Annotated in this window: 159 protein-coding genes, 3 tRNA genes and 1 other RNA gene (1 of these 163 cut by a window edge); 83 read left to right on the top strand and 80 right to left on the bottom strand. The window is 50.0% G+C overall.

Features of this window, described 5'->3' with window-relative positions:
* Positions 1-192 precede the first annotated feature (192 nt).
* On the top strand, positions 193-1,080 hold the full coding sequence (glyQ, locus tag H6F86_RS08300; RefSeq protein ID WP_190447930.1) for a glycine--tRNA ligase subunit alpha: 888 nt from the start codon (positions 193-195) through the stop codon (positions 1,078-1,080).
* 137 nt (positions 1,081-1,217) lie between these two features.
* Here the strand turns inward: glyQ and H6F86_RS08295 are convergent, their stop codons facing one another.
* The gene (locus H6F86_RS08295; protein ID WP_206756019.1) at positions 1,218-2,159 is read right to left on the bottom strand and encodes a ChaN family lipoprotein; all 942 of its coding nucleotides are present in this window, start codon (positions 2,157-2,159) and stop codon (positions 1,218-1,220) included.
* Between the two features lie 295 nt (positions 2,160-2,454).
* On the opposite strand from H6F86_RS08295, the gene gvpA reads away from it, so the two are divergent.
* The 8 genes from gvpA (at position 2,455) to H6F86_RS08255 (ending at position 8,146) form a co-directional block, all read left to right on the top strand.
* Positions 2,455-2,673, top strand: coding sequence for a gas vesicle structural protein GvpA (gene gvpA, locus H6F86_RS08290; protein WP_106257461.1), 219 nt, complete (start codon positions 2,455-2,457; stop codon positions 2,671-2,673).
* A 165-nt stretch (positions 2,674-2,838) separates the two neighbouring features.
* Positions 2,839-3,840, top strand: coding sequence for a hypothetical protein (locus H6F86_RS08285; RefSeq protein WP_190447928.1), 1,002 nt, complete (start codon positions 2,839-2,841; stop codon positions 3,838-3,840).
* 128 nt (positions 3,841-3,968) lie between these two features.
* Positions 3,969-5,318, top strand: coding sequence for a gas vesicle protein GvpN (gvpN, locus tag H6F86_RS08280; RefSeq protein WP_190447927.1), 1,350 nt, complete (start codon positions 3,969-3,971; stop codon positions 5,316-5,318).
* A 3-nt stretch (positions 5,319-5,321) separates the two neighbouring features.
* Positions 5,322-5,711: a gas vesicle protein gene (locus H6F86_RS08275; protein WP_190447925.1), complete on the top strand. Its 390-nt coding sequence runs from the start codon at positions 5,322-5,324 to the stop codon at positions 5,709-5,711.
* Between the two features lie 153 nt (positions 5,712-5,864).
* On the top strand, positions 5,865-6,326 hold the full coding sequence (locus H6F86_RS08270) for a gas vesicle protein K (RefSeq protein WP_347240101.1): 462 nt from the start codon (positions 5,865-5,867) through the stop codon (positions 6,324-6,326).
* Between the two features lie 122 nt (positions 6,327-6,448).
* Positions 6,449-7,189 carry a GvpL/GvpF family gas vesicle protein gene (locus tag H6F86_RS08265; RefSeq protein ID WP_190447923.1) on the top strand — a complete coding sequence of 247 codons (741 nt, stop codon included), beginning with the start codon at positions 6,449-6,451 and terminating at the stop codon, positions 7,187-7,189.
* Positions 7,190-7,306: 117 nt separating this feature from the next.
* Entirely contained in the window at positions 7,307-7,621 is a 315-nt protein-coding gene (locus tag H6F86_RS08260; RefSeq protein ID WP_190447921.1) for a gas vesicle protein GvpG, read from the top strand.
* Positions 7,622-7,807: 186 nt separating this feature from the next.
* Positions 7,808-8,146: a hypothetical protein gene (locus tag H6F86_RS08255; RefSeq protein ID WP_190447919.1), complete on the top strand. Its 339-nt coding sequence runs from the start codon at positions 7,808-7,810 to the stop codon at positions 8,144-8,146.
* Between the two features lie 50 nt (positions 8,147-8,196).
* On the opposite strand, the gene H6F86_RS08250 is transcribed toward H6F86_RS08255, so the two are convergent.
* The 3 genes from H6F86_RS08250 to H6F86_RS08240 all read right to left on the bottom strand — a co-directional run bounded on the left by H6F86_RS08250 (position 8,197) and on the right by H6F86_RS08240 (position 10,037).
* Entirely contained in the window at positions 8,197-8,508 is a 312-nt protein-coding gene (locus H6F86_RS08250) for a hypothetical protein (protein WP_190447917.1), read from the bottom strand.
* A gap of 142 nt (positions 8,509-8,650) precedes the next feature.
* Entirely contained in the window at positions 8,651-8,950 is a 300-nt protein-coding gene (locus tag H6F86_RS08245) for a ferredoxin (RefSeq protein ID WP_190447915.1), read from the bottom strand.
* Between the two features lie 307 nt (positions 8,951-9,257).
* On the bottom strand, positions 9,258-10,037 hold the full coding sequence (locus H6F86_RS08240; RefSeq protein WP_190447913.1) for a photosystem II S4 domain protein: 780 nt from the start codon (positions 10,035-10,037) through the stop codon (positions 9,258-9,260).
* A 158-nt stretch (positions 10,038-10,195) separates the two neighbouring features.
* Between H6F86_RS08240 and H6F86_RS08235 the strand changes: the two genes are divergently transcribed.
* Positions 10,196-11,320, top strand: a complete 1,125-nt coding sequence (locus H6F86_RS08235) for a DNA topoisomerase IB (RefSeq protein WP_190447912.1) — start codon at positions 10,196-10,198, stop codon at positions 11,318-11,320.
* A gap of 11 nt (positions 11,321-11,331) precedes the next feature.
* Here H6F86_RS08235 and H6F86_RS33100 read toward each other — a convergent pair whose 3' ends face one another.
* The 4 genes from H6F86_RS33100 to H6F86_RS08215 form a co-directional block, all read right to left on the bottom strand.
* Positions 11,332-11,481: a DUF167 domain-containing protein gene (locus H6F86_RS33100; protein ID WP_199305151.1), complete on the bottom strand. Its 150-nt coding sequence runs from the start codon at positions 11,479-11,481 to the stop codon at positions 11,332-11,334.
* Positions 11,482-11,613: 132 nt separating this feature from the next.
* Entirely contained in the window at positions 11,614-12,435 is an 822-nt protein-coding gene (locus tag H6F86_RS08225; protein ID WP_242033424.1) for an alpha/beta fold hydrolase, read from the bottom strand.
* Positions 12,436-13,569 carry a class I SAM-dependent methyltransferase gene (locus H6F86_RS08220; RefSeq protein ID WP_190447909.1) on the bottom strand — a complete coding sequence of 378 codons (1,134 nt, stop codon included), beginning with the start codon at positions 13,567-13,569 and terminating at the stop codon, positions 12,436-12,438.
* A gap of 439 nt (positions 13,570-14,008) precedes the next feature.
* Entirely contained in the window at positions 14,009-14,914 is a 906-nt protein-coding gene (locus H6F86_RS08215) for an acyl-CoA desaturase (protein WP_190447908.1), read from the bottom strand.
* Between the two features lie 202 nt (positions 14,915-15,116).
* On the opposite strand from H6F86_RS08215, the gene H6F86_RS08210 reads away from it, so the two are divergent.
* On the top strand, positions 15,117-15,713 hold the full coding sequence (locus H6F86_RS08210; protein WP_190447906.1) for a DUF4126 domain-containing protein: 597 nt from the start codon (positions 15,117-15,119) through the stop codon (positions 15,711-15,713).
* A 111-nt stretch (positions 15,714-15,824) separates the two neighbouring features.
* Here H6F86_RS08210 and H6F86_RS08205 read toward each other — a convergent pair whose 3' ends face one another.
* From H6F86_RS08205 to H6F86_RS08190, 4 genes are all read right to left on the bottom strand, one after another.
* Positions 15,825-16,658: a histidine kinase gene (locus H6F86_RS08205; RefSeq protein WP_190447904.1), complete on the bottom strand. Its 834-nt coding sequence runs from the start codon at positions 16,656-16,658 to the stop codon at positions 15,825-15,827.
* Positions 16,659-16,768: 110 nt separating this feature from the next.
* A complete protein-coding gene (locus H6F86_RS08200) occupies positions 16,769-16,954 on the bottom strand; it encodes a hypothetical protein (RefSeq protein ID WP_190447902.1) in 186 nt (61 codons plus the stop codon).
* 154 nt (positions 16,955-17,108) lie between these two features.
* Positions 17,109-17,663 (bottom strand): outer membrane beta-barrel protein, encoded by a 555-nt coding sequence (locus H6F86_RS08195; protein ID WP_190447900.1) that lies wholly within the window; start codon positions 17,661-17,663, stop codon positions 17,109-17,111.
* A 722-nt stretch (positions 17,664-18,385) separates the two neighbouring features.
* Positions 18,386-19,630, bottom strand: coding sequence for a HAMP domain-containing sensor histidine kinase (locus tag H6F86_RS08190; RefSeq protein ID WP_242033423.1), 1,245 nt, complete (start codon positions 19,628-19,630; stop codon positions 18,386-18,388).
* Positions 19,631-20,065: 435 nt separating this feature from the next.
* On the opposite strand from H6F86_RS08190, the gene H6F86_RS08185 reads away from it, so the two are divergent.
* Entirely contained in the window at positions 20,066-23,725 is a 3,660-nt protein-coding gene (locus tag H6F86_RS08185) for a response regulator (RefSeq protein WP_190447899.1), read from the top strand.
* Positions 23,726-23,772: 47 nt separating this feature from the next.
* On the opposite strand, the gene H6F86_RS08180 is transcribed toward H6F86_RS08185, so the two are convergent.
* Positions 23,773-24,126 (bottom strand): hypothetical protein, encoded by a 354-nt coding sequence (locus H6F86_RS08180; RefSeq protein ID WP_190447897.1) that lies wholly within the window; start codon positions 24,124-24,126, stop codon positions 23,773-23,775.
* 229 nt (positions 24,127-24,355) lie between these two features.
* On the opposite strand from H6F86_RS08180, the gene H6F86_RS08175 reads away from it, so the two are divergent.
* The 3 genes from H6F86_RS08175 to H6F86_RS08165 are packed head-to-tail and all read left to right on the top strand — an operon-like array spanning position 24,356 to position 27,487.
* A complete protein-coding gene (locus H6F86_RS08175; RefSeq protein WP_190447895.1) occupies positions 24,356-25,186 on the top strand; it encodes a protein-glutamate O-methyltransferase CheR in 831 nt (276 codons plus the stop codon).
* Positions 25,186-25,758, top strand: coding sequence for a chemotaxis protein CheB (locus H6F86_RS08170; protein ID WP_190447893.1), 573 nt, complete (start codon positions 25,186-25,188; stop codon positions 25,756-25,758). The genes H6F86_RS08175 and H6F86_RS08170 overlap by 1 nt, the downstream gene beginning before the upstream one ends.
* A 4-nt stretch (positions 25,759-25,762) precedes the next feature.
* Positions 25,763-27,487, top strand: coding sequence for an ATP-binding protein (locus H6F86_RS08165; protein WP_190447891.1), 1,725 nt, complete (start codon positions 25,763-25,765; stop codon positions 27,485-27,487).
* 162 nt (positions 27,488-27,649) lie between these two features.
* On the opposite strand, the gene H6F86_RS08160 is transcribed toward H6F86_RS08165, so the two are convergent.
* From H6F86_RS08160 to H6F86_RS08135, 6 genes are all read right to left on the bottom strand, one after another.
* The gene (locus tag H6F86_RS08160; RefSeq protein ID WP_190447889.1) at positions 27,650-29,731 is read right to left on the bottom strand and encodes a VCBS repeat-containing protein; all 2,082 of its coding nucleotides are present in this window, start codon (positions 29,729-29,731) and stop codon (positions 27,650-27,652) included.
* Between the two features lie 228 nt (positions 29,732-29,959).
* Complete coding sequence (locus H6F86_RS08155) at positions 29,960-30,253, bottom strand: hypothetical protein (RefSeq protein ID WP_190447887.1); 294 nt, start codon at positions 30,251-30,253, stop codon at positions 29,960-29,962.
* A 398-nt stretch (positions 30,254-30,651) separates the two neighbouring features.
* Positions 30,652-32,628 (bottom strand): S9 family peptidase, encoded by a 1,977-nt coding sequence (locus tag H6F86_RS08150; RefSeq protein WP_199305150.1) that lies wholly within the window; start codon positions 32,626-32,628, stop codon positions 30,652-30,654.
* Between the two features lie 207 nt (positions 32,629-32,835).
* Positions 32,836-33,069, bottom strand: coding sequence for a Nif11-like leader peptide family natural product precursor (locus H6F86_RS08145; protein WP_190447886.1), 234 nt, complete (start codon positions 33,067-33,069; stop codon positions 32,836-32,838).
* A gap of 187 nt (positions 33,070-33,256) precedes the next feature.
* Positions 33,257-34,573, bottom strand: coding sequence for a hybrid sensor histidine kinase/response regulator (locus tag H6F86_RS08140; protein ID WP_190447884.1), 1,317 nt, complete (start codon positions 34,571-34,573; stop codon positions 33,257-33,259).
* 219 nt (positions 34,574-34,792) lie between these two features.
* On the bottom strand, positions 34,793-37,981 hold the full coding sequence (locus H6F86_RS08135) for a GAF domain-containing protein (RefSeq protein WP_190447882.1): 3,189 nt from the start codon (positions 37,979-37,981) through the stop codon (positions 34,793-34,795).
* 592 nt (positions 37,982-38,573) lie between these two features.
* On the opposite strand from H6F86_RS08135, the gene H6F86_RS08130 reads away from it, so the two are divergent.
* Positions 38,574-39,371: a hypothetical protein gene (locus H6F86_RS08130; protein ID WP_190447880.1), complete on the top strand. Its 798-nt coding sequence runs from the start codon at positions 38,574-38,576 to the stop codon at positions 39,369-39,371.
* A gap of 40 nt (positions 39,372-39,411) precedes the next feature.
* On the opposite strand, the gene H6F86_RS08125 is transcribed toward H6F86_RS08130, so the two are convergent.
* Both H6F86_RS08125 and H6F86_RS08120 read right to left on the bottom strand, forming a co-directional pair.
* The gene (locus tag H6F86_RS08125) at positions 39,412-40,617 is read right to left on the bottom strand and encodes a family 10 glycosylhydrolase (protein WP_190447878.1); all 1,206 of its coding nucleotides are present in this window, start codon (positions 40,615-40,617) and stop codon (positions 39,412-39,414) included.
* 432 nt (positions 40,618-41,049) lie between these two features.
* Entirely contained in the window at positions 41,050-41,886 is an 837-nt protein-coding gene (locus H6F86_RS08120) for an Npun_R2479 family HD domain-containing metalloprotein (protein WP_190447876.1), read from the bottom strand.
* Between the two features lie 459 nt (positions 41,887-42,345).
* Here H6F86_RS08120 and H6F86_RS08115 point away from each other — a divergent pair, with 459 nt between their 5' ends.
* Complete coding sequence (locus H6F86_RS08115) at positions 42,346-43,002, top strand: sigma-70 family RNA polymerase sigma factor (RefSeq protein ID WP_190447874.1); 657 nt, start codon at positions 42,346-42,348, stop codon at positions 43,000-43,002.
* A 49-nt stretch (positions 43,003-43,051) separates the two neighbouring features.
* Here the strand turns inward: H6F86_RS08115 and H6F86_RS08110 are convergent, their stop codons facing one another.
* Entirely contained in the window at positions 43,052-43,591 is a 540-nt protein-coding gene (locus H6F86_RS08110) for an NUDIX domain-containing protein (RefSeq protein WP_190447872.1), read from the bottom strand.
* A gap of 54 nt (positions 43,592-43,645) precedes the next feature.
* Entirely contained in the window at positions 43,646-45,349 is a 1,704-nt protein-coding gene (locus tag H6F86_RS08105; protein ID WP_190447870.1) for a serine/threonine-protein kinase, read from the bottom strand.
* A 301-nt stretch (positions 45,350-45,650) separates the two neighbouring features.
* On the opposite strand from H6F86_RS08105, the gene H6F86_RS08100 reads away from it, so the two are divergent.
* A complete protein-coding gene (locus tag H6F86_RS08100; protein WP_190447868.1) occupies positions 45,651-45,803 on the top strand; it encodes a hypothetical protein in 153 nt (50 codons plus the stop codon).
* A gap of 162 nt (positions 45,804-45,965) precedes the next feature.
* On the opposite strand, the gene H6F86_RS08095 is transcribed toward H6F86_RS08100, so the two are convergent.
* On the bottom strand, positions 45,966-46,232 hold the full coding sequence (locus tag H6F86_RS08095; protein ID WP_190447866.1) for a YciI family protein: 267 nt from the start codon (positions 46,230-46,232) through the stop codon (positions 45,966-45,968).
* 14 nt (positions 46,233-46,246) lie between these two features.
* Between H6F86_RS08095 and H6F86_RS08090 the strand changes: the two genes are divergently transcribed.
* Positions 46,247-46,804, top strand: a complete 558-nt coding sequence (locus H6F86_RS08090) for a 2'-5' RNA ligase family protein (RefSeq protein ID WP_190447864.1) — start codon at positions 46,247-46,249, stop codon at positions 46,802-46,804.
* Between the two features lie 47 nt (positions 46,805-46,851).
* Here the strand turns inward: H6F86_RS08090 and ribD are convergent, their stop codons facing one another.
* Together ribD and H6F86_RS08080 are read right to left on the bottom strand one after the other, a co-directional pair.
* Positions 46,852-47,985, bottom strand: a complete 1,134-nt coding sequence (gene ribD / locus H6F86_RS08085) for a bifunctional diaminohydroxyphosphoribosylaminopyrimidine deaminase/5-amino-6-(5-phosphoribosylamino)uracil reductase RibD (RefSeq protein ID WP_242033429.1) — start codon at positions 47,983-47,985, stop codon at positions 46,852-46,854.
* Positions 47,986-48,029: 44 nt separating this feature from the next.
* The gene (locus tag H6F86_RS08080; RefSeq protein ID WP_190447861.1) at positions 48,030-48,431 is read right to left on the bottom strand and encodes a gamma-glutamylcyclotransferase; all 402 of its coding nucleotides are present in this window, start codon (positions 48,429-48,431) and stop codon (positions 48,030-48,032) included.
* A 164-nt stretch (positions 48,432-48,595) separates the two neighbouring features.
* Here H6F86_RS08080 and H6F86_RS08075 point away from each other — a divergent pair, with 164 nt between their 5' ends.
* The 3 genes from H6F86_RS08075 (at position 48,596) to H6F86_RS08065 (ending at position 51,650) form a co-directional block, all read left to right on the top strand.
* On the top strand, positions 48,596-49,861 hold the full coding sequence (locus tag H6F86_RS08075; RefSeq protein ID WP_199305149.1) for a Zn-dependent hydrolase: 1,266 nt from the start codon (positions 48,596-48,598) through the stop codon (positions 49,859-49,861).
* Between the two features lie 119 nt (positions 49,862-49,980).
* The gene (gene psbQ / locus H6F86_RS08070; protein ID WP_190447856.1) at positions 49,981-50,424 is read left to right on the top strand and encodes a photosystem II protein PsbQ; all 444 of its coding nucleotides are present in this window, start codon (positions 49,981-49,983) and stop codon (positions 50,422-50,424) included.
* A gap of 110 nt (positions 50,425-50,534) precedes the next feature.
* Positions 50,535-51,650: an FAD-dependent oxidoreductase gene (locus H6F86_RS08065; RefSeq protein ID WP_190447854.1), complete on the top strand. Its 1,116-nt coding sequence runs from the start codon at positions 50,535-50,537 to the stop codon at positions 51,648-51,650.
* 29 nt (positions 51,651-51,679) lie between these two features.
* On the opposite strand, the gene pbpC is transcribed toward H6F86_RS08065, so the two are convergent.
* Entirely contained in the window at positions 51,680-54,160 is a 2,481-nt protein-coding gene (gene pbpC, locus H6F86_RS08060) for a penicillin-binding protein 1C (protein WP_242033422.1), read from the bottom strand.
* Between the two features lie 158 nt (positions 54,161-54,318).
* On the opposite strand from pbpC, the gene H6F86_RS08055 reads away from it, so the two are divergent.
* Positions 54,319-54,876, top strand: a complete 558-nt coding sequence (locus H6F86_RS08055) for a prepilin-type N-terminal cleavage/methylation domain-containing protein (RefSeq protein WP_190447851.1) — start codon at positions 54,319-54,321, stop codon at positions 54,874-54,876.
* Here H6F86_RS08055 and glgB read toward each other — a convergent pair.
* A complete protein-coding gene (glgB, locus tag H6F86_RS08050) occupies positions 54,870-57,173 on the bottom strand; it encodes a 1,4-alpha-glucan branching enzyme (protein WP_190447849.1) in 2,304 nt (767 codons plus the stop codon). The two genes, H6F86_RS08055 and glgB, sit on opposite strands and share 7 nt — an antisense overlap.
* A gap of 337 nt (positions 57,174-57,510) precedes the next feature.
* Positions 57,511-57,810 carry a 30S ribosomal protein PSRP-3 gene (locus H6F86_RS08045; protein ID WP_190447847.1) on the bottom strand — a complete coding sequence of 100 codons (300 nt, stop codon included), beginning with the start codon at positions 57,808-57,810 and terminating at the stop codon, positions 57,511-57,513.
* A gap of 196 nt (positions 57,811-58,006) precedes the next feature.
* Here H6F86_RS08045 and H6F86_RS08040 point away from each other — a divergent pair, with 196 nt between their 5' ends.
* On the top strand, positions 58,007-58,795 hold the full coding sequence (locus H6F86_RS08040; RefSeq protein WP_190447961.1) for a TIGR01548 family HAD-type hydrolase: 789 nt from the start codon (positions 58,007-58,009) through the stop codon (positions 58,793-58,795).
* Positions 58,796-58,912: 117 nt separating this feature from the next.
* Here the strand turns inward: H6F86_RS08040 and H6F86_RS08035 are convergent, their stop codons facing one another.
* The 3 genes from H6F86_RS08035 to ruvB form a co-directional block, all read right to left on the bottom strand.
* Positions 58,913-59,809 carry a tetratricopeptide repeat protein gene (locus H6F86_RS08035; protein WP_190447845.1) on the bottom strand — a complete coding sequence of 299 codons (897 nt, stop codon included), beginning with the start codon at positions 59,807-59,809 and terminating at the stop codon, positions 58,913-58,915.
* Between the two features lie 51 nt (positions 59,810-59,860).
* A complete protein-coding gene (locus H6F86_RS08030; RefSeq protein ID WP_190447843.1) occupies positions 59,861-60,673 on the bottom strand; it encodes a methyltransferase domain-containing protein in 813 nt (270 codons plus the stop codon).
* A gap of 71 nt (positions 60,674-60,744) precedes the next feature.
* Positions 60,745-62,052, bottom strand: coding sequence for a Holliday junction branch migration DNA helicase RuvB (gene ruvB, locus H6F86_RS08025; RefSeq protein WP_206756018.1), 1,308 nt, complete (start codon positions 62,050-62,052; stop codon positions 60,745-60,747).
* A gap of 177 nt (positions 62,053-62,229) precedes the next feature.
* Here ruvB and H6F86_RS08020 point away from each other — a divergent pair, with 177 nt between their 5' ends.
* From H6F86_RS08020 to H6F86_RS07995, 6 genes are all read left to right on the top strand, one after another.
* Positions 62,230-62,766 (top strand): hypothetical protein, encoded by a 537-nt coding sequence (locus H6F86_RS08020; protein ID WP_190447841.1) that lies wholly within the window; start codon positions 62,230-62,232, stop codon positions 62,764-62,766.
* A gap of 217 nt (positions 62,767-62,983) precedes the next feature.
* Positions 62,984-63,859, top strand: a complete 876-nt coding sequence (locus H6F86_RS08015) for an ABC transporter permease (protein WP_190447840.1) — start codon at positions 62,984-62,986, stop codon at positions 63,857-63,859.
* A complete protein-coding gene (locus H6F86_RS08010) occupies positions 63,860-64,624 on the top strand; it encodes an ABC transporter ATP-binding protein (protein WP_190447838.1) in 765 nt (254 codons plus the stop codon).
* Positions 64,625-64,758: 134 nt separating this feature from the next.
* Positions 64,759-65,229, top strand: coding sequence for a Mov34/MPN/PAD-1 family protein (locus tag H6F86_RS08005; RefSeq protein WP_190447836.1), 471 nt, complete (start codon positions 64,759-64,761; stop codon positions 65,227-65,229).
* Positions 65,230-65,366: 137 nt separating this feature from the next.
* Entirely contained in the window at positions 65,367-66,542 is a 1,176-nt protein-coding gene (gene moeB, locus H6F86_RS08000; protein WP_190447834.1) for a molybdopterin-synthase adenylyltransferase MoeB, read from the top strand.
* 75 nt (positions 66,543-66,617) lie between these two features.
* The gene (locus H6F86_RS07995) at positions 66,618-67,544 is read left to right on the top strand and encodes a type II secretion system F family protein (RefSeq protein ID WP_190447832.1); all 927 of its coding nucleotides are present in this window, start codon (positions 66,618-66,620) and stop codon (positions 67,542-67,544) included.
* Positions 67,545-67,759: 215 nt separating this feature from the next.
* On the opposite strand, the gene H6F86_RS07990 is transcribed toward H6F86_RS07995, so the two are convergent.
* Both H6F86_RS07990 and H6F86_RS07985 read right to left on the bottom strand, forming a co-directional pair.
* Positions 67,760-68,899: a sulfate ABC transporter substrate-binding protein gene (locus tag H6F86_RS07990; protein ID WP_190447830.1), complete on the bottom strand. Its 1,140-nt coding sequence runs from the start codon at positions 68,897-68,899 to the stop codon at positions 67,760-67,762.
* A 143-nt stretch (positions 68,900-69,042) separates the two neighbouring features.
* Complete coding sequence (locus H6F86_RS07985; protein ID WP_190447828.1) at positions 69,043-69,642, bottom strand: hypothetical protein; 600 nt, start codon at positions 69,640-69,642, stop codon at positions 69,043-69,045.
* A gap of 412 nt (positions 69,643-70,054) precedes the next feature.
* Here H6F86_RS07985 and H6F86_RS07980 point away from each other — a divergent pair, with 412 nt between their 5' ends.
* Positions 70,055-72,022 (top strand): iron uptake porin, encoded by a 1,968-nt coding sequence (locus H6F86_RS07980; RefSeq protein WP_199305148.1) that lies wholly within the window; start codon positions 70,055-70,057, stop codon positions 72,020-72,022.
* 58 nt (positions 72,023-72,080) lie between these two features.
* On the opposite strand, the gene H6F86_RS07975 is transcribed toward H6F86_RS07980, so the two are convergent.
* Complete coding sequence (locus H6F86_RS07975) at positions 72,081-73,253, bottom strand: FAD-binding oxidoreductase (RefSeq protein WP_190447826.1); 1,173 nt, start codon at positions 73,251-73,253, stop codon at positions 72,081-72,083.
* A 323-nt stretch (positions 73,254-73,576) separates the two neighbouring features.
* Here H6F86_RS07975 and H6F86_RS07970 point away from each other — a divergent pair, with 323 nt between their 5' ends.
* Positions 73,577-74,776: a BMP family ABC transporter substrate-binding protein gene (locus tag H6F86_RS07970; protein WP_190447824.1), complete on the top strand. Its 1,200-nt coding sequence runs from the start codon at positions 73,577-73,579 to the stop codon at positions 74,774-74,776.
* A gap of 78 nt (positions 74,777-74,854) precedes the next feature.
* Here H6F86_RS07970 and H6F86_RS07965 read toward each other — a convergent pair whose 3' ends face one another.
* Complete coding sequence (locus H6F86_RS07965; protein ID WP_190447822.1) at positions 74,855-75,997, bottom strand: AI-2E family transporter; 1,143 nt, start codon at positions 75,995-75,997, stop codon at positions 74,855-74,857.
* A 79-nt stretch (positions 75,998-76,076) separates the two neighbouring features.
* Positions 76,077-77,570: a cysteine--tRNA ligase gene (gene cysS, locus H6F86_RS07960; protein ID WP_190447820.1), complete on the bottom strand. Its 1,494-nt coding sequence runs from the start codon at positions 77,568-77,570 to the stop codon at positions 76,077-76,079.
* 166 nt (positions 77,571-77,736) lie between these two features.
* Here cysS and H6F86_RS07955 point away from each other — a divergent pair, with 166 nt between their 5' ends.
* Positions 77,737-78,918 (top strand): GTP-binding protein, encoded by a 1,182-nt coding sequence (locus H6F86_RS07955; protein ID WP_190447819.1) that lies wholly within the window; start codon positions 77,737-77,739, stop codon positions 78,916-78,918.
* 75 nt (positions 78,919-78,993) lie between these two features.
* Positions 78,994-79,281 (top strand): (2Fe-2S) ferredoxin domain-containing protein, encoded by a 288-nt coding sequence (locus H6F86_RS07950; protein ID WP_190447816.1) that lies wholly within the window; start codon positions 78,994-78,996, stop codon positions 79,279-79,281.
* Positions 79,282-79,397: 116 nt separating this feature from the next.
* On the opposite strand, the gene H6F86_RS07945 is transcribed toward H6F86_RS07950, so the two are convergent.
* The 8 genes from H6F86_RS07945 to H6F86_RS07910 all read right to left on the bottom strand — a co-directional run bounded on the left by H6F86_RS07945 (position 79,398) and on the right by H6F86_RS07910 (position 89,831).
* Positions 79,398-81,089 carry a hypothetical protein gene (locus H6F86_RS07945; RefSeq protein ID WP_190447814.1) on the bottom strand — a complete coding sequence of 564 codons (1,692 nt, stop codon included), beginning with the start codon at positions 81,087-81,089 and terminating at the stop codon, positions 79,398-79,400.
* Between the two features lie 95 nt (positions 81,090-81,184).
* The gene (locus H6F86_RS07940; protein WP_190447812.1) at positions 81,185-82,090 is read right to left on the bottom strand and encodes a glycosyltransferase; all 906 of its coding nucleotides are present in this window, start codon (positions 82,088-82,090) and stop codon (positions 81,185-81,187) included.
* Between the two features lie 33 nt (positions 82,091-82,123).
* Positions 82,124-83,593 carry a lipopolysaccharide biosynthesis protein gene (locus H6F86_RS07935; protein ID WP_190447810.1) on the bottom strand — a complete coding sequence of 490 codons (1,470 nt, stop codon included), beginning with the start codon at positions 83,591-83,593 and terminating at the stop codon, positions 82,124-82,126.
* Positions 83,594-83,597: 4 nt separating this feature from the next.
* Positions 83,598-84,812: a glycosyltransferase family 4 protein gene (locus H6F86_RS07930; RefSeq protein ID WP_190447808.1), complete on the bottom strand. Its 1,215-nt coding sequence runs from the start codon at positions 84,810-84,812 to the stop codon at positions 83,598-83,600.
* Positions 84,790-85,842, bottom strand: a complete 1,053-nt coding sequence (locus tag H6F86_RS07925) for a glycosyltransferase (protein WP_190447806.1) — start codon at positions 85,840-85,842, stop codon at positions 84,790-84,792. The genes H6F86_RS07930 and H6F86_RS07925 overlap by 23 nt, the downstream gene beginning before the upstream one ends.
* A 39-nt stretch (positions 85,843-85,881) precedes the next feature.
* The gene (locus tag H6F86_RS07920) at positions 85,882-87,438 is read right to left on the bottom strand and encodes an NAD(P)/FAD-dependent oxidoreductase (RefSeq protein WP_190447804.1); all 1,557 of its coding nucleotides are present in this window, start codon (positions 87,436-87,438) and stop codon (positions 85,882-85,884) included.
* Positions 87,439-87,552: 114 nt separating this feature from the next.
* Positions 87,553-88,611, bottom strand: coding sequence for a glycosyltransferase (locus H6F86_RS07915; RefSeq protein WP_242033420.1), 1,059 nt, complete (start codon positions 88,609-88,611; stop codon positions 87,553-87,555).
* A 962-nt stretch (positions 88,612-89,573) separates the two neighbouring features.
* Entirely contained in the window at positions 89,574-89,831 is a 258-nt protein-coding gene (locus H6F86_RS07910) for a chlororespiratory reduction protein 7 (protein ID WP_190447802.1), read from the bottom strand.
* Between the two features lie 218 nt (positions 89,832-90,049).
* On the opposite strand from H6F86_RS07910, the gene H6F86_RS07905 reads away from it, so the two are divergent.
* Positions 90,050-91,045 carry a YegS/Rv2252/BmrU family lipid kinase gene (locus tag H6F86_RS07905; RefSeq protein WP_190447800.1) on the top strand — a complete coding sequence of 332 codons (996 nt, stop codon included), beginning with the start codon at positions 90,050-90,052 and terminating at the stop codon, positions 91,043-91,045.
* A 55-nt stretch (positions 91,046-91,100) separates the two neighbouring features.
* Here the strand turns inward: H6F86_RS07905 and H6F86_RS07900 are convergent, their stop codons facing one another.
* Positions 91,101-92,576, bottom strand: coding sequence for an MFS transporter (locus tag H6F86_RS07900; protein WP_190447798.1), 1,476 nt, complete (start codon positions 92,574-92,576; stop codon positions 91,101-91,103).
* Between the two features lie 206 nt (positions 92,577-92,782).
* Between H6F86_RS07900 and H6F86_RS07895 the strand changes: the two genes are divergently transcribed.
* Positions 92,783-93,310, top strand: coding sequence for a phosphoribosyltransferase family protein (locus tag H6F86_RS07895; RefSeq protein ID WP_190447797.1), 528 nt, complete (start codon positions 92,783-92,785; stop codon positions 93,308-93,310).
* Between the two features lie 238 nt (positions 93,311-93,548).
* On the top strand, positions 93,549-93,980 hold the full coding sequence (locus H6F86_RS31495; RefSeq protein WP_199305147.1) for a hypothetical protein: 432 nt from the start codon (positions 93,549-93,551) through the stop codon (positions 93,978-93,980).
* A gap of 32 nt (positions 93,981-94,012) precedes the next feature.
* On the opposite strand, the gene H6F86_RS07885 is transcribed toward H6F86_RS31495, so the two are convergent.
* Entirely contained in the window at positions 94,013-94,990 is a 978-nt protein-coding gene (locus tag H6F86_RS07885; RefSeq protein WP_190447795.1) for an AEC family transporter, read from the bottom strand.
* 281 nt (positions 94,991-95,271) lie between these two features.
* Here H6F86_RS07885 and H6F86_RS07880 point away from each other — a divergent pair, with 281 nt between their 5' ends.
* The 5 genes from H6F86_RS07880 to H6F86_RS07860 all read left to right on the top strand — a co-directional run bounded on the left by H6F86_RS07880 (position 95,272) and on the right by H6F86_RS07860 (position 99,605).
* Positions 95,272-96,078, top strand: a complete 807-nt coding sequence (locus H6F86_RS07880) for a M15 family metallopeptidase (protein ID WP_242033419.1) — start codon at positions 95,272-95,274, stop codon at positions 96,076-96,078.
* A 250-nt stretch (positions 96,079-96,328) separates the two neighbouring features.
* Positions 96,329-96,814, top strand: coding sequence for an orange carotenoid protein N-terminal domain-containing protein (locus tag H6F86_RS07875; RefSeq protein WP_190447793.1), 486 nt, complete (start codon positions 96,329-96,331; stop codon positions 96,812-96,814).
* A 477-nt stretch (positions 96,815-97,291) separates the two neighbouring features.
* The gene (locus H6F86_RS07870) at positions 97,292-97,513 is read left to right on the top strand and encodes a hypothetical protein (protein ID WP_190447791.1); all 222 of its coding nucleotides are present in this window, start codon (positions 97,292-97,294) and stop codon (positions 97,511-97,513) included.
* Positions 97,514-97,629: 116 nt separating this feature from the next.
* Positions 97,630-98,694 carry an NADH:flavin oxidoreductase/NADH oxidase gene (locus H6F86_RS07865; protein WP_190447789.1) on the top strand — a complete coding sequence of 355 codons (1,065 nt, stop codon included), beginning with the start codon at positions 97,630-97,632 and terminating at the stop codon, positions 98,692-98,694.
* A 212-nt stretch (positions 98,695-98,906) separates the two neighbouring features.
* The gene (locus H6F86_RS07860; RefSeq protein WP_190447950.1) at positions 98,907-99,605 is read left to right on the top strand and encodes a DJ-1/PfpI family protein; all 699 of its coding nucleotides are present in this window, start codon (positions 98,907-98,909) and stop codon (positions 99,603-99,605) included.
* Between the two features lie 37 nt (positions 99,606-99,642).
* On the opposite strand, the gene H6F86_RS07855 is transcribed toward H6F86_RS07860, so the two are convergent.
* From H6F86_RS07855 to H6F86_RS07845, 3 genes are all read right to left on the bottom strand, one after another.
* Complete coding sequence (locus tag H6F86_RS07855; protein WP_190447787.1) at positions 99,643-101,295, bottom strand: AarF/ABC1/UbiB kinase family protein; 1,653 nt, start codon at positions 101,293-101,295, stop codon at positions 99,643-99,645.
* 79 nt (positions 101,296-101,374) lie between these two features.
* Positions 101,375-102,457, bottom strand: a complete 1,083-nt coding sequence (locus H6F86_RS07850; RefSeq protein WP_190447785.1) for a mannose-1-phosphate guanylyltransferase — start codon at positions 102,455-102,457, stop codon at positions 101,375-101,377.
* Positions 102,450-102,620, bottom strand: coding sequence for a hypothetical protein (locus tag H6F86_RS07845; protein WP_190447783.1), 171 nt, complete (start codon positions 102,618-102,620; stop codon positions 102,450-102,452). Before H6F86_RS07845 ends, H6F86_RS07850 begins: the two co-directional genes overlap by 8 nt.
* Positions 102,621-103,612: 992 nt before the next feature.
* Here H6F86_RS07845 and H6F86_RS07840 point away from each other — a divergent pair.
* Positions 103,613-104,905, top strand: coding sequence for a glycosyltransferase family 1 protein (locus H6F86_RS07840; protein ID WP_190447781.1), 1,293 nt, complete (start codon positions 103,613-103,615; stop codon positions 104,903-104,905).
* Positions 104,906-105,014: 109 nt separating this feature from the next.
* Here H6F86_RS07840 and H6F86_RS07835 read toward each other — a convergent pair whose 3' ends face one another.
* The gene (locus H6F86_RS07835) at positions 105,015-105,710 is read right to left on the bottom strand and encodes a 4'-phosphopantetheinyl transferase superfamily protein (protein WP_190447779.1); all 696 of its coding nucleotides are present in this window, start codon (positions 105,708-105,710) and stop codon (positions 105,015-105,017) included.
* Positions 105,711-105,728: 18 nt separating this feature from the next.
* Positions 105,729-106,616: an alpha/beta fold hydrolase gene (locus tag H6F86_RS07830; protein WP_190447777.1), complete on the bottom strand. Its 888-nt coding sequence runs from the start codon at positions 106,614-106,616 to the stop codon at positions 105,729-105,731.
* Between the two features lie 105 nt (positions 106,617-106,721).
* Between H6F86_RS07830 and H6F86_RS07825 the strand changes: the two genes are divergently transcribed.
* The 4 genes from H6F86_RS07825 to H6F86_RS07810 all read left to right on the top strand — a co-directional run bounded on the left by H6F86_RS07825 (position 106,722) and on the right by H6F86_RS07810 (position 110,581).
* Complete coding sequence (locus tag H6F86_RS07825) at positions 106,722-107,213, top strand: MEKHLA domain-containing protein (protein ID WP_190447774.1); 492 nt, start codon at positions 106,722-106,724, stop codon at positions 107,211-107,213.
* A gap of 221 nt (positions 107,214-107,434) precedes the next feature.
* Entirely contained in the window at positions 107,435-107,584 is a 150-nt protein-coding gene (locus tag H6F86_RS07820) for a PsaJ protein (protein WP_190447773.1), read from the top strand.
* Between the two features lie 206 nt (positions 107,585-107,790).
* Positions 107,791-108,708, top strand: coding sequence for a histone deacetylase (locus tag H6F86_RS07815; RefSeq protein WP_190447771.1), 918 nt, complete (start codon positions 107,791-107,793; stop codon positions 108,706-108,708).
* A 160-nt stretch (positions 108,709-108,868) separates the two neighbouring features.
* Complete coding sequence (locus H6F86_RS07810) at positions 108,869-110,581, top strand: alpha/beta hydrolase (protein ID WP_190447769.1); 1,713 nt, start codon at positions 108,869-108,871, stop codon at positions 110,579-110,581.
* Between the two features lie 56 nt (positions 110,582-110,637).
* On the opposite strand, the gene tatC is transcribed toward H6F86_RS07810, so the two are convergent.
* A complete protein-coding gene (gene tatC / locus H6F86_RS07805) occupies positions 110,638-111,465 on the bottom strand; it encodes a twin-arginine translocase subunit TatC (protein ID WP_190447767.1) in 828 nt (275 codons plus the stop codon).
* A 207-nt stretch (positions 111,466-111,672) separates the two neighbouring features.
* On the opposite strand from tatC, the gene H6F86_RS07800 reads away from it, so the two are divergent.
* The 5 genes from H6F86_RS07800 (at position 111,673) to H6F86_RS07780 (ending at position 117,011) form a co-directional block, all read left to right on the top strand.
* The gene (locus tag H6F86_RS07800; RefSeq protein ID WP_190447765.1) at positions 111,673-112,632 is read left to right on the top strand and encodes a protochlorophyllide reductase; all 960 of its coding nucleotides are present in this window, start codon (positions 111,673-111,675) and stop codon (positions 112,630-112,632) included.
* A 120-nt stretch (positions 112,633-112,752) separates the two neighbouring features.
* Positions 112,753-113,694: a GNAT family N-acetyltransferase gene (locus tag H6F86_RS07795; RefSeq protein ID WP_190447763.1), complete on the top strand. Its 942-nt coding sequence runs from the start codon at positions 112,753-112,755 to the stop codon at positions 113,692-113,694.
* Between the two features lie 59 nt (positions 113,695-113,753).
* A complete protein-coding gene (locus H6F86_RS07790; protein WP_347240100.1) occupies positions 113,754-114,623 on the top strand; it encodes a M28 family peptidase in 870 nt (289 codons plus the stop codon).
* Between the two features lie 706 nt (positions 114,624-115,329).
* Complete coding sequence (locus tag H6F86_RS07785) at positions 115,330-116,124, top strand: hypothetical protein (protein ID WP_190447761.1); 795 nt, start codon at positions 115,330-115,332, stop codon at positions 116,122-116,124.
* Between the two features lie 218 nt (positions 116,125-116,342).
* Positions 116,343-117,011 (top strand): DUF6391 domain-containing protein, encoded by a 669-nt coding sequence (locus H6F86_RS07780; RefSeq protein ID WP_242033418.1) that lies wholly within the window; start codon positions 116,343-116,345, stop codon positions 117,009-117,011.
* A 29-nt stretch (positions 117,012-117,040) separates the two neighbouring features.
* On the opposite strand, the gene H6F86_RS07775 is transcribed toward H6F86_RS07780, so the two are convergent.
* Positions 117,041-119,095 carry a serine/threonine-protein kinase gene (locus tag H6F86_RS07775; protein WP_190447759.1) on the bottom strand — a complete coding sequence of 685 codons (2,055 nt, stop codon included), beginning with the start codon at positions 119,093-119,095 and terminating at the stop codon, positions 117,041-117,043.
* A 302-nt stretch (positions 119,096-119,397) separates the two neighbouring features.
* On the opposite strand from H6F86_RS07775, the gene H6F86_RS07770 reads away from it, so the two are divergent.
* Positions 119,398-120,249 (top strand): DUF72 domain-containing protein, encoded by an 852-nt coding sequence (locus H6F86_RS07770; protein WP_190447758.1) that lies wholly within the window; start codon positions 119,398-119,400, stop codon positions 120,247-120,249.
* A 725-nt stretch (positions 120,250-120,974) separates the two neighbouring features.
* Positions 120,975-125,222 (top strand): non-ribosomal peptide synthetase, encoded by a 4,248-nt coding sequence (locus H6F86_RS07765; protein ID WP_199305145.1) that lies wholly within the window; start codon positions 120,975-120,977, stop codon positions 125,220-125,222.
* A 13-nt stretch (positions 125,223-125,235) separates the two neighbouring features.
* Here H6F86_RS07765 and H6F86_RS07760 read toward each other — a convergent pair whose 3' ends face one another.
* From H6F86_RS07760 to H6F86_RS07750, 3 genes are all read right to left on the bottom strand, one after another.
* The gene (locus tag H6F86_RS07760; RefSeq protein WP_190447754.1) at positions 125,236-126,831 is read right to left on the bottom strand and encodes an Hsp70 family protein; all 1,596 of its coding nucleotides are present in this window, start codon (positions 126,829-126,831) and stop codon (positions 125,236-125,238) included.
* Between the two features lie 548 nt (positions 126,832-127,379).
* Positions 127,380-128,084 carry a hypothetical protein gene (locus H6F86_RS07755; RefSeq protein WP_190447752.1) on the bottom strand — a complete coding sequence of 235 codons (705 nt, stop codon included), beginning with the start codon at positions 128,082-128,084 and terminating at the stop codon, positions 127,380-127,382.
* 447 nt (positions 128,085-128,531) lie between these two features.
* The gene (locus tag H6F86_RS07750; RefSeq protein WP_190447750.1) at positions 128,532-129,248 is read right to left on the bottom strand and encodes a Crp/Fnr family transcriptional regulator; all 717 of its coding nucleotides are present in this window, start codon (positions 129,246-129,248) and stop codon (positions 128,532-128,534) included.
* Between the two features lie 299 nt (positions 129,249-129,547).
* Between H6F86_RS07750 and H6F86_RS07745 the strand changes: the two genes are divergently transcribed.
* Positions 129,548-129,847: a hypothetical protein gene (locus H6F86_RS07745; RefSeq protein ID WP_190447749.1), complete on the top strand. Its 300-nt coding sequence runs from the start codon at positions 129,548-129,550 to the stop codon at positions 129,845-129,847.
* A 28-nt stretch (positions 129,848-129,875) separates the two neighbouring features.
* A complete protein-coding gene (locus tag H6F86_RS32125) occupies positions 129,876-131,027 on the top strand; it encodes a hypothetical protein (RefSeq protein ID WP_242033417.1) in 1,152 nt (383 codons plus the stop codon).
* 128 nt (positions 131,028-131,155) lie between these two features.
* Here the strand turns inward: H6F86_RS32125 and H6F86_RS07735 are convergent.
* Positions 131,156-131,227 (bottom strand) — tRNA-Met (locus H6F86_RS07735).
* A gap of 267 nt (positions 131,228-131,494) precedes the next feature.
* Between H6F86_RS07735 and H6F86_RS07730 the strand changes: the two genes are divergently transcribed.
* On the top strand, positions 131,495-132,010 hold the full coding sequence (locus H6F86_RS07730; protein WP_190447747.1) for a DUF4330 domain-containing protein: 516 nt from the start codon (positions 131,495-131,497) through the stop codon (positions 132,008-132,010).
* Positions 132,011-132,044: 34 nt separating this feature from the next.
* On the opposite strand, the gene H6F86_RS07725 is transcribed toward H6F86_RS07730, so the two are convergent.
* On the bottom strand, positions 132,045-132,941 hold the full coding sequence (locus tag H6F86_RS07725; RefSeq protein WP_190447745.1) for an alpha/beta hydrolase: 897 nt from the start codon (positions 132,939-132,941) through the stop codon (positions 132,045-132,047).
* Positions 132,942-133,066: 125 nt separating this feature from the next.
* Complete coding sequence (locus H6F86_RS07720) at positions 133,067-134,383, bottom strand: amino acid permease (RefSeq protein ID WP_190447742.1); 1,317 nt, start codon at positions 134,381-134,383, stop codon at positions 133,067-133,069.
* 393 nt (positions 134,384-134,776) lie between these two features.
* Between H6F86_RS07720 and H6F86_RS07715 the strand changes: the two genes are divergently transcribed.
* Positions 134,777-135,607 carry a dienelactone hydrolase family protein gene (locus tag H6F86_RS07715; RefSeq protein WP_190447740.1) on the top strand — a complete coding sequence of 277 codons (831 nt, stop codon included), beginning with the start codon at positions 134,777-134,779 and terminating at the stop codon, positions 135,605-135,607.
* 12 nt (positions 135,608-135,619) lie between these two features.
* Here H6F86_RS07715 and H6F86_RS07710 read toward each other — a convergent pair whose 3' ends face one another.
* Positions 135,620-136,960 (bottom strand): glycoside hydrolase family 10 protein, encoded by a 1,341-nt coding sequence (locus tag H6F86_RS07710; protein WP_242033416.1) that lies wholly within the window; start codon positions 136,958-136,960, stop codon positions 135,620-135,622.
* A gap of 192 nt (positions 136,961-137,152) precedes the next feature.
* Here H6F86_RS07710 and H6F86_RS07705 point away from each other — a divergent pair, with 192 nt between their 5' ends.
* The gene (locus tag H6F86_RS07705) at positions 137,153-137,620 is read left to right on the top strand and encodes a tellurite resistance TerB family protein (protein WP_190447737.1); all 468 of its coding nucleotides are present in this window, start codon (positions 137,153-137,155) and stop codon (positions 137,618-137,620) included.
* A 273-nt stretch (positions 137,621-137,893) separates the two neighbouring features.
* Here the strand turns inward: H6F86_RS07705 and H6F86_RS07700 are convergent.
* Positions 137,894-137,966 (bottom strand) — tRNA-Phe (locus H6F86_RS07700).
* A 248-nt stretch (positions 137,967-138,214) separates the two neighbouring features.
* On the opposite strand from H6F86_RS07700, the gene H6F86_RS07695 reads away from it, so the two are divergent.
* The 4 genes from H6F86_RS07695 to H6F86_RS07680 all read left to right on the top strand — a co-directional run bounded on the left by H6F86_RS07695 (position 138,215) and on the right by H6F86_RS07680 (position 141,030).
* Positions 138,215-138,982 (top strand): DUF1350 family protein, encoded by a 768-nt coding sequence (locus H6F86_RS07695; protein ID WP_190447735.1) that lies wholly within the window; start codon positions 138,215-138,217, stop codon positions 138,980-138,982.
* 364 nt (positions 138,983-139,346) lie between these two features.
* Positions 139,347-139,694, top strand: coding sequence for a resolvase (locus H6F86_RS07690; protein WP_190447733.1), 348 nt, complete (start codon positions 139,347-139,349; stop codon positions 139,692-139,694).
* A 223-nt stretch (positions 139,695-139,917) separates the two neighbouring features.
* Positions 139,918-140,100 carry a hypothetical protein gene (locus H6F86_RS07685; RefSeq protein ID WP_190447732.1) on the top strand — a complete coding sequence of 61 codons (183 nt, stop codon included), beginning with the start codon at positions 139,918-139,920 and terminating at the stop codon, positions 140,098-140,100.
* Positions 140,101-140,382: 282 nt separating this feature from the next.
* Positions 140,383-141,030 (top strand): DUF3318 domain-containing protein, encoded by a 648-nt coding sequence (locus H6F86_RS07680; protein ID WP_190447730.1) that lies wholly within the window; start codon positions 140,383-140,385, stop codon positions 141,028-141,030.
* Positions 141,031-141,421: 391 nt separating this feature from the next.
* On the opposite strand, the gene guaA is transcribed toward H6F86_RS07680, so the two are convergent.
* The 3 genes from guaA to H6F86_RS07665 form a co-directional block, all read right to left on the bottom strand.
* Entirely contained in the window at positions 141,422-143,035 is a 1,614-nt protein-coding gene (gene guaA, locus H6F86_RS07675; protein WP_190447727.1) for a glutamine-hydrolyzing GMP synthase, read from the bottom strand.
* A gap of 139 nt (positions 143,036-143,174) precedes the next feature.
* On the bottom strand, positions 143,175-144,311 hold the full coding sequence (cbiD, locus tag H6F86_RS07670; protein WP_190447725.1) for a cobalt-precorrin-5B (C(1))-methyltransferase CbiD: 1,137 nt from the start codon (positions 144,309-144,311) through the stop codon (positions 143,175-143,177).
* A gap of 115 nt (positions 144,312-144,426) precedes the next feature.
* The gene (locus tag H6F86_RS07665; protein WP_190447723.1) at positions 144,427-145,026 is read right to left on the bottom strand and encodes a superoxide dismutase; all 600 of its coding nucleotides are present in this window, start codon (positions 145,024-145,026) and stop codon (positions 144,427-144,429) included.
* Positions 145,027-145,498: 472 nt separating this feature from the next.
* Here H6F86_RS07665 and H6F86_RS07660 point away from each other — a divergent pair, with 472 nt between their 5' ends.
* The 4 genes from H6F86_RS07660 (at position 145,499) to ilvB (ending at position 151,879) form a co-directional block, all read left to right on the top strand.
* Entirely contained in the window at positions 145,499-146,791 is a 1,293-nt protein-coding gene (locus H6F86_RS07660; protein ID WP_190447721.1) for a pitrilysin family protein, read from the top strand.
* A 228-nt stretch (positions 146,792-147,019) separates the two neighbouring features.
* Positions 147,020-148,357 (top strand): insulinase family protein, encoded by a 1,338-nt coding sequence (locus H6F86_RS07655; RefSeq protein WP_190447719.1) that lies wholly within the window; start codon positions 147,020-147,022, stop codon positions 148,355-148,357.
* A gap of 401 nt (positions 148,358-148,758) precedes the next feature.
* On the top strand, positions 148,759-149,853 hold the full coding sequence (locus H6F86_RS07650; RefSeq protein WP_190447717.1) for a tetratricopeptide repeat protein: 1,095 nt from the start codon (positions 148,759-148,761) through the stop codon (positions 149,851-149,853).
* A 187-nt stretch (positions 149,854-150,040) separates the two neighbouring features.
* Complete coding sequence (ilvB, locus tag H6F86_RS07645; RefSeq protein ID WP_190447715.1) at positions 150,041-151,879, top strand: biosynthetic-type acetolactate synthase large subunit; 1,839 nt, start codon at positions 150,041-150,043, stop codon at positions 151,877-151,879.
* Positions 151,880-151,973: 94 nt separating this feature from the next.
* Here the strand turns inward: ilvB and H6F86_RS07640 are convergent, their stop codons facing one another.
* The 4 genes from H6F86_RS07640 to H6F86_RS07625 form a co-directional block, all read right to left on the bottom strand.
* Positions 151,974-152,861, bottom strand: a complete 888-nt coding sequence (locus H6F86_RS07640; RefSeq protein WP_190447713.1) for a hypothetical protein — start codon at positions 152,859-152,861, stop codon at positions 151,974-151,976.
* Between the two features lie 54 nt (positions 152,862-152,915).
* Complete coding sequence (locus H6F86_RS07635; RefSeq protein ID WP_190447711.1) at positions 152,916-153,443, bottom strand: hypothetical protein; 528 nt, start codon at positions 153,441-153,443, stop codon at positions 152,916-152,918.
* Between the two features lie 262 nt (positions 153,444-153,705).
* Positions 153,706-154,566 carry a carbonic anhydrase gene (locus H6F86_RS07630; RefSeq protein WP_190447709.1) on the bottom strand — a complete coding sequence of 287 codons (861 nt, stop codon included), beginning with the start codon at positions 154,564-154,566 and terminating at the stop codon, positions 153,706-153,708.
* 62 nt (positions 154,567-154,628) lie between these two features.
* The gene (locus tag H6F86_RS07625; RefSeq protein ID WP_190447707.1) at positions 154,629-154,850 is read right to left on the bottom strand and encodes a hypothetical protein; all 222 of its coding nucleotides are present in this window, start codon (positions 154,848-154,850) and stop codon (positions 154,629-154,631) included.
* 7 nt (positions 154,851-154,857) lie between these two features.
* On the opposite strand from H6F86_RS07625, the gene H6F86_RS07620 reads away from it, so the two are divergent.
* The gene (locus H6F86_RS07620) at positions 154,858-155,388 is read left to right on the top strand and encodes a peptidoglycan-binding protein (protein WP_206756017.1); all 531 of its coding nucleotides are present in this window, start codon (positions 154,858-154,860) and stop codon (positions 155,386-155,388) included.
* A gap of 120 nt (positions 155,389-155,508) precedes the next feature.
* A complete protein-coding gene (locus tag H6F86_RS07615; RefSeq protein WP_242033415.1) occupies positions 155,509-156,252 on the top strand; it encodes a transglutaminase family protein in 744 nt (247 codons plus the stop codon).
* 158 nt (positions 156,253-156,410) lie between these two features.
* Here the strand turns inward: H6F86_RS07615 and msrA are convergent, their stop codons facing one another.
* The 4 genes from msrA to H6F86_RS07595 form a co-directional block, all read right to left on the bottom strand.
* Positions 156,411-157,067 (bottom strand): peptide-methionine (S)-S-oxide reductase MsrA, encoded by a 657-nt coding sequence (msrA, locus tag H6F86_RS07610; RefSeq protein WP_190447703.1) that lies wholly within the window; start codon positions 157,065-157,067, stop codon positions 156,411-156,413.
* Positions 157,068-157,202: 135 nt separating this feature from the next.
* Positions 157,203-158,099, bottom strand: a complete 897-nt coding sequence (gene glsA, locus H6F86_RS07605) for a glutaminase A (RefSeq protein WP_199305143.1) — start codon at positions 158,097-158,099, stop codon at positions 157,203-157,205.
* Between the two features lie 186 nt (positions 158,100-158,285).
* On the bottom strand, positions 158,286-158,672 hold the full coding sequence (hpxZ, locus tag H6F86_RS07600; RefSeq protein ID WP_190447698.1) for an oxalurate catabolism protein HpxZ: 387 nt from the start codon (positions 158,670-158,672) through the stop codon (positions 158,286-158,288).
* Positions 158,673-158,750: 78 nt separating this feature from the next.
* Positions 158,751-159,644, bottom strand: a complete 894-nt coding sequence (locus tag H6F86_RS07595; RefSeq protein ID WP_190447696.1) for an alpha/beta hydrolase — start codon at positions 159,642-159,644, stop codon at positions 158,751-158,753.
* Positions 159,645-159,758: 114 nt separating this feature from the next.
* Here H6F86_RS07595 and H6F86_RS07590 point away from each other — a divergent pair, with 114 nt between their 5' ends.
* From H6F86_RS07590 to H6F86_RS32120, 3 genes are all read left to right on the top strand, one after another.
* Positions 159,759-160,043 (top strand): DUF427 domain-containing protein, encoded by a 285-nt coding sequence (locus H6F86_RS07590; RefSeq protein WP_190447694.1) that lies wholly within the window; start codon positions 159,759-159,761, stop codon positions 160,041-160,043.
* A gap of 222 nt (positions 160,044-160,265) precedes the next feature.
* Positions 160,266-161,867, top strand: coding sequence for an FkbM family methyltransferase (locus H6F86_RS07585; protein WP_190447692.1), 1,602 nt, complete (start codon positions 160,266-160,268; stop codon positions 161,865-161,867).
* Positions 161,868-161,903: 36 nt separating this feature from the next.
* Entirely contained in the window at positions 161,904-163,607 is a 1,704-nt protein-coding gene (locus H6F86_RS32120; protein WP_242033414.1) for an FkbM family methyltransferase, read from the top strand.
* Positions 163,608-164,124: 517 nt separating this feature from the next.
* Here the strand turns inward: H6F86_RS32120 and H6F86_RS07570 are convergent.
* From H6F86_RS07570 to H6F86_RS07560, 3 genes are all read right to left on the bottom strand, one after another.
* The gene (locus H6F86_RS07570) at positions 164,125-166,356 is read right to left on the bottom strand and encodes an O-linked N-acetylglucosamine transferase, SPINDLY family protein (protein ID WP_190447690.1); all 2,232 of its coding nucleotides are present in this window, start codon (positions 166,354-166,356) and stop codon (positions 164,125-164,127) included.
* 165 nt (positions 166,357-166,521) lie between these two features.
* Positions 166,522-167,082, bottom strand: a complete 561-nt coding sequence (locus tag H6F86_RS07565; protein WP_190447689.1) for a type IV pilin-like G/H family protein — start codon at positions 167,080-167,082, stop codon at positions 166,522-166,524.
* Positions 167,083-167,213: 131 nt separating this feature from the next.
* Positions 167,214-168,536 (bottom strand): methyltransferase domain-containing protein, encoded by a 1,323-nt coding sequence (locus H6F86_RS07560; protein WP_190447687.1) that lies wholly within the window; start codon positions 168,534-168,536, stop codon positions 167,214-167,216.
* A gap of 628 nt (positions 168,537-169,164) precedes the next feature.
* Here H6F86_RS07560 and H6F86_RS07555 point away from each other — a divergent pair.
* The 3 genes from H6F86_RS07555 (at position 169,165) to H6F86_RS07545 (ending at position 175,297) form a co-directional block, all read left to right on the top strand.
* The gene (locus tag H6F86_RS07555; protein WP_190447685.1) at positions 169,165-170,607 is read left to right on the top strand and encodes a HAMP domain-containing sensor histidine kinase; all 1,443 of its coding nucleotides are present in this window, start codon (positions 169,165-169,167) and stop codon (positions 170,605-170,607) included.
* A gap of 143 nt (positions 170,608-170,750) precedes the next feature.
* Positions 170,751-172,091 carry an efflux RND transporter periplasmic adaptor subunit gene (locus H6F86_RS07550; protein ID WP_190447684.1) on the top strand — a complete coding sequence of 447 codons (1,341 nt, stop codon included), beginning with the start codon at positions 170,751-170,753 and terminating at the stop codon, positions 172,089-172,091.
* Between the two features lie 11 nt (positions 172,092-172,102).
* Complete coding sequence (locus tag H6F86_RS07545; RefSeq protein WP_190447682.1) at positions 172,103-175,297, top strand: efflux RND transporter permease subunit; 3,195 nt, start codon at positions 172,103-172,105, stop codon at positions 175,295-175,297.
* 113 nt (positions 175,298-175,410) lie between these two features.
* Here the strand turns inward: H6F86_RS07545 and H6F86_RS07540 are convergent, their stop codons facing one another.
* The 3 genes from H6F86_RS07540 to H6F86_RS07530 are packed head-to-tail and all read right to left on the bottom strand — an operon-like array spanning position 175,411 to position 178,564.
* The gene (locus H6F86_RS07540) at positions 175,411-176,001 is read right to left on the bottom strand and encodes a cupredoxin domain-containing protein (protein WP_190447680.1); all 591 of its coding nucleotides are present in this window, start codon (positions 175,999-176,001) and stop codon (positions 175,411-175,413) included.
* Positions 176,002-176,032: 31 nt separating this feature from the next.
* Positions 176,033-178,354, bottom strand: a complete 2,322-nt coding sequence (locus H6F86_RS07535) for a heavy metal translocating P-type ATPase (protein WP_190447678.1) — start codon at positions 178,352-178,354, stop codon at positions 176,033-176,035.
* 15 nt (positions 178,355-178,369) lie between these two features.
* Positions 178,370-178,564, bottom strand: coding sequence for a heavy-metal-associated domain-containing protein (locus tag H6F86_RS07530; RefSeq protein WP_190447676.1), 195 nt, complete (start codon positions 178,562-178,564; stop codon positions 178,370-178,372).
* Between the two features lie 449 nt (positions 178,565-179,013).
* Between H6F86_RS07530 and H6F86_RS07525 the strand changes: the two genes are divergently transcribed.
* The 4 genes from H6F86_RS07525 to H6F86_RS07510 all read left to right on the top strand — a co-directional run bounded on the left by H6F86_RS07525 (position 179,014) and on the right by H6F86_RS07510 (position 180,604).
* Positions 179,014-179,238: a hypothetical protein gene (locus H6F86_RS07525; RefSeq protein ID WP_190447675.1), complete on the top strand. Its 225-nt coding sequence runs from the start codon at positions 179,014-179,016 to the stop codon at positions 179,236-179,238.
* 146 nt (positions 179,239-179,384) lie between these two features.
* An RNA gene (gene ffs / locus H6F86_RS07520) (signal recognition particle sRNA small type) lies at positions 179,385-179,481 on the top strand.
* Positions 179,482-179,666: 185 nt separating this feature from the next.
* Entirely contained in the window at positions 179,667-180,035 is a 369-nt protein-coding gene (locus H6F86_RS07515; protein WP_199305142.1) for a hypothetical protein, read from the top strand.
* 152 nt (positions 180,036-180,187) lie between these two features.
* Entirely contained in the window at positions 180,188-180,604 is a 417-nt protein-coding gene (locus H6F86_RS07510) for a hypothetical protein (RefSeq protein WP_190447673.1), read from the top strand.
* A gap of 26 nt (positions 180,605-180,630) precedes the next feature.
* Here the strand turns inward: H6F86_RS07510 and thiD are convergent, their stop codons facing one another.
* A complete protein-coding gene (thiD, locus tag H6F86_RS07505) occupies positions 180,631-181,479 on the bottom strand; it encodes a bifunctional hydroxymethylpyrimidine kinase/phosphomethylpyrimidine kinase (protein ID WP_190447671.1) in 849 nt (282 codons plus the stop codon).
* Positions 181,480-181,593: 114 nt separating this feature from the next.
* Here thiD and H6F86_RS07500 point away from each other — a divergent pair, with 114 nt between their 5' ends.
* The 4 genes from H6F86_RS07500 to H6F86_RS07485 form a co-directional block, all read left to right on the top strand.
* A complete protein-coding gene (locus H6F86_RS07500; protein WP_190447669.1) occupies positions 181,594-182,373 on the top strand; it encodes an MBL fold metallo-hydrolase in 780 nt (259 codons plus the stop codon).
* 100 nt (positions 182,374-182,473) lie between these two features.
* Positions 182,474-182,545 (top strand) — tRNA-Lys (locus H6F86_RS07495).
* A 655-nt stretch (positions 182,546-183,200) separates the two neighbouring features.
* Positions 183,201-184,187, top strand: a complete 987-nt coding sequence (gene ppk2, locus H6F86_RS07490) for a polyphosphate kinase 2 (RefSeq protein WP_190447668.1) — start codon at positions 183,201-183,203, stop codon at positions 184,185-184,187.
* Positions 184,188-184,289: 102 nt separating this feature from the next.
* A protein-coding gene (locus tag H6F86_RS07485; protein WP_190447666.1) for a glutamine synthetase III crosses the window boundary here: on the top strand, positions 184,290-184,944 show its start. Its footprint extends 1,517 nt past the window's final position; the window shows 655 of its 2,172 coding nt (coding positions 1-655); its start codon is at positions 184,290-184,292; the stop codon falls past the right edge of the window.

The following is a 184,944-nucleotide window of genomic DNA, read 5'->3' as shown; positions in this document are numbered from 1 at the left end:
CTATTTAATTCTCTAGGTTCAGGCGACCTCGGCTCGCTTCACTTTCGCTGCGCTTGCCTCACCGCTTATCTAACATAACAACAGAAGAAGGAAACGTCAAGCAGGAAAAAAAAGAAATTGGGAGGTTACATCCAAGAACCCCATCTGAGCGAGAATTGTAGGTATCTCGTTGTATCGTTCAGGGAAGAGGTTATGTACTTTCAAGCTGTGATTGCTGCGCTGAATAAGTTTTGGAGCGATCGCGGTTGCTTAATTGTTCAGCCTTACGATACGGAGAAAGGGGCAGGAACGATGAGCCCACATACGTTCTTAAGAGCAATTGGTCCCGAGCCCTGGTCTGTAGCATATGTAGAGCCATGCAGGCGACCAACTGACGGACGCTATGGGGAAAATCCCAATCGTTATCAGCATTATTACCAGTATCAAGTTTTGGTGAAGCCTTCACCGAACAACATTCAGGATTTGTATCTTGACTCTCTGAGGGTGCTAGGGATTCAACCAGAGAACCATGATGTGCGATTTGTGGAGGATAACTGGGAGTCACCGACTTTAGGAGCATGGGGGGTTGGTTGGGAAGTTTGGTTGGACGGAATGGAGGTGACGCAATTCACTTACTTCCAGCAATGTGGCGGGATTGACTGTCGCCCAGTCTCAATCGAGATTACCTATGGACTGGAGCGATTAACAATGTACCTCCAAAATGTGAACGCGTTTACAAAAATTCAGTGGAATGATGCTGTGACCTATGGTGATGTGCATCTTCAGGGGGAGATTGAGCAGTCAGCTTACAACTTTGATGCATCTAACCCAGAAATGCTGTTCACGCTCTTTAATCTGTATGAGCAAGAAGCAAGGCAATTGGTAGAAAGGGCGTTAGTCTCACCTAGCCTTGACTATGTGCTGAAGTGCTCACACACGTTTAATTTGCTAGATGCGCGAGGTGTGATTTCGGTAACGGAGCGTACGCGCTACATTGGACGGATTCGGAACTTAGCGCGGCAGGTGGCGCAGCTTTATTTGAAGCAACGAGAGACATTAGGCTTTCCGTTGTTCAAGGGTGAAAAGGTTGAAGCAATTTAGGACACAGCTTAAGATTTGTGGGCAATGCTAACCAATTTAAGCAGTTGTATTGACATAAAAGCTTCTGCTTATCTCAAATGCAGCTTAAGTACGCAATCGGCTTTTTTATAAGAAGAATTTGGTTAAAATGATCGTCTTTACTGAGAATGCCAGAGATAGTCAGCAATCGGGCGATCGCTCTGCATTTCAGACACATCAGTATTGAGTAAGAGTGTAATTTGCTTGAGCGGCTGTAAGCGTGTTGCCTGCATTCGTCGGCTGACTCGTGCCGGAATGCCATCGCCATAGATAATATGTCCCTGCCCCACCAGTACAACGACAAGCGTTTCTGGCTGTTTTTGTAGCGTATGGGCAATACGGTCAGCCATCGTTTCATCCCATAGGACTTGCGCTTGAAAGAAGCGCTCAAAGCTGCCGCTTTTACTCCTGCCATGATGGATTTCAGCATAAATTTGCTGAAGGCGATCGCGATAGGAATCAGGTCCGAGGACGATCGTTGAGCGGGGTGGAATAAATCGCCGTTCTACCAGTGTCAGGCTTTCTAATCCGCTGCGGGAGGTTTTGCGGGTGACTTCTGTCGGCGTATTGAGGGCAACCACAGGGAGTCCATTAGCTTTTGCGAAACGGAGTACTGGTGCGTAAAAGTCCCAACTGTAGCCCCAGCGTTTCTGATATTGGCTCTGGTCTTGCAATGCTGCTTCGGTTAAGCCACCCATAAGATACCGATCCAAAACTGCTTGATACGGACGCTGGAACATCTCCATGCCGATCGCCAGTTTTGGGTGTAACTGATGCAGGGCTTGGACAATCGCAAGCTGAGCCTGATGATCTGCCAAACGATCGTGGATTTCGCCCAAATAAACAACATCTGCTTGCGCCAGCTTTTGCAGCACGGCTGTAGGATCTTCAGGCTGTTGTCGTAAAAGGTTAAACGCTGATACTGCTGATACTACAGTTGGTTTAGCAGTATCAGGTGCAGCAGTAGACAGTACGGCAGCAGTAGGGGCGGCACAAAACAACGAAAGGCTTAGCAAGCACATTCCAAGTTGAGCCACTTGGCGAGTTATTACTGATGGCATAACGCTATAAACCTGCACCTGTTAGTTAACACAAGGTTTTTGACACAAGGGACAAAAGCAAGTAATTCTTCGTAACCTTCGTTAACATGGCACCCTCTTCCCATAAATGAATTGCAATCGCTCAGTAATTTCGCGAAGAAACGAAAAGAGCTTAAGTAGAGGTTCAGTGATTGCGACAGTTGTTTCTATGATTCCACTGCCTATTCTGGGACTGGAAGCCAAAACCCATGTCGAACCATATTACGGGGAGAGGTGAGGCGTACCAAGTTCCATCTATCCGTCAAAGGTAAAAATCATGGCTGTTGAAAAAGTAAATTCCTCCTCTAGCTTGGCTGAAGTCGTTGATCGCATTTTGGACAAAGGCATCGTCATTGATGCTTGGGTTCGGGTGTCTTTAGTAGGTATTGAACTGCTATCGATCGAAGCTCGCATCGTGATTGCCTCTGTCGAAACCTACCTAAAGTATGCCGAAGCAGTTGGTTTGACCGCTCAAGCCGCAGTTCCCGCTGCTTAGTGACTTCAACTGTTTGTCAACGTCGATGGGTACATACAGCCGATCGACGTTCAAGCTCACTCCCAACAAACCGCAAGCAGTTTGTTGGCTGCTGGGAAACCCCCTGGTTTCCCAGCTTACTTGTTAGTCGATCAGTCCCCATCATAACGGGGAGGAGTTTTAACAATGTCTTTAAAGAATTCCTGGCAGCAGCAGCAACAGCAACGTCAGCAGGAAGTCACACAGCGCCAGCAGGAAGTCTCTGCTTCTTTAGCAGCAACTCGACAAGACCGCCAAGCCAAGGCAGTCCAACTGCGTCATGAACTGAGCCTCTTCCGTGAGGTGTTAGGAAGTCAAAACACAGCACGCTGCACTGAACTACAGCAGTTTTGCCAGCGCTTGCATTTAGAAACGCAATCGTTTTTAGCGGCAGCGGGCGATCGACGTTACGTACAAGCCACTCAACTAGCCGCAGAACTTAATCTCTTTGTGCAAATGCTCCAACAACAAACGGCAGCGTTTCTTACAGAGGCGCAAGCAGAACGAGCCGTTGCCGCACCACAGTTAAAACAAGAATTGGTTGCATTTGTTAGTGATTTGCGTTCAGACGTGCAGAGCTACCTGATTGAACTCGAAGCCGTTCGTGAAAATCAAGCTGTGCAGTTAAGCCGGGCACTTATTGACGGACGGGCAAAGCGCGAAGCTGAAACACAAGCATTATTTCAGCGCCTTGCAGTCTTTCGAGCAGAACTGCGACGGTTTTCTCAAGATTTACACCATACTGTTTGGGGCAGCGAGAGTGCTGCTAACATCGAAGCCTCTGCTGCAAAGCTACCAGCAGTAGCACAAGCTTCTACTAAAAATGGAAACCAGCCTACTAGTTGCATAGCAGTGTTACCAAATGAGTCTGTAGCTGTCCCGGCAACAGTAGAAGCACAACATAGCAGTGCCGTTGCTGTTACGTCCCCGGCAAAAGTGATGAAGGCGTCACAGGAGGGAATCGGCTGCGAAAAGGAAGTTTATGCTTACATCCAAAATGCACAAGGCGCAAGACTTACAGAAATTGAAAGGGCGCTTAATCTAAGCCGTTTTCAAGCCGTAGATGCTCTACGATCACTGATCAAAAAAGGCTTAATTACCCAGCGCGATCGCATCTATCTTGCTCAAGGACATCTTGCCCATACGTGAAGAAAGGAAGCAGGGAAGAAGAATCCATGCAGCGCTAAGCACATCTAGCCCTGTAGCGCACCACCTTACACTCTCAGACCCTACATCCCCTCACACCGACTCCCCGACCCCCACTCAGAGGTTAAACCGTGACGACTATACTTCGAGCTAGCCCCCGTCGATTTGTTAGTACTCCTGCTGTTGAACGAGTTGCTAGCCGTGCTCTGCGCTATTTGCAATCTGGCTACTCTGTCCATTTACGTGGTCCTGCTGGAACCGGTAAAACAACGCTAGCATTGCATTTGGCTGATCTGCTTGCCCGCCCACTCATGTTGATTTTTGGTGACGACGAGTTCAAAACATCTGACCTAATTGGCAATCAGTCGGGCTATACGCGCAAGCGGGTAGTTGATAACTACATTCACAGCGTTGTCAAAGTCGAAGATGAAGTGCGGCAAAACTGGGCTGATTCTCGCCTCACACTTGCCTGCCGTGAGGGTTTCACACTAGTGTATGACGAGTTCAACCGCTCGCGTCCAGAGGTCAACAACGTTCTACTGTCAGCGTTGGAGGAGAAGCTACTGGTATTACCACCTAGCAATAGCCGTAGCGAGTATGTTCGGGTCAGTCCCCATTTTCGTGCCATTTTCACATCTAACCCAGAAGAATACTGTGGTGTTCATGCGACGCAAGATGCTTTGATGGATCGGCTGGTAACCATTAGTATGCCTGAGCCAGATGAGCTGACGCAGCAAGAAATTTTGGTGCAAAAAACAGAAGTTGATCGTGCCAGTGCGCTGCTTATCGTGCGCCTAGTCAAAGAATTTCGTATCCGCACCAATAATGAGACGTCTTCTGGTTTGCGGTCTTGCCTGATGTTGGGCAAAGTCTGCCATGACCATGAGATTTTGGCAACGCCCGGAAATGCTGATTTCCGTGATCTTTGCTCCGATGTCCTCCTCTCTCGCTCCAGCTTGCCTTTAAAGGAAGCAACCCAAATTCTATGGGAGCTGCTGAATGAAACAATCAGCATGAACCTGGTCGAGACAGAACTAAGTGAAACAGAGCAGAATGCTTCACCTTACGGTCTGGCTGTTGGTGCATCGGATGTGGCGATCGCTCAAGCCGCCGCAATTGCAGAAGACCTGGAAGCACTAGCAGCAGAAGCGCTGATAGCTGAAACAGCTCCGCCGATCGTGATTGCAACGGAAGAGCCGACGGACAGCCCGAATGAAATGCCGATTATAGTGACACCATCTGAGTCGGTAGCACCCATTCAAGAAGCAGTAATCGAAGCGATCGTTCCCGCAATAGAAGAAGTCATTCCCTATGAGCAGGAAATTCTTGCTTATCTTAAGCAAGTCAATGGAGCACGACTGTCTCAGATTGAGCAAGCCCTGGCACTGGATCGCTTCCGCACAGTAGATGTTTTACGCTTGCTTGCAGAAAAGGGTAGCGTCTTGCTACGCGATCGACTCTATCTTCCTTCAGAGGCTTAAGCTATGACTGCTGCTATACCGACAAGAAGCTACCCCAACACACCGTCATCTACCAAAGACTCAGCGCGATCGATTTCGACCTCGACCTCAGGCTCGACATTGGCAGATGTACTGGAACGAGTGTTAGATAAAGGTATTGTCATTGCTGGCGATATCTCCGTTTCCGTTGCCACAACAGAGCTGCTTACCATTCGCATTCGGCTGCTCATTGCCTCGGTCGACAAAGCGCGAGAAATGGGCATCAACTGGTGGGAGAATAATCCTCACTTTAGCGCTCAGTCTCAAAATTTGATTGAGGCGAACCAGCAATTGATGCAACGAGTAGAGAGCCTGGAAACCGAATTGCGATCGCTTCGCCCAGCGCCAGCCAGCCAGGCAGTACCAACAGCCTAAGCCTAGCGCCATCCGCTCTATACGTTAGAAACCGGGATTCTTTAATAGCAAGTGGTTGTTTAAACGCGGTCGGCTAGCTTAGAACCCCGGTTTTTTGGCTGTCGATCGCAAAATCAAGCAAGATAGAAGCAGGCAACTATATTTGGAAACTGCGTGACCGCTTCTGATCTTCCTATTCAGGCTATTGCCACTTCGCCTAAAGCTAGTAAGGATGCTGGCTTGGCTCCTCTGCTGCTCACCATTGTGGAACTAGTGCGCCAACTAATGGAGGCACAGGTCATCCGGCGCATGGAAACAGGCGGCCTAAGTGATGAAGACCTCGAACGTGCTGCCGAAAGCCTCCGCAAATTGGAAGAGCAAGTCATCGAAATTTGCGGCATTTTTGAGATTGATCCCGCTGACTTAAACATTGATCTAGGTGAAGTTGGCACCCTTTTACCAAAAGCAGGTGGCTACTACCCCGGTGAAAGCACCGCCCACCCAACTATTTTAGAACTCCTTGATCGTCTCCTGAACACAGGCGTTGTTCTGCAAGGGAATGTCGATTTGGGATTGGCAAACATTGACCTGATTCATGCAAAATTGCAATTAGTCTTGACGGCAAAACCAATTTAGAACCCAGACGTTAGGAGGCATGCTTGGAAGGGGAACTATAGAAATGAACAGAGATGAACGTTGATCGCAGGTATGGCGATCGCGCCATCTGACACCTCCCTGCTTCGTATACCTCCCCCGTTATGACCAGACTCTATCTTTACGGCATTTTTCCTACCCCCGGTCCGCAGAATTTGCAGCTCGAAGGTCTCGATAAGCAACCTGTGCAGACACAGATTGTCGATGATTTCACCTTTTTATATTCAGAAGCGCAACAAGACCGCTACCTAGCAAGCCGACGCAATTTGTTAGGGCATGAAAAGGTGCTGGAACAAGCAATGGAAGTTGGTTATCGGACGCTCTTGCCGCTTCAGTTTGGGTTAGTGATTGACGATTGGGCAACCGTGACACAGCAGTTAACCGCGCCCTACAGTCAGGGCTTGGAGAAGCTGTTTGCTAAACTCGACGGACAGCGCGAAGTTGGAGTGAAAGTGTTTTGGGAAGCCGATCGTGAACTGCAAATGCTGCTGGCAGAGAATGAGTCGCTGAGAGAAAAGCGAGACAGCATGGAAGGGCGAACGTTGGGCATGGATGAGGTTGTGGCGATCGGACAAGCGATCGAACGTGCCATGACTGACCGCAAACAGGCTATCATTCATACCTTTCAGGAAACGCTCAATCCACTAGCGGGCGAGCGAGTTGAGAACGACACACTGACTGAAGCCATGATTTACAACGCCGCTTACCTGATTCCGTGGGAGGCAGAACCTAATTTCAGCACTCAGGTTGAGACGTTAGACAGCCACTTCGATGGTCGCCTCAAAATTCGCTACAACAACTTCACTGCACCATTTAACTTTGCTCAGCTCGATCGGCTGGAGTAGATGTAGTTGTTAGGAAAAGCAGAAGCCAGAAGCTAAGTCTTGCAAGGCTAAAAGCTAAAGGCTAAACCAACTCAATCAGAATTTCATTTTTTATCCTTCATCCTTTCCCCTGCCCCTATGCTCCTCAAACTCCTCTTCGCCCCCGTTACAGGTATGGGCTGGATAGCTGAACAAATTCAACAGCGTGCTGATGCTGAATTTGATGCTACAGAAAATCTTGGTAAACGACTTTTGGCATTGCAACTTGCCTTTGATATGGGTGACATCCCTGAAGACGAGTTTGAAGTTCAAGAAGAAGAATTACTGTTAGCAATTCAGGTGCTCGAAGATAACCTGCGTACCGAGGCTGAAATGGAAGCGGCAGAAGCAGCAGAAATAGAAACAGCAGAAGCAATAGAAGTGACAGCACAACAACTGACTGAAGGTGTTTAGACGAAAGCCTTAAATGACTGATGAGCAAGACTCAACCATTTAGCTGTCAGTAGTTAACAGGAGTCAGCCATTAGCCTTACAAAAATTTTGGGTGAAGAAGGAGCAAGCGATCGCAAGCCTGCGTCTACTTAGTCTGAAGCAACTGCTTAACACTGCTGTCTCTGCTTAGACTAAATCATTGAAGTCATGGGGAAAATTGCGTTAGTCCTGGTGTTCCTCGTATTGCCTGTAGGAATTTTTCTTCAGTGCTTTACGGAGAGCGTGTTTGTTCTCAATCCGTTAATTGACACTCGTCTGCCTCAAGGTTTTACCCAAGCCAGGTTCGATCGCATTCAGCCTGGGATGACTAAAGCGGATGTTTTACGGTTGATACCACCACCCAATCACAAATTAGAAGAACCTTCCTGGAATTATGGGCAAGATGGGGCTGCTTTATGGGGTGATTTTGCCTGGTTTCAGTTGACAATTCAGTTTGATCAAAACGGCAGAGTGATCAAAAAAACTCAAACCGCTTTTTATGATTAGGCTGTTATAACGCAACTTGATCGAATAAGTTTGTGGTTGCTTTCCGCTCTTCAATACTCAAGCACCAGAGTGTTTAAATCATTTGAAGCAGGTGCTTTGGTGCTGGTGATCGCCGCTGGTTCTACAGGAGTCGCATCGCGCAACTGGTGAGCGCTCTTCTCAAGCGCGTCAATTTCGACAGCAAGTACCTCGAGGCGGCTTTGGATGCGATCGCGCCGTTCTTCTAACGCTTGAAACTCCTTTTGGAGGCGAGTCTTCTCATTTACCAACTTATAAAGATCTAAATAAGCGGCTGCCTCCGTCTTCTGACGCGGCATTGTACTAATGGGACAGGTTTGTGTGCGTGTCTGGTGAGGGCGCATCGGTATTTCTAGTACTGTGCTTTTAGGATACCCATCGTTGTTATTTGCTAACGTAATGACGTGCAGCACTAAAGGCAAAGAAAAAGCAGAGAGCCATCAGCCCCCTGCTACATTCAGTTTATTTAGACTCTGCTAAAAAGCCTTACATTAGCGCGTCTTCGGCGTGGGTTTGGATGGTGCAGTCTGAGGTTGGATAAGCGTAGCAGGTCAGGACATTACCAGCCGCAATCTGGTCATCATCCAAGAAGGATTGGTCAGATTGGTCAACTGTTCCTTGCAGCAGTTTGCCATTGCAAGAAGAACAAGCGCCCGCCCGGCAAGAATAGGGTAAATCCAGCCCGTTATCTTCAGCGGCATCAAGAATATATTGATCATCAGGCACATCAATGGTAGTGTCTAAGCCTTCTGCTTCATTGACGAGTCTGACTTGATAAGTTGCCATGTCGTAATCCTTTGATTGGTCTTTAAATTGAAATAACGATCGCTGTTGCCCAACAACCGCTTTTGTAGTCTGCCTTGAATGGTGTACCAGTAGCAATCAATCTGTAGATGGAGCGTGCTTGGCTGGGTTTCGTTGCAGCGGGCTGTATCCTTCAAGCAAAGATGCCAGAGTCGCTTTCCGACCTAAGACTGGGCTGGAGTGATGGCTGTAAAGTGCCTTCAGGATTGAAGAGAGGCACAGCTGCCTCAAAAATTATGAGCGTTCATGCTGTTGATGTCGTCTGCTTGCGGACATCCAGTTAAACAAATTAAACAAAACGGGTCAGTTGCACGCGGTAGCGATCCTTCTTAGTTACAGCGATCTCGCCGACTTCGACGCGACCTTTGCCCCGAATGGCAATCAAGTCATTGGCTTTAACAGCATGGCTCGCGCTGGTAATTTCCTTCCAGTTAACGCGCACATCACCACCATTAATCAGGTCTGCCATTTTGTTGCGCGACATACCAAAGCCAGCCGAGGCGATCGCGTCCAGTCGCAGTGAGGCTTCTACTGTCGTTAACTCTTTCTTTTTGGGTTCGCGTACTTTGAGTTCTGCCAAATCAAGGCGACGGGTTTTTACAGGTACCGATCGCACTTGGTTGAGATGCAGTTCCAGAAATTCAACCAGTTCTGGCACCGCGATCGTCTGCGCGCCACGTTCGCCTAGCACAATAATATCGCCGACCTTCTCTCGGACTAAGCCAGTACCCAGAAGTGCACCTAAAAAATCACGATGACTTGCCTGGTCAAACAGAAAGTTTCCGGCAATTTCCAGCGCAGCAATTTCAACATGGGTAGTGTCTAGGGGCATTTCCGTGCGTGCGATTGCTAACCGCTGCCGTTCTGCCTGCGGGTAGCCACCCCACGCCACAAACTGCACCTCTGACAAACGGCTAAAAATCTGCTGGATATCAGCAATCTCAGGCGGCGACAGAAAGTCAGTCTGCACCACATCCCAAGTTTTAATTGCCTGGTCTGCCTGATCGATCGCCCGCGCTACGACCTCTCGGTTCTCAACACCTTTTAATAATTCTTCCCTGGGCAACATAGTAGCTTCGATCGCGAAAAGTCTATTCTAGCGAGCGACAGCAGGCATAACTGCTTACTGTGTTGTCAGCGCTGCAAAACTATACTGTTGTGCAGATTTTATGGCTAGCTAAATTCGTTAGAACGGAGAGTAAGATATCCCTTATTTGTAATTATTAAATGCGGCTTAAGGCTCAAAAGCGATCCATTCAAAAACATGTTAAAGCGGTCGTCACCTCCGACCCGATCGCTTCTGCCGAGGCGATTGGGTTGCGTTACGTCACTGATGACATACCGGGAATACAGCGAAAACGCTCTGGCAAAAAGGGATTTGCTTACATTGACACCAACGGCGAGCGTATTCGCGACCCAGATGAGATTCGTCGTATTGATGCACTAGCAATTCCACCCGCCTACAAAAATGTGTGGATTTGTCCCTTTGCCAATGGACATTTGCAGGCTACCGGACGAGATGCAAAAGGGCGTAAGCAATACCGTTATCATCCGTTATGGCGATCGATCCGCGACCAAAGTAAATTCACCCGTATGTTGGTGTTTAGCCAATCGCTACCGCAAATCCGGCAACGTCTGGAGCATGATTTATCCTTACCTGGATTACCAAAAGAGAAGGTGCTGGCGGCGATTCTTCGCTTAATGGAACTGACCCGTGTTCGCGTCGGCAACGAAGAATATGCTCGTTCTAATCAATCCTATGGTTTGACTACATTGCGCGATGAACACGTTGATATTAAAGGCTCCAAAATTCAATTTCACTTTCGGGGCAAGAGCGGTGTTGAACATGAGATTGAGCTTGCTGACAAACGCCTCGCTAAAATCGTCAAGCGCTGTCAGGATATTCCTGGTCAGGAACTCTTTCAGTACCGTGATGCGACTGGAGAGTACCAGGCGATCGACTCTGGCGATGTTAACGCTTATTTAAGAGCCATTACGGAACAAGACTTTACGGCAAAAGATTTCCGCACCTGGGCTGGCACCGTACTAGCCGCAGCCGAACTGGCAGATATTGGCACGTTCACATCCGAAACGGGTGCTAAAAAGAACATTGTGCAGGCGATTAAAACGGTTGCCTCCTACTTGAGAAATCGCCCTGCAACCTGTCGAAAATACTACATTCATCCAGCGATATTAGACGCATATATGGATGAGTCTTTGCATCAGATTATGAAGGAACACGCTGCAACGATCGTTGAACAGAGTCATGCGCTTAAACCTGAAGAACTAGCCGTTGTAGCGATGCTAGAACAACAGTTAATGCAAGAGTTGCAGCAAAAAGTAGTGGCTTAAGCGCTATCAATTTAAGCCATATCAACCGCAACACACTTTGTTCTTGACGTTGCGTCTAGCTTGATACGGATATACGCTTTCGTTGCACCCAATGCTTCCGCTAGTAATTGGATGAGTTCCTGATTCGCTTTGCCGTGTCTACCGGAAAGAACTTCAGTCACAGTGTAAGGCTTTCATCGTCCCGTTTTGAATCAAGCGTCGTTTGGAGTTGGGTTAAACCTTGATGCTGCATTCATTGGGCGCGGTGAAAAGCATGAGTGAGATCGATTAAGCGATGTTAGTAAGGATCATGCCTAGCTCAAGAACGGCAGGATAAGAGACGCTAATTCAGCCGCATACTTTTGCGGCAAAGCGTGATCAGCACCAGGAATAATTGCCAGTTTGGCATCTGGTATCTGGTCAGCATACGTCTGTGAGTGCCAGAGAGGAATCGTTTCGTCACGATCGCCTGTGATCACCAGCGTTGGCACCTGCAGACGATGAATGTCTTTCTCTACCGTGTCAATCGCGTCTTCGGGTCGCAGGCGATCGAGCAAAAAGGAGCAAGCAGCCGGTTGTGCCATCAGTTCCCGCCGAAACCAGGCAATCTGCTCTACGGCTGGACGTTGCCTAATGAGAGCAGCGATCGGGGATGCCAAAGCTAACGCCCAATCAACAACTGGAGTGCGCCAGAGCAGCGGACGCAGATGGTCATATCGTCCACAAAAGCTATCGTCGCGAATGCCAGCAGGAGCCGCCAGCAAAAGCCCTTTGACTGCGGCTGGATATGCTAGCGCATAAGCAGCACCCACCCAGCCGCCAAAGGAATGCCCCAGGATGTAGCAAGACTCAATGTTTAAGTCTGCTAAGACCTGATGCACAAACGCAACTTCCTGGGCAATGTCGTAACGAATAGGTGGTTTGGCAGAGTCACCAAAACCTAACAAATCAAGACCAATGCAGCGAACGTGTGGGTCTAACCGTTCCATCAGCGGCAGCCAGTTTGTTGCATCGCCCAAAAAGCCGTGGAGCATCAGAAGCGGCATACCGTTGCCTTGCTCCAAGTAGGCGGCTGTGTGAGAAGCCTGACCGGCTATCAGATTTGATCGCAGGGTAAGAATTTGCTTTTTGTGCAATTACGTATGAACCAGGAGATATTGACCATTCCCATTGTATTCACCTTCGCACGACTCAAAGATCGTCCCTAGCAGCAGCAGATAGAAGCGCCAAATTCGTCGGAATTTAGCATAATCCATACCATAGTCCAGATGCTTCACAGTCTCTTGACTAGCGTCAAAGCGGTGCAACCAGTCTGTCAGCGTCTTGTGGTAATTAGAGCCGTTGAGATACCACCGATTGATTGTTTTCAGATCCCGGTTGTGGTTCGGCACTGCATCATAATTCCAATAGCGACCATGTGGAAAGATATATTTGTGCGTAAAACCAGACGACATATTGTTAGGAATGCGCGCCGTGATGATGTGAATAAAAACCCTGCCACCGCCCTTAAGCAAGGATGCTAACTTCTGAAATGCATTCGTCATATTACCAACATGACAAAAGACTCCGATCGACAGAATCTTGTCGAACTTCTCTTCAAACTGAACCTCATTCAAATCACCTTCACACAGTGTAAAGCGACCAGAACTTAAATAGCTCTTAGGATCTTGCATCTTTTGACGCATATACTCACATTGCTCATGGCTCAAGTTCAACCCTGTAAAGCGTACGTTGGGAAACTTGGAAAGAATATAGTTGGGCACACAGCCCCAGCCACAACCAAAATCCAAAATATTATCGCCATCTTTAATCTCTAAGCGCTCAATCACCTGATCGATCATGTGCTTTTGTGATTCTTCTAAATCCACCGCGCCACGTTCCCACAAACCCATGCTGTACTTGGGATAAATCACTTCCCAGTCGCCCAACATTTGATTTAACATTGCCTGAGGACGATCGTATTGAACCTTCATCAGCTCTCGTGATCCTTCAGCAATATGGTCAGTTTCATTGAGCACCCATTGGTAAGGAGCAAGTAGACCAGGGCAGTGTTGAAACAACAAAGGCATGGAAGTATGAATCATCGATCGCACAACCGAATCTGGCACTTCCAAGCCATTAATATAAGCTTCTGCTAGTGCCATTTGAGCGGTGTTGACGGCTCTCGCTGCCCCTCGTGTGGCTTGATAGGCAAGTGGCGTTTTAAAGTTAATATCGCCTGTAATAGGAAGATGTTTCCGAATGGTTGGAAAGGCGCTTACAGAGGTCATTTTGTCTGCTCTCCACTTAAAGTACTGTTCAGTGAATCTTGAAACTTAGTAAATCAATGGTGCAGCCCACGTAGGAGTTCACCGTGGAACACATACTGAAAGCGTATGAGAAAGATTCCAATTATTCCATCGTATTCAACTGAAGAATTGTTAAGACCAGACTATCCTCTTTGCTTTCAACGATTTACTTTCTAAGAAGTTGTCTTGTATTGTTTTTAGCTCTTAGCTTTACATCTCATGCTAAGCGTTCAGCAAAAATAATTTCATCCGCTATAATGTTTAATCACTCCTGTTGAATGATCGTTTTACTTAATGATTTTTAGTAGCTTTTATTTACAATTAACGAAGCGATTCTTAGCGAAGAATCTCCCGAAGAAAATATTTCATCTCTCCGAGAAATTATAATCATTCTGAAGAATTTTGCAACTGTAAGCGGAATTTAAATTAATGTCTCTGCTTCAGTAGCAAGCGCTACTTTTCGGTAGCTGCAATCTTTTGCCCGTTCAAGCAATTCTTTTTCGGATGGCACTCGAATCTTTGATGCTAGATTGAAAAACTCAAGCAATTTGATCAACTCAAAGGTGGGATCTGGCAAATAGGCGACTTGCCCTGTTTGCAAAGTGATGCCGTGGCGAGCGGATGACTGAAACGCATGATGCAGATTGTGCCAGCCTTCACCCAAAGCAACAATCGCAACGAACCAATTATTGCGGCTGTGATCGTTTGTGATGAACGGTTGATCTCCTACTGTATGAGTCAGTGAGTTAACCGAGGCGACACCGTGAAAGAGAATGGTTGTGCTGAGGAAAAAAGCAGCGAGATATTCCACACCGCCTAGGTAGTAGGAAAGCACACCAAGCGCAAGGGTAGGAACAAAGTGCAGTCGATCGATCAGCCTCATCACAACATCGCTCTCAACGTCAGGGGGCAACTTTGCAGGCAAAAATTCTGAAGAGAAGAGCCACCCCGCTTGAGACCACCAAAAGCCTTGTGCACCTTTAAAGGGTTGGTACGGCGAGTGCGGATCGTGATTCTGGTCAGAGAATTGATGATGCCTTGTATGGTGAGCCTTCCACCAACTAGGTCCCATTTGACCAGCAGCGGCAGCTACAATGCTACCTAGCCACAAGACTGGCGCTGGCGCTTGATAGCTCTTGTGCGTTAACAACCTGTGATAAATGCCAGTCGTGGCAAACATTCGAGTGACGTAGAGTAGCACTGCCCAGGCGATCGCGCCCCAGGATAAGCCAGTAAACAGCACGAGTAGTGCCCCTAAATGACTCACCACGATCAACGTAGGACCGATGATGTAAGAAACAACGGTGAGTTGCGAGTACGGCTTCATTAAGCGTTTAGATTCCTTAGAGCGGTGAACGAGAAAGGCAAGATAGCAGTCGAGCTTGACTCAAACATTATGTCTGCTCACACTTTGCTCCATAGTGGTGTAAAAAAAGTCAAACTAGAAGTAGCAGAATGCCACTGCTACCGTGAACTCGATTCACTGACTTCTGGCAGCAAAAGGAGCTAAATCTAGTTCAACCATTCCTATGATTGAAATACTGGCTGTGCTTTCTGCATCTGCCGCAGGAGGTATGAGAATTGCGCTCCCACTGCTCTTAATTGGCTTGCTATACGGGGGAAACCTGTGGTCGCAAGTGCCATTGTTATCTCGACTTTCACCGCCCGTTGTGTTGGGGGTGCTAGTCAGTTGGTCTTTGGTAGAAATTTTTGCGTCAAAAGATCGGCTGGGGCAGCGATCGCTCCACCTAGTTCAGCTCCTGTTTAGTCCCTTAGTGGGTGCCATTATGGGCATGGCAGTCGCCCAGGCAGCGGGCATTCCTACCTGGCTGGTATGGTTGCTTGGTGGCATTGGCGGACTGGTCGCGTTGGTACTGCAACTGGTGCAAGTCGGTTGGTTTTACCGCTTGCAGAAGATTCCCCTTTGGGTCGTCTTCGCGCAAGATGCCCTCTGTTTTGTGCTGGTGCTGTTTGCCCTGGATGCACCACGGCAGGGCGGTTTAATTGCTCTACTACTGCTGTGGCTAGCGATTCGTAGCTCTAAAGAGTGGCGACGCTGGTATCTCGACCAAGCTAAGGCAAGCGATCGCACACGCCCAAGACGCTACAAGCAAGACCCAGATTAGAGAGTGGCTGCAATCTCAATCACATAGCAAGACAGCAGCCAGTTGTTTGCTGACTGCTGTTCGAAGCTAAGGGCACTTTATGCCGTTTGTAGAAGAGCCGCTTAAACGAGCTTATGGTTCGATCGAGCGATCGCTAGGGGTGGGCGGTAGCTGATGCGTTGGGCGCGTCGTGATTGTCGCGTCATCCTCTTTCACAGCTTCCGAAGCGCGGTGTAGTAGGGCGCTCAGCAGCTTACGGACTTCACGCTCCCGACGAGCAAGAGCTCCTCCGGCTTCACTAATTTGCTGTTCAAGCTGTGCAAATTTATGATCTGCCTGACCTTTAGCAGCTTCGGCTTTAGGACGCGCCTTACTATACCAATGCTTGGCATCATCCAAATGACCTTGCGCTTGATCGTAGTAGGACTCAGACCGAGCCGCTAACGTCGCACGTAAGAGGGCAGCCTGAGCCTGCAATTGGGCATAACGCTTTTTCAGTAACGCTGCTTCTTCGCTGTTTTGGAAGGTTCCAATGGCATCTTCAACCATTGCCTTGACTTTCGTAGGCGCTGTACTGGCGGCATCTTGAATACCTTCTAAGCCAGTCGCAATCTCTTGCTCTAACTCATCTTGTTGTGCCGAAAGTTTTGTTTGCAGCCGCTTCACTTCAGCTTCCGTTTCGGCAATTTTTTGCTGACGAGCACTGCTGATACCATCCACAATGCCTTCGATCGATGCTTCAATTTCTTCTTTGGTTTCCTTGCCGTTTTCTTGCAAACTTGTGATCGCAGAGGAAAAAACGTCTTTTATAACCGAGCGAAAATCACGGGAGCCTTCTTGGACTTCATGAGTGACTTGCGACACAGCCGCACGAATGATTTCACGTACGCGATCGCTGCGTAGTTTACCAACTTCTTTGACTTGCTTTAGGTCAGTTGAAAGCTTTTCTTTAACTGGAGTAGACATCGTTACAAACTCCTGAGTTGAGATAGATTGATCAGTCAGAATTAAATGTGATTCAGCTTCAAACGTTTTATCAACCTTGCCAAAAAGCTGCGGCTAGAAACAATTTATGATTAACCATCATCTGACTGCTCATCTCCATCTTGCCAAAGGCGATCGTAAATTACGTCCCTCCAGAGGTAGGAAAGCCACCCATAATTAGTCGTAGAAACCGAAAGCGGTTGCGCTCTAGAGAACCAGCCTTCATCATTTTCCTCACTATTTGCAGAAAAGGTAATTGTCCAAAAGGGCAAAATCATCCCAATTAGCTTTAGTTTAGCTATGCCCGACGACGATTAAGCAAGGCAATCAACAAAAACGCGGAGCAGGGTCAGCATTGCCTCCCTTTCTCCGCGTTCTTAACTCTGCGTACCAATTAGATGCGACTAGATGGAACTACTAGCCATATCTAATCTAAAAGCGATAACCGACACCAGCTTGGAAGCTTAGAGCATCAGCAGGGCTGTTCTTGTAGGCATCAATGCCCCACTTGGCATCGCCATAAACAACAACGTTTCTGCCAATACCTGCTTCAGCACCAGCGGTAAGAACGGGAGCGTTCTTGTTACCTAATGGAGAGGGCTTGCCTTCTTTATCAGCAAAGGAATAACCAGCTCCAGCATAGATATTAGCGTTATCAGAGACGGGCACATCGTAGGTGAGAAGGGGCATAATAGCTGCACTTTCATCACTAAACAAAACGGCGCCTCGGACAGAAACAGGTGCATTGGGAACGGCGAAGCGACCTTGGATATTACCGCCCAAGGTAGCAGCATCACCGTTTTGCCCACCGTTTGTTACGCCAGCAGAAACACCTGCACCAATGTAGCTGTCGTTGAATGTAATGGGTCGAGCAGAGGCAGCGCCAGCCGAAAGAATAGCGGGTGCGATCGCCAAAGCAGCGAGTGCAATGATGCGAGCAGGCAGAGCGTTACGAAGAATGGTGGAAAAGGTTTGAGCGCGTTGCATAGTAGAGTTCCTCACAGGGTTAAAGTTCGTTTGACTCAGTTATATCTAAAGTCGAAAAACGAGTTAGAAAAGTTCCAGAGATAGCAAGGAATTAACTGTTTTAAAAAGTTGCGGAATAGACAATCGTTGTGCAGCTTTCTTACCAAATTAATGCCAATGGAAGATACACAGTCAAAAGAGTAATTTCCGCAATTTAAAACATCAAATTAGTCTTACCCTTCTCTTTTAGGTATAACGTTTCACTCAAATTAAGCAATGCTCAAAAGGGTCTGTTGTGCAACTGTCACAGATAGTTTTGAGAAGAGAAACTAATCATTCTGCTAACAAGAATCTAATCAATCGCATGGGTCACCCAAGTGGATGTAGCGATCGTATCGAGAGTATGCTAGCAAGTTTATTTTGCTTCACTGCTGCTACGTGTATAAATGCCATGTGAGCAGAGCAGTGCCGAAGAAAAGAGTTACGCCAAGCAGCAGATATAAAGTTAGACAGCAAAAGGATGGTTTTGGGTCAAAGCGTTTGCTGATACGTCAGAAATGGCATTGTGAAGCGAGGCGGCATTAATTGTATGACGCATGGCATTCCAAAGGTTCCTGCTTACTGTGAGAGGACAAAGACTAAGAGCGAAGACTGCCCACTATAAGTCCCTCCCGCATCTATGAGGGCTTTGGTCTGGCAACTACATAGCGCTTTGAACGCGCATCAATAGCAAGGCTTAAGCGCTACATCACGACGGTAGAGTTGGGCTGCTCGTCACTACTTTGCGTCTCAAGCGGCAGCACAACTGTAAAGGTAGAGCCAACACCCACTTCCGAGGTCAGGCTAATCTCACCTTGCAGCAGTTTTACCATGCGAGCAACAATCGCTAGACCCAGCCCCGTACTGTTAGTGAGCCGATCGGGTTCAGGCGATAGCACCTGAAAGAACGGTTCAAAAACGTGTGCTTGGCTAGCCTCATCAATGCCGATCCCTGTATCGCTTACCGCGATCGACCACCAACCGTCCGAGAGTACCCGACACTGTAAAGTCACGTCACCCACCTCGGTATAGCGAATGGCATTACTCATCAGGTTGACCAGAATTTGTTGCAGCCGTAGCGGGTCAGTAACAACACGATCGGGTGCCCGCTCAGCGTCCAACAAAAGCTGCAAGCCACTGGATGCTGCCAAAGGCTGTATTACTTCAAACACGGTTTGAATAACGCCACGCACATTGGTTGGCTCTAGCCGGAGCAGCATTTGACCCGCTTCGTAACGCGACAACTCCAGAGTGTCATTGATCAAGCGCAAAAGCTGACGACTATTACGCACAACGCGCTCAATATGCTCCAGACTATGCGGCGTGTCTCGCACGACTGGCTGCTGCTGCCGTAAAAAGAGCTCAGAGTAGCCAATGATAGAGGTTAGCGGGGTCTTCAGTTCGTGGGCGAGAACAGACAGATTCTCCTGACTAGAATGCACCAGACGATCGAGTTCTTGATTCGTAAGCAGCAACTGTCCCCGCAGTTTATCCAGCTCTTGCAAGCGCTCAGCAACATAGCTCTTAAAGCACTGAGCGATCGCGCCATCCACGACGGCATCAATAAGCGCGACTGCTCGCAATACTTCCTCGGCTGTACATTGAAGCAGATCGGCGCGGAGAACATGGATAATTTGCGATCGCAACAGATGATATTCGCGTGCAATCTCAGTCGGGTCAAAGCCTTGTCCGGCTCGCAGGGCACCGTGTTGAAGACTTGCTCTGATAATCGTTTCAATATCGCTCTCTTGCGTCTCTGCCAGCACTGTTGCCAGGGCTGCAAGAATATGGGGAATGTGGTCACGAATGGCAGTCGGTGAAAGCTGATCAGCACTTTTGATCTGCTGATCCCGAATGACCGCTTCTACCCATTGAGCGGTAATGGTCTGCGATCGCTCAGTCAGCAAGACGCTTAAATCAGGCATTGGTGATAACTGAGAAAGAGTCATATGGCCTCCCACTAAACGCGAATGTCATCCTTAGCGGAAAACACGCCTAAAACGATTTATCCTTACTCTTCCCCAAGATAGACATTCATTCTACCTTAGGGAAGATGTTTAGAGTGGTAGCCGTTTTGTACTGCCCTTGCGCGATCACCTATTTCGTCCAACACGATGCTGCCATCCCGTTATTCAGCAGCCAGAGTTTAAGCCCATGAACTTACAATGAGAATCCGGTCTGGATAGATGTTTGGCGCTGAGACCAACGTTTTTTTGCAGCGGTAGCGATCGAGCTTAGACCATTGAGGCTGCGACGTAACTACAAAGTAAGGTGCCGAAACATGCGTCTAGCCCTACTTAGAAGGCTGAAGCAGCAATTAATACTGGTTTGAAGCGTTTGATGTCCTAATATTCGCTATCGTTAATTGTCACTTGTCAGTCAGTATGCTCAACCGTTTAAAGATTGGTACCAAGATTGGAGCCGGTTTTGCACTTGGGGTGGTCTTTTTTGCAATGTTCTCGGCGATCGCTTACCGCAGTACGAAGCAACTAGTTGAGACAACCACAAATGAAGCCCACACATATGCGGTGCTCGGCGAGCTTGAAGCCTTACTGTCTCAGCTTAGAAGTGCCGAAACAGGACAGCGTGGCTATTTGCTAACAGGCAAAGACGAATACTTACAGCCCTATAGAAGTGCAGTTCCCGTCTTGGACAGCAAGCTCCGCAGCTTGCGTTCGCTAACGACAGACAACCCGACCCAGCAGAACAAGCTTGATACGCTGGAGCCATTGGTGGCAGCCAAGATGGCTGAACTAAATCAAACGATCGAGCTACGCCAGCAAAAGGGCTTTGAAGCCGCTCAACAGCTTGTTTTAACAGAACGGGGCAAGCTACTGATGGATGACATTCACAGTACCTTGCTCTCAATGAAAGCAGAGGAGCAGCGCTTGCTGGAGCGTCGATCGCACGCTAATACCGTCGCAGCCCAGCAAACAACCGATACTGTGATCTATGGCATTCCCCTTTACTCGCTGCTGTTAATCATCATTGGCTTGACACTCTCACGACACATTTCGCGACCGCTCCGCCAAATCTCAACCATTGCCACTGAAGTTGGAGCAGGCAATTTAGAGGTAGATGCGCCGACAAGCCAGCGTAAAGACGAAATCGGTATTCTGACCCGCGCCTTTGGGGAAATGCTCACCAATTTGCGCGATACCAGTCGGCGTACCGATGAGCAAACCTGGCTCAAATCGAATCTGGCTAGCTTCAGTCGGTTGCTTCAAGGTCAGCGCAACAATGAAGTAGTGGCACGTCAGCTTCTCTCCCAACTGGCACCCCTCGTAGGTGCACAGCAAGGAGTTTTCTATCTGATGGACACTGATACTAATCCTCCTACGCTGAAGTTACTCAGCAGCTACGCCTATCAAGAACGCAAGCATCTGGCAAATCAGTTTCGTTTAGGTGAAGGGCTAGTGGGGCAGTGCGCCCTAGAAAAACAGCGCATTTTGCTAACCGACGTGCCTGGCGACTACATCCAGATTGCCTCTGGCTTGGGTGCAGCGCCGCCCCTCAATATCGTGGTCTTGCCCCTCCTGTTTGAGCAAGCGGTTACTGGAGTCCTTGAACTAGCGTCTTTACAGCGGTTTAGCCCGATTCAACTGAGACTACTAGATGAGATCAGCGAAAGTGTGGGCGTGGTGCTTAATACGATCGCTGCCGATCTGCGTACAAGTGAACTGTTGCACGAATCGCAGATGTTGACTGAGGAACTCCAGCAGCAGCAAGACGAAATTCAGGAAACCAACCGCCTGCTAGAAGAACAAGCCGAAACGCTGCAAGTATCAGAAGCCCAACTGAAAGAGCAGCAAGAAGAAATGCGGCAGAGCAATGATGAATTACAGCAACTGAATGAAGAGTTAGAAGAAAAGGCACAACTGCTGGTAGAACAAAAGCAAGAAGGCGATCGCAAGAATGAAGCCATTGAACTAGCAAGACAGGCGCTCGAAGAAAAAGCGTCAGAGCTTGCCCTTAGCTCTCGCTACAAGTCTGAGTTTCTTGCCAATATGTCTCACGAGCTGCGAACGCCACTGAACAGCTTGCTCATTTTGGCACGCCTGTTGGGCGAAAACGGTGAGGGCAACTTGACCGAGAAGCAGGTGGAATACAGCCGTACGATTCATGCTGCTGGCAGCGATTTGCTCGACCTCATCAACGAGATCCTTGATCTGGCAAAAATTGAATCTGGCACCATCTCAATTGATATAGAAACGCTACCGTTTGCCGACTTACAGCACTTTCTAGAGCGCACGTTTCAGCAGGTGGCTCAAGGCGCAGGGCTAGATTTTCGCGTCGAGCTAGCGCCCACACTGCCGCCCTCAATGCAGACTGACCCCAAACGTCTCCAGCAAATTCTGAAAAACCTTTTGGCAAACGCCTTTAAATTTACAGAGCAAGGCAGCGTCACCGTGCAGATCGCGCCGAGCGATCGTCCCAGTGCTCTTGCTAGCCCGATACCGATGGTTGCTTTCACCGTTACCGATACAGGCGTTGGCATTAACCCTGAAAAACAGGCAATTATCTTTGAAGCCTTTCAGCAAGCCGATGGCACCACTAGTCGTCGTTATGGCGGTACCGGGCTTGGGTTATCCATCAGCCGCGAGCTTGCTCAACGGCTAGGTGGACGCATTGAACTTACTAGCCAGCCTGGACAAGGCAGTACATTTACGCTGGTGCTGCCGCTCGAGCTTAGGGGAGAAGAGAGAGGAGAGAGGAGAGAGGAGCCACGAATCAGCAGTCAGCGATCAGCAGTTAGCAAAACTCAATCAAACCTCAAACCTTATAACGACCCGACCGACCCTTTACTTCTTGACCCTCGCCCCCTACCGCCTAACGAAGTTGATGACGATCGTGCCTTGATTCAGTCTGGCGATCGTGTGCTGCTGATTATTGAAGATGACATTCACTTTGTCCGCATTTTGACAGACATGGCGCGTCAGCAGGGCTTTAAGGTGCTATCTTCGCTGCGTAGTCAGCCAGGATTAGCGCTGGCACAACTGTTTAAGCCCGATGCCATCATGCTAGATCTGCGCCTGCCCGATATGGATGGCTGGACGGTGCTCGATCGACTGAAGCATGACCCAGCAACCCGCCATATTCCCGTACATATTCTTTCGGTGGATGATGAGCAGCAGCGTAGCTTGCAGTTGGGTGCGATCGCCTACCTGCAAAAGCCCATTTCATCGGAAGCATTGACACAGGCATTGGTGGATATCAAAGGCTTTGTAGAACGCCCAGTCAAGAACCTGCTGGTAGTAGAAGATGATTTGGTGCAAGCACAAAGCATTCGCGAACTGATTGGCAATGGCGATGTTTTGACCACGATCGTGGGTACAGGAGCGGACGCACTAACAATGCTGCAATCGAGCCGCTTTGACTGCATGGTGCTGGATTTGGGCTTGCCCGATATGCCTGGTTTTGACTTGATTGAGCAAATTAAACAACAGCCGCAGTTTTCTCGCCTGCCCATTATTGTTTACACAGGTAAAGAACTCACCCAACAGCAAGAAACGCAACTGAGGCGACTGGCAGAAACCATCATTGTCAAAGATGTGCGATCGCCTGAGCGCCTGCTTGATGAAACTGCCCTCTTTTTACATCGAGTGCAGGCAGCGCTACCAGAGTCAAAACGACAAATGCTGGAGCAACTACACCAGAGCGATCCGGTGCTGGCAAACAAAAAAGTGTTGATTGTCGATGATGATGTTCGCAATATTTTTGCGCTGACTAGCCTGTTAGAGCGTTACCAGATGCAGGTATCGTATGCCGAGAATGGGCTTGACGGTATTACCGTACTCCAAAGCCACCCTGATATTGATGTCATTTTGATGGATGTCATGATGCCAGAGCTGGATGGCTATGAAACGACGCGGGCGATTCGTCAGCTTGACTCCTTTCGATCACTACCCATCATTGCGCTAACGGCAAAGGCTATGCAGGGCGATCGTGAAAAATGTCTCGAAGCGGGCGCCTCTGACTACATTACTAAACCCGTTGATACAGAACAGCTTCTATCGCTGCTAAGGGTCTGGCTCTACCGTTAAACAAACGTATAGCAAGCGGCTTGGTTTAAGAAACGATCACTCCGACGTTAGCGCCGCTGACAGTTTTGATTTCGCACAATCTCGCCATACACTTTGACGGCTTTTACCTCTTCATTGCTTTCTTTGGCGTGTTCAACTGCAGCTTGATTAAGTTCTTGCTGTGACCCAGTAGACTCGGCGACCTGTGCGTGTTCATACGAGGCGATCGCATAGCGTTGCGTTTCTTTACCAGCAAGCTCAATAGATTTGCCTTGTGCTTCTGTCACTCGATCAACACTAGCTTCAATGATCTTGCCAAAGGCTTCTACCTTTTTGCCCTTTTCTTCAGACTTTTTAGCACAACTTTGTGCTGCTCTCGCTTGCTCTTTTGACACCTTATGCATCACGGTTTGATCCATCATGTTTGACTATCTCTACTCCAGCAAACCTTGGTAGCCTTAGTCACTACACTATGGTTAAGTCTGGGTTGAACCGTTTGCAGATCCAGACTCTATCCTTAGATAGTGCTGAGAGTAAACGTGCAACTGCTAGAGTCGATGGGATGATCTGTTGCTCTATCTCCCGCTATAGATTTAGGTTTAAACTCGCACCAGACTATAGCTTTAGAGCCAGTGTTTTTGATACCAGCTGATGGCTCTGTCCAACTCCAACCTAGAAGATATTGAGGTTCAGTTGCTTTTAGAAGGCGTGTACCGTTATTACGGTTTCGACTTTCGAAACTATGCACCATCATCAATGAAGCGTCGCATCCGTAAAGTTTTGGCGACGGAAGCACTATCCACTGTTTCGGCACTGCAAGAGCGACTATTGCATGATGCTAGTTGTCTGGAGCGGTTTCTGTTGGGATTAACGGTTAACGTGACATCAATGTTTCGTGACCCTAGTTTTTTTGTTGCTTTTAGGGAAACAGTTGTCCCACTTTTACGTACTTACCCCTTTATTCGCATTTGGCATGCGGGCTGCTCGACTGGGCAAGAAGTCTATTCGCTGGCAATTTTGCTGCAAGAAGAAGGGCTTTACCACCGCTGCCGCATTTACGCAACTGATACAAACGAGATGGTTTTACAGAAGGCGAAGCAGGGTATCTACCCGATCGATCTTATGCAGGAATACACGCAACTTTACCTAAAAGCAGGCGGCAAGCGATCGTTTTCGGAATACTACACGGCTGGCTATGGTAATGCAATCTTTCGCAACTCGTTAAAAGAAAACATCGTTTTTTCACCCCATAATCTGGCAACCGACAGTTCCTTTAATGAATTCAACGTCATCTTGTGCCGCAATGTTTTAATTTATTTCAACCGCACACTGCAACAACGGGTACATCAACTGTTTTACGATAGTCTTTGTTCGTTTGGGGTGCTGGGGCTAGGGCAGCGAGAATCACTGAAACTGACTGCGTATGAACAATGCTATGAAGAAATTGCGAAGGGAGAGCGGCTCTATCGGAGGCTCGACTGATGCACTTTAAACTGCTTGTTATAGGCACATCGTTAGGTGGCTTTTCAGCGCTCAAAGTGGTGCTTGGAGGGTTAATACCACCGTTCCCGCTGGCGATCGCCGTTGTACAGCATCGCCATAAAGAGTCTGGCAGTTTAATGAGTGGTTCGATGCAGCAATACACGAAGCTCTCAGTGCATGACGCAGAAGATAAAGACGAGTTGATGCCAGGACACGTCTATTTAGCTCCCGCAGATTATCACTTGCTGATTGAGCAGGACTACCTGGCGCTTTCTGTCGATGAACCTGTCTGCTTTGCGCGTCCGTCGATTGATGTCTTGTTTGAATCGGCAGCCGATGTCTATAGCGATCGTACCATCGGTGTTATCCTGACCGGGGCAAATCATGATGGTACTAAGGGACTGGCGCGCATTAAAGCTCGTGGTGGGCTGGCGATCGTTCAAGATCCGGCAACGGCTGAAACGAGAACGATGCCACAAGCGGCGATCGACATGACCAGGGTTGATGCCATTTTACCCCTCCCAGACATCGCGCCCTATTTAGTGAATTTGTTATGCCGTGCGAGGAGTTAATGCCATGTCGCCTCAAGTCAACATTCTTCTCGTTGATGATCATCCCGAAAATCTGCTGGCGCTAGAAGCGATTTTGGGCGACCTAGACGCAACCTTAGTGCGGGCAAACTCTGGTCAAGAAGCACTGCGGTGCCTACTCAACCAGGATTTTGCTGTCATTTTGCTGGATGTGCAAATGCCTGGTATGGATGGCTTTGAAACGGCAACGCTGATTCGTAGCCGGGAACGATCGCGCCAGACTCCCATCATTTTTCAGACTGCCTTTAGCACCAATGAACAGCTTATGTTCAAAGGCTATGCCTTAGGCGCAGTGGATTATCTGCTGAAGCCGATCGATGCCAGTATTTTGACCTCTAAAATCACCGTTTTCGTTGATTTGTTCCGAAAAACTGAAGCTGTGAAGCAGCAAGCCGCCCAACTCGCTGCTATCAATAATGAACTCAGCGAAAGTGAAGAGCGCTTTCGTTGTCTCAGCGCTTGTTCGCCTGCGGGCATTTTTCTCACTGATACGACTGGTGCCTGCACGTATACCAACCCACGCTTTCATGCGCTCGCCGACTGCAAGCTAGAGGAAACGTTGGGCAATCGCTGGTTTCAGCAGCTCCATCCAGACGATCGCGATCGTGTTTCTCACGAGTGGCAGTCTTACACCAGCGGGCAAGTGACGGAGTATGCCACTGAATATCGCTTCCAGCACCGTGATGGAACAGTTCGCTGGGTGTCTGCTCGTTCCTCACCATTGTTTTCTGACCTGTGCGAACTTACAGGCTATGTCGGGACGATCGAAGACCTGACTGAGCGAAAGCAGGCAGAAGAAGCTCGTGCCCAGGTGATTCAGGAGCAGATCGCACGGCGAGAAGCTGAGGCGGCAAACCGGATGAAAGACGATTTTTTAGCAGTACTGTCGCATGAATTACGCACGCCGCTGAACTCGATACTGGGCTGGTCGCGTTTACTGCGGGGTCGTCAGCTAGACGATGAGACGATCGTCCGTGCGTTAGAAACCATCGAACGTAACGCTCTGGCGCAAGCACAGCTTATCAATGACATTTTGGATGTCTCCCAGATTGTGCGTGGCAAACTGCGGCTGAAATGCCACGCGCTAAACCCACTTTTTATTGTAGAAGCGGCGATCGATTCGGTACGTCCACTGGCTGAGGTCAAAGCCGTTCAGCTTGAGTCAAAACTTGATGCAGACGTTGGGCAAGTTTGGGGCGACTCTGTACGCTTGCAGCAGGTCGTGTGGAATTTGCTGACCAATGCCATTAAATTCACGTCCGCCAACGATACGATTACGGTGCGATTGTCTACTGTGCCGCCATCGCTTACAGAAGGACAACAGCGCTCCGTCCAGATTCAAGTAAGCGACACAGGCATGGGCATCGAACCCACTTTTTTGCCGCACGTGTTCGATCGCTTCCGGCAAGCAGATAGCACCACCAGTCGTCCCCATAATGGTCTAGGTCTGGGGCTGGCGATCGTCCATTACCTGATCGAACAACACAAAGGTAGCGTACGGGCAGAAAGTCCGGGTGTTAATCAAGGAGCCACGTTCACTGTCACACTGCCGCTCTTAGACCCCACAACTGATGGCTCAATTATTGAACACAACGGCTATGTGAGCCAAGACACTAAGGTAGAGGCAAAGGAGTTAGAAGGAAATGGTGATAACGCCCCCAGCAATGCGATGCAGGCAATGCTAACAACGTTCCTTTATGCCGCCTCATAGCCAGAGCAAAAGCAAGTTGGCTTTAGGTTTGAACAGCAGGCAGACTGGAAGAAAGGCACATAATCACGACTAGCAATTTCGGCTAAGGATTGACCTCGACGCTTTCTAACGTTATTAGCTCCTGTGCCTATAGAAGCAACATTGCTTCCGACTCCTGATTACTTATGCATTAACCCCGTCAACACGATAACCGCTGTCTGCAAGTAGGGCATAGTCTACCTGACTAGGGGCATAGAGGCGATAGAGCCAGCCATACGACATGATCGATTCTACGCTGTCGGCAGGGTGAGAATAATCGTAGGTGCCTGTCACCGGGTTAGCGCCATCCTGGGATTGTAGTGCGACGTAGTTTCCACCATTGGCGGCTCTGGCATAGTTGCCCTTAAAAACAGCCGTCTGCGGTGTGGTGCGATCTTGCAAATTATAGCCAGTCCAGTTCAGCCCTACCAAACCCAGTACGTGCCCAAGCTCGTGCGTCACGACCTGATACAGTAGCCAGCCAGAGGGGTCATTGGCAGCCGAAAAGCTATTGGGATTGATCGCAATTTGTCCCACTCGTGGCATCACATCAGGGGAAGAAATCCAACCGCCAAACTCATAATCGGGTCCGCCAATCGCAGGTTCGTCACTACCACTGCTTTGATAAGGATTGACAAAAACCAGTAGATCATCAACGTAGCGTTTGCTGTTGAAGCTATAAGTGCGATCGCCAAAGCTTTCAAGTTTGCCGATCGTGCTGTCGAGTTGAAAATCAGTCCACTCATTTTCGATTCGCGTTGCCCAATCAGCAGCTGCTTTTTGAGCGATCGCCTGCTTTGCAGGAGTCCAAAAGCCAGAGGAGTCGTTGCGAAAATCCAAATCAATGTTGAAGTTATTGGGGTCAGGAGCATACGTGTTCGTCACGCGTCCCAATTCGTAGGCAGCGCTACCCGTAAAGCCACCGCTGAGAGCATAGCTCACTGTATTGCCTAACACTCGATCAACGCTAGAGTTATCGGCTTCAGCAAGGAACGAAACAGTTTGTGCGGTTCGCCAGTTTTGCGGCGTAAAGGTAAGGGTGTTTTGCGATCCGTTAGCGACCCTACCATCGGCATCCACCACTATGAAAGTACCCGTCGAAAACGTAAGAGTCACGTTTGCAGTGGGTGCTTGAGTTAGCTGAACTTTGAACGTCCCGACATCGCCTTCTTGTCCGCTAAAGGTGCGATCGCTAATTTTGACACGGCTTGGAGCGGCAAAGGTGTCCTGCAAGCCAATCTGCCAGTTTGTATCGCGAACAGACAGTATGGGTTGTGGTTCCTGGTTAGCAGCATACGTCAGGTTATTCAGCAGCCAAGCTTCATTCTCTCCGGAGGCAGCATTGTGCCACAGAAGATCGGTCTTACCATCACCATTGATATCCTCAGCACCCTGAACTTGCCAGCTCAAATCACTCTGTGATCGTAAAAAGGTTGTACTGGTGATCGTCGTACGATTCATTGTCCAGACAAAATTCTCGCCTGATAAGTAGTTGCGCCACAGAATATCTGACCGACCGTCTTGATTAAAGTCTGCGGCTGCCTGGATTCTAAGGTTATCCCCAATAACCGTGGGGAGAAATGTGGAGGTACGGAACGTAGCGCCATCTAGCGCCCAGACTGAATTTTCGCCTGTCGCGTAGTTGCGCCACAGAAGATCGGTCTTACCATCACCTGTGAAATCAGCCGTACCTTGAATTTGCCAGTTTAGATCTGCGACTGTGGGCAATAGAGGCAAACCTGAGCGCAGTGTTACACCATCCATCTCCCAAATCACATTCTGCCCAGTGGCGTAGTTGCGCCACACAATGTCCGTTTTGCCATCGCCTGTAAAATCACTTGCTCCTTGTATGCGCCAGTTAGGATCTTCAACAGGAGCCAAATAAGTGCTAGATAAGAGCGTCGTACCGTTCATGTACCAGACAGCATTTTGGCCCGTGACATAATTGCGCCAGAGCAGATCGGTCTTGCCGTCCCCGTCAAAATCAACATCAACCTTCGAGGGCACTGGTGATGCAGCAGCAGGAGCCGGAATCGCGGTTTGCGGCAACTCCAACTCAACAGTACTAGAGCCTGCAAGGCTAGAGCTATTGAAGTTTGATGTTTCCAGCCCACTAGCAACGCTCTCCAAACTTAGCGGTTGGTTAGTGGTTAGCGGTGCGGCTCCGTAATTCTGACTAAACGAAGGCTTTAAGCCGGACGTACTGCTGTCGCATTCGGCAAACATTTGGATAAAGCAGAAAATTATTGTTTCACTTTATACCGTTTTTACTTGTTAGTGTGCAATTTCGCCTAGATTGCAGCGCCATTTCTGCTCTAGCTTAAACATTCGGTAAAGTCGATCGAAAACGCTGTAAAGCATGCTACGCCTAACGATGGTCTATAGGCGGATCGGCAACGATGCCTGCAATCACAAGGCGGCTCCACTGAGTACAGCTTATTATGCCTGTATCATTTAGGTCATTATGCTATACCGAGTAAGAATACTCATGACTTCTCCAGGATTGGCACTTGGTAGCAGCGGACTCCACTCATGAACCTCGGCAAACCGCAGCCGATGGAGCGTCTGAATTGTACCAAGCACGCCTTGACGCGAACCGATGACCAAGATTCGTAGTGACTCACGATCGGATGTACGTTCAGGCGTTGCTTCCGTAGATGTTGTGTTGACTGGAGACTCAGAAGCTTTACTGGTAGGAACCTTACTGGTAGAAGCATTACTGGCAGAGACTAAAAAACTTTCAGGCATAGAGCGACCTCCAACGGTAGGTAAAGAACGTTGTATTAACCAACAGACATAAACTTTGAAGCTTCCTTTGAGCAAAGGCTTCGATTCATCTCTCATCCTTTATCCTTTTGCTCTAACTTTGCACCATAGATGAGGCAGCAAAGTTTGTAGGAGTAAACGGTAATTTACATTTACAACCGCTTTATTCGTAGCAGAGCACAAGCTGGCATTAAGACTAATTACAATCTACACGGTGGCGTATTAAAAGTCAAAAAGCTGACAGCAATCTGTGCGTAGTGCTTTGCAACTATAGTTTCAGCCGTAGAAATAGGTAGCAACTCCGAACGATCGCAGTGCCTGAATGGCTTAATTCCAATTTTTTCATCACTAACGGCTAACAGCCGATCGCCCACTCTTGTTTACTGACGGGCACCATCAGCGGTATCAGCCTGCAGCAAATAATTTTGTAAAAACAGCACCGTGGCGTAGAACTGGAAGTCGACATTCTTTTTCTTAGCAAAGCCGTGCCCTTCATCCTTTGCGACCAGCGACCAGACAGGTATATTGTTTTGACGTACGGTTGCGACAATCTGTGTCGCTTCGTTCAACGGTACGCGAGGATCGTTCTGACCATGAATGACAAAGAGCGGCTTTTTGATCTTTTCGGCGTTGTTAAGGGGCGAGATTTTGATCAGAAACTCACGCATTTTGGGGTCACGTTCATCGCCATATTCCACTCGTCGCAGATCTCGGCGATAACTTTCGGTGCGCTCTAAAAACGAAACGAAGTTGGAGATGCCAACGATGTCGATCGCCGCTCGAATGCGATCGCTGTAATGGGTGGCTACTGCCAGAGACATATAGCCACCGTAGCTGCCACCTGTTACTAAAATGCGATCGGCATCTAGAGTAGGCTGTGTGGCGATCCAGTCCAGCAGTGCCCCAATATCCTTGACCGAATCTTCACGCAAGTAGCCATTGTCTAGCTTCAAAAAGGTTTTGCCATAGCCAGACGAACCGCGCACATTGGGAAAAAGCAGCGCAACGCCCAGTTCATTGAGATAAAAGTTGTTACGCCCCAAGAAGCCCGGACGGTATTGTCCTTCGGGTCCGCCGTGAATGTTAATGACGACAGGGCGCTTGCCAGTAAAGCGAGCCGACGGGCGGTACAGAAAGCCAGAAATAGTCTTGTTATCAAAGCTTTGCCAGCGCACTAACTCTGGTTCCGAGAATGTGGCAGTGTTTAGCCCACCCGTTTCGCTTTCAGTCCAGCGTTCTACTGTGTTAGTTGCCACGTTTAACGAGTAAACATCAGCCGTCGATCGTGCCGAAATCAGCGTTAAGCCTAAATCCTGATTGTTGGGATGCCAGGAAAGGCTGGTGATCGCGCCCAGCGGCAAGGTTGGCAAAGGCAGTGTTTTTTGGGTTGCCGTCTCCAGCAGGTGCAGCACGCTGGCTCCATCTTCGTTAGTAACAAACGCAAGCCGTTTACCATCATGGGACAAGTCAAAGTCTTCTACATCCCACGGAATCTGGCTGGTCAGGTCGGTATAGCGGTTGCTGGCAAGATCAAGGTAGGCAAGACGCTGAAATTCTGAGCCGCGATCGCTAATCACATATAGCCCTTTGCCATCTTTGCTAAAAACGCCGCCACCATAAGCGACAGGTTCCTGCCCTTGCACAGTGAGCGGTTTCTTTGCGCCAGTGGTTGTATCGAACAGCCAAAGGTTGCTTTTGTTGATTGACAGAAACTCCAGCACTAAAAGCTGGCGATCGTCCGGCGACCAATCCAGCGGATACCAGCCGCCACCTGTCACTTCCGCTAGCAGACGATTAGACGGTGGCGTTTGCGGATCAATAATGTACAGGTCAGTGTCGGCACCATTACGGCGGGTAGACGTATATGCCATGCGATCGCCCGCTTGTGACCACACGCCACGACTATTTTTAGACCTGCCATCTGTGAGCAGCGTTACGTCTCCTGTGGCAATGTCATAGCGGTAATTTTGGTTAAACTCATTGCCGCCAACATCACGGCTAAACACGAAGTAGTTACCCTCTGTGGGCTGGTAGGTGGCGCCAAACGGTGCCTCAGCAAAGAACGTCAACTGCTTGCGTGCGCCTAGGGGAAACTGCACAGAATGGATCTGGGGAACATCACCAAAACGCGTGCTGATCAGCATGGCTCGCTTGGTAGGATGCCAGCTTGAAAGCCCAGCCGACCGAAACTCAGTGTAGCGGTTGACTGTTTCCACTAGCGCTGATGGAATCGCAGGAATACCCTCTGTAACCAAGTTTTCGTTTGGGGCAACGGTCGCTGCTTGAGCAAGGGGCATCGGCATCAGGCTGAAAACAGCTACCAGAATTACGGCAAAAAGCGATCGAACCAGTTGCATCAGACGGTCTCACCAAACGTTAAGCAGTTAGATAACAGTGACCGCACCTCAAGGCAAGCAGCGCTGAAGTCACGTTCTGAACAAAAACTCTGAACGAGCGATCGCACGACGGTTCTCAACCACTCTACACCCTGCAACATTTCGTTGGGCGCTCACGTTAAAGCCCCATGTCCACCGCCGAACCGAATGCCTGTACTGACGGACAGCTTAAACCCAGTTGACACCGCGTAGCCATTTCCATACGCCTGTACCACGCCTCACTAATACGCCCTGACTCTGTTCTTTAGCGATCGCCATCAGTTCGGCAGTTGTAAAGCTGTAGCCCAGTTGCTCTGTGATCTTCAAAAAATCATCTGGGTTTGTCACCCCTTCAAACCGATCACGTAACGTTTCATCAGACGCAACTGCCTCAAGAAACCGATTTGCACTTTCCGTAGACATGACCCAAGTCTCCTTCCGCTATGGCACCGCGAACCAATTTCGCGATGATGCTTACCGTTAATATTGCCCTCATTTTCGCTCACATTAGCGCGTACGACTAGGAAAGAAGTCAACACACAGTGAGTTGGGGCAGTAGGATGAAAAGCCGTGCGTAACTGTATGCTGATGGTCAGGCAAGTCTACACCGCTATAGCTTCTCTGCAAAGGTTATGGGAATAGTCATGCTAAATTCTGTACCTTCATTAGGCGTTGAGTCATAGCTAAGATGACCATTGTGCTTCTGCACAACAATTTGATAGCTGGTAGCAAGCCCTAAGCCAGTGCCTTGACCAACAGGTTTGGTTGTAAAAAAAGGTTCAAATAAGCGCGCCTTAGCTGACTCTGGAATACCAATGCCATTGTCTTGAATGCGGAGTGTAACAGTCTGTGCGTGACTTAACTCTGTACGAATCCAAATAGTGGGCGTTTGGTCAAGCCTTTGATTCGACGCTGTAGGGGAGCCAAATTTTTGCTCTAGTGCATCGATCGCATTGTTCAGTAGGTTCAAAAAGACCTGATTCAGTTCACCCACATAGCAAGTTACGAGGGGAATCTCGTTATAAACCCGCTTGACTTCGATCGCAGGCATACCTGCTTTGCCAGCCAGCCGATGCCCTAATAACAGTACGGTACTATCTAACCCTTCATGAAGATCAATTGCCTTAATATCCGATTCGCCTAAACGAGAAAAAATTCGCAGTGCTAAGACAATCGAGCTAACCCGTTTTGCCCCTGCCCGCATCGATCGAATAATGTTTTGCAGATCGGCAGCAACAAAATCTAGATCAGTTTCTTCCAAAAGAGTTTGTACTGCTGGCGATGGCTCTGGATACTCCTGCTGGTAAAGGTTAATGAGCTGAAGCAGCCTCTCTATGTGTTCATGAGCCGGATTGAGATTGCCGACAATAAAGCCAATGGGATTATTCAACTCATGGCAAACACCAGCTACTAACTGCTCCAGACCAAGCATCTTCTCTTTACGAATAAGTTGAGCCTGCATCTGCTTCAAATCAAGCAGTGCTTGTTGAACCTGGCTGTTCTTTATCTGTAGCTGTGATTGCAGTTCTTGAATCTTGAGATGGGTCTGAATGCGTACCAAAACATCTTCAAACTGAAATGGTTTAGTAATGAAGTCGATCGCCCCAACCTGGAACGCTTTGACTTTATCAGTCACCTCATCCAAAGCACTTAAGAAGATGACAGGCACCATTGCTGTTTTTTCATCAGCTTTAAGCTGCTTACAAACTTCAAACCCGTCCAGATCGGGCATATTAACATCTAGCAAAATTAAATTTGGAGGAGCAGCTTGGGCAGCCGTAAGCGCCATTTTACCGTTAAGAGCTTTACGAACCTGATAGCCCTGCTGTATCAACATCGCGGCAAGAAAACGAATATTTTCTGCGGTGTCATCAACAACGAGAATATCAGCAGTTTTTGAGGTAGCTTGACTAAGATTAAATTGCATGACGCTGCTCTTTCGTTGCAAGGATGCTCGTTAACATTCGTTTTAAAAGATGCTTTTGCCTAATCAGCGTTGGCATCTAAAAGGATAACGTTTTCGTTTACGAGCGTTGTCTAAAGAAATGATTTGATCACGCCTTTTAACCCAGTGTCTAGATAGCTTAATAGCGAAGCCTTACTAAAGGCTTGTCACAAAACCTTGTTTAAGCAACCTCTGCAAAGGTTAGGCTAAATCGCCAGTGCCGATTGCATCAGCCAGAGCAATAAGTGTCAAAATTTGATCAAACTGAAAATTTTCAGCTAGCTGAATGAGCGATTCTTTTAAGGCTACTTGTGACGCTGGCATTTGCTCTAGAAGCTCAAACATACGCGAGTCACTGCCTTCTAATGCTGCACGCTTTAACTGTACTCTCCATGTTTCTGGCAACGTTGCCAGAACCGTCTTCAAACTATTAGCTTTAGACGCATTAGTTTGTGCTAGATGTTCAGGTTTCAGGGGTGTACATGGCTCACGCTGGAGTGTTGCTTGATCGCGATCGGCTGCTTCATGCTGATACTGTATGCCCAAATGTTGACTAATTTTGCTAAAGAGAAGATGCCGTTGAAAGGGTTTGCTAATAAAGTCATCACAACCAGCTCCTAAAAACGCCTGCCGCTGTTCTTCAAAGGCGCTAGCAGTCAGCGCAATAATCACCGTTTGGTCGATCTGAGCATCGGCTTTAATGCGTCGTGTTGCTTCAACCCCATCCATCACCGGCATGCGCCAATCCATAAAAATTAGATGCGGTTGCCACTGCTTGCAAAGCTCGATCGCCTCCTGCCCATTATCAGCCCACTTCAATTCAAAGCCTGGTATGTGCAGCATTTCTGAGAGCAAATAGCGGTTTGTGACATTATCTTCAGCAATCAGAAGACGATAGGTTGGTTGACCAGCAGCGACCCCAACGATCGTTTCAAGCGGCGGCGAGACTGGAGTAGCAATTGCATCGACATAATTGATTGGAATTGCAAACGCAAACGTACTGCCCTGGTTCAGTTCGCTAGTGACAGTGATTTCGCCACCCATTAAGTGCGCAAATTTTTGGCTGATTGCCAATCCTAAACCAGTGCCCTCCGAGGCAGATAAACCGGCTCTCGTTTGTTCAAAGGGTTTGAAGAGCTTTTGCTGCTCGTTGGGTGCAATGCCTGGGCCTGTATCCTGAACTTCAAAGTGCAGCAGCATTGCTTGTGCTTCAGGCGAGGCGATCGCACCAGGGAGGCTGTTGGTCGTCTGCTGTTCATCGCTACCGTAAATCCTGAGCGTGACACTACCCTGCTGGGCAAATTTAATGCTGTTGCCTAACAGATTAAGCAATACCTGTTGCAGTTTACCTTCATCAGCAATTACATCTTGGGGCACAGTATCTGAGCAAGCAAAGATAAGCTGTAAACCTTTGGATTCGGCTCGTAGTCGCAGCATATCCTCTAGATTGTGCAAGAGGTGGTGCAGGTTGAAGCGATTGACATCCAGAGCAGTCCGTCCCGCTTCAATTTTGGACATTTCTAACACATCATTAATCAGCTTCAACAGGTGAGCACCGCTGCGGTTGATAATGCGGACGTGTTCCTGCTGCGTCTGGGTTAGCGACGAGTCGCATGCCATCAGTTGAGTAAAGCCCAATACAGCGTTAAGGGGTGTGCGTAGCTCATGGCTCATATTTGCCAGGAATTCGCTCTTAGCGCGGCTAGCAGCATCGGCAGTTTCTTTCGCCTGTCTCAGTGCAGCTGACTGTTGCTGCGTTTGAGCAAACAGTTCGGCTTGTTGCACTGCTACCCCAAGCTGGCTGCTGATTTGAGAAACAACCCGAATTTCTGCATCTTGCCACTGGCGGGGAGCAGTGTTTTGATAGGTTGCTAGAAGTCCCCAAAGCTGGCTGCCGCAAAAAATCGGCACGATGACATAGGCACGCGCTTGCAGCGTTTCGAGCAGTTCCAGGTAGCATGGGTCAAAGCCAGCTGCGTAAACGTCAGGCACAGAGCAATAACCAGTCTTCTGACGGAAGCGCCCGCCTTCGTTTCCTTGCAGGTACGTGTCTTGAATCAAGCTTTCGGTGCCATTGAGCCGTTTGACAACGCAGTTTGGCTGATCAATAGCAATCTTTGCTAACTCTGGATCGTCTATGCGAAACGGCACGATCGCTTTCCAATCTGCTGCCACCGATTCCGCAACAACATTGCCGCTCCAGTCTGAGTTAAAGCGATAAATGAGGGCACGATCGCACCGCACTGCTTGCCGCAATTCCACTGTCGTAGTGCTAAAAACATCGTCCAGATCTAAACTCTGGCGCATCCGCAGGATGATGCGAGTGGTGACACGTTCCCGTTCTGCCATCCGCTGCAACTCTGCTTCTGCTGCAATGCGTTCCTGAATTTCAGCTTCCAGTGCTGTGTTGATGTCAAGGAGTTCAGTCGTGCGTTCTTCTACGCGAAATTCTAGCGCTTCATAGGCTTCTTTACGGGCTTGCTCTAGCCACTGGCGCTCAAGTTCAGCCGCCGCACGGGCAGCAAACACTTTAAAGAGGGCATTTTTACTTTCGTCTTCTGCTAGAGGCTTGGTGTGCAGCAAACACAAATTACCAATAACACGACCCGATGTACCCAGTAAGGGCATCCCCAAATAGCTCTCTGCCTGCATCGCTTTGACGATAGCTGAGTTGGGAAAACGCTGCTGCAAATTATCTGGGTAATGACAGAGTTGAGCACCTTGCACAACAACACTGCAGGGGTTACCTGCCATAGTCAAGGTGCAATGCTCTCCAATTGGTTGATCAGTCCATGCAGCCAGAACTCTAAGCTGTTCAGGCGGCTCGCCTAGTGCTTCGGAGATGATCACGTGAGGTACATCCAGCGCGATCGCCAAATGCTTGACCAGTGCGGGAAAAAAGTCTTTACCCGTAGCAGAAGCAGTGCCAGTCACAATATTCCGCAGCACTTCTTCTGCCCGGTGCCGTTCCAGGATTTCAACCTGTAGTTCTTGGTTCAATGCTTCAAGGGCGTCGGGTGTTTTAAGCGCGAGAAATTGGGGTAGCAGGTTCACAAGCTGCAATGCGGTGTAGCAAGAGACTAAAGCTGTCAGCGCCCGCACGCCGCCCGTTAACCAATAAGCAGGATGCCACAGTGTCCAAATATCAAGCAAGTGTCCGGTGCCGCAAAGCACAATGAAGACACCAAACATGGCAAAGACAAAGGAGAAGGGGATGTCTTTCCGCTTGTTGATAAAGTAAACAAGCATTATTGGGATGGAGAAGTAGGCGATCGCAATGAGCGCATCACTCACCACATGCAACCCAACCAGCGATGTTTGCCAGAGGTAGCATTGCCCATGAGGCATATAACCATCAGGCGAAAGCAAATTTTTGAGAAATTCCAGCATTGTTTCTACAGCGTTCTTACAGCCACAACCTGTCCCCGATCGCAAATGGTAGCCAAACCTGAGCACCCATCAAGAAAATAATTCGGTTGAGTTCACATCGCGATCCATTCGCTAAAGCGTTGGAATCTGCTTTAGAAGTGTTATAGGCTACACAGCACGGAGTATCAGGCAGCACATAGGATGAACTACCTATGGTATGTAGTTAAAGAGCGCCAGCATAATGAAGCCCCTGTGTAGAACTGCCAGAGCGTCTATCTTGCAGAAATTTTCAAAGGCGTAGTCCTTATAAGACCAACCCTGTTGCTGCCGAAGACTGTACCTAGCAAGCTCAGAGATACTTGTATCGCTACAAGCGCCTCAAAGAAACGCTAAATATGCAGATTGCTAATCTCTATTGTGCCCATCTCTTCGTAAGAATGCTTGGTTTTACAGGCTTGATCCGATTCTTTAAAGAATTGAATCGTAATAGTTTCGGGCAAAATACTGAGTCGTATCAATGATCCCGAGCTAGCTGGGCACACTAGAAAGTGAAGTAGGTTTTCGCTCGCGTTTGCCTGCTTGTTCATTTAGCGTTGGGACGCCTGGCTGCGCTATGTCTGCACAAAAAATTCAGCTCGAAGCGCTTCAAAAAATTCGGCAGCATATGCAGCACGGATTCGCACTGCCCACCTCAGAAAATCAACCACGATCGTGGTCTTCATCTAGCAACGAGGCAGAACTCCCAGAACCAGATTCCCTTAGCGATCTAGGCGATCTGTTTACGTTTGGGGGCTCGATGGCAGAGCCGACGCATGCGCCAAATAGCCGTGGCGAATGGTTTATCAGCACTGCAAACCCTGGTGCAGTACTCATGAAGCTGCCAGGACTGACGTTAAAGCCAGCGGTGCGACTCGTCGGCTATTTACATCGGCAGCCAGAAGCAGGCATTGGAGTCATTTGGGCGGTGCCAGAGCCGTTAAGCACCACTGCCCACCTGGAAAAAGCGCTAGCAGCCAGCAGCGATCGTGCCCATCCTCCCCGACCCGAAGGCGCGTTCGCTAACCTGATGGAAGCTGTACAGGGCGATCGGACTCCAGCATCCTTTATCATTGCCTCGCTTCTACAGCGCGAATTGAGAGAATTTGGGCGATTGGGCAAAGCCTGCAATTGGTCACACCATCGCCTCATCAGCGCCCCACCTGCTCAGATGCAGTGGCAGTGGCAGGTAGAGCCGCCCAAAGACCTATCGCCTAAAGTACGGGTCTTTCCTGATGGCAGAGCCGTGATCGAGTTTTTTAGCTGCCGTGTTGTACCGCCCATTACGCTCTTTCAGCACCTTGATCAGTATCCCAGTACCCATTATGGGGCGGCGGTTTCAGACCGAGCGATCGCTGTAGCGAAGCGAGCCTAACAAGGTGGTATAAGTGCCGTACAGCAGTTTTGCACTCGCCTTAGTTACTGATTGGGGTGAATTTCTTGACAAGCGCAGCCGTTTCTTCGGGTTTTCCAGAAGAGGGAAACAAGAGCACACTCTTAATTTTGGTGTTATTAACCAGTTCCTTCAAACGATATAACTGCTGATCTGAAATAGCGACTCCCGCATATTGCTTGGCATAATCCAGTTCCTGGTTGAAATTGGCATCATTGTACGTTTGAATAAAAACGCGATCGACATTCCAATTTTGCCAATCAGCCGCAAAATAACGCTTGCCCCAATAGGGGTTGTGATGGCAAAGATCAAAGCTAACAGAGGGGTTAGCTTTCTTCATCTCAGCTCTCATCTGTCGCACAAACTTAGTCAAGCGGTCAGTGCGATCGACCTTGCCGGGTAAGCCAGCATGGTAGCCCAGGTAGTCATCCCACTGCACAGCATCAATAGTTGGGTACTTTTGGACAAACTCTACTGCTATCTTTCTGAAGAAATTAGCAACTTCTGGAATTTCCATGTCCAGCACATAATGATCAATGCCAGCGTAGGTTTTATCAACGCCAGGCACAAGCCATCGTTTAGAGATTGCCAGGTCAAAGATCGGACTATTTTTATCGATCTTAATGCCCTTCTCAAAATAGGCATGTACTTGCATACCCTGCTTGTGAGCCTCATCAATCAGCCAGTTTAACCACTGATCTTGAAATTGATTAGGGCAACTTTTGTAGCCCAATATCTGCTGCATAACATCGCTGTTATACATTGTGCAGCCGTTACCCCATACTCCATGAATAATTGTATTAATGCCTTGATCGCGATAATAACGCACTCGCTCACGGATCATTTTTTCACTAGCATTATTAGTAGCTTGATAGCGGCTTAAGTAGATACCTCTAATTGCTTTTCTCTCCCAAAGAGTTTGAGGTGATGATCTTTTTTTGAGAGTTGCTGATACTGGTGAAGCTTGTGGCTTAGTCAGTCTAACAGCAGGGATTTTAGAGGGGGGAGCGTTGGTAACTGCTACAGGCTGACGGGGCGCTGGAGCTAATACAGGAGCAATAGGTGGTTGGGTAGTAGTAGCTGGCTCTTGAGCAGCAGTCAAAAATTGATTGAGCTTTGAGCGATCGATCTGTGTGAAGCCCCAATAGCCAATGCCTAACACAACTAGGATGAATGAGATTGGAATACTTGAACATCCACATCCACTATTTTCTTTTTTAGATGGCATAGCAATGCTAATAAAGGTTCAACAAGTAAAAGAACTAACTTTTACGCGATCGAGACAAACTATAGTCACTGTTGCGAGGTAGCAGAAGGAATCACTTAGGGCTTAGGTGCTACATTAAGCTACTTCATTCCATCACGCAGTTCCGCATTGCGTTCACTTGGTTTACCTTTATTTTTCCCAAGTTGCTCTGCTTGCTATGCAGTTGTTGCCTTAAATTTGGGAGAGCCTCACAAGGCTGCTAAGAAGCAACAGCGTTAGCGACCAATTGCCCCACCCAGTACAGATTAGGTGGGGATTATGCAAACAAATTGAGTGGTCAAGCTATCTAGCCATTAAAGACTTCATGATGAATGCTATAAGTACGATCGCTCTAGCTTTACGGTTAAGCAAGGGCATCCTTCAATCCAGAAGTGTCAATCAGTTACCGTTTCTTTAATCTTCTGGCTGCTCATGCTCGATCACAAACACATTGGAGTAGAGATTCGCTACAATCTGCTTTCCTTGCTGCGTTAGAGACAGGTAGTAGAGTGCATCTTTGATGTACGGAAACACACCATGCCAATAAAACTTGGGATAGTTTTTGCGGAGATCGCCGGGATGCCGATAGCCGAGAGCTTTATTAACACCCGTTTCTTCAAATTCGTAGAACAGTGCGCCGATTTTCTTTAAGTAGCGAGGATCGCTAAGTTGCCCAATCAGGTCAGAGGCGCGAATTAAGCCAGGATAGTTAATGGTGTCTTGATGATCTTCGGCAGCAGGAACAGGAAAGCGAGTTAGTTCGATATTGCGCTTGACCAGTTCGGCATCAATAAGTTTATGTCCGCCAAAGCGCTCTTCGATAAACAGCTTGGCACGATCGACGTGATACGGTGTCAAGCCTGCATCCGAGGAGCCAGGTGGCAGATTCACCATACTGTCGTCTTTGCCCGTTGCATACCTCCCTTCGCAATCTTGGCGGCAAACGCCCTTCACGTAGCCGATATCATGGCAAACGAGCGAAATGATGAAGTGCAGCCAGTCTTCGCAGGAAACACCACCCATGCGAATGTGCCTGCCGCGCAAAATCTCCTGCCCGACCAGCGTTACTAAAATGGAATGCTCAACGTTGTGGTACAGAGCATCACTGTTGGCAATATTTTCCATCGCCATCGAGCCAACCCAACCAATGATGTCTTCATAGTCAGACTTCCAGCCTCCGTAAGTGCGGCGATAACCTTCCTTGAGTTTCTTAACGAAGTCTTCGATGAGAAGTTCAGTAGCGTTGAACATACTAGCAACTTGCTTGAGTTAAAGGCGTTGGGGAAAAGATACAGCAAGCAATAGCCAGCATAGTTAGGACGAGTAGGGCGTTGCCTCCACACGCTGCTCCTAATGCCCTAACCTTTTTGGCGATAGCTATCGATAGACGCGAGGAACTCTAGAAACTTTTATACAGGATGACGTGGCAGATGCTGAACATTCAACTAAACTCAGTGAGCTTCTTCATGTATAACAACTCAGACTGATTAATGGACTAAGCTCCTACAATCGCCAACAAAAGACATGAGCTTGAATACAGCGATCGCGCAGCTTCTAGCAACAAAAATTGACAGTTAGACAAGTGGCACCTAAATCAGCGGCGATCAACCCTGTAACTTCTAACCTGAGAGTAATGCGAGACCCGGACAAACTGAACGAGTGTTGGTGGCTGGCAGCAATTTGGTTGAGTTATTTGGGTGAGGTTTGTCAATGGACTCATATCTGCCTGTATCCTGGTCATCAGTTACGGCAATGATCCCTCAAGCATTGGTGTCAGTAAAAGACCTATCCAACCACGATCTAGTTCTGCGCTGTCAGGCTGATCATCGTCCCGATAAAGCGGCGTTCGCTGAATTGTTGCGACGCTACCAGTCTCACGTTGAAAAAGTGCTTTACCACCTCGCACCCGATTGGCAAGATCGGGCAGATTTGGTGCAGGAAGTTTGGATTCGAGTGTACCGTAACATTCGGCGGCTCAATGAACCGGGCAAGTTTCAAGGCTGGTTGAGCCGCATTGCTACCAATTTGTTTTATGACGAACTGCGGAAGCGCAAACGTCATGCCACCCCCTTATCCCTAGATGCGCCCATCACCTTTAGCGATGGCGAAATGGATTGGGAAATTGCGGCTGATACGCCAGAGCCAGACGAAGAATTGAGTCGGCAAGAATTTTATGGGCAATTGCAAGCGGCGATCGCTGATTTGCCAGAGGTCTTCCGCACGACGATCGTTCTCCGCGAAATCCAGGGCATGAGCTACGAAGAAATTGCCGAAATCACTAAAGCGTCTCTGGGCACCGTCAAGTCTAGGATCGCTCGTGCCCGTCAGCGCTTACAGCTTCAGTTACAACCCTATTTAGACGAGTAAGTATTCAGTTACAACCCTAGTTCGCTGGGTCTTGTTTAGCATTGCTTCCCTACCATTGCAGGTCATGCACGACTGTTAGTAAGGCTCGATCAAGTTCGTCATCAAGGCTGAGAACACCCTCTAGTTCGTTGGGTTCGACCCATTGCCATGTGTCGTATTCATCCGATCGCAACTTAACCTGCTCTTTCTCCTCTAACGTCAGTTCGATTTGATATGTGATATTCACGCTATGAGAGCCGTGATATTGAGGGGGCTGATGGCGAACCGCGAAACAAGTAGAATAAACGCCAACACACTGAAAGCGGGTAGCCTCTAAATTTTCCAGGTTAGCTTCTTGCCATGCTTTTCTGACAGCTGTAGCTTTTGGTTCTTCGCCTGCTGCCATTCTGCCACCCACAATCCACCAGGACGATCGCGGCTTGGCATTTCGCTTTGCCAGCAGCAGTTGGTTCTGGTAAGTGAAAACTAGATCCACACAGGTAAACACCAAAAAGTCGAGTGCCGTACTGTAAGCGGCTTCTGGCATCCGATCGTCAGGAGCCACAGGATTAAGCCGTCCCGCTTCCTGGAAGTGTAGAATATCGCGCATGACTGTGTTTAGAGGCGTGTAAAGAACTCCTCTACTGTGTCATAAGGAACTGCGTTATAAAGAGCGGTTCCCGTTCGTGTCATTGCCAGAAGTGGGGCGGGGTAGCTTGGTAAGTGGTTGGGCTTTGGCAGCACTTAGTTGCTCATCTGCGATCGCATACCAGACTTGCCCAAACGTGCGCGGATTCAGCGCCTTACCCTTTTGATCAGGAAACAGTTGCCAAAAGCGACCATCTGCCAGTGCATCCAACCGTGGGCTCTTTTTAGCACCCGTTTCGCCTAACGTTGCCAGCCATTGATCATAGTCTCTACGGCGATAGCTACCGAGTTTCTGACGCGATTCCGGCTTGAGGGTTGACAGTTTGTCCATGATGCTGCTGGCGATCGCGTTCCATTCTGTGCGTAGCTTGGCTTGTTCTGAATTGCCGAGGCTCTGTGATCGCAGTTGGGGATACTTAGCGTAAAACGCCTCATCCACCAGGTTTGTGAAGAACTGAAAGTCAATGTTGAGCTGACGACGGCGATCGCGCAAGGCGTCCTCTGAAACAGCTTTAGCGCTAGGAGATGGGCTTGGCGAGGCAGCAGGCTCATTCGGCGAAGCAGCAGGACTCACTGCCACTGGTGACGGTGAAGCCGCAGATTTGGCAGTGGGCTGTTTATGCGGCAAGAACCGCCAGGCGATCGCAGCGAGCAGCAGCACCAAACCCACCACCATCGCGGTAGAAGCACGTGGATCACCGTTGCCCTTCCGCTTGGGACGTAAACGCTTTTTGGGTAAGCGAGCGGGGAAGGGTTGTAAGGCATCGCTCGCTTCAGTTGCTTCGGGCGTGCTCTTTGTAGGTAAATGAGTGGGGAAGGGTTGTAAGGCATCGCTTGCCTCAGTTGCTTCGGGCGTGTTTATTGGTGCGGCATCAACAACAGCGGTTGCCAGCAATGGCTCTAAGATATGTGACACCTGTGCGGCTGAAGCAAGCCGTTTTTTGGGCTGGGGATGCAGCATCTGGCGCAGCAACCGCGTTAAGGTTGGGTTTACTGCCACCAGTGGTTCCCAGTCAAGCTGCTGAGTCTGGCTGTTATAGAGTGCTTGTGGCATTTTGCCTGTCAAGAGGGCGATCGCGGTGACTGCTAAAGCATACAAATCACTAGTAGGGTCAGCCTTGCCGTGAAGTTGCTCTGGTGGCACAAAGCCCCATTTTCCTAAGGTCTCGTTGTGATCAAGGGGATGAAGCTGCAACTGCGTGACTAGTTCTCGCACCAGCCCAAAGTTAATCACGATTGGCAACTGGTCTTGCTGCCGCAAAATTAGCGTATCGAGCGACAGGTTGCGATGCACCACTCCGCGATTATGCAGATAGGTCAGCACTGGCAACACTTTGAGTAAAAACTGAATGACTTCTGCTTCGGAAAAACATTGCCCCTGTGCTTGGCGCTCGCTCAACAGCACGCCGTAGCTTTTGCCTTCCACATAATCCCGTATCCAGTAGAGCCGCCCATCTTGGGCAAACATCATGCGGAGGCGGGGCAACTGCGGGTGCTGAAGCTCATACAACCCTGACACTTCTTGATGAAAACGCTGCCGCAAGCTTTCTACCACCGCAGGATCTTGCTGCACTGGCGTAAATTCTTTAACGACACAAAGTTCGTTCAGCCGCTTTTGGTCGCGTGCCAGGTAGGTTTGACCAAATTTACCTTGGCCCGCTGCACCAATGAGACAGTAACGGTTTTGAAGCAGAGTTCCAGGAGCGATCGGAGGGCGCATGGCAGTGTTGGCTTAACGTGGGCGATCGACAAAACGGGCAACAGCTAAAAAGGTGCTAAAGCTAGCTTTCGGACGGAGGTAATGCACTTTTTTTTGCTGCAAACAACCACAGGCAAGGCGCTTAAACAGCAAAACCTGGAGCCGTTGCGGTCTAGATGTTAGCCCATCTCATGCCCAACGCTCACAACTCAACTGTCAAATTTAATCACTTGAGGGTTGACAGAATTATAGGACATCTGTACTAAAATCGTGCCATATTTGTAAGCAATTGTCGCGTAACGCTTGAAGAAAAGTTGCAGGAATGGTGGAAACCATAATGCCCTTACGGCATGGCTTCAGCGATCGCGCCTTACCATTGGCACACCCGTCACCATCTAGTGCTAGAGGAGGGGCGATCGTTTGCGAAAGCAACCTTAATATGGCTGTAGCGAATGTTAAGCAGTTTAACAAGTAAGCAGTTTAACAAGGCTACTTGGCAGTAAGCCTGAAGCATTGAACACATCAACATTAGTTGATCGGCGACGGTCTTTGCGTCCTTCAAAAGCATTACAGAGTCAAGCGGTGAACCCTTCTCTTCCATTACGCTGGATTCGCCCTGAGCAGAACTCTCCATGCTCTACTCCACTGCCACTCGCCATTCGTACAGTTTGTAATGCACGCAGCCATTCTGCACAAGCGGATCTTGCGCTACGATCGCGGCGGCTTCATCCATCGAAGCGGCTTGAAAGAGAAGCATACCGCCGCCATAGCAACCCCAATAGCCCGATTTTGCCTGGTGTCCTTTGGCAATTAAACCGCGCACGAAGGCTTTGTGAGCCGGAACATATTGGTCGAATAGGGGCTTATCGACGATTCCTTCTTCAATCTTGACGAACCACGGCATGACAAGGTGTTCCTTTGAGTCAAACAAACGATCGTTTTTTTGTTGCGTTGTTACCATCACAGGCGATTCAGGACTACGCCAATGAGGTGAAGCAGGTTTTTGTCGATCGCTACAACAGTCGCGCAGCGCTAAAATCACCACCCCACATCACGTTACAGCCGCCTTTTGAATGGAGGACGGCAACGCATTCTGACCTGAGCGCAACCTTAAACGAGTTTGCTGCTCAATTTGCGCCAATACCCATTATGCTGTCGGGTTTTGGGGCATTTGCACCGCGCGTGATTTATATCAATGTTATCAAGTCAGCGGCGCTGCTGACCCTACAGACTGCGTTAATGCATCGTTTGGAAGAGTCTCTAGGGATTGTCAATTTGAGTGCAAAAACGCGATCGTATGCGCCGCACATGACCGTTGGTTTCCGCGATTTGACACCAGAAAATTTTCGGGCGGCTTGGGCAGAGTTTCAGTCGCGCCCCCTGGAGCTTGAGTTTACGGCCACTCATCTAACCTTGTTAAGGCATGATGGGCATCAGTGGAGCGTTGACACAAAATTTGCGTTTTTAGCAAGTTAACGGCTCTAGCGTTTAACTATTAGCGTTCAGCTATCAGCGGTCAGCTATTAATTCGTGCGTATGTCCTTAAGTGTCAATCGCTCGATTGGCAAATAGCCCTCGATTAACAAATCTGACCCGATCGATCGCCATTGCAGTTGTTCCAGTAACAGTGCCTCTGTCATTGTTGTGAAACCCAAATCGCTGACTGGAGAGGGTGCCGTGCTGCCGCCGATGATTTTGGGGGCGACGAAGGCAAGGACTTTTTGGATCGCACCATCCGCGATCGCTCGTGCTGCCAGCGTACCGCCACATTCCCACAAGACGCTGAGGCAACCGCGATCGTACAAATGTGCCATTACTGCGGCAGGCGTTAAGGAGGTGCTTTCAATCACTTCCACGCCCTGTTGTCTGAGGACTTTTTGCACATCTGGTTTTGCTGTTGCTTCAGTGAAAACTAACGTGGGGGCGATTGCTGTTTGCCAAAGTTGGGCATCGAGGGGCAGATCGAGCGATCGACTCATCACGACTCGTAAGGGCGTGGTTGCTTGACGGCTCGTAAGGAGAGGATTGTCGCGCCGAACGGTGTTGCCACCCACAATAACAGCGTCGCAAGTGGCTCGTAGCTGATGGACTTCAGCACGAGCGGCGGCACCTGTCACCCAGGCACTATGCCCGGTAGTGGTGGCGATCTTGCCATCTAACGTCATAGCGTACTTCAAAATGCCAAACGGACGCTGGTGCACGATACGATGCACAAACGCTTCGTTCAGCTTGCGACAGTCTGCTTCTTCGATGCCAACCGTAACTTCGATGCCTGCCTGCCGAAGCCTGGCAATCCCACCTCCCGACACTCTGGGATCGGGATCGACCATGCCAACCACAACGCGCTGCACGCCTGCCGCAACGATCGCCTCGGAACAAGGTGGCGTGCGTCCATAGTGGTTACACGGCTCCAAATTTACATAGAGCGTTGCGCCGTGGGCGCGATCGCCTGCCTCTCGCAGCGCAAAGACCTCCGCATGAGGCTGTCCAGCAGCAGGATGAAAGCCTTCACCGACGATCGTGCCTGCTTGCACAATCACAGAACCCACTAAGGGATTGGGTGCCGTGCGTCCTAATGCCCGTCGTGCCAAAGTCAGACAGCGCTGCATCAGGGCACGATCGTCCATTCCTGAATTGTCCATCGCTGAATCGTTCATATTTGGATCGTCCTGATCTGGATCGTCCATTGCTGCGGCATGGCTCACTTGAGAACGCTGGCTTTATACGCTGCCCAACCACCGAGGTCAGAAATGTCTAACCAGCCGTACTTTTCAACCAGTTCACGCGGGTAGAGAATTGCCGTCAGCACCTCGCCATCTTCTAAAACAACATCAGCAGGATACATATGAGGCGGTTCGGTGGCTAGCAGGTGCTCGTACTCGGCGATCGTTAGTTCATACACTTCACCCGGAATCGAAATGCCACCCTCAGCAACTTCGTAAATAGCAGGATGCCAGCCATCGGCAGCGGCGTGTAAGCGATACTGCGATCGCGTCTTGGCTTCTCGAATGAACGTTGCCGCTTGCAGGTTGCCGTGGTCGGGTTGTCCCCGTAGCGCCGATCCACAAATAAATACTCGCTTCGCACCCGTCGTTTCCGTCATGACGCCTCTTAAATTCGTGACAATAGGGATTTTAGCGGGAGGAACTTTGAGCAAGTATTTGTACACCTTGAACTACTGGCTCCCGCTGGGTTGTTCTAAGTTTAGGGTTAGCCCGTTCTTTGTTACAAGTTAGACCACCAAGAATCAAAGCTGAGGGAATGCTGATGCCTGTTCTTTCCAAGCTCACAGTCAATGGCGATCGCCTCAACAATACGCTCTGGCAACTGGCAGAAATCGGCAAACTGCCGGACGGTGGCGTGAGTCGGCTTGCCTTTAGCGCTGACGATTTATTAGCGCGTCAGCAGGTGCAAGCCTGGATGATCGAGGCAGGGATGACTGTTCGGATTGATGCGGCAGGTAACATCATTGGCAGCTATGCAGGACGCTACCAAGAGGCAGCAGCATTGGCAACCGGCTCACACATTGACACTGTGCCGATCGCAGGACGCTACGATGGCTGCCTGGGTGTTTTAGCAGGCATTGAAGTGGTGCGAGTGTTACATGAACAGAACACGCGGCTGAACCATCCCCTTGAAGTCATTGTCTTTACGGATGAAGAGCGTTCAGTACTGGGCTGCAAGGCGATGGCGGGCGAGGTCAAAGAACCACCAGAGTATTACGCGCGGTTAGATGGCTCACCGATTCAGGAATGTCTACAAAGGATTGGGGGAGATTGGTCAAAGATTTCTACGGCTCAACGCACCCGTTCAGAGCTGGCTGCCTTCGTAGAACTCCATGTCGAACAAGGCGGTGTGCTGGAGCATCAAGCGGTGCCAATCGGGGTGGTCGATGGCATTGTGGGGCAGTATCGGTTTGCGGTCAACGTGATGGGACGCATGAATCATGCAGGCACGACACCTATGCATCTGCGGAAAGATGCACTGGTGGCTGCGGCTCAGATGGTGCTGGCAGTGAACAAAGTCGGAGTTGAAATTCCTGGTGATCAGGTAGCGACGGTTGGGTATCTCAATGTTTCGCCCAATGCGACAAACACGGTACCTGGTACCGTCGATTTTCGGATTGACCTGCGCGATCTGTCCCAAGAACACCTGGAGTTGTTGGTGAACCGCTTGAAGGATGAATTTGCCGCGATCGCCGCTGCTACTCAGACCGAATTTACCCTCCGCGAGACGCTTCACATCCTGCCTACTCTTGCGGCTCCCCATATCAAAGAAGTGATCAAGCAGGTTTCCGAGCAGCTTGCCTTGCCTTACATTTGTCTTCCCAGCCGCGCCGGACACGATGCTCAAGAGATTGGACGTTTCACCGATATGGGCATGATTTTTGTCCCTAGCCAGAATGGCATCAGTCATTCGATCGACGAATACACAACACCGGAACAATGTGCTCAAGGTGCAAACGTCCTACTGCATACCTTTTTGCAGTTGGATCAAGCGTACCCAATCAACGAGACAGCTATTAACGGCTAAGAAGACGCTCACGACCGAAGCCTGAGGCATTAAACTCAAGTGAGATATACATTCGTTCACAAACCAGATAAACTTTTCGCTTGTAAGTAGTTTTACGCTCGTTAAAACGGAACTAAGTCATGGTCACGTATCGATCTGTTATCGCTTTTGTTTTAATGCTGCTCACTACGATGCTGGTTAGTTGTAGCAGCGTTACAGAAACAAAGCCGCTGTCTTACACCACGGCACAGGTAGAGGAAATTCAAACGTATGCAGGGGATCTTTTAGAACTGCGCGATCGCCTGCCCGAGCTTGCCGATCTGGTGCAAAAAGAAAACTGGACTTTTGTGCGTAACTTCATTCACGGTCCATTGGGAGAACTGCGTACCAAGATGATCTATCTTTCGCGCAATCTACTTCCTAATGATCAGGAAAAAGCTGCTGCACTAGCAAAAGAAACCTTCCAAAGCCTGGTAGCGCTTGATGCCGCCGCCGAGAAAGCGGATTACAAAGTAGCAGTTCGCAATCTAAGCAAGACAGTGGCGGGTCTCAATGATTTTCTGGAGCTAGTGCCTAAGAGTTAGGGAGCAAGGAGCCGAAAAGAGGAAGTAGGCTCTCAGCGCTTCCCCTATTGCTTGCAGCGACGGCTCACTGCTTCACTGACAGCGACTCAAAACTGTTCCCCTTGCAGTGCATGACTAATGTTGTAATCGTCGGCTGTGGTGTAGTTGGGGCAGCGATCGCCTATGAACTCAGTGATGTTGAAGGTCTGGCAGTAACAGTGATCGATCGTCAGCAGCCTGCTCAAGCGGCAACGGGGGCAGCGCTCGGTGTGCTGATGGCGGTCATCAGCCAGAAAACAAAGGGCAACAACTTGCGGATGCGGCTAACAGGCATTGAGCGCTACAACGCCTGGATTCCTGCGCTAGAAGCAATCACTGGTCAGACCATTTTGTTTAACAAACATGGTCTATTGCGCCTTTGTTTTGAAGGGGAGCCGTTGGAACGCTGGCACAAACTAGTAGAAATCCGGCGATCGAAGGGTTTTCAGCTAGAGATGCTCGATCGCGCCCAACTAGCAGCTAACTATCCCCAACTTGGTTTGGAACGAGTGACGGCAGCAGTTTATTCGCCGGACGATCGACAGGTTGATCCAACTGCACTCACACAAGCGTTGGTAGCTGCCGCCGCACAAAAGGGCGTGACATTTCAGTTTGATACCAATGTTGAGGGCGTTGAATGCTGCGATCGCTCTCATTCACTTTCTGAAACCGCTTTACAACTGTGTCAGCAGATTCAAACGACTAAGGGTACGCTGCCAACAGACTGGCTGGTGATGGCTGCTGGCTTAGGTTCTACGCCACTAACTGCCACACTTCAGCAGCCTGTTGATCTTCGTCCTGTCTTGGGGCAAGCAATCCATGTGCGGCTACCGTACCCGCTAAAAACATTGCAACCGCAGCCTGTGATTACAGGTGAAGATGTTCATGTCGTCCCGCTAAGCGGCGAGGACTACTGGATTGGCGCAACGGTAGAGTTTCCGACTGGCACACTAGCATCAACACCAGATGCAATAGCGCTGGAGGCAGTCATGCAGCAGGCGATCGCCCTTTGCCCAGCTTTTTCAGAAGCAGCGATTATCCGTGCCTGGTCAGGGTTGCGTCCCCGACCCGAAGGTCGCCCTGCCCCGATCGTCGAACACCTTTCAGGTTATGGCAACGTGCTGCTAGCAACGGGGCACTACCGCAATGGCGTCCTGCTGGCACCTGCAACAGCAGAAAAGATTCGACAACTTATTGGTGTTGGCTAACAAACAAGTTTGAGAGAACCGTTCTCTCTTTACTGGGCAACAGAAAAACCCTTGCGGGTCGATCGAGTTTCTGCCATCTGTACTTCAAAGCTGACACGATCGCTCCTGTCGCCAGTTTTCACCTGCAACGTCCAACGTCCCGGCTTCGGCACCCAAAAAATGGAGCCAGGGGTTTGAGTTGCGAGCGGTTGCCCATTCAGCAGCCATTCCACAGTTTGGTTTGATGGACTTGCCAGCTTAAATTGAAGTCGCTGAGCAGAGTCAGTGGCTCCAGGTTCTAGTAAAAAGACATCGCCATTACGAGGTGAAAGAATTCTCAAACCATCGGTTGCGGTTGGTATGAGCGGTTGCATTGCCAGCCATTCGTTGTATTCTGGCGGCAGTTTCAAGCGATACTCGCGCTGCCCCTTGCTAGTTGCCACTGCCTGATAAAACGGATCGGGTTGGCGATCGTACTCACCCAAAGCCTGTGGCTCGAAATACTCCTGCACCACCGAGGGACAAGCAGGCGTAGGACGCGCACCCGACAGCGCACAGATTGGACGCTTGACTAACCCACTGGGTGCTGGAAAAGCGCTTGGTTCTCGCTGTTCATGCAAATGCAGCATGATACGATTCCACAACGGAGCCGCACCCGTAATACCTGACACTTGACGCATCGGTGCGCCATCAAAATTACCAACCCAGACCGCCACGGTGTAGTCTCTGGTAAAACCGATCGTCCACGTATCGCGAAAATCAGACGAGGTTCCGGTTTTAACCGCTGCCGGAAACGGCAGACTCAACAGCGAATCAACCCCAAACGCTTTAGCACGAGCGTGCGGATCATTCAGCATATCGGTGATGAGAGACCAAGTGGAGGATGAAGCATGAGGGATGGAAGATGGAGCATAAGGGATGAGAAGTTTTGCGTTTTGCGTTTTGCGTTCAGCCTGCCTTCTGCCTTTTGCCTTTTGCTTTCTGCCTTCTGCCTCCTGCCTCCTGCCTTCTGCCTCTCTCATCCCCCTCAACGCCACTGGCTGTCCTTGATTTGCCAAGACCAAATAGGCTCGTGCTAGCTCCCACAGGCTAACTTCGCCGCCGCCAAGAGCAAGCCCCAAGCCATAGTGGTCGGCAGTTTGAGTCAGGTGGGTAAAGCCAAGCTGATGGAGGCGATCGAGAAACGCTTGCACGCTCACCTTCTCCAACACCCGTACGGCTGGCACATTCAAAGAGTTTGCTAAAGCGACACGCACACGCACAGGTCCTTGAAAGGTTTCGCTGTAGTCTGAGGGCGTGTAAAGCTGGGCACCGGGAATGGCATAGCGGGTGGGAATATCGGCAAGGATCGTATTCGGACGAATCACTCGTCGCTCCAGCGCTAGTTCGTAAAGGAAGGGTTTGAGCGTAGAACCAGGTTGACGGAGCGCTTGCACACCGTCGTTTCGACCTTTTTGAGCATCTGCAAAATAGTCCGGTGACCCGACATACGCCAGCACATCGCCAGAACGGTTATCTAACACCAAAGCTGCGGCATGATGGACATTATGTGGCGCTAAAGCTTGGATCATCTGCTGCACTTGCGCTTCAGCAAACTGCTGCAAGGGGAGATCGATCGTCGTCTGTACCTGAGCAGGATGGGTCGACCGCTGATCAGCTAACCAAAACAGAAAGTGTGGTGCTGCGACAATGCCCTGCTGCCGACGTTGTAGCGATAGTTCTTCTTGCCACGCTCGATCCGCTTCTGCACGGCTGAGATACCGATCCTGGGTCATACGGTCAAGGACATACGTCTGCCGTCGTTTTAGCGCCTCCCAGTGATCGTAGGGGTTGAGGTGATTTGGATCATTCGGAATTGCCGCTAAGACGCTGGCTTGAGCAACGTTTAGATCGCTAGCAGGAATGCCGAAATAAATGCGTGCTGCCGCTTCTACGCCGTAAATGTTGCCGCCCATGGGCAGCCGATTGATATATGCCTGAAGGATTTCGTCTTTGCTCATGCCAGCGGTTAAGCGCCAGGAGAGCCAGATTTCCTTTAGCTTCTCTGGCAAGGTGCGGGGCGACGGTTCTAGCATCCGCGCAAGCTGCATCGTAATGGTCGAGGCACCGCTGACAATTTGACGGGCTTGAAGCGCTTCCAACATGGCACGACCGATCGCCCAACCATCCAACGCCCCATGCTGATAGAACCGCCGATCCTCTGCTGCCACGATCGCCTGGATAAAGTGAGGCGACACCTGCTTCAACGGCACAGTAACGGTATGCTCCTGGTCGCGCGTTAGCACGGTGCCCAGCGGCAACCCATTGCGATCAGTAAACTCAATCGCCTGCTGATCTTGCACCAAATACACAGCCCTAATGGGAGCCAGGTAGGGCAGTGATCGCACCACGATCACCGAGACAACCAGCGTCAGGATGAGCTTGGCAAGTGAATGTTTGGCATACCATCCTCTAAGGACAAGCAGCCATCGTCGCTGCACCTGAATCATGTTTTTCAGTTGCTTGGTGTGTAACCACCTGCGTTGCTGCATTGCCATCTCCTCTGCATCGCCAACGTCGCTGTCAGTTGACTACATGCCACGCTACAGGCTATCCGGCAAGTCACACAATCTGTTAAACCCAAGAATCCTCTGGGAACTATGAAACAGATCAAACAGGGTCTGTCTTGCGATCGCCAGGGTGCTTCTTGATGAAAATTAAGCCTCACTATAGGACTGCTCTCGCCAAGCAGTTCTCTCAGCCGCCTGCTGCCGGGTTCTCCTTGCTAGAAATGATTGTGGCTATTGTCGTTAGCAGCACTCTGTTTGCCATTATGGCTCCTAGTTGGGCAGAGTTGGTCAAGCTACAGCGCCTCAACGCTGCTCAAGAAAGAGTGCTGCAAGTCATGTACGACGCTCAGAATCGCGCCAAACACAAACGCATCGCTATGCAAGCTAGTTTTCGGAACCCGGATGGGGTAATCCAATGGGCAATCCATCCAGCCAGTGTCGCGCCAACGGCAGCCCTCTGGAGCCGCCTCGACGCCAATGTGAAAATGGATGACGAAACAACGTTACAGCAGTCAGGTGGCGTTCGCAGAGTACAATTTGACCACGACGGCACTGTTAATGGGTCTCTTGGAAGGCTCACCCTGTCTGCCATAAGTGGCGGCAAAGCCAAACGCTGTGTCATTGTCTCGACGCTATTAGGAAAGCTTCGCACCGGGACAGAGCATCCAACCCAGAAAGACGACAAGTTTTGCTACTGATGGTTAAACGCGTTCAACACCTTTTCCGTTTTTTCACGATCGATCTTCAAGACCAACGTCCCCAGCGGTGGCAAACAGAGGTCAATCGAATAAGGCTGATTGTGGTACGCCCATTCTTCTGTCCACTTCCCGCCAAGATTTCCCATATTACTGCCGCCATATTCACGCGAATCGCTGTTAAATAGCTCGGTGTAAAAGCCTTGCTGAGGCACGCCCACACGATAATGTGAGTGAGGTTGAGGCGTAAAATTGCATACGGTCACGACAAATTCGTCCGAATCTTTAGCCCTACGAATGAACGAAACAACACTATGGCGGTTATCGCTACAGTCAACCCACTCAAAGCCATCCTGACCAAAGTCTTGAGTATAAAGCGCTGGTTCACTGCGATAAAGCTGGTTCAATGCCCCTAAGAAGTGCTTGAGCTTTTGGTGAGGTTCGAACTGAAGCACCTGCCAGTCTAAATCACTCCAAACATTCCACTCGTTCCACTGCCCAAACTCCATGCTCATAAACAGCGTTTTCTTACCAGGGTGCGTGTACATATAGGCATACAGGCAGCGCAGGTTCGCAAATTTTTGCCATTCATCGCCCGGAATTTTACCCAGCATATTGCTCTTGCCGTGGACAATCTCATCATGAGAGAGCGCCAGCATGAAGTTTTCGCTGTGGTTATACCAGATGCTGAAGGTGAGGTTGTTTTGGTGAAACTGACGGAACCACGGATCCATGTGGAAGTAGTCCAGCATGTCGTGCATCCAGCCCATGTTCCACTTTAGGTTGAAGCCCAGACCACCAACGTAAGTGGGCCAGGAGACCATAGGCCATGAGGTCGATTCTTCTGCGATCGACAGAACGCCAGGGAAATAGCTAAAGACAGTGTGGTTCATCTGGCGAAGAAAATCTGCCGCTTCAATATTTTCTCTGCCACCATACTGATTCACGAGCCATTCACCTGGTTCGCGACAGTAGTCGAGGTAGAGCATTGATGCAACAGCATCCACGCGAATTCCATCAATGTGGTATTTGTCAAACCAGAAGAGGGCATTGGCGACGAGATAATTCCGCACCTCGTTACGGGCGTAGTTAAAAACGAGGGTGCCCCATTCCTTGTGTTCCCCCTTGCGAGGATCAGCGTGTTCGTAAAGGTGGGTGCCGTCAAAAAACGCTAGCCCGTGCCCGTCTTTAGGGAAATGACCAGGAACCCAGTCCACGATGACACCAATACCTTGAGCATGGCACTGATCCACAAAGTACATAAAGTCTTGCGGGGTGCCGTAGCGAGAGGTGCAGGCGTAGTGACCTACAACCTGGTAACCCCAGGAACCGTCAAACGGGTGTTCGGCAATCGGCAGCAGTTCGATATGCGTGAAGCCCAGATCCTTCACGTAGGGAATGAGTTTGGCAGCGAGTTCCCGATAGGTCAAAAACCGTGCTCCAGGTTTAAGTTCAGAAACGACCACAACGGGTTCTGGCTCACCGTTCGGTAACAGAGCAGGTTCACTAGAGGCGGCGTGCAGCCAGGAACCGAGATGACACTCGTAAACGGCGATCGGCTGGGTTAGTGGTTCCGTATGACGGCGCTGTGCCATCCAGTCATCGTCATTCCAGGTGTAGGTTTCAAGATTAGTGACGATTGACGCAGTTTTGGGCCGCGCCTCTTGCTGAAAGCCATAGGGGTCAGATTTTTCGTAAATGTGACCATCCTGGTTTTTGATCTCGTACTTGTAGCGAGCATCCACGCCAATTTCAGGAATAAAGAGATCCCAAATGCCGCCACCCAGTTTCCGCATCTGGTGCTTGCGACCATCCCAGGAGTTGAAGTCACCCAGCACAGACGCACTACGGGCATTGGGTGCCCAGACAGCAAAATAGACACCGCTAACACCGTTCATTTCGGTCAGGTGGGCACCCATCTTTTCGTAGATGCGATGGTGGTTCCCTTCTGCAAAGAGATGAACGTCGAAATCAGTCAGGTAGGGCGATCGAAACGCATACGGGTCGTAGATAAAGCGCTCGTGCTCACCTTCTTGCAAGCGAAATTGATAGTTAGAAAGTTCGACGCCCTTGATCGTGCACTCAAAGAAGTGAGGATGGTGAGTCGCCTGCATAGGGTATTCTGCCCGTTGCTCTGGCAGCACTACCCAAACAGCGTCAGCATTCGGCTGATAGGCTCTCACAATCCAGGCTTGCTGACCATCGTTCTCTACCATATGGGGACCCAGCACCTCAAACGGATCATGATGCTGATTCCAAACGATCCGCTCTACTTGGTCTGAAGTGATGGTCATTGTCATGAAGCTACCTGCCTAAGAAAAAATATTAAGTCGCAAAATAGGTTAAATGATGCGTAATCAACTGTAATAAACCGTAGCAAATCATTGCTAAAGTCTCAAATTTTATTTGCCTCAGTACATAATTTTAGGCGGCATCGGTCTACCATTGCTCGACTTAATCATAGCAAGAGCCGAACTACCACCGATCTAAAGACATAAACACAAAACCCGCCCCAACTTTATCATCTACCAGTCAGGGCGGTTATGCGTTTGACAAGCTCCTAGAGCTTGCTCGTTTTTTGTGTAAAAAGGCTTTCCGCGCCTTGCCCTAGCAATAGAACACGCGATCGCCCGTTCCTCAAGCGCTACCTGTAAACGTAACCTCTGGAAACTTTGCCTGCGCTTCCGCCATGGGTCGCCGCTTGCCTTCCTCTTGCCAGTAGTTGATAACCTCAGTCGCCTGGTTAAGCAACTCAACGCGATCGACCTCAGAAATCCAATGCTTCGCTTCCATCTCTGTCTTTAGCTGTTCCCACGCGTCGTTACGGGGCCAAAAAAAGTAAGATGTCAGCGGGCTAGTGCCCTTGCCTACAACCTGATCGACAGCTAATGCAACGTTCTCATCTAACCAGAGAACTTTTAAAATAAACTTCGACAACCCAACCTCCAGCTTGTCCCAAACATTTCGCTTGCTCTGCAACTTAGCATTCTATCTTACTGCCGGAAGAATCACCAGCATAATCCTTGGAATCAGCCGTAAGTGCGCAGTTGGGCAAACGTGTAGGGTATAGATGCAGGCAGCATGATTCGGTATGGTGCTAAGAGTAGAAACAGAGCAGGCAGGCGTAATGGATATGGAGGCGATCGTCGTTTTTGACATTGATGGCGTGATTCGTGATGTGGGAGGATCGTATCGCCGTGCGTTGGCGGATACCGTCGAACATTTCACGCAGGGAGCCTATCGTCCGTCACCAGAGGATATTGATGCACTCAAAGCAGAAGGACTCTGGAACAACGATTGGGAAGCGTCGCAGGAGCTGCTCTATCGCTATTTTGAAGCACAGGGACGATCGCGAGAAGCTACAGCCACGAACCCAATTAGGCTGGATTATGACGAACTGGTTGCTTTCTTTCAGTCTCGTTATCGCGGCACAGACCCAACACACTGGACAGGCTATATCTGTCAGGAGCCGCTGCTACTGCGACCAGCCTATCTAGAGCAGTTGACTCAGGCAGGCATTTTGTGGGGCTTTTTTAGCGGTGCCACGACCGGATCAGCACGCTATATTCTGGAGCAACGCTTGGGACTGCAATCGCCCGTTCTCGTAGCCATGGAAGATGCACCCGGCAAACCTGATCCGACTGGGTTGCTGCAAACAGTGCGCCTGCTGCATGGTTCTGATGCCGCGCCTGTACTCTATGTGGGCGATACAGTGGCAGATATGCACACGATCGCCAAGGTGCGCCAAGTCCAGCCCGATCGCCCGTGGTTTGCCGTTGGCGTTTTGCCACCCCATGTTCAAAAAACTGAGGTCAACAAGCAAGCCTACATTGCTACACTCCAGCAAGCAGGCGCACAGGTCGTTTATGACAATGTGCAGGAGTTGACCGTAGAGGCGATCGAGAAATTAGTGAGGGGGTAAGCAAGTGTAGAGGAAAGAGCAGAGGGAAAGGGGTGCAAGAGAAGATGGTTTAGCTTTCACCTTTAATCTTCCTCCCCCTTTGCCCTTCACTCTCCTTAACTCCCCTGCCTTCTTTATCTACGCTTTTAGCTTCAAAAACTTCTCCATTGCAGACACCATTTCTGGGGGCCAGCGGCGATCGTTTCTGAGCCAATTTAGATCTTTATAGCGCGAGTCGAGACCAACGGCTGAAACCCATTGACTTTCGGCTTCTCCTTGTTTTCCCTGCGCCCAAAGTGCGGCAGTGAGGGCGGCACGCATATCGGCAAATTGAGGATATTTGCGCACCAGATTCCGCATTTTGCGAACAGCTTCATCCTGCTTACCAAGCTGATAAAGCGCTAGAGCATAGTTGGCGTTGGCAAACGCATAATCACGGACAAGCTCGGTCGCTTGTTTGTAATCGACTATGGCGGCTTCCCATTGCCCCAGCCCAGCTTTAGCATTGCCGCGATTGTTAAAAGCAGCGGGATCTTTAGGATCGAGTTCTAAAACACGATTGTAGTCGGCGATCGCCTCTTCCCACTTGCCCAAACCTTCTAGTGCGGTGCCACGGTTCAGGTACGGATCAGGCGCATCTGGTGCCAGATCGATCGCCTTGTTATAGTCAACGAGAGCACTCTGCAATTTGTTTTGGCTCACTTTGGCATTGCCTCGGTTACTCCAGGCAGCCGCTGTTTGAGGTAGTGTCTCAATGATTTGCGTCCAATAGTCCTCAGCCGTACGGAAGTCGCCTTCGTTGGTTGCTTTAAAGGCTTTGTCGGCGATCGCATCAAGCTGCTTGTAAAGGTCTAGCGCTGTTACCTGGGGTGCTGCTGGTGAAGGCGAAGCTGCTTCTGGTGGCGGTACGGTTTCTGCTGGCGCTGCTGCTGAAGCTGCCACGGGAACCTGTTCTACTGCCAGGGCTGGATAGGGAAACCAGACCAGAAGGCTAGAGAGAAGAACGCTCAAGAGAACCAGAAAGAGGCGAATCATAAAAGACTACCGAATAGAGAGCCAGGAGAATTGAGTGAGCGTGAGCAGCGGTCAAGCATTTTTTCGCAAAACGAGAATCATTTCATCTTTGTTCTTGAGAAACAGCTCGACTTCAAACCCAAACTGCAAGGTTTTCTGTAAGGTCGCTAGCAATTCTAGAATTTCGGTCTGTGTCCAAACGTGGTAGTGAATGCTGTAGTCCATCGCTATAAAGCGATCGGCTTCTGCTTCGATTCTGGGGTCATCTTGACCGTCATGTTCGCTGGTATAGCCCAACGAAGGAAATTTTGCCCAGTCTAGAAAATGCTGTTTCTTTGACCATTCGGGACCCTCGTTATAGTCTTTGAGGAGATGGTCGATCGTCGTCAGTGGGCGATGAACATCGAAGGTATACCGTTTGTCTGGTATGCCCATGTAGAGAATGCCCCCGGGCTTAAGCACCCTCAGCATACTCTGCATTGTTTTGATCGGATTCTGGCAGTGCTCGATAAAGTGGTTGGCAATCACAAAATCTTGCGATGCAGGGGGAATATGGATTAGCTCTTCACCGTCATCCAGAATATCCACCTCAACCAGTGGCAGCTCGCTTAGCTCGGGATAGTGCTTTTTGAGGTCTGCAACAGACATCCGGTCTACGTATTGCACCTGGATTGTATCGGAGACGTGCAGCGGATTATGTAAAGCGCCGATTTCAATGCCCTTGCCTTTGAGGTAATGGTCGGCAACACCCCGGCGATCGAACGTGGAGGGCGCAATGGTTTGCGACAGCGTTTGCGATAGATCGGAGGACGCGCGGAAGACTTTTTTGAGCAAGCCTTCAACTTTTAGCCTCAGGCGGTGCGGCGCATTGACAGTGTTGGTCATGAGTTCAGATCCTTTTCTCCTCAAACATTATCACTGGCTTTAGTAGAGCAATGGGTAAGCCAAGTGGCTGGCTAAAGCATCGAAAGCTGATTGCTAGGTGGCGTATAGCCCAGATGTTTCCAGGCAGCAGGAGTCGCAATGCGACCACGCGACGTGCGGTTGAGATACCCAATCTGCAAAAGATAGGGTTCGTACACTTCTTCGATCGTCTGAGCATCTTCGCCTGTAACAGCTGCCATTGTCTCTAACCCGACGGGACCACCGCCAAAATGTTCGATCATAACCGTTAGCAAGCGGCGATCAGTCCAATCTAAGCCACAGGGGTCAACGTTAAAGCGTTCCAACGCCTCGGCAGCGATCGGTTGGTCGATCGTGCCCATCTCTTTCACCTGCACATAGTCACGCACTCGTTTGAGCAGACGATTGGCAACGCGGGGAGTGCCACGAGCACGGCGGGCAATTTCCGTAGCGCCCTCAGATGTCACAGCGGTAGCAAGCAGTTTTGCTGTTCGCAGCACGATCTGCGTCAGTTCATCCAGTTCGTAAAAGCGTAACCGCTGAATCAGCCCAAAGCGATCACGTAGAGGCGATGTGAGCGCACCGACCCGTGTTGTCGCGCCAACTAGCGTAAACGGCTGTAATTTGAGCGATCGTGTGCGGGCGCTGGAGCCTTGCCCGATCGTCAAATCAACCCGAAAATCCTCCATTGCCGGATACAGAAGCTCTTCGCTCACCTTGTTCAAACGATGAATTTCGTCAATAAAAAGCACATCACCCGGCTGCAAGTTTACCAGCAGTCCCACAATATCTTTGGGGCGTTCTAGCGCGGGCGCACTGGTAATTTTGCAATTGACTCCCATTTCGGTCGCCAAAATCAATGACATCGTTGTTTTGCCTAGTCCAGGCGGACCGTAGAGCAGCAAATGATCTAAGGTTTCATGCCGAGCTTTGGCAGCGCGAATGGCAATATCGAGAATTTCTTTCAGGTCTTTCTGCCCAACGTATTCTGCAAGGCGTTGCGGGCGGAGGCGCTCTTCCTGTTTGCCGCGCTCCTCTGGTTGTGAATTGGGCTGCAATAAAGAAGCTGACCGCGCTAGTTTAATGTTGCTGTCGTCCGTACCAGTAGCGTCATTACCAGTAGCGTCTTCGATAATCTTCAGAGGCAACTGCTGCTCCTGTTTTCGCGCGTCCGTACCAGTAGCGTCATTACCAGTAGCGTCTTCGATAATCTTCAGAGGCAACTGCTGCTCCTGTTTTCGCGTCCTGGTTTTTGCTGATAGCTCCTTTCTGCCATCGTTAGCAGTCTCCAGAGGTAACACATCGTCACGCGCTGGATCATCTGCATCTGGAGTCGGTTGTTTGGAAGAGATAATTGCCATACTTTGGAGAAGCAATCAGCGGTCAGCCGTTTACAATTCAGTCATCAGCTGCCGCAAAGCGGAAACAAGCTACAGCAGGCAACAGCTTTGAGACCCTTCTAGCTTATCGTCCCAGTGCCAGGTTGCTAGCTGAGTGCTGAACGCTCAATGTTCATCATACCGAGAGAACTTTAGAACATGGCAGTTGAGCCTCGTTTTACATCTGCTGACATCAGTTTTGCAGACGCGATCGCCGTCACGCAGGCACTCCTAAACGACCTTGAGCAAGGTAACGTTGATGCTTTTGGGGCAACGGTGCGTGAGTTAGTTCGCAGTGAGAATGGGGCACGAGGCTTTTTTGTGACGTACTTGAGCGACGATCGCCCGCTAGCCGATCACCCAACACCTACACTTATTGCAGCGTTACAAACATCACCCGCGATCGTTGCGCCACTGTTGATCAAAAACCTGGTGATGTCTACAGCAATGGCAATGACGCATCGCCGTAACCAGAATGAGGGCTTGTTGCAAGGGTCAGAACGAGTACGATCGCGCACAACACAACTCATACAAGCACTCCAGTTGCCTCAGGTGCAGGCAGAAGCACAAAGCTTACTAGGGACGATCGCCACAAAAACAGGAGACTATCAAGCGTTCTTAGAACGCTGGGGGTATGATTTGGAGCAGCAGCAGGCAATGCAACAAACTTTAATCGCGCTGGGTTTTGCTCAATAAGCCTGGCTTCGGAGCCTGAGGCGTTCGGGTAATGGAACCAGAAGCTTGTTTCAGCGTCTCCATAGAGTGATAATGAGCGCTCGTCAAAATCTACTTTTCTCTCAATACTGACAAAGCTTCTAGCCCTTCTGGTTTGTCACATGGTTGACATTGGCACCAAATACAGGGAATTTAGATCAGCAATTGCAACCAGAATTCACTTCGGTTTGATCCAAGCATGGCAATCTCACTTCGGAAAAACCTTTCTCGTTCCGAGTCACAGCGCTACTGGGAATTGCTGCGTGTTTTGGTTGAACGCAACCTGAGTGCTCGCTATCGCGGTTCCATCTTGGGCATCTTCTGGTCGCTGCTGAATCCTCTGACCATGACTGGGCTGTACACGGCGATTTTTGGCGGTATTTTTGCAGAAGTGTATCACGGCTCGCTGATCAGGTATGCTCTGGCAGCCTTTACAGGGCTAGTGATCATTAACTTCTTTTCAGCAGCCACGTCGCAAGCGCTCACGAGTGTGGTGGGCAACGGACCCTTACTGAATAAAATCCGTCTGCCCGTCAGCGTTTTCCCAGTGTCAGTGAATGTAGCGAATATCTTCCAGTTTGCCGTGGGTCCTTTGCCTTTTCTGGCAATCTTTACGGTGATTAATGTCCGGCATCATGTGTTAGAAACCATGACCACGCCGTTGCCACTGCCAGATTTAATCGGGACGATCGTTACTAAAAGTTTGATTAATCTAGCAATTTTTCCGCTACCGTTTCTGGCGCTCGTACTGGTCTGTTTAGGCGCTGGTTTTCTTGTCGCGGGCTTGTTTGTCTTCTTTCGAGACTTACCTTACTTTTACGAATTGATTGTCTTTGTGCTGTGGATTAGTAGCCCTGTATTTTACCCAGCCTCCATTGTGCCACCACAAGTAAGACCCTTCTTAGACCTGAATCCGCTCTTTCCCATCATCGAAAGTACCCGTCAAATTGTGTTGTCAGGCGAACCGCCAGAGGTAGGTATGCTGGTGCGTGCGCTGTTGGGCGGCTTAATTATCTTTGGGCTGGGATGGAGTTGTTTCCGATCCTGGCGATCGCAGTTTATGGACTTACTCTAAATGGAAGTAATTCGCCTCGACCAGGTATCGCTGTCACGACGCACGCAAGAAGAGTTTTCGTATGACTTGAAGAAGACGTTGCTCTCGTTTGTGGAAGGCAAGTACCGCAAGCCTGCCCGCAAGCTCGTGTTAGATCATATTGATCTCTCTGTAACGGCTGGTGAAAAAATTGGCATTATTGGTGCTAACGGCTCGGGTAAATCAACGCTGCTCAAGCTGATATCAGGCATCTTGCAGCCAACGCGCGGTGCCTTGCGCGTGAGAGGACACATTGCACCGTTAATTGAACTAGGTGCAGGCTTTGATTCTGAGCTAACCGTGATGGCAAACATTGTCCTCTATGGTGTGCTGCTAGGCTTTAAGCGCAGCGAGATGCTGGATAGAGCCGCTGCCATTCTGGAGTTTGCGGAGTTAGAGGATTATGCCTCTGTCCCTGTTAAAGCGCTCTCTTCAGGGATGACAGCACGGTTAGGTTTCGCGATCGCCACGGACGTCCAGCCTGATATTTTGATTCTGGATGAAGTGCTGTCAGTCGGTGACGAAAGCTTTAAGCAAAAGTGTAAGCAGCGAATGGAGCAGCTCTGGGATGGTAGTGCCACTGTGCTGCTGGTTTCGCACAGCATGGAGGATATTCATCGCTCGTGCGATCGCGCAATTTGGCTCGATCGAGGTCGCATTCGCTTTAGCGGTAGTGCTGCTGACACAGCAGAAGCCTACTTGAGCGCAGTCGAACAAAAGTTAGACATGGGGCTGCGACACGTTTGATTCCGGCAGAGACAGCACCTGTCTGTAAACAAACCTGACTTCTGTCTAAAGTTTAAGCATTTTGGACAACGCACCATATCCAGCATAATCCTGTCCTAGAATAAGAAGTCTGTCGCACACCATCTCATCCTTCCGTGTCTTTAACGCTTCACGCCGAACACTTACAGGCAATTTATGCCCACGCCGAACGCACCTACCCTGAAGAGTGCTGTGGGCTGTTGCTGGGCACGATCGCCGCAAACGAAAAGGTCGTGCATGACGTTTATGCTGTGCCGAATGCGTGGGATACAGATGCTGCAAATGAACTGAACGACAGTGCTGCTTTGACCAAGACTCGCCGCTACTGGATTGCACCAGAAGCCATGTTGGCAGGAATGCGCGAAGCACGTCAGCACAATCTAGACATTATCGGTATTTACCATTCTCATCCTGACCATCCGGCAGTGCCGTCCGAGTGCGATCGTGCCCTTGCCTGGTCACAGTACTCTTACCTGATTGTCTCCGTTGAGCATGGCAATGCCAACGATCGCCGCAGTTGGACACTCAACGAGCAACATCAATTTGAATCCGAAGCCCTCCAACTTGCTGAAGTGGCTCGAATGTGAAGCCGTCCAGCAAACCGATTCAATCCTTTTTTATCCTCTAGCCTATTGCTTCGCAGAAGCAAGCTACATCCTTTAGTCGTTCCTTCAAAGTTCAACTTTTTTTAGCCTTCATCCTTCATCCTTTAGCCTTTCTTCCCATGCTCAATCCCAATCTCAACGATATTCAGCTTGAAAAAGCAGAGTACGAGCGCTATTCGCGTCACCTGATCTTGCCCGAAGTAGGGTTAGACGGGCAGAAGCGTCTCAAAGCTGCCAGCGTGCTTTGTATTGGAACAGGTGGTCTCGGCTCCCCACTACTGCTTTACCTTGCCGCTGCTGGCATTGGACGGATTGGCATCGTCGATTTCGATGTGGTCGATTTTTCCAACTTGCAACGCCAAGTCATTCACGGTACATCGTGGGTCGGCAAACCCAAGATTGAGTCTGCTAAAGCCAGCATTCTCGAAATCAACCCCTATTGCCAGGTAGATCTCTACGAAACGCGCCTCACGTCTGAAAATGCCCTGGAGCTTTTTGAGCCTTACGACATCATTGTTGATGGCACCGACAACTTCCCCACCCGCTATCTAGTCAACGATGCCTGCGTGTTGCTCGGCAAGCCAAACGTCTACGGCTCGATCTTCCGGTTTGAGGGACAGGCAACGGTCTTTAACTACGAGGGCGGTCCCAACTACCGTGACCTCTACCCTGAACCACCCCCACCTGGACTCGTTCCCTCCTGCGCGGAAGGCGGTGTATTGGGTATTTTGCCAGGGATCATTGGTGTGATTCAGGCAACGGAAACAGTCAAAATTATTCTGGGTCAAGGTACGACATTGAGCGGACGACTGCTGCTCTACGATGCCTTGAACATGAGCTTCCGGGAACTCAAGCTGCGTCCGAATCCCGTGCGTCCCGTGATTGAAAAACTGGTCGATTACGAAGAGTTCTGTGGGATCCCCCAGGCAAAAGCTGCTGAAGCAAAGGAGCAAGCTGGTATGCAAGAAATGTCCGTGCAGGAACTCAAGCAGTTGCTTGACAGCAATGCTGACGATTATGTGCTGCTGGATGTTCGCAATCCCCACGAGTACGAGATTGCAAAGATTCCTGGTGCCGTGCTGATCCCGCTACCTGATATTGAGAATGGTGATGGCGTTGCGAAGGTCAAAGAGTTATTGAACGGACACAAGCTCGTTGCTCATTGCAAGATGGGTGGACGATCGGCGAAAGCGCTAGGCATCCTGAAAGAAAAAGCAGGCATTGAAGGCATTAACGTTACAGGTGGAATCACGGCATGGAGCCGGGAAGTTGATCCATCTGTACCAGAGTATTAAGTTGAGAGTTGTAAGTTTTGGGTTTTGAGTTGCGCTAACTTAAAACTCAAAACTTTTCTCTCCAAACTTCTTACCATGCTGGAAGCGGCTCGCTTTTTCCATCAGTTCGCAGCGTTGCTCAAGGCTGGTATTCCAGTGCAGCAGTGTTTGGGCATGGCTGGCAAAGACTGTAGCGCTAACTTTCAGCGATCGCTCAAAGAAGCCAGCCTCAAAGTGGAAGCGGGTCAAGATCTGGCGACCGCGCTTAATGGTCGATCGCCTTATTTTGACCAATGGACGCTCGCGCTCATTCGTGTAGCCGAATATAGCGGCGCATTGGCAGAAACATTTGAACGACTGGCGATCGCCGCCGAAGCGCAGCACCGACGACAAAAGCTCTACAGCTCTGTAATCACATCAGTCATCATCATTGGCTTTGCCCTGTTAACGCTGCTGATCGCCTTGCTTTCGCGCAGTACAGCCTTCGTGTTGCAACCAGGATTCTTCGTTCTAGCAACATTACTGGCGGCGATCGGTTTTAGTAGTAGGCGATTACTGGAGGCAACTGGCAACGGCCAGCAACTTATGGCAAGCGTACCGTTTCTGAAAGGGATTGCCCAGTCGCGATCGCTCCTTTACTTTGCAGAACTGGAACTGCCGCTACGGTGTGGAATGCCACTGTTGCAAGCACTGGAGTTAGTGCGATCGCATATTCCTGATGTGGCGTTGCAAAAAACGTTGGCGCTCGCCTCTCGCCACATGCAAGCTGGACAAACCTTAAGCCAAAGCTTGACTGGAAAGTTGCCAGCGCTGGCACTGCAAATGCTCCGCACAGGCGAAGAGACGGGCAATTTAGACGAAATGCTGGTCAAACTGGCGGACTATTACGAAAGCGATCTAGAGCGTCAGTTCAAGCAACTTCAGGCAGCGCTACGTCCCCTGGCGATCGTGGCGATGGGTGGTCTAGTATTGCTTATTGGCATCCAAACGATCGGCTCACTGTTAAACGTACTACCCAGTTAACTATTGAAACGCACTGAAACGCACAGTTTTTAGAGAAGCGAGGCAACCAGAGTTTTACCCCTTCATTTCGCCTCAACCACATCGCTGTAGAGAGCCATCGCGGTGTTGAGAGAAGGAGCGAGGTTGACGCTGAAGCAAAGGGTCTGAGTGATCGTCAAAAAAGGAGCAAGATTACCTTGCTCCTCTAAGCGCAAAACCGCATTTACAGCAGTATGTTACTTGGCAGCGCGGATCTCATCAAAAACGCCTTTATCGCCAAAGTACTTATCTTGAGCCTGTTCCCAGCCGCCGAACTCTTTGATTGTACCGAGTGTCTTCACGGGAGGATATTTTGCAGCTAGCTCTTTGTTCTTGTCTGCGCTAGCGGCAAGCGGTCTGAAGCCGAGCTTGATAAACTCTTCTTGTGCTTCGGGCGTAAACAAGTACTGGACGAAGGCTTCAGCCACTTCGCGAGTGCCATGCTTATCGACGTTTTTATCGACTACAGCCACCGGAATGTCGATCGAGAAGTTAACTTCAGGCACGACATAGTCCAGCTTCTCACCCTTGTTTTTTGCCAGAATCACTTCGTTTTCGTAGTTTAGTAGCGCATCCCCCTGACCTTGCTTAGCAAAAGCATCAGTTGATTCACGCGCATCTTTTGCCAGGACGACTACATTCTTATAGGCTTTGGCAACGAACTCCTTTGCTTTAGCTTCATTGCCACCCGTTTTGAGGTTGTAATCCCAGAGTGCAAGGAAGTTCCAACGAGCGCCCCCGGAGGTTTTTGGGTCAGCCGTCACCCATTTCACATCGTCGCGGGTCAAATCTGCAAAGGTTTTAATATTTTTTGGGTTGCCTTCGCGGGTAGTGACAGCCACTACTGTTTCGCCCACGATGCCGTTATTGGGCACTTTCGTACTCCAGTCAGGACTGACCAGCTCCGCCTTTACCAGCTTAAGTACGTCGGCTCCTAATGCCAAGTTGACGACATCGGCTTCCAATCCGTCAATGATGGCGCGGGTTTGAGAGCCAGAGCCACCGTAGCTTTGATTAAAGGTAACGTTCTGTCCCTTCTCAGTTTTCCATTTTTCAACAAATTTTGGAATAATTGCATCATGCGCTTCCTTAGGCACAGCGTAGGCAACCAGAGTGAGTTCAACATCCTTTTTCTGGTCAGCAACAGGGCTGGCACTGCCACCGGCAGCGGGAGTGGTGGCATTGTTGCCCGAAGAGCAGGCAGCGATCGATAGACTCAGCACTGCTCCCACAACAAAAAGGGATACGAACTGTCTGAAGGAGGTAAATCTGAGTCGATCAGTAAAATAGTGAATAAGGTTTCCCAGAGGCTTGGGAGCGCGCTGCCGGACAGTCATTCTATGTCTCCTTGAATATACGGCTAACCAATCGGAATAGCGTAAGTTATGCGATAAGAGATCATAATACAGACAAACGATCACCAAAACAATTAGGAAAGCCACATTTCTGCATCGGTTTACGGGTAATTGAACAGCGCAGCTTAGATCACTCCAGCACCAGTTCTCGATCGCACTGGTTGCCGCAGACGTTCTAGCAAAAGCTCCATTTCCTCTGCCCATGCGGAAGGCACATTGACTTGCTCGACAAAATGTTCATAAAAAGGTTGATCGTTGGGCTTCCATAAGCTCCGCCCCTGGTCGGTATAAAAGCGAAGATTATCGAGATGGTCAGCCGCTGCCACTAATTGAGCGATCGCTGCCGCCTCACCTGTACCGTTAATCAAACGTTGAACGTACGCCTGTTTTGGTTCTGTTTTAGCGGAGGGGCAGTCCTGGCAGAGCAGTTGCATTGCAGCTTGAACATTGTGACTGATCGACTCAAACAGTTCTAGCGGTAGCCCAATATCGCCGACAGAATGATGCATAAGTGCCACAATTGCCGCATCTTCAAGCAACTCTGCTGGCAGTAGAATTGCGCCTTTTTCTACGGTAAGAGCAGCTACTGCCAGCAGGTGACTGACAAAGGGAATGTCATGTGTTTCCCTAACTTGTCGAGCGTGTAGTTCCGCTGCCCAATGCAAAACGTTGACAAAGCGCGTCGTTAACAAAGGAGAAGTGACAACTGGCAAAAAAGTACCCATAATTCTTCAAGCAAAAGAAACGGCATGAGTGAAGGATGCCCAAACCGTTACAAAAGTAAGCTCGAAGCAGAGACTATAGGTGAATGGCAATGTCGAGCGCTAGTTGATCCTTATATAAGGTACGCAGGGATACGGGGCGTACAAGCATCTGTATTCATACACTAGCTAGATTCACAAGCGGCTCGATCTCATTGTAAGACGTCTCTGGAAGCGCCTTAATCTAGCAACGCTTAATCAAAGGCGATTGATCCCTAACGACCGAAAAGTTGCTAACTCCAGGGCTGGGCAACTGACGTACTATAAAACATCTATGCCTTTAGAGAGATCTAATGTGTCGAAAATTACATCGCTTCGACATGGGCTTTAGTATGCTTGCAAGTTGATTCGTTCAGTTATGTGGTGTGAGGTTCTGATGTCTATTTCCAAACGATGGAAATTTCTTTTGGCGACGCCAGCCAATCTATGTACAGCTTTGGTCATTGCAGGAGCAGTCACAGGGCTAACGGCAACGGGTGTGAGAGCCTCGCAGAGTTCTATCAACACCTTGCCAGCGGTTTCTGATACTCATCCTAAGCCAGCCAGTTTGTCCGCTGCGGCACAACCGGCTGCGGTACAACCCGTCACGGCACAACCGACTGCTGCCCAGCAAGCGCCCCAACCAACTTTGCACGCTAATGCGATCGAGGCTATTGCTAATGTTGCCGAGATGGAGCCAGCCGAAGCAGACGAGGCACAGGCAGATGATCCCAGCGCGATCGATCAAGTCACATCTGTCTCTCAGCTTACTGATGTTCAGCCGACGGATTGGGCATTTCAAGCGCTGCAATCATTGGTTGAACGCTACGGCTGTATTGTTGGCTATCCCGATAAAACCTTCAGAGGCAACCGGGCGCTGACTCGCTACGAGTTTTCGGCTGGGCTAAATGCCTGTATGGATCGAATCAATGAACTGATTGCAGCGGGCACGGCTGATCTAGTCAAAAAAGAAGATTTGCTAGCCGTACAGAAGCTTCAGGAAGAGTTTGCAGCAGAACTCGCTACTGTCCGTGGGCGGGTTGATGCAGTGGAAGCACGTACCGCCACTTTGGAGAAACAGCAGTTCTCTACAACGACCAAGCTGAATGGTTTAGTTTGGTTTAATCTCTCTGCTGCCAATGCTAGTCGGGATGTGACGTTTGAAGGACCACCTGGAAGCGTTGAGAACCCTGCTAACGGGCGCTTTTTTGCCACCCGCGACCCCGCTACTGGGTTACCAACTCGACAAGTAACAGGTTCACCAGAGCCAACGTTTAGTTTTCTGACCTGGCTGACTTTTAATACATCGTTTTCGGGTAAAGATAGCCTCGTCACTCAGCTAGCGGCTGGTAACGGCATTTCGCCGATCAACCAATATGCGTCAGCAGGGTTCTTTAACGCCTTTGGTTCACCCTTTACCGATCAGTCCGCCGGTACAGTGAACGGTCGTAATGATGTCGTGATTCACGATTTGTTCTATAGTTTTCCGTTGAACGACGCGATTAAGATCACTGTTGGTCCCCGCGTGAATTGGTATCGCCACTTTGATTTCAACCGCTTTACCTTCTTTCTCACTGGAGCAGGTAGCTTTGACTCGATCGGCAGCACCCAGACAAACGCGATCGATCGTGGATCGGGGGCTGTTATAGAGTGGAACATCAATAAACAGTTCCGATTAGCCGTTGCGTATTTGGGCGAAAACACAGAGTTTCTGCCCGGTCAGTTTGGCTTTAACACCTCCAGCAATCCTAATTTTGGTCTGTTTGGTGGCACCAATACAGCGACGGCTGAGTTGACCTTCTCACCGACGAGTTCCCTTAACTTCCGGTTCATGTACAACTACAGCCGCATTCAGGCGTACGGCGGTCAGGTTGGTGGTGCCATTGGTGAACCTATTCCTTACGGCTACCTCGATGCGGGTCCAGGCTTTTCTAACGGCATTATTGATGGCGGTTTGAACCATGCCTATGCCAACACGCTTGCTTTCAACTTTGATTGGCTGATCACCCCTGGCTTTGGTATTTTTGGACGCTATAGCTTTGGTAACACTAATCTAGAGCCAATCAACAAAGCGGTGGATGTGCAATCATTCCAGGTTGGGGTTGGCTTCCCCGATTTGTTCAAAAAAGGTGCTCTAGGCGTTGTAACCTTCCTGGTGCCAATGGACATTATTCGAGGTGAAGAATACTTTGCTGCGGGTGCGGGCGATGGCGGCACGATGTATGAGTTAGAAGCGTCTTACTTCTTCCCATTGAGTGACAATTTGGCGTTGGTGCCATCTTTCTACGCCATCTTTAACGCTAATAACTTTGATAGCAATCCGACCATTTTTGTCGGCAACTTGCGAGCACAGTTTAGTTTTTAGTGGTGGGTTGATCGTTATTAGTTTTAGTAGTTAACAACGATCAACACATCATTAATGTCTATGCAAAGCGATCGGGCGAGAGGTCGGGTAATAGCTCATCTTTTTGTCCGAGCGCGCTGCTAGCAAAGCGTCTTGCCAAAGGTGGCACGATCGCCAGCGGATTGCTGAAGCCTGAAAACAGGTGTATGCCTGCTGTATGAGGGAGTGCGCCAATGAGGGGCAGGCGATCGCTGCTAAAGGCAATCAGACAGTGATGCCATGTACCGGACAATGATTCTAAAGCAGGTAAGACAGCTCCAATGTTTTGTCGCATTTTGCCTTCGCTTTCAACTGCATCAATGGGTGCATTGAGGTCGGTCAGCACTCGGCTGATCTGCCCCATTCTTATACTGCCATTGAGCAATTGAGCGGCTCCAGGGTCTAGGATCAGAGGCATTGGCTCATGTCCGGGTTGATCCCAAAGGGGGTCGAGTGCAGCAGTGCTAGAGTCGGCTTCAAGCTGAAAACGTCTGGTATCGGCTGGCATAACGAGCGATCGCAATTGCAAAGCGACAGGCGGGGTTTCTAGCAGTTCTGCATGAGTGAAGTAAAGGCGAACGGGTATCCCTGCTGCCTTCAGTAGTGAGCGACTGAAGGCACCTGCACAGACAACCGTATTGGCACTGTGATAGGTGTTTGCTTCACCTACCACGCCTGTCACGCGCGAATCACTACGTAAGAGGGCTTTTGCTGAATCGAACTGCACCGTGCCGCCTAGTCTCGTAAACGCCTGTGTATAAGCGGCAGCCATTGCAGTAGTTGAAATGTGACCATGCTTGACGGTGAGAGCACCCGCGATCGCGTCTGGATTCAGCAGTGGCTCTAACTCACAGGCTTCTGCCACACTCACCAGCCGTGGCGGAATCGCAAAGTGGCTGTAGGACTGGGCGATCGCAGCTGGATCCTCGCCAGCGGCGATCGTCAAGATCAGATCCAGTTCACGAAACTCTGTACTAGCGCCCAATTCACTTGATAATGTGCGGTGTAACGCAATGCCCTCAGCACAAAGCCGCCTCGTGAGTGCGGTCGTTCCAGACCAAAAGGCAATACCGCCATAGCCAAAGCGGGTTGCTCCTTGCAGGGAGGGGTGTTGCTCTAGCAGCAAGACAGAAAACTTCTGCTTGGCTAACTCGTAGCTAAGGGCCGCACCTGTAATGCCTCCACCAATCACAATCCAGTCATAGCTCTGCATAGTCGAAATGTCTAAGGTACTCAATTACGGCTTGCCGCTTTATTCTACTTTTGCAGCGTTTGAAGAATTGTGCAGGGCGATTGTTCTGAGGCGATTAGTTTAATGCGGTTAGTCTGGCGCGGTACAGGTCGCGGGACAAGTGCCCCCTTTTAGCAGCCAAAAACTTTAGCGTATAAAGCGATTCAGCTAAGGCAGATTAAGTGGTCTAGCAAAACAGAATCGCAGTAAGCGCCAATGGTTCCGGCGATCGTCCTCTTCTCGCTAGCAACATACGACCAACTCGTTTCCCAAATTTACATCCAATCTTTTTTGAGGAGTCAACCGTGAGCAGTCAGCGTCCTTTGTCTATTCCACGTCGTCAACTTATTCGCGGGCTGCTTGCCGCAGGTGCCTTTGGTGCCACTTCCCGCCTTTGGGTTGGTTGCGCCCCTTCACCTACACCCCAGGCCGGTTCTGGTAGCCCCGCTCCTAGCGTTGCCGCTGCTAAGGAAGTGGTGATGGGCTTTATTTATGTGGGTCCTAAAGACGACTACGGCTGGAACCAGGCACATTTTGAAGGTAGAGAAGGCGTTGCCCAACTGCCCGGTGTCAAAACGGTTGAGCAGGCAAGTGTGCCAGAAACCAACGAAGTTCAGGAAGTCATGCTTAACATGATTAACCAGGATGGCGCAACGGTTGTGTTTCCGACCTCCTTTGGCTACTACGACCCACACATTTTGAAAGTCGCTCCTGGCAGCTCCAACGTGCAGTTTTTCCATGCGGGTGGTCTGTATGTCGAAGGTAAGCATCCTAAAAATGTCGGTAGCTATTTTGCCTATATTGACGAAGCGCAGTACGTAGCGGGCATTGTTGCCGCACACATGGCAAAGAACGGCAAACTTGGGTTTATTGCCGCCAAACCAATTCCTCAGGTCGTCCGCAATATCAACAGCTATACGCTGGGCGCACGCACGGTTAACCCAAAAGCGACAACACAGGTCATCTTTACGGGTGATTGGTCCTTACCGGTCAAAGAAGCTGAAGCCGCTAACAGCATGGCAGACCAGGGCATTGAAGTCATTACCTGCCACGTTGATAGCCCCAAAGTCATCATGGAAACCGCCGAAAAACGCGGTATCTACTGCACGGGCTACCACACTAACCAGTCTAAACTCGCTCCTAAAGGCTACTTAACTGGAGCAGAATGGGACTGGTCAAAGATTTATGGGGAGTACGCCAGGCTGATTCAGGAAGGCAAAATGACGATGGATGGTGGTATTCCCCATCTAGTACGCGGCGGCTATAAAGAGGGCTTTGTCAAGGTTTCAGATTACAGTCCTGCTGTCACTGATGCCGCTAAGAAAGATGCGGATGCCGCTAAGGCAGCGCTAGAGGCAGAAACGCTCGTCATCTATAAAGGTCCACTCAAAGACAACACAGGTAAGGTTGTGATCCCTGAAGGGAAGGAGTTTAAGCAGAAGGATACTGAATTAGAAAAGATGGATTGGCTGGTAGAAGGAGTGCTGGGGAATACGAAGAGCTAGGGCTAGGAGGAATGAGGGATGGGGGTGCGGGATGAAGGTAAAACCTATGTCGCCCTTTCCCCTTCTGAACCACTGAATTCAAGTGCGGATGGGTTCGTTCGCTGCTGGTGTTGCCTCGTTGTCGATCGCACCACCTTGTACCCTCCCATTCGTACGCGATCGCTCGGCTCTGACTTCACCGATGCGTTTGGGTCGGATATAAAGGTTTTCCAGCAGCACAGCGGCTCCAGCAACCCAGGGTGGCACAATAATTGCGCCCAGAATACCTAACACTTGAGTGCCACCAAACACGGCTAAAAGCTGATATAGGGGATGGACATTGACGGAGGAGCCAACGAGTAAAGGATCGAGGACATAGCTTTCTAGATTCTGCACGATCGTAAAGAGCAGTAGTACCCAAAGCCAGGTGATGCCACCCATCGACAGCGATACGATCAGAGCGGGAATCGCGCCTAGAAACGGTCCCACGAAGGGAATCAAGTTGGTAAAGCCTGCGATCGCGCCCAATGCTAGCGAAACTTCCGACAACCCCAAAACGTTCAAGCCAACGGTTGTTACAACGCCCAGAATGGCAGACACGACCACTCGTCCCTGAATAAAGCTACCCATGCGCCGAGCGACAGGCTTGACCTGCGCGGTTAGACGGCGATCCCACGGTGCGGGAAAAAGCTGCACCACTCCTTGAATAAGCGTCTTGCTGCCCGCCACCATATAGCCAGAAATGAGCAAGACAAGAATGACGCTAAACAGGGCACCAACAATATTTTTCGTCAAGCCGAACGATCGCAACAACACCTGCTGACCAGAGCGAATCACCCAGTTTGTTAGAGCTTGGGGATTGATCAACTGCGGCACCAGCTCTGGCTGAGAGGTATTCAGGCGTAAGGCGAGTCCTTGCACCCAGTTGAAGAGCGCCTCTGAGTAAACCGGAATTTGAGTAATCAGGCGATCGGTCTGCTCCACCACAGTGGGACCAATTAACACCCCAACGCCGACAAAACCACCAATGAGCGCTAAGTAAACGGCAATCACTGCTAACCAGCGGGGCACTCGTCGGCTTTCAGCCCAGTTGACGATCGGGCTAAGGGTTGCTGCCAACACCACCGAAATCATTAGCACAATGAGCAAGCTCTGTAACTGCCAGAGCAACGCCAGCAGCAGTACGACAAGCAGAATGCTGAAAATGCTGGAAAGCGAGATCGTAATGCGCTGGTCAGACATGGGGAAAGTTTTTGGTTGTTAGTGGTTGGTTGTTAGTTTTTAGACAAGACTCAACTTTAGAGGACTAACAACTAATCGTTCAATTGCGGTGCCATCGCGTTACGCCATCTTTCTGGTCAATCAGCGTGATGCCTTGAGACTGAAGTTCGTTGCGGATGCGATCGCTCTCTGCCCAGTTTTTCGACTGCCGTGCCTCTTGCCGTTGCTGGATAAGCGCCTCGATCGCAGCATCAGACAATCCCTCTGGTTCAGCAATCGTCACTACGCCCGTCAAGCCCGCGAGAACCCCCATAATCACAACATCAGACGATACCTGTGGTTCAGCAGCAGTTAAGCCCAAAACATTAATCAAGCTGGCAAAGGTTTGCCATTGGCGTTGTAATTGCTCAACGGGTAAATCCGGCTTGCCTTGATGTACGAGTTGGTTACCTTCACGACTGAGCGCTTTCGCTAACTCAAACACAACCGAAAGGGCGATCGGCGTGTTGATGTCATCATCCATCGCCTCATTAAAGCGATCAACTACCGTTTGATCCAGGTTATCGGTAGCGGCAGACTGCCATCCGGGTAAGGCTGCAAACTGCGTCCCAAACTGGAGCGCTTCTTTCAGCGTTTTCCAGCTACTGACGGCAGCATCCAGGGCATCAGCGGTAAAGTCGATCGGCTTGCGATACTGCGCCTGCAAAACAAAGAGCCGAAACGCCATCGGGTCATAATTCGCAAACAAATCGCGGGTAAGGCGAAAATTGCCCAACGATTTGGACATCTTCTCCCCGTCCATATTGATGAAGCCGTTGTGCAGCCAATATTTTGCTAATGGTTTGCCCGTTACTGCTTCGCTTTGAGCAATTTCATTTTCGTGATGAGGGAATGTGAGATCCATGCCGCCACCATGAATGTCGATCGACTCCCCCAATTCATCACGTACCATCGCCGAGCATTCGATGTGCCAGCCCGGTCTACCCTTACCCCACCGCGATTCCCAGAACGGTTCGCCTGGTTTGGCTGCTTTCCACAAGGCAAAGTCAGCAGGGTCTTTTTTCTTATCAGCCTCTTCGTCTACGCGACCGCTGGCTCCAGCCTGCATCTCCTCTAGCTTGCGTCCTGACAACTTGCCATAGTCTGCAAACTGGCGCACAGCATAATAAACATCGCCATCGGCAGCATAGGCGTACTGCTGTTGCTCCAATTCGTGAATGAGGCGCTGAATGCCGTCGATCGCATGAGTGGCACGTGGATAAGCATCGGCACGGAGAATATTGAGACGATCGGCATCTTCAAAATAGGCAGCAATATATTTCTCAGCAATTTGCTCCATTGTGCTGTTTTCTGCCAGCGCCCGTTTCAGAATCTTGTCATCAATATCGGTAAAATTCTGGACATAGCGCACGTCATAACCACACCACTTCAAATAACGTCGCACCACGTCAAAAACCACAAAAACTCTCGCGTTGCCGACGTGAAAGTAGTTGTACGCCGTGATGCCACACACATACATCCGCACCTTGCCTGGTTTGATCGGCTCAAATGGCTCCTTGCGTCGGGTGAGTGTGTTGTAAAGCGTGAGTGGCATAGCAATATCGTTCAAACAGCGAGGACAATTATAGGGAGGCGGCGATCAGCGTTTTCACTAAACAACCCAGCCTAGATCGGTGATAATGAAAAAGTGTGCAGCGGTGCGATCGTACCGTTCATCGTAACGACTACCTTTATCTTCTAATGTCTCGGACATTTGCGCTATGCAATCAGCCACCACTCCTGCCTCTTCCTCTGCGATCGATGCGCCCAAGCGTGGCTTACCCGTCACCATCATTACAGGGTTTTTGGGCAGCGGCAAAACAACTCTACTTAACCATATTCTGACCAATCAGCACGGTGTTAAAACAGCCGTTTTGGTCAACGAGTTTGGCGAAATCGGCATTGACAACGAACTTGTCATCACTACAGGCGAAGATATGGTGGAGTTGAGCAATGGCTGCATCTGCTGCACCATCAACAATGACCTGGTAGAAGCCGTTTACAAGGTTCTAGAGCGACAAGACTCGCTCGATTACCTCGTCGTCGAAACCACGGGGCTTGCCGATCCCCTGCCCGTCGCGCTCACCTTTTTGGGCACCGAACTGCGGGATTTGACGCGCTTAGACTCCATCATCACCCTGGTTGATGCCGAAAACTTCAGCCTAGATCTGTTCAATAGCGAAGCCGCCTACAGTCAGATCAGCTATGGCGACATCATTCTCCTCAATAAAGCTGACTTGGTAGACGAAGCCAATTTGGACGCGCTGGAAGTAAGGATCCGTGACATCAAAGAGGGCGCACGCATCCTACGCACTGTCAAAGGGCAAGTGCCGCTAGCCATGCTGTTGAGTGTGGGACTCTTTGAATCTGACAAATACTTCGCTCCCGATGAAAAAGCGCATGATCACGAGCATCATGACCATGATCATTCTGGGCATGAGCATCATGCTGATGAGTCTCATGAGCATGAGTCTCATCAGCATGACCAGCACGAGCATGAGTCCCACGACCATTCTGCTTGCGATCATGATCATGGGCATTGCGACCACGACCATGACCACGCGCATCATTCTCATCACCTAGAAAACGACGGCTTCACCTCTGTCTCTTTTGCCAGCGACAAACCGTTCGACATCCGCAAATTTCAATATTTCCTTGACAATCAGCTACCAGCCACTGTGTTTCGTGCCAAAGGCATTCTCTGGTTTAGCGAAAGCCCCAAGCGTCATATTTTCCACCTAAGCGGTAAAAGGTTTTCACTCGATGACGACGACTGGAAAGGTGAACCCAAAAACCAGCTTGTGCTGATTGGTCAAAACCTGGATCACGATGCGTTGCGATCGCAAGTCGAAAACTGCCTCACCGTTGCCTCTGCTGGTCGCGGTAAAGGCTTTGGCAAGTAGTTAAGTTGGTTTGAGTGATGAGTTCTTAGTCGCTTCTCAACTCAAAACGCATCACTTAAAACTCATCACTCTTGTATGGATTCTGGTCGTCAAATTCTCGTCTGCCAGTATACTAATTGCCTTGCAAATGGCTCTGCTGCTGTACTGGCAGCTTTTCAGGCAGCCTCTGTGCCGGGAGCAATGGTCATTGGCTGTGGCTGTCAGGGACAGTGCAACATGGGTGCAACCGTCCGCGTGCTGCCCGACGATACCTGGTATTGTCGCGTGAAACCCGAAGATGTAAGGGCGATCGTTGAGCAACACCTGAAGCAAGGCAAACCCGTTGCAGCTCTCCTCCATCCACGCTTTCATCCGCAGTTTTAAGAGCGGGGAGAAACAAAAAGGTAGAAGAACAGAAGTGGTAGCCGAAAAAGGCAAGGAGTGGAATCCTGCTGCTAATTCATGCGGCTAGAGGACACGCGAACTATACGATCGCTTTTCTACTTTTGCGTCGATTGATGTACAAAACCAGCCTGGATGCCACGGTTAGGATTACGCAATCTCACCTCCTTCTCGACTTGAAAGGCACAGGGAATTACTGTGTTCCAACATACTTCCTTACCAGTGGGTGATCGATAGGCGATATCATTCGTTTGCTTCTGAGTTGTGGAGACATCCATCAGCCGTGGCGGCAACAGCAACTGTAGTGGTTGCCTCACAGCAACAGTGGTAAGTGCAGCAACAGCAACCAGAACCACCGCGATCAGTCTGCGACTGCTCAGAGCGCCACCGAAGGGGAAGGAAGATTTGAAACGTCTGTGACAATAAAGTGCGATTGCCACTGTCGGCAGCAGAATGGTATAAGGCAACAAAAAGCGAGAAACTGGTGCCGTTTTCATAACGAAGAGGGTGCCTGCAAGCCCAGAGGTAAGCAACCAGAGCTGACCAGAAAACTGCTTGAAAACTGCTTTACGCGCTAGAAAGGGTATGGCAGCCACCGACAACACCATGAACCCTACCAGAACTTTGTGCGTTTCAGAGTTGCCAAACCATTGTTGAAAGCTCCATAGCCACGGATTAACGCCTGGTGGTGGCTGATACCAGGTGACCCAATTGGATGTGTTGTCACTAACAGCTTGAACACTCTTTGCCAGAGGCGACCAGGGAAGAGTCAAACAAATGGCTGTCGAGGGAAACAACGGACAACCAGACGTAATAATGCCGTGAGCTATGAGAGGCAGCAACATAAGTCCGGCAAGCAGACCTCCTGCTACAGTTTTGCGCCACTGCTTTTGCATCGCAGCAAACAGCAAGAAGGAAATCGCGAGGATAGGTAAGGCAACCAGTTTGATCGTTACTGTGCCAGCCGCTAGCAACAGGGGTACAAATGCTTCCGAAAAGAAGGTTTTCTTGGGGCTAGGGATGACTGGAGCGTTTGCTATAACGACAACTGCCCAGGCAACTGTACCAATAAGGAAGGCGATCGGCAGGTCTGGAGAAGTGGAAACAAGTATGTTGCGATGAACTTCGACGATCGCAATCAAAAGCCCCAACACACCAAAATAAGCGATCGCAAACCAGTCACTGCTCTGGGCTTGGTTTTGCACACTGCGAGCAAGCCCTAAAAAGAACTGGCATACTGCTAAAAGGAATGCGAAACCCGTAGCAACAGTCAGCATCTGTCCTGTAAAGATGCCTGTATTGAAGGGCGCAGCCAGCGCGAACCAGGACGATGTAAAGCCTAAATTACTGAAGAGTAGCGCCAAACCGGGAACAGCACTGAACCGTGCCAGCCACTGAATAACGCTGTAGTGATACAACCCCGTGTCTATCCAAACAACGGGCTGCACCATAATGGCAGCGACCCCTACCGACAATAGTGCCACTGCCAAAAGTTTGCGCCGCGATAGCGTAACCAACCAGTGCCGCACCTCTTGTCGTGTACCAATCGATCGCAGCGCCACTCCACAGAGCACCAAAGCAACAGCCAACCCCACCAGCGGCGAAAGCGGCAGCAATAGTGATGTAGTCAGTAGCCCCGTCGCTAAAAGCACCAGTCCCAGCCAGGCAGCAAGAAGTTGGCGATCGCCCTGCCGTTCAAAGCTAGACGCATTCAAATCATTCAAGACTCCAGCGCCAATGATGCTGCAAAAAATGAAAAGAATTGTCCAGGCAAACAGCAGGGAAAGCATACAATCAGTTATTGAATTAGCGTCAGCAAGAGCTAGAACCAGTCGCCTTCACTAAAAGCAAGTTAACTAAAACGACTGTAAAAAAGTAGCAACTGTTAAACAACGCCTAGTTCAGTTGACTTCTTAGAATTGTTAACTCGTTCCCAAAAGAAGCCTGCAACGTTGGCAATTTGTGAGAGTAGCAAGAGCAGCAAGAGCTGAATAGCTTGAAGCGGAGCGGCTGTGATGAAAGCATACCGCAGCAGATTGAAATAAAACGAGAACGGCTCTATCTGGATGCCTGTTTGCGATCGTTGAGCACGCACTTGATGAAAGCAAAAGGCACCGCGTCCGTAGTTGAAGTGCTGTCGCCAAAAGGTTCGCAGAGTCAAATGATGAGCATGGCGGATCTGAACCGTTGGCGCAAATAGCATTTTGTAGCCTTGATGCAGCCAACGATCGCAAAATTCCCGGTCTTCTCCGGCAGCAAGAGGGAACGAGGTATCGAAGCCGCCAAGCGCTCGAAATTGCGCCACTGGCATCGCAAAATTGTTGGAAGCAAAGAAGCAAGCGTCTGACGTTTCGTTGTAATAGCTGTAGAGATAATCGATCAGCGCTTGACTAGCAGCAGAACAGATATTTTCCGGCAGTGCGTTAAGCGTCCGTCCACCAATCAGACGATCGGGCGATCGCAGGGCGTGTTGTTCCAAAGTTTGCAAATAGGTTGGTAACAACACACAATCGTCATCTGTAAACGCTAGAAATTGCCCTTTGGCATGGGCGGCTCCTGTGTTGCGGGCAGAGGCTGGACCAGAGTTTGGCTGACGAATGAGAGTGATGTCAATTTGCTGCTGGAAGGGCGCAACCGTTGCCTCCAGGGGGGTTGAGCTACCATCATCCACCACAATCACCTCAAACCGATTGCGGGGATAATCGAGCTGAGCGATCGACTCAAGGCACATCTGCAACCGTTCTGGACGGTTATAAGTAGGAATGACGATCGAGAACTGGAGGGACGACATATGCTAGCAGTCCTTACAAGAATTAGTGGCAGTTTAGTTGGAGGGTTTAGCTTTCGAGCGCATCAGAAGCAACTGAATAAAGTCCAGCAAACAAGTAAAGAGGCTGGGCGACAAAAAGCGAATTAATCCGGCATAAACAGCAGTGCCAAGCAAGGAACTCACCAGCACTATGAGAATCGGTATGTTTGTTATCGAAAGAAGAAGATGGCGCGCCAATAAAATGACGATCGACATCAAAATAGCGCTTGCTAAAGGTACAGCAAACTGCTTTAGGTAAGTTAGAACAGGAGCATTAATTAAGCGGCTGACTGCCCATTGTCCGATTGGAAAAACTAGATAGCCACGAACCACAAATGCTACCGCAACGGCAACAATACCCCAGCGCACTGCGATCGAAAAACCAATCAAATTCAGTACCATAGACAGCAGCGATAGCCATAGGCTCCAGCTTGGTTTACCCATTGCGACAAACACAGAACTTTTGAAAAAACTAATTGACTGAAATAGACCTGCTAGTGCCAGCACTTGCAACACCGGAATGGATGGTAACCATTGTTTGCCAAAAATTAGCACAATTAGTTCAGGAGCAAGCACTGCTACACCTAAAAAGGTTGGAAAGGCAACTAGACTTGTCAGCTTAGTAGCGGTATAAAAGGTCTGACGAAACTGCTCCAGGTTGTTTTGCAAGCGAGAAAAAGTTGGCAGGGCAATTTGCTGGGTTGTTTGCACAAGCAGTTGCTGCATTACGGTCAAGATCCGGTAAGCAATCGAATAGTAGCCTAATGCGATCGCGCCCAAAAAATAACCGATCAGCAAATCATCAGCACGGCTGTTTATGAAGTTCAAAAAGTTAAAGCCGATGATGGGAAAACCGAACTGAAACAGTTCACGAAAGCGGACAAACGAAAATCTAAGCTGTGGTCGCCATGCACTCGCTCTCCATAAGACAAGAACGCCGACCAACTCTTGCACAATCTGCTGCACTACAAGGCTCCAAACGCCAAAACCAGAGAGCGCCATTGCTATGCCAACGGCACTGCCAGCGATTGTGCCGACGAGAACGCGAGTTGCAGTCGCTTTAAAGTTAAAGGCGCGTTCCAGCAAGGCTTGCTGCACATTGCCACAAGCAGTTACTAAGAATAGCCAGGAGAGCGCTTGTAAAATTGGTGTCAGCCGCGACTCGTGGAATCCGGCTGCCACAAAATCTGCCCCCGTAAAGCCAATCAAAAATAAGCCAAAACCGATCGCCAGACTTGACCAGAAGGCAGTATGAATATGGTCAGACTCTAAATCTTGCCGCTGAATTAGACTTTGAGCAAAGCCTTGCTGTAAAAAGATTTGCAGCAAGGCAAGAAAGATATTTGCCATTGCCACCAGCCCAAAAGCCTCAGGTGCTAGCAGCCGCGCTAGCAGAAAAAAGACAACTAGCGATCCAGCCTGGCTGCCCCAATTTTGTAAAGCAGACCAAAAAACTCCTTTTAGTGCTTTCTCCTGGATGCTCATCTACTTACGCTAAAGCATCAAGAGAACGGGAACAGGTGGGGTAGTCGGCTCGAATCTGCTGATAGATGTCGATGAAGCGATGAGTGCGCTGCGTTTCGCTAAAGTGCTTGAGGGCGCGTTGTCGCCCAGACTGCCCCATTTGTTCTGCTAAAGGACGATCCCATAACAGCCGCAGTAGGGGATTTGCGAGCGCGTCCACATCTCCAGGCGGAACTAAAAACCCGGTGACGCCATCTTGAACAATTTCTGGCTGACCGCCAACTGCACTAGCAATCACCGCCGTTCCGCGCATCATCGCCTCAGTCGAGACATTGCCAAACGGCTCTTCCCACTGGGACGGCACGACTTGCACCCAAGCCGCTTCAAAGTGCCGCTCCATTTCGGCGAAGGGTAGATGTCCGAGCCAATTTACAGAATTGCTCACGCCCAATTCCGCTGCCAAGGTTTGCAGAAAATTTGCCTCGCTGCCCTGTCCGGCAATGAGTAGTCGCGCTTGGGGAACCTGCGGTAGCACTTGGGCAAAAGCCCGCAACAACACTTCAACGCCTTTTTCGGGAACAAGCCGTCCGGCAAAAACGGCGGTGGGCGGACCTTGCAGGGCAGGGCGCATCGGACGTTCGGGAACGCCATTATGAACAACTTCAACCGGGGAAATACCTTCGGCTTCAAGCTTGGCTTTCATGCCGTGGCTGAGGGCAACGACGCGATCGAACACATGCCGCCAGCGTTGCCATAGTTGTCGTTGCAGCATCAGCGGTAGCCAAGATTGCGCCGTCAAACAGCCCGATCGCCAGCAAACTACACCCGCAACAAATTTGCAGGAACGTCCGTTGGGCAGGACCTTTGTACCAAGCGGACAAATCGCTTTGTACACCGCAGTTTGGTAAAGGCAAGGCACATCCCGTAAAAGTGGCAAAATCAAAGGCGATAATTGCCACATGAACATACGTACATGCACAACATCCGGCTGAAAGTTGTACAGGGCTCGCTGTAGCGTCAAGTAGGCTGAGGGATTTACCACCTGTGACAGCACTTGCAGTTTGCTAGTCGTCCCGAAGCAGGTGTAATCGGACAGTAATGGACTTTTAACCATTTGCGCTCGACTTGCCAGCAGGCGCACTTGATGACCACGATCGCGCAAGCCCTGCCTAAGCGAGAGCATTTGCAGTTCAGCTCCGCCTGTTGCTGTGCTGTAATCATGCAGCAGCAGAATTTTCATGCGTCTCCTGGGCAATTGGGAGGGGCGTACACTGGGGGGCAGGCGCTAAGTATCGTCTAGCGTAGCGATCCGTAAGGTAACGATTGAGGCGCTTTTCAAGTGGGGCAAGCAGACCGTACATAACAACTTTTTCAAGCCAACGAGTACGGATGCCCAAGGTGAGGCGGCGGACGATCGGCATTAAGATTGTTTTGCGTCTTCGCCAGCCTAACGCCTTATATTTCTGTTTGAAGTAGCTGTCTTCTGCTAAGTCCCACTTTTGCCGCAAACGGTTTAGGCTTGCCAGTTCCCAAGCATCACTCCAACGCAACATATAAAAGTGCCAGTCGCTTAAGGGGAGTGGTGAGGCAGGAACATAAGTAACAAGACAGTCTGGCTCAAAGTAGACGGTGCCGCCAGCTTGAGCCACAGCCATACAAAAATCGACATGCTCTTTTGTGTTAAGCATCGCTTCATCAAAGCTGCCAATGCGATCGAATATTTCGGTACGCACAAGAGCACAGTGAAACTCGCAAAGTTCGGTTTGGCTACGTTGAAGCTGCGATCGCACCTTTGCTACAGGCTGCCCCTGTCGATACATTTTTTCGCGCAATCGATTTCTACCCTTCACATCGCGAATAACGCGAGACTCACCGCCAGCAAAGTGAATGTCCTCATGCAGCGGCAAATATTGGCACATCAACGGACCAACTACCGCTGCACCCGTTTCGTTCGCACAGTTCACTAGTGCTTCTAGCCAACCCGGAGTAACAACAACATCATTATCAACAAAGACAACATATTTTGTGTCAACTTTGGCTAAACTCAGATTGCGAGCGCGGTTTGGAGAAAGATAGTGGTCAATGCAAATTAGCTCAAAGGCTTTCTCCTGAGCTTGCGCTTTGAGATATTGCTGTAGAGTGGGCGGCGAATTGCCATCCACATAAATTAATTTATGTGGCATCTGCGTATAGGCAAAAAGGCTCTCTAACGATTCGCGAGTATAGCTGAATCGCTCACGGGGTGTCACTATAATCGTTACTTCGGTCATTAAGATGAAACCTCCAAGCAAGACAAGAAGTGGTTTAAGCTATGCAGCAGTCGATTCCTTGAGCTTCAACTTTTCTTCAGCAGGCTTTTGATTTGCTGCCGTCCAGCGATCTTTGGTGAACTCTTCGTGGTAGGAACGTTCCACATTTACCGTCCACAAGTCATGCTTCTCGCCCAAGATATTTTTCACCGCCAGCATGGCTGTCAGCATGGAATGATCTTGATTGTTATAACGATGCATGCCATTTCGACCTACCGTTTGCAGATTCTCAAACGTTTCCAGATACTCCTGAATCACCTCTAGATGCTGGCGATACTCACCGTCATAAACTGGATATGCCTTGCGCTGGCGAATGACAACACCATCTTCCACATCATTAGGTTGCACACCCAGGTTCAGTTCTACGGCTTCACGACCTGCTAGCTTGATCAATTCAGCATCAGGCATATCCCAGAGGTCGTCGCCTTCGCTGCAAAAATATTCCATACCAAGGCAGGTTTTGCTTTGATCGGGAACCATTGCTGGACTCCAGTTTTTGAAGTTTTGAATCCGTCCCACTTTAAATTCAGGGCTATGGATATAGATCCAGTTATCCGGGAAAAGATCGGGCTGATTCACAATTAGAGAAACAATCAGAAAATCTCGGTACTTCAAACCGCGCGCTGCTTCCAAAACGTGCGCTGGTGGTGGCGGACTAAGGCGATTTAAGAGTGCCGTCACAGGCATCGTTGAGACAAAGTGATCACCTGTGATGTCGTAGGTGTCATCGCCTTGTTGCACCGTAATACTCTCAATTTGAGTGCCATTTCGCTGCACTTTGGTCACGCTGGTATGAAGATGAACCGGGCTGCCTTGAGTGTTGAGAATATCCTGGCAAGCTTCCCACATCATGCCAGGACCCAAAATAGGGTAATCGAACTCTTTGATAAGGCTTTTCGCGTTCTGGCTACCAAACAGCGCATTAATGACAGCCCGTTTCAGCGACATCCCCTGAATGCGTTGTGCAGCCCAATCGGCTCGAATCTTGTTGCAGGGAATACCCCACACTTTCTCGGTATAGGTCTTGAAAAAAGTACGGTAGAGCCGCCGCCCAAAGCGATCGCTCACCCAGTCTTCAAAGGTTTCAGGCTCCTGATAGTTGATTCTGGCTTTGAGTTTTGCCTTGAGATAGCTCACCAGAATAAAGAAACTGGGTAGGATGCCTAAGTTAGTTAACGTGTTGAACAACGAGAGAGGATAGTTGTAAAACTTACCCTGGTAATAAATGCGCGAGAGACGCGGCACTTTAATGAACTTGTCGCCCAGAACCTCTTTCCAGAAATCCTGCACCTGCTCAATTTTGGTAAAAAAGCGGTGCCCACCAATGTCAAAGCGGTAGTCTTTGTAGGTTTCTGTGCGAGAGATGCCACCAACTCGATCGGCTTGCTCGAACACGATCGACTGTACGCCCTTCTTGAGCAACTCATAGCCAGCGGTCAGCCCTGCGGGTCCTCCACCCATAATCACAACCGGAAAATGCTTCCCTTCGTTCGCTTCAAACTGCGTTTGTCTGCTTCCAGCAAGTTGCTTAATTTCTCTTTCTTCAGATAACTGCATAGTGACGCTTTGTTGGAGTGGAACAATAACCTTCCAAATCAATTCAAAATGAGAATTGACGAGTCAAAAACTGCCATGAGGGCTGTACGATCTGCACTCACTCAAGCTTGAAATTCAGGCTTGGGACAATTGAGTTTTGGGAACATTTCTTTTACTAAAGAGGTGGTAGCGGAGTGTGCCAATCGCAAAAGCGAAGCCGCCATAACAGTAGTAAAACCAATGCCAGGGAACAACTTTCAATGTAAAAACCAGTCCCCGTTGCTTGAGGAAAAACTGATAGACAGGCAAATTCAGCATTAAGAGAGTGAGGCTGATAATACCCGCAATGCCTAAGGCACCGAGCCACCAGAATGAGCCAACCAGCGCTAAAAGCAGGCTATAAACCAGAAGAATGCTTAAGCGACTAGAGGTTCCCAGATTTAAATCATTAACAAACTGGCGATCGCGCCACAGCAATTCTGTCCAGGGTAGTGCTCGATAGAAAATTTCAGCCCGTAGCAGATTAAAGGCTTCCCAGCGCTTGAGATGCTTTACCTGCACTTGCTTGCAAAGATGGATAGAATGCCCTGCTCGCTTGAGCCGATAGCCTAACTCAATGTCTTCGATCGACGGATAGCGATACGCTTCATCAAAGCCACCAACTGCTAAGAAGACCTCTCGCCTCACTGCACCACAGGCACCCCAGAAGGTCGAAGCTTCCTCAGAACCCTGTTGATGAGTGTAGTGATGGAAGAGATTTTTGTACTGAGACAAAAAGTTGGATGCACCTGGTGCATCATCATAAGAGCCAATTAAGGCAGCAATTTGAGGCTGCCTGTCAAAGGCTGCTAACACTTGCTCTAGAGTATCAGGGGCAAGTGTAACATCTGCATCCATGAAGAAAAGAATGTCTCCGTGAGATGCCTGAGCACCCAGATTTCGCGCTTTAGCAGGACCGCCTGCCTGAGGCACTTTAAGTACTTGTGCCCTAGCGGTCTGACTAAACGCCTGCGCCAACTCCTCGGAAGTATCAGTACCACCATCGACCACAATAGTGATTTCAGCAGCAGCGGCAAAGCACTCCAAGCTGTCTAAACAGTGGCGAAAGCTTTCTCCGCCATTATGAACGGGGATGACAATGGATAACGTGAGGTTTCCTGAAGAAGTCATATTGGTCATAAGCGGTTGCATCATCGCAATGATGAAAAGACGACTACCAAGCGTTTTGACCAGAGAAATTTAAAGACAGAAAATTTGAAGTCGTTTTAAGTTCAGGAGTTTCAACACGGACAAAGTAGAACAGGGTAAATTCTATTTGCATCTCCCTTTCCGAAGAGAGGTCTTAATGCCTTCAATCTTCTATTTGAAAGTAAGAGAAATCGACTCTAGAGAACTCCATCGTTAGTGCCAAAGCACGGTAATCAATTGAAGAACTGTAGTTGCACTTTAACCACAGTGACCTCAAAGACCAAATTTTTGGGGTCGATTTACCTTGTCTTCATAAAACGCTTACGATAAACTCCGTATAATTACTGGATTTATGAAGTTACTGTAAAGCAAGTCATTAAATCTTGCTTATGGAAAACTAGTTTTACTTTGAGGGAAACTTTTACTTTGAGGAAAACAAATATTTTGGGAACAAATACTAAGTAATTTTGTCCAGGCTTAAGGCAAAGTTTTTAATCTAAAAATAGAATATTGCATTTATCAAAGAGATAAAGAGAACTGAAAGAAACTGAATTAAGCAGCTAGTTTAGTCTCGAGAAGACACGAGGCTATTGTCGTCTTAGAGAAGCATTAAAGGATGATTGCTAGTTTGCCAAGTCGTCGCTTGTCCACCGTTGTACAGGCGATCGCGTAACAGTTAGCAGTAATGTTTGCTTTCGATCTACTTAAGCGATCGTTTGCGGTTAGAGGGTCTGAGGCACAGTTTCTTGAAGCGCAGTAAGGTAGCCCTGCGTAGTAGTAACCCAACCCAAAAACTTCCCGATATTGAAAAGGGTGGCAAGTCAATACACAGCTAGCCTTGCGAAATAGTCGAGGGCAACGTCTATCTCATACGTTTTCGATCGCAGTTTCAATACCTTTGTGCAGTCGCGAAAGTTTGGGGCAGCAGGGTTAAGAATGGCGTGTCGCTACAAAGGGAGTCTGTGAGGCTATTTCTCCAAACGGACGGCATACCATTGCAGAAATTCGTCGGGACCCACATCCAGTTCGCAGGACGTTTCGAGCAAATACTGCGCTTGATCTTGCACAGAAGTAAACTTTTGCAGATCTCTAGGAAGGTCATCTTGTCGTTTTGCTAACACGCCTTTGAGCTTGTCGAGCAGTTCAGCAGTGGTAAGGAACTCTTCCGATCGCCCAGATTCCAGCAAAACAAACGTATCGCTTTCGTACATACGTGGATCGGGCATGGCTCACTCTTCTCCTGTGCGGCTTCGGGCTTGATCACTGAGGACTACTCCTATTGTGCAGTCTTCTGGAAGTACCGAGCCTCTGTTCCTGATTTGCGCGATATAATCGTTGGTACGGGAAGTAGCATGGTACGGACTGTTGAGCGATCCGCTAGTCTTTGTAGAAGCTAGCCTGAAAAAAGTCCATCCAAACACCCATCCTAAAAACTTTAGCGTCTATGAAGCGTTCTGCCTGTCTGATCTTCAATCCAGTGGCGGGTAAGGGTGACCCAGATCAAGATCTGGCAACGATTAAAGCTTTGCTAGAGCCTGAAATTGATCTGGATATTCAGCTCACAACAGAAGAAGTCGGTGCTGATGCACTCGCGATCGCAGCAGTCAAGCGCGGTGTCGATGCCATTATTGCCTCCGGTGGCGATGGCACACTCTCGGCAGCAGCAGCAGCTTTAGTTGGCACTACTATTCCCTTTGGCATTATTTCACGCGGAACTGCTAATGCCTTTGCTAATGCGCTGGATATTCCTGACACGATCGAAGCAGCTTGCCAAACGATCTTAGGTGGCGCAACCAAAACTGTTGATGCGGCGTACTGCAATGGACACCCGATGGTGTTGCTAGCAGGCATTGGGTTTGAAGCAGAGGCAGTGGAGTTAGCCGGTCGCGAGGCGAAAAACCGCTTTGGTATCTTTGCTTACGTGTTGGCAGGGTTTCAGGCGTTGCGACAGATGAAAACGTTTGAAGCCGAAATTGAAACTGAAGACAAAGTGATTAAGTTGACAGCCGCTGCGATTACGGTTGCAAATACGGCTCCGGCGACTTCTGTCCTGGCACAGGGTCCGTCAGGCGTAGTAGTTGATGATGGGTTGCTGGATGTGACGTTGGTGTCTCCAGCGAACAAGGCAGGGGCGATCGCGGCAACTTACCATCTCTTGCAAACGGCGCTGAGTGGCGATGCTGTCGATCGCGATGATATTGGCTATCTCCGTGCCAAACGAGTCAAAATTACAACCGAGCCAGAGCAAAAAGTGGTTTTGGATGGCGAACTAATTGGCAATACGCCGATCGACGTTGAATGCGTTCCTCATGGACTCACGCTCTTTTACCCTCTAGTCGAAGAGACGTTACCGACCGAAAAACTCGAAGGGTTGCCAAATCTGGTAATTGAAATGAAGAAGGCACCGGACGGTGAAGGTAGCTTTGGTGAGCATGAATGAAGTCGGTTTGTACAACCGCCTGTCGGAACGCGATCTGTAACGTTCCGACAGACGGTTAAGGCTCCTCGCCCTGCGCTTGCAGCCGCTTCCGTTCTTGCAGCTTTAGCAAAATCTCAGCATGGACTTCCTTTGTAATAGGGTAAAAGTAAGCCAGCACCAGCCCAATCAGTAGCACCAGCGTTGGCAGTGGACCGATCGCCAGCTGGATAGCTGCGATCGCAGAGGGTGGCTGCACAGGCGCGGGTTGGCACGGCACCGTTTCCTTAAAGCCAGCGATTGCTAATCCCTGACCCAGCAAAAACAACCCAAGAGCCAGCCCCACCTTCTGTAGCAGCACCATAAACGAGTAAAAAATGCCCTCGCGCCGCTGCCCCGTTTGCAACTCATCCAGTTCAACGACATCAGGCACCATTGACCAGGGAATCAGGTATGCAGTTGCCACACCAAACCCCGCCATGACTGCCAGCACGTACATCAAGCCAATTTGTCCTGGCTTGAGAAAGTACAGCCCCGCTTGAGCAATAATCCAGACACCCATACCCATAAAATAAACCGCTTTTTTGCCCACGCGCTTGCTGATCTCCGTCCAGACAAACAGCATGACCAATGCCGTCCCCTGTACAGCTAACAGTACCGGAATGAACTGATCTTCCCGCTGCATCACGTTGACAACAAAGTAGGGAATGATCGAGGCAGTAATTTGCACTGCTAGCCAGGAGCAAAAGTAGATGCCAATAACGTAGAGAAACGGTCGGTTGCTAAAGGCGATTCGCAGTTGCTCTAGCAGCGGGATAGTGGCGGTTGATTCTGTTTCGAGTCGGCGGTTTTCGGCAACCATCACCTGTCTGCGAACACCCCAGACGCACCAGTACAGCGACACGATCGAAATAACTGCACAAACAATGCCCAGCACCGTATACTGCATTACACCAGCGTTGCAACTTCCACCTGGCGCTGTACTGGGCTTAAAAACGGCAAAGATCACCTGTGCCAATAGCAGTGAAGCAATGCTGCCCCCGATCGAAAATAAGAACCGAAAGCTATTGAGACTGGTGCGCTCGTTGTAGTCCTGAGTCAGTTCGGGGGTCAACGCCGTGTAGGGAAGGTTGACCGCTGTATAAGCTGTATTAAACAACACCGAAACGAGAATGTAATAGCCAAAGAGCCACCACTGATTTGTGGCTGGATCAGCACTAAACTGAGGCACAAGCCATTGCAAAACATAAAAGATGCCAAAGGGGATGGCTCCCCATAGCATCCACGGCAAGCGGCGACCCATCCGGTTTTGGGTGCGATCGCTCAAAACACCCACAAAAGGGTCGTTGACGGCATCCCAAATCTTGCCAATCAGCAAAATACTGCCTGCCAAGCCAGGGTTAATACCTGCCACATTAGTAAAAAAGAATAGTAAGAAAAACGCCAGAATATTGGCAGTAATGGCCGGTCCGAGATCGCCTGCGCCGTACGCCAACTTGGTAGGAAGGCTGAGTTTTGGCAAGGTCGGCGGAACAGAAGAAGCGGAATCATGCATAGTGGGATACAAGAAAAGCAAATAACAGTTGTATTATCTTTTTCAGCTTGAGGCGCTTAGCTTGGGGCTTTTTGGCTTCAGGCAGACGCTTGCATGCTTAGAGTGGTGAGTTTTAAGGTAGTGCCTTCCGCCCAAAACTCAGAACTCAACACTCAAAACTTAAAACTTACTGCTTACCGCTTGCTATCCCTTTCCTACGTGCTGTCATGTCAGATTTATACATCTCCTGGTCAGAATATCACCAAAAAATTGAGCAACTTGCCGCCCAGGTGCATCAGTCCGAATGGAAATTTAATCAGATTATTTGTTTAGCCAAAGGTGGGCTGCGGGTTGGCGATATCCTGGCACGCATCTTTGATCTGCCACTGGCAATTCTGGCGACCTCTTCCTATGGCGGCATTGGTGGACAGGTGCGCGGCTCGATCACCATTTCGCGGGATCTGTCGATGACGACGGCTAATTTGGGCAGTCATGTGCTGCTAGTAGATGATCTGGTGGATTCGGGTGTCACTCTTAAAAAAACGCTAGTGTGGCTCGATCGACGCTATGGGTACTACGTAGAGGAAGTGCGTACAGGCGTGCTCTGGTATAAGAATTGTTCTGTGATTACCCCAGATTATTACGTGGATTACTTACCCGATAACCCGTGGATTCACCAGCCCTTTGAGCATTATGAGCAAATGAGTCCAGACGCTTTAGTAGCATCCCTACCATCTGCACCCGTGACACCGTAGACGCAGTATTAAGTTGCGATCACTGCACGTAGATTCAACAAGCTCAAGTTGGGTATTGGTACGCAGGACGTTCAGGATGACGCGATCGGGTGATGAAGTTTCGGTATTTCTGTCGATATAATTAAAAGAATCAGGTGTGAAGTTCCCCGCAAATGTACTGTTCAGTTTTTAGGTGGGTTTAAGTCACTGCCTCAGCTTGGCTGAGTTTAGAGTGACTTCAAGTTTTTCCGAGGTAGTAATGCGAGACTCTAGCGATCGCCGCTCAGTAACACCGACCGCCCATACGTCCTACTCGAAGAAGCGTTTAGGTGGGTACTTAGTCGAGGCAGGCTTGTTGACCCCTGCTCAAATTGATGTAGCGCTTAATGACCAGAAGCTAACAGGTATGCGCTTCGGTGAAATTTTAGCAGCGCGAGGCTGGGTTAAGCAGCAGACGATCGAATATCTGATGCACAAGGTAGTGCTACCAGAGCAAAAAGACGTTAAGCAACCTGCAAGCCGCACAATGACGGCATCACAGCAGAGTGGTAATGTGAGCGCTCGTGCAGCAGACATACCCTCCCCTCATGGCTCCGAAGCAGGTAAGCAAGCAATTCGACGGGATGCGCTGATCGCCAAACCGCTCTCATCATCCAACCAGCCTGATGGTGATGTGAGCTGGGTGGGTTAGGGGTTGCCAGAGGATTAGAGGTTGTCAAAAGGTTAGGGATTACCGGAACATAGCCAGAGCCAAAAAGGCAGCAACAGCACCAATCCTAAACAGCCTACTACCAGCGCTGTCACCGTCAATTCTTGATCAAGCTCATATGCTTCAGCAAGCACTAACGTTGCAAAGGCAGGCGGCATTGCCATCTGTAGCACGATCGTTCGATAGACTAAACCGCTAAGACCCAGCGCCCACAGCACCATCCCTAGCAGCAGCGGCACAAGCAGCATCTTGATACCAACACTGAGTAGGGCTGGTTTGACGTGTTTGAAAGACGATAGCTGGCTTAAGCGCATCCCCATCAACACAAGCGACAGGGCAACTACAAACCAGGCAACACCTCGCAGGCTATTTTCTAACAGCGGTGGCATAGGAGCATCACGGTAAGCTAACCCAAGTCCAAAGCTCCACAGCGCGGGATTCTTGATTATTGTTGCTACCGCTTGCCAGGGGCGCCAATGCTTTTTGCTGCTTGGCTGCGTTGCATCCGTTGTCTTGCTACCAAAGTGAGCCGCGATCGCCACGCCCAAACCATACGACCCTAGCGTTGATCCCAGTAGATCATAAAACAGCGTCCAGGCAAAGTATTGCGGTCCTACCAGCGCCAGCGCTACGGGATAACCAATGTAGCCCGTGTTGCCCAGCATGGATGCCAGCAGAAAGCTACCCTGAGTTTGGTGGCTAAACGGTCGATCACAGAAACGGGCATAGTGCTGCGATCGCTGACCGAGCCACCACGCCAAGCCTGCACCCAGTAGTATTGCTGCCCACGCTACGACTGGAGCGAGCCACAATGCTGCCGTTAGCTGTGCATGACGCAGAAAGGCAAAAATGCTGATCGGCACCCCCACCCAGAACAAAAACTTTCCCAGTAAGGCAGGCACCGTTGGAGGCAGAAGGCGACCGCAGACCCAGCCAACGAGTGTCCAGCCCAATAACGGCACGTAAATCGTCAGCAGGTTGTCAACGGTCATGGTAATACCAATTTAGATTGAAGGCGACGCGCCTGTAAAAGCACAGTAAGTTGATCGCCAACCCAACGAGTCCTTTGAGGCGATCGCACGATCAATGCTTTCGCTGTACTGTAAGAAGACTGTAAAAACTGGCTCAGATTTTAGCCTCGTGATTTAAGGTTGTATAACAGGAGACTGTTTCCCGTTTATCGCTTGAACCAACCGATAAACACACAACCAGGAGATCTGACTCAGTTTACAATTCCTGTAATCGCTATTGCTTGAGTGTAGGAGTTGAACGATTGGATAACGCTGGTACCCCCGAAAAGCCCTCAGAAACTACGCCAAAGTCGCCTCTGCCGATGGATGATATTCCCGTGGCGCAGCGCGAAGGGCAGGAGGTAGCCCCCAAGCCTCAAACAAACATCGTTTTGCTGATTGGTAGCCTAGCGGCTTTGGGCATTGCCGCACTAGCAGCAGGCAGTTTTATGGCGCTGCGTATACAGCAACCACAAACCGATACCCTGGCAATGGAAAGCCCCGCAGCAACGGCTCAACCTACACAGGCAGGCTCACCGACTGCCACACCCAATGCGGAGACGTTATTGGGACACTTTGCCTACCCCGCAGCACCGCAGGCAGAACTAGCACCGATCGTCGCCGATGGCAGCATCAAAATGCGAAAAGCCGCTGCTCAAGCCTATCGAGAGATGACTGCCGCTGCTCAGCAAGAAGGGATTAGCCTTGTACCGATTTCAGGCTTTCGCTCCCTTGAGGACCAAAAATATCTGTACTTTGATGTAAAAGCCGATCGCAACCAGAATGCGACTGAACGCGCTAAGGTCAGCGCGCCGCCTGGGTACAGCGAACACCACACGGGCTATGCCGTCGATATTGGTGATGGCAACACGCCTGCACTCAACCTGAGTCCTGACTTTGACAAGACAGCTGCTTACCGTTGGCTCAAGGACAACGCCAACCGCTACAGCTTTGAACTCTCTTTCACCAAAAATAACCGTCAGGGCGTCAGCTACGAACCCTGGCATTGGCGCTACGTCGGCGACATCCAAAGCTTAAAGACGTTCTACAAAGCGCGAGGACAGAAGTAGTCTTGGTTATTAGTTTTTAGAAGTATTTGCTTCGTTGGTTATAAATGACGATCGACATACACGCTGGTAAATCTAAGCAAGCGGCATAGGGAAAGCGTTGGACATTTTTCAGTGAGTCTGTTCATTATTGAATTAGTGTGCTTATCTACACAACCTCTTTCTAAAGAAGAATTGTGAGCTTCTGTCTTCAGTAGGGTTAAGGCGTGTTTGAACATTTGTTAACGTTCAGAGGTCGTTTTTTGAAGAAGCTATGATAGACACCAACACAACTAAGAAGCCTGATCAAACTGTTGAAGCATTTATGCAGTTTGGTGCCGATGAGCAACTGGCGCTTTTGTGGTTTATTTATGAAGAAGTCAAAGGCTCAATTACGCCCAGTGCCTCTGATAACGAAACTGGCTTTGCGATCGCCCAAGCATCCGTTGATCAATTAGCACAGATGTCTCAAGAGGAGCAATTGCAAGCCCAGCGTGACATTATCAATGGTTCTACTGATGGGGTTGCTCACGACTATGCCAACTTCAATTCGAGCAATCGCATTGCCTTCTGGTATCTGTTAGGGCAAGAAATGGAAAAAGGACGAGTAGTCAACGTGCCATCAGATTACAAACTACCACCAGAAGCACAGGGTTTCATGGATTCTTTCAAGGGCTATGACTTTGAAGATCAACTTACTGCTATCCGCAACGTAGTTTCTATGATGGGCAGTTCTCCCAAACCAGGCGCAATGGCTTAAGCTAAAGCCGAAAATTCAACTTCTGTCTGAGCACTTTAATAAAAATCTCAACTCTGTCTGCTGAGATTCTGAAATCTTCTTCAAAATAAGGGTTCAGAATCTCAGTTTTTTGTTTAAAGCAGACATATTTAGCGATCCTAAACCATCTTCTAAATTGTTATCCTCTTGGCAAGAGGCAATAATTCCTTGGACTGTAGCAATGGAAATACGCCATTCTAGCCAACACTAATAACAATATTTTTTGGACTGAAGGAACAGTTTACGTGCTCAGTTAAGTAAAACTATTGGAACTAGTTTCATCTGTACATAATAACCTGCGACCTCATTTTGTCTCATTTCAAGACTAAGTGCTGAGTAATAGACAAATCTATTTAATTGGTGATCGAAACTGTGGTGATACCATCCTGAAAAACTGTTGGGTTATTTTCTAACAGTGGAAATAGTCTGATTGGACATTTTGACAAAGCAAGTGCAATTTTGTACTTGCTTGAAAGGCTAACGCTCAACATCGGTCATTTCCAATCAGGTGGCAATCGCTTGGTGACTGTACCGGATGTAATTGCCATTCCCAAAGCCAGCAATCCAAAGCATCTTCGAGAGAATCGCACGACTTTAGTTTTGACGCTTACAACCGTGGATTTAGCGAAACCCGATGCACACCTTCTTCCCACTATTAGCGGTCATCTGCATCTCTCCTAAAGTTTGGATTTAGCGAAACCCGATGCACACCTTCTTCCCACCCCGCAGAAAAAGGGCACTAGTAATGAGATAGCGCTAATTTAATTACTGATGGATTTCAGCAGGACTGTTCAACCATGCCGCATTTATTTGAGCCATACAAGCAACGCAGCGTTACCTTTCGGAATCGTATTGCCGTGTCTCCCATGTGTCAATATTCCAGCCAGGATGGGTTTGCCAACGACTGGCATCTCATTCATCTGGTCAGTCGAGCCGTGGGTGGGGCTGCGTTGGTGATGACTGAAGCAGCGGCAGTTGAGCCACAGGGACGCATCACCCCTCAAGATTTGGGAATCTGGCAGGATGCCCATATCGAAATGCTGGCACGCATCGTGGAGTTGATTCATTGCCAAGGTGCGATCGCGGGGATCCAGCTTGCCCATGCCGGCCGCAAAGCCAGCACAGCACGTCCCTGGGATGGTAGAGCAGTGCTTGAGGAATCTCAAGGAGGCTGGACGACCGTTGCTCCCAGTGCCGTTCCCTTTAAGCCAGAGAGCCCTGTGCCCAAAGTATTGAGCATCGAAGACATTCAACGGCTAACTGAATCATTCGTCAACGCCGCCCGCCGTGCCCTAGAAGCCGGATTTAAGCTGGTTGAAATTCATGCAGCGCATGGCTACCTCTTGCATGAATTTCTGTCTCCCTTGAGCAATCAACGGACAGATGAATACGGCGGTAGCTTTGAGAATCGCATCCGGTTTTTATGCGAAGTTGTGCAAGCGGTACGAATGGTTCTGCCAGATCAAACGCCGCTTTGGGTTCGCATTTCGGCGACCGATTGGGTTAGCAATGGCTGGGATATTGAACAAAGTGTTGCCCTTGGCAATAAGTTAAATTCGCTAGGCGTTGACCTAATTGATTGCTCATCTGGTGCAATCGTGCCCGGTGAAACAGTTCCTGTGGGGGCTGGTTACCAAACGCCCTTTGCCGCTCGCATTCGCCGCGAAGCCAAAATTGCCACCGCAGCCGTTGGTATGATTGCAACACCAGAGCAAGCGGATCACATCATTCGGACCGAGCAGGCAGACATGGTGTTAGTGGGACGAGCCATGTTGCGTGATCCTTACTGGGCATTACAGGCTGCGAAACAACTGCATCAGCCGATCCCGACTCCCGTGCAATACGATCGCGCCTGGAGTTAAGCGGGCTGCGATCGGTTCTGTAGTGCAGAGGTTCAAAACGATGGATGAACCTGGTTATGTTAGAACATACGTGTCGTTCTGAGCGCAGCGGAGCGAAACAAAGAAACTCAACGCTCTGCTAGAAGCCAAGCTGCTTCAAATCGCTACGCTTCATTCAACGCGGCAAAAGGCACGATTCAAGATTGCTATGTTAATAAAAAAGAGGAATGATGATGAAAATCTTGATGGTATTGACTTCTCACGACCAGCTTGGTAACACAGGTCAGAAAACCGGATTTTGGTTAGAGGAGTTTGCCACTCCTTACTACGTCTTTAAAGATGCAGGAGCCGACATTACCCTGGCTTCTCCTAAAGGTGGGCAACCACCGCTCGACCCCAAAAGTGATGCGACCGATGCCCAAACGGAGGCAACCCTTCGCTTCAAGCAGGATACTGATGCCCAAGCCGTTTTAGCCAACACCTTAACGCTAGCGAGTGTTGCTGCTAACGATTATGATGCGGTGTTCTATCCCGGTGGTCACGGACCATTGTGGGATCTAGCAGAAGATGCAGATTCCATTGCGTTAATTGAAGCTTTTTATAGTGCTGGCAAGCCTACAGCCGCCGTGTGTCATGCTCCCGGTGTGTTGCGCCATACCAAAGCTGCCGATGGTTCTCCGTTAGTGCAAGGCAAGTCTGTAACGGGCTTTGCCAACACTGAAGAAGAAGCAGTTGGACTAACCAGCATCGTGCCGTTTTTGGTAGAAGACGAGTTAAAAAAGAACGGCGGCAAGTATGCCAAAGCCGCTAATTGGCAGTCCTATGTGACGAGCGATCGCAATTTGATTACTGGGCAGAATCCTGCATCATCCGAAGCCGCAGCCAAAGCGGTTTTACAACAGCTAGCCACGTCACAAGGAGTCACTCTATGACATAACAAGGTTATCCAGGGTGCCCGTACAAATAGTTTTAGCGAAGCCGCCCTGATCGCAGAATGCTAACGATCAGCCAGAGTCCGAGAAAGCTGGCGGAGAAGAAGAGGACGCTGCTAACCCAAAACAGCCGTCCTGTGCGATCGTTTGCCAAGATGGTCGCGGCACCCATAATCAATGCTCCAACGACGATACTGAACGAGAGGCGGTTTGCAGAATCATCCACACTCCGGCGGAGCGGATCAAGATCTCGCAGGTTCAGGTTCCACTGAAGGGTTTCGGAAGTGACGCGATCGAGCAGTATTTCTAGTTGGCGAGGCGATTGGAGAGAAAGGGTTTTGAGATCGAGCGCAGTACGTAAGAGTGCCTGGAGCGGTGCTTCCCCCACCAGTTGTCGTCGAAACAGATCGGTCATTAGCGGTTTGATCTGATCTGCCAGATTAAAGTCGGGGTCAAGCTTACGAGCAACACTTTCCAAATTTGCCAACGTTTTGGCATAGAGACCCATGTTGCCGGGAACCCGCAGGTGGTTTGCCCGAGCACGCTGAAGGATATCGTAAAATAATTGGCTGAAGTTGACCTGTGCCAGATTGAGGTTGAAGTAACGCCGCAGCAGGCGATCGTAGTCACTTTCAAGCTGTGCCAGATTAACTGTTTGCACCGATTCTGCCAGTTGCAGTGTGAGTTGGGTACAACGTTGCGCGTCAAGGTTGACGATCGCCAGCAGCATTTCGGTCAGAACTTGCTGCGTGCGTGGATCGAGCCGCCCGACCATACCGCAGTCTAGCAGCGCCACACGACCATCTCTGAGATAGAACAGGTTGCCGGGATGCGGATCGGCATGAAAGAAGCCGTCGATGTAGATTTGCTGAAAGAAGGCATTCACTAGCAGACTCACGATCGCACGACGTTCAGCCGTGGCATCACCACCATGACCAATGCCAGTGAAGTTCCCTTGCAGCAGCGGTACACCGTCTAGCCACTCCATCACCATCAGCCTTTCGGTGGTCAGCTCCCAGTAAATCTCAGGCACAACTAACTGCTTAGGGTCAAACCAACGACTGCTAGAGAGGTTGCTGCGAAGCTGGTCAGTATGGGTGGCTTCCAACATGAAGTCTAGTTCGGCAAGGAGCGCAGTTGCAAATTCTTCTGCCAGCGCCTTGAGGTCATAGTACTTGCCAAAGTTCGTGCGCGAAACGAGGTCTGCGAGACTGCGGATGAGCGCGATATCTTGATCAACGATCGCCTCAATGCCAGGACGCTGAATTTTTAGCGCGACTTCTCGCCCGTCTGCCAGGGTCGCGCGATGGGTTTGGGCGATCGATCCAGCCGCAACAGGTTGGTGATTAATGGTGGTAAACGACTCTTCGAGCGGGCGACGCAATTGCTGCCGAATCACCACTTCCACTTCTTGCCATGAAACAGGAGGCACTTCTGCCTGAAGAGCGGTGAGTGCCGTGATGTACTCTGGCGGCAGCAAGTCAGGTCGCGTACTCAGCAACTGCCCCAGCTTGACGTAGACGGGTCCCAGTTCAACCAGAATGTTGCGAAGGACAGCAGGCGGTGGCAGTTGCGGTTCTTCAGCTTTGGTGCCTGTCAGCAGTCGTCGCATATAGCCCCAACCATTACGGAGGACAACTTCTGCGATTTCGCGCTGGCGAGCGCTCGATTGGGCGAGGCGAGAAAACATTCTTAGTTGTTAGTGGTGGTAGTGGTTAATTGGCGGGCGATCGTGATCACTGTAACAACTAACCACTAAAAGCTAACAACTAAAGCAGATCTTTGAACTGTGGATTGGCTTGAATTTCTTTGAGCACTTGCTTAATTTCCTGAGTGCGGTCTTTTTTGACAATCAGGGTCACGTTGCCATCACGTACGACAACCGTATCGTCTAACCCGATCGTCACGATTAGCTCCTCTGGCTTAGAGGCATAAAAAATCGCTCCATGAGTATCAAGCCCAACGTGCGTGGCAAGTTCAACGTTGTCGTTTTCGCCTTTGAGCAAGCGCTCGATCGCATTCCAATCGCCCAAATCGTCCCAGCCAAACGCAACTGGTAGCACGTACGCCTGTTGCGTTTTTTCCATCAGGGCATAGTCAATGCTTTTCTTCGGCAACGTGGGGTAAGCGGCAACGCCCTGCGTTTCTAAAGGGTTAACAATCTCAGGTGCGTAAACTTGCAGTTCATCCAGCGCTACACCCGCACGAAACACGAACATACCGCTGTTCCAGCTAAAGGTGCCCGTGGCAAGAAACTGTTCAGCCGTGTGGCGATCGGGCTTTTCTGTAAAACGGTTAACGCGATAGGCAGGAAAGCCCGCTTGCTCACCCTGAGCACCATAGACACCAACCTTATCGCCCGCCTGAATGTAACCATAACCCGTTGAAGCAACCGTCGGCGTGATCCCCAGCGTGACGATCGCGGCTTCTTGAGCTGCAAGTGTAGCGGCGGCGCTCAGCGTTGCTTGAAAGGCAGCCTCATCAGCAATCCAGTGATCCGCTGGAAAAAAGCCGACAACCGCTTCTCTGCCATAGCGTTCAGCAATCTTCAAGGTACTCCAGGCAACGGCTGGTGCAGTGTCTCGACCTTCTGGCTCAACCAAAAGATTGTCTTCTGGCAGTTCTGGCAGTTGCTCTCGTACTCCATCTGCCAGATGAGCTGCTGTGACAACCCAAACAGACTGCCAGCCACCCGCGATCGCCAGCAAGCGGTCTGCGGTAGCCTGAAGCAGGCTGCGTCCGCTCCCGTCCAGGCTTAAAAACTGTTTGGGGCGCTTTCTACGGCTGAGGGGCCAAAAACGTTCGCCCTTGCCACCTGCAAGAATGACAGGCACCAGAGATTGATTAGTCATCGTTGGCGTTGGCTCCGTTAAGATTGGCTGCTGAAATAAGTGAAAAACATGGGTTTAAAAAGACGTATAGCTTTTGCACAGTATGGTGTGGCAACGCCTCTACAGTCTGATACGGCAACGCCTCTACTTCAAGGTGCTGCTGCTCATCTCGGTAAAACGTCAACCCGATTGCTTCGGGTCAATCTTAGGTGAGTGTCATCATTCTGCTGATCGTTTTCTTTTCGCTTTACCTAATCTTGTCACCACACGATCAACATTAGAGACTGTGTAAAACCTAATGCATTTCTCCGGGTCGGGCGTATGTCTTACTTGCTACCATTACCAGCACCGAACTGCATTAGCATAGGCTATACAATTATTTTCAAAAGATAGATTCTATTTATATATCCCTAATGGGGTCAGGTTTGATTTGTTACAAGGCAGCAACCAAATCTCAGTATGCACCAATGATAATTTTCTTTTGTTGAAGCGCTGCAACTCCTAAACAGCCGCTTTTGCACGATGAAAAAGCTGATTGTTGTCAGCAGCAAGCGATCGGTTATAGAAAAGACTAACGTTATAATCTGCGTTCTTTCGTAAGCAAATTACACCCATTTTTAAGGTGCCGCAATCGCTGACTTATGGTAAAGTTCATGTGAAGTAGAAACACATTGCTTGCATCGGATTAAATGTATCTGTCGCAATGTTCTGACTCGTTTTGAGTGATGACTACTAACGAAGCGAAAGCTTTTTCAGAGTGTCAGAAGAGCTGCATTAGTTCTTCTGTTGAGGTTTGAATTTAAAGTTAATTAGTTTAGTTTCGAGCGCAATAGTAACTCGCTAAAGTCTTAATTGCCTTGATAGCAGTGCGTTTCATTATTTCTCAACCACCTTATAATCCTGCCAAAGAGCTTGTTTGCTAATGATATCTCCACAGAAATGTTGTGAGGTCGGCTTCAGTATCTTATCAATATGGAGGTCATACTAATGTGCGTCAGAGATTCAATTTACTCCTGTTTCCATCTTCGGAGCGATGCAGGAACAGCATCTCTCTTCATAGAATTAGTTTCCGTTTAGCAATGAATGAAGAAGGTAAGGTCTGCCTCTAAAAAGGCAAACTCGGGACTCGTCACGCCTAATGCTTGTCAACGCTAGTAAAAGTGAAGCTCACACATCATGGTTTCTTTTAGTCGAAAACGCATTGCTCTGATCTCTGTCCACGGTGATCCTGCGATTGAAATTGGGAAAGAAGAAGCAGGCGGTCAAAATGTTTATGTGCATCATGTTGGCGAAGCGCTGTCACAACAGGGATGGCAGGTTGATATGTTCACTCGCCGCGCTAATCCTGAGCAACCCGCGATCGTGCAACATACTCCCCACTGCCGCACCATTCGTTTGACAGCAGGGCCGCAAGAGTTCATACCGCGAGACGAGCTTTTTGAGTTTTTGCCAGAATTTATAGAGGGATTTTTGGCATTTCAGGAGCAGTTAGAAACTCCTTATCTTTTAATTCATAGCAATTATTGGTTGTCGTCTTGGGTTGGTATGCAACTTTGCAAAAAGCTGTCACTTCCACAGGTGCATACCTACCATTCTCTGGGAGCAGTCAAGTACAAAGCCACTCCTACAGTGCCGCTTATTGCCAAGACTCGGCTAGATATTGAGAAAACGTGCTTAGAAACAGTCACTCGCGTTGTGGCTACCAGTCCTCAAGAGCGGGATCATATGCGATCGCTCGTTTCGACTCGTGGCAACATTGACATCATTCCCTGTGGCACACGCATTAATCATTTTGGTACGGTGACTCAGGAGGAGGCGCGCCATACGCTGGGGATCACACCCGAGGAGAAAGTCATTCTTTACGTGGGTCGCTTCGATCCTCGCAAAGGCATTGAAACCTTAGTGCGAGCAGTGCATCAGTGCCGTACTCGGGAAACCGAAAAAGTGCGGCTTATTATTGGTGGTGGCAGTCGTCCTGGTCATAGTGATGGCAAGGAACGCGAGCGCATCGAAAGCATCGTAGCCGAACTGGGCATTGGAAACATTACTCAGTTTCCTGGACGGCTCAGCCAGGATGATTTACCCGTTTATTATGCGGCTGCGGATGTTTGCGTTGTGCCCAGTCACTATGAACCGTTTGGGTTAGTGACGATCGAAGCAATGGCGTGTGGTACGCCTGTTGTGGGGAGCGACGTCGGCGGGTTGCAGTTTACAGTAGTGCCAGAAAAAACCGGACTGCTAGCACCACCCAAAGACGAAGCTGCCTTTGCAGCCGCGATTGATCGTATTCTCCTGAACCCAGAATGGCGTAGCCAACTGGGGCAGGCAGCGAGAAAGCGAGTTGAAACGAAGTTTAGCTGGGATGGAGTGGCAACCCAACTGGGTGAACTTTACGAAACACTGATCGAAGAATCGTCCCAAGCGGCGGCTCAAGAAGTGTCCGAAGCTCTTACTCAGGTGAGCGCGTAAGTCAGACAGAGTCTACAACAGTCGTTTGTCACTGCTCTTAATTGCAATCCATCACTTGGGACTAACTCAACTTGAGGGGTGAGAGTATTTTTTGCCCCTCAAGCTGGACTCAACATTCTCGGTAGACGAGCGATCGCTCTGGCGCATTCATAGCAACCGCTCCTATATAGTTCGGTGCAGGCGTAAAGAGCTGTAGTGACCATGCACGCGCTGATGCGTTATCATGCCGCACCAGTTTTGCAGTGTCATGCTGGAGGCAAACTTCGATCGCGCTCAGGCTCATCAAGCCGTTGCCAGTAGCCTTTAACACCGCTTCTTTGCACGTCCAGTGCTGAAAAAAGGAGCGTAAGCAGCTATCGCCCTCTAAGGCATGAATCGCGGCGTGTTCTTGTGGTGTAAAAAAGCGCTGTGTCAGATTTTCTAAGTCAGCAACCGGACGGAAATATTCTAAATCGATGCCGATCGCTTGCTGATAGGCGACCGCGCAAACCATCAAGTCTTCTGAATGTGAAAGATTGAATTCTAGCCCAACGCTTGCCAATGGCTCAGCTAGCGCGGGTTTGCCTTTGTCACCATAGCGAAACTGCACACGATCGGGCGATGTATTCAAGTAGCGTCCCAAAAGTGTACGCAAAGTCCCCCGACTGACAATGAAGCGATCGCGATCACGCGGAAAGCGAAATCGTTCTGCTCGTGTTTTCTCATCAGGCGAGAGCGTTTGCGCTAGTTGCTGGCAGTCGTTTGATGAACGCACTAGATTGGCTTGCCAGACATGGATTTCAGTTTCTGTCAGCGTCAGGCTCACAAAACGCTCCTCACACCGTTACACTCCAATCTCCTGAAGCCATCCCAAAATGAGTGGATTGACGACTTCTGGGCGATCGTCATGGGGACAGTGACCCGTATCAGGGATAGACACAAACTTGAGTGGATGCGACGCAGCATGCTTCTGATAGATAGCAGCACCTGCGATCGGTGTCCAAGGATCATCGGCACCCCAGAGCACCAGCAATGGTTGACTAACCCTGGGCAATAGTTCGGCGGGACTGGGACCAGGCGGCGCAGTCAAGACAGAGGCAAACACTTTTTGGGCACCTTCATCGCAGGAAGGAGCGTAGAGCATATCTACCAGTTCGTCGGTTATGGCGTCTCGGTTGCGGTACACCTGCGACAAGGTACGACGGATACGATGCTTTTGGCGAATCTGGTTGAAGACGAAACCACCAAAGCGGGGCGATCGCACCAAATTATTGAAGGTCGCCATGATAAACCGTAGCGGTGGAGCCAACTCACCAGGGCGATGGTTCATACCGCCAGCGCAGTTAAGCAAGACGCTGCCAGCGGCAGTTTCAGGATGATCTGCCAACATCATCAGGCACAGCAGCCCCCCGATCGAGTTCCCGACAAAGACGGTGGGCACTTGAATATGGGCGCTCCAGAAATCCTTCAACAACGCCTGCCAAAGTTCTAGACTGTAGTCGAGCGCTGGTTTTGCCGAGCCACCAAACCCTAACAGGTCGATCGCAAACACCCGATAACCACCGGCTGCCAGCACTGGAATATTCTGCCGCCAATGACCGAGCGATGCGCCAAAGCCATGTACCAGCAGAAGCGGTGTGCCTGCACCGACAACAGTGTATTGAATCGAGTAGCCGCGCCAGTCCCAGGTAAGCTTCTCAAGGGGCGCGAGGGTCAATTGTTGAGTCACCACGGCTTTTTATGAAGAATTCTAAACATCTTCATCATAGTATTCTGTAAGCGAATCTAGCTATGGCGCTGTAAGCGCGTTGACTTAAACTAAGCACCAAAATCGCTCGTGACAAATCTTCTTCCACCCTGGCAGCAACCGCATGTGATTCGCCATAGCGAGCGGTTATTACACAGCTTTCAGCACTGGCTCGATCGCCCACTTCTAAACCTGCAAGGCTCTCCGACAGCGATCGCCGAAGCACTGTTCAATGCTCCCTTCGTTGTGGTTTCGCATGGCACAGAGGCAGATCCCCTGCTGAACTATGGCAACCAAGCAGCACTGGCACTCTGGGAAATGGACTGGGCACAGTTCACCCAAACGCCATCACGTCTGACCGCAGAACCCGTGGAGCAAGGAGAGCGCGATCGCCTCCTTGCCCAGGCAAAAGCCAACGGTTACATCAGCGACTACCAGGGCATCCGCATCTCTAGCACCGGACAACGCTTTTGGATTCAGGCGGCTGTGATTTGGGATGTGCTGGATGAACAAAATCAACGGTGTGGACAGGCAGCAAAGTTTGATCGGTGGGAGTTTGTTGAGAGGAAGGACGAAGGATAAAGTCTAAAGGATAAGGGATGAAGGTAAAAGTAATTCAAAACTCAAAACTTAAGACTTAAAGAGGACAGTCTTAATGCCATCATCTCGTCAGCCCATCTAAATGTTGTAATTGATGTGTTGAGCATCACAAATGGTTTGAGCTTGCATCCTTCTTACGGTCGAGGGCAGAAACAGCCATTCGCGGTAAGCTTGAGGCGTTCAATCTATCTGCTTGCTTGATTATGGCAACCCCAAATAGTCAACCTAACTTTTTCGTCCGATATCTTTCTCTTGCCCCTGTTCTTGCGGTCGTCTCAACATCTGTTGCAGTTTCTACTTGGGCAGTTTTTAACTACTTTTTCCCAGATCTGCTCTTTCATCCCATGCCATAAGGTACGGTTTCATCTCATGTCTTACAGCGTAAATGGTTCGAGACTGTAAGCAGTTACCGCAGCCTTTCATACGAAGCTTGACAATCCTCTCTTCTAAAATAGGAGGGGGATTGCCAAGCTTTGTTCTTTTAAAGCAGTTTTTGTAGAACACGATCGCGTTCCAGTCTGCCGAAACCGCTTCACCTATTCAGTGATGCTTCCTTTTCATGGCTCTACCGATCGTCTATCACCCCAATTACGTCGCGCCATTGCCAGAAGGACATCGGTTTCCCATGCCGAAGTTTCGGATGCTGTATGAAACGCTGCTGAGGGATGGTGTAGCGGATATAGCGCAGTTTCATACTCCAGAGCGATCGCCGCAAGAGTGGCTAGAGCTGGTGCATACGCCAGAGTATGTGCAGGCATACTGCGAGGGCACGCTGGATGCTAAAGCACAACGACGGATTGGGTTGCCGTGGAGTCTAGAGTTGGTACAGCGGACATGTGTAGCGGTTGGCGGCAGCGTTCTCACTGCTAAGTTGGCATTGCAGTATGGCTTGGCATGCAACACGGCAGGCGGCACCCATCATGCGTTTCCTGCTTACGGTTCGGGATTTTGCATTTTTAATGATCTGGCGATCACCGCCCGTGTCCTACAAAAATTAGGGCTGGTGCAGACGGTTTTAATTGTCGATTTAGACGTGCATCAAGGGGACGGCACCGCGTTCATTTTTCAGGATGATCCTGGTGTATTTACGTTCTCCATGCACTGCGAAGTCAACTTTCCAGGCACGAAGCAACATAGTGATCTAGATGTGCCGCTGCCGGAAGGGATGGAAGATGATGCTTACCTGCAAACATTGGCAGACTACTTGCCAGCCTTGCTAACTGACGTAAAGCCAGATCTGGTGCTGTATGACGCTGGCGTTGACCCCCATTTTGGCGATCGCCTGGGCAAATTGTGCCTTACCGATACTGGGCTTTTTCGGCGTGAAATGCAGGTGCTCAGTACGTGCGTAGCTCATGGAACAGCGATCGCTTGTGTCATTGGTGGCGGTTATGCCGATGATTTGCAAGCCCTTGTCTATCGTCATTCGCTCCTGCATCGTGCTGCCAGCGACGTGTACCGACAGTTTCGGCTGTAGGACGATCGCTTTTATTGAAACCATCAGCGTCAACCTTAAAGCTAAAAGTGAAAGCAAGATTAACATTCATAAATCAAATCCGTGTGCTGCCGTTGGTATAAAACAATGTCTGCTAACCTAAACATGCTCTTCGCACGATTTAATCAAGGGGCATTTGAGTATGGCTGTTTTGACCAATGCGGTGCCTGACATAACACAGTTCAACATGACGCCGATTGATGGGTTAGCGCCTGATCAAACGGTGCTTGGCTACTACGTCAACAGTACTGCTGCCATCAATATTGAAGATAATCCGCTCGAAACGAACAACGAAGCGGTGCTGGCTAAAATTCGCTCGATCGCCGACTATTTAATTGCTAGCCCAGAACCGCAAATTGTCATCTCGATTCATGGCTATGGTACTCAGCGATCAGATGCTGAAAAGCGCTATCAGAAAATTTATCGCCATGCTACCCAAATCTGCCAGCCGCAAACATCAGTTTTTTTAGGCTATCTTTGGCCATCTGAAAAACCGACGGGTGATCGTTCTGCACCCACTGGCGATCGGGTTACCGACGACAACTCCTTTGGCACGAAGATAAAGGATGCTTTTAGCGCGTTACCCATTCTTCTATCAGGGCTGTTTTGGGGTGGGCTAGTTGCAAGCCTTGCGATCGCTTTCTTGTTAATAACAACTGATGATTTCAACGGGTTGCTAACGCCACTATTAATTGGCTCGGTGCTTATGAGTGCAGGGCTGTTAACGCTGATTCTTTTACGCCTTTCAACTTATTTTAGAGATAACTACCGGGCAACCAATTACGGCGTTTTGGATCTCGTTGAGCTGATTCGTCAAATCGATCAAGCAGTCTCCGAAAAACTAGCGCTGCAAGAACCGTTAAGCGAAGCAAAGAGAATTAAACTCTCCTTTTTGGGTCACAGTATGGGCTGTTTCATCGTAACTAATACAATCAGAATTCTCTCTGATGTGTTTGATACAGGCTCAATCAACCAAAACCCTCCTGCGGAGATTGGTCGCGTGTTTCGGTTAGAGCGCTTGATACTGGTTGCGCCTGATATTCCAGCCGAATCCATCATGCCCAGGCGCTCCAATTTTTTGCGATCGTCACTACGTCGCTGTAAGGAAGCATATGTCTTTAGTAATGAAGGTGATTTAGCTTTACGGCTTGCTTCAACGACTGCTAATTACTTTAGTTTTCCGGCTAGAAAACGCTCTAGTGGCTATCGGTTAGGCAATGTTACAGTCAGACACTTTAAAGGTCAGGCTGACCATCAAAACTACTCATTGCAAGATCAGAACTATGGCATTGTCAACCAAAAGAACGGGACGGTAGAATCACCATTCCAGTATTTAGAAGTGCGAGCATCCGATCGTGAACATCACACACTAGAAGAACTAAGAGGCAACAAAGTGCTGAAAGAGCATTTAACAGAGGCTCCCAATGTCAATGTTGTTGCTGATTTGTTTACTTACTTTGACTGCACCGATTATGTTGATTTTCAGGATGAATTAAAAGGCTCTGAGCAACCAGAACAGCCGCGTGGTGTCGTCAGTTTTGCCCTGAGAAAAGCAGCACTTAACCTGATTGATTATGCCCGCTTAAACATTTCGTACTTTAAGCAAAGTCTTGGCTTTGGTGGCATTAACGTGCATGGCGGCTACTTTAATGGTGTTTGGAGCCAACAGGTTATTTACGGACTCGCTTTTATAGGGTTTCAACGCTTCTTAGCAACACTACCAGACGCAACATCGAGCGATCGTTCCACGAAAGCGCTGGAACACAAACTGGACAATTTCTCGACAATCTGCCAACAAAAAGGCATACAGGTCGTGCTTGCACCCATCCGGTACGAAAAAGATGTGAACGTTTGATTATGAATGCAAGATCCCGACTTCCTCAAGAAGTCAGGGATCTAAATTGCTCAATGCTACTTTCCTAACAGTTTCACCAAGCCAATGCCACCGAAATACAGTCCCACTACGGCTCCACCTAAGAGACTTTGAGTGAGAGGATCAGTTGAGGGGGTAAGGACGGCACCGAGAACGGCAGCTCCTAGGAGGACGTAGCGCCAGCCAAAAAGCATTTGCCGGGACGAAACGATGCCCAGCAAACCGAGGAGCATTTGGATAATAGGAATTTGAAACGCCAACCCGGTGCTGAACATTAGCAGCAGGACAAACTCAAAGTAACGATCGATCGACCAGAGTTGCTCCACTACGTCTGCGCCGTAGGAGATAAAGAAGTTGAGGGCAGCCGGAATCAGCGCGATGTAAGCAAAACCCAAACCACCGACAAAAAGAAAACTAGAACCAAAGACGATCGGTGCTAATAGCCTGCGTTCGCGGCGAGTCAGACCCGGCAGTACAAAAGCAATAATCTGGTACAAAATCACGGGGCTTGCTAGCAGAATACCGCTGTAAGCTGCAACCTTCATCGAAACAAAAAAATATTCTCCCGGTGCAAGTTGAAGAAACTTGACTGCACCGGCAGGCAGCTCAAGTACCTGCACAATCTGCTTCACAAAGAAGAAGCACCCGACAATACCAACGGCAACGGCAATCAGCGCGTAGAAAATGCGCTGCCGCAGTTCTTCCAAATGGTCAAACAGGGACATTTCCACATCGTCAAGCAGGTCTTCCTCTTCGACGACATCGGTGTCTGCGGCTGTTGCGCTCAAATTAAGGGAATCCGCATGACTGGCATCAAGGGCGAAATCCGGTTGGGGTACTGTCTCTAGTTCCGAGGGAGCCGTCATGGGTTAGCGTCTGTCCGTAGGTCTCCTCATTATTGTATCTGGGTGAGCAGTGGGAGCAAGCGATCGGGCGAAGAGTGAGGGGAAGCAGAGGAGGCAGGGGAAGCAATTCATCCTTCATCCCTATCCCCCATTCCCTCCAAAGTGGTTCCAGTCGTCAACAATGTGAGATCCTGAAAACAGTCAGTGGGACAACGGAGGCTAAAGACAATGACACAAGATCAGAAACGCACAGTCGTGATCACAGGCGCATCGTCAGGTGTAGGGCTATACGCTGCAAAAGCCCTTGCACAACGAGAGCAGTGGCACGTTGTTATGGCGTGTCGCGATTTAGCAAAAGCAGAGCAGGTCGCCCAAGCAGTGGCAATACCCAAAGACCGCTATACGCTCATGCATATTGATGTCGCCTCGTTAGGCAGCGTGCGGCAGTTTGTCACCAACTTTAGAGAAACGGGACGATCGCTCGATGCTCTGGTATGCAACGCTGCCATCTATATGCCGCTGATTAAGGAGCCACTGCGAAGCCCTGAAGGGTTTGAGTTAACGGTTGCAACCAATCACCTTGGGCATTTTCTGTTAGCGAACCTGTTACTGGATGATCTCAAGCATGCGACGGCGGCACGGCTCATCATCTTGGGGACTGTGACGCATAATCCTGATGAGTTGGGCGGTAAGATTCCACCCCGTCCTGATTTGGGCGATCTAAAAGGCTTTGCCGATGGATTTAAGGAGCCGATCGCCATGATTGATGGCAAAAAATTTGAACCCGTCAAAGCCTATAAAGACAGCAAAGTTTGTAACGTCCTGACCATGCGCGAACTCCATCGGCGCTACCACGAGTCAACAGGTATTACCTTTAGTTCTCTTTATCCCGGCTGCGTTGCCGATACTCCCCTCTTCCGCAACCACTACCCGCTGTTCCAAAAGCTCTTCCCGTGGTTCCAAAAGAATATTACGGGTGGGTATGTGTCTCAGGAGTTGTCAGGCGAACGGGTAGCAATGGTCGTTGCCGATCCGGAGTACAGCCAATCAGGAGCCTACTGGAGTTGGGGCAACCGTCAGAAGAAAGATGGCAAGTCGTTTGTGCAAAAGGTATCGCCCCAGGCACGCGATGACGAAAAAGCAGAACGCCTGTGGGAACTTAGCGCCAAACTAGTTGGACTGTCGTAACGCGATCGCAGTTTTATGCGGTTAGCAACGGCAGGTAATCAGTGCGACTGAGAATGAGTCGTAAGCACCGAAACAAAACTAGAGGCACTACCAGGTTGATCACACAAATTTCCTCTCCTAATGAACTGCTCTATTCGTCCGCTACAAGCCCCAGACTTGGCCACTGCTGACCATATTTTTCGGCTTGCCTTTGGCACTTTCATTGGGCTACCGGAACCAGTAACCTTTGGCGGCGATGCCAGTTATATCAAACATCGCTGGCAGACAAATGCGATCGGAGCCTTTGCGGCTGAAGTTGATGGCACGCTGGTCGGGTCAAATTTAGCTACTAACTGGGGTAGCTTTGGCTTTTTTGGTCCGTTGAGCGTACAGCCCGATTGGTGGGGCAAGGGCATTGCTCAAGAGTTGGTTGCTGTGGTTGTAGAGCAGTTTAGACAAGAGCAGATTGAGCAAACAGCGCTCTTTACCTTTCCCAATAGCCCCAAGCATCACGCGCTGTACCAAAAGTTTGGGTTTTATCCGCAATATTTGACGGCTGTTATGGCTAAAGCGGTTCAGCAGCCAGCCCCCCTGCCACCAGCCTCTCGCTATACAGAGATGTCTGTAGCCCAGCAAGCACAGGCACTCAGCGATAGCCGCGCACTGACAGATACCGTTTTTGCAGGGCTAGACTTATCGACTGAAATAGCAGCTGTACAGGCACAACGTCTGGGCGATACAGTTTTTCTGTGGGATGAGGCAGGGCTGACTGGGTTCGCTGTGTGTCACTATGGCGCAGAGACAGAAGCAGGTAGTGACACTTGTTATGTCAAATTTGGAGCCGTGCGATCGCAATCCCAGGCTGGCTTACACTTCGAGCAACTACTTGGTCTTGCTGAGTCTCTAGCTGCTGCTGAAGGGATGTCGCGTCTGGTCGCTGGAGTTAATACCAGTCGTCACGAAGCCTACTGCCGGATGATGGCTCTCGGTTTTCGCACCGAAATAACAGGCGTAGCAATGCAACCAGCGAACAAACCTGGCTACAATCGACCGGATGTGTTTGCTGTAGATGACTGGCGTTAGGGGAGTAGAGAGTGGGGAATAGGCTTCGACGTATGCGCTCAGCCGAACGGGAGTAGAGAGTGGGGAATGCTGAAGTACGGTTGAGGCTCAGAGAACGACTAGAGGCGCATCTGATCCAGATTGCCCGTGAGCGTGACCCTTACCTGGCAACAGCAGGACATTTTTTTGTACGTGAATATATCCGGGCACAGTTCGCCCAATGGGGCGCAGTTGAAGCGCATGAGTTTCAAGAGCAGGGCACAGTCTTTCAGAATTTGATTCTGAACTTGCCAGCACAGGATGAAACGAGACGTCGATCGCTGCCGCCGATTCTGATTGGTGCCCATTACGATGCAGTACCTGGCTCACCGGGAGCCGATGACAATGCAACTGGGGTTGCCGTGCTGCTTGAGCTAGCGCGTCTGTTTGCTGCGGCACCAATACGGTATCCCGTTCGATTCGTCGCCTTTGATTTAGAAGAGACGAGCTACGATCGCGCTGGCAGCACTCACTACGCCAACTCACTTCAGCAAGAACCGCTGCGCCTTATGCTGTCTTTGGAGATGTTGGGCTACTGCGATCGCACGTCTGGTTCCCAGCGTTATCCAGCAGGCTTGCAGCACTTCTATCCAAACCGGGGCGATTTCATTGGCTTGATTGGCAACCTCAAAACTATTCCTGATTTAATTCGCCTGAGTCATGCGGTACGGCAGTGTGACGTGCCTTGTGAATGGCTACCTGCCGGAAACCGAGGGTTGATTGTGCCAGATACCCGTCGCAGCGATCATGCTGCCTTTTGGGACAGAGGCTATCGAGCCATCATGGTTACAGATACATCCTTTCTTCGTAATCCGCACTATCACAAACCTGGCGATCGCCTGGACACCTTAGACCTCGATTTTCTCACCAATGTTTGTCACAGCCTTGCACGCAGCATCCAACAGTTATAGCGGTTTCCACGGAGATGAAAAAATCGAACATTATTAGCCGTACTGCGCGTGCTCAGGAAAGCCTACAAACGCATCTAGCTAGCTTTTTGGTGTTGCCATAGCAAAAGGATGAACGATGAGGGATGAAGAGAAGCCCTTGCTCAAAAGAAGTTTCAAAGTTGATGTCTGTTCTAACGTTCTCTTCAACTGCTATACCAATTGCTACCGATCAAGGCAGATGCGTTAGAAGGTCTGGTCATTATTGTCAGAAACCAATCACTCAAAACCTTGCTTGGAACACAGCAACGCCTTAGTTTCTTAGTTGACAACAGACGCTTTTAAAGAGTCTGGTAACACGATGAAGTTCGTGAGCACAAACGACCGCCTGTCCCTATAGGCGATCAATAGTAAGTAAAAATCAAATGGTCTGAGGAGCAAAGGCACGCTAGAAAGTCTCACCTGAGGACTGCTTTTTCGTCCAGCTTTCTGTAACAGGACAACGGCTAGAGACTAGGCTTTAAGTGACAAAGGTAGACCGTTCTGTTGATCTACTTGCTTCACAAAAGCCGTTGTAACTAACACCAGCCTAACCATACGAAGCGAGTGCTTAAAGTAAATCTTTGACGAAAGGATTGTGGCGGAAATACTGAGAAATTACTGGCACCGTTTCTGCTATTTAGAGCTATCGTGTTAGTAACAAGCATTTGGGGAGAAGGGGAGAATGGTCATGCGTCAACTCATGTTTATTGGACTTGTTGGGGCGATCGCGTTGACCACTGCCAGTTGTACGTCTGAGAGCGATGTTGCTACAGCCCCCTCGCCTGTCGTCTCTGCCCCAGCAGTGCAGAAACCCGCCACTAGCCAACCTTTTGGCACCAAAGCTACCCCCTTAGTGGCTCAAAAGCCGCCTGCTGGTGACACAATCCCAGGTTTAATCCAATCCACTAACGGCAACGAGCGGGCAAAACAAGTACAGGCAAGCATTGATGGTCGGAAAGGGAAAGATCCCTTTGCTGGGCTACCGCCAAAGCTGCAACAGCCAACAGTTGTTAATCGTCAAAACGTGCCGACTGTCAATCGACTGCCGACACCGCCTCAATCAGCAACTCGTAGACCAACGACAACCGCCTTTAATCCTAGAACACCCTTGCCCCCACGGGGAACAACTGGGTCACCCCAGGGAACTGCCGGATCACCTCGAGGAACTGCCGCGTCACCCCAAGGAACAGCAAATACCCCAACCATTAGCACTCTACCGCCTCTCCCATCAGCTACCCTAGCAAATGGAGTGCAAGTCAGCGGTGTGGTTGTGGTGAACGGCGCTCCGCAAGCGATCGTTAAAGCACCGAATGAAGAAACCAGCCGTCATGTCAGAGTTGGGCAACGCATTTCTAACGGGCAGGTACTCGTCAAGCGTATTGAAATGAACGCTGGCAGTGATCCGATTGTGATTTTTGAAGAAAATGGGGTCGAGGTCGCTAGAGCCGTAGGCGCAACAGTACAAGCGGCGAACCCTGTCTAGAGCGTTCCGCCAGCGTTGACCTGTCGATTTAAGAGTGGCAGGTTAACGCGTTCGCTTTGGGGCAGCTTCCTAAAGGTTTTCAACTCATTAAAAGAAGCTTGACAGCATGTAAGTTCCTGCTGGCAACAATTTACAACAACTGAAGACCTTGGCAGGCAGTAAGCGCTAGAGTGAGAAAATACTTTTGTCGCTAGCTTTTGTTTGAAGCTGTGCAATTTATGACACAGGCTGCTGTCGATCAACCGTTGTGGGGCTTCCTGGGCTCCAATTTGCTCGATTTAGTCTTCGCGCCAAGTCACCAGCCAGATCCGCGCTTAACGCAGGACGCTGACTTGCTGCGCCAGTTTAACTTTGTGCCAGGGTTGAAAGAACTTTTGATGCTACGACAGGTTCATGCCTTAGAACATGCCACTGTTTGGGTTTTGAGCGGTCAGGCAGAAAGCCAGCTAACACCAAGGGCAATAGCACCAGACAACGAGCTATTGGGCGGCATGTCTACAGATCGCGGCTTTTACCTTTACGGACAAGTCGATAGTGTTGCCTTGCGCCGTGCCGTTCAAGTAGCCTTACGGCGGCTTACGACTGGAGAATGGCATCTAGCGGTGCATCCTCGCTGTGGCACCAATCTATCAGTGGGAATGTTGTTAACGGCTGGTTTGGCAGTCGGGGCAGCCATCGTTCTACCACGGGGACCAATTGAGCAATTTATGGGCTTGGGTGCTGCCGCCGCGATCGCTGCTCATCTTACCCCCGACTTTGGCAGCCTTGCCCAGCAGTATGTCACAACTGCTATTCCGTTTAATCTGGCGATTGATGGCATTTCCATCAGCCAGGATGCCTCTGGGCGATCGGTACACTTTGTTCAGGTGAGTTGGAAAGAAGGATAAGAAAGCCATGTCTCACCAGCTTCTTTTTATCACTGTGCGGCATCAGGAACCGAGATATTGTCGGCAGCAGCAAGGCTTAAGTCGTAGCTGGTTGTCCCAGGTGCATTAGAGACAACCACAATCTCGTAAAAACCAGATTCGGTCAACTTGCCAGACCAGCTTGTCTTGGCTGAGTCTTCTAACAGAGCAGCAGCTTTACTTGTGGGCGGATAGATCGAAAGACGAGTCTCTTGGTTCGCCTGCAATTGAATCTGAATGACTTGATCTTTAGTAAGCTCGGCAATGTATGCCTTGCCCTCTCCTGCCTTGAGCGTGCCGCTAACCTGCTGGCTGAAGCGACCTTCAGGAAATTTAATCGTTTCTAGCGCGGTGCCAGCTTTCACAGCATTGAGTTGTTCAGCGGCGATCGCCTGCCACACCTGACCGATCGGCTTGTTCAAAATACTTTGGTTGCGCGGCTGATCGGGAAACAGCTCAAAAAAGCGTACATCGGTCAAGTCATTAAGTGCCCGACTGCTAAGATTGAGCCGATTAACGTCTGCCTGCCGTGCTTTTAAATCTGCGTCGGTGTATTGCCCCAGGCGCGATCGAGCCTCACTGCTAAGGGGTTTAAGTTGATCTAGCCATTGGTTCGCGATTTGATCCCATGCAGCGCGAAGGGGTGCATCGGCTGCGTCTGCCGTGAGTTGCCGTCCGCTACGGTCTGGATACTTGTCATAAAAGGTTTCATTGACCAGACTGGAGAGAAAAACAGCGTCAATGCCTAGAGCCTCACGACGCTGGTCAAGCGCCTGTTTACGCTTTTGCTCTGCCTGCGAAAATCGAGGTGCAGGCGGTTTTGTGCTGGCATTTGTTGTTTGAGACGGCTGGGGTTTGGGCTGCTTCAAGGGTTGCCAATCATGAGCAATCCACCAGGTAAACCAGACCGTACCTGCCGCTAACAGCAGGAGAGCGATCGTTCCAAAACCAGACCCGCGTTGGGGTCGGGTAGCAGGCGGATAGACAGTTGCGGCTTGAGTGATGTGACCAACCTGGGCAGGCGCAACTGCCACGGTTGCTGGATACAGTTCAGAGGCAGCGGACGATTGGTGACCTCTCGGTGGTTGCGTGGCGCGATCGTCTGAGGCTGGTAGGCTGCCACCCAATGCTGCCATCACTGCTTGCGCCGTTTGATAGCGTTTGGCAGGATCGGGGTCGAGCATGCGGCTTAAGATTGCAATCAGCTTTGGACTAAGGTTAACCAGCTTCAGCCATTGACGGCGATTGCCTGCCAGGAGATCCTGCGGTTCCTTACCGGTTAACAACACTAGCACCGTTGCTGCCAGGGCATAAAAGTCACTATGCGGAAAGACTTCGCCCCGATCCATCTGCTCACTGGGAGCATAGCCAACTTTGCCTAGACAAGTAACCTTGGCAGGGAGAGCAGCCACCGATCGCCGCAATTGTGAGTTCACTTCAGCGGCTGCCTGCTTGACACCACCAAAATCAATCAAGATAGGCAAGCCATCGACCGTCCGCAGCATCAAATTGTCAGGCGAAATATCCCGATGAATCACGCCACAGGCATGGATGTAGTCTAGTACAGGCAGGAGTTGCAGCAATAGTTGCGTCACATCTGCTTCTGTAAAGCCATAGCCCTGGTTTTGGCGCGATCGCTGCAATGCCTGATACGTCTCACCCTCTACATAGTCCTGTACCAAAAACAGCCGCCGCTTGCCTTGCCAATCTGCCTGAAACAGTTCCCGAAAGCGCGGAATCTGAGGATGTTGTAGCTTGTAGAGAATGCCTGCCTCCCGCTCAAACAATTCCTCTGCTTTGTGTAGCGCCTCTGTCCCCTGAACCTGCGGCGCAAACTCTTTCAGCACACACCGCTCATGAAACCGATTGGTATCTTCTGCCAGGTAAGTACGCCCAAAGCCGCCATGACCCAACTCATGCAAGACGCGATAGCGTAAGCCCAACATTTGCCCTGCCGTGACCCCGACTGGCGATCGCGGTACGATAGGCAACATCTCACCGCATAGGCGACAAAAGCGATTGTCGTCAGGATTATCGTGCCCCTGGCTGCAAAAGAGAGGTTTCATCAGGTTCATTGGAAAGGTATCAGGAACAGAAGATTGAAGAGGGGCTGAAGGGGCGCTATGCAGTCTCCATCATACCCACCGTGAAAGTAGTCATTAGCAATTTAGTTTAGGGGAAGGCAGAGGGCAGAAGGCAGAGGGCAAAAGGCTAAAGGCAGAAGTATTAAAGCTGAAGGCTAAAGGATGTAATTGTAGTCAGTGATGAACGGTCAAAATAACTCAAAACTCACAGCTTAAAAGTCATAATTTCTCCTATCGCCTCATCTCCTATCTTCTTAGCCTTTAGCCCTTAGCCTTTATCCCTCATGACTTTCTACCTCGGCTGTGCCATTTGGGCGTATAAAGGCTGGTTGGGAGAGCTATTCCCCTCAGATAGCCGCGCTGCCGATTTTTTGCATCTCTATAGTCGCCGCTTTACGGCAGTAGAGGGGAATACGACGTTTTACTCCATCCCGGATGTAGAGACTGTGAAGCGTTGGGCAAGTGAAACGCCTGACGGATTCAAGTTTTGCCTCAAATTGCCAAAGAGCCTAACTCATAATGGTTTGTTGCAACCTGCGCTTCCTGGCACGCTAGCGTTTCTGACCAAAATGCAGGGTTTAGGCGATCGCCTTGGTCCCTTTTTAGCCCAACTGCCGCCCAGCTACAGCCCATCAAGGTTTGACGATTTAGCAGCCTTTCTTACCGCTTTGCCCCGCAACGAAGCCGAATTTGCGCTTGAAGTACGCCATCTCGACTGGTTTAGAGCACCTCATGCCGAAAACCTGACCGCTCTGCTAGAAGGGTTAGGCGTTGGGCGTGTGCTGCTGGATACCCGTCCTCTTTATGACGCGCCAGACGACCCACAGTTGCATTCCGAGCGTAAGAAACCCAAACTGCCTCTACAGCCTAGTGTGACGGCTCCTTTCAGCCTGATTCGCTTCATTAGTCATCCTGATTTAGCACTCAATCAACGGTTTTTAGAGGAATGGGTATCGTTGGTAGATCAATGGCTCCAGCAAGGAACCCGCATTTATTTCTTCGTGCATTGTCCTGTAGAGGAGCGATCGCCCGCCACCGCCCGGCACTTTCAACACCTTTTAGAACAACACAATAATCTCGTGCCGCCGCTGCCCTGGAACACGATCAACACGCCAACGCAGTTGAACTTGTTCTAACGAAGGAGCGGTAGCCCTTATCGTTCCCAGGCATTATCCCAACCAAAGGCAATTGCTTATAGCAGTCGAAGCGAGCGTTAGGGCGGACATAAACCTTGAAACCTCCTTTGAGCAAGGGCTTCTATTCAGCCCTCAGCCCTCGTCCTATTGCTTACCTAGCAGCAAGATAGCCTGCTCTGATAGCACTATTTCACCTACCGTAACTATCAGCAAGGCACTCTCAGCTTTTTGCTAAAAGTGTAAATCGTCGTGCCCATATGCATAAAGAGTGAGTGAAGGACCGCTGTTGTATTGACGATCGACGGAAGAATAACGACTAATGGATCATGTCTATGAGTAAACTTTCTCAGTGGATTCACCGATTTTAAAGTCTTTATTTTTTCGTTTGTATTTTTATCCCCCTACATAAATGCATATTGCTTCACGCTCTACCTCTTTGTCTAAGCTGCAATTGCAGCAATTTAAGCCCTTAATAACGCTTGCCTGATTCCACTGCTGTATCCCAGATTCTACAGACACTTAAAGGCATACATATTTTTTTCTGCGTAATTTTGGCGGTATCAAAAAGTTACGGACGTTAGCACAATGGGACTCAACTCTTCTGGATCGTTACGACTAAACGTACCGTCTGGTGTGCCTTCAGATGTGCTTTCAAAAACGGGTGCGATCGCAAATCATCTGGCAACGCTTCGAACAACTCATTTCTGCCAGTGGTAGAGAAAAGCATGCAAGATTCGTACCCACTTTCGCCGATGCAGCAGGGGATGCTGTTTCACAGTCTTCATGGGCAGCAGACTGGAGTAGATCTTGAGCAGATGGTCTGTACATTGCATGAATGTATAGCAGTCGAACCGTTGATTCAGGCATGGCAGCAGGTTGTAGCGCGTCATCCAGTCTTAAGAACCAGTTTTCAATGGGATGGGTTGGAAGAACCCAGGCAACTGGTGCAGTCAAGTATCTCCTTGCCTTTTACGCAGCATGATTGGCAAGGTCTATCGGTTGCAGAACAAGACGATCGCTATGCCCTGTACTTGCAGACCGATCGCCTGCGTGGGTTTGACCTGGCTCACGCCCCCCTTATGCGTCTTGCCTTGTTTCGATTGGCTGACACTGAGTTTCGGTTAATCTGGACGTTTCATCATATTCTGCTAGACGGGCGATCGGTGGCAGTGCTGCTACAGGAAGTGTTTGCCCTTTATGAAGTGCTTTGTCAGAATCAAACGCTAGCGCTGGCAACCCCTCGACCCTATCAAGACTATATTGAGTGGCTACAGCAGCAGGATCGATCGACCGCAAAAGGGTTCTGGCAGCACCAACTCAACGGCTTCTCAACACCAACGCCGCTGCTGCCACCCCAAGCATCAAGCCAGTTGCTCGACCAACCCGGACATGGAGAAGAGCAGCTTTGCCTCTCGGCAGCATTAACGACAGCGTTGCAATCCCTTGCCAAACAGCAGGACATTACGCCCAATACGATCGTCCAGGGTGCCTGGGCATTGCTTTTAAGCCGTTATAGTGGCGAAGCCGATGTTGTGTTTGGAGCGACTAGAGCCTGCCGCCAATCATCTATTGATGGAGCCAACTCAATCATTGGGCTACTAATCAATACGCTGCCCGTCAGAGTTCAGGTGCCAGCAGAGGCAGCGTTACTGCCCTGGCTGAAGGCGTTGCGATCGCAGCACATTGCTGTCCGTGACTACGAGCATACGCCGCTAGTAGATGTGCAGGCATGGAGTGAGGTGCCGGGCGGCATGCCGCTATTCGAGAGCCTGGTCGTGTTCGAAAACTATTCACTCAATACGAAGCTACAGCAACAGGGCAGCAACTGGCAGCATCGCGAGTTTCAACTGCATGAGCAACCGCCACTGCCGCTAGTGCTGATTGGGTGCCTGGATGCCGAACTGGTGTTGAAAATTTCGTACGATCGCCGTCGGTTTGATCAAGCCGGCATCCTGCGCTTACTGGGGCACCTCCAAACCTTGCTAACCAGCATGATTACGAACCCAGAGCAATCTTTGGCAGAGTTGCCGTTGGTAACAGAAGCCGAACGGCACCAACTGCTGGTGGAATGGAACGATACAACGGTTGACTATGCTCAAACGACCTGTTTGCATGAACTCTTTGAAGCACAGGTAACGCGGAACCCCGATGCGATCGCGGTGGTTTACGAAGCGCAACAGCTTACCTATGGTGAGGTCAACCGTCAGGCAAACCAACTCGCCCATCATCTGAAAGCGCTGGGTGTGCGTCCGGGCACCTTTGTCGGCGTTTACCTGAATCGTGGCTTAGAGATGATTCCCACGCTGCTGGGCATTCTCAAAGCTGGCGGAGCTTACGTTCCGCTGGAACCAACCTTTCCCCAAGCACGGGTGCAGTGGATTCTCGACTCCCTAGACGTAGGCTGGGTTGTAACGCAGCCGCTGCATCGATCGACTTTTGAAACACTCCAAACGCAACTGCCAAGACTGGAGCATTTGATCTGCTGCGACACAATGGTGATCGAAACGGGAGATCGAGGCTGTGATCAAACACCAACTGGGCTAAAGGTATGGCAACAGTCGCACCTGTGCCAGCAGCCAACTGCAAACCTACCCAAGCAGGGCAGCGCTGATGATACTGCCTACGTGATCTTTACCTCTGGCTCTACGGGCACACCGAAGGGAGTTGTCGTCCGGCATCAGCCCGTCATCAATTTAATCGAGTGGGTCAACCGCAGTTTTAACATCACTGCAACCGATCGCGTGTTGTTCATCACTTCACTCTGCTTTGACCTGTCTGTGTATGACATCTTTGGGCTACTGGCAGCGGGTGGCTCAATTCGAGTTGTGTCCAGTGAGGCTGTACGCGATCCGGCGGCGCTGCTGCATATTCTGTGCCATGAACCCATTACCTTCTGGGATTCGGCACCACCTGCCTTGCAACAGCTTGTGCCTTTTTTCTCCAACCTAAAGGACGAGCGATCGCAGCTACGGCTGGTCTTTATGAGTGGCGATTGGATTCCAGTTACGCTGCCTGATGCGCTAAAAGCAACGTTTCCTGGTGTGGACGTAATTTCGCTAGGTGGAGCGACTGAGGCAACGGTCTGGTCGAACTTCTACCGCATTAACGACATCGATCCAAATTGGACTAGCATTCCCTACGGCAAGCCTATCCAGAACGCCCAATATTATGTGCTGGATGCTCGCCTGCGACCCTGCCCGATCGGGGTGACAGGTGAACTCTACATTGGTGGCGACTGTCTGGCATCGGGCTACACTGATCCAGTTAAAACGGCAGAACGGTTTCTGCCGCACCCGTTTCAGCCATCATCGCAGGCGCGGCTGTACCGAACAGGCGATTTAGCGCGCTTTTTTCCCGATGGCAACATTGAGTTTTTGGGTCGCATCGATCATCAGGTGAAGATTCGTGGCTTTCGGATTGAACTGGGCGAAATTGAGGCTGTGCTTGCTCAAAATGCAGCCATCCGAGTGTCTGTCGTGATGGCACGGGACGATCAACCTGGTGAAAAACGTCTGGTTGCTTACGTTGTACCACGCCAGCAGCCAGCACCCACGATCGCTGAACTGCGCCAGTCCCTCAAGGAAAAACTGCCGGATTACATGCTGCCATCCGCGTTTGTCTTGCTGAAGGAGCTACCCGTCACGGCAAACGGCAAGCTCGATCGCACAGCGTTACCGGCTCCCGAAAGTGTCTTTGCAGACGATCGACGGGCTTCGCTGTCTATGGCAACGGGTAAGGGTGAGTCAGAGGTAGCAATTTCGTTTGTAGCGCCGAGAGATGAGCTAGAGCGTCAGTTAGTCGCGATCTGGGAAGGTGTTTTGCAAATCAAGCCGATCGGTATTCACGATCACTTCTTTGAACTGGGCGGTCATTCGCTGTCAGCCGTGCGCGTGTGGTCGCAGATCGAAAAAACGCTTGGCAAACGTCTGCCGCTGTCAACGCTCTTTCAGGCACCCACGATCGAAGCGCTGGCAACCTGTCTTCGCCGGGACGTAGCACCATCCGCATCTAGTACAGCCCAAGCTGGTGCAGCCCAAGTTCGTATGGCTCAAGCCGATGTAGCTCAAGGTGGTGCAGCACTGTCAAACTTATTACCCAGCGCGACATCTATCACTCCGTCCCTGGTCGTCATTCAGCCTGGTCAACCAGCAAGCGGTAAACCACCGTTGTTCTGTATTCATGTTTTAGGTAGAGGGCTGAAGTATTACCTCCCGCTCGTACGCCATCTTGACCCAGACCAACCTGTGTATGGTCTGGCAGCTCACATGGCTGGAGAAGCGATCGCCATCGATCGTGTTGAAGCTCTGGCAGCGCACTACAATCGGCAAATGCAGGCGCTACAGCGCCAGGGTCCCTACTTACTGGTGGGAGTTTCCTTTGGTGGCTTGGTAGCGTACGAGATGGCACAGCAACTGACGGCACAAGGGCAACAAATTGCCTTCCTGGGTTTGATCGATACATACCCGTCGATCGACAACCAGCCTCTTTTAAGGCATCTGGTGAACGATCGGGCGACCAAGCATTGGCACAAGATCAAGCAGTCTGGTCTTCCTTACCTGCTGAGAATGATCAAAGCACAAGTTCGCTGGCGTACTCAAGATCTATTGGAGGCACTATGGCACGGGTACTGTCATGCCAGCACTACCTTCTGCCGCCTTACCGGCTTGCCGCTACCTGACAAAATCACGGATTTCAACTATGAGCAAGAAAACCAGCAGGTTGCTCATCGCTACTGTATCCGTCGCTATGACGGTCGTGTCGCGTTGTTTAAGGCAACTGAGCGCCAGAATGTGCCTCACACCCTGATTGACAATGAACTGAGCTGGCAGCAGTTAGTCAAAGAGGGGTTAGACGTGCATCATATCCCTGGCGATCATCTAGGGATGCTGAAGGAACCCTATGTGCAAAAGCTGGGTAACGCTTTGCGAGGCTGTCTTACTGAAGCAACCGCCCCTTCTAACAGCAAACATTAAGGGCTGCTGGCGATCAACTCAATTGGACAACGGGTTGATCGTCAATCAGCGTTTGCAATGCTAGGAGGTCTTCTACCGTAATGCGGAGAAAGCGCTGCTCATCAACGCGAAACAGCACCTTAACTCGATCGCTCCCTGGATGCCCCGGTGGCTCCAGTTTGGCGATCTTGCGGGCACCGTCACGATCGTTGAGCGGCTGTACCTGATGGCTGCTGCCAAGGTGCCGAGTTACCAGACGATCGCCATCAAAGTAAACTTCTGTTTGATTGGCTTCTACACCCAGTTCGCCGATGACTAGCTCGATGCTCGGTTGATTATCCAAAGAGGCACCCAGCCGCAACTCTACTGGATCGCTCATGGGATAGGCTTGCCCCGCTTTAATCAGTGGATGCCAGTTGTGGCAGTTTTGGCGACGATCCCAATAGCGAATGCCGTAGCCGTGATAGAGAAAGTCCTTGAGTTCAATGCCCTGGCTTAGTTGCAGCGCCCCATGCGCGATCGCCTCAAAGGGTTTTTCGCAGCGCACCTTACTAGCTTCAAAATGTTGCTGCACCCAGCTCTGCACCGCTGGTATCTGAGCCGTGCCACCCACCAGCAACACGGCATCAATGTCAGTTGTTTCTAAGCCCTGCCGTCGCGCTTGCTGCAACACTTGCAACAGGCAATCATCCAGACGCTCAAAAAACTGGTTCTGTTTCAGGATGTCTTCAAATTGTGTACGGCTGAGTTGCAGTTCGTAGCTCTCAAAGGTTTCGTCGTCAAAGTACACTTCTTGCGCCTGGGTTTGCAGCGAAAGCTGAATTTTGAGCCGTTCTGCCAATCGTGTGGTCAGTGGCGTTACCGCTAGTCCTTGCGCCTCAGCAAAATAATCTACTAACCAGTTATCGATGTCCGATCCGCCCAGATTTTGTCCTGCTTTCGCTAATACTCTGGCTGTCTTGGGTGTTTGCCCTGACTGTTCCGCAAACGACTTTTGCCCCCATTTAAGGATAAAGCCGAGCGGTTTTGGCTGTACCTGAGCACGATCGAGCCGTACCAACGAGAGATCCAGCGTGCCACCCCCAAAGTCGATGACTAGCAGCGTTTCTTGGTCGGCTAACCCATAACCCAGTGCTGCTGCCGTTGGTTCATCCAGCATACGCACCTGTTCTACTTGCAGCGACTCGCATACGTGCCCTAGCCAGAGACGATAGGCCTCAAAGCTATCTACTGGCACGGTAAAGACGATCGACTGTCCCGCTTCCGGTTCAATGGTCTTAAGCTGCTGTACGAGCTGAGTGAGAAACCATTGCCCTACTTGCTCAAACCGAATGGTACAGCCGTCTAGCTCAGGCAAAAAGCCCTGCACACTGGAACCAATGCCGCGCTTGAAATTACGAAAGAAACGCGGGTCTGTAGATAAATCAAGGGCACGATCGCGCACAGTTTGACCAACCACTACTGTGCCCTGACGCGCCTCTTGCACGTAAAGCAAACTGGGAATGAGCGGTGGGTTCTGACCAGAGCGATCGCTGATGCCTGGTAAAGAGAGTGTTTCTGGTTGCTGCGTTGCACGATTCCACCGGGCAACAACGGTGTTGCTAGTCCCAAAGTCAATTGCGATTCCCATGCCGTCTCAGATCACCTTGCATACGTGGCTCTTTTAAGACAATAAATGATATGCAAGCATTACCCTCACTCTTAGGGCATCCTAATCGCGCTGCTTTAACTTGTCTTTTCTGAAAATATGGCTCAGGCGGGGTTTGAACCTGCGACCTTGGGCTTATGAGTGCGGCACTAAAAGCGCTGAAAGCCTTACTAGTAAAGCTTTTCCAGCCTTACTGCGTCAACGCCTGAGTTCTTAAGCTGACCTAGTAAAATTCTATCAGGAACCAGACTTGCACTGCTGACGAGGATTTTCGGATTGGCTTCCTAGAGGCAATCCCTACAGACAACTGCTAACTACTAAGGGATTCGAATTCCCCTAGAGCTTAACCTTAGGGGAATTCGAATCGGTAACAATAAAGTATTTATGCTTGCTTAATTAGGCAGGGAGTTACCTGTCCTAGACACAAGGATTTTCAGACACAACGTTTAAGCTAACCGGACGGTGACGACCCTTGCAACTAAACAACTTATGCTTTGTTCCGGTTCAGCGCAGTGTTATGGGGCGATCTCCTAGGCTCCCCTAACTGTAGCAGTTCCATGCAAAACTCCAACGGGTGTCTGAAACCCAGGAACCAGGATAATCTGGTATCGCTCAAGCTCCCAGTTTGCTTTTAACTGATCGTCAGTAAGTCGATCAAGTTGTTTACCAGAACGACTCTCAGGGCGAGGAATTCCCCGATCAAACAATCGGTCAGTACCAAGATTGAAAGCTAGAAAGTACACTGTCCATACTCCAGGGCTAATATCAACCTGCTTCATTGGTTCAGTCAAATACAGCAAGTTTGTGATTGCAACCCGCCCAGAATCTATTCTTAGGGGTAGAGCTATAACTCTCTCTGCTTTACCAAAAGCGGGTACTTGGGTCGAAGCATATACCTCAATCCAATGGTCGTTCAAATGGGCATCAGTTCCAAAGCAAATCGTTCTTCCATTGGTAATATAGCCTTGCCGATAACTACCTAGATCTGAACGTTTTTCATCAGGATCGGAGTAGAAACTGTCAGGGCTTGGATCGACTCCTGTGTCATAAATAAAGAATAGATAATGGTCAGCAAAAATCCTAAATTCTGTTAGCAATTGCATTGGTTTGCCTTCAGCTAAGGCTAACTGGGACGTAGACAGTACGGTTGACAAAACAGTTGATTGAGACATTGGAACACCGCAAGATACTGCAATCCCCAACCCTGCCAATGTCAGTAGCTTTCGCCGTTTCATCCCTTCAATTTGCTTTACTCAAGTCCCACCCATAGTCTAAATCAATAACCTTGCAGCACTAAAAGCTGACTTTAGCGAGAAATCTTCGCTTATATCTGAACACCAGATTGAGCCGCATAACTATTATTAGGCAGAAACTTTCCGCCTATCCATCCAATTTGGGATCTTAGGCAGAAACTTTCTGCCTAACTCTTTTATCTTCCTGGACTAGAACTGGTATACATCACCGTTCGGTTATAGTCTGAAACCCTGATTCTCTCGTTCCTATTAGCTCCTACGCATAGGCTAGGATGCCGATTCTTTCGTTAAGTAGTTGCGTGATGCAGCAACTCACCAGACGTTTTCAGGGTGTTTCAGCAACCAACCTTGATAACAGCAGCACTGTTTTCGCCATTGCGTCAGCGCTCACCACCTCCGTGGCGGCACTACCAAGCACTGACAGCGCCATCAGCTCCCACTCACTACTGCTGCAAAAGCACTGTGAACGACCCCATAACACTCACAGACAAAGTCTTCTAAGCCCGTCCGATCCACCAGCGTCATGCACCCACGCTGGTAACGCACCCAACCCGCTTGACTGAGGACACCCGCCGCCACGGTCACACCGGCACGACGCACCCCCAGCATTTTACTGATGCTCACATGCGTCATAGGGAACGTGTCTGCTCCCAAACTATCACTGACTAGCAAGAGCCAACGTGCCAGACGCTCTTCGGTCGTATGAAAGCGGTTGCACGCGCCGCCTTGTGCCGCTTGCGTCAGCATGGCTTGCATATAGCGGAGCAGCAAGCTGTGCAGGAATTCCAGACGGTTGAACTCGGTCAGCAGTTTCCCCGCAGGCAGTCGCCACGCTTTGCCTGTGACCTGCACCACCGCCTGCTGGCTGCGACTTATACCACCAAGCACCACTGGCAACCCAGCCATACCTTCTTGCCCCACCAAGCCCACTTCCATCGTGGCACCATCCTTCAGTGAAGACACCAAGGAAATGAGCGCTTGCTCCGGAAAGTAAACATAGTCGATCGGGCAACCCATCTCGTAGATGGGTTGCCCGATCGACAACGTGACCTGTTCTAAAGCGGGTTGTAAGCGCTGATAGACGTCGGCTGGCAAGGCTACGAGCAGATGATTGCTTGATCGGGGAGTGGTTTGAGGTGCTGACATCTGATGTCTTGAGGGTGTGTCAAGTTGAGCAAACGCAGCTGACGACGCCCCGGGGAGAGTGCTAACGCTCGACCTCAGTCTCCAAAGGTGGGTTTCTCACTCAGTGGCGGTCTGCACTGACCAACCGCCGGCATTGATCAGCAGTGTTGAGTACCACTAATAGCCTTTCCCGCTGTCACTGTCAGTACGGCACTGGACAAAGGGTCCGGCAACGCTTCAAGCCTGTTGTGCCCTCTGGTTGCCTCATGACGCAGCCCACCACGCATAGGGCAAGCTAGAGAGAGCTTTGAGGATTCTCTATGACTATTTTAAATCTTGCGGCAATTCTCAATGGTATGGGCTCAGTAGAAGAATTAGCAACTTGGTGCGGCATGGTGCTGAGGGAGACTGCCCCAACGCAGGCGATATCGGAGGCTGTGAATGTAGTCAACTTCCAATCCGACTTGCAGGAGGCGGTTAATCCGGATGGGAAGCCAATTATCGTGCTTAGGTTTGTGTTTAAGCAGTTGCCACCTTCAAGCGTGACGGGTAAGCCCTGGAACGCTACAGTTCCCATTCCTCGCAGCGCTGAGATCCCATGTTATTATCTGTCGAACTGAAGCCCCGTAACACTTTTGAGGATTGATTATGGTCTTTGCTGGTGAGGGCTTACGTGCGCCATCGTTGCCGCCTAGAGTCAACAACAGTTTGCCGTCGGTAACGGGTCGTGCTGTTGCCGGTGCGTTACTCGGTGCTGCTGCTGGAGTTGCAGGGACGGTTGGGCTACCGTCTGCTCCACTCAATGCGCCATATGCAGGAGCGCCACCGCCGATTACTCGTGATGCGCCAACTCCTTCATCTAGCGCGGTCAATCCTCTACTGAGTGGGGCAACCGGCGGTCGTGCACCTAGCTTGGGTGGATCGATGCCAGGGGTAAGATCGCCTGCTGCTGCAATGCCCCGAAGCTTGCCAGCGATGCCGTCATCAGTTGCGCCACGCGGTCTTGGATTAGCTGGCATGGGTTCAGCCCTGGCGGATGCAGGATTAAGGCGATTAGGGGAAGAATTGCAAGGCACATCGGGAAGCCCCTTCTATGTGTCACCAGAGCAGCAGTTGAAGAACGATCGCTTCGCTGAAGCGCAGAGACAGAGTAACGATTACTTCAGAGAGTCTGCCAAGCAGGCTGCGCGAGATTTTGGAGACTTTCTCAAGAATCCTCTAGGTGATAGGGGGAGAGAACCCAGTAACAGGAAAGGGGATACATCCCAGACCCCTATTAGAAAGGGTAATGGTAGTGCTCCATCTGGCAGCCAGGTAGGGAAGATGTACCGTGTAGACGGCACTGTGAGCAATGGGATAAGCGGTTCTAACCCTTTTAGCCACACACTACCAGGTCCGATCGGACCGATTGTCACCAGTAAATACAGCGTTAACGGTTTTGAGTATCTAGATGCCCTTTTTTCTTCAGGATCCGGTGTGCAGTCACTGCTAAGTGGTGGTAACAGCAAGGGCGGTGCAAGTGCTGCAATTACTGGCATTACGCCCATAGACGGCATCCCCGACCCTGCAACGCCCGCAGATCCTGATTCTTTCAGGGGTGGGGATGGGCTGGCACTGGTCGATCGTCACCAGGTCAGAGAGTTCTTGCCTATCAAAAACACGCGCCATACCTTCATCACCTTGGTGCTAGAAGCTGGAATGGACCCTAAAGACGTGGCTTACCTAGTGGGCAATTCGGCGGAGGTCATCTACAAACACTATGCTGCCGTCAAGCACAATCTAGTTGTGCCTGATTTTTAAGTTCTCACAAGTAGAAAAGACTCTAGGAAGGCATTACAAGCCTAGACCTTAGGGCTACCCCCATTTTTTGAGGGAAACAGCAAACTCCAGAATCGATCGTCATTTTGGAGTTGGTTTTTCTGAAAGCATGGCTCAGGCGGGGTTTGAACCTGCGACCTTGGGCTTATGAGTCCCCTGCTCTACCACTGAGCTACTGAGCCGTAACAAATAACTTGATTAATTTAGCATAAGACAACAAGCGATCGCTATAGCCCGATGCTCACTCTTAACTTCTTTTCTCTCAGTTTTTCGCTGTTGCCTGTCAATTCAGAGAGAATGTGTTTGTCAGTGGTGCAGTCATGATAGTCTTGCACAGAATCGCTTGACTGTTATGGGTTAAACGCATAATCTCCCGCAAAATGGGGAAGATGCTTCAAGTAAACCCGATCGCAAATGGTCGTGGCATTAGATCATCGAGGCAATATTTCATGGCTATTGTAGATTCTAAAGGTCGCTTATTTGGCAAGGTCAGCCTTTTAGATATTGGTGCAGCGCTGCTAGTGCTGCTGGTAATTGTTGGTGTGCTGTTACCCAGTTTCACAGGTGCTCAACTTAGCTCCAACCTCAAAGCGGTTGAGGTGGATGTCATTGTTAGAAGTGTTGGTTCCAAAGACCCTAAAACCTTGCTCAAAGAAGGGGACAAAACAAATCTGATTATTCGGAATCAGCCCTTCGGCGCGGTTACCCTTAAAGCAGTGCGAGAATTGCCTCGGAATATAGCAGTGCCTCAGCCTGATGGCTCTACTAAAGCGCTGCCAGATCCCCGACCCGAAGCGGGTCTGACAAAAGATTTTTTGGTAACGGTTGCGGGCGATGCAAATATGACTGACAACGGTCCGTTGTTGGGCAATAGCAAGATTAAAGCCGGCACTAAAATTGAGCTTGAAGGCTTTACCTATGACTTTGCAGACCTGTATGTCATTGATGTGCGGGTTGGCGCTTAGTCGCTTTTAGGAGCTAGCTTTTAGAAGACTGGCTCTACTTCAGCAAAGCGAGAAATCTGCGGATAAGGGCGATCGATACTGCTGGTAGCTCTAATTGTGGTGTCAGCCCTACGTCCTCAATCACTTGTAGCCCGCGAATGGCTTGTGGGTTCAGTGCTGCCAACCGCTGACCAATTTCAGGACCCGTAAACTGCGATCGCCGACCCCAGATCATTGCAGTTGGCACAGTCAACTGAGCAATATAAAGCGAAAGGTCAAAGGATAAATCGCCTCGCACAAATGCCAGTGCAGCATATTCAGCATTGGGCTGTTGGGCAGACTCCAAGTATGCCTCGACAATTTCGGGAAAAATGCGATCGGGTTGGGCAAACTGCCGCTGTTCGAGGAAGTTGCGGATACCCCAACTTACGGCAATGCCAGTGCTGTACAGTAAGCGATCAAGCACGGGCGTGCTGACCAGTTGAGCAAAAAATGTGCGCGTATAATCTTGACCAAAATCAGACAGACCCGCAGGCGTAGTCAAAATCAGCGATTGAAACAAGTCTGGACGGAGGATCGCTGCCCGAATGACGATCGCCGCCGTCAGCGATGATGCCATAACGGGCACAGCCCCCTCACACGTTTGCTCTAGAAACTCAATAATTGTGGTGATGTAGTCATCTACCTGATAGTTCCGTTCTGGATGATCCGATCGCCCCCAGCCAATCAAGTCGGGTGCCAGAATGCGATAGTCCGACGCGAAAGCGGGATAGACCTTCGACCATTCGTAAGCGGAAGAACCACCGCCAAACCCGTGGAGAAACACAAGCGTGGGTTTACTTTGGTGATCGCCATCCCCGCTTGACCAGAGGGATGCGTCAGCGGTGTCATAAACCATCGTGCCAAGCGTAGTGACGATGGAACGTTGACAAAACCCAGGTGGGAGAAACATGGTAAACCTTACGGAGGGATAAGGAGATAGGGATCGATTACCGCTCTTGATACCTCTATTTCAGCACGGGTGGCGATCGCTGCACTCTACTTACAGGTTCATTCTGGCAAGTAATAGCCCAACCTCTAGGTAGCGCTCCGTTTCATAAACGCATTTCGCACAAAGACAAGGATAAAACCCACACCAGCCAGGGCTGTTGCCAAAATGTGGCTTTCCCTAGACGCGAAGGCAATGAGGACAAGGTTAGAAAGAAGAGCGAGAACTGGAATAATGGCTGGGACTTGAAACCCGTCTGCATTACCTTCTCGACGTTTAATGATCAGCAGTGACAAGTTAACTAAACAGAACATAGTGAGAATGAGGGTTGCGGTTGTGCCTGCCAAAAATTGCAGCGGCACTGACAATGCCAGAAAGATTGCGATCGGCAAAATCACGACGATCGTTCGGTAAGGCGTGGCGCGGATTGCGTGCAGTTTACTCAACCAGGCAGGCAGCAACCCATCACGCGACATACCAAAGAGCAACCGTGACGCTGTAATAAAATTCAGCAATGCCGTATTTAGCACCGCAAACAGCGCGATGAACGTAAAGATGACACCTGGAAAATTTGGCTGTGCCCGTAGCACTACATCCAGCAATGGCGCACCAGAAGCAGACAGTGCTGCAGGATCTAAGACTTGAGCCGCCAGCCAGGAAACCAGAACATAAATGACTCCAGCAATACCCAGTGATAACAGAACGGCTCTTGGGACATTGCGCTCAGGATTTTTCACCTCTTCCGCTACATTCACAATGTCCTCAAAGCCAATGAAGGCGTAGAAGGCAAGCGCAGCGCCTTGAAAGATGGCAATCCAGCCGATGTCTCCACTGGTTGCAGTTGCAGTCGCAGCAGCATTACCAGCACTACCACCCCCGCTAAGAAAGAGGACTGAAACTAAGATAACGATGAGTAGCCCCGAAACCTCAAGCGTTGTACAAAAAATGTTAAGGCTGGACGATTCCTGCATCCCCCGAAAATTGATAAACGCAAGACCGCTAAAGAGCGCCAGGATAACTAACCATTCTGGAAAAATGGGAGCAAACTTGAACAAATAACCTGCGAACGCTTTCGAGATAACTGCCATCGAAACAACACAGGTGCAAAACATGAGCCAACCGACAATGACAGAGAGCCATTCGGTGCGAAACGCCCGCTGCACAAAGATTGCCACGCCGCCGCTAAATGGCAAACGACTACCGAGTTCGGCATAACTCAACGCTGTCAGCGCTGCGACTGACATCGCCACTAAAAACGAAGCCCAAACAAGTGCCCCAGAAAGCCCAGCAATTTTGCCTACAACGGCATAAATGCCAGCACCTAAAATATCGCCAACGCCATAAATAACTAGTGTGGGTAAGCTAAACACTCGTTTTAATGAATCTGCCGCTTCGATCTTTTCCATACTTTTCTGTTTAGTGGGTTAATCCAATATCTTGTCTAGTCAACGAAGGTCTTGAAGAAACGAAGGCTTTCTGAAAGTCGATCGCGGTTGACGGGCAGAGAGAAACGCCAGTTTATTAGTTAGGGAGTTTGAGGGCTGTAGTGTTTGATGCTAGGGCAACACTGGTTACGATCACCCACACCCTTCTATTCCTATGACTGATTTCAACAGCATGGAGAATGTCTGCGATCGCGTCAAGCTTCTGCAATTATCCTGCTCCAGAGCGTTGCAGAACGTTACGATTGCATCCGATTGAGTGCGACAACGCCAGTAATTATTGCGTTTTAGAAACAATTTTCTGCACAGCTTAAGATCAAGGCTGGTCTTTCAACGTCAATCATCAACGCTAATAACATGCCAGAATTTACACGTCGCCAGTTTATGGCTACGGCTGCTTTTGCCAGCGGCTTTGCACTTGCAGTACAGCCGATCGCAGCAAGCGTCATCACAACTAATGCTGAGGGTATCGTTGCTGGTGCAGTTAAGATCCCTGTCAGCGATGGCGAGATGCCTGCTTACAGAGCCATGCCAGCGAAGGGCACAAATTTCCCGATTGTGCTGGTCATTCACGAGATTTTTGGCGTACACGCACATATTGAGGATGTCTGCCGTCGCTTTGCCAAGTTGGGCTACGTGGCGATCGCGCCCCAGCTCTTTACGCGGCAGGGCGATGTGCTGAAGCTAAGCAGCGTTGACAAAATTCGCCCTATTGTTGCCAAAGTACCGGATGCTCAGGTAATGTCTGACCTCGACGCAACCGCAGCCTGGGCAGCGAAAGCATCCAAGGGGGACGCTGCAAAGCTAGCCATAACGGGCTTCTGTTGGGGTGGTCGCATTGTCTGGCTGTATGCGACTCGCACTCCCACTATCAAAGCAGGTGTGGCATGGTACGGACGGCTTGTAGGTGAGCCAAATCTACTCATGCCAACGCATCCAGTTGATGTTGCCTGTGCGCTGAAAGTGCCTGTGTTGGGGCTTTACGGTGGCAAAGATACAGGCATTCCGCTCACTACCGTGGAGCAAATGCGCGATCGCCTTAAGTCCAGCAGTAGTAAGTCTGAAATCATCGTTTACCCCGAAGCCCCGCACGCCTTCTTTGCCGACTACCGCCCCTCATACCGCGAAGCGGATGCAAAAGACGGTTGGAAGCGGCTCCAGGCATGGTTTAAGCAGAATGGGGCCTAGCCTTGGAGCGGTTTAACGGGGTGGCACCCAACCTTTCATCACGTCTGGTCGAGGGACTGGCGGCGAAAAGAGCGATCGTAAGACGGCTTTGCGATCGTTCGCTGGCTCTGTCACTAGCTGCCACAGTGTTTCATAGAAGAAAAACGAGACCCCTGCAAAACCCTGCTGCCGTACGATCTGAATTTGGTCGCGCACCTGCTGCATGGGTATAGGACGCTTTCTCAACCCAGTCAGAATACCAACCCCAGTTGGGATATGCCGCCGAGCCGCCTGCATCTCAGGGGTTTGCAGTTGTGCTGTAAAGGCTTGCGGACTGCTGGTATAAACCTGGAGCACAAGTTCTTCAATCAGCCCTTGCTGCTCCCAGGCTTTCCAGTCCTGCAAAGAATTATTGTAGGCAAACTCGTAGTTATTGGGCGACAACGCAAAAATAACATTCTTCTTACGCGCTTTGACCGCACGGAAAAGCTGTGTCGTAAAGCTGGTGAGCTTATTTGCCCGCCACCGCACCCAAGCAGGGTCACGGGGGTTGGTGGGCGGTGCTTTACCTTGTTCACGCTTGTAAAGCTGCGCAGTATAGTCATCGTAGCCAAACTGGTAAGGCAGCCCAAAATGGTCATCAAACTGAATGCCGTCAATATCGTACTTATTGACAAGTTCCAGAACGAGAGACTGCATGAACTGCTGCACTTCAGGTTTGAACGGGTTAAGCCAGACACGCGGGTAAATGCCTTCTTGCCAGACACGTGTGCCGTCTTGCTGCTGAGTCAGCCAATCAGGATGCCGTATTGCCAAAGCAGAATCTTCGGGTGCCATGAAGCCAAACTCAAACCAGGGCAGCACTGCCATACCGCGCTGGTGTGCCTGCTGCACCAGTTCTGCCAGTGAATCACGTCCCTCGAGCCCGAGCGGTCGTGGGTCAACAGCAGCACCGCTCGCTTGCTTTGCCACTGCACTGGGATAGGTTGTGTAGCCCCAGTTCCAAGCGACGGGATAGAGCGTGTTGAAATGCAGTTGCGCCAGTTGCTGCACAGCATCTTTAAGCACAGACCCGTTAAACAGCACAGCGCTGTCAACATTGGTGATCCACACACCACGAATCTCGCTACGAGGCGCGATCGATGCTTGGGAAACTCTTGGTGCAGCCGTTTGGGCTGCAAGCGGCATTGCGGCTAGCAGTAGCGTGACGCATCCTGTCAGCAGCAGCGCGAGCACGTTAGCCCGCCTTGGCACAGATTGTCTAACAACGCGTAGCCATCGATCGCACTGCTGCACTAGCGGCACATTCATCACAAGACGGCATAAACTCAACCATTTAACCCAAATGCCCCTACCAAAAACTACATGATTCATCGCGCAAAGCATGGTTACGTGTGCAATTTAGCTGACGCCAGGGAAAGCTAAAAGTAGCCTGATTTGATTGACCAAACCCAGCCGAGTCATGTTAATCGTTTGCAACGCTCCATGTCACCCATATTTAAAGGCAACTGGTAGCGGTTATTGCTTGATCCACTTAAACACTTACTGAAAAAATTAGGAGAACCGATGCCCAAACGTAAATTGCCCCGTGGTGGTAGCACTCAGGTAGCTGTAAGTCCTGATCTGGCGATCGCAGCGATCGGACTTTTTTCAACCTTTGCCGATGGCGAAGCTTCTGATGATGCAGAAACTTACGCGCTTGGGGAAATGCTCTCCAGCATTGATCTGTATGAAGATTACGCTGAGGAAGACTTTGAAGCGCTAGGAGCAGAGATTGCTGAACTAATCAGCAGCGAAGGGATTGAGGCTGTCGTTAGCCAGGCGCTCGCTACTGCTAGAGAAGAAGGGCTTGAAGAAGCCGCTTTCATTGTTGCCCTCGTCATTATTGCTTCAGATGGCGAAGTGCCAGAAGAAGAGCAAGAATACATTGATAATCTGAGTGCAGCACTGGGTCTTTCACCAGAACGCTCCAACGAGATTATTGACGAACTCTTTGCTGAAGAAGAAGAGGAAGAGGAGGAAGAGGAAGAGTAACTCAAAGCAGTCTTAACCTCACAACAAAGGCTCCTTGCAACGGTATGTCATTGCAGGGAGTTTTTGCATTTTCACAGATAGAGGCGAATACTTGATGCTCTCAACTTGGGAGGAAGCAGGTCTAGAGCAAATGTTGTTTAACCCTGTTATGCAGTAATTGATTAAGCACCCTCAAGACGAATGAGGGGCATCATACTATGCATACTAGGCATCACTTTAGTTGAAAGCCACGGAGCCTCTTGAATCAGAGCTTTCAACTTGTTTTACTTATAATGCCAGGACGGGGACTTGAACCCCGGACACGAGGATTTTCAGTCCTCTGCTCTACCAACTGAGCTATCCCGGCGCGTCTTTAGCGCTTACCCAACTTACCAAACCTGTGTCACTAAATGCAAGCAAATTAAGGAAACAGGGATAATCGTGCCAAAAGATGGCGTTACATCACAGTAGAGCTTGTGTATGAGCTTGGTCGATCGCTAGATAGACCATTGACGCAGCCACGCTATGACATCAGGTACATCACAGGAAAGAAGGGTTGTACGGCAGAATAGAAAGAATGCAGTACCCCACTGCTAATTGTTTATTTTCTTACGCATGGACTGGCAGGACATTTCTGGTAACTGGGTTTTGGTGCCGCCGCGCCCTACTGCAATCGTGCACTTTCTTGGCGGTGCGTTTGTGGCAGCGGCTCCTCATGTAACCTATCGCCGATTGTTAGAGCGTCTGGCAGTGCAAGGCTATGTCATTGTCGCTACGCCCTTTGTAAATACGTTTGACCATACGACGATCGCGCGGACTGTGCTGCAAGATTTCGATCGCGCTCTGGAGATTTTGCATACCAAGATGCTTAGCAAGCGCTATTTGCCGATTTATGGGATCGGGCACAGTATGGGTTGCAAGCTACACCTGCTCATTGGTAGTCTCTTTTCAGTAGAGCGATCAGGCAATATTCTGATTGCTTTCAATAACTTTTCGGCTCGTAATGCAGTGCCTCTGGTCGAGCAATTTTCGCCCGTTTTTGCAGTCGAGTTCACACCATCGCCCCTAGAGACCAATCAGCTTATTGCCAAAAGCTATCAGATCCGTCGGAATTTGCTGGTGAAGTTTACCAATGACACGATCGATCAGACCACTGTGTTAACAGACGTGTTGCAAAATCGGTTTCCAGGTATGGTTGTTGCTCAGACTTTGTCCGGTAACCACTTAACACCACTGGGTCCCGATGTAAACTGGCAAGCGGGCACTGTTTTTACGCCGTTGGATGCAATCGGGCAGTGGGTACGTCAAGAAGTCTACCGAGAACTCCATCAGTTAGAGCGTACAGTTTTGCGCTGGTTAGACCCACTGGCATCCCTTAGCTAACGCGATCGTATCGGTCTTACCTAAACCTCCAGACAATGACTTTTTAAGAAGTGAAGTTGCGTCATGAATTTGGCTTGCCTCAGTAGCTCAATAAGTGATTGATGATGGAATTGCTCAAGCCTCTACTGCAACTGGGAATGCTTTTTGTACTGATTTCCCTGATGTGTTTAGCACTAATCGCGCTATTGCCAGCTAACCCTTTGTGCGGTCTCGTCTTTTTTGTAGTCAGCATACTGGCTATTCTCTTGACCGTTGATGCTCTCTAGCATTGAGGCATTGCCGGTTTACCGCCATAACCTCTAAGGGTGCTTAAATCTCATGGTAGGATTCATTGAGTCTTAAGGTTAAAACGTCGGTAATGCCCATGGATACTGAAGCAAGCACTGAGTGGAATGGGCTGATGGACATTGAAGCGGTGCAAAAAACGCTGAACCGTTCTAGAGCTTCGATTTACCGCTATGCAAACACAGATCCAGCCATCTTAAACTCACCCTACGATCCCACGCGGCTAAATCCAGAACTACGTTTGCACAAGGATGATGTCCTGCTCTTTCACCCCAATGAGGTTGCACGTTTTGCAAAAGATGTGCTCAAGATTAAAAACGTCACAATCGAAGTCCTTGAAGCAGCACCTACACCTACGCAGGAGCTCTTGCAAGCGATCCTGGCAGAGTTGCAAAGTATTCATCAGCTATTGAAGGAGCGATCGTAGACAACAAACCTAGAAAGCACAGCGTGCAGGCGGATTTGAGTTGCAGCCTGCTTTCTACGTTTTCTGAGACTGATGTTTTCTGAAACTTACGTTGAGTTTGTTTACTGGAAACTACAGCCTGGGGCAAACTCGTTAGAATTACTTATATAGAGGAGATTTTCTCTATACAGGCATTAAATACAGTCATGCCTTTTCAAATTCCCATTGGTGCATAGCTATTTTTATGGAATCAGGTAGTCAGCCTGCCAGTACGACCGAGCGATCGACCCACCGCTTTGCAGAGCTTGTAGGGGTGGTCATCGCTCTTTTAACGCTTACAGTACCCTTAGCAGTCATTGCTCATTATTCAGGCGGGGCACAGTTCTCCCAGCCCGTTAGCGGTGTTCTATCCCGACCGAATCGTTAGCTTTAAGAGGTGCTGCTGACAGGAGAGTGGTTAATAAAGGTAGATAGTGCTGCTATCAACTTCGGCATAGCTGCAAGGGGTAAAATGCTAAAAGCGTTAGCCCATTACTGCCTTAGTGGCTTCGCGAGTATCAGGTCAAAAGGGCTATAAGCAATTTTGTGGCGATCGCACTTGCATGAAGGCAGCACAATCCTAGAGAATGAACAGAACGGCAAAGGCTTCCTGGGATCGCTATGATTTAAAGGAGGCACTTTTAAAATTCGAGATTTTTCAAGCGGAACCATGACATCATACGCAACCACCTCTGCTAAGGCTGAAATGAGTGAACTGCGGCGGTTAAGAACCTTACTGCCGCCAGAGCTTCAGAGTTGGGTTTCGGTTGAAGCGACAACAGCCGTTAACCCACCGCTGCTCACTTGTGAAGAAATTGGCAAGGATGAGGTCGAAATTCAAATCGACATGGTGAAGTGGGAGCAGTTAGCCACGGATCAGCGTAATCTGCTGTTCTGGCACGAGGTGGCACGCATCCAAAACGATACGATCCCCAAGGATGGTTGGGAGATGGCAGCGCTGGCGATCGGCTTGGGTGGCGCAGTAGGTGAACTGTGGGTGCAAGATGGGCTGCTACTGCTCTTAGCCCTTGGTCTCTGCGGTGTTTCAGGCTGGAGGCTGTGGCAAAAAAACAGCACTGAGAAGACGTTGAAAGAAGTGCTGGAGGCAGACGAAAAGGCGATCGCGCTAGCAACTCGCTTTGGTTATACACTACCTAATGCGTACAAAAGTCTTGGTAGCGCTTTGAAAGTGCTGATCGAACAATCGCCCAAAAAACGGCTGCGATCGAGATATGAAGCTCGGTTAGATGCGTTGAAGAAAAGCGCTGCTAAAGCTAAAGCCAAAATGAAAGCACCGGAAAACGAAGCAGCCTATTAAATGCTGTTCCATTTAGCGATCCCTGGTAGCCTCAAAGGGTCAAGACAAACAATTTTAGGTTTAGCTAACATCAGGTTTTGACTGAAAATGAGTCAAAACTTAGAGGCTGTTCCTTAATTGGTGCAGGCTTAATTCACAACCGTATGATTCCTGAAAACGTAGAGTTTTCCACAGGAAGCCCTGCTTTGGCATAGGTTTTCCACAGACTTACACGGGTTTTCCACAGATCACTTCCGCTACAGAGTGTCTGAAGCTAGCCTAATAAGTAGCTAGATAATGGAACAAAGGTGTGCTTAATGGAGCAAGGGACTTCAGCGTGAGCGCTTAATGGAACGATGAAACCCCTCGCTTAGAGACCACTCCTCTTTGCAGAATATGGAGGGCTACGTAGCTATTCCCACTCAATTGTGCCAGGCGGTTTGGAGGTGATATCATAAACCACGCGATTAACGCCCCTTACTTCATTCACAATTCGGTTGGAGATCGTCTCCAGAAGATCATACGAAACGCGCGACCAATCCGCCGTCATACCATCTTCGCTAGAAACAAACCGTAGCACAATCGGGTACGCGTAGGTACGTTGGTCGCCCATGACACCAACACTACGGATTGGCAAAAGCACCGCAAATGCCTGCCACAATTCGTTATACAGCCCTGCTCGATTAATCTCTTGGCGCACAATCAAATCAGCATCGCGCAAAATATCTAGACGGTCTTCAGTGACCTCTCCCAAGATCCGAATCGCTAAACCAGGACCGGGAAACGGCTGTCGCAGCACAATTTCTTCCGGTAAACCGATCGACCGACCCACTTTACGGACTTCATCCTTAAACAGTTTACGAAGCGGCTCAATCAGTTTGAACTGCAAATCTTTAGGCAAACCGCCGACGTTATGGTGGCTTTTAATTTTGACTGCCACTCGCTCACCTGTCTGGGGATCAACGTTCGTGTCAGCCGATTCAATCACATCTGGATAGAGAGTGCCTTGAGCCAAGTAGTCGAACGGTCCCAGTCGCCGCGATTCTTCCTCAAAGACGCGAATAAATTCATGTCCAATACGCTTGCGTTTGACTTCGGGATCGGTAACACCTTGAATCTGAGCGAGAAAGCGTTCACGAGCGTTAACATACGCGACTGGAATGTGGAACTGTTCCCGGAATAGTTTGACCAAGCGCTCTGGCTCTAGCTTTCGCATGAAGCCCTGGTCAATGAACATACAAGTTAGCTGTTCGCCGATCGCTCGATACAGTAAAAACGCTAGCGTTGATGAATCGACACCGCCAGAAAGGGCTAGTAGAACCCGTTTGTTGCCGACTCTGGCGCGAATTTCACGAATGGCTTCTTCAACAAAGGCATCAGTTGTCCAGGTTGGTTCGCATTGGCAAATATGGTAAACAAAGTTGCGAATGAGCGCTAGTCCGCCAATGGAATGCACGACCTCTGGATGAAACTGCACCCCATAAAGCTTGCGATCGTGATGAGCAACCGCAGCGCAGGCAGTGTTTGCCGTATGCGCTAACAACTCAAACCCTTCTGGGAGTTGTGTTACTGAGTCACCATGACTCATCCACATCGTTGTCCCATCTTCAACATTAGTCAGCAGATCGGTGGGATCATCGATCATTAGGGACGCTTTACCGTATTCTGCAAGCTCCGATCGCTCTACCCCACCGCCAAGCTGCTGCACCATCAGTTGCATTCCGTAGCACACACCCAGAACTGGTACGCCCAATGCCCAAATCTCTGGGTCACAGTGAGGGGCAGCGCTGTCATACACCGAACTAGGACCACCCGACAAAATGATCCCCTTCGGGTTAAGTTGTCGCAATTGTGCCGCAGTTGTCCGGTAAGAGAGCACCTCGGAGTAGACCTGAGTCTCCCGAATCCGACGGGCAATTAATTCAGAGTACTGCGAGCCAAAATCTAAAATGACAATGAGTTGGCGGTTGAGCCGATTTTGCTCAACTGGCTCGACCTGAAGCTGTTGTTCTGTCTGTAGAGTCACCGAGGTATCCTAAATTTTGCTACAAGAGTGGATAGATGCGTAGCGGTATTGACGCCAGCAGTGAGTTTCAAACAGTAGGGGGGCAAACAGCAGATTACGAAAGATCAGTAAAGCTGCGTACTGTAGTTGGATATTATATCTAGCCTAGCAAAACTTGCTCAAGTAGGATGTTTCCTCTCTGGCTCTTGGTTATAATCCGCCGACTTCGATCAAACAGAATGGTGCCCACGCTGACCACTTGCTCACTATGCGTCTGAATATACGCTTGTGAGCGATCGTCAATGGTTTGAGCGATTGTTCCATACACCCGTTCCACCCAAGTTTTTCCTTCTGTCGCAACAAGTCCTTCGGTCGCATCAAGCTGCTGCAAATACTGTAAACCAGCTTCAGCCGTAGCGCAGCTAAAAAGCATTTGCAGATGCTGGGTTGGTAGTCCAGCGATCGCGCACTGAGCCGTTAAAATTTCTAGCCGAGCGTCTGCTACATGATGATGGGTGTGAAAGATGCCGCCTGCCAACTTTAAGAGCTTGCCATGGTACCCGAATAAGAGCACAGACTGCACGCCTTGTAACCCGGCTTCTACCAGTAAGGGCCCGAGCCAGTTTGCTGTTTTTACCAAACGTGACGGCTCGACCCCTAATTGCCGTACTAGATCTAGCCCATTCTCGCCAACACAAAACACTAAACAGTCAAACCATGCAGTCTTTTGCCGCAGATCGTCACGGAACGCCTCAAGTTGCCCTGGCGCGCTAAGGGGTTGCGAAATGCCTGTTGTGCCCAGCAGCGACAGCCCTTCTACCACCCCAAACGCTTCATTGGAGGTACGTTTGGCAAGGGCACGTCCCTCTGGCAAAATTAACGTCACTTGAATCCTCTCACCTGGCTCTAGCCAACGACTGAGATTCCCAAGCAGGAGTCGTTTGGCATAGGCATAAAGCGCTAATTGTCCGTCTGCTTGCCGTCCTAGTCCTTCACCACCCTGTAGTACGATCGCCTCTGCCTGATTTGTATTACCCCATTCAACTAATGCCCAGAGTGGTGTGTGGCGAGTCAAATCGAGATTGTCGCCAGGGTCGCTGCGGGTTATTGCCAGAGCCGCACCGGTTTTTAGCCCTGCTACTTGCTCAATATCAATCTCTACTGTTTCGGCTGGCTCAAGCAAGTCTATGCTGACTGAAACGATCGACTGTGGCTGCCGTAACCAGCGGAGAGCCGCGATCGCAGCAGCGCAGGCAAAGACAGGCAAGGTATAGCCAGTGCGAGGGGGGGATGACATGAGGCAGAGGGAAAGAGAACAACAGGTGGAGTAACACGACGATCGCCAATAAAAAAGCCACGCAAATCACGTGGCTGGCTTCGATACTTAACAAAGTAATTGAGCTAGCTCAGAGTTAAGCAGCCAAATTTTTAGCAGCAAAATCCCAGTTAACCAAATTCTCAAGGTAGTTTTTGATAAAGGCAGGACGAGCATTTCTAAAGTCGATGTAATAGGCGTGTTCCCATACATCAAGTGTCAGAAGGGCTTTCTGTCCGTGCGCCAGTGGGTTCTCAGCATTAGGAGTTTTAGTGACTTTCAAGGTGCCGCCATCATCAACTAACCATGCCCAACCGCTACCAAATTGAGTTGTCGCAGCAGTTGTAAACTCTTCTTTGAACTTATCAAAGCTACCAAACGCACTGTCAATTTTCGCTGCAAGTTCGCCAGTGGGAGCACCGCCACCAGAGGGCGAAAGGCTATCCCAAAAGAAGGTATGATTCCAGACTTGAGCGGCATTGTTGAAGATACCAGCCTTTGAGGAATCTTTAAACGAGGCTGTAATCACTTCTTCGAGTGTTTTGTCAGCCAATTCGGTGTCTGCAACCAATTTATTCAGGTTATCGACATATGCCTTGTGATGCTTGCCGTAATGGTACTCAAAGGTTTCGGCTTTCATACCATGTGGCTCTAGGGCGTTAAAGTCGTAAGGAAGGGGGGACTGTTCAAATGCCATTGTGTTCTTCTCTCTATCTAAATCTGTGTTGAAGATCGAATCTACGTTGAAGTTTAAGGCAACTCACAAGCTCTCGTACTTGCGGTTTTTGTCTGCGGTTGCTTACTTTATCGATCGTTTATCCAATCGTACGGTCTCTACCAACTGCAAAAGTGTGAGGGACGCATAGAAACAGAACTTAACACCTGAATTCTACCGTAGAATTACACACTCAATGAGACTTTAGTGCTCCCTCAGAGGACAGAGATTACGTATCTGAGCGTAGCTGGAGCCGAAAAATGTCAGGAAAAGATAACTTTTAGATTGTTGCAAAAGCAATGTCATGAACTGATGACCCTAGCTACTAAGGCTTACAGCCGATGACAGCTCGCAGAGCAAAATTAAGGCATGGTTATGGCACGACAAGGTTCTCTATAATTTTGGTAAAGGCAGAGACATTATGTCCTGAACTGAACTATTGAGCTTACTTGATTTGCCTCCGGTTCTCAGTCAATCCTTTTTCCCAGCGAATGTAGTGACGCTGGATAACGGGTTAACTATCATTCACCAGCACACGCCTGCCACGCCTGTAACTGCCGTTGATGTCTGGGTGAAAGCAGGCACGCTCGCCGAACCCGATGAATGGTCTGGTATGGCGCATTTTCTAGAACATATGATCTTTAAAGGGACAGATCAGTTGCCACCCGGCGCGTTTGATCTGGCGATCGAACGGCGTGGTGGTGTCACCAATGCAGCAACGAGCTACGACTACGCCCACTACTTCATTACTACAGCCGCTCAGCATTTAGCAGAAACGTTGCCATACCTGGCAGATTTGCTTTTACACGCAGCGATTCCAGACAACGAGTTTGGGCGAGAACGTCAAGTGGTGTTAGAAGAAATTCATCAGGCGCAGGATGATCCTGACTGGCTCACGTTTCAGTCACTCAACGAAATGGTGTATCAACGTCATCCGTATGGGCGCTCGATCTTAGGTACAGCAGAAACGTTGCTGGCACGCTCGCCTGCCGAAATGCGTCAGTTTCATGCTCACCACTATCAGCCTGAAAAAATGACGGTCGTGGTTGTAGGCGATATTGCTCAAGATCGAGCGATCGATCTGGTAAGCGAAACCTTTCAATCCTTTCCGGTTCCAACGACGTGTCCTCTCTCTATACCGGAAGCCGAACCACCGATTACTACCATTCGCCGTCAGGAACTTTACCTGCCGCGCCTGGAACAAGCACGACTGCTAATGGCGTGGATTGGACCCGGCGTAGATTGCCAGTCACAAGATTTGGATGAGCAATTGCAAGCAGCATTCGGGCTAGACATCCTTTCGGTCCTGTTAGCCGAAGGACGCACATCCCGTCTGGTGCGAGAACTGCGCGAAGAGCGGCATCTTGTACAGGCGATCGGCAGTAGTTTTTCTCTTCAGCGCGAGTCGGGACTATTTACCATCAGTGCATGGCTAGAGCCAGAAAATTTAGAGCGGGTAGAGGCAATCATCTGCGATCGTGTCTCGCAGTTATCTGCTACACCGATCTCCGAAGCCGAACTTTCTCGCTGCAAACGCCTGCTCTGCAACGATTACGCCTTCTCTACTGAAACACCCTGCCAGCTTGCTGGGTTATACGGGTACTACAGCATCCTTGCTAACCCTCAAATGGCTACTAGCTACCCACAGCGCCTCCAGGCAATTCAGGCAACCGATCTTCAGCGCCTCGCCAATCGCTACCTTTCGCCCTACCATTATGCGGCGACAGTGGGCAAACCATTGTTGTAACTGTGTGGAGCGATCAGCTATCAGCGGTCAGCTTAACTGGTGTCTATCTATCGCAATGCTTGATTGAGTGTGTACAACCTGAGCGAAAAGTCTTTAGCCCTTGCCGTTGGAGCAGTAATGTCAGTTGAGAATCACTACATCCATAACCACTGTTACTTTCTAGAAATTAGCTGATGGCTGACCGCTAACCGCTTTCCATTGTTCGCTCTTCGCAAAAAGGATGGTTTCGTGAATCTAGGTATTAAGCAGTCTCCTCAAACGCGCACAGTACTCAAAAACGGCATCGTTGTTTTGGTGTGGGAGAATCCTGCCGCAGACATCGTAGCGGCTCGCATCTTTGTCCGAGCGGGTAGCCAGTGGGAATCGTCAAAGGACGCAGGTTTGTCGCATCTAGTCGCAGCTGTATTAACGAAAGGTACTGAGCAGCGATCGTCCCTGGAAATTGCTGAACAGGTTGAGTCTGTCGGGGCAAGTCTTAGTGCTGATGCGGCTACTGATTACTTTTTGTTGAGTCTCAAGACTGTCTCTTCAGATTTTGCTGCCATTTTGGCACTGGCAGGCGAACTGTTGCGATCGCCCACGTTCCTACAGTCAGAGATCGACTTGGAGCGACGACTGACGCTTCAGGCAATTCGCTCTCAACAAGAACAACCCTTCTCGATCGCCTTTGATCAACTGCGACAGTTAATGTATGGCGATCACCCCTACGCGCTTTCGGGTTTGGGTACAGAAACTAGCGTGTCGCAGCTTGAACGTGCCGATCTTCAGCGCTATCACCAGACACACTTTCGCCCCGACAACATCGTTATTAGCCTCTCAGGTCGGCTTCAGCCCGATGCCGCGATCGCTCTGGTTGAAGAAGTGTTTGGCGATTGGCAAGTTCCCCCCACGCCCTTACCCGTTCTTTATCTGCCCGCCATCACCTCTACGCCAGCAAGAGCAGCGATTGCTCAAGAAACCCAACAGTCGATCGTGATGCTAGGCTATCTCGCACCCGCTGTTGTCCTTGATTGTGCTGATGTACTGCGGCAGAGTAACGGAACGTCCGGTAAGCCTAGCCCTCACCCTTCCCCCCCTACCATTCAGGACTACGCCGCACTCAAACTACTCAACAGCTACCTCGGCAACGGGCTTTCCAGTCGCCTCTTTGTCGAGTTGCGCGAAAAGCGGGGTCTAGCCTACGAAGTGTCTGCTTTCTATCCCACTCGCCTGCATCCCGCGCAATTTGTTGTTTATATGGGCACCGCTCCTGAAAACACCGCGATCGCCCTTGATGGGTTAAAAGCAGAAGTCGATCGTCTGCGAACCCACCCCTTCGATCCAGAAACGTTGCAAGCCGCTAAAGATAAAATTCTGGGGCAACATGCACTTGGCAAGCAGACCAACGCTCAGATTGCTCAGACCTTTGGCTGGTACGAAACAGTCGGCTTGGGCATCGGCTTTGACACCCAGTTTCAAGCACAAGTAGCGGCTGTTACAGTCGAAGCAACTCAGCATGTGGCAGAACAATATCTTGTGGAGCCGTACCTTTCCTTAGTTGGTCCTGCTGCTGCTGTGAAGGCATGACTGCTAGAGCAGTGACTGGTCAAGAAATATGTTGCACTCCGTGATTCTACGGAGAATTCACATAAAACCCTCAAGAAGGTTAGAACAACTACTGAATACGGCAAGGTGCCAAAGCAGTAGGCTGTGTTGCAGAGGGTGTGTTCTCAGCAGCTACCAGGGTGCGTTCCGGTCAAGCAAGTGTAGACGGTCTTCGCGTCTTAAACTGATTGACTAAACTTGTGAGGCTTGGACTTGTGACGCTTGCCTCATATAAGGGATCTACCACCGTTTGAACCACTACTTAAACCATTACACGGGCTGACAGTTGCTTAACATTAAGCGTCTGAACAGTGTGTTTGAGCACTTCATCCACTGTTAATAGCCCGACCACTCCCCGGCTATACCACCCAAGCAACGACATTATGAACAGCGACCTTGCAGCGAGAGACCAAACGCCTGCATCTTCCCGGGAGACAGTGTTTCCCTCTGAGTCTGAGCTTCTAGCTGCGAAAGCCATTGGCTCCTTTAGTGACTCTAACGAAACGCTGGTAGCCGATGCAGCTCAGGCAATGGCAGAGCGCTTTCTACATCAAGGCTGTGAATACTATCAGACAGGGCAGTTTGAAGCAGCGCTAAAAGCATTTCAGGAAGCCTTTTTGCTGTACCGCGATCGCCAGGACGAACATGGGCAGGAGAAAGCGTTAAGCAGTTTAGGCTTAACCCACTACAGCTTGAGAGACTATGCTAGAGCGGTCAAATACTCTAAGCAAAGTTTAGAAGTGGCTCAAAAGCTGGACGATCGTCATAGCCTGGTCAAAATCTTTGGCAATCTGGGCAATGCGTATCGTCACCTCAAAGAGCAAGCAAAGGCAATTGAATGCCAGCAGCAAAGCCTAACGCTCGCGCAGGAACTTGGCGATCGACGTGGTGAGATGGCGGCACTTAATAACCTGGGCTTGGCGTATAAAGCGTTAGGTGACCACTTGATCGCCATTGGCTACGAAGAACAAAGCCTGGAGATTGCCCGTGAGCTGCGGGATGACCAGATTGAGGAGCAAATTCTCAAGAACTTGGGCAATGCCTGTTACGCGCTGGGCAACTACACTAAAGCGGTTGATTATTATGAGCAACGGCTCGTCTTGGCACGAGAAGTCAGCGATCGCCGCACAGAAGGACAAGTGCTACGAAATTTAGGCAATGCTTGCTACGCGTTGGGCGACTACGATCGTGCGATTGAATACAGCAAGCAATGGTTAAGCGTCTCTAGAGAAACACAAGATCGTCGCGGCGAAGAGCAAGCGCTAGGCAGCGTGGGCGTTGGTTATGATGCCTTAGGTAACTATGCCCGAGCGATCGACTACTACGAGCAACGACTCGCGATCGCTCAACGAATGAAGGACCACCGCATTGCCGAACAGGTCTTAGGTAGCCTCCGTGTTGCCTACTATGCTCTCGGTGATTATGCCAAAGCTGTCAACTGCACTAAACAGCGCGAGACACTTATAGGAACTAACTAAGCAATGTCAGGAGATGATGACGCTAAGCGACCAGTAAACCTCCTTAACCACTAGTTAGAATCGGCATTGCAAGGGTTAGCGGTTGTCGATTAAACCCCTCGACAGGGATCGGAATCCGCACTAGACTTAAGTTCTAACGTTTAATGCATCGTTCGATACAAATTCATCTAAGGGTTGGTGGTTCCTAGTGCAACTGCAACAACGTGTGGCTGTAAAGCGGGTGACTGGCGCGTTCGCATTGATTGACAGTTTAAAGCGCCACGGTGTCAAGCATATCTTTGGCTATCCTGGTGGCGCGATTCTGCCAATCTATGACGAGGTTTATCGGGCACAGGCGGAAGGTGGTTTTCAACACATTCTAGTGCGGCACGAGCAGGGTGCTGCCCATGCTGCTGATGGCTACGCCCGCGCAACTGGTGAAGTCGGCGTTTGCTTTGCGACCTCTGGCCCTGGCGCTACAAACCTGGTAACGGGGATCGCAACTGCCCATATGGATTCCATTCCGCTGGTCGTCATTACTGGGCAGGTTCCCAGCTATGCGATTGGTAGCGATGCCTTTCAGGAAACCGACATCTTTGGCATTACGCTGCCGATCGTCAAGCATTCCTATGTTGTGCGCGATCCGAAAGATATGGCGCGCATTGTGGCTGAGGCATTTTACATTGCGACTACGGGTCGTCCGGGTCCAGTGCTCGTTGATGTACCCAAAGATGTCGCGCAGCAGCAGTTTGACTATGTACCAATGGCGTTGGATGAGGTCAGGTTGGCAGGGTATCGCCCTACTGTTAAGGGCAACCCCCGTCAAATTGCCCATGCGCTCAGACTAATCCGGCAGGCAAAACAACCGTTGCTCTATGTGGGTGGTGGCGCGATCGCCTCCAACGCTCATGCCGAAATTAAAGAGCTAGCCGAGCGCTTTAGCCTACCTGTTACGACCACGCTGATGGGCATTGGTGCCTTTGATGAGCATCATTCACTCTCAGTTGGAATGTTGGGGATGCATGGTACCGCCTATGCAAACTTTGCTGTAACAGAGTGCGATTTATTGATTGCCGTTGGTGCCCGTTTCGACGATCGCGTCACGGGTAAACTGGACGAATTTGCCGCTCGCGCTAAAGTGATTCATATCGATATTGACCCTGCTGAGGTGGGTAAAAATCGCGCCCCGGAAGTGCCGATCGTTGGGGATGTGCGCCAGGTCTTGATTGAGCTATTGCGCCGGAGCCAAGAGGATGGCGATGTGCGTGATCCGCAGCGTAACCGAGCATGGCTGAACTGTATTGCTCGCTGGCAGGAAGATTATCCTCTAGAAGTGCCTCATTATGCCGATAGTCTTTCTCCTCAAGAAGTGATTGTCGAACTCAGCATTCAAGCGCCCAACGCTTACTACACAACTGATGTTGGGCAGCATCAGATGTGGTCAGCACAGTTCCTCAAAAATGGTCCACGTCGCTGGATTTCTAGTGCAGGGCTGGGCACAATGGGCTTTGGGCTGCCTGCGGCAATGGGCGCTAAAATTGCTGTACCAGATGAGGATGTTATCTGTATCAGCGGCGATGCCAGCATTCAGATGAATATTCAAGAACTGGGTACGCTAGCGCAATACGGCATCAATGTGAAAACGGTGATTATCAACAATGGCTGGCAGGGTATGGTACGCCAATGGCAGCAAGCTTTTTATGACGAACGCTATTCTTGCTCCAGTATGGAAGTAGGAATGCCAGATTTCGTTAAACTAGCTGAGGCTTATGGCATTAAAGGCATGATGATCAGCACGCGGGACGAGCTCAAGAGCGCGATCGCCCAAATGCTGACTCACGATGGTCCCGTTTTGCTGGATGCCCGTGTTCGCAAAGATGAGAACTGCTATCCAATGATTCCGCCGGGTAAGAGTAATGCTCAGATGGTGGGCTTGCCAGAGCGCAAAACGTTGGAGAAAGCTGCCGAACTGGTTTATTGTGGCAGTTGTGGCGCAAAAAACGTGACGAACAATAACTTCTGCCCAGAGTGCGGCACGAAATTATAGAGGCGATCAGCGGGTTCTTACCTCACTTTAAAACGGCTGTAGGGACGTTCCATGGAACGTCCCTATTTAGCGCAGATAAAGGGGTGAATCGCGCTTAGATTTCTGCTACAGCACGTTCAATTAAACGACGGGCAAGTGTTTGTGTGCCTGTGTGAGTGTAGTAATTCACTGAAATATCTAGAAACGCGCCGACATAATCTAGCTTGTCTTTAGAGACTTCAACAAACTTGGTCAGGTTGTCAAGCACATTGTCCTGAGTCAAGTTGCGCGATGTGACAAAATCGCTCATCCAGCCTTTGACCGAATCAAAACTCTGGTTGATGAAACCGAGTTTGCCAGCAGAGTCACCACCAGGAATCAGTTCGTTTACGCCCTTAAAGGTCTGATTACTTTCTAGCTCTTTGGGCGACATATTCTGAATGGTCGACAGCCCTTTCAGGATAAAGTCAGGACCCAGCGGAATCAGCCCGTCAAAACAAACGAGTGCTGCCATCCGCATCAATGATTCGCCGCCGTAGTCGCCCAATGCTGCCAAAAAGTCACCAATGCTGTCACCAGGAATGCCGTTAATTTGGCAAAAAGCAACCAGTTCAACGACGAGCTTAACGGTCAGGTCAATGCTCTGTGCTTTTTCTGGCTTGGGCGTAAGGTTGCCCAAGAAGCCCAGGAAAGAAATGTCTTGCCCAACCTTATTTGCCATAGCAGCCGCGCCCAGCGCTCCAGAAGCACTGTCTACGGTTTGGTAAAGCCAAAGTGCACGCTGATAGCCCTGAGACTTGTCATTAAATAAATAGACTGCCCGTTCGCCAATTTGCTGAATTAGCGCCTCGTCAGTTTCGCCAGTGACATCGCGGATTGTGTTGGTGAAGCCAGTCAGGTTTTGCCATTGACCAGGAACCGCGAAATCGAGCGCTCGTAATGCTTTGACTGTAATGCCACCGGTTGGCAGCTCATCAACCAACTCAAAAATGGATTTGCTCATAAGTTAAAAGTAGTTTGTCTACAAAACAGTGGTCTGCTAAAAGTTGGCTATCGCTTATTTCTTCAGTTTTGCTAACCCAGCTAAGTCAAACCGCTGAATCCAAGCCTGACGATCGGCTTTGGTAAACAATGGGTTACGCGACAAGACCTTCACCTGGTAGCGATCGGAAACCAGCACGGCTGTTTGTGTGGTGCCGACGTCTACGGCTGGATAACCCGCAATCTTGGTCACGCTTTTTTCAAATTTCTTTGTCGCGCTAATGCCACCTGTAGAGTCACTGGCAGCATCTGAAATTGCCAGCACTGCCAAATCTTTGCCATCTTTCTTCAGCTTTGCTTCGGCAAACCCTTTTTTCTCTTGCGTAAAGACGCGCTCATAACCATTACCCGGCTTAGGGAAGAACTTATTAAAGCTGCTACCCTGGGTTGCGTTTTTAGCAACTGCGGGTTGTGCGCCTTTTCGAGTGCTCTCTTGTTGTGCTTGATCAAATTGTGACGGCTCGTTTGCAGTACAGCCTGTCACCAGAAGCAGTAAAGACAACATGAGCGGCGCGATCACTCTGCGCCAGTTTAAAACAGTCATGCTACTCTCCTTGATTGTGTGATGCGTAGTTGTGCGATGAATGAAGCTCGATAGCTGAAGCTGCTCATCATCTAAAGCTAGCTTGCCTTTTTATTAGACATGAGTTTGATTAGACATTAGATAGTAGTGCACCGATCTGGTCATACCTAGAAGTATCGTCTTCCTTCTAGCTGCCCCCAAGCACAGTTTTTCTTCAAGTTTGCTGAAAAAGCTTGATCGTAGCCTGTCTGCTTTACCAATAGGGGCGTTAGGGCGATCGTGCCTAACGTCTAGCGGAACCCCGGTAGATCCGTTCTGCCTGTTCTGGGGGTAGCCCAAACTCATCCACCAGCTCTTGAGTGGCAGACAGTTGACTGTTCTGAGTTATAGGACTCTTATTGCCATTAGAAGAGGTTGATTTAGAGGTAGATTGCAATTGCTCAAAGCGCTGGGGCAGTTCACATGCGACTGGCGATGGGAAGTTACCCGTTGATTGCCCTGATGGATCTTGCTCATCCCCAAAAAATTGCGGTAGAGGTACATAGGTGTGGTCGGCAGCGTCATAGGCAAACACTTCCCCTGATTCAATGTGGTAGATCCAGCCGTAGATTTTGAGGCGTCCCTGATACAGCCGTGAGTGAATGACGGGGTAAGTTCTGAGGTTGTCGATTTGCGTCAGCACGTTTTCGGCGATCGCAACCTCCAGCAGCTCCTCGCCTTCATATTCACCGTAATTTTCCATCACCAGTCGGCGTGTTGCTTCGGCATGTCTTAGCCAATCATAAACCAGCGGCATTTCCTCTTCGAGCGTGCCCAGTTGCAGCATCCCCTTCATGGCACCACAGTGAGAATGTCCGCAGACGACAATTTGCTCGATCCCCAGTGCATGAATGGCATACTCAACCGTTGCACCTTCTCCACCATTCGTCGCGCCAAAGGGTGGAATGATGTTGCCAGCGTTGCGAATGACAAACAGTTCTCCCGGCGCTGCCTGTGTGATTAAGGTTGGGTCAATCCGAGAATCGGAGCAGGTAATGAACAGCACCCTTGGCTTTTGTTTGTGTGAAAGCTGCTCAAACAACTCTCGATGCGTTGAGAAGTAGTTTGCTCGAAACTCTCGTAGCCCTCTCACTAATTTCTTCATGGCACTAAATCCCTGCTCCCTTGAAGTACCTGGCTGTTGTCGTGCCGGTGATCGCTTTTCTATCAAAACATACTTCCTTGAGCGCAACGGTGATCAATCTTGAAGATTCCTTCCACCATTACCAGAGTTAGCGTGTGTAAATGACGTAACTGCGACATCGCCGCACTCAGTTTAGCGTTTGTCGCCAACATTGCCACTTGCATGGGGCGATCCTGATAGGGTAGGAAGAAAGAGACGCCTTTAACGCCGTGCGTGTCAGTGCGTCTAGCATGACGAAGGAGCATTCAACCAGTGGAACCCCATGCATGGACAGCACACATAATCGCTAATGCTGTAACGGTTGGTTCAACGGTGCATCCCTGGGATATGGGAGCCAATGTTGCTGAACTACAGGAACTACTTGTTGCTCACGGGTTCTCAAAGGTGCGGGTAGACGGTAACTTTGGCTATGTAACAGAGGCGGCAGTCAAAGCCTTTCAGCGACAGCACGGGTTGAGGATTGACGGCTGTGTGGGACCAAAAACATGGATCGCCTTGAAAACAACTGTCCAACCAGGCAGTCGCTTGCTCCGACCAGGGCACACGGGCGCGGATGTGGCGGAATTACAGGGTTTGCTGCATATTAATGGCTACGCAATCGAGCGCACCGGCATTTTTTGCCCTGGAACGCAGCGGTGTATCACCGCTTTTCAACAGCAGCACAAGCTAAGAAATGATGGTGTAGTGGATGCTGTCACTTGGACAATTTTACGCGGACAACCACTAACAGAGCCTCGCCGCCAACAGCGACGTTGGTTTTGGGATAATCGCCAATGGTGGTAAGTCGCTGGATCGCTTCGTAGAAATAGTTAGTGCTACCGATTGAATAGAGAGGTGCAGATGCGATTGAATGCTGGTTGTGAACTATCTTTTGAGGCAAGCGCCCCCACCCCTCTGATTCTAATGCTGCGACCGCGTAGTGGTTTGGGTCAGTGGGTGGTGCGCGAAGAATATACGCTAGAACCAAGTACACCGATCGTTGAATATACAGACAGCTACGGCAATCTGTGTCAGCGGTTGATGACTCCTGAGGGTGTCTTTCGCGTTTACACCACTGCCTGTGTTGAAACTGCCGATGCAATTGATGTTGAACCGGATGCACCCTATCTTCCCGTGCAGAATCTACCCGATACCGTGCTGCAATTTTTGTTGCCTAGCCGCTACTGTGAAGCCGATCGTCTGGGTAACTTAGCAACTGAGATTGTCGGCGACAGTGCACCGGGTTATGGGCAAGTAGAAGCCATTCGCCATTGGATTCACACGAATGTAACCTACGAATACGGCACTAGCGATGCGTCTACGTCAGCGATCGACATTGCTAAAAACCACGTTGGCGTTTGCCGAGATTTTGCTCATCTAGGGATTGCCCTTTGTCGGAGCCTCAGCATTCCAACGCGTATGGTGGTCGGCTATCTTTACCAGCTTGACCCGATGGATCTGCACGCCTGGTTTGAAGTCTATCTAGGCGATCGCGGCTCTTCTACAGAGGGTCGCTGGTTTACCTTTGATGCCACCCAGCCAAAGCCACGGGGTAATCGGATTGCGATCGCCTATGGGCGCGATGCCGCTGATGTTGCCCTGGCAACCCAATTTGGACCACTCACGCTCAACGAAATGAAAGTTTGGGTGGATGCCGACGAAACGTAAGCCAGCAAGCTTCAAAACCCAAAGGTCACTCGGTCAGAGGGGAAAGAAGAAAGTCCCTTTAAATTGAGAATCGACTGCACTCGCTCTACAACAAACGGTTGAGTGCAGTCAAAACCTAGTTGATGAGTTCTACCTAGCTTGCAGATCTACGACAGTTGCTATGCAGTGACAACACCGATCGGGCAAGTCACATTTGTTCCACTTAGACCGCAGTAGCCACCTGGATTTTTGGCGAGGTATTGTTGATGGTACCCTTCTGCGTAGTAAAACTCAGGCGCATCAATAATTTCAGTAGTGATTTCCCCATAGCCGGAAGCATTGAGCGCTTTCTGATAGGTAGCACGGGAGACCTCCGCTAGTTGGCGCTGTTCGTCAGAATAGGTGTAAATGCCAGAGCGGTATTGAGTGCCCGTATCATTTCCCTGTCTCATACCTTGGGTCGGGTTATGGCTTTCCCAAAAAACTTTGAGCAGCGCCTCGTAGCTAATCACAGCCGGGTCAAAGACAACCTGAACAACCTCGTTATGCCCTGTCCGACCCGAACAAACTTCCTGATAGGTTGGATTAGGCGTGATGCCAGCAGCGTAACCAGCAGCAGTCGAAAAAACGCCGTTTTGCTGCCAAAATTTGCGCTCTGCACCCCAAAAACAACCCAAGCCAAACACTGCGACCTCAAAACCTTCTGGATAAGGAGGTTTGAGCGGATTACCATTAACAAAGTGTTTAGCTGGTACAGGAATGGGTTCTGTACGCCCTGGCAAGGCTTCTTCAGGAGTCGGAAGGCTGAGCTTTTTGCCAAGTCCAAAAATTGCCATAAGTTTTGACTCCGATTTCTAATCACTTCACCTTTCTTTATAGTAGCTTGTTGCCCAAAGGTCTGCGATCGCCATTGCTCCTCAAGCAGACCAGGCAACGATAAACGGTCGCAGGTACGTCGCCTTCGTGTTGTTTTAGCCAAAAATACTTAGGTTTAAGGTTTGGGTAAGCTGTTCCAGGAAAAAAAGTCCGGCGATTGAGTTGCCTGCATCATCCAACGTGGGGCTGTAACAGGCGATTGCCCCGTGCCCTGGCACGATAGACAGCAAGGCACCGCTGACTCCCGATTTGGTGGGTAGTCCAATGCGTACGGCAAAGCGACCCGACGCTTCATACAAGCCACAGGTCAGCATCAGGGCATTAGTCGCACGCTGGTGGATTGACTGGACTTGGACATTTGGTTGAGCGAGTAATAGTCCTACTTGCGCTAGATCCGTGACGGTGCCGGCGAGACAGCAAAGATGATTGTAGGTATCAAGGGCAGATTCAACATGATTAATGTAGCCTGCTCGCAGAAGGACATCTGCGATCGCCCGATTGACCTCGTTTCGCAACGATCGTACCGATGCGAGCATGGCAGTGTCCAGCACAAAACGGCTTCCAGCAGCCTGGTTAAGCCACAGCCGCAGCGTCTCGCACCGCTCAGCACCCTTCTCTCCCGGCAGCATGGCAGCAAGCGCGATCGCGCCACTGTTGAGCATCGGGTTACGTGGAAAGCCACGATCAGCATTTAATTGTGCCAGTGAATGAAAGGGCTGTTCTGACGGATCAATACCCACTCGCGCAAAGACTGCATCCCAACCCAATGTTTCTAGCAAGAACAGCAGCAACAACGGCTTGACCACACTCATTAACGCAAATGGTTGGTCGATCGCGCCTGCAACGTATCCCTGTCCTTCTGTTGTTCGTATGCCTATAGCAATTAGTTCAGCGTCTGCCTGTGCCAGTAAAGGAATATAGTCCGGCAAGCGCCCAGCGTGAGCATAGACCTTCGCTTGCGCCACCCAGCTTTCTAGCTGAGGTTGAGTCAACGCGGCAAAGGGTGTGAAGGAGAGGACCACGGGAGAAAAGGGGGAGGGGTAAAAGTTTTGAGTTTTGAGTTAATTCAGCCTTTAGCTTATTTTGAACGTGAGGAACTCAGCAAACTACTTCTAGCAAACTACTTCCTCTTCATCCTTTACTCCATCACGCTTTCACTCCTTCATCCCCGCTGCCTCCTACCCTGGCAGCAGTGAAACATGAGCCGAAACAATCTTCCACCCCTGCGGCAATTTGCGCCAGACTTGGCTTTGTCTGCCTGCGCGGAGCACATTATTATTAAGGCGCTGAAACTCTAGCGTGACGATCGCAGTATCAGCATCAAAGGTGACCACTTTGAGGTTAGAAATATCTCGCTCCAGGTTTTTGGTCGAGCGACCTTGCCGAAAGGCTTTGATTGCCTCCATGCCATAAAGATTTTCGGTGACGCCAAACCGCAAAACATCAGGAGAATCCCAAAACAAGTTGTCTAGCGTAGCAAGATCATTTTCGACCAACGCCTTTTCGTAGGTGAGATACAGTGCTGTGAGTTCAGTGACGATCGCGGGATCGTTAATTTGAGGCATGGGGGAAGAGTGAAGGGGTGGAAGAGTGAAGAGGTGGGAATGGGTTTAATTTAGCCTTCTGCCTTCTGCCTTTAGCCTTCAGCCCTGCCTTTCAATGCTAAAGTCCAGAATCGCTGCTGCTGTCACTTGAGGCTGTTCCAAATGAGGCACGTGACCACAGTTTTTCACCCAAACGAGTTTGCTGTGGGCAATCGCCTGCTGAAATTTAGTGGCATCTTGTGTGCCCAAAATCTTGTCGGAGTCGCCCCATACAATGAGGGTTGGCTGTTCGATCGCTGCAATTTTGTCTGCTAGAAAGTTGTAGCCACCGCTTTTGGTAAATGAAATAATCGCCTGCTGCCAGTTAGGACAGGTTAAATGCAGGGCACCACACACAAGTGCATCAGGTGAGACAAAACTAGAGTCGTAGTATGCCTGAAAGCTCACCCTGCGTCGCACACTGGGGCTACGAAGAAAGTTAGCTGCGAGTTCACCCAACGGTGGAAAGAGGAACCGTGCCATTGCTGGACCGCGTGCAAAACCAGCGCTGTCAATGAGTACCAGTTTCTGTACAGCATCGGGATAGGTCAACGCAAAATCGATCGCAGCGGCTCCACCCATCGACGCACCCACCAAAATCATGGGTCGAGCAATGAGCGTTTTCCAAAAGTGATAAAGATGAGTTTTAATCGCGGCTGGGCTGAAGAGACTGCCAGCAGGGCGATCGGTAAAACCAAAGCCAAGCAAATCGACGCTCCAGGTTTCTTGCGTTTCTGCCAATAGCGGCAGCAGACGACGAAACTCAAACACAGAGCTATCAAAACCGTGTAGCAGCACGATCGGTATGCCACCGGAGCCTTTGCGGATGTAGGCAGTGGCGATCGGTGAAGCACAGAGCGATGTTGAAATGTCTGTGCGCTCAAGGCTTTGTGCCAGCGCGATCGACGTGGCTTCGGTTAATTGGGCGCTTTCGGGCGGTAGCATCGTCATCATAAAGCTCAGTTTAGCCCGTTCTAAGCATCAAACAAAGTTGACTACCAGCCGCTTTACCTTGCAGCAACGATCAGAGTTCGCTAGGCTTTGGTTGTTGTTATTAGATGACAAACGATGCCGAAAGCAATTTGGAATGGTGCTGTGCTAGCCGAGAGCGATCGGTGCGAAGTGGTAGAAGGCAATCAATACTTTCCACCTGATGCAATCCATCGCGAATATTTCAAAGAGAGCAACACCCACACGGGCTGTCCGTGGAAGGGCACTGCCAGCTACTACACGATCGAAGTGGATGGCAAAACCAACCCGGATGCTGCCTGGTACTACCCCACGCCCAAAGATGCTGCCAAAAATATCACTGGCTACATTGCCTTTTGGAAAGGCGTGAAAGTAGAAGCCTAAAATGCTCCAGCGGTATGACAGCACAAAGTTTGCTGTTATGCCGCTGTAACGAATGCAAGGTGCAACGTTCCTGAAACGTCCATGAAGACGGACAAATATTCGTAGCTGCAATGGGATGCCTTGCCTCACTGGCAATGAGAGGGCTAACGATAACGCATTTGCAAGTGTGTCATTGGGCGCGATCGCAGGGCAGACTAACAGGGTGAAACCGTTCTTACCCCCATGAACACCTCCCCCCATGCCAGCCTTTATTGGCAACACATCCAGCAGGTATGTCCGTCGATCAACCCTGCCACTTTATCCCACATCCATACGGCGCTAGAAGTAACCAATTGGGACGAGCCACAGTCGCCACTCGATTGGAACAACCACGGAGTCATTGCCCTAGTTGAGGCAGAACAAAACACAGATCCTGATCTCCGTGGTCTCTATATGGAAACCGCGATTGCAGCCTTTGAAAATGGAGCCGATGCCCACCCGCTCTGTGCGGCTCATCTTGCCCTTGCCCATACTCTGATTGGAGAGACAGAAAAAGCCGTTCAGATTGCCTTCCCCGCATTAATCAACGTTCTGCAACCTGCTTTTACCAGCCAAGCTGCTGCACCCGGTTTAATCTACGTCCCGGTTCTATGGCAGGAGCCGCGATCGCCTTATTCTGAAGGCTCAAGCAGACTTTGGACAGACACAAATGCGTTTCAGCAGAGTGTGCTGTTGCTTGGGGAAATTGTCTGGCGATCGCAAGCAGTCTTCTACAATGCAACTGGACGCCGTTTGCTCCAAGTTGCTGCCCAACTCTTACCAGACTCTGCCGCTGTTCACTTGCGGCTTGGTCTCGCCAATCTCATCAGTGATCAGTGGGAAGGACTCATTCATTTACAGCGTGCTAATCAGCTTGCACCCAACCATTCACCGATTCTGCAAGCCCTCTACCTTGCCTATCAAACCTTGCAGCAACCGGCAACAGCAACAACCTGGTTAGAAACGGCTCACGCCTTACATATGCAACACCCCAACGTGATCGAGTGGCAGTGGGCAAAACTTGCAGCAGACGGTTCAACAACTTGTGTTCCGTTTGAAGGTAACCTGCTACTGGTGGTTGAGCCTAGCTTTCACAGCATTGTGACGAGCGTATTGCTAGGTGCAGGCGATTGGTTTGAACACGAAATGGAGTTCTGGCGCAATGCCATTCAACCCGGCATGACTGTGATTGATGTCGGAGCCAATGTGGGTGTCTACACCTTTAGTGCGGCTTCTCAAGTAGGCGCCAGTGGACGGGTGCTGGCGATCGAACCTTTTTCTGGCTGTGTGCAGTGTTTACAGGAAACGTGCCGCCTCAATCAGTTCGATTGGGTGACAGTCTGTCAGGGCGCAGCGAGTGATTATGACGGCACAGCACGGCTATTACTACAGACTGCCAGTGAAATGAATCAGATTGTCACGGCTGAAACAGAGAGCACGACACAAACTGGACCGTTTGAAGATGTTGCTTGCTTTTCGTTAGACAGCTTGATGAAGCAAGAAAAACTAACTCAGGTCGATTTTTTAAAGATTGATGCCGAAGGTCATGAGTTGCAAGTGTTGCTGGGCAGCGATCGACTACTAACCGAGTTTGCACCCGTCATCATGTATGAAAACATCAGTGGCAATCAAGGTAGCAATTCACCAGTCGCTAATTTCTTGAACGCTAATGGTTATCAACTCTTCCGCTATCAGCCCTATTTACAGACATTAGTTGCAATTGACTCTGTAGAAGATTTACAGGGAAACCTCAACATCATCGCAGTACCGCTGGCGAAGGTGGCAACCTTTGGTCTGCGAAAGTAAAAACGCTGTTCAATCTATCCTTTGAGAGCCTTACCTATGGCATTTTTTCTTCCAAGTCTCAAGAAAAACGGTTGTTTAGATCCAGTTCATGTCACCCTTTGCAATGTTGGTTCTCGCAAAACGGGCACTAAAGATGACTACGGAACGCAAGCATGGGGTATGTTTGCGCCTAATTTGACGATTTATGGGTTTGATGCTGATGCTGCCGCTTGCGAAGCCGCAAATGCTGATGTTGAGAGGCGCGAGATTAATTGGCTCGAACAACACTTTCCCTTAGCGATCGCCAAAGAAGTAGGCACATCAACCCTGTACATCACGAATAACCCGCAGTGTAGCTCGTTATACACACCTAATGCTCCTTACTTAAAACGGTTTCTGCGCTTGCAAGAGATGGTGGCTTTAGAGTCTACGACTGACATCGAAACTACTAATTTAGATACAGTCTTTCAAACTGAAGGTATTGATGAAATTGATTTTTTGCAAATTGACGTGCAGGGTGCAAGTTTGCAGGTTTTAGAAGGCGCATCCTGGCTGTTAGAACGCAGTGTTTTGGCAATTCAAGTCGAGGTTGAATTTTCTCACCTGTATGCCAACGAGCCATTGTTTGCTGATGTTGATACCTACCTGAGACAGCAAGGCTTTACGCTCTTTGACTTAGCGCCGCTTTCGCAGGGGCAGCGATCGCTACTCCATTCCACAGAACGTCCTGGTCAGGTGCTCTGGGCAGATGCTATTTACTTCCGAGATCTCCTTCAAGAAGATACAAACGCTCAATTCAAAAGCCCTGATCAGCTTTTTAAGCTTGCTTGCATTGCAGACGCCTTAGAGTTCACTGACTATGCGTTGGAACTGCTGGAGCACCTGACGCTGCACTACGGCAACGACCCAATTTATAACGTTGCAAACCACATTGTTGAAAGCCTAACTCAAATTCCTGAACTGGTTCACGCTGGGCTAAGTACATTTCCAGCCGTTGCTAACTTACAAGATTACATTACAGGTGCTGCTGCCGCCTTTCTAGCAGCAAATCCACCTACGGCATCAACTACTTACGCCTCTCCAGTGCAATCATTCAACTCTGCCCACTACTTACAGCACAATCAGAAACGACAGGCTCATCTAGCGAGCCTGAACCTAAATTTGACTGGTATGACCGTTTTGGAAGTAGGAGCAGGCATTGGTGATCACACACCGTTCTTTCTTGAGCGCAACTGCCAAGTCGTTAGCACTGAAGGTCGGCAAGACAATTTTGAGCTTCTAAAGCAGCGGTATCCTGACTTAGACGTAAGGCTGTTAGACCTTGATCATCCTGGTAACGGTTTAGAGCAATCGTTTGACATTGTTTACTGCTATGGGTTGCTCTACCATCTGCAAAACCCAGCCGAAGCGATCGCTTTCATGGCTAACCACTGCCAAGGGCTATTACTGCTGGAAACGGTTGTTTCTTTTGATCAAGGTGAATCGCTTAACCCTTGCCCTGAACCCGCTGATAGTCCAACCCAAAGTATCACAGGGCAGGGCTGTCGTCCTACAAGGCTTTGGGTCTATAACCAGCTCAAAAAGCATTTTGCGTTTGTTTATATGCCCATCACACAGCCAGATCACGAGGAGTTCCCCATTGACTGGTCGGCTGACCTGACTCAATTGGAATTCAAACGAGCTGTCTTTATTGCGTCTCGTGAACCGTTAAGCAACCCATTATTAAAGGAAGATATTCCTATGCGGCAGAGCTATCATTAGAAGGTTTTGCAGCCGTTTTTAGCAGCCTAAATCATATCCTCGTAAGGATAAGCAATCATAGCCCTTGCGAGGATATGACCAACTTCTTTTGCCTCGCCTGGCGGAAACTGCCGCTGTCCAAGCAAAACTTGCCTATAGCCTACGGTATTAAAGAAACGCGGCGTGTTAAGGAGTGCTGCTTAAGTCTGTGAAAGCAAGCGTTGCTGCTGTGGAAACAGTTTTAACCGCTAGCTACAAGCAGCTTGTCGGGCAAGCAGACTTAAGAGGTTGTTTGAAAAGTGTCTGGCGGCTAAAGCCGTGACCACGAAAACAGATCCCGCCGGCGTGGACTACCCGAATAAAAGAGTTTTATAACCTGCATTTCTTGAGTGCTGTCAGGCTATAGACAGGTTTGATCCATGTAGCTGCGTTCGCATCGCGTCTCCGAAGAAGTATTTAGTCGCCAAAGCTACAAGAAAGCGGACTTTTAAGACATTCTCTAAGACTAGAGTTAAGCCATTTGACAATTGCGAGCACCTTACTGCGTATGAATTTTCCACATTTGCTCGTAAGCGTTTTCCATCTCACGAGTAAACTGCTTACCATTCCAGAGGGGTGAGGTATGTTTAGACTGGCGCAACTTCCAGGCAACTTGCTGCCGCAGTGCAGGCTCTTTGCCCAGCCGAATGCCCCACTCAACATACTCCTCATCCGTCCAAGCAATGCCTTCGGTAATGCCTGCATTCATCATCATGGTGTAGCTATTCCGTGCGGCGAATTGATCACCTACCCGCGTCACGAGTGGAATACCCATCCAAAGTGTTTCTAGCGTTGTCGTCGCTCCATTGTAGGGAAAGGTGTCTAAGACAACATCAGCAATGCCTAAATTAGCTCGATGGGTTGCTTCGGAGGCAACTTCCGAGAGGAAGCATAGACGATCGCTAGCTACCCCTTCTTCTTCGGCAATTTCGATAAAAAAGTTTTTCATCACGGCTTCGTCAGCCAACCCTTTAATCAAAAAATAGCCCTTAGGTACTGCTGCAAGAATCTTCATTTGCAGACGCACTGTATCAGCGTGACGCTTGTAGCCTTTCTGTCCGCTAAGGTAGATGATCGCATCCTCTGGAATTTGAAGCTGGTCGCGGCGTAACGTTGGCACACCTACTTCAAAGCCATCTACTGCAATATAAGTTTGGGGCAAGCGCCAGATTCTTTCTGGGTAATAGTCTTGTGCCCAATCAGGCAGCACGTAGGGGTCGGCAATGAAATAGTCAACTGTTGGAATGCCTGATGCATCCCAGCCTAGCCAGCTTACTTGAATGGGTGCTGGCTTGAGCGAGAGGATTTCGCAGTTCAAATCTAAGGTAATGCTGTCTAAATCGATTAAGATATCAATTTCATCGTGAGCAATTCTGTCTGCTAACTCCACCGTATTGTTGGAGCCATCAACACCACGCCGCCACACCGTATCAAACTGACTAATGTACCAATCGTACAGCGCATCGTTTTGCCGTTCATTAATGAAGTAGCCATAGAGCTGAAACCGATCGCGATCGTGGTATTGCAGCAACCATCGTGCTAGCCAGCCAACTGAATGCCTACCCATACAGTGCGACAAGTACCCGATCTTCAGCGATCGAGGTGCAGTGCTGCCTCGACTAGAATAGTTTCGCTGCTGATAGTGAGCGACATTGGCTTCAGCATTGGTTCGCACATTGTTACAGCACAGCGCCATCACTTGATTTTGAAGGGCACGGTTCTGGCTCAAATCATCTCTGAAATAAGGCAAAAAGTAAGTTGAGGTGAATAAACGAGTCGTGCGAACTGGATGGATGTCAATAGGCGGCTCTGCAATAAGCGCTTTCAACAACTGCTCATGTTGCTGTAATGCTTTGAGCGCCTTTTGCCAATGCCCACCTGCTGTCATTAGCCCTCGCAGAACAAGGTGACTGGAGAAAATTTTCTCTGGCAAATCGTCTGTCAGGTCATAGCGCCGTTGTGCAGCGGCGATGCCTTCACCGTAGTGACCAGCATTCTGATAGAACGTTGATAGATGCCCCAAGACTTCCACATCCTCTAGATCGTGGTGCAGATATCTCTCTAACAGGTGTGCAGCAAAGAGTGGTTGCCGCATCGAAAACGCCAGTTTGATCACAGCGGGCAGCAAAACTGCCATCAGGGATTCGTGCTCGTGAAGTCGATCAAAGCAAGCATCTGCAAACTCAAGCGCGATCGGATCGGGTGAAAGCGTTGCCAAAACTCCGCCCAGCACATCTAGCAGCAAGGTCGCGTCACCATCGATCGCTTGCCCAGCTTGTAGTTGCTCAATCACGCCTAATGCCTCTAGATCCTCACTGGTGAGAGTTTCCAGGGCGATCGCGTGCTGCACAATACGCAACATATTTGCGAGGTCGCCAGGATCAATTTCATGAATGTGTTGACGGATAGTCCAGGCAAACGCGTGATGATGCAACAGTTCTTGTCGTGCGGCTTCTGTTTGCAGCACCTGAATCAGTTCGGCTGTCCAGTCATCAATTTGTTCGGGTTCACCATCAGACATACCAAAAAGCCAGGTTGTCTGTGCCTCTGCTTCTTGCCCCTGCAACAGCAACAGTAACCCTAAATGCCAATAGTACGTTTTGGTGTCAGGTTCAGCGTCGATCGCCTGCTCATAAAAGCGAATTGCGTTGCTATAGTCTTCCTGAAGCAGCCATGTATATGCCTGTGGGTGCCAGGTTAAGCCATTGGTCAAAAAAGATGTATCACTCATGGGGCAATTCTGGCAGTTGATGCACGATTACAACTATTCTGCTTCGCTCAAGACGATCGACAAAAATGACAAAAGGCAACAGGACGAAGCCCATTGCCGTAAGAGCAAATAAGGAAACCAAATTGGCGCGTTGCCCACTTTGGTTTCCTATGTGATGAAGAGAGACTATTGCAGGGGCACGTGGGTGCCAGTGCAGGTAGGAGCAGCGGTTGCGCTAAACGTTACAACACCACCGCTACCTTGTGTACCACCGTTGGACATAGCCGATTTGCCTTCACACAGGACGGCAAGCGTAGTTGCTTCGCTGGTCGCCGTAATGGAGCCAACATTGACTCCACCGATATAGGTTTTGAGGGGAGCGGTAGCAACTACAGTGTCAGCGAAGTTTGTCACCTGAGTGGTATTAATGCCACCACCGTTGATTTTGTAGATGTAGTTGGTTGTTTGAGTCGCAACGCCAAGACCCAGTTCACCAAAGTTACCGTTAGCTGCAAAGGCGTTCTTTTCCAGATAGTAGGCTTGTTGCGCTCGGTTCATGGAGCCAACGTAGGTCTTAGCTTCGGATTGCTTCGCTTTGTTTGCCTGGTTAAGGAAGGAAGGCAGTGCAATAGCAGACAGAATACCGATGATGATGATAACAACCAACAGTTCAATCAGGGTGAAGCCTTGAGCTTCTTTCTTTTGAATCAAGTGGCTCAAGAACTTTGCTTTAAATTCGGACTTCATGAGAGGATCTCCTTAAAGATGCGGGGTTGGTGTTGGGGTTGGGTTTCTAACTCCTGAATCTAACTTGCCCACTTTAGTCAGCTTTCATATCACCCCAACGCAGAAAGTTTGAGCAATTATTTCAAAGGCTCTTATGCTGGGCACTCCAGCAGAATGTAGCCTAGGCTTTCAAGCGTTGTAAGGAGTTGTTGCACTCGTTCAAAGGCGTTTTCCAGCGTGGTTGGCTCCAGCGTCACAGGGTTGAAGGGGCGGAGCATTTGCCACCGCTGCGCTAGAGCTGTCACGGGTTGCGGTTGCTCTAGCAGGGGCAGCAGACAGCCTGCCATAAAGCTGTCGATGCTTACAGGCTCATCAACAATCTTGAGATGACGGCTGATTTCAAAAGGGCTTGATTGTGTAATGCAAGCAATGAGATCTTCTTTCAGCGCCGCCGTTTTTAGCTGCGGATGAAGATGTGCGTAGGCAGTTTGCCAGGAATCGGCTGTCCATTCTGCTACTGGTGTGTAAGGCATCCCCTCATGCGGATGACCACACCACAGATCCAGCAGGCGATCGACTGGATGCAGCAGTTCAAACAGGTGTAGCTGCTCCTCTGCCGATTTTTCGCCGATTTCCAACGTCACAGAAATGGGAAGTTCTTCAATATCGGTAAAGAGACTGAGCAGATCCCACTTTCGCCAGTTCACCATGCTAATGAATTCCAGATCAGCCGCACGCATTGCAGCAAAAAACTCTGGAATTGTCCAACCTTTGTCACCCTGAAGCAGATAGTTGGCGAGAACAATTTCGTCATCCGTTTCAAAATTTGGGTTCCAGACCGTGGATTTAAGAAAAACGTGGTTCTTCAACGATCGCATGGTTTGCCGCACCAGCTCTATATCCTCGTCCTGAGTGGTGCCACCCATCAGCCCCACTGACTTGAAGAAGGCTTGAGCGCGGAAGTAGATCATCCGCTGCAAGGCACTGTGAAAGTTAGTGCGGATAATGCCATTTGGCTTTAAGACTGACCGCATTGCCTGAAGCCCTGCAACTGGGTCAGGTAGCAAATACAGCACTTCATCCGCATTAATATAGTCAAATTGCAGCTTCAAACTGGGCAGATCTTCGATCGAGATGGCATGAAACTCAGCGTTATGAAAGTCGTAATGCTTCAGGCGTTGTTCTGCTAGCTTGACGGATTCTGAGGAGAGGTCAACACCGACGATCGTGGCTCCTGGGTTCGCCTCTGCCAACATCAAGGACTTATAGCCAGTGCCGCAACCTGCATCCAGAATGACGGCTCCTTGCGTGTTGATGATCTGCTGATTTCTGAGGTAGAAGGCTGTGACTAAGCTGTGTGTATAAAGTCTGGTGGCATCATCTTTGGGAGATTGCTCTAGCGGAATTCTAGGGTATGGAGCCTGGTCAAACTGTTGACGAACTTTCTCTAGCGCATCGATCACTGGCTGGTTCATGGTTCACTCATCCTGGTGGTAAAAGACCGTGGTTTCCTGGTTGGCTTTTGGTTTAAGTCAGCATACCCATTTTTCATAAAGGCGAGCCAGGCAGTCTACATCGACTGCTGTGCACCAAAAGTATGGTTGCAATGCACCACTAAAGTCTTGCACTACACCATCGAAGTCCTGTCGCCAAAATGGAAGCGGGAAAAGTAATGTCTGTGGTAAACAGCTAGATGTCATAGTGAAAAACTGTGCGTTGATGCCTGGAAACGACAAGGGAGCAGACGCAAAGTTGTCGATCGCTCACCAACTTGAAAGCCAAAGCCTCAAAAGCGAAATCATAGTATTAGCAGCTTAATGACAGTGCTGAAAATTATGTGGAGTTGCGCTGCTACAGGACATCTGAGCTAGAAGCGGGTTGAGCTAGAGGACAGCTCTTGCTCCCTCTGTGTTTATAGTTCAGAGTTCAAACAGAGACCTGGGCTGGTGCTGCTATTCAGTAAGCCTCAGTGTCGTTTTTTATAAAAGTTTTTTCATCAGCCGTTTAGTTACCATTTATCTCAATCTTGAATCATTGCTAAAGTAAAGCCGTTGAGGTGAAAGGCTTTATGCCCTTGCTTTCCAGCACTGATGGATTGAGCTAATGAAGAACCATTGGTATCGTGCCTTTTTCAGTGTTCGCACCCGGCTACTGGTTTGGTACTTTTTGCTAACAACGGGCACTGTCTTTATCTCAATTCAGACAACGTATAGCCTTTTCTGCGATCGCATCCGCATCCAGGCAGAAGACTCCGCGTTGCAGCAGGCGAACCAGTTTACGGTGTTAGTGCAAAAGCATCGTGAAAAAGGAAATTTAGGACCCAGTAATATCAGTGTGTTGTTCGATCGCTTGCTCTCTAGCTATGTGCCGACGCGAGGTGAATACATCATTACGCTGGTGGGCAATCGCGTTTATGACACTAAGCCAGCACTACCGTCAGACTGGCTAACGCAGCACTCTAAACTGATACAAACCTGGACAACGGTGGCAGGAGAACGCCGTCAAGCTAAAGCTCAGGAGAAACAGCTTTACTATGTGGTAGAGCCTGTAACCTGGCAGGCGACCAATGAAACCGGCTTAATCGTAGTTCTGAATGACAGCACACTGGATTATCAGATTGCGCGGAGTGCGATCGGATTGGTAATGCAGGTAACGTTTGTGCTGCTGCTGATCTTCTTCTTGCTTGCCTGGTTTACGGCTGGACGGGTGCTGTATCCGCTGCGGTTGCTTACAAAGACAGCACATTCCATTACCGAGTCCGATATGACTCAACGCCTTCCGGTGCAAGGTAGGGATGAAATTGCTGAGTTGGCGACTACCGTAAACGAAATGCTCGATCGCTTGCAAGCTGCCTTCGATAGCCAAAAAGAGTTTTTGAAGGATGCTAGCCATGAGCTGCGAACGCCGATCACGGTGATTCAGGGACATCTGGAAATGCTGCAATACCAGCCAGAGAAGGACGCGTCTATCGCCCTAGTGATGGATGAGCTGGAACGCATGAGCCGTCTAGTAAACGATTTACTGCTGCTGGCAAAAGCGGAGCGATCGGACTTTCTGCGGCTCAAGCCAGAAGAACTGGACTGGTTGACGGAGGAGGTCTACCTCAAGGCACGGGGACTTGCCGATCGCGCTTGGCGCTTGGAGTCAAAAGGGTTAAGCCCGATCACGGTCGATCGCCAACGGCTGACGCAAGCCGTGATGAATCTGATTCAGAATGCCATCCGACACACGAAACCAGGCGATCCAATTACGCTTGGTTCCTCGGTAAAAGGAGACTGTGCCTACTTATGGGTCAGCGATACGGGCGAAGGCATTGCATCCGTTGATCAAACCCGCATTTTTGAACGCTTTGTACGGGCAACAGGCGATGCCTACAGTGAAGGCTACGGCTTGGGCTTGTCGATCGTTACAGCGATCGCTCAGGCACATGGCGGTCGCGTGGAACTTGCTAGCCAAGTTGGGCACGGCTCCACGTTTACGATTGCCATTCCGCTAGATGGCACGCTTACAAAACTCCCTGCGGAACGGTTAGAAATCAAAGGCTAACAGCAGATTAACTGCTATCTTTTTGTAAAGTAAATATAAACTTTTTTTCACAAAGCTTTTACCGCTAATTTATCCGTCTGCTTGAAACTTCTGAATAACGATTGACGCAACGCTTTTGTTCTCTAGCCCTTTCATTGCGAACTATGAACAACGTTGACCCTCAAGTTCAGACTCCTGACCCATCTACTACTCCTGAGCCAACCCAGCCACTTAAGCCCAAACGCTGGGTGTGGGCAGTCGTGCTACTAACGCTAGCAACGGGTGGCATTGCGACCTGGCGATCGCTCACAGCAGGACAAACCTCAAAGCCTGCCGTCGCCCAACAAGCACCTCCACCCCGCGCCGTGGAAACGATCGCTCTCGCTGAGGGTAGTGCTGCTAGACCCGTGCAGCTATTGGGGCAGGTAGAAGCAGCAGAGCGGGCAACCGTGCGCGCCCAAACCAGCGGCGTGATTCAGGAACTATTCGTGCAGCCGGGCGATCGCGTTGCACCGGGCACCACGATCGCCGTGCTGGATGATGCCGACCAGCAGTTGGCGCTGGCACGAGCACAGGCACAGTTGGCACAACAGCGCAGCAACCTGGCACGTCTAACGGTGGGGACCCGTCCCGAAATCGTTGCTCAACGCAAAGCCGCACTCAGCGCTGCCACAGCCCGCGAGCGGGAAGCGATCGACAACCTCAGCCGCACCTCTGCGCTGGTCAAAGACGGGGCGCTGTCGCAACGGCTGCTGGTCGAGGCAAAAGCCAACGTCGATACGGCGCGGGGCGAGCGACTCCAGGCACAAGCACAACTGGCAGAAGCGCAGGCGGGTCCCATGCGTGAAGAAATTGAGGCGCAGCGAGCCAATGCAACGGCAGCCCAGGCAGAAGTCAATCAGGCACGGCTGACCCAACTGCGGACGCAGGTAAAAGCAACGTCTGCTGGCGTTGTCGATCGACGGGTGGTCAGTCGGGGCGACTATGTAGAAAGCAACGGCGAAATTGTGTCGCTAATTGCAGGCGATCGTCTGGATATTTTCCTGGAATTACCCGAAGATCTGACGGGCAGAGTCACGGCTGGAATGCCCATTCAGCTCACCTCACGGGCGCTGCCCCAGTGGAAACAGCGAACCACGATTACAGCCGTCGTCCCAGCAGCAGAAGCATCCTCCCGACGGCAGCGCGTGCGCGTGCGGCTAGAGAATGCAGGACAGCGCTTGCTGCCTGGTATGGCGATCGCTGGCACGTTAGAAATGCCCGCTGATCGCCGCAGCTTTGTGGTGTCGCGTGACGTGCTGACCCAGCGACAAAATCAGTGGTTTGTGTTTGCGATCGAGGCTGGCAAAGCCAAGCAGGTTCCGGTGGAACTGGTGACGGATATGGGCGAAAGGGTTGCTATTTACAGCAATGCTTTACGTACCGGTCAGGAAATTGTCTTACGCGGCAGCGATGGACTGCGGGACAGTGCACCTGTGAAAGTCGTTCAGAACAGCAACAGCTAGAGGATACTGCGATGAATCTGATTGAACTGGCTGTGCGATGGCGACACGGCACCTTCGTCTTGTTTTGCTTGCTGGCAATCTTTGGGGTGTTTGCCCTGTTAGGGCTGCCGCTGGAGCTACAGCCCGGTGGCGATCGTCCCGAAATTACTATCACGACCACCTATCCTGGAGCGGGACCCACGGAAGTAGAAGACTTGGTGACACGCCCGATCGAAGAACAGATGGAACAGGTGTTGGGCGTGCAAGAGATTAGCAGCAATTCCCGTGCTGGACGCAGCGCCATCACCCTGGAATTCACGCCCGGTGCGGATCTAGAAGGGCGATTGGTGGATGTGATCAATCGGCTCCAGCAAGCAGATAGTTTGCCTCCCGAAGCAGACGAGTCCAACGTGGAACTGGTGGGCGGCAGCAGTTCGCCGATGATGTGGATTCCGATGGTGCCCCAGGATGGCAAAGGCGACCCCAATCACTACCGCGATCTGGCAGAAGAGGTGATTGTACCGCGACTGCGACGGGTGGAAGGCACCGGGCAATTCTTGATTGTGGGTGGACAGCGGCGAGAAGTAGAGGTCAAAGTTGACCCGAAAGCGCTGTCGGACCGCAACCTGACGATTGGTGATGTGGTGCAGATGCTGCAAGCCAACAACCGTGATATTCGCGGCGGTCCGTTGATTCTGGGACGGCGCGAATACCGCGTCAGAACGCTGAGTCGATCGCAAGATTTGGCGCAAATCGAGGGTTTTGTGCTGCGGCGAGATGCCTCCGGGACGGTGTATCTGCGGGATGTAGCCAAGGCGCAAATGGGGCGCAAAGTGCAGGATAGCGCGCTGGTTTTTAACGGTACGCCAACGGTGGCGATCGGTGTGATTCGGCAAGTCGGTGCCAACGTGCCCGAGGTTGCCAAAGGCGTACGCGATACCATCACGCAGTTAGAAGCCGAGCTAAACCGCCAGGGAGAAGCCCTGCGCTTCGCCTACAACTATGACGAAAGCCAGTACATTCAGCAGTCGATCGACCTGCTGCAAGGAAACCTGATCAGCGGTGCCTTACTAGCCACACTCGTGCTGTTGCTGTTCTTGGGTTCGATGCGAACCGTTGCCGTGGTAGCCCTGACGATTCCCATTTGCTTGATTACTATTTTCATTGTGTTGCAACTGTTTGGTCGCACGCTGAATCTCATTAGTCTGGCTGGAGTCGCTTTTGCGGTGGGTATGGTGGTGGATTGCGCGATCGTTGTGATCGAAAACATTTTCACCCACATGCAGAAGGGCAAAAGCGCAATGCGGGCTGCGATCGAGGGCACGCAAGAAGTGTGGGCAGCGATGCTCGGCTCGACGCTGACTAATGTGATCGTCTTCCTGCCTCTGATTATGGTGACCGGGGAAGCGGGACAGTTGTTTGCCGATATGGCGATCGCCCTTTCGTGTTCTGCCATCTTTGCCCTGTTTTCGGCGGTTACCCTGGTACCTATGCTTTCTGGGCTATTTCTTGACCAGGCAGAGGCACAGCGAATGCTATCGACCACCACGTCATCCGCTGTACCGCTTCCACCGGGTCTGTTTGGCAAAGCGCAGCAGGCGGTTTACCGCACCTCCGATGTCTTCCGCTACTTTCAGGGCAAGCTAGAAAACTTTCTTGCCTCAACGGTGAGTTGGTCGATCGGGCGCAGGCGCATGGGGCGTAGACTGCTGCTATTGGGCATTCCAGCCGGGTTGCTCTTGCTGAGCATTCTCCTGTTGCCGCCTGCTGACTATTTGCCCGAAGGCAACCGTAACCTGGTGGTGCTCCGGGCTGAGCCGATGCCCGGAACCAGCATTCCCGAAGCCATTCGGCAGTCGCAACCTGTGCAAGATTTCCTACGATCGCAGCCGGAAGTCGAGCGCATCATGTACGTCGATCGTCCCGGTGCCTTGCGTGGCATTGCTACCATCCTCAAACCAGAATTTGCCACCACCGCAGGATTAGCTGAGATGGTCAACCGCCTGAGGGCAAAGGCTAGCGATTTTGCGGGCTATCGCTTTGTCATTCCTACCCGCATCTCCATCTTCCGCGATCCCGGTAAGGAATTTGATGTGGATATTGTGGGAGCCGAGCTGGAGCAGTTGAGTGACCTGGAGCAAGAAATTACGGGTAAACTGCGTGCCTTGCCCGGAGTGCAAAGCGTGCGATCGAATTTTGTGATGGGCGCTGGCGAAATTCAAGTCATTCCCAACCGCGAGCGGCTAGCAGAAGTAGGGTTGTCTGAGACAGAAGTTGGTTCACTGGTGGAAGCAGCGCTGGGCGGACGGTTAGCATCGGATTTTATCGACGGCAAAGAGGAACTGGATGTCTCAGTGGAATTGAGCAGCGCAGCGGTGGAAACGCCAGAACAACTGCGCCAGTTGCCCCTATTTGCACGGCAGCGACAAATCCAACTCAGTGATGTTGCCGAGGTGCGAGAAACCACCGGACCCGATGTGATCAACCACGTTGATCTAGAACGGGCGGTTTCACTAACCATTTCCCTTGCCCCCGATGCGCCGCTTGGCTCTCTTGTCCAACGCACCGAGAATGAAATTCTGGCTCCCCTGCGATCGCAGCTCCCCGCAGGCTACCGTCTGGAGCTTGCAGGTTCAGCCGATCAATTGGCAAAAACAGTGTCTGAGCTGGCAAGTGCCTTCGCGTTTTCTGTCTTCATTACCTACCTGTTGCTGGTCGCACTCTACCGCTCTTTTCTCTATCCACTGGTGATTATGGCAACGGTGCCGATGGGCATGAGCGGGGCGTTGTTGAGTCTGGTGCTGGTGAATCGGGTGCTTGGCTGGGTAGTGCCGCTGGATATGATCACGGCGCTGGGCTTTGTTATCCTCACTGGAGTCGTGGTGAACAATGCGATTCTGCTGGTCGATCGCGCCCTGCAACTCCAGCAGGAAGGCGACGACTACGATGCCTCGCTCTACAACGCTACCCGCGATCGTCTGCGGGCGATCTTCATGGCGGCTAGCACCAGCATTCTGGGAATGCTGCCGCTGGCGGTGGTTCCCGGTCAAGGCGCAGAGCTGTATCAGGGCTTAGGCATTGTTCTGACTGGTGGACTCGCCTTCTCCACTATTCTGACGCCCACGGTGGTTCCAGCTATTATGGGGCTGCTGCGTGATTTCTCCGATCGAACGTCCTCAAAGTCCCAACCTGCCGCACCCAAAGTCAAAGTCCAAAACCCTACTTAGCTGGTGATCGTAGGGTCATGACCAGGGGGAGCGATCGTTTTCCCCTATGGTAATTTTGTAGGTTTGCACAAATGCGGTGATGATTTTGGTTTCTGCTATCGGGAAAGGCTGCCTTAATTCAGATCTCCTTGCAGTGCAGTAAGCTGACGCATTGGCTTCGGTGCAGCCGCTTCAACTTCTACAACACCCTGAAACATATTCATGCCGCAGGTGAATGGATAGTGCCCCGGCTTATCTGGCGTAAACTCCACCGCTGTGACCTGATTCAAATTCAGCTTCCGTGCAATGTGGAAAGCGGGCACTAATACGGTTTCAAGGCAACTACTAGGATCTTTGCGGAAGAAATTGAGCCGGACGGGTTGCCCCACGCTCGCAACAATCCGGCTGGGTTCATAGCCACCATCAACGATAATGGTCAGCTCCTGCACGCCTTGCGTTGCTTCTGCCTTATGTGACTGCTTTTTGCTGAAGAGAAACCACCAAAGTTCTAGCCCTATTAATGCAGCACCACCCACAACCACACCAATTTTTAGACCCAGCGGTTGCTCAAGACGATGAAACTGAGTCGTTTGATGGTCAGGCATTGCCATTGCCATCTGAGCATTAGCGTAGTCGCTTGAAGAAAGAAGTGCCACGCTTGAAGCTAGACCCAGAAAGAGACCTAAACCTGCAAGCTCGGCAACCAGCGTTTTTCTGTTAAACATCGATTAGGCCTCCTGCCAGCTTATTGCTAGCTTATGTTGTCGCTTTGGGCTGAAAATTTCGTAACCGCAGGGCGTTTGTGATGACTGAGACAGAGCTAAACGCCATGGCGCCACCTGCAATCATGGGACTCAACAACCAGCCAACAAAGGGGAACAGAATGCCAGCGGCGATCGGAATGCCAGCAACGTTGTAGATAAAGGCAAAGAAGAGATTTTGGCGAATGTTTTGCATCGTGGCACGAGACAGTTGAATGGCAGTGACAATACTTTGCAGATCGCCCGAAATCAAGGTGATATCGCTCGCGGCGATCGCCACATCAGTACCCGTTCCAATGGCGATCCCTACATCTGCTTGAGCCAGAGCCGGAGCATCATTAATACCATCACCTACCATTGCCACGATTTTGGCTTTAGTCTGTTTGGCTTTAGCACCTGCCTTTAACGGCCTAGGGGCAGCAACGGGTACGCCCATAGTGCCGCGTTGCAGTGACTCAATCACAGCGACCTTTTGGTCGGGGCGTACTTCGGCAATGACGTTTGAGATACCCACTTCACGAGCGATCGTCTCAGCTGTAGGGCGATTGTCTCCTGTCAGCATGACTACGTCTAACCCTAAGCGCTGCAAGGCTCGAATGGCTTGAGCGGACGAGGGTTTAATGGCATCGGCAATGCCCATAATCCCCTGCACCTCACCATCAATGGCAAGCCAGATCACAGTTTTGCCGAGTGCTTCCAAGCGGTCTCGATCATGTTGCAGTGCTTGAGTGTCAATACCTAGCTCGTTAAACCAGCGTTGCGTACCAATCTGTACCAGCCGATCCGATACGTTGCCTTGCACACCGCTACCCGCGATCGCTTCAAAAGCTTGTACGTTGGTTAAGTTCACCTGTTGCACCTGAGCATAGTTGACGACTGCTTCCGCCAGGGGATGTTCTGAGTTGCGTTCAACCGAAGCTGCCAGACGCAGCAGCTTTAGCTCATTGCTATTTGCGGTGCCTTGAGTGGTGACAAAATCAGTCACCGTTGGCTTGCCCTGCGTGATGGTGCCTGTTTTATCCAGCACAATGATCTGGATTTGATGCGCTAGCTCTAAGCTCTCTGCGCCTTTGATCAAAATGCCGTTTTCTGCACCCTTGCCCGTGCCCACCATGACAGATGTAGGTGTCGCTAGACCCAGCGCACAGGGGCAGGCAATAATCAGCACGCCAACGGTGGCGATCAGCGCCAGGGTGAAATTGCCCATTGCTAGAAACCAGATGACAAAGGTTGCGATCGCAATGGCAATCACAACCGGCACAAACCAGCCTGTTACCTGATCGGCTAACCGCTGGATGGGCGCTTTCGAGCCTTGAGCCTCCTGCACCAGCCTGACAATCTGAGCCAACACCGTATCTTTGCCAACGCGGGTGGCACGAAATTTGAAGCTGCCTGTCTTATTAATGGTGGCTCCAATGACCTCATCGCCGGCTTGCTTCTTAGTGGGTACACTTTCGCCCGTAACCATCGACTCATCGATCGTCGAGGAGCCTTCGACAATTTCCCCATCAACAGGAATTTTTTCGCCCGGACGGACGACAACGATATCACCGATTTGCACTGACTGAATGGGTACTTCCATCTCTTGCCCAGCACGGATAATGCGGGCATCTCTAGCCTGTAGTCCAATCAGTTTGCGGATGGCATCTGAGGTTTGCCCTCTGGCACGGTTTTCAAACAGCCGCCCCAGTAAAATTAAGGTGATGATGACGGCTGCGGCTTCATAGTAAACCTCTGGCATCAGTCCCTGAGCGGTAAAAAAGCCAGGGAAAACTGTGGCAAAGATGGAATAGCTGTAGGCAGCACCTGTACCGATCGCCACTAGCGTATCCATGGTTGCGGTATGCCGCTTGACGGCTTTCCAAGCATTTTTAAAGAAATCAGCCCCACACCAGAACAGCACTGGCGTTGCAAGTACAAGTTGTACCCACGGACTGTCTAACGCCCGGATGCGAAACGGCAAGTTGAACATAGCAGACATGGCTCCGACCACAATTACAGTGCTAAGAATGCCGCCAACGACAACTTTGCGTGTAAGCTGCTGCCGTTCTGCTACACGTGCCGTTTTTTCGGTATCGTCTTCACTAGCCATCAGGCTTTGGTCTTGGAGCGAGAATGCTGCATAGCCTGCTTCACTCACCGCAGCTTGAATGTTTTCTAGATCGGTTTTTTGGGGGTCGTAGGTGACAGTGGCTTGCTCGGCACCAAAGTTTACAGTGCTTGCACTAACTCCTGGCACCGAACGAATCGCGCCCTCAATGCTGTTGGCACAGGACGCACAGCTCATGCCCCGCAGTTTGAGATTAACGGTTTCCATGCTTCCACGCCTCATTTAAGTGACAGAATAGCCAGCCGCCACGATCGCCGCTTTCACCGTTGCTTCAGGCGTTTGCGTTTCAATCACGACGAGTTTAGTTTTAGTATCGGCTTGCACCGTTGCACTGGGGTCGATCGCCTGCACAGCCTGGGTAATAGTATCGCTACATGCAGAACAAGCCATATTAGGCACAGTCAGTTCAATCGCCATACTTCAAGTTCTCCTAATAAGGAATTATGCTTATCTTAAAGTCTCCATCCGGCTGGACAGTCAAGTGGTAGTGCTCAATCATTTACAGTTCTCTACGTCGTTATGCTTGCGCTCTTGATTGAGCAAGTAATAGTGAGACTGTTTCTTCTCCAAGGCGTTTTTTGCTTGGAGATCTCCTTATTGAAACAAGTAGTGTTTCTTCCCTACAGCAGCTTGCAATGCTTGCGGCTGCAACTGCCGTTGCAAAAATTAATACATCCTGTCGGGTTTGCACGGAGAGGGTATCCAACAGCCAGTCTTCCGTCAGTAAGCCATGGCAAAGTACGCCACGATCGCCCTTGTCACTCACCGAGTTTCCATACGTAGCACGATCTCTATCTAAAGGTTACACCGCTTACGGAAGCGACTATTCATACTTGAGTTCGTGGTGGGTAAAAAGAAAGGTGCATATGAGTCCGATTAATCTGGTTGTACAAAAGGCAATTTGTCGCGGCTATCTCACGGCGGAAGCGGAGCAGACCTTGTGCGAATACTTTAATAGCAACTGCAATCTGCAAGATATTACAGCGCTGACAATGCTACAACGCACCTTGATATCGGGTCAGGTAAAGCGCTTGTCAAATGATGATCAGATAGCGTTGACCAATCGGCAGGCACTTCACCCCTACATTTAAGGGATTCGTGTGCATTTAGGCATTGACCAGTGGTTGAAATGCACTTCCCGCAGCGATGCCGCAATTGATCGCTTCTTAAAACTAGAGGGATGAACAACGTTAGTTTAGGCTTCTGACTGTCACCAGATGATGCTATCCTAGTAAATGATCCGGACCCATGCGATCGCAACGCCTAAATCTTGTCAGGACCGGAAGGTAGCAGCAATACAGGATGCTTGTGATAGGCGTGGACTCCGGGTCGCTTTTTTTGAGCGATGATCCCTTCAGCCATTGCTCAGCTTCGTTTATTTCATCAGCGTTTTTGGTACGGTTTTCCACCTGAAAGACCGATGACACTCGTTCATCTTTGTCCCTATGCTAAAAACATTGCAGACGGCACTGTAGAGTCGTCGTTCGCAGAATTGAGATTTTCAGGAGCTTAAAGCATTATGGGTTTGGGAGATTTAGTCCAAAAAGCAGTGTATCTCGGTATTGGCGTTGCTTCCTATGCAGGCGAAAAGGCAAGCGCAAAGCTTGGAGAACTGCGATCGCAGTTTCAAATACTTGCTGACGAAATGGTAGAGCGAGGCGAAATGACGAGCGAAGAAGCCCGTCGTTTTGTTGACGAAATGGTAAACAAAGCACAGCAGCAAGCGGTTGAGGCTCCAGAGACCCCACGCCCAACGGAGCCACGTCGTATAGAGATCGTCACTGATGATGATGAACCTGCTAAAGCAGACCCATCCGATGTAGGGCAGATGCGGCAGCAAGTTATGGATTTGCAGGAAGAACTCAAACGACTGAGACGCGATCAGTGAGGTAAGCTTGACCTCAGTCAAGGTGAGCTATACTTGAAGGATCTCACAGATATGAAGGCGACTCAAGCGTCCTAGAGCAGACCCCTATGTGACCTTGCATCTGTGGCGTTAGAATGCTTACGTTTAGGTGCAGAGGCTTAACGGATAGGCGTATGAAAACTTGGTCGCAGGAATTTTCTGAAATGCTTGAAACAATGGTGAGTGAAGTAGAGCAGTTTTGTACTGAAGTTGTCACTGACTTTGGTGAAATGGTTGATTCCTTTCTTGAAGCATCAGAAGAAGTTGTAGAGCAGGTACAATCTGTTTTCGTTGTTGAGCTTGAGCAACGCCTTGGTGATCTCATTGATCCCATTTTGGAGGCGTATTTAGGCATTGAGCTTGCGGTGGAAGAGACAGCACAACCAATGATCCACACAGTCGAGCCGTTTTTGAACGATCGCCCGACCTGTGTAGGGTGCCGACATTATCATGGTCAAACCTACGGTGGCACAATGCTGGTTTGTGGGATGCATCCTTACGGCTGGGAAAGCGACAAGTGCCCCGATTGGCAATCAACCTGGCAGGAATAGCTGGACTGTTAGTGTTTAACAACGCTTTAGCTGCTTGCTGACCACGAGTTGTTGACTAATAAGGGAAAGAAGTGCCCAACGGGTCCTTGTCCCTTGCCGATCGCCAGTGCGTACTTTAAAGCAGTAGTGACATATTCTTTGGCGCGGCGGGTTGCTGTAAGCGGTTCGTAACCAAGCGCAAGATTTGCTGCGATTGCGGCTGACAAGGTGCAACCTGTGCCATGTGTATTCGTCGTTTCTACCGTCTCTGCCGCTAACGTTTCAAGCTGCTGACCATCAAACCAGACATCAACACTGCGAAGATCGCCCTGTAAGCCACCACCTTTAACCAAGACGGCTTTTGCGCCTAGTTGATAAATTCGTTGAGCGGCAGACTGCATATCTGCTAGGGTTTGAATTTCTAGATTACCAAGCATTTGTGCTTCGTAGCGATTGGGCGTTAGTACCGTAGCGTGAGGAATAAGCGCCGTTCTGAGTGTGGCGATTGCGGCATCATCAATTAACTGTGCTCCCGTCCGTGACACCATTACTGGATCAACGACCAGATTAGTCAGGTTTAACGCCTCCACCTGAGCCGCAACTGCCGCAATAATAGTCTGATTCAGCAGCATTCCCGTTTTAGCTGCCTGCACCCCAATATCCGTCACAATCGCTTCCATCTGAGCCACCACGCTTTCTGGTGGCAAGGCATCCACACGCTCTACACCCAGCGTATTCTGCGCTGTAATACATGTAATCGCGCTGGTTCCATGTACTTTGTGAAAGGCAAACGTCCGCAGATCTGCCTGAATGCCTGCACCGCCGCCACTGTCAGATCCCGCGATCGTCATCGCCACGGAAATCTTCGGCGTACCAATGTCCTGCTGCTTTTCCATACGTTTTACCCTCAGCCTTCTACCTTCAGCCTTTAGCCTTCTCTCCCACCCTACACCCCCTACCCCACACTCTTGTAAGATGGAGGCTAGATTCTTTAAGAAAGATTGCGAACGATGAGACTCACACGGATTGACCTGAACAGTTGGCTCTTTCATCTTGCTGGGCGCACGATTCTCGTTGACCCCTGGCTGGTAGATCCATTGGTTTTTTATGGTCAACCCTGGCTGTTTACGGCTTCTCACAATACGCATCTCGCTGTCACACCCGAAACCCTCCCCCCGATCGATCTGATTTTGATCTCTCAGGGCGTAGACGACCATTGCCACAAACCAACCTTAGAACGGATCGATCGCGCCATTCCTGTCGTTGCCTCGCCAACGGCAGCCAAAACAGTACGGCAACTTGGCTATCAACAAGTCACCACGATCGCCCATTGGGAAACCTTCACGCTAGGCGACACGCTTAAAATTACCGCGATTCCGGGTGCAGAGCTTCAACCAGGACAGGTTGAGAATGGCTATCTGTTGAGCGACCGCACTACTGACGAAACCCTTTACTACGAACCGCATCTCTTCCCCCTTACCACACCCATAGAGCGCCTTGGTCGAGTGGATGTAGCGATCGCACCGGTCGTCGGTCAAGTCTTTCCACTGTTGGGGCAGGTCATTATGGGTCCCTTAGAAGCCATGCATCTAGTCGAAACATTGAAGCCCCACTTCTTTGTACCAACGGCAATCGGCGACATTCGCGCTGATGGCATCCTTCCTAAGCTCATCCAAACCATTGGCAGTGTGGAAGAATTTCGCGATCGACTGCTTGCCTCTGGCTTGCCGACCCAACTGCGCGTTCCTGCTGCTGGAGAGACTTTAGAGTTAACGGCGATCGTTCGCTAAAGCCTGCGGTCAGCGTTGGAACAAACTTTATTGAGAAGGGATTGGGGGCGATCGTGATGAGAGGGCGAAAGAATTTGTTATGATAAGCTTCCTGCCCTACGGGTGACTGGCGCAATGGCAGCGCATCGGACTCTTAATCCGCTGGTTCTGGGTTCGAATCCCAGGTCACCCATTACTTGAGCACTGTTTGCTTTCCATTGATCATGTGACATAACCTTACTAGCCTGTTCCTGCTTTCTCCACTTCCCCCTAGCATCGATTGAGCCAAATTTCTTTGGTTCCAGCAACTGGTTGAATGAAGCCAAAGCCTCGTTCGTCCTTCCATTTGATCAGTCGACTCGTATGCAAACTAGGTTTTATCAAGTTCGTCCTGCACTTCATCAGGTACAAATTTTTGGTTTAGGCAATGTTTAGTGGCTTTTGATACAAATATCTTATGTTTCTATTCTTACTATAGGGCGGGTGTAAAGACATCATCATTGCCGTGTAAAAGCTGAAATTTAGGAACTTACCGCCTCATTTATGACATCACGTAATGAGTGATTAGGCTTAAAGCTTTGGCTGCGGGCAGGTTGAGCAGAGTAAGGAAATAATTACAACAAAAGATTGGAAAGCTCGGCTTCTAAGTTCGCATCGTGTTACATCTGTCTAAAGAACTGTACAAAGCGTTGTAGAGATAGAGGCGTTAGTCTGTAGTGCTTTACCTATCATTTAACGGTATTTGCCTTTCTAGATTTGATGTCGCTTAGAAGGTTGTGTTCTCTTGGAGCCGTTGCCTTTAAGCCTATCTGTTAGCTGCTTCGCCCTCATGTCATGTAAAGGCAATCATGGAACCCGAAACTGTAAACGGCACCGACCCGCCCACTACGATGCCAGAGTCTTTAGCTGCGGAGCCGAAACAATCGAAGAAGAAGGACAAGAAAAAGAATAAGAAGAAAAAGGATAAGAAAAAGAAAGAAGCCGAGATAGACAACGCTAAGCAGGACAAAGCTGAGGAGCAGAAGCCGTTCTACCATCTTTCTGAAAGCGAAGGTAGCTCTAAACTTTCAAGCAAAGTATACGAAAACGAACTGTCTCGTTTGCAAATAGAGCTAGTGAAAATGCAATATTGGGCAAAGCATGTTGGTGCCCGCATTGTCATCTTGTTTGAAGGGCGAGATGCTGCCGGTAAGGGTGGCACGATTAAGCGCATTACCGAACCGCTCAATCCTCGTGGCTGTCGAGTTGTCGCTTTGGGTACGCCCAGCGATCGCGAAAAAACTGAGTGGTATTTTCAACGCTACGTAGCGCATCTGCCTGCTGCGGGTGAAATTGTGTGTTTCGATCGCAGTTGGTATAACCGGGCTGGAGTCGAACACGTGATGGGTTTTTGCACTGATGAACAATACCAGGAATTCTTACAAAGCTGCCCTGAGTTTGAGCGGATACTCGTCCGGTCGGGCATTGTTTTGCTGAAGTACTGGTTTTCGGTGAGTGATGACGAGCAGGAGCGTCGCTTTCAGTCTCGTACGACCGATCCGGCGCGTCGGTGGAAGCTAAGCCCGATGGATTTGGAGTCGCGCGATCGCTGGGTGGAATATTCCCAGGCAAAGGACGTGATGTTTGCCCATACCAATATTCCTGAAGCGCCCTGGTTTACTGTCGAGGCAGACGACAAAAAACGCGCCCGCCTCAACTGCATCCATCACTTCTTGAGCAAAATTCCTTATGTTGATATGACACCAGAACCGTTAGAACTGACACCACGTAAGCCTGCTCGTAACTACGTGCGTCCGCCACACAACGAACAGTTCTTTGTTCCACAAGTGTACTAAGCTCTCACCTACAGCCTGGTCAACTACACCGTCCCTTTTATAGAGGTTGTGGCGTTTAGTTTCGTTCGTCCGTAGATTCCAACCGTTTAGGAAAAAAGCCCCATGACCCATGAATTGCGCGTTCAAGCTGTTTCTCAAGTCACCGATCGCAAACCCCAACCACCCAAAATGCCCCAACGTCTGGAAGCGCTGTGGGCGACGGATGTCTTCACGCTGAGCAAGATGCAGGCAAGCTTGCCCAAAGAGGTATTTAAGTCTATTAAAAATACGATTCAAACGGGTGGAAAAATTGATGTATCGGTGGCAGGTGCGGTTGCCGCAGCAATGAAAGACTGGGCAACGTCCAAAGGCGCGCTCTATTACGCGCACGTTTTCTACCCGATGACGAATGCGACGGCTGAGAAGCATGATGGGTTCATTTCAGTGCAAGGTGATGGCACGGTCATCACCGAATTTACTGGCAAAGTGCTAGTGCAGGGCGAACCAGATGGTTCTTCCTTCCCGAACGGTGGACTGCGCTCTACGTTTGAAGCGCGAGGCTATACGGCATGGGATGTTACCAGTCCTGCCTATGTAATGGAAACCGACAATGGCGTGACGCTTTGCATTCCCACAGTGTTCATCTCCTGGACGGGTGTCGCGCTGGATAAGAAAACGCCATTGCTGCGATCGAACGCCGCGATGAACAAAGCCGCCACTCGCGTGCTGAAGCTGTTAGGACACACCGATGTTGCACCTGTAAACTCCAGTTGTGGTG

It is taken from the genome of Phormidium sp. FACHB-592 (genome assembly GCF_014695795.1).
In the GTDB taxonomy this organism is placed as follows: domain Bacteria; phylum Cyanobacteriota; class Cyanobacteriia; order Leptolyngbyales; family Leptolyngbyaceae; genus Stenomitos.
Note: the sequence above shows the minus strand (reverse complement) of the source record. Positions and strands in the feature narration are given on the sequence as shown.

Bases quoted from the DNA above. Each gene is read 5' to 3' on its own strand.
- glyQ (WP_190447930.1), top strand. From the start codon at position 193: ATGTACTTTCAAGCTGTGATTGCTGCGCTGAATAAGTTTTGGAGCGAT.
- H6F86_RS08295 (WP_206756019.1), bottom strand. From the start codon at position 2,159: ATGCCATCAGTAATAACTCGCCAAGTGGCTCAACTTGGAATGTGCTTG.
- gvpA (WP_106257461.1), top strand. From the start codon at position 2,455: ATGGCTGTTGAAAAAGTAAATTCCTCCTCTAGCTTGGCTGAAGTCGTT.
- H6F86_RS08285 (WP_190447928.1), top strand. From the start codon at position 2,839: ATGTCTTTAAAGAATTCCTGGCAGCAGCAGCAACAGCAACGTCAGCAG.
- H6F86_RS08275 (WP_190447925.1), top strand. From the start codon at position 5,322: ATGACTGCTGCTATACCGACAAGAAGCTACCCCAACACACCGTCATCT.
- H6F86_RS08265 (WP_190447923.1), top strand. From the start codon at position 6,449: ATGACCAGACTCTATCTTTACGGCATTTTTCCTACCCCCGGTCCGCAG.
- H6F86_RS08260 (WP_190447921.1), top strand. From the start codon at position 7,307: ATGCTCCTCAAACTCCTCTTCGCCCCCGTTACAGGTATGGGCTGGATA.
- H6F86_RS08255 (WP_190447919.1), top strand. From the start codon at position 7,808: ATGGGGAAAATTGCGTTAGTCCTGGTGTTCCTCGTATTGCCTGTAGGA.
- H6F86_RS08250 (WP_190447917.1), bottom strand. From the start codon at position 8,508: ATGCGCCCTCACCAGACACGCACACAAACCTGTCCCATTAGTACAATG.
- H6F86_RS08245 (WP_190447915.1), bottom strand. From the start codon at position 8,950: ATGGCAACTTATCAAGTCAGACTCGTCAATGAAGCAGAAGGCTTAGAC.
- H6F86_RS08240 (WP_190447913.1), bottom strand. From the start codon at position 10,037: ATGTTGCCCAGGGAAGAATTATTAAAAGGTGTTGAGAACCGAGAGGTC.
- H6F86_RS08235 (WP_190447912.1), top strand. From the start codon at position 10,196: ATGCGGCTTAAGGCTCAAAAGCGATCCATTCAAAAACATGTTAAAGCG.
- H6F86_RS08220 (WP_190447909.1), bottom strand. From the start codon at position 13,569: ATGACCTCTGTAAGCGCCTTTCCAACCATTCGGAAACATCTTCCTATT.
- H6F86_RS08215 (WP_190447908.1), bottom strand. From the start codon at position 14,914: ATGAAGCCGTACTCGCAACTCACCGTTGTTTCTTACATCATCGGTCCT.
- H6F86_RS08210 (WP_190447906.1), top strand. From the start codon at position 15,117: ATGATTGAAATACTGGCTGTGCTTTCTGCATCTGCCGCAGGAGGTATG.
- H6F86_RS08205 (WP_190447904.1), bottom strand. From the start codon at position 16,658: ATGTCTACTCCAGTTAAAGAAAAGCTTTCAACTGACCTAAAGCAAGTC.
- H6F86_RS08200 (WP_190447902.1), bottom strand. From the start codon at position 16,954: ATGATTTTGCCCTTTTGGACAATTACCTTTTCTGCAAATAGTGAGGAA.
- H6F86_RS08195 (WP_190447900.1), bottom strand. From the start codon at position 17,663: ATGCAACGCGCTCAAACCTTTTCCACCATTCTTCGTAACGCTCTGCCT.
- H6F86_RS08190 (WP_242033423.1), bottom strand. From the start codon at position 19,630: ATGACTCTTTCTCAGTTATCACCAATGCCTGATTTAAGCGTCTTGCTG.
- H6F86_RS08185 (WP_190447899.1), top strand. From the start codon at position 20,066: ATGCTCAACCGTTTAAAGATTGGTACCAAGATTGGAGCCGGTTTTGCA.
- H6F86_RS08180 (WP_190447897.1), bottom strand. From the start codon at position 24,126: ATGATGGATCAAACCGTGATGCATAAGGTGTCAAAAGAGCAAGCGAGA.
- H6F86_RS08175 (WP_190447895.1), top strand. From the start codon at position 24,356: ATGGCTCTGTCCAACTCCAACCTAGAAGATATTGAGGTTCAGTTGCTT.
- H6F86_RS08170 (WP_190447893.1), top strand. From the start codon at position 25,186: ATGCACTTTAAACTGCTTGTTATAGGCACATCGTTAGGTGGCTTTTCA.
- H6F86_RS08165 (WP_190447891.1), top strand. From the start codon at position 25,763: ATGTCGCCTCAAGTCAACATTCTTCTCGTTGATGATCATCCCGAAAAT.
- H6F86_RS08160 (WP_190447889.1), bottom strand. From the start codon at position 29,731: ATGTTTGCCGAATGCGACAGCAGTACGTCCGGCTTAAAGCCTTCGTTT.
- H6F86_RS08155 (WP_190447887.1), bottom strand. From the start codon at position 30,253: ATGCCTGAAAGTTTTTTAGTCTCTGCCAGTAATGCTTCTACCAGTAAG.
- H6F86_RS08150 (WP_199305150.1), bottom strand. From the start codon at position 32,628: ATGCAACTGGTTCGATCGCTTTTTGCCGTAATTCTGGTAGCTGTTTTC.
- H6F86_RS08145 (WP_190447886.1), bottom strand. From the start codon at position 33,069: ATGTCTACGGAAAGTGCAAATCGGTTTCTTGAGGCAGTTGCGTCTGAT.
- H6F86_RS08140 (WP_190447884.1), bottom strand. From the start codon at position 34,573: ATGCAATTTAATCTTAGTCAAGCTACCTCAAAAACTGCTGATATTCTC.
- H6F86_RS08135 (WP_190447882.1), bottom strand. From the start codon at position 37,981: ATGCTGGAATTTCTCAAAAATTTGCTTTCGCCTGATGGTTATATGCCT.
- H6F86_RS08130 (WP_190447880.1), top strand. From the start codon at position 38,574: ATGTCTGCACAAAAAATTCAGCTCGAAGCGCTTCAAAAAATTCGGCAG.
- H6F86_RS08125 (WP_190447878.1), bottom strand. From the start codon at position 40,617: ATGCCATCTAAAAAAGAAAATAGTGGATGTGGATGTTCAAGTATTCCA.
- H6F86_RS08120 (WP_190447876.1), bottom strand. From the start codon at position 41,886: ATGTTCAACGCTACTGAACTTCTCATCGAAGACTTCGTTAAGAAACTC.
- H6F86_RS08115 (WP_190447874.1), top strand. From the start codon at position 42,346: ATGGACTCATATCTGCCTGTATCCTGGTCATCAGTTACGGCAATGATC.
- H6F86_RS08110 (WP_190447872.1), bottom strand. From the start codon at position 43,591: ATGCGCGATATTCTACACTTCCAGGAAGCGGGACGGCTTAATCCTGTG.
- H6F86_RS08105 (WP_190447870.1), bottom strand. From the start codon at position 45,349: ATGCGCCCTCCGATCGCTCCTGGAACTCTGCTTCAAAACCGTTACTGT.
- H6F86_RS08100 (WP_190447868.1), top strand. From the start codon at position 45,651: ATGGTGGAAACCATAATGCCCTTACGGCATGGCTTCAGCGATCGCGCC.
- H6F86_RS08095 (WP_190447866.1), bottom strand. From the start codon at position 46,232: ATGCCGTGGTTCGTCAAGATTGAAGAAGGAATCGTCGATAAGCCCCTA.
- ribD (WP_242033429.1), bottom strand. From the start codon at position 47,985: ATGAACGATTCAGCGATGGACAATTCAGGAATGGACGATCGTGCCCTG.
- H6F86_RS08080 (WP_190447861.1), bottom strand. From the start codon at position 48,431: ATGACGGAAACGACGGGTGCGAAGCGAGTATTTATTTGTGGATCGGCG.
- H6F86_RS08075 (WP_199305149.1), top strand. From the start codon at position 48,596: ATGCCTGTTCTTTCCAAGCTCACAGTCAATGGCGATCGCCTCAACAAT.
- psbQ (WP_190447856.1), top strand. From the start codon at position 49,981: ATGGTCACGTATCGATCTGTTATCGCTTTTGTTTTAATGCTGCTCACT.
- H6F86_RS08065 (WP_190447854.1), top strand. From the start codon at position 50,535: ATGACTAATGTTGTAATCGTCGGCTGTGGTGTAGTTGGGGCAGCGATC.
- pbpC (WP_242033422.1), bottom strand. From the start codon at position 54,160: ATGCAGCAACGCAGGTGGTTACACACCAAGCAACTGAAAAACATGATT.
- H6F86_RS08055 (WP_190447851.1), top strand. From the start codon at position 54,319: ATGAAAATTAAGCCTCACTATAGGACTGCTCTCGCCAAGCAGTTCTCT.
- glgB (WP_190447849.1), bottom strand. From the start codon at position 57,173: ATGACAATGACCATCACTTCAGACCAAGTAGAGCGGATCGTTTGGAAT.
- H6F86_RS08040 (WP_190447961.1), top strand. From the start codon at position 58,007: ATGGAGGCGATCGTCGTTTTTGACATTGATGGCGTGATTCGTGATGTG.
- H6F86_RS08035 (WP_190447845.1), bottom strand. From the start codon at position 59,809: ATGATTCGCCTCTTTCTGGTTCTCTTGAGCGTTCTTCTCTCTAGCCTT.
- H6F86_RS08030 (WP_190447843.1), bottom strand. From the start codon at position 60,673: ATGACCAACACTGTCAATGCGCCGCACCGCCTGAGGCTAAAAGTTGAA.
- ruvB (WP_206756018.1), bottom strand. From the start codon at position 62,052: ATGGCAATTATCTCTTCCAAACAACCGACTCCAGATGCAGATGATCCA.
- H6F86_RS08020 (WP_190447841.1), top strand. From the start codon at position 62,230: ATGGCAGTTGAGCCTCGTTTTACATCTGCTGACATCAGTTTTGCAGAC.
- H6F86_RS08015 (WP_190447840.1), top strand. From the start codon at position 62,984: ATGGCAATCTCACTTCGGAAAAACCTTTCTCGTTCCGAGTCACAGCGC.
- H6F86_RS08010 (WP_190447838.1), top strand. From the start codon at position 63,860: ATGGAAGTAATTCGCCTCGACCAGGTATCGCTGTCACGACGCACGCAA.
- moeB (WP_190447834.1), top strand. From the start codon at position 65,367: ATGCTCAATCCCAATCTCAACGATATTCAGCTTGAAAAAGCAGAGTAC.
- H6F86_RS07995 (WP_190447832.1), top strand. From the start codon at position 66,618: ATGCTGGAAGCGGCTCGCTTTTTCCATCAGTTCGCAGCGTTGCTCAAG.
- H6F86_RS07990 (WP_190447830.1), bottom strand. From the start codon at position 68,899: ATGACTGTCCGGCAGCGCGCTCCCAAGCCTCTGGGAAACCTTATTCAC.
- H6F86_RS07985 (WP_190447828.1), bottom strand. From the start codon at position 69,642: ATGGGTACTTTTTTGCCAGTTGTCACTTCTCCTTTGTTAACGACGCGC.
- H6F86_RS07980 (WP_199305148.1), top strand. From the start codon at position 70,055: ATGTCTATTTCCAAACGATGGAAATTTCTTTTGGCGACGCCAGCCAAT.
- H6F86_RS07975 (WP_190447826.1), bottom strand. From the start codon at position 73,253: ATGCAGAGCTATGACTGGATTGTGATTGGTGGAGGCATTACAGGTGCG.
- H6F86_RS07965 (WP_190447822.1), bottom strand. From the start codon at position 75,997: ATGTCTGACCAGCGCATTACGATCTCGCTTTCCAGCATTTTCAGCATT.
- cysS (WP_190447820.1), bottom strand. From the start codon at position 77,570: ATGCCACTCACGCTTTACAACACACTCACCCGACGCAAGGAGCCATTT.
- H6F86_RS07955 (WP_190447819.1), top strand. From the start codon at position 77,737: ATGCAATCAGCCACCACTCCTGCCTCTTCCTCTGCGATCGATGCGCCC.
- H6F86_RS07950 (WP_190447816.1), top strand. From the start codon at position 78,994: ATGGATTCTGGTCGTCAAATTCTCGTCTGCCAGTATACTAATTGCCTT.
- H6F86_RS07945 (WP_190447814.1), bottom strand. From the start codon at position 81,089: ATGCTTTCCCTGCTGTTTGCCTGGACAATTCTTTTCATTTTTTGCAGC.
- H6F86_RS07940 (WP_190447812.1), bottom strand. From the start codon at position 82,090: ATGTCGTCCCTCCAGTTCTCGATCGTCATTCCTACTTATAACCGTCCA.
- H6F86_RS07935 (WP_190447810.1), bottom strand. From the start codon at position 83,593: ATGAGCATCCAGGAGAAAGCACTAAAAGGAGTTTTTTGGTCTGCTTTA.
- H6F86_RS07930 (WP_190447808.1), bottom strand. From the start codon at position 84,812: ATGAAAATTCTGCTGCTGCATGATTACAGCACAGCAACAGGCGGAGCT.
- H6F86_RS07925 (WP_190447806.1), bottom strand. From the start codon at position 85,842: ATGACCGAAGTAACGATTATAGTGACACCCCGTGAGCGATTCAGCTAT.
- H6F86_RS07920 (WP_190447804.1), bottom strand. From the start codon at position 87,438: ATGCAGTTATCTGAAGAAAGAGAAATTAAGCAACTTGCTGGAAGCAGA.
- H6F86_RS07915 (WP_242033420.1), bottom strand. From the start codon at position 88,611: ATGATGCAACCGCTTATGACCAATATGACTTCTTCAGGAAACCTCACG.
- H6F86_RS07910 (WP_190447802.1), bottom strand. From the start codon at position 89,831: ATGCCCGATCCACGTATGTACGAAAGCGATACGTTTGTTTTGCTGGAA.
- H6F86_RS07905 (WP_190447800.1), top strand. From the start codon at position 90,050: ATGAAGCGTTCTGCCTGTCTGATCTTCAATCCAGTGGCGGGTAAGGGT.
- H6F86_RS07900 (WP_190447798.1), bottom strand. From the start codon at position 92,576: ATGCATGATTCCGCTTCTTCTGTTCCGCCGACCTTGCCAAAACTCAGC.
- H6F86_RS07895 (WP_190447797.1), top strand. From the start codon at position 92,783: ATGTCAGATTTATACATCTCCTGGTCAGAATATCACCAAAAAATTGAG.
- H6F86_RS31495 (WP_199305147.1), top strand. From the start codon at position 93,549: ATGCGAGACTCTAGCGATCGCCGCTCAGTAACACCGACCGCCCATACG.
- H6F86_RS07885 (WP_190447795.1), bottom strand. From the start codon at position 94,990: ATGACCGTTGACAACCTGCTGACGATTTACGTGCCGTTATTGGGCTGG.
- H6F86_RS07875 (WP_190447793.1), top strand. From the start codon at position 96,329: ATGATAGACACCAACACAACTAAGAAGCCTGATCAAACTGTTGAAGCA.
- H6F86_RS07865 (WP_190447789.1), top strand. From the start codon at position 97,630: ATGCCGCATTTATTTGAGCCATACAAGCAACGCAGCGTTACCTTTCGG.
- H6F86_RS07860 (WP_190447950.1), top strand. From the start codon at position 98,907: ATGAAAATCTTGATGGTATTGACTTCTCACGACCAGCTTGGTAACACA.
- H6F86_RS07855 (WP_190447787.1), bottom strand. From the start codon at position 101,295: ATGTTTTCTCGCCTCGCCCAATCGAGCGCTCGCCAGCGCGAAATCGCA.
- H6F86_RS07850 (WP_190447785.1), bottom strand. From the start codon at position 102,457: ATGACTAATCAATCTCTGGTGCCTGTCATTCTTGCAGGTGGCAAGGGC.
- H6F86_RS07840 (WP_190447781.1), top strand. From the start codon at position 103,613: ATGGTTTCTTTTAGTCGAAAACGCATTGCTCTGATCTCTGTCCACGGT.
- H6F86_RS07820 (WP_190447773.1), top strand. From the start codon at position 107,435: ATGGCAACCCCAAATAGTCAACCTAACTTTTTCGTCCGATATCTTTCT.
- H6F86_RS07815 (WP_190447771.1), top strand. From the start codon at position 107,791: ATGGCTCTACCGATCGTCTATCACCCCAATTACGTCGCGCCATTGCCA.
- H6F86_RS07810 (WP_190447769.1), top strand. From the start codon at position 108,869: ATGGCTGTTTTGACCAATGCGGTGCCTGACATAACACAGTTCAACATG.
- tatC (WP_190447767.1), bottom strand. From the start codon at position 111,465: ATGACGGCTCCCTCGGAACTAGAGACAGTACCCCAACCGGATTTCGCC.
- H6F86_RS07800 (WP_190447765.1), top strand. From the start codon at position 111,673: ATGACACAAGATCAGAAACGCACAGTCGTGATCACAGGCGCATCGTCA.
- H6F86_RS07795 (WP_190447763.1), top strand. From the start codon at position 112,753: ATGAACTGCTCTATTCGTCCGCTACAAGCCCCAGACTTGGCCACTGCT.
- H6F86_RS07785 (WP_190447761.1), top strand. From the start codon at position 115,330: ATGCGTCAACTCATGTTTATTGGACTTGTTGGGGCGATCGCGTTGACC.
- H6F86_RS07780 (WP_242033418.1), top strand. From the start codon at position 116,343: ATGACACAGGCTGCTGTCGATCAACCGTTGTGGGGCTTCCTGGGCTCC.
- H6F86_RS07775 (WP_190447759.1), bottom strand. From the start codon at position 119,095: ATGAAACCTCTCTTTTGCAGCCAGGGGCACGATAATCCTGACGACAAT.
- H6F86_RS07770 (WP_190447758.1), top strand. From the start codon at position 119,398: ATGACTTTCTACCTCGGCTGTGCCATTTGGGCGTATAAAGGCTGGTTG.
- H6F86_RS07765 (WP_199305145.1), top strand. From the start codon at position 120,975: ATGCAAGATTCGTACCCACTTTCGCCGATGCAGCAGGGGATGCTGTTT.
- H6F86_RS07760 (WP_190447754.1), bottom strand. From the start codon at position 126,831: ATGGGAATCGCAATTGACTTTGGGACTAGCAACACCGTTGTTGCCCGG.
- H6F86_RS07755 (WP_190447752.1), bottom strand. From the start codon at position 128,084: ATGAAACGGCGAAAGCTACTGACATTGGCAGGGTTGGGGATTGCAGTA.
- H6F86_RS07750 (WP_190447750.1), bottom strand. From the start codon at position 129,248: ATGTCAGCACCTCAAACCACTCCCCGATCAAGCAATCATCTGCTCGTA.
- H6F86_RS07745 (WP_190447749.1), top strand. From the start codon at position 129,548: ATGACTATTTTAAATCTTGCGGCAATTCTCAATGGTATGGGCTCAGTA.
- H6F86_RS32125 (WP_242033417.1), top strand. From the start codon at position 129,876: ATGGTCTTTGCTGGTGAGGGCTTACGTGCGCCATCGTTGCCGCCTAGA.
- H6F86_RS07730 (WP_190447747.1), top strand. From the start codon at position 131,495: ATGGCTATTGTAGATTCTAAAGGTCGCTTATTTGGCAAGGTCAGCCTT.
- H6F86_RS07725 (WP_190447745.1), bottom strand. From the start codon at position 132,941: ATGTTTCTCCCACCTGGGTTTTGTCAACGTTCCATCGTCACTACGCTT.
- H6F86_RS07720 (WP_190447742.1), bottom strand. From the start codon at position 134,383: ATGGAAAAGATCGAAGCGGCAGATTCATTAAAACGAGTGTTTAGCTTA.
- H6F86_RS07715 (WP_190447740.1), top strand. From the start codon at position 134,777: ATGCCAGAATTTACACGTCGCCAGTTTATGGCTACGGCTGCTTTTGCC.
- H6F86_RS07710 (WP_242033416.1), bottom strand. From the start codon at position 136,960: ATGAATCATGTAGTTTTTGGTAGGGGCATTTGGGTTAAATGGTTGAGT.
- H6F86_RS07705 (WP_190447737.1), top strand. From the start codon at position 137,153: ATGCCCAAACGTAAATTGCCCCGTGGTGGTAGCACTCAGGTAGCTGTA.
- H6F86_RS07695 (WP_190447735.1), top strand. From the start codon at position 138,215: ATGGACTGGCAGGACATTTCTGGTAACTGGGTTTTGGTGCCGCCGCGC.
- H6F86_RS07690 (WP_190447733.1), top strand. From the start codon at position 139,347: ATGGATACTGAAGCAAGCACTGAGTGGAATGGGCTGATGGACATTGAA.
- H6F86_RS07685 (WP_190447732.1), top strand. From the start codon at position 139,918: ATGGAATCAGGTAGTCAGCCTGCCAGTACGACCGAGCGATCGACCCAC.
- H6F86_RS07680 (WP_190447730.1), top strand. From the start codon at position 140,383: ATGACATCATACGCAACCACCTCTGCTAAGGCTGAAATGAGTGAACTG.
- cbiD (WP_190447725.1), bottom strand. From the start codon at position 144,311: ATGTCATCCCCCCCTCGCACTGGCTATACCTTGCCTGTCTTTGCCTGC.
- H6F86_RS07665 (WP_190447723.1), bottom strand. From the start codon at position 145,026: ATGGCATTTGAACAGTCCCCCCTTCCTTACGACTTTAACGCCCTAGAG.
- H6F86_RS07650 (WP_190447717.1), top strand. From the start codon at position 148,759: ATGAACAGCGACCTTGCAGCGAGAGACCAAACGCCTGCATCTTCCCGG.
- H6F86_RS07640 (WP_190447713.1), bottom strand. From the start codon at position 152,861: ATGAGCAAATCCATTTTTGAGTTGGTTGATGAGCTGCCAACCGGTGGC.
- H6F86_RS07635 (WP_190447711.1), bottom strand. From the start codon at position 153,443: ATGACTGTTTTAAACTGGCGCAGAGTGATCGCGCCGCTCATGTTGTCT.
- H6F86_RS07630 (WP_190447709.1), bottom strand. From the start codon at position 154,566: ATGAAGAAATTAGTGAGAGGGCTACGAGAGTTTCGAGCAAACTACTTC.
- H6F86_RS07625 (WP_190447707.1), bottom strand. From the start codon at position 154,850: ATGCTCCTTCGTCATGCTAGACGCACTGACACGCACGGCGTTAAAGGC.
- H6F86_RS07615 (WP_242033415.1), top strand. From the start codon at position 155,509: ATGCTGCGACCGCGTAGTGGTTTGGGTCAGTGGGTGGTGCGCGAAGAA.
- msrA (WP_190447703.1), bottom strand. From the start codon at position 157,067: ATGGCAATTTTTGGACTTGGCAAAAAGCTCAGCCTTCCGACTCCTGAA.
- hpxZ (WP_190447698.1), bottom strand. From the start codon at position 158,672: ATGCCTCAAATTAACGATCCCGCGATCGTCACTGAACTCACAGCACTG.
- H6F86_RS07595 (WP_190447696.1), bottom strand. From the start codon at position 159,644: ATGATGACGATGCTACCGCCCGAAAGCGCCCAATTAACCGAAGCCACG.
- H6F86_RS07590 (WP_190447694.1), top strand. From the start codon at position 159,759: ATGCCGAAAGCAATTTGGAATGGTGCTGTGCTAGCCGAGAGCGATCGG.
- H6F86_RS07585 (WP_190447692.1), top strand. From the start codon at position 160,266: ATGAACACCTCCCCCCATGCCAGCCTTTATTGGCAACACATCCAGCAG.
- H6F86_RS32120 (WP_242033414.1), top strand. From the start codon at position 161,904: ATGGCATTTTTTCTTCCAAGTCTCAAGAAAAACGGTTGTTTAGATCCA.
- H6F86_RS07570 (WP_190447690.1), bottom strand. From the start codon at position 166,356: ATGAGTGATACATCTTTTTTGACCAATGGCTTAACCTGGCACCCACAG.
- H6F86_RS07565 (WP_190447689.1), bottom strand. From the start codon at position 167,082: ATGAAGTCCGAATTTAAAGCAAAGTTCTTGAGCCACTTGATTCAAAAG.
- H6F86_RS07560 (WP_190447687.1), bottom strand. From the start codon at position 168,536: ATGAACCAGCCAGTGATCGATGCGCTAGAGAAAGTTCGTCAACAGTTT.
- H6F86_RS07555 (WP_190447685.1), top strand. From the start codon at position 169,165: ATGAAGAACCATTGGTATCGTGCCTTTTTCAGTGTTCGCACCCGGCTA.
- H6F86_RS07550 (WP_190447684.1), top strand. From the start codon at position 170,751: ATGAACAACGTTGACCCTCAAGTTCAGACTCCTGACCCATCTACTACT.
- H6F86_RS07545 (WP_190447682.1), top strand. From the start codon at position 172,103: ATGAATCTGATTGAACTGGCTGTGCGATGGCGACACGGCACCTTCGTC.
- H6F86_RS07540 (WP_190447680.1), bottom strand. From the start codon at position 176,001: ATGTTTAACAGAAAAACGCTGGTTGCCGAGCTTGCAGGTTTAGGTCTC.
- H6F86_RS07535 (WP_190447678.1), bottom strand. From the start codon at position 178,354: ATGGAAACCGTTAATCTCAAACTGCGGGGCATGAGCTGTGCGTCCTGT.
- H6F86_RS07530 (WP_190447676.1), bottom strand. From the start codon at position 178,564: ATGGCGATTGAACTGACTGTGCCTAATATGGCTTGTTCTGCATGTAGC.
- H6F86_RS07525 (WP_190447675.1), top strand. From the start codon at position 179,014: ATGAGTCCGATTAATCTGGTTGTACAAAAGGCAATTTGTCGCGGCTAT.
- H6F86_RS07515 (WP_199305142.1), top strand. From the start codon at position 179,667: ATGGGTTTGGGAGATTTAGTCCAAAAAGCAGTGTATCTCGGTATTGGC.
- H6F86_RS07510 (WP_190447673.1), top strand. From the start codon at position 180,188: ATGAAAACTTGGTCGCAGGAATTTTCTGAAATGCTTGAAACAATGGTG.
- thiD (WP_190447671.1), bottom strand. From the start codon at position 181,479: ATGGAAAAGCAGCAGGACATTGGTACGCCGAAGATTTCCGTGGCGATG.
- H6F86_RS07500 (WP_190447669.1), top strand. From the start codon at position 181,594: ATGAGACTCACACGGATTGACCTGAACAGTTGGCTCTTTCATCTTGCT.
- ppk2 (WP_190447668.1), top strand. From the start codon at position 183,201: ATGGAACCCGAAACTGTAAACGGCACCGACCCGCCCACTACGATGCCA.